The sequence below is a fragment of the Peribacillus sp. B65 genome (assembly GCF_058513295.1).
Genome location: NZ_CP195840.1, coordinates 746,739 through 949,869, shown reverse-complemented (window position 1 = coordinate 949,869; position 203,131 = coordinate 746,739). Strand labels below are relative to the sequence as shown.

Annotated in this window: 193 protein-coding genes and 4 pseudogenes (1 of these 197 running past the window's edge); 142 read left to right on the top strand and 55 right to left on the bottom strand. The window is 40.7% G+C overall.

Annotated elements, in window-relative coordinates:
* Positions 1–399 precede the first annotated feature (399 nt).
* The 3 genes from ACSR9O_RS04735 (at position 400) to ACSR9O_RS04725 (ending at position 5,093) form a co-directional block, all read left to right on the top strand.
* Positions 400–570 (top strand): hypothetical protein, encoded by a 171-nt coding sequence (locus ACSR9O_RS04735; RefSeq protein WP_157831108.1) that lies wholly within the window; start codon positions 400–402, stop codon positions 568–570.
* 484 nt (positions 571–1,054) lie between these two features.
* A complete protein-coding gene (locus ACSR9O_RS04730) occupies positions 1,055–3,094 on the top strand; it encodes a hydantoinase/oxoprolinase family protein (RefSeq protein WP_491724018.1) in 2,040 nt (679 codons plus the stop codon).
* A gap of 16 nt (positions 3,095–3,110) precedes the next feature.
* On the top strand, positions 3,111–5,093 hold the full coding sequence (locus ACSR9O_RS04725) for a hydantoinase B/oxoprolinase family protein (protein ID WP_491724017.1): 1,983 nt from the start codon (positions 3,111–3,113) through the stop codon (positions 5,091–5,093).
* A gap of 187 nt (positions 5,094–5,280) precedes the next feature.
* Here ACSR9O_RS04725 and ACSR9O_RS04720 read toward each other — a convergent pair whose 3' ends face one another.
* A complete protein-coding gene (locus ACSR9O_RS04720; RefSeq protein ID WP_260356742.1) occupies positions 5,281–5,865 on the bottom strand; it encodes a DJ-1/PfpI family protein in 585 nt (194 codons plus the stop codon).
* A 149-nt stretch (positions 5,866–6,014) separates the two neighbouring features.
* Between ACSR9O_RS04720 and ACSR9O_RS04715 the strand changes: the two genes are divergently transcribed.
* Positions 6,015–6,446: an Lrp/AsnC family transcriptional regulator gene (locus ACSR9O_RS04715; protein WP_101224419.1), complete on the top strand. Its 432-nt coding sequence runs from the start codon at positions 6,015–6,017 to the stop codon at positions 6,444–6,446.
* A 127-nt stretch (positions 6,447–6,573) separates the two neighbouring features.
* Positions 6,574–7,404 (top strand): STAS domain-containing protein, encoded by an 831-nt coding sequence (locus ACSR9O_RS04710; protein ID WP_101224418.1) that lies wholly within the window; start codon positions 6,574–6,576, stop codon positions 7,402–7,404.
* A gap of 485 nt (positions 7,405–7,889) precedes the next feature.
* Here the strand turns inward: ACSR9O_RS04710 and ACSR9O_RS04705 are convergent, their stop codons facing one another.
* Positions 7,890–8,414 carry a GNAT family N-acetyltransferase gene (locus ACSR9O_RS04705; protein ID WP_491724016.1) on the bottom strand — a complete coding sequence of 175 codons (525 nt, stop codon included), beginning with the start codon at positions 8,412–8,414 and terminating at the stop codon, positions 7,890–7,892.
* 170 nt (positions 8,415–8,584) lie between these two features.
* Between ACSR9O_RS04705 and ACSR9O_RS04700 the strand changes: the two genes are divergently transcribed.
* The 3 genes from ACSR9O_RS04700 to ACSR9O_RS04690 all read left to right on the top strand — a co-directional run bounded on the left by ACSR9O_RS04700 (position 8,585) and on the right by ACSR9O_RS04690 (position 12,416).
* Positions 8,585–8,731, top strand: coding sequence for a hypothetical protein (locus tag ACSR9O_RS04700; RefSeq protein ID WP_100298038.1), 147 nt, complete (start codon positions 8,585–8,587; stop codon positions 8,729–8,731).
* A gap of 115 nt (positions 8,732–8,846) precedes the next feature.
* A complete protein-coding gene (locus ACSR9O_RS04695; RefSeq protein WP_491725443.1) occupies positions 8,847–9,812 on the top strand; it encodes a quinone oxidoreductase family protein in 966 nt (321 codons plus the stop codon).
* An 843-nt stretch (positions 9,813–10,655) separates the two neighbouring features.
* Positions 10,656–12,416, top strand: coding sequence for a hypothetical protein (locus ACSR9O_RS04690; RefSeq protein ID WP_491724015.1), 1,761 nt, complete (start codon positions 10,656–10,658; stop codon positions 12,414–12,416).
* Positions 12,417–12,512: 96 nt separating this feature from the next.
* Here the strand turns inward: ACSR9O_RS04690 and ACSR9O_RS04685 are convergent, their stop codons facing one another.
* Entirely contained in the window at positions 12,513–13,208 is a 696-nt protein-coding gene (locus ACSR9O_RS04685; protein ID WP_101224414.1) for an FHA domain-containing protein, read from the bottom strand.
* 445 nt (positions 13,209–13,653) lie between these two features.
* The gene (locus tag ACSR9O_RS04680) at positions 13,654–13,806 is read right to left on the bottom strand and encodes a hypothetical protein (protein WP_491724014.1); all 153 of its coding nucleotides are present in this window, start codon (positions 13,804–13,806) and stop codon (positions 13,654–13,656) included.
* Positions 13,807–14,075: 269 nt separating this feature from the next.
* Here ACSR9O_RS04680 and ACSR9O_RS04675 point away from each other — a divergent pair, with 269 nt between their 5' ends.
* Positions 14,076–15,533: a protein adenylyltransferase SelO gene (locus ACSR9O_RS04675; RefSeq protein ID WP_434168644.1), complete on the top strand. Its 1,458-nt coding sequence runs from the start codon at positions 14,076–14,078 to the stop codon at positions 15,531–15,533.
* Positions 15,534–15,624: 91 nt separating this feature from the next.
* On the opposite strand, the gene ACSR9O_RS04670 is transcribed toward ACSR9O_RS04675, so the two are convergent.
* Positions 15,625–16,053, bottom strand: coding sequence for a MarR family winged helix-turn-helix transcriptional regulator (locus ACSR9O_RS04670; protein WP_491724013.1), 429 nt, complete (start codon positions 16,051–16,053; stop codon positions 15,625–15,627).
* Between the two features lie 120 nt (positions 16,054–16,173).
* On the opposite strand from ACSR9O_RS04670, the gene ACSR9O_RS04665 reads away from it, so the two are divergent.
* A complete protein-coding gene (locus ACSR9O_RS04665; RefSeq protein WP_402940693.1) occupies positions 16,174–16,761 on the top strand; it encodes an NAD(P)H-dependent oxidoreductase in 588 nt (195 codons plus the stop codon).
* 281 nt (positions 16,762–17,042) lie between these two features.
* Here ACSR9O_RS04665 and ACSR9O_RS04660 read toward each other — a convergent pair whose 3' ends face one another.
* The 7 genes from ACSR9O_RS04660 to nikC all read right to left on the bottom strand — a co-directional run bounded on the left by ACSR9O_RS04660 (position 17,043) and on the right by nikC (position 23,785).
* Positions 17,043–18,371, bottom strand: coding sequence for an SLC5/6 family protein (locus tag ACSR9O_RS04660; protein ID WP_260356750.1), 1,329 nt, complete (start codon positions 18,369–18,371; stop codon positions 17,043–17,045).
* Positions 18,372–18,374: 3 nt separating this feature from the next.
* The gene (locus tag ACSR9O_RS04655) at positions 18,375–19,073 is read right to left on the bottom strand and encodes a response regulator transcription factor (protein WP_101224408.1); all 699 of its coding nucleotides are present in this window, start codon (positions 19,071–19,073) and stop codon (positions 18,375–18,377) included.
* A complete protein-coding gene (locus ACSR9O_RS04650) occupies positions 19,070–19,837 on the bottom strand; it encodes a sensor histidine kinase (RefSeq protein ID WP_101224407.1) in 768 nt (255 codons plus the stop codon). The genes ACSR9O_RS04655 and ACSR9O_RS04650 overlap by 4 nt, the downstream gene beginning before the upstream one ends.
* 88 nt (positions 19,838–19,925) lie before the next feature.
* Positions 19,926–20,912 (bottom strand): ABC transporter ATP-binding protein, encoded by a 987-nt coding sequence (locus tag ACSR9O_RS04645; RefSeq protein WP_260356752.1) that lies wholly within the window; start codon positions 20,910–20,912, stop codon positions 19,926–19,928.
* A 2-nt stretch (positions 20,913–20,914) separates the two neighbouring features.
* Positions 20,915–21,937 carry an ABC transporter ATP-binding protein gene (locus tag ACSR9O_RS04640; protein ID WP_491724012.1) on the bottom strand — a complete coding sequence of 341 codons (1,023 nt, stop codon included), beginning with the start codon at positions 21,935–21,937 and terminating at the stop codon, positions 20,915–20,917.
* A gap of 12 nt (positions 21,938–21,949) precedes the next feature.
* The gene (gene nikB / locus ACSR9O_RS04635; RefSeq protein WP_101224404.1) at positions 21,950–22,870 is read right to left on the bottom strand and encodes a nickel ABC transporter permease; all 921 of its coding nucleotides are present in this window, start codon (positions 22,868–22,870) and stop codon (positions 21,950–21,952) included.
* A 12-nt stretch (positions 22,871–22,882) separates the two neighbouring features.
* Positions 22,883–23,785, bottom strand: a complete 903-nt coding sequence (gene nikC / locus ACSR9O_RS04630; RefSeq protein WP_101224403.1) for a nickel transporter permease — start codon at positions 23,783–23,785, stop codon at positions 22,883–22,885.
* 210 nt (positions 23,786–23,995) lie between these two features.
* On the opposite strand from nikC, the gene ACSR9O_RS04625 reads away from it, so the two are divergent.
* The 7 genes from ACSR9O_RS04625 (at position 23,996) to ACSR9O_RS04595 (ending at position 34,700) form a co-directional block, all read left to right on the top strand.
* Entirely contained in the window at positions 23,996–25,552 is a 1,557-nt protein-coding gene (locus ACSR9O_RS04625) for a glutathione ABC transporter substrate-binding protein (RefSeq protein ID WP_101224402.1), read from the top strand.
* 66 nt (positions 25,553–25,618) lie between these two features.
* Positions 25,619–27,127, top strand: coding sequence for an amidohydrolase family protein (locus ACSR9O_RS04620; RefSeq protein ID WP_260356754.1), 1,509 nt, complete (start codon positions 25,619–25,621; stop codon positions 27,125–27,127).
* Position 27,128: 1 nt separating this feature from the next.
* On the top strand, positions 27,129–28,628 hold the full coding sequence (locus tag ACSR9O_RS04615; RefSeq protein ID WP_491724011.1) for a chlorohydrolase family protein: 1,500 nt from the start codon (positions 27,129–27,131) through the stop codon (positions 28,626–28,628).
* Positions 28,629–28,728: 100 nt separating this feature from the next.
* The gene (locus tag ACSR9O_RS04610; RefSeq protein WP_491724010.1) at positions 28,729–30,294 is read left to right on the top strand and encodes a glutathione ABC transporter substrate-binding protein; all 1,566 of its coding nucleotides are present in this window, start codon (positions 28,729–28,731) and stop codon (positions 30,292–30,294) included.
* Positions 30,295–30,901: 607 nt separating this feature from the next.
* The gene (locus tag ACSR9O_RS04605) at positions 30,902–32,149 is read left to right on the top strand and encodes an amidohydrolase family protein (RefSeq protein WP_230177120.1); all 1,248 of its coding nucleotides are present in this window, start codon (positions 30,902–30,904) and stop codon (positions 32,147–32,149) included.
* Between the two features lie 24 nt (positions 32,150–32,173).
* Positions 32,174–33,424: an amidohydrolase family protein gene (locus tag ACSR9O_RS04600; protein WP_491724009.1), complete on the top strand. Its 1,251-nt coding sequence runs from the start codon at positions 32,174–32,176 to the stop codon at positions 33,422–33,424.
* A 28-nt stretch (positions 33,425–33,452) separates the two neighbouring features.
* Positions 33,453–34,700: an amidohydrolase gene (locus tag ACSR9O_RS04595; protein ID WP_230177124.1), complete on the top strand. Its 1,248-nt coding sequence runs from the start codon at positions 33,453–33,455 to the stop codon at positions 34,698–34,700.
* A gap of 278 nt (positions 34,701–34,978) precedes the next feature.
* On the opposite strand, the gene ACSR9O_RS04590 is transcribed toward ACSR9O_RS04595, so the two are convergent.
* A complete protein-coding gene (locus ACSR9O_RS04590; RefSeq protein WP_491724008.1) occupies positions 34,979–35,110 on the bottom strand; it encodes a hypothetical protein in 132 nt (43 codons plus the stop codon).
* Positions 35,111–35,130: 20 nt separating this feature from the next.
* On the opposite strand from ACSR9O_RS04590, the gene ACSR9O_RS04585 reads away from it, so the two are divergent.
* The 9 genes from ACSR9O_RS04585 to ACSR9O_RS04545 all read left to right on the top strand — a co-directional run bounded on the left by ACSR9O_RS04585 (position 35,131) and on the right by ACSR9O_RS04545 (position 45,888).
* Positions 35,131–36,426 carry a uracil/xanthine transporter gene (locus ACSR9O_RS04585; RefSeq protein ID WP_491724007.1) on the top strand — a complete coding sequence of 432 codons (1,296 nt, stop codon included), beginning with the start codon at positions 35,131–35,133 and terminating at the stop codon, positions 36,424–36,426.
* A 280-nt stretch (positions 36,427–36,706) separates the two neighbouring features.
* A complete protein-coding gene (locus ACSR9O_RS04580; RefSeq protein ID WP_148357707.1) occupies positions 36,707–36,976 on the top strand; it encodes a heterocycloanthracin/sonorensin family bacteriocin in 270 nt (89 codons plus the stop codon).
* A gap of 147 nt (positions 36,977–37,123) precedes the next feature.
* A complete protein-coding gene (locus tag ACSR9O_RS04575) occupies positions 37,124–39,067 on the top strand; it encodes a putative thiazole-containing bacteriocin maturation protein (protein WP_230177126.1) in 1,944 nt (647 codons plus the stop codon).
* The gene (locus tag ACSR9O_RS04570) at positions 39,064–41,007 is read left to right on the top strand and encodes a TOMM precursor leader peptide-binding protein (protein ID WP_101224392.1); all 1,944 of its coding nucleotides are present in this window, start codon (positions 39,064–39,066) and stop codon (positions 41,005–41,007) included. Before ACSR9O_RS04575 ends, ACSR9O_RS04570 begins: the two co-directional genes overlap by 4 nt.
* Before the next feature lie 23 nt (positions 41,008–41,030).
* Entirely contained in the window at positions 41,031–42,599 is a 1,569-nt protein-coding gene (locus tag ACSR9O_RS04565; RefSeq protein ID WP_491724006.1) for a SagB family peptide dehydrogenase, read from the top strand.
* On the top strand, positions 42,596–42,736 hold the full coding sequence (locus ACSR9O_RS04560) for a hypothetical protein (RefSeq protein ID WP_230177130.1): 141 nt from the start codon (positions 42,596–42,598) through the stop codon (positions 42,734–42,736). Before ACSR9O_RS04565 ends, ACSR9O_RS04560 begins: the two co-directional genes overlap by 4 nt.
* Positions 42,737–42,794: 58 nt before the next feature.
* A complete protein-coding gene (gene pdxR, locus ACSR9O_RS04555; RefSeq protein WP_491724005.1) occupies positions 42,795–44,225 on the top strand; it encodes a MocR-like pyridoxine biosynthesis transcription factor PdxR in 1,431 nt (476 codons plus the stop codon).
* Positions 44,226–45,007: 782 nt separating this feature from the next.
* A complete protein-coding gene (locus tag ACSR9O_RS04550; protein WP_101224389.1) occupies positions 45,008–45,202 on the top strand; it encodes a hypothetical protein in 195 nt (64 codons plus the stop codon).
* A gap of 236 nt (positions 45,203–45,438) precedes the next feature.
* Entirely contained in the window at positions 45,439–45,888 is a 450-nt protein-coding gene (locus ACSR9O_RS04545) for a YfmQ family protein (RefSeq protein ID WP_491724004.1), read from the top strand.
* A gap of 120 nt (positions 45,889–46,008) precedes the next feature.
* Here the strand turns inward: ACSR9O_RS04545 and ACSR9O_RS04540 are convergent, their stop codons facing one another.
* The 3 genes from ACSR9O_RS04540 to ACSR9O_RS04530 form a co-directional block, all read right to left on the bottom strand.
* Complete coding sequence (locus tag ACSR9O_RS04540) at positions 46,009–46,887, bottom strand: MurR/RpiR family transcriptional regulator (RefSeq protein WP_230177135.1); 879 nt, start codon at positions 46,885–46,887, stop codon at positions 46,009–46,011.
* A 117-nt stretch (positions 46,888–47,004) separates the two neighbouring features.
* A complete protein-coding gene (locus ACSR9O_RS04535) occupies positions 47,005–47,697 on the bottom strand; it encodes an N-acetylmannosamine-6-phosphate 2-epimerase (RefSeq protein WP_230177422.1) in 693 nt (230 codons plus the stop codon).
* Positions 47,698–47,728: 31 nt separating this feature from the next.
* Positions 47,729–49,264 (bottom strand): maltose/glucose-specific PTS transporter subunit IIC, encoded by a 1,536-nt coding sequence (locus ACSR9O_RS04530; protein WP_434168663.1) that lies wholly within the window; start codon positions 49,262–49,264, stop codon positions 47,729–47,731.
* Positions 49,265–49,669: 405 nt separating this feature from the next.
* Between ACSR9O_RS04530 and ACSR9O_RS04525 the strand changes: the two genes are divergently transcribed.
* The 19 genes from ACSR9O_RS04525 to ACSR9O_RS04435 all read left to right on the top strand — a co-directional run bounded on the left by ACSR9O_RS04525 (position 49,670) and on the right by ACSR9O_RS04435 (position 74,348).
* Positions 49,670–49,975: a DUF2294 domain-containing protein gene (locus ACSR9O_RS04525; RefSeq protein WP_081113038.1), complete on the top strand. Its 306-nt coding sequence runs from the start codon at positions 49,670–49,672 to the stop codon at positions 49,973–49,975.
* Positions 49,976–50,167: 192 nt separating this feature from the next.
* Positions 50,168–51,205, top strand: a complete 1,038-nt coding sequence (locus ACSR9O_RS04520; RefSeq protein ID WP_402940754.1) for an ABC transporter substrate-binding protein — start codon at positions 50,168–50,170, stop codon at positions 51,203–51,205.
* A gap of 21 nt (positions 51,206–51,226) precedes the next feature.
* On the top strand, positions 51,227–52,156 hold the full coding sequence (locus tag ACSR9O_RS04515; protein WP_101224384.1) for a nucleoside hydrolase: 930 nt from the start codon (positions 51,227–51,229) through the stop codon (positions 52,154–52,156).
* Between the two features lie 24 nt (positions 52,157–52,180).
* Positions 52,181–53,005 (top strand): ABC transporter permease, encoded by an 825-nt coding sequence (locus ACSR9O_RS04510; protein WP_101224383.1) that lies wholly within the window; start codon positions 52,181–52,183, stop codon positions 53,003–53,005.
* Between the two features lie 6 nt (positions 53,006–53,011).
* Complete coding sequence (locus ACSR9O_RS04505) at positions 53,012–53,800, top strand: ABC transporter permease (RefSeq protein ID WP_101224382.1); 789 nt, start codon at positions 53,012–53,014, stop codon at positions 53,798–53,800.
* Between the two features lie 15 nt (positions 53,801–53,815).
* The gene (locus ACSR9O_RS04500) at positions 53,816–54,880 is read left to right on the top strand and encodes an ABC transporter ATP-binding protein (protein WP_434168664.1); all 1,065 of its coding nucleotides are present in this window, start codon (positions 53,816–53,818) and stop codon (positions 54,878–54,880) included.
* A 16-nt stretch (positions 54,881–54,896) separates the two neighbouring features.
* Positions 54,897–56,615, top strand: a complete 1,719-nt coding sequence (locus ACSR9O_RS04495) for an adenine deaminase C-terminal domain-containing protein (protein ID WP_491724003.1) — start codon at positions 54,897–54,899, stop codon at positions 56,613–56,615.
* 171 nt (positions 56,616–56,786) lie between these two features.
* Positions 56,787–56,966 (top strand): hypothetical protein, encoded by a 180-nt coding sequence (locus tag ACSR9O_RS04490; RefSeq protein WP_133350511.1) that lies wholly within the window; start codon positions 56,787–56,789, stop codon positions 56,964–56,966.
* Positions 56,967–57,620: 654 nt separating this feature from the next.
* Positions 57,621–59,525 carry an endonuclease MutS2 gene (locus ACSR9O_RS04485; protein WP_491724002.1) on the top strand — a complete coding sequence of 635 codons (1,905 nt, stop codon included), beginning with the start codon at positions 57,621–57,623 and terminating at the stop codon, positions 59,523–59,525.
* Positions 59,526–59,868: 343 nt separating this feature from the next.
* Positions 59,869–61,983: a sensor histidine kinase gene (locus tag ACSR9O_RS04480; RefSeq protein WP_491724001.1), complete on the top strand. Its 2,115-nt coding sequence runs from the start codon at positions 59,869–59,871 to the stop codon at positions 61,981–61,983.
* Between the two features lie 96 nt (positions 61,984–62,079).
* Positions 62,080–63,432 (top strand): sigma-54-dependent transcriptional regulator, encoded by a 1,353-nt coding sequence (locus ACSR9O_RS04475; RefSeq protein WP_491724000.1) that lies wholly within the window; start codon positions 62,080–62,082, stop codon positions 63,430–63,432.
* A gap of 88 nt (positions 63,433–63,520) precedes the next feature.
* Positions 63,521–64,423, top strand: a complete 903-nt coding sequence (locus ACSR9O_RS04470; protein WP_491723999.1) for an ABC transporter substrate-binding protein — start codon at positions 63,521–63,523, stop codon at positions 64,421–64,423.
* Positions 64,424–64,687: 264 nt separating this feature from the next.
* Positions 64,688–65,833: a mandelate racemase/muconate lactonizing enzyme family protein gene (locus ACSR9O_RS04465; RefSeq protein WP_491723998.1), complete on the top strand. Its 1,146-nt coding sequence runs from the start codon at positions 64,688–64,690 to the stop codon at positions 65,831–65,833.
* Between the two features lie 51 nt (positions 65,834–65,884).
* Positions 65,885–67,318 (top strand): aldehyde dehydrogenase, encoded by a 1,434-nt coding sequence (gene aldA / locus ACSR9O_RS04460; protein ID WP_491723997.1) that lies wholly within the window; start codon positions 65,885–65,887, stop codon positions 67,316–67,318.
* A 35-nt stretch (positions 67,319–67,353) separates the two neighbouring features.
* The gene (locus tag ACSR9O_RS04455; RefSeq protein ID WP_491725442.1) at positions 67,354–68,694 is read left to right on the top strand and encodes a lyase family protein; all 1,341 of its coding nucleotides are present in this window, start codon (positions 67,354–67,356) and stop codon (positions 68,692–68,694) included.
* A complete protein-coding gene (locus ACSR9O_RS04450; RefSeq protein WP_491723996.1) occupies positions 68,678–70,204 on the top strand; it encodes an aldehyde dehydrogenase family protein in 1,527 nt (508 codons plus the stop codon). The genes ACSR9O_RS04455 and ACSR9O_RS04450 overlap by 17 nt, the downstream gene beginning before the upstream one ends.
* A 27-nt stretch (positions 70,205–70,231) precedes the next feature.
* Positions 70,232–71,401 (top strand): Zn-dependent alcohol dehydrogenase, encoded by a 1,170-nt coding sequence (locus ACSR9O_RS04445; RefSeq protein ID WP_491723995.1) that lies wholly within the window; start codon positions 70,232–70,234, stop codon positions 71,399–71,401.
* 70 nt (positions 71,402–71,471) lie between these two features.
* Positions 71,472–72,659, top strand: coding sequence for an iron-containing alcohol dehydrogenase (locus tag ACSR9O_RS04440; RefSeq protein ID WP_491723994.1), 1,188 nt, complete (start codon positions 71,472–71,474; stop codon positions 72,657–72,659).
* 120 nt (positions 72,660–72,779) lie between these two features.
* On the top strand, positions 72,780–74,348 hold the full coding sequence (locus ACSR9O_RS04435) for a BCCT family transporter (RefSeq protein ID WP_491723993.1): 1,569 nt from the start codon (positions 72,780–72,782) through the stop codon (positions 74,346–74,348).
* Between the two features lie 89 nt (positions 74,349–74,437).
* Here the strand turns inward: ACSR9O_RS04435 and ACSR9O_RS04430 are convergent, their stop codons facing one another.
* Positions 74,438–74,581: a YrzO family protein gene (locus ACSR9O_RS04430; RefSeq protein ID WP_230177156.1), complete on the bottom strand. Its 144-nt coding sequence runs from the start codon at positions 74,579–74,581 to the stop codon at positions 74,438–74,440.
* A 10-nt stretch (positions 74,582–74,591) separates the two neighbouring features.
* Positions 74,592–75,575 carry a DMT family transporter gene (locus ACSR9O_RS04425; protein WP_491723992.1) on the bottom strand — a complete coding sequence of 328 codons (984 nt, stop codon included), beginning with the start codon at positions 75,573–75,575 and terminating at the stop codon, positions 74,592–74,594.
* Positions 75,576–75,709: 134 nt separating this feature from the next.
* Here ACSR9O_RS04425 and ACSR9O_RS04420 point away from each other — a divergent pair, with 134 nt between their 5' ends.
* From ACSR9O_RS04420 to ACSR9O_RS04400, 5 genes are all read left to right on the top strand, one after another.
* Positions 75,710–76,597, top strand: a complete 888-nt coding sequence (locus ACSR9O_RS04420; RefSeq protein ID WP_230177159.1) for a LysR family transcriptional regulator — start codon at positions 75,710–75,712, stop codon at positions 76,595–76,597.
* A gap of 374 nt (positions 76,598–76,971) precedes the next feature.
* The gene (locus tag ACSR9O_RS04415) at positions 76,972–77,148 is read left to right on the top strand and encodes a hypothetical protein (protein WP_164468801.1); all 177 of its coding nucleotides are present in this window, start codon (positions 76,972–76,974) and stop codon (positions 77,146–77,148) included.
* A 331-nt stretch (positions 77,149–77,479) separates the two neighbouring features.
* Positions 77,480–78,184, top strand: coding sequence for a hypothetical protein (locus ACSR9O_RS04410; RefSeq protein ID WP_491723991.1), 705 nt, complete (start codon positions 77,480–77,482; stop codon positions 78,182–78,184).
* 245 nt (positions 78,185–78,429) lie between these two features.
* The gene (locus ACSR9O_RS04405) at positions 78,430–79,299 is read left to right on the top strand and encodes an RNA polymerase sigma-70 factor (protein ID WP_491723990.1); all 870 of its coding nucleotides are present in this window, start codon (positions 78,430–78,432) and stop codon (positions 79,297–79,299) included.
* Between the two features lie 87 nt (positions 79,300–79,386).
* Positions 79,387–79,848: a carboxymuconolactone decarboxylase family protein gene (locus tag ACSR9O_RS04400; RefSeq protein ID WP_434168677.1), complete on the top strand. Its 462-nt coding sequence runs from the start codon at positions 79,387–79,389 to the stop codon at positions 79,846–79,848.
* 64 nt (positions 79,849–79,912) lie between these two features.
* Here ACSR9O_RS04400 and ACSR9O_RS04395 read toward each other — a convergent pair whose 3' ends face one another.
* From ACSR9O_RS04395 to ACSR9O_RS04380, 4 genes are all read right to left on the bottom strand, one after another.
* Positions 79,913–80,140: a hypothetical protein gene (locus ACSR9O_RS04395; RefSeq protein ID WP_491723989.1), complete on the bottom strand. Its 228-nt coding sequence runs from the start codon at positions 80,138–80,140 to the stop codon at positions 79,913–79,915.
* Positions 80,140–80,460, bottom strand: a complete 321-nt coding sequence (locus ACSR9O_RS04390; protein WP_402940787.1) for a YbjQ family protein — start codon at positions 80,458–80,460, stop codon at positions 80,140–80,142. The genes ACSR9O_RS04395 and ACSR9O_RS04390 overlap by 1 nt, the downstream gene beginning before the upstream one ends.
* A 436-nt stretch (positions 80,461–80,896) precedes the next feature.
* Positions 80,897–81,064: a hypothetical protein gene (locus ACSR9O_RS04385; protein WP_157831104.1), complete on the bottom strand. Its 168-nt coding sequence runs from the start codon at positions 81,062–81,064 to the stop codon at positions 80,897–80,899.
* Positions 81,065–81,081: 17 nt separating this feature from the next.
* On the bottom strand, positions 81,082–81,771 hold the full coding sequence (locus ACSR9O_RS04380; protein WP_491723988.1) for a response regulator transcription factor: 690 nt from the start codon (positions 81,769–81,771) through the stop codon (positions 81,082–81,084).
* A gap of 255 nt (positions 81,772–82,026) precedes the next feature.
* Here ACSR9O_RS04380 and ACSR9O_RS04375 point away from each other — a divergent pair, with 255 nt between their 5' ends.
* The 4 genes from ACSR9O_RS04375 to ACSR9O_RS04360 all read left to right on the top strand — a co-directional run bounded on the left by ACSR9O_RS04375 (position 82,027) and on the right by ACSR9O_RS04360 (position 86,816).
* A complete protein-coding gene (locus tag ACSR9O_RS04375) occupies positions 82,027–83,817 on the top strand; it encodes a LytS/YhcK type 5TM receptor domain-containing protein (protein WP_491723987.1) in 1,791 nt (596 codons plus the stop codon).
* Positions 83,814–84,560, top strand: a complete 747-nt coding sequence (locus ACSR9O_RS04370; RefSeq protein WP_367408596.1) for a LytR/AlgR family response regulator transcription factor — start codon at positions 83,814–83,816, stop codon at positions 84,558–84,560. Before ACSR9O_RS04375 ends, ACSR9O_RS04370 begins: the two co-directional genes overlap by 4 nt.
* 141 nt (positions 84,561–84,701) lie before the next feature.
* A complete protein-coding gene (gene cstA / locus ACSR9O_RS04365) occupies positions 84,702–86,495 on the top strand; it encodes a carbon starvation protein CstA (RefSeq protein WP_402940799.1) in 1,794 nt (597 codons plus the stop codon).
* A 165-nt stretch (positions 86,496–86,660) separates the two neighbouring features.
* Positions 86,661–86,816, top strand: coding sequence for a DUF1540 domain-containing protein (locus ACSR9O_RS04360; RefSeq protein ID WP_065310844.1), 156 nt, complete (start codon positions 86,661–86,663; stop codon positions 86,814–86,816).
* Between the two features lie 372 nt (positions 86,817–87,188).
* Here ACSR9O_RS04360 and ACSR9O_RS04355 read toward each other — a convergent pair whose 3' ends face one another.
* From ACSR9O_RS04355 to ACSR9O_RS04340, 4 genes are all read right to left on the bottom strand, one after another.
* Complete coding sequence (locus ACSR9O_RS04355; protein WP_491723986.1) at positions 87,189–87,830, bottom strand: O-methyltransferase; 642 nt, start codon at positions 87,828–87,830, stop codon at positions 87,189–87,191.
* On the bottom strand, positions 87,817–88,152 hold the full coding sequence (locus tag ACSR9O_RS04350) for a hypothetical protein (protein WP_230177164.1): 336 nt from the start codon (positions 88,150–88,152) through the stop codon (positions 87,817–87,819). The genes ACSR9O_RS04355 and ACSR9O_RS04350 overlap by 14 nt, the downstream gene beginning before the upstream one ends.
* Positions 88,153–88,587: 435 nt before the next feature.
* Positions 88,588–89,016, bottom strand: coding sequence for a MarR family winged helix-turn-helix transcriptional regulator (locus ACSR9O_RS04345; RefSeq protein WP_101224365.1), 429 nt, complete (start codon positions 89,014–89,016; stop codon positions 88,588–88,590).
* 133 nt (positions 89,017–89,149) lie between these two features.
* The gene (locus tag ACSR9O_RS04340) at positions 89,150–90,241 is read right to left on the bottom strand and encodes a low temperature requirement protein A (RefSeq protein ID WP_491723985.1); all 1,092 of its coding nucleotides are present in this window, start codon (positions 90,239–90,241) and stop codon (positions 89,150–89,152) included.
* Positions 90,242–90,485: 244 nt separating this feature from the next.
* Here ACSR9O_RS04340 and ACSR9O_RS04335 point away from each other — a divergent pair, with 244 nt between their 5' ends.
* From ACSR9O_RS04335 to ACSR9O_RS04300, 8 genes are all read left to right on the top strand, one after another.
* Positions 90,486–91,046, top strand: coding sequence for an NADPH-dependent FMN reductase (locus ACSR9O_RS04335; protein ID WP_491723984.1), 561 nt, complete (start codon positions 90,486–90,488; stop codon positions 91,044–91,046).
* Between the two features lie 172 nt (positions 91,047–91,218).
* Positions 91,219–91,860, top strand: a complete 642-nt coding sequence (ycaC, locus tag ACSR9O_RS04330) for an isochorismate family cysteine hydrolase YcaC (protein WP_101224362.1) — start codon at positions 91,219–91,221, stop codon at positions 91,858–91,860.
* 520 nt (positions 91,861–92,380) lie between these two features.
* A complete protein-coding gene (locus ACSR9O_RS04325) occupies positions 92,381–92,512 on the top strand; it encodes a hypothetical protein (protein WP_491723983.1) in 132 nt (43 codons plus the stop codon).
* Positions 92,513–92,875: 363 nt separating this feature from the next.
* Entirely contained in the window at positions 92,876–94,942 is a 2,067-nt protein-coding gene (locus tag ACSR9O_RS04320) for a BglG family transcription antiterminator (RefSeq protein WP_491723982.1), read from the top strand.
* The gene (locus ACSR9O_RS04315) at positions 94,939–95,205 is read left to right on the top strand and encodes a PTS sugar transporter subunit IIB (protein WP_491723981.1); all 267 of its coding nucleotides are present in this window, start codon (positions 94,939–94,941) and stop codon (positions 95,203–95,205) included. The genes ACSR9O_RS04320 and ACSR9O_RS04315 overlap by 4 nt, the downstream gene beginning before the upstream one ends.
* Positions 95,206–95,222: 17 nt before the next feature.
* Positions 95,223–95,489, top strand: a complete 267-nt coding sequence (locus ACSR9O_RS04310) for a PTS sugar transporter subunit IIB (protein ID WP_048883161.1) — start codon at positions 95,223–95,225, stop codon at positions 95,487–95,489.
* A 31-nt stretch (positions 95,490–95,520) separates the two neighbouring features.
* Complete coding sequence (ulaA, locus tag ACSR9O_RS04305; protein WP_230177169.1) at positions 95,521–96,789, top strand: PTS ascorbate transporter subunit IIC; 1,269 nt, start codon at positions 95,521–95,523, stop codon at positions 96,787–96,789.
* A gap of 119 nt (positions 96,790–96,908) precedes the next feature.
* Positions 96,909–97,754, top strand: coding sequence for an HAD family hydrolase (locus ACSR9O_RS04300; protein ID WP_491723980.1), 846 nt, complete (start codon positions 96,909–96,911; stop codon positions 97,752–97,754).
* 292 nt (positions 97,755–98,046) lie between these two features.
* Here the strand turns inward: ACSR9O_RS04300 and ACSR9O_RS04295 are convergent, their stop codons facing one another.
* On the bottom strand, positions 98,047–98,466 hold the full coding sequence (locus ACSR9O_RS04295) for a hypothetical protein (protein ID WP_230177171.1): 420 nt from the start codon (positions 98,464–98,466) through the stop codon (positions 98,047–98,049).
* Between the two features lie 621 nt (positions 98,467–99,087).
* Here ACSR9O_RS04295 and ACSR9O_RS04290 point away from each other — a divergent pair.
* The 17 genes from ACSR9O_RS04290 to ACSR9O_RS04210 all read left to right on the top strand — a co-directional run bounded on the left by ACSR9O_RS04290 (position 99,088) and on the right by ACSR9O_RS04210 (position 117,557).
* The gene (locus ACSR9O_RS04290) at positions 99,088–100,113 is read left to right on the top strand and encodes a LacI family DNA-binding transcriptional regulator (protein WP_101224356.1); all 1,026 of its coding nucleotides are present in this window, start codon (positions 99,088–99,090) and stop codon (positions 100,111–100,113) included.
* Positions 100,114–100,378: 265 nt separating this feature from the next.
* Entirely contained in the window at positions 100,379–101,146 is a 768-nt protein-coding gene (locus ACSR9O_RS04285; protein WP_101224355.1) for an SDR family NAD(P)-dependent oxidoreductase, read from the top strand.
* A gap of 34 nt (positions 101,147–101,180) precedes the next feature.
* The gene (locus ACSR9O_RS04280; protein WP_491723979.1) at positions 101,181–102,371 is read left to right on the top strand and encodes an iron-containing alcohol dehydrogenase; all 1,191 of its coding nucleotides are present in this window, start codon (positions 101,181–101,183) and stop codon (positions 102,369–102,371) included.
* The gene (locus ACSR9O_RS04275) at positions 102,371–103,804 is read left to right on the top strand and encodes an aldehyde dehydrogenase family protein (RefSeq protein WP_491725441.1); all 1,434 of its coding nucleotides are present in this window, start codon (positions 102,371–102,373) and stop codon (positions 103,802–103,804) included. The genes ACSR9O_RS04280 and ACSR9O_RS04275 overlap by 1 nt, the downstream gene beginning before the upstream one ends.
* A gap of 62 nt (positions 103,805–103,866) precedes the next feature.
* The gene (locus tag ACSR9O_RS04270; RefSeq protein ID WP_063594732.1) at positions 103,867–104,490 is read left to right on the top strand and encodes a cupin domain-containing protein; all 624 of its coding nucleotides are present in this window, start codon (positions 103,867–103,869) and stop codon (positions 104,488–104,490) included.
* 2 nt (positions 104,491–104,492) lie between these two features.
* Positions 104,493–105,191 carry an alpha/beta fold hydrolase gene (locus ACSR9O_RS04265; protein ID WP_491723978.1) on the top strand — a complete coding sequence of 233 codons (699 nt, stop codon included), beginning with the start codon at positions 104,493–104,495 and terminating at the stop codon, positions 105,189–105,191.
* Between the two features lie 54 nt (positions 105,192–105,245).
* A complete protein-coding gene (locus tag ACSR9O_RS04260) occupies positions 105,246–106,022 on the top strand; it encodes an HpcH/HpaI aldolase family protein (RefSeq protein ID WP_434168691.1) in 777 nt (258 codons plus the stop codon).
* Positions 106,023–106,078: 56 nt separating this feature from the next.
* Entirely contained in the window at positions 106,079–107,317 is a 1,239-nt protein-coding gene (locus ACSR9O_RS04255) for an ester cyclase (protein ID WP_260356787.1), read from the top strand.
* A 64-nt stretch (positions 107,318–107,381) separates the two neighbouring features.
* Positions 107,382–108,650: a histidinol dehydrogenase gene (gene hisD / locus ACSR9O_RS04250; protein ID WP_491723977.1), complete on the top strand. Its 1,269-nt coding sequence runs from the start codon at positions 107,382–107,384 to the stop codon at positions 108,648–108,650.
* Positions 108,651–108,870: 220 nt separating this feature from the next.
* A complete protein-coding gene (locus ACSR9O_RS04245) occupies positions 108,871–110,094 on the top strand; it encodes an MFS transporter (RefSeq protein WP_101224458.1) in 1,224 nt (407 codons plus the stop codon).
* A 537-nt stretch (positions 110,095–110,631) separates the two neighbouring features.
* The gene (locus ACSR9O_RS04240; protein WP_101224349.1) at positions 110,632–111,600 is read left to right on the top strand and encodes an ABC transporter substrate-binding protein; all 969 of its coding nucleotides are present in this window, start codon (positions 110,632–110,634) and stop codon (positions 111,598–111,600) included.
* Between the two features lie 85 nt (positions 111,601–111,685).
* Positions 111,686–112,690 (top strand): FecCD family ABC transporter permease, encoded by a 1,005-nt coding sequence (locus tag ACSR9O_RS04235; RefSeq protein WP_434168695.1) that lies wholly within the window; start codon positions 111,686–111,688, stop codon positions 112,688–112,690.
* Positions 112,687–113,700: a FecCD family ABC transporter permease gene (locus ACSR9O_RS04230; protein WP_491723976.1), complete on the top strand. Its 1,014-nt coding sequence runs from the start codon at positions 112,687–112,689 to the stop codon at positions 113,698–113,700. Before ACSR9O_RS04235 ends, ACSR9O_RS04230 begins: the two co-directional genes overlap by 4 nt.
* A gap of 15 nt (positions 113,701–113,715) precedes the next feature.
* Positions 113,716–114,507, top strand: coding sequence for an ABC transporter ATP-binding protein (locus tag ACSR9O_RS04225; protein WP_230177179.1), 792 nt, complete (start codon positions 113,716–113,718; stop codon positions 114,505–114,507).
* A gap of 170 nt (positions 114,508–114,677) precedes the next feature.
* Entirely contained in the window at positions 114,678–115,655 is a 978-nt protein-coding gene (locus tag ACSR9O_RS04220; RefSeq protein ID WP_101224345.1) for a zinc-dependent alcohol dehydrogenase family protein, read from the top strand.
* 186 nt (positions 115,656–115,841) lie between these two features.
* On the top strand, positions 115,842–117,152 hold the full coding sequence (locus ACSR9O_RS04215) for an amidohydrolase family protein (RefSeq protein WP_402901781.1): 1,311 nt from the start codon (positions 115,842–115,844) through the stop codon (positions 117,150–117,152).
* Positions 117,153–117,290: 138 nt separating this feature from the next.
* Complete coding sequence (locus ACSR9O_RS04210; RefSeq protein ID WP_230177182.1) at positions 117,291–117,557, top strand: hypothetical protein; 267 nt, start codon at positions 117,291–117,293, stop codon at positions 117,555–117,557.
* A 51-nt stretch (positions 117,558–117,608) separates the two neighbouring features.
* On the opposite strand, the gene ACSR9O_RS04205 is transcribed toward ACSR9O_RS04210, so the two are convergent.
* Entirely contained in the window at positions 117,609–118,562 is a 954-nt protein-coding gene (locus tag ACSR9O_RS04205; RefSeq protein ID WP_230177183.1) for a bile acid:sodium symporter family protein, read from the bottom strand.
* Positions 118,563–118,837: 275 nt separating this feature from the next.
* Between ACSR9O_RS04205 and ACSR9O_RS04200 the strand changes: the two genes are divergently transcribed.
* The 4 genes from ACSR9O_RS04200 to cobT all read left to right on the top strand — a co-directional run bounded on the left by ACSR9O_RS04200 (position 118,838) and on the right by cobT (position 122,051).
* Positions 118,838–119,254, top strand: a complete 417-nt coding sequence (locus tag ACSR9O_RS04200; RefSeq protein WP_101224342.1) for an RrF2 family transcriptional regulator — start codon at positions 118,838–118,840, stop codon at positions 119,252–119,254.
* Positions 119,255–119,368: 114 nt separating this feature from the next.
* Positions 119,369–120,076, top strand: a complete 708-nt coding sequence (locus tag ACSR9O_RS04195; RefSeq protein ID WP_230177184.1) for a nitroreductase family protein — start codon at positions 119,369–119,371, stop codon at positions 120,074–120,076.
* Positions 120,077–120,327: 251 nt separating this feature from the next.
* The gene (gene lepB, locus ACSR9O_RS04190; RefSeq protein WP_101224340.1) at positions 120,328–120,873 is read left to right on the top strand and encodes a signal peptidase I; all 546 of its coding nucleotides are present in this window, start codon (positions 120,328–120,330) and stop codon (positions 120,871–120,873) included.
* Positions 120,874–121,004: 131 nt separating this feature from the next.
* Entirely contained in the window at positions 121,005–122,051 is a 1,047-nt protein-coding gene (gene cobT, locus ACSR9O_RS04185) for a nicotinate-nucleotide--dimethylbenzimidazole phosphoribosyltransferase (protein WP_402940870.1), read from the top strand.
* Positions 122,052–122,138: 87 nt separating this feature from the next.
* Here cobT and ACSR9O_RS04180 read toward each other — a convergent pair whose 3' ends face one another.
* Complete coding sequence (locus ACSR9O_RS04180) at positions 122,139–123,539, bottom strand: sigma-54 interaction domain-containing protein (protein ID WP_491723975.1); 1,401 nt, start codon at positions 123,537–123,539, stop codon at positions 122,139–122,141.
* A gap of 247 nt (positions 123,540–123,786) precedes the next feature.
* Here ACSR9O_RS04180 and ACSR9O_RS04175 point away from each other — a divergent pair, with 247 nt between their 5' ends.
* Positions 123,787–125,460 (top strand): alpha-keto acid decarboxylase family protein, encoded by a 1,674-nt coding sequence (locus ACSR9O_RS04175; RefSeq protein WP_491723974.1) that lies wholly within the window; start codon positions 123,787–123,789, stop codon positions 125,458–125,460.
* A 651-nt stretch (positions 125,461–126,111) separates the two neighbouring features.
* Here ACSR9O_RS04175 and ACSR9O_RS04170 read toward each other — a convergent pair.
* Positions 126,112–126,342 (bottom strand): hypothetical protein, encoded by a 231-nt coding sequence (locus ACSR9O_RS04170; RefSeq protein WP_491723973.1) that lies wholly within the window; start codon positions 126,340–126,342, stop codon positions 126,112–126,114.
* Positions 126,343–126,474: 132 nt separating this feature from the next.
* Here ACSR9O_RS04170 and ACSR9O_RS04165 point away from each other — a divergent pair, with 132 nt between their 5' ends.
* Positions 126,475–126,678: a hypothetical protein gene (locus ACSR9O_RS04165; protein ID WP_101224336.1), complete on the top strand. Its 204-nt coding sequence runs from the start codon at positions 126,475–126,477 to the stop codon at positions 126,676–126,678.
* 673 nt (positions 126,679–127,351) lie between these two features.
* Here the strand turns inward: ACSR9O_RS04165 and ACSR9O_RS04160 are convergent.
* The 4 genes from ACSR9O_RS04160 to ACSR9O_RS04145 form a co-directional block, all read right to left on the bottom strand.
* Positions 127,352–128,509 carry a C40 family peptidase gene (locus ACSR9O_RS04160; protein WP_230177188.1) on the bottom strand — a complete coding sequence of 386 codons (1,158 nt, stop codon included), beginning with the start codon at positions 128,507–128,509 and terminating at the stop codon, positions 127,352–127,354.
* Between the two features lie 286 nt (positions 128,510–128,795).
* Positions 128,796–129,491 carry a TIGR03943 family putative permease subunit gene (locus tag ACSR9O_RS04155; protein ID WP_230177189.1) on the bottom strand — a complete coding sequence of 232 codons (696 nt, stop codon included), beginning with the start codon at positions 129,489–129,491 and terminating at the stop codon, positions 128,796–128,798.
* A 131-nt stretch (positions 129,492–129,622) separates the two neighbouring features.
* Positions 129,623–130,255 (bottom strand): DNA-3-methyladenine glycosylase, encoded by a 633-nt coding sequence (locus tag ACSR9O_RS04150; RefSeq protein WP_101224332.1) that lies wholly within the window; start codon positions 130,253–130,255, stop codon positions 129,623–129,625.
* Positions 130,256–130,357: 102 nt separating this feature from the next.
* Positions 130,358–131,923 (bottom strand): MDR family MFS transporter, encoded by a 1,566-nt coding sequence (locus ACSR9O_RS04145; RefSeq protein WP_101224331.1) that lies wholly within the window; start codon positions 131,921–131,923, stop codon positions 130,358–130,360.
* A gap of 289 nt (positions 131,924–132,212) precedes the next feature.
* On the opposite strand from ACSR9O_RS04145, the gene proC reads away from it, so the two are divergent.
* Together proC and ACSR9O_RS04135 are read left to right on the top strand one after the other, a co-directional pair.
* Positions 132,213–133,019, top strand: coding sequence for a pyrroline-5-carboxylate reductase (gene proC, locus ACSR9O_RS04140; protein ID WP_491723972.1), 807 nt, complete (start codon positions 132,213–132,215; stop codon positions 133,017–133,019).
* Between the two features lie 84 nt (positions 133,020–133,103).
* Entirely contained in the window at positions 133,104–134,471 is a 1,368-nt protein-coding gene (locus tag ACSR9O_RS04135; RefSeq protein WP_260356798.1) for an FAD-binding oxidoreductase, read from the top strand.
* A gap of 259 nt (positions 134,472–134,730) precedes the next feature.
* Here ACSR9O_RS04135 and ald read toward each other — a convergent pair whose 3' ends face one another.
* The 6 genes from ald to ACSR9O_RS04105 all read right to left on the bottom strand — a co-directional run bounded on the left by ald (position 134,731) and on the right by ACSR9O_RS04105 (position 141,371).
* Positions 134,731–135,864 (bottom strand): alanine dehydrogenase, encoded by a 1,134-nt coding sequence (gene ald, locus ACSR9O_RS04130; RefSeq protein WP_053533925.1) that lies wholly within the window; start codon positions 135,862–135,864, stop codon positions 134,731–134,733.
* 171 nt (positions 135,865–136,035) lie between these two features.
* Positions 136,036–136,857 carry an EcsC family protein gene (locus ACSR9O_RS04125; protein WP_101224328.1) on the bottom strand — a complete coding sequence of 274 codons (822 nt, stop codon included), beginning with the start codon at positions 136,855–136,857 and terminating at the stop codon, positions 136,036–136,038.
* A gap of 49 nt (positions 136,858–136,906) precedes the next feature.
* Positions 136,907–138,163 carry a PucR family transcriptional regulator gene (locus tag ACSR9O_RS04120; RefSeq protein ID WP_230177196.1) on the bottom strand — a complete coding sequence of 419 codons (1,257 nt, stop codon included), beginning with the start codon at positions 138,161–138,163 and terminating at the stop codon, positions 136,907–136,909.
* Positions 138,164–138,292: 129 nt separating this feature from the next.
* Positions 138,293–139,291 carry an inorganic phosphate transporter gene (locus ACSR9O_RS04115; protein ID WP_101224327.1) on the bottom strand — a complete coding sequence of 333 codons (999 nt, stop codon included), beginning with the start codon at positions 139,289–139,291 and terminating at the stop codon, positions 138,293–138,295.
* 15 nt (positions 139,292–139,306) lie between these two features.
* The gene (locus ACSR9O_RS04110; RefSeq protein ID WP_063235631.1) at positions 139,307–139,927 is read right to left on the bottom strand and encodes a DUF47 domain-containing protein; all 621 of its coding nucleotides are present in this window, start codon (positions 139,925–139,927) and stop codon (positions 139,307–139,309) included.
* Between the two features lie 445 nt (positions 139,928–140,372).
* Complete coding sequence (locus tag ACSR9O_RS04105; protein WP_101224326.1) at positions 140,373–141,371, bottom strand: inorganic phosphate transporter; 999 nt, start codon at positions 141,369–141,371, stop codon at positions 140,373–140,375.
* A 385-nt stretch (positions 141,372–141,756) separates the two neighbouring features.
* Between ACSR9O_RS04105 and ACSR9O_RS04100 the strand changes: the two genes are divergently transcribed.
* On the top strand, positions 141,757–142,587 hold the full coding sequence (locus tag ACSR9O_RS04100) for an aldo/keto reductase (RefSeq protein WP_491723971.1): 831 nt from the start codon (positions 141,757–141,759) through the stop codon (positions 142,585–142,587).
* 471 nt (positions 142,588–143,058) lie between these two features.
* Complete coding sequence (locus ACSR9O_RS04095; protein WP_170946860.1) at positions 143,059–143,313, top strand: GlsB/YeaQ/YmgE family stress response membrane protein; 255 nt, start codon at positions 143,059–143,061, stop codon at positions 143,311–143,313.
* Between the two features lie 209 nt (positions 143,314–143,522).
* On the opposite strand, the gene ACSR9O_RS04090 is transcribed toward ACSR9O_RS04095, so the two are convergent.
* Entirely contained in the window at positions 143,523–144,434 is a 912-nt protein-coding gene (locus ACSR9O_RS04090) for an RluA family pseudouridine synthase (RefSeq protein WP_491723970.1), read from the bottom strand.
* Between the two features lie 232 nt (positions 144,435–144,666).
* On the opposite strand from ACSR9O_RS04090, the gene ACSR9O_RS04085 reads away from it, so the two are divergent.
* Entirely contained in the window at positions 144,667–145,080 is a 414-nt protein-coding gene (locus ACSR9O_RS04085) for a DUF5365 family protein (RefSeq protein ID WP_491723969.1), read from the top strand.
* Positions 145,081–145,148: 68 nt separating this feature from the next.
* On the opposite strand, the gene ACSR9O_RS04080 is transcribed toward ACSR9O_RS04085, so the two are convergent.
* Complete coding sequence (locus tag ACSR9O_RS04080; RefSeq protein ID WP_048689755.1) at positions 145,149–145,619, bottom strand: thioredoxin family protein; 471 nt, start codon at positions 145,617–145,619, stop codon at positions 145,149–145,151.
* On the bottom strand, positions 145,619–146,056 hold the full coding sequence (locus ACSR9O_RS04075) for a disulfide oxidoreductase (protein WP_101224324.1): 438 nt from the start codon (positions 146,054–146,056) through the stop codon (positions 145,619–145,621). The genes ACSR9O_RS04080 and ACSR9O_RS04075 overlap by 1 nt, the downstream gene beginning before the upstream one ends.
* Before the next feature lie 191 nt (positions 146,057–146,247).
* On the opposite strand from ACSR9O_RS04075, the gene ACSR9O_RS04070 reads away from it, so the two are divergent.
* The 3 genes from ACSR9O_RS04070 (at position 146,248) to ACSR9O_RS04060 (ending at position 150,365) form a co-directional block, all read left to right on the top strand.
* Entirely contained in the window at positions 146,248–147,795 is a 1,548-nt protein-coding gene (locus ACSR9O_RS04070; RefSeq protein WP_101224323.1) for a carbon-nitrogen hydrolase family protein, read from the top strand.
* A gap of 150 nt (positions 147,796–147,945) precedes the next feature.
* On the top strand, positions 147,946–149,676 hold the full coding sequence (locus tag ACSR9O_RS04065; protein WP_491723968.1) for a phospho-sugar mutase: 1,731 nt from the start codon (positions 147,946–147,948) through the stop codon (positions 149,674–149,676).
* Positions 149,677–149,837: 161 nt separating this feature from the next.
* On the top strand, positions 149,838–150,365 hold the full coding sequence (locus tag ACSR9O_RS04060; protein WP_491723967.1) for an NADPH-dependent FMN reductase: 528 nt from the start codon (positions 149,838–149,840) through the stop codon (positions 150,363–150,365).
* 131 nt (positions 150,366–150,496) lie between these two features.
* On the opposite strand, the gene ACSR9O_RS04055 is transcribed toward ACSR9O_RS04060, so the two are convergent.
* Entirely contained in the window at positions 150,497–150,739 is a 243-nt protein-coding gene (locus tag ACSR9O_RS04055) for a YhdB family protein (RefSeq protein ID WP_048689737.1), read from the bottom strand.
* A gap of 132 nt (positions 150,740–150,871) precedes the next feature.
* Between ACSR9O_RS04055 and ACSR9O_RS04050 the strand changes: the two genes are divergently transcribed.
* The 9 genes and pseudogenes from ACSR9O_RS04050 to ACSR9O_RS04010 form a co-directional block, all read left to right on the top strand.
* Positions 150,872–151,840 carry a M14 family zinc carboxypeptidase gene (locus ACSR9O_RS04050; RefSeq protein ID WP_230177203.1) on the top strand — a complete coding sequence of 323 codons (969 nt, stop codon included), beginning with the start codon at positions 150,872–150,874 and terminating at the stop codon, positions 151,838–151,840.
* A 48-nt stretch (positions 151,841–151,888) separates the two neighbouring features.
* The gene (locus ACSR9O_RS04045; RefSeq protein ID WP_230177204.1) at positions 151,889–152,209 is read left to right on the top strand and encodes a DUF3889 domain-containing protein; all 321 of its coding nucleotides are present in this window, start codon (positions 151,889–151,891) and stop codon (positions 152,207–152,209) included.
* A gap of 238 nt (positions 152,210–152,447) precedes the next feature.
* The gene (locus ACSR9O_RS04040) at positions 152,448–153,329 is read left to right on the top strand and encodes a radical SAM/SPASM domain-containing protein (protein WP_101224318.1); all 882 of its coding nucleotides are present in this window, start codon (positions 152,448–152,450) and stop codon (positions 153,327–153,329) included.
* A 409-nt stretch (positions 153,330–153,738) separates the two neighbouring features.
* Positions 153,739–154,581, top strand: a complete 843-nt coding sequence (locus tag ACSR9O_RS04035; RefSeq protein ID WP_101224317.1) for a MurR/RpiR family transcriptional regulator — start codon at positions 153,739–153,741, stop codon at positions 154,579–154,581.
* Positions 154,582–154,650: 69 nt separating this feature from the next.
* Positions 154,651–155,799 (top strand): M20 peptidase aminoacylase family protein, encoded by a 1,149-nt coding sequence (locus tag ACSR9O_RS04030; RefSeq protein ID WP_260357941.1) that lies wholly within the window; start codon positions 154,651–154,653, stop codon positions 155,797–155,799.
* Positions 155,792–156,586, top strand: a complete 795-nt coding sequence (locus ACSR9O_RS04025; protein ID WP_101224316.1) for a GNAT family N-acetyltransferase — start codon at positions 155,792–155,794, stop codon at positions 156,584–156,586. The genes ACSR9O_RS04030 and ACSR9O_RS04025 overlap by 8 nt, the downstream gene beginning before the upstream one ends.
* A 13-nt stretch (positions 156,587–156,599) precedes the next feature.
* Positions 156,600–157,712: an o-succinylbenzoate synthase gene (menC, locus tag ACSR9O_RS04020; protein ID WP_260356802.1), complete on the top strand. Its 1,113-nt coding sequence runs from the start codon at positions 156,600–156,602 to the stop codon at positions 157,710–157,712.
* Positions 157,713–157,863: 151 nt separating this feature from the next.
* Positions 157,864–158,943: a YkvI family membrane protein gene (locus ACSR9O_RS04015; RefSeq protein ID WP_101224314.1), complete on the top strand. Its 1,080-nt coding sequence runs from the start codon at positions 157,864–157,866 to the stop codon at positions 158,941–158,943.
* A gap of 161 nt (positions 158,944–159,104) precedes the next feature.
* A pseudogene (locus ACSR9O_RS04010) lies at positions 159,105–159,905 on the top strand (SpoVR family protein); the annotation flags it as partial.
* Positions 159,906–160,024: 119 nt separating this feature from the next.
* On the opposite strand, the gene ACSR9O_RS04005 reads toward ACSR9O_RS04010, so the two are convergent.
* Complete coding sequence (locus ACSR9O_RS04005) at positions 160,025–161,482, bottom strand: recombinase family protein (RefSeq protein WP_491723966.1); 1,458 nt, start codon at positions 161,480–161,482, stop codon at positions 160,025–160,027.
* 110 nt (positions 161,483–161,592) lie between these two features.
* Between ACSR9O_RS04005 and ACSR9O_RS04000 the strand changes: the two genes are divergently transcribed.
* The 5 genes from ACSR9O_RS04000 (at position 161,593) to ACSR9O_RS03980 (ending at position 166,838) form a co-directional block, all read left to right on the top strand.
* Complete coding sequence (locus tag ACSR9O_RS04000; protein ID WP_491723965.1) at positions 161,593–161,817, top strand: hypothetical protein; 225 nt, start codon at positions 161,593–161,595, stop codon at positions 161,815–161,817.
* A 98-nt stretch (positions 161,818–161,915) separates the two neighbouring features.
* Positions 161,916–162,074 carry a hypothetical protein gene (locus ACSR9O_RS03995; protein ID WP_491723964.1) on the top strand — a complete coding sequence of 53 codons (159 nt, stop codon included), beginning with the start codon at positions 161,916–161,918 and terminating at the stop codon, positions 162,072–162,074.
* Entirely contained in the window at positions 162,067–163,548 is a 1,482-nt protein-coding gene (locus ACSR9O_RS03990) for a recombinase family protein (RefSeq protein WP_491723963.1), read from the top strand. Before ACSR9O_RS03995 ends, ACSR9O_RS03990 begins: the two co-directional genes overlap by 8 nt.
* A gap of 20 nt (positions 163,549–163,568) precedes the next feature.
* Entirely contained in the window at positions 163,569–165,176 is a 1,608-nt protein-coding gene (locus tag ACSR9O_RS03985) for a recombinase family protein (RefSeq protein WP_491723962.1), read from the top strand.
* Positions 165,177–165,845: 669 nt separating this feature from the next.
* Positions 165,846–166,838: a MerR family transcriptional regulator gene (locus tag ACSR9O_RS03980; protein ID WP_491723961.1), complete on the top strand. Its 993-nt coding sequence runs from the start codon at positions 165,846–165,848 to the stop codon at positions 166,836–166,838.
* Positions 166,839–166,927: 89 nt separating this feature from the next.
* Here the strand turns inward: ACSR9O_RS03980 and ACSR9O_RS03975 are convergent, their stop codons facing one another.
* Together ACSR9O_RS03975 and ACSR9O_RS03970 are read right to left on the bottom strand one after the other, a co-directional pair.
* Entirely contained in the window at positions 166,928–167,293 is a 366-nt protein-coding gene (locus tag ACSR9O_RS03975; RefSeq protein WP_491723960.1) for a hypothetical protein, read from the bottom strand.
* A gap of 126 nt (positions 167,294–167,419) precedes the next feature.
* Positions 167,420–167,752, bottom strand: coding sequence for a helix-turn-helix domain-containing protein (locus ACSR9O_RS03970; protein WP_491723959.1), 333 nt, complete (start codon positions 167,750–167,752; stop codon positions 167,420–167,422).
* 491 nt (positions 167,753–168,243) lie between these two features.
* Here ACSR9O_RS03970 and ACSR9O_RS03965 point away from each other — a divergent pair.
* Both ACSR9O_RS03965 and ACSR9O_RS03960 read left to right on the top strand, forming a co-directional pair.
* A pseudogene (locus ACSR9O_RS03965) lies at positions 168,244–168,813 on the top strand (cupin domain-containing protein); the annotation flags it as partial.
* Between the two features lie 15 nt (positions 168,814–168,828).
* A complete protein-coding gene (locus ACSR9O_RS03960; RefSeq protein ID WP_491725440.1) occupies positions 168,829–169,155 on the top strand; it encodes a DUF5661 family protein in 327 nt (108 codons plus the stop codon).
* Between the two features lie 636 nt (positions 169,156–169,791).
* On the opposite strand, the gene ACSR9O_RS03955 is transcribed toward ACSR9O_RS03960, so the two are convergent.
* The gene (locus tag ACSR9O_RS03955) at positions 169,792–169,971 is read right to left on the bottom strand and encodes a hypothetical protein (protein WP_491723958.1); all 180 of its coding nucleotides are present in this window, start codon (positions 169,969–169,971) and stop codon (positions 169,792–169,794) included.
* A 150-nt stretch (positions 169,972–170,121) separates the two neighbouring features.
* Positions 170,122–170,457 (bottom strand): YolD-like family protein, encoded by a 336-nt coding sequence (locus tag ACSR9O_RS03950; RefSeq protein ID WP_491723957.1) that lies wholly within the window; start codon positions 170,455–170,457, stop codon positions 170,122–170,124.
* Positions 170,458–170,625: 168 nt separating this feature from the next.
* On the opposite strand from ACSR9O_RS03950, the gene ACSR9O_RS03945 reads away from it, so the two are divergent.
* The 3 genes from ACSR9O_RS03945 (at position 170,626) to ACSR9O_RS03935 (ending at position 173,970) form a co-directional block, all read left to right on the top strand.
* Entirely contained in the window at positions 170,626–171,171 is a 546-nt protein-coding gene (locus ACSR9O_RS03945; RefSeq protein WP_491723956.1) for a metal-dependent hydrolase, read from the top strand.
* Positions 171,172–171,218: 47 nt separating this feature from the next.
* Complete coding sequence (locus ACSR9O_RS03940; RefSeq protein WP_491723955.1) at positions 171,219–172,418, top strand: hypothetical protein; 1,200 nt, start codon at positions 171,219–171,221, stop codon at positions 172,416–172,418.
* Between the two features lie 139 nt (positions 172,419–172,557).
* Complete coding sequence (locus ACSR9O_RS03935) at positions 172,558–173,970, top strand: SpoVR family protein (RefSeq protein WP_491723954.1); 1,413 nt, start codon at positions 172,558–172,560, stop codon at positions 173,968–173,970.
* Positions 173,971–174,337: 367 nt separating this feature from the next.
* Here the strand turns inward: ACSR9O_RS03935 and ACSR9O_RS03930 are convergent, their stop codons facing one another.
* Entirely contained in the window at positions 174,338–175,789 is a 1,452-nt protein-coding gene (locus ACSR9O_RS03930; RefSeq protein WP_161922787.1) for a spore germination protein, read from the bottom strand.
* Between the two features lie 330 nt (positions 175,790–176,119).
* On the opposite strand from ACSR9O_RS03930, the gene ACSR9O_RS03925 reads away from it, so the two are divergent.
* The 5 genes from ACSR9O_RS03925 to ACSR9O_RS03905 all read left to right on the top strand — a co-directional run bounded on the left by ACSR9O_RS03925 (position 176,120) and on the right by ACSR9O_RS03905 (position 180,249).
* Entirely contained in the window at positions 176,120–176,653 is a 534-nt protein-coding gene (locus tag ACSR9O_RS03925) for an arsinothricin resistance N-acetyltransferase ArsN1 family A (RefSeq protein ID WP_491723953.1), read from the top strand.
* A gap of 21 nt (positions 176,654–176,674) precedes the next feature.
* Positions 176,675–176,923 carry a hypothetical protein gene (locus ACSR9O_RS03920; RefSeq protein ID WP_491723952.1) on the top strand — a complete coding sequence of 83 codons (249 nt, stop codon included), beginning with the start codon at positions 176,675–176,677 and terminating at the stop codon, positions 176,921–176,923.
* A 19-nt stretch (positions 176,924–176,942) separates the two neighbouring features.
* Positions 176,943–177,398 (top strand): MarR family winged helix-turn-helix transcriptional regulator, encoded by a 456-nt coding sequence (locus ACSR9O_RS03915; protein WP_053344745.1) that lies wholly within the window; start codon positions 176,943–176,945, stop codon positions 177,396–177,398.
* Positions 177,399–177,466: 68 nt separating this feature from the next.
* Complete coding sequence (locus ACSR9O_RS03910; RefSeq protein WP_491723951.1) at positions 177,467–178,840, top strand: FAD-dependent oxidoreductase; 1,374 nt, start codon at positions 177,467–177,469, stop codon at positions 178,838–178,840.
* A 257-nt stretch (positions 178,841–179,097) separates the two neighbouring features.
* On the top strand, positions 179,098–180,249 hold the full coding sequence (locus ACSR9O_RS03905; protein WP_491723950.1) for a cation:proton antiporter: 1,152 nt from the start codon (positions 179,098–179,100) through the stop codon (positions 180,247–180,249).
* A gap of 222 nt (positions 180,250–180,471) precedes the next feature.
* Here ACSR9O_RS03905 and ACSR9O_RS03900 read toward each other — a convergent pair whose 3' ends face one another.
* A complete protein-coding gene (locus tag ACSR9O_RS03900) occupies positions 180,472–181,014 on the bottom strand; it encodes a recombinase family protein (RefSeq protein ID WP_491723949.1) in 543 nt (180 codons plus the stop codon).
* 178 nt (positions 181,015–181,192) lie between these two features.
* On the opposite strand from ACSR9O_RS03900, the gene ACSR9O_RS03895 reads away from it, so the two are divergent.
* The 4 genes from ACSR9O_RS03895 (at position 181,193) to ACSR9O_RS03880 (ending at position 184,308) form a co-directional block, all read left to right on the top strand.
* Complete coding sequence (locus tag ACSR9O_RS03895; protein ID WP_161922783.1) at positions 181,193–182,656, top strand: SulP family inorganic anion transporter; 1,464 nt, start codon at positions 181,193–181,195, stop codon at positions 182,654–182,656.
* Positions 182,657–182,677: 21 nt separating this feature from the next.
* Positions 182,678–183,097: a universal stress protein gene (locus ACSR9O_RS03890; protein ID WP_491723948.1), complete on the top strand. Its 420-nt coding sequence runs from the start codon at positions 182,678–182,680 to the stop codon at positions 183,095–183,097.
* A gap of 411 nt (positions 183,098–183,508) precedes the next feature.
* Complete coding sequence (locus ACSR9O_RS03885; RefSeq protein WP_491723947.1) at positions 183,509–183,829, top strand: hypothetical protein; 321 nt, start codon at positions 183,509–183,511, stop codon at positions 183,827–183,829.
* A 77-nt stretch (positions 183,830–183,906) separates the two neighbouring features.
* Complete coding sequence (locus ACSR9O_RS03880) at positions 183,907–184,308, top strand: MerR family transcriptional regulator (protein ID WP_491723946.1); 402 nt, start codon at positions 183,907–183,909, stop codon at positions 184,306–184,308.
* Positions 184,309–184,390: 82 nt separating this feature from the next.
* On the opposite strand, the gene ACSR9O_RS03875 is transcribed toward ACSR9O_RS03880, so the two are convergent.
* A complete protein-coding gene (locus ACSR9O_RS03875) occupies positions 184,391–185,356 on the bottom strand; it encodes an arsenic resistance protein (protein ID WP_491723945.1) in 966 nt (321 codons plus the stop codon).
* Between the two features lie 200 nt (positions 185,357–185,556).
* Between ACSR9O_RS03875 and ACSR9O_RS03870 the strand changes: the two are divergent.
* From ACSR9O_RS03870 to ACSR9O_RS03855, 4 genes and pseudogenes are all read left to right on the top strand, one after another.
* Positions 185,557–185,795: pseudogene (locus tag ACSR9O_RS03870) on the top strand (protein-tyrosine phosphatase family protein); the annotation flags it as partial.
* A gap of 1 nt (position 185,796) precedes the next feature.
* Positions 185,797–185,997: a hypothetical protein gene (locus tag ACSR9O_RS03865; RefSeq protein ID WP_491723944.1), complete on the top strand. Its 201-nt coding sequence runs from the start codon at positions 185,797–185,799 to the stop codon at positions 185,995–185,997.
* Positions 185,998–186,074: 77 nt separating this feature from the next.
* Entirely contained in the window at positions 186,075–186,389 is a 315-nt protein-coding gene (locus ACSR9O_RS03860) for a hypothetical protein (RefSeq protein WP_230162525.1), read from the top strand.
* Positions 186,390–186,716: 327 nt separating this feature from the next.
* The gene (locus tag ACSR9O_RS03855; RefSeq protein ID WP_491723943.1) at positions 186,717–187,121 is read left to right on the top strand and encodes a YozF family protein; all 405 of its coding nucleotides are present in this window, start codon (positions 186,717–186,719) and stop codon (positions 187,119–187,121) included.
* An 82-nt stretch (positions 187,122–187,203) separates the two neighbouring features.
* Here ACSR9O_RS03855 and ACSR9O_RS03850 read toward each other — a convergent pair whose 3' ends face one another.
* The gene (locus ACSR9O_RS03850; protein ID WP_491723942.1) at positions 187,204–187,860 is read right to left on the bottom strand and encodes a hypothetical protein; all 657 of its coding nucleotides are present in this window, start codon (positions 187,858–187,860) and stop codon (positions 187,204–187,206) included.
* A 204-nt stretch (positions 187,861–188,064) separates the two neighbouring features.
* Here ACSR9O_RS03850 and ACSR9O_RS03845 point away from each other — a divergent pair, with 204 nt between their 5' ends.
* The 12 genes and pseudogenes from ACSR9O_RS03845 to ACSR9O_RS03790 all read left to right on the top strand — a co-directional run bounded on the left by ACSR9O_RS03845 (position 188,065) and on the right by ACSR9O_RS03790 (position 196,760).
* Positions 188,065–188,412 (top strand): metalloregulator ArsR/SmtB family transcription factor, encoded by a 348-nt coding sequence (locus tag ACSR9O_RS03845; protein WP_161922778.1) that lies wholly within the window; start codon positions 188,065–188,067, stop codon positions 188,410–188,412.
* A gap of 17 nt (positions 188,413–188,429) precedes the next feature.
* A complete protein-coding gene (locus ACSR9O_RS03840; RefSeq protein WP_406593266.1) occupies positions 188,430–189,728 on the top strand; it encodes an arsenic transporter in 1,299 nt (432 codons plus the stop codon).
* Between the two features lie 33 nt (positions 189,729–189,761).
* A complete protein-coding gene (arsC, locus tag ACSR9O_RS03835; protein ID WP_406593267.1) occupies positions 189,762–190,181 on the top strand; it encodes an arsenate reductase (thioredoxin) in 420 nt (139 codons plus the stop codon).
* Between the two features lie 87 nt (positions 190,182–190,268).
* Entirely contained in the window at positions 190,269–190,634 is a 366-nt protein-coding gene (gene arsD / locus ACSR9O_RS03830) for an arsenite efflux transporter metallochaperone ArsD (RefSeq protein ID WP_491723941.1), read from the top strand.
* Between the two features lie 16 nt (positions 190,635–190,650).
* Entirely contained in the window at positions 190,651–192,420 is a 1,770-nt protein-coding gene (arsA, locus tag ACSR9O_RS03825; protein ID WP_491723940.1) for an arsenical pump-driving ATPase, read from the top strand.
* Positions 192,421–192,473: 53 nt separating this feature from the next.
* Positions 192,474–192,899 carry a protein-tyrosine phosphatase family protein gene (locus ACSR9O_RS03820; protein WP_491723939.1) on the top strand — a complete coding sequence of 142 codons (426 nt, stop codon included), beginning with the start codon at positions 192,474–192,476 and terminating at the stop codon, positions 192,897–192,899.
* Between the two features lie 21 nt (positions 192,900–192,920).
* Positions 192,921–193,196 (top strand): adhesin, encoded by a 276-nt coding sequence (locus ACSR9O_RS03815; protein WP_491723938.1) that lies wholly within the window; start codon positions 192,921–192,923, stop codon positions 193,194–193,196.
* Positions 193,197–193,293: 97 nt separating this feature from the next.
* A pseudogene (locus ACSR9O_RS03810) lies at positions 193,294–193,929 on the top strand (SpoVR family protein); the annotation flags it as partial.
* A 166-nt stretch (positions 193,930–194,095) separates the two neighbouring features.
* Positions 194,096–194,581, top strand: coding sequence for an arsinothricin resistance N-acetyltransferase ArsN1 family A (locus tag ACSR9O_RS03805; protein WP_491723937.1), 486 nt, complete (start codon positions 194,096–194,098; stop codon positions 194,579–194,581).
* A gap of 24 nt (positions 194,582–194,605) precedes the next feature.
* Positions 194,606–194,803, top strand: a complete 198-nt coding sequence (locus tag ACSR9O_RS03800; RefSeq protein WP_434168724.1) for a hypothetical protein — start codon at positions 194,606–194,608, stop codon at positions 194,801–194,803.
* Between the two features lie 72 nt (positions 194,804–194,875).
* Complete coding sequence (locus ACSR9O_RS03795) at positions 194,876–195,331, top strand: MarR family winged helix-turn-helix transcriptional regulator (RefSeq protein ID WP_459735439.1); 456 nt, start codon at positions 194,876–194,878, stop codon at positions 195,329–195,331.
* Positions 195,332–195,386: 55 nt separating this feature from the next.
* A complete protein-coding gene (locus ACSR9O_RS03790; protein WP_491723936.1) occupies positions 195,387–196,760 on the top strand; it encodes an FAD-dependent oxidoreductase in 1,374 nt (457 codons plus the stop codon).
* Between the two features lie 113 nt (positions 196,761–196,873).
* Here ACSR9O_RS03790 and ACSR9O_RS03785 read toward each other — a convergent pair whose 3' ends face one another.
* Positions 196,874–197,968, bottom strand: coding sequence for an NADH:flavin oxidoreductase (locus ACSR9O_RS03785; RefSeq protein WP_491723935.1), 1,095 nt, complete (start codon positions 197,966–197,968; stop codon positions 196,874–196,876).
* Positions 197,969–198,115: 147 nt separating this feature from the next.
* On the opposite strand from ACSR9O_RS03785, the gene ACSR9O_RS03780 reads away from it, so the two are divergent.
* The 4 genes from ACSR9O_RS03780 to arsC (ACSR9O_RS03765) all read left to right on the top strand — a co-directional run bounded on the left by ACSR9O_RS03780 (position 198,116) and on the right by arsC (ACSR9O_RS03765) (position 201,368).
* Complete coding sequence (locus ACSR9O_RS03780) at positions 198,116–198,967, top strand: LysR family transcriptional regulator (RefSeq protein WP_491723934.1); 852 nt, start codon at positions 198,116–198,118, stop codon at positions 198,965–198,967.
* A gap of 291 nt (positions 198,968–199,258) precedes the next feature.
* Positions 199,259–199,600 carry an ArsR/SmtB family transcription factor gene (locus ACSR9O_RS03775; RefSeq protein WP_101224312.1) on the top strand — a complete coding sequence of 114 codons (342 nt, stop codon included), beginning with the start codon at positions 199,259–199,261 and terminating at the stop codon, positions 199,598–199,600.
* Positions 199,601–199,618: 18 nt separating this feature from the next.
* Entirely contained in the window at positions 199,619–200,917 is a 1,299-nt protein-coding gene (locus ACSR9O_RS03770; protein WP_491723933.1) for an arsenic transporter, read from the top strand.
* A 31-nt stretch (positions 200,918–200,948) separates the two neighbouring features.
* Complete coding sequence (arsC, locus tag ACSR9O_RS03765; protein ID WP_434168729.1) at positions 200,949–201,368, top strand: arsenate reductase (thioredoxin); 420 nt, start codon at positions 200,949–200,951, stop codon at positions 201,366–201,368.
* Between the two features lie 84 nt (positions 201,369–201,452).
* Here arsC (ACSR9O_RS03765) and ACSR9O_RS03760 read toward each other — a convergent pair whose 3' ends face one another.
* A complete protein-coding gene (locus ACSR9O_RS03760) occupies positions 201,453–202,229 on the bottom strand; it encodes a SurA N-terminal domain-containing protein (RefSeq protein WP_491723932.1) in 777 nt (258 codons plus the stop codon).
* Between the two features lie 388 nt (positions 202,230–202,617).
* Here ACSR9O_RS03760 and ACSR9O_RS03755 point away from each other — a divergent pair, with 388 nt between their 5' ends.
* Positions 202,618–203,131, top strand: partial view of an HD domain-containing phosphohydrolase gene (locus tag ACSR9O_RS03755; RefSeq protein WP_491723931.1) — the 5' portion only. 509 nt of this gene lie beyond the right edge of the window; only the first 514 of its 1,023 coding nucleotides appear in the window; the start codon lies at positions 202,618–202,620; the stop codon falls past the right edge of the window.

The window sequence follows — 203,131 nt, the reverse complement described above, 5'->3', positions numbered from 1 at the left end:
TAATTGGTCCAGTACATCTAATTGTTTTTGGCGGGCATTAAGTTGTTCAGTTTGTGATTGGGTAATCGTTTCTGACATATCCAATTCTCCTTTGCAATAAGCATTTTGTTGAGGTAAATAGAAAAACTTGTAAAATATTACACAATGTGTGACCAGAAAAAATACTAACAAAAATGTAATAAATGCTATCCTATAGTATATCCCTTTAGTGGCTTGAAAACAGCTGATTTTTTAAAAAAGATTCATAAAATAATCTTTTCCTGCTTATTTTAAGTACAGATTCTAATAGTAGTTACCATTATTTACCTATAATGGACTTTAAGAGGGGGTCTAACATCGAAGCCTGTCATACATATTTCCATCTTGATTTGCCATCCTAAATGATGGAGGTGAAAAAATGTGACTGATTCAGAATCTAAACTTACAGAAGAGAATAATGATAAGAAGCTTCATAAACTGGTTGGCAGTATGGAATATACCAAAGCGCAACTATCGGAAGGTATGAATGGAATTTCTGAAGTTTACCTCAAAAACAGTGAGGAAGGCACATCGGTAACACCTGATAATTAATATTGTTGTGTAAGCATAGCGAAACAGTTATGCTTACTTATTTTTGTAATAAATCCCACTCTTAATTCACAAACTATAGTTGTTTAAATATTCTAAAAGTACCCTTGACTTTATCGTGAATTGACGTAAGATAAAGTATATAGCCATGGTGTAAACAAGTAGTTTTTTCTAGAAATTCTACTCTGCCATCGTCTTAAATGGACTCGGTGATTTAAAAGATGAATCTATAAATAACTGTCGAATCTAATAGACTTCGCCGCCCTGCGAAGCTAAACCTAGATCAAAAACCAGTTATATCAATTATTTCTTATTGATATGACTGGTTTTTTTTATTTCATCATTCATCTTGTTCCGTTTTTGGCGTAAGAAAATCCAGCGGCTGGCTGATACTCTTTCACACAGTTCTATTAATCGGTGCAAGTGGCGCAAGGCAATGTCAAAAGGTATAAAGTATTTTAAATCTTGTAGCAGAGGTGGGAGTTATATGATAGGTACGAAGCAAACTAGGCTCGCAATTGATGTAGGCGGAACTTTTACGGATGTGTTCGTTTTTGATGAAAGTACGAAGGAAATTTCAATTACGAAAACGTCGTCGACTCCTTTGAATCCAGAGGTCGGTATTTTGGATGGAATTGCGAAAGCGGAAATAGATTGTGAAAATATTAAAGTTTTTTCCCATGGTACAACAGTAGGCACCAATGCCTTGATTGAAAGAAAATTGCCAAAGACAGCATTGATTACATCCGCTGGATTTCGGGATGTATCGGAAATCCGCCGAGGAACCAAGCTTGAGTTATGGGATACATATGATGATGTAGCCAAACCGTATATCCAAAGAAGAGACCGTTTTGAAGTGGATGAACGCATCGACTTTGCAGGGAATGTCTTGACGGAAATCAATGAAGAGGAAGTACGGTCACTGGCAAGGAAATTAAAAAGACGCGGTACCGAATCGATTGCAGTTTGTTTCATGAACTCATATGTAAATGGAAGCAATGAGGCGAAAGTGAAACGAATCATCAAGGAGGAACTCCCGGATGTTTATATATGCATTTCAAGTGAAGTCCTTCCTGAGATTTTTGAGCATGAGCGCATGAGTACGACGATTGTCAATGCGGTTTTAGGACCGACTGTCAGCAAATATATTAAAACCCTTGAAGGTGAAATGACTAAACGGGGATATGAAGATGACATATTAGTGCTTCACTCCGGCGGAGGGGTAATGACATCCCAAACCGTTCCCCGTTATGCCGCAAGACTTGCAAGCTCCGGCATCGCTGCAGGTGCGATTGCCAGTAAACATATCGCCCAGCTTTGCGGCTTTAATAATGCCATTGGGCTGGATATGGGGGGGACGAGCACCGATATTTCCTTGATGCATGAAGGTGATTTACGAATTACGAAAGATTGGTATATCGAGTATGGATATCCGATAGGCTTCCCAAGTATTGAAATCTTGACGATAGGAGCAGGAGGCGGAAGCTTAGCTTGGGTGGATGAAGGAGGTTCTTTACGCAATGGCCCTCAAAGTGCAGGGGCTGTTCCTGGACCTGCTTGCTATAGCAGGGGCGGCGTAGAACCGACCAATTCCGATGCCAATATTGTCTTGGGACGACTTGGCACCAAACTATTGGATGGACAAATGGAACTGGATAAACAAAAAGCGATTGAAGTCGTGGATAAGATCGCCAAGAAATTTGATTATACGATTGAAGAAGCGGCGAACGCCATCACACGGGTGGCCAATGCCAATATGTGTGATGCTCTAAGGCTGATTTCAGTCAGACGGGGATACGACCCTCGCGACTTTGCACTTGTGGCTTTCGGCGGGGCTGGGCCCTTGCATGGAGCGTACCTGGCCAAGGAAATGGAAATCCCGACCGTCATCATCCCGCCGCATCCGGGTGTAGCCGCCGCAATGGGATGCCTGTTGGTCGATGTTCGTCATGATATATCCAAAACCTATGTCAAAAACGTCAAGGATGTATCGTTAAAAGATTTAGAGAAAGAATTCATCGGAATGGAAAAAGAGGCCGCGGAGTTATTGCAAGAAGAAGGAGTCGCTAAAGAAGCTTCCACATTGATTAGATATATTGACATGAGGTATATGGGACAGTGGCGTTCATTGGCGATAGAAGTCGATTGCCCGATTTCTTCTTTGGAAGAGACCCTTGAACGTTTCCATCAAGAGCATGAACGCGAATTTTCTTTCTCCGATAAAGAACAGACCGTGGAAATTTACGGACTGCTCGTTACGGCTATCGGAACTGTACCAAAACCTGAATTCCCGACTTATGAACCTGGAGGCACACTTGCCGATGCCTTGAAGGAAACGCGTGATGTCTATTTTGAAGAAGAGGGATATGTGAATACGAACGTCTATAACCGGGAACTCATTCCGGCCTTTTCTGAAATCACGGGCCCTGCCATAGTGGACCAGCTTGATACAACTACTGTCATACCACCAAATTTCACGGCAAAAGTTGATAAATACAGAAACTTGATTCTTTCCCAAAATAAATAAAAAGAGGTGGATTTCATTGTCGAATAAACAGTTAGTTGACCAAACTGGAGTTGGAACAGGTTTAGATCCGGTGACATTTGAAGTGATAAAAAATGGCTTCGTTAACCTTGTAGACCAGATGGCGGAACAAATCCTTCGGACATGCTATTCCTTCGTCATTTATAATCGGGATTTCAGCTGTGCTCTTTGTGATGCAGAAGGAAATACAGTCATGCAAGGGACGCAGGATATTTCGGTCCATGTAGGAACATTGCATCTAACGGCAAAGGCGGTAATAGAGGACTTCGAAGATGATATCCATCCTGGGGATGTATTCTTGGTCAATGACCCGTATCGAGGCGGCACTCATTTCAATGACACACGCGTCCTCTTGCCTGTCTTCCATGAGAACAAGCTCATTGCGTTCATGCAGACGAATGGTCACTGGGCCGACATGGGGGGATCGACACCTGGCTCCTTTGATATCAATGCCAAGGAACATTTCGGCGAGGGGGTAAGGATTCCGCCGCTTAGGATTTATAGTAAAGGAACATTTTTAAAAGATGTTGTCAATGTGCTCGCTTTGAACATGCGCGTCCCTGAAGAACGTGTCGGCGATTTGCGTGCTCAAGTGGAAGCGGCCAAGGTAGGCGAGCGCCAGTTGTTTGCCATCATCGAGAAGTATGGAATCGATACGACTTTGTCCGCCTTTTCGGAAGTGCAGAATTATGTGGAGCGTTTGGCAAGGGCCAAGGTTGCGGCTTTACCGAATGGAACCTGGGAGACCGTTGATTATATTGATATGGATCCTGAAGCCGGAGACGGACTGATTCCGATCCGGGTTAAAATGACCATCACGGATGACGAGATCCTTTATGATCTTTCTGGATCGCATTCTTATATCGGCTGCTTTTTGAATGCTGGTTTCGGGGCATCTTTATCGGCAGCATACTCAGGAACCAAGACATTCTTTCCTGAAATACCCCTGAACTCCGGCTTTTACAGAGTGGTGAAGATCGAACTGCCGGAAAACTCCGTCGTCAATGCCCCGGCACCGATTGCCGTAACCGGTTTTTGTTCAGGGGCCTATGAAAAAATCATGAGTGCGTGCTTCGAACTCTGGTCCAACATCATGCCGGAAAGAGCGATCGCATGCTCATTTAACCTGGAGTATTTACTAATCGGCGGTTGGGATCAACGCCAGGAGCAGGATAAATACTTCATGTGGTACGACTGGATGGCAGGCGGTCATGGAGGCCGCAATGATCGGGACGGTGTAAACGCCACTTCCCCGACATTCGGTTTGGGACTCAGCGTACAGCCTTGCGAAGGGCAAGAAAGATTGTCTCCTGTTGTGACGATGAAGCATGAAATCATTACCGACTCTGCCGGGCCGGGTAAATACCGCGGCGGGTGCGGTGTAGAAAAGGGAGGTACACTAACCAATGTCAAAAACACGGTCATGTCCTATTGCTGTGACCGTTCCCGTTCAATAACATGGGGAATTTTTGGTGGGCTTCCTTCTTCCCCGCATGGAGCATGGCTGAATCCGGGCAAGGAAGACGAACGATATTTAGGTGCGATTTTCTCAAATGTAAAAGTGAAGCAAGGAGATTCCTTTGTGCGCCCATCCGCTGGGGGCGGAGGACTGGGAGATCCGCTTGAAAGAAGTCCCGAAGCTGTTTTGGAAGATGTTATCGATGAGTATGTTTCAATTGAGCGAGCTAAAAAAGATTATGGAGTCGTGATCAAGGAAATAGATAAAGATCTCGATTTATTCGAAATAGATCTTGAAGCAACGAAACAAGCTAGGGCGTATATCAAAAACAACCGCAAACAATGGCTTGAGGAAAACATACAAAGCGTGGAAGATAAATTCGGCAAGGGAGAGCTAGATAGTCTCGATGTCATTCGCCAGTATGGTGTCATCATCGATTATGCAACGAATAAAGTCCTGCCAGAATCAACGAAACAGTTCCGTGAATCCATGAAAACCCGTTCGTTGGCATATTGGAAGTAACGTGAAAACATTAGGAACCTTAGACTGCAGACGAACTCGAAGATAACGAGTTTGCCTGCAGTTTTTTCCTTTAAAAAAAGATTTAGTTGATTTCAGAAATTCGGCTCCCTTTCCGCCGACTGCCTGCGGAATGCGAGCGCCTGGACCGGAAATCAACATCCAAATTGTATAGGTTCCTAAGACATTCTTAATGGAAACCCATCAATTCCTTCACATGTTCACAATTATCTCTTGAAGTGAGCATTTCCAAGAGCGTAAAGGCAACATCGAAAGCTGTGGATGGATTGTAGGATGTAATGATATTGTCCGTAACGACAATCGGTTCGTTTACGACAATCGCACCAAAATCTTTTAGCTGCCTCTGTCTCTTACTGGCTGGATGGTTGTATGTTGTGGCTTTTCTTCCATTCAATATCCCGCTTTTTCCTAGTGGGAGAGAACCTACACAAATGGTTGCTATGATTTTGTTCTTATTATGAAAATGCTTGATCACATCAAGAAACCTCTGATCATAGGCATCCTCATAAAAACCGGCTTCTTCAAAACCTCCTGGAATGGCCAAAGCATCGAAGTCATCCAGGTTCACTTGATCGGGGGTCAGTTCGGGCTGCACGATGAAATTCCATGTGCATTTCAATTGTTCGTGAAGTCCCACCGTAACCAGGTCTGTGGTGCCATCACCCTCTAATTTATTCCATCCCAATACATCTGTAAACACACTTGCTTCAACAGCTTCGAATCCATTGGATAGCAGCAGCAATACTTTTTTCATAGCAGTGTCCCCCTTGTTTATATTTGAATTAATTATATAAAAAGAAAATCCCCTAATACATACGATTAATTACGTAATCATTCCTTTTATATTTATTTTATAATGTATTTGAAAGGAATCGGTTTATAAAAAAAGTAGGGGTGATTGAATTGGATCGAACGGATAAAAAAATACTTTCCTTACTGGAGAATAATGGTCGCATGTCCATGAAAGAACTGGCACATGAAGTTTCCTTAACGGCTCCAGCAACGAAAGAACGTGTGAATAAATTAGAGGAAAGCGGAGTGATTAAAGGTTATAAAACAGAAATATCCCTTGAAAAACTTGATAGAAGCATAACGGCATTCATATTATTCGAAACGGATCGATGCAAAGATTTTTATCAATTCAGCTTGAACCATCCGGAAGTTCTGGAATGCCACCGGTTAGCCGGTCAATACAGTTATCTTATTAAAATAAGTACATTTTCCATGGAAACGCTGGAAGACTTCGTCGATGAAGCCATTAAATATGGGAAATCGTCCACCCATCTGATATTCTCTTCCGCATCGAAAAATGTTTTTTCAGGAGATGAGATCTAACCGGCTTTAACCCATTTACTTGCCAACTTTTTAATATATGACCAATTAGCAGGAAAAAACTCCACCAATATAGAAAGTAAATAGTAACAAAAATCACAGTTGGATGTTCAAAAAGGGAGTGGAGAGAGTGAGTTTTGTTTATGAGGAAGATAAAATAATGGAATTCCTTTTGCAGAATAAAAGTGAGTTTGAAGAATATCTTTTATCAGCAGCGGTCAATGTCAGGGATAAAATCGAAGAAATTTTACTGATTGGAAATGTCGACCTTTTGAATAATGCACATAAGCTCATTCGATATATAGTGGAACATAATGAAACGGATATGATTGCCTTTGCCGAAAAAGAGGGAGTTACGTGGGCAACCCACTCCTTGACGCTTTCATTCAAGCTGGAATGGATTCAAGCCCTTCGCAGAACGCTTTGGACCTTTCTTTATAAGTTTGAACAAGATAAGAAAGCGTTTATTGAGGATTCTAGGGTCTTTTTTGAATTAGAGAAAAAAGTGAATGAAAGTGTTGACGTTTTTCTTAAATCCTTTTTCGTCAGTTACTCCGATTATAAAGACAAATTGATTCTCGCTCAGCAAAACTTGGTTGAAAATCTATCCGTCCCTATCATTCCCGTAACTTCCACCACCTGTGTCCTTCCGTTAATCGGGACAATCGATTATTCACGAATACAGATAATCGAAGAAAAAGTATTGATGGAGATAGGTAAACTGCGGATACAGACCTTGATCTTGGATTTGTCCGGTATCATCGAAATGGAAGTTGAAATGATCAATGATTTGATGAAAATCCTCGATGGTACGGCAATGATGGGGTGTAAAGCTGTGGTGACTGGATTACGCCCAGAGGTTGTTACGAAAATGATCCGTTCAGGAATTCAGCTCGATAATAAAGCAGAAACAAAGGGTACACTGCAGCAGGCCTTGAAGGACTATCTTGTAGTCACCTAAATCGTGAAGTGGAGTCGCCATGTTTTGGTGACTTTTTTTTGTGGGTAATTTGGAATATTAAGGTAATTTATTTGCTGTTTTATCATATTCGAATAAGTATATGGAATGGGGAACAGATGCTCCGAAAAGAACTGAATCTTGGTTCAGAGTGAATCTATTCCGAACCCCCAATTGTTGATGAATTCAAGAAAATCCAGTTTGCCTCCAGTTTTTTCTAAAAAAATTCCATTTGATCTCCGCCGGAAACTTTATTCGACCTACCCAGCAGTTTATTCGACCTACCCGGTGGTTTATTCGACCGTTCACAAATTTATTCGACTCTACTTCGGATTCCGGAGCATTTGTCTTGCGGTCCACGCATTAAATCCCGCTCCCGATTGTTGCCAAGCCCTCATCAAAGCAAGCATCTAGCAGGTCTCGTCTTGCCAGTTATCGGCAGGAGTGTCGCCAATTTCTTCTGTGCAACCTTCCAAAGAAGGTTGGTTTCACTTCAGCAAGGAATAGACATATGTATCATGAGGGATACCGTTTTGGTAAATATAACTCCTTAATATTCCTTCCCGAATGAAGCCCAGCTTAAGCAAGAGCGCACTTGATGGCTGGTTTTCCAGAAAAACGACCGCGCCGATGCGGGTTAAATCAAGGTCGTTGAAACCGTAAGCGATAATTTCTTTAAGCGCTTCTGACACAAATCCTTTGCGCCAATGTGAAGGATGGATTTCATAACCGATTTCCGCTCGTCTGTATGTGGGACTGTGGGCATGAAAACCGATGGTGCCAATCAATTCCTGCGTATCTTTTCTTTCAATTCCCCATCTTATGGCTCGTTTTTCACGATGGTTTTTCGCAAAAGATGCTACAATATCCTTCGCTTGTTCAACATTTTCCAATGAGTCCTGGCCATAAAAGCGGGTGACTTCATCTTTTGATAAACATTGGAAAAGAGCTTCCGCATCACTTTCATGAATTTCCCGTAAGCGTAACCTTTCCGTGTTCAATAAAGGAAACATTTTTTCTCCTCCTATATCAGTTTTCTATCTATTCGGGCTCCACGAAGGTTTTTCCTTTATTATGAAGTGCCTAATTTTTTGGTGATTTCGGTGATAATCGGACAAGCTAAAAACGTTAGATGCATTAAACAGTTCAACCTAAAAAAGCATTAATGAAGGGGAGATAGATCATGGGAAAAAAACACCGCAACCGTATCGCTTCACCGAAAAAGAATAACCATATTCCGAAAGCGGATATCATTGCAGAACATGAAGCCCACGGTAAAGAATACTCTGCGAATAAACGAAAGAACGGTCCTGGCTCCAATACAGATTGAGTAACCTAGTGACCGCTCTAGCCTTTAAGGGCAGGGCGGTCATTTGTGTTTCTTGCCATCAAAGGGTTCATCCTATATCTTAAAGAATGAAGAACCATTGGAGGGAGTTAGGATGATGAAAGCACTTGTCTTTGATGATTTCGGCGGGCCGGAAGTTCTGTCTGTAAGGGAAATTGCAGAACCTGAACATTCAAAATCAGCCGTGATCGTTCGAATGAAAGCAATCGGATTGAATTTTGCTGATGTATATAGAAGGAAAGGGAATTATCATTTGGTGGGTGATCCCCCATTCATTCTAGGGTATGAAGGAGCTGGGGTCATCGAATATGTCGGGGAAGATGTCCGTCATGTGAAAGTGGGTGATCGCGTCGGGTTCGCTGATGTTCCCCATGCCAACGCGGAGCTGGTTTCAGTTCCAGCTGATAAACTTTTACCGCTGCCTGAGGGCATTTCCTTTGAAACGGCCGCTTCCGTTTTACTTCAAGGATTGACTGCCCAATATTTAACTCATGACAGCCATTCAGTTAAAGAAGGGGAAATCATTCTGGTCCATGCCGCTGCAGGGGGAGTCGGTCAATTACTGACACAGATGATCAGGATGAATGGCGGTCAGGTCATTGGCTTGACCTCATCGAATGATAAAGCGGCTGTTGCCAAACAAATAGGTGCGGATCATGTTATCCTTTACGAATCGGACTGGGTGAATTCCATTAAGGATATAACCGGTGGTAAAGGCGTTGATGTTGTTTATGAATCAGTGGGTCAAACCTTGATGGATAGTTTCAGTGCGACTAAGACTGGAGGAACTGTTGTATTTTTTGGGATGGCAGGCGGTGATCCAGAAAAAATCGACCCGAGAATGTTAATGGATACATCCAAGGCATTAATTGGTGGTGACCTTTGGAACGTCCTGACTACTCATGAAGAACGGACAAGAAGAACAGCAGAGCTATTCCAATGGATTCTGTCAGGGGAAATCCACATCAAAGAACCGACTCTTTTTTCGTTGGAAAATGGGGCGGATGCGCATAGACTTCTTGAAAGCCGGAAGAGTTCGGGGAAAATATTATTAATACCATAACAGGTCATGGGGCTTTCCATTCTAAATGGGGGCCCATTTCTTTTACCCGTATAGCGTCCTGTCACATTCAATACCTTATTCATACTGATGAATCAGAACCTTTTTAAGTTCCTTATTATAGACCCATTCTACCCTTAGAATAACTCCAGATAAATGTCCTTGTCCTTACAGGGGTTATGACCTGCTGTCAAAACAACGTGATGACCAAGTTGGCTTATCCACAAGATTCATATGCAACACGCGAATTCAGAGGAGAAATCCACAATGGGCCAATCACCAAACAACAATCGTCATTCTTCAATCCACAGGCGTTCGTTACAAGCAAAAAAAGAGAACGGACCAGTTCCCTTGGAAAACTTATGAATAGCAGGATTAGGTAATGAGAGACAAACACTTTTTTTAGTGATCCTTGTGGTGCGGTGAATATATGGATGATCTGCCTTAAGTACTTTTCTGTCGTTCTGACTCCCGGGCCATCATATGAAGCGGGCTCTGAATGACCCCGTCCCAATCACTGTGGAGCAATGCATACAATCACGTATCGAATTCAGTGGAAGATACATTCCTTAATAGGTATTGGTAAGTTTCTTCATAAATCATAAGGCTTCGTCCCCTTTGGCATCCATCCTTTTATAGAGTCTATATAAACATTAAATCGGTAAAAGTAGCATCGTTGAGGTAAATAGTTTTGGAAGTATTTTGACGTTATTTCGCTATATTAAAAAAATAGTAAATTAGTTGCACAAAAGTGATAAAATGGGTAAATGGAAACATACATGACAAGGAGAGACATTTCAAACCATGATACTTTCACTACTCGGTTTCATCTTAAAAGGAATTTTAATGAAAATGCCATTTGCCATATTAGGACTTTCCTTGATTCCGCAGAGATGGACAAACGCAATCACCAAAAAAGATATACCTTTTTTCATTGAACAAGTGCTGAGACTTTTAGTTTCTGCTGCCGTATTGTTTTTCGTTATCGATATCATGCTGCTGGATCTTACTGCCGCTGCATTCTTTTCGTGTTTTGCCATTATTCTCGGGCTCATTCTCATCATCGATTCAAGAATGTATATGTACAGTGCCAGTGAATCTTCAAGCACCCGACGGAATCGGAGGGGAAATGAAGCGGCAAAGCAGCCAAAAACACCTTGGAACGTACATTTCAACAGTTTGATGGGTGTCGTGTTGATTGCCGCATGGGTCATCATGCTGTTTTACCCGCTCACTTTTGCCGCAGATCTGCATGGATTGGCGAAGGTCGATAAGAAAAAAGAGCTGGAAGAAGTTCAAGATATAAAAACCATGCCGCTCGTTACAGTGAAAATGGCTGACGCAAAAGGCGATGCAGCGATTAATAAAATAGAAAATGCATCATATTTCACTGAAGGCGAATACCGTCTGACCAATATCAATGATGAATTGGCTTATACATCACCCATTGAAATGGACGGGTTTTTAAAAGCCGGGAAAGCGGAATACACGCCAGGTTATAATCTGATTTCCGCCGTATCGACGGATAAAGGGGCAAGTACTGTCAAAGGGAAGATGCTGTATGCTCCCTCACAGTACCTCAATCATGATTTGGAAAGGACCATCCGCAAGGCATATCCGAATAAAATCATCCATGATTCATATTTGGAACCGAACGAAGATGGAAAGCCCTTCTTCGTAGCTTCAGTCGGACATTATTTGAAATACCGCAGCGGTCCCGTGGTGGACGGGGTGGTATTGGTTAATCCGGAAACGGGTGACACGAAATACTATCCAAAAGGAAAAGAACCTAAATGGGTAGATCGGACATTCACATTGGAAACAGCCCTGGAATATTGGACTTACTGGGGAAAATATGTTCACGGGTGGAAAAACCAGTCCTTGATTGGACCGAAGAAAGATGTCCTGATTCCTAATGAGGATAATATGCAAGTTACGTTTAACGAAAAAGGCGAATTGATTTATGTAGTGGACTTTACCCGGGCTAAATCAAAAGGCAACTCCAAAACCCTTGTAGGTTATGGTGTTTTCAATGCCAAGACCGGTGAAATGACGTACTATAAAGGCGTCACGTCCGTTCTGACAGGAAAGGAAGCAAAATCCAACGCCAATGCGAGTGAGTTTTTGTCTAAATATCCAGGCTGGAAAGCCACTAATGGAATTTTCTATACGATCTACGGTGCTCCCACTTATGTCATTCCAGTTACAAAGGGCAGCAAGTTCCAAGGTGTGGCGATCGTTTACGCAAATAGCGATAATCCCCAAGTGATCTTTGGGAAAACGAAAGACGAAGCTTTCCGTAATTATAAAAAGCTGATTGCCTCTTTAGGGAAAGTCAGCGGTGTGACGCCTCAAAAAGGTTTTGAGATGAAAGAAATAAAAGGGAAGGTATTAAGGATCAATGATGCCAATCTTTCAAATGGATATGTCTTCCATTTAATCGTCGAAGGCAATGCCAAGAGGTTCTCGGTGGACCCTGGTGTCAACGCGCTATCTGATATTGTGTTGACGAATGTAGGAGACAGGGTTGTGCTGATGGTGATGGATATGGAAGAAAGCATCGTTCCAGTCGATGAATTCACTAATCTGGATTTGCCAAGGAAATGATAATGGATCGTGGACATATAAACTGGCCATCTCCAATATAAGCATGAAAAAAAGCATTGTCATCCGCAATGCTTTTTTCATGTTTTCGAATGATTGTCATGATAAGTCCGATAAATTGAATGAATGGATGGATTCCATATAATATCCCTTTTGAATGACGGCTTTTATTGCAAAGTGCCCATTTAACCGTTTCCGCACGCGGTACAGAAGTGAAGCGATTTCCTCTGCCGTCACAATTTGCTCGGGATCACCGACTCGCTCTGGCCAGACTTGCTGAACAATTTCTTCCTTTGAAATAAGATTGTCCAAATTTTCATAAAGGAGCTTAAAGCAATTGAATTCCTTGGTCGGCATTTTAATGGGTGCTTCTTCATTGATGATTACAGTCTGAAGGTGCTCATTGATAGCGACGGTTTGCAGGAACTCGGGGTTCACCGGCGTGAAATCCATTGTTAAATCGTTGTCGATGGAGATTATGAATTCAATCAATCCATTGACCAAAGTAATCGAATCCCCCGGTTCAATGTGACATGGATTGCCCGGTACGAGCGGCATCTGGTTTACGGTGGTGCCGTGTTTGCTTGCCAAATCCTCAATGAGGAGCTGCCCTTCCTCCATATAAATCCGGCAATGTTCCCTGGAAACAAAGTCATTGTAAAGCCTGAAATCAGCTTTGGAGTGCTGGCTTGCTCGGCCGATCAGCAGGCTTTTCCCTTCAAATACATAGGCGAATTCCTCGGTTTGGCCTTTGTGCATGGTTCTCAATACAACCTTGAAAGTTTTATAGATCATTCACTTCATACCCCTTAAAAAAATCTGAAAATTTAAATTATTTTCATGAATTTATCATTTTGGCTACATGGCTATTTAGTGGGTTCAATTTTATAATTATAAATTATCATTCGCTTACTTACTAACGAAAAATGAAAAAAATCCAAATTAGGCACACAGCCATTATAACAAAGAGGAACGAAGGATGAAGAAGAAACTCTATTTTTGCTGATGTTCGCTTTGACTGTGGGAGAAGTACTTCCTCAGCACCGGAAGAAGTTTGCGATGAAAATGTACCTTACGCTTGTGGAAAAGGAGTTGACCAAAGGTGAGTATGTGGAGAGATAGGATAAATGCTTTCAGCATCCTGCTGATGATCATTAGTATGATCGTATATATTATTTTTCCCCAGCCCTTTACCCTCATTCTGTACTGTATATTTGGCATTGCCTTTATCAGCCTGACTTTACTGAATTAAGACTACCTTTGAATGGGTGGAGGACGGAACCAATAAGAAGAAAAGAAACAAGCCTGCCGAATCAATGGCAGGCTTTTTTGATGCATAATGTTTCATGATGAAATTATAACTATTGGCATATGAAATTGTTAATTTTATCATGGGAGAAGAAGCAGGAACCGTTATGGGTTCCTGCTTCTTTCATTCAAAGGGAACCGATGAGGATATTTTCACACAATCGTACTATGAAATCCCGGGGCGCCATGGATTTAAAACGACTTTATAAGAGCCATTTTAATGCAGAAACGGTATAATTAATTGGCAGAAGTAGACATTAATATGGACTGCAACTGAGTTATACCGCGTGTTTTAATATGAATCTTGAGAGAAAGAACATTTATACAAAAGTCAAAGTAAGAAAAGGAGAAACCATGACTAATGAAACAGGATGGAATTTAGACAATAGCTATGCGCGTCTTCCGGAAAAGTTTTTCACGAGCACGAACCCGACTCCTGTACATTCACCGGAGTTGATCATTCTAAATGAACGTTTGGCGGATTCTCTTGGTTTGGACGTTAAGTCGCTGCAAAGCGAAGATGGTGTGGCGGTATTTGCGGGAAATGAGATTCCCGAAGGTGCTTCGCCGCTTGCTCAAGCATATGCTGGGCATCAATTCGGTCATTTTAACATGTTAGGGGACGGCCGGGCGATATTGCTTGGCGAACAGGTCTTGCCCGAAGGCGAGAGGGTCGATATCCAGCTGAAGGGTCCAGGAAGAACGCCATACTCCCGCGGGGGCGATGGCCGGGCTGCACTTGGACCGATGCTGCGCGAATACATCATCAGTGAGGCGATGCACGGGCTCGGCATTCCTACCACCCGGAGTCTGGCAGTGGTGACGACCGGTGAAACGGTAATCCGTGAAACCGGGCTGCCTGGTGCCATCATGACTCGTGTGGCTTCGAGTCATCTTCGTGTCGGCACTTTTCAATTCGCTGCAAAATGGGGCACGATCGAGGAACTCCGGACACTTGCCGACTATGCCATTAAGCGTCATTTTCCAGACATTGAATCCGATGAAAACCGTTATCTTTCGCTGCTGCAGGAAGTGGTCAAGCGTCAGGCTGAGCTCATTGCCCAATGGCAGCTGGTTGGCTTCATTCATGGGGTGATGAACACCGACAACATGACGATTAGCGGGGAAACCATCGATTATGGACCTTGCGCCTTCATGGATGCCTATGACCCTGCAACGGTATTCAGTTCAATTGATAGACAAGGCCGCTATGCCTATGGTAACCAACCTGTTATTGGAGGTTGGAATCTTGCGCGATTCGCTGAATCCCTATTGCCGCTGTTGCATGATGACCAAGATCAGGCCGTTACTTTGGCCCAAGATAAGATTTCCGTTTTTAATGATCTGTATCATTCTAATTGGTTAGCGGGAATGAGGTCGAAACTGGGGATATTCAACGAAGAGACTCAGGATGAAGCGCTTATTAATGGCATCCTCAGTATGATGAAAAAGCATGGTGCCGACTATACTAATACCTTCCGTGCCTTGACCTTTGATAAAGTGGAGGATACGGTCCTTTTCGGGACACCGGAATTCGCTCAGTGGCAAGAGCTTTGGAAGGCGAGACTGGGCAGGCAGAAGGAATCGAAAGAATCTTCGAATCAGTTGATGCAGAACAGCAATCCTGCAGTGATCCCACGGAACCACCGGGTGGAAGAAGCGTTGGAAGCGGCAGTGGAGCAAGGGGACTACGGCGTGATGGAACGGCTATTGGATGTTCTTGCAAATCCTTATGCACACTGCGAGGAACAAGCTGAATACGCCGCACTGCCTTTGTCAACAAAACCTTACCGGACTTTTTGCGGTACCTGATAATAAAACATGCATGGAGATAATGAAGCAGCTCCCGCGATTGAAGTCGATTCTTCGTCAACTTCAATTGCGGGAGCCCTTTTTGTGTTCATCAGTAAAAAAGTTTTGTTTGAAGAATGTCCAGGGCACGGTCAATCTCCGCTAAATCTGCCTTTGATGCATGTTGCAGCCGGCTTTGGAAACGGGATTCCACGATTGCAAAAGCCTCGTTCATCATCATTTCCCCTTCTTTGGAGAGGCGGATGTATTGTTTCCGTCTATCTTCCGAATCACTTATTTTTTCAATTAAATTCTTTTCGCTTAATTTTTTCAGTTCACGGCTCGTGTTAGGCATGGAGATATGATGACAGTCACTGATTTCACTTGGTGTGACAGGCTGACTGACGGTTATATATTCAAGAATTTTATATTGTACCGGCGTGATGGAATCGGATTTGGCGTTTTGTGTCAATTCGTGTGTCACTTGATGTACGGAAGTCGTAAATGTGACCATTTTTTCAAAAAGAGCTTTTTTGTCCATAACTTTCACCTCTTACTGAGAAGATAACAAAAGTGTTATCAAAATACAATTATCATTTGACAACAAAAAAGGGGGTGTAATATGATTGTTATCAAATGATAAGTAAATAGGGGGTACGTCATGAACATGCTGGTCATCTACACATATCCAAATCATAAAAGCTTAAGCCATTCTTTTTTAGAAAAAGTCATTCAAGGAAGTCAGGAGAACCCTAACATAAAGGGGATTCAGGTCTTGGATTTATATGATGAGGGCTTCAATCCGATCTTGGAGTTCAATGAGCATAAACGAAGGCGTGATATGCATCGTGATCCTCAGCTTGAAAAATATAGAAATCAGATTACCTGGGCCGACCAGATTGTCTTTGTCTATCCAATCTGGTGGGGGAGGCCTCCAGCAATGCTGATGGGATACATTGATCAATTATTTTCTGCGAATTTTGCCTATAGGGACAAAAAGGGATTGTTCCCGGAAGGCCTACTGAAAGGAAAGTCGGTCGTATGTGTGTCCACGATGAAGGGACCTGCAAAGTATCCGCTTCTCTGGTTGAATGATGCGCATAAAATATTGATGAAAAGAGCACTATTCAATTTTGTCGGAATCAAAAAAGTGAAATTTTTTGAATTCGGAAATATGGAAAGTCCAAAGGGGAAACAAACCCAAAAGCTAGAGAAGGTTTATCGGTATTTCAGAAAGGTGGCAGTCTAAGTTTTTACGTGATTGATAGGGGCACTTGATTTGTATATTTTGCTATGAAGCTGATTTGCTTTTTTGATTTCCACCCCAGGCACTCGCTTTCCGTGGGCGGTCCGGAAGCCTCCTCGGCGCTCTTTGCGCCTGCGGGGTCTCCCTTGGACACGTTTTTCCCACAGGAGTTCCAATCAACATTGGGTTGGGACTTTATGTCGGCGACCTTTCTTTTTTTATCTATTTACGTGTATCAGATTACATAGTTTGTTATGTAACTACTTTGCCGTGCAGCTTCGGAATCAATCCCGTTTTGTTTTCACGGATATCCATTTGTTCTTGATAAGCGTAAGGATCATACAAATCACTAGGATCGTAAACGAAGCTAATCCGCTGAACCATATGCTTTGGAATTCACTTACATAAGGCTGGATGATGTATGAAGCGACAATGGCCAGGACCGCGCTTATCGGTATGTAGTCAGCGACTTTCCCTTTGCTGAATACGATAACAAGGATTGGTGCAAGTAATGCCGAGTATATGTTGCCTGAGTAAAATAAGAGCTCCAATAGGTTGGGGGAATAGAAGAGTGTAGCAATGAAAACCAATCCTCCAATACAGATTGAAAGCAGGCAGGCCATCCTTATTTTTTGCTGGTCGCTTTTTTTTGTTTGTAATGGTTCAAGAATATTGGCTACGATCAGGCTTACCAATGAATGCAGGCAGGCACCGAATGTTGAGGTGATTGCACTGAAAGCGCAGAGCACAAAAAGGATGAAAAAGAATGGTGTCGTTATTTTGTTTGCCAATCCAGCCAGAATCGAGTGTATATCAGTGAAGCCGCCCGTAAAGATAACCATGATGAACAGGGATGAAAAGGAGAGCGGGAATATGATCCATATAAGGCCGGATAAAGAGAATGTCAATCGAACCTTTTTCATTTCTATCATGAATAATCGCTGCCATGATGTCAGGTCAAAGAAAAACTGGCCGAACCCGACTAGAAGCCCTGCAAAAAGAAAACTCCATAGATCATATTTATTGATTACGAGCATGTATGGATGGTATAAACGGATTCCATCATAAACGGGCTGAATCCCTTCCTTGACGAAAAAGTATAAGGGAATTAATATAACCGTGGCAAACATAAAGACGACTTGAAAAGCTGCGAATCCATGAATGAGCTTTAACCCGCCGAATCCAGCATAAAGGACACAGAAACCGAAAAAAAAGAACAGCCCGACATAGAGTGGCGTATCGAAAAGAAACTGACATAGGGTGGACGCAGCCATTCCCTGAATGAATAAAATGTGTAAGCTGGTTATGACCAGAATCACGATCAATATCCAATATCCGAGGGGATTGAGCCGGGCTTTTAAATAGTCCCCAATGGTCAAGCCCATGGGGAAGTCCTGCCGGACCCTCTTCCCGATGAAGCTGAACATGAACAGGGCGATCGCTCCCATCAGGGCGTATCCGATCCCTCCGAAAACTCCATACTTCACCATCGATTCGGGGGAGGATAATATCGTGGTTCCTGTCACCCAGCGTGCCAGGAGGGAGATGATCCCTAAACCCATCCCGATTTGAATGGGGCCTTGTACGTATTCTTGAAATGTACGTGATCGCAATGTTCATTTTCCTTTCTCGCGGAACTCCTTGGGCGTGATTCCCTCTATCTTCCGGAATAAAGTGCTGAAATAATGCTGGCTATTGAAACCCGATTTTTCAGCGACGTCTGATATGCTCCAGCTGGTGTTATTGGTTAAGGTCCTTTTTGCTGCCTTTATTCTATAGTGCATTAAATATTCCGAAAAGGAAGTGCCGACTTCTTCATGGAATTTCCTGCTTAAATAAGTCGGGTTGGTATGCACTTCACGGGCGATGTCCGAAAGGGAGAGTTTTTCAGCATAATTTTCATGAATGAATGAAAGAGAATGGTGAATAAGGGTTGAATAATTGTGGGAAGATTCCCTTTTGTCATACTTGGCCAGGACTTTATGCAAATCACTTTCTATTACAGGTTTTGTTAAATAATCAACCACGCCTATCCTGATGGATTGCTGGGCATAATCAAAACTTTGATGCGCGGTCACCATGATGATTTCGACCTCTTTGTTTAATGCCCTTAGGTCTTCACCAAATTCAAGACCCGATCGCCCCGGCAGGTTAATATCAAGGAAAGCGAGGTTGATTTTATGATTTTGGTTGAGGGTCAGTGCCTGACAGGCATCAGCAGCTTTATGAAACTTCCAAAAAGGGTATATGGACTGAATCATATATTCCATTTGTTCAAGGACCAATGGTTCGTCATCAACTAATAGTACATTCATTCCGGCTCCGCCTCCTCCGATTTCTTATCAAAAACCAGTGGCCATGATACCTCTACCTTAGTTCCCGAATCAGTAGAAGCTATATTCAATTGTGCACGATCATTGAAATACAAATATAAGCGCTTTTGGATATTATCCAGGCCATGGCCGCCTTCGTCCGTAACGAATGGTTCCTTTCCCATTAACCCATTATCCGCCACTTCCAGATACACCATCTGCGATTCCAGATAAAACCGGATATGCAGCAGGGCTTCACCCACTTTTTTTTCCAAACCGTGTTTAAACGAATTCTCCACCAATGTCTGAAGAATGAAGGGGGGAACAAGTGCGATTGCTAATGGTTCCGGGCAATCCATGTCAATCTTGAGCCGATCACCGAAGCGAAGGGTCTGGATGTCGAGATAATGCTGGGTATACTGAATTTCCTGGGAAAGGGGGATCAATGGTTCTGATGCTTTATATTTGAATTTCAGGAATTGCGAAAATGCCTCCAAGGCCCGTATCAATTCAGCCGTCCTGTTCAGGCGGGCCAAGCCCAATATGACATTTAGTGTATTAAACAAAAAGTGTGGCTGGATTTGCTGGTTCAATTTATTATATTGTGCTTCTTGCAGTGCTTGCTCCAGGCGGATCTCTTTGTTTTTATTTTCAAGAAGGTCGATCCTTTTCTCGAATATGAATAGAAATAAAAGAGCGATAGCTCCCATGATGGGAGCTAAAATGAAGAGCATGATAATTAAGGTGAATCCCTCGTAACTTAGCATGGAGAACCTCTGCTGGTTATATTTTTAAATAACTTGAATTATTCTGTTTATTAGTATCATACTAAAGACCCCTCCGGAAATCTACAGCTTATGACACAATGTGACAAGCGACTTGATGATTTTGTGCAGATTGTTTCAGTTCGGGTAGCTGTGTTTTACAGATATCCTGTACGAAAGGGCACCGTGTATGGAAGCGGCAGCCGTTTGGAGGGTCTATGGGTGAGGGGACATCACCCGTCAATAGGATCCGTTCTCTTTCATGCACAGGATTCGGTACTGGGATGGCCGATAGCAATGCCCTTGTATATGGATGCTGGGGCTGTTCGAAAATGGACTTTTTATCGGCTATCTCGACTATCTTTCCGAGATACATGACCATCACCCGATCCGAGATATGTCTGACCACACCTAAATCATGTGATATGAAAAGAAAGGTAAGGTCGAACTGGCGCTGTAAGGATTTTAATAAATTCAGCACTTGCGCTTGAATGGAGACATCCAGTGCAGAAACTGCTTCGTCACATATGATCAATTTTGGATCCACTGCCAGAGCCCGCGCAATGCCGATCCGCTGTCTCTGGCCGCCGCTGAATTCATGCGGGTATCTTTCCATGGATTCAGGTCTCAGCCCGACATGTCCCAATAATTCTTCGATCCTGCTTTTCCGTTTTTCTTTAGGGACTACATTTTGTATCGCTAAAGCTTCTCCGAGAATTTGGCCGATAGTCTGTCTCGGGTTAAGGGAGGCAAATGGATCTTGAAAAATAACTTGCAGATCCTTCCTGGTACGCCTCATTTCTTTTTTTCCTAAACTCAGTAAATCCCTGTCCTGAAAGTGAATGCTCCCGCTTGTCGGTTCATCCAATCTAAGGATTGCCCTTCCGGTAGTCGATTTTCCGCAACCGGATTCGCCGACTATGCTTAAGGTTTCACCCTGTTTGATATCGAAGGTAATGTCATCAACGGCTTTTACATGATTGATGGTTCTTCCGAAAAATCCACCCTTGATCGGAAAATACTGTTTCAATTGATTCACTTTAAGCAGAACCTTTTTCTCTGCAGCTGGTACACCCATCATTAAACCCCTACCTTCTCTTGAGCGTCATATTCCTTCTCCCATTGGGGGGTGAACATCCAGCAGCTGACCTCGGTGCTTGGGCCGATAGCCTGGAGATCCGGTACGGCTTGTTCACAAATGCTCTTCGCATGTGCACAGCGGGGAGCGAAGCTGCATCCCTTGGGCATGTTGTAAGGACTTGGAACGGTCCCTGGAATTGTAGTCAGTTCTTCCTGGTCCATGTCAAGACGCGGAAGGGAGTTTAATAAACCGATTGTGTAAGGATGTTTTGGGTTTGTGAATATTTCCTTGGCCAAAGTGTTTTCAACGATTTTTCCTGCGTACATGACAGCAACCCGATCACAGGTTTCGTATACGACTCCCAAATCATGAGTAATCAAAATGACAGCCGTCCCGAAATCCTTTTGCAGCGTCTTGATCAGTTCGAGAATTTGGGCTTGGATCGTCACATCCAGTGCTGTTGTCGGTTCATCCGCTATTAAAACCTCAGGATGGCAGGCAAGTGCCATGGCAATCATGACCCTTTGCCTCATTCCGCCGCTTAGCTCATGCGGCTCCTGTTTTGCCCTTTTTTCAGGTGAGGGGATCCCGACGAGCCGAAGCATGTCGACCGCTTTATTCCATGCTTCCTTTTTTCCCAGCTTTTGATGGAGCCTGATCGCTTCTGCAATTTGCTCGCCCGCTGTATATACGGGATTCAGTGATGTCATCGGCTCCTGAAATATCATCGAAATTTCATTACCGCGTATGGACCGCATCTGTTTTTCAGACTTCGTAAGCAGATCCTCCCCTTTAAAAAGGATGCTGCCACCGGCAATCTTACCGGGTGGCGATGGAATGAGCCTTAACAATGATAGTGATGTTATGCTTTTCCCGCTTCCCGACTCTCCGACGATTCCGAGCGTTTCCCCTTTATTGAGGGAGAAACTAATTCCATTGACTGCCTTACTCGTTCCTTCATCAGTGAAAAAGTGTGTCTGCAGATTTTTTACCTCCAGTATTTTATCATCATCCTGTTTCATCATCATACCTCCTTAGTTCAAGTCTATTCTTTTGTTAAAGTATCGATAGAGGACATCCACCGCTAAATTCATGAATACGAAGATAACGGAAGCGATGAGGACCCCGCCTTGGACCATCGGCAAATCCCTCGTTCTGATTGCATCGACTATCAATCTCCCAAGTCCATTGATGGCAAAAACGGACTCTGTCAATACCGTACCGCCAAGGAGTGCACCGAACTGGAGGCCAACTACGGTAATGACGGGGATAAGCGCATTTTTCAGGCCGTGTTTATAAATGATGATATATTCTTTTAATCCCTTGGCTCTCGCGGTCCGGATGTAGTCCTGTCGAACGACTTCAAGCATGCTCGACCTGGTCATCCTGGCAACGATGGCCGCACCGCCGGCCCCAAGGGTTATGGCTGGGAGAACCATGTGGCTGAAAGTTCCCCAACCTGAAACCGGAAACAAATGAAGGTTCACGGAAAAGAAGTAGATAAGCATGAGGCCCAGCCAAAAACTAGGTAACGAGATTCCCAATAAAGCAACGATCATGATGGAAATGTCAGCTGCCGAGTATTGCTTGGTAGCCGAGATGATTCCTGCGATCATTCCAAGCACAACGGTTATGAAAATGCTGGCAAGTGCCAGTTCAAGGGTGATGGGCAAGCGGACCATGATTTCGTCCAAAACAGGGCGGCTGCTGCGGAGTGATTCTCCAAAGTCACCTTGAACGGCATGAAGGACATAGTCAACGTACTGATAGAGGATTGGACGATCCAATCCAAGCTCATGACGCAGTGATTCAATCGTTTCTTTAGTCGCTCCTTCACCTGCAAGCAGTGTTGCCGGGTCTCCCGGGACCATTTGCATGATGAGGAAAACAACAAGACTTACACCCAGTAAAACAGGTATGGTTTGAAGTACCCGTCGGATAATGAATACGAACATTTTCTCTCCTCCTTATTTTTTCATTCTTGGATCCAGGGCATCTCTAAGTCCGTCCCCGAAGATGTTGAAACCAAGTACCAGTGTTGATATCGCTATCCCCGGAAACAAAGCGATGTGGGGGGCACTGAACAAATAATCCCGTCCGCTGCTCAGCATCGCGCCCCATTCTGGTGAGGGCGGCTGGGCTCCCAGTCCCAAGAATGACAATCCGGCTGCCGACAGAATGGCCGTTGCCAGACGTAATGTGGCTTGAACGATGACGGGAGATAGAATATTCGGAAAAATATGCTTGCAGATGATCGTGAAGTCAGTTGCTCCCAATGCACGAATGGCATCGATATATTCCAGCTTCCTGACTGACAATGTGGAACCTCGTACAATCCGGGCAAACATCGGTATGGAAAAGACACCGACCGCTACCATTACATTGATTAAACTTGGACCAAGGGCACTAATGATCGCAAGTGCAAGCAGTATTCCCGGGAAAGCCAGCAGAACATCGACAATCCTCATAATGACGGTATCGATCCATTTTCCGTAATAACCAGCTGTTAACCCGAGGAGTATGCCAATGAACGCCCCGAAGAATACAGAGACAAATCCAACCGTTAATGAAAGCCGTGTTCCATATAATAATCTGCTTAAAATATCCCTTCCCTTATCATCTGTACCCATCCAATGTTCGGCTGACGGAGTCTGGAGTTTGTTGACTAAATCAATTTCATAGGGATCCTGAGGTGAGATCAAAGGTGCAAAGATAGCCAATAAAATATAAAAAAGTACGATGTACCCGCCTACCAATGCCAATTTATTTCGCTTGAATTTTTTATAAAAAGCTTTCCAGTGTCTTAGTTTCGGAGTTTTTCTTTCTTTTACATTCAATTCGGTATTATTGATGACGACCTCTGGCTTCATTGGATTTCCTCCTTTTCTTTCATTCAATTTATTCAAAAAAGGTATTGAAGTAAATATGATGCGGAAAAGCAGTAAAGATAATTAAAAAATGAGTAAAGATTCTGAAAATATAAAATTCGGTTTTTTTTTATAATTTACATTAAGCCCGATGTACTCATAGCTGAAAGTTACTTGGAGAAACAAAGGCAGGTTGAAAAGGGAGGAAATAGAATGAGAAAAAGTATGATTGGGTTGCTTTTTGCTTCTTTATTAGGCATCTCATCCGTTTTATCAGGCTGTGCAACAGAAGAAACCGGCAGTAAGGAAACAGTAGAAAAAGCGAAGGAAGGAGGAACGCTGATCGTCGCGCGATTATCTGATGCGACCACCCTTGACCCTCATTTCATAACAGACATTCCATCTGCAAACGTCGTTTATGAAAAGGTTTATCAAACATTGGTCGTTCCTGACAAAAACATGAACCCTAAACCGCTGCTCGCAAAAGAGTGGAAACAACTGGATGATGTCACTTGGGAGTTTAAATTGCAGGAGGGAGTCAAATTCCATGATGGAGCTCCATTCAATGCCGAAGCGGTGAAAACCAATTTCGACAGGGTACTGGATCCGGCAACAGCTTCTCCGCAGGCTGGTAAATTGGAAATGATCAAAGAAATTAAAGTCGTTGACGAAACGACTGTACAATTCAAGCTGAAATATCCTTATGCTCCGCTGTTATCGATTTTAGTGAGTAATGAAGGAAGCATCATCAGCCCTAAAGCGATTAAGGAAAATAGTGACAAACTGGCTCAAAACCCCGTTGGGACAGGGCCATTCGTTTTTAAATCGTGGAAGCCTGGTGAAGAAATCGCACTTTCGAAAAACAAGGACTATTGGGGGGATAAGCCTAAGATCGATGGGGTGGTATTCAAGGTTGTCCCTGAAGATGCCACGAGGATTGCAATGATAGAAACGGGTGAAGCACATGTGACCGATCAAGTGCCAGTGACGGAGATTGATAGAATCGAAGCGTCAGGCACGATGGATTTATATCGCACGGAGGGACTTGCAGTTGAATACTTAAGCTTCAATGTTAAGAAAAAACCCTTTGATGATGTACGGGTCCGTAAGGCGGTCGCACATGCCATCGAGGTTGATTCCATTATCAAAGGGGTTTATAACGACGTCGGTACGAGGGCGAATTCAACAATGAGCCCGAAGGTGTTTGGTTATGATCCGGATATAAAAGGCTACGACTATGATATTAATGAATCGAAGAAGCTCTTGACTGAAGCGGGGGTCAAGGATGGTTTGGAGTTTACATTGACGACGAGTGATCGTAAGGAAAGGATCAATATGGCCGAGGTGATTCAATCCCAGTTAAAAGGAATTGGAATTAAGGTCAAGATTCAAGTCCTTGAGTACGGGGCTTACATTGATGCGACAGCCAAAGGCGAGCACCAGGTAGCGATAGGCGGCTGGGGCAATGCTACCGGGGATGGAGATTATAATCAATACAATCTTTTCAATAGCAAATCCCAAGGTGCTGCGGGAAATAGTTCATTCTATAGCAATCCGGAAGTTGATAAATTGATTGAAAGTGCACGTAAAGAATCGGATGGAGATAAACGTAAGGAACTATATTCCAAGGCTCAGGCAATTGAAAGGGAAGAAGTTCCATATGTTCCTATCCGTAACTATGAACACTTGGCCGTATATGGCGGGACGGTTAAAGGACTTTGGCTGAATCCGGCAAATTATTTAATGCTTGATGACGTAACCGTGAAGTAGGAATTCATCACAAAAGGAAGGCAGCATAAGGAAGTTATGCTGCCTTCTCAATTAGGAGGGGAAAATATGATAGATTTACTGCTAATCCATGGGACCGTGATAACCATGGATCAAAACAGGAGAATTCTGCAAGATGGCGCCATTGCCATACATCAAGGAAGGATTTTAGCCGTAGATTCAACGGAAAAACTGAAATTGAAGTATGAGGCAGTTAAAGTCATGGATTGCAGCCATCAGTGCATATTGCCTGGATTGATAGATGTTCATGGTCATGGGGGGCATTCCATGTTCAAAACGATTGCAATGGAGAATATTGATTTTTGGATGCCGATCATGACGAATGCGTATAAGCATTTTGTTACGGATGACTTTTGGTATTACGAAGGAAAGCTATCCTCGCTTGAGAGATTAAAGGCGGGCGTGACAACTGGGGTTAGCGTGTTAGGATCCATGCCGCGGTCCGATGAACCGATTTTCGCCATCAATCATGCAAAAGCATACGCCGAAGTGGGAATCAGGGATGTGGTATGCACGGGTCCTTGCAACCCTCCATGGCCCCATTCATTCAGCCGGTGGATCGACGGAAAGCGAGTGGTAAGGGAAGTTTCCTATGAAGAAGTGTTACAGGGGGCGGAAGCTGTAATCGAGGCGCTGAACCATGCGAATGAAGACCGCACGAGAGCCTTCATTACACCATTTGTCATCGTTACATCAGTGGATCCCTCGAATCCCACCTCACCGGACAGGCTTTATGGGCTGACTGATCATGACCTTTATCAAGCGAAGAAAATAAGGGAGATTGCCAGGAAATATAAAACACGAATTCACTCAGATGCCTTTGGCGGGATGATTCATTTAGCGATACAGGATAAGGAAAATGCCCTATTGGGTCCAGATGTCCATTTACAGCATTGTCGGGGCATTTCCTTCGATGAGGCAAGAATACTGGCTGAAACAGGTACCAACGTCAGTGCATCACCTGGTTTTGGCCAGGTTCATGCCCGTACCCCGATAACCGAATTATTGGAGATGGGGACAACTGTGGCAATCTCCACGGATGGGACTTCCCCTTCCACAAGCTTTGATATGTTTCAGGCAATGAGGAAAACACAGTTTGTTCACCAGGCAGCGCTTAGGGACTACTATTATTTACCTCCAGGCAAGCTACTGGAAATGATCACGATAGATGCTGCGAAATGCATTGGCTGGGATGATGAAATAGGCTCCCTTGAGATCGGGAAAAAAGCGGATGTCATTACGGTCAATCTGCATCAGCCTCATCTGACACCTGAATTCATGCATGTTCACCGGCTTGTATTTCAAGCAGTGGCGAATGATGTGGAGCATGTCATCGTGGATGGCAAATTGATCATGGAAGGAAGGAAAGTACGGACGGTCCATGAAAGTACAGTGCTTGATGAAGCGAATGAGGAGGCCTTTTCAACGATAAAGCGTGCCGGGCTCGAAAAGTATATGCAGCCGACGAAATACTTCTGGGGCCATGCCAGGGCCTATGTAGATGAAAAGCGATATGACGAACGCGAAGACGCTGCCGTGATGGCGAAAGGGGAATAAGATGAAAACCAAGCTTAAAGGAAGATATGTAATTGGATATGATGGATACGATCATGTCATTTTGGAAAATGCAGAAATCGTTTATGAAAAAGACACGATTCTGTATGTCGGAAAAAATTATCCTGAAGAAGTGGACAAGGTAATGGATGCCGGTAACGCCATTATCAGTCCCGGGTTCATAGATTTAAATGCATTAGGGGACATTGACCATGATATTTTACATTTTGAAGCCGGTGCCGACAGACAGAAAAACCTTCTTTGGTCAGAGAATTATATAAAAAGCGGACATCCTGAATTAATGACCGAGGAAGAAGAAGCTTTTAAATCACTATATGCTTATTCACAACTCATTCTTCATGGCGTGACGACGGCGATGCCCATCACTTCCGTTTTTTATAAAAGCTGGGCTGAAACCTATGATGAATTGGCAGCTGCGGCAGAACATGCCGCTGGATTGGGGTTAAGGATTTACCTTGGTCCGAGTTTCCAATCAGGAATGAGAGTCATCCAGCCTGACGGGAAAATTAAACTGCATTGGGATGAAAAAGCCGGTGAAGCGGGATTACGGAAAGCGATCGAGTTTGTAGAAAAATTCGATGGAGCCCATGAAGGCATGGTCAGGAGTATGCTTGCTCCAGAACGAATAGAGTCTCAAACGGCCGATCAATTAAAACAGATTAAATATTACAGCGAAAAATTGGATGTACCGATAAAGCTTCATGCTGCACAAGGAAGTTTTGAATTCAACACCATTTGGGAAGCCCATCATGTTACACCAATCAGATATTTGTACGACCTTGGCTTTCTCGGTCCAAGAACAGGGATCCCGCACGCCCACTTTGTTTCAGGATATAGTAAAGCGAAATATGGCCAAGGTGATGACTTGGCGCTGCTAGCTGAAACGAATACAACGGTGATTCATTGCCCGCTGATCATTGGGAGGCATGGGGAGGCGTTAGAATCTTTTGCCAAATATAAACGGGCTGGGATTAATATAGCCCTTGGAACGGACACATTCCCTCCGGATATGTTCCAGAACGTTAGGACAGGCAGCATGCTCTCACGGCTGGCGGAAGGAGAAACGGAAGGCTCTGTATATGCCGATTTCTTTCGGTCAGCCACACTTGATGCGGCCGCCTTTCTTGGCAGGAACGATTTAGGACGCATCGCAGTTGGGGCCAAGGCGGATATAATCGCGATTGACTTGGATGGTTTTCATATGGGGGTAATCGATGATCCGATTCGAACCATGTTCGTAAGCGGGTCCGGGAGGGACGTTAAATTATCGATCATCAATGGAAAGGTGGTCATGAAGGATCAAATAATCCCCGAACTTGATTTAACGGAAATCAAATATAAGGGGCAGCAATATTTTAAAAAGATGAGAAAAGGATATATGGAAAGGGATTATCAGGAGCTTCCCGAGAAAGAATTGTTTAAGCCATCATTCAAGGTCGTGGAATCGATAAGCGATCCAGAAGCCATTTATGAAAACAAGTAAAGAAAATGAAAAACATAGTAAAGATATTCGAAATGAATAGTCAGAATATTTCCTATAATTAGATAAGTATTCAAAAAATGAAATTGGGAGGTCGAAGTCCATGGGGTTAAAACGTGGGACAGGAAAGTTTTTTCTAGTCATGATCATGGCCATCATCATTACAGGCTGTTCTTCTAACAATGACGTAAGCACAACAGAAAGTGATCCGAACAAAGCATCAAACGAAGGGGGTACATTGGTTATTGCCCGCTTATCCGACGCCGAGAATTTGGATCAGCAGTTCATGTCCACGATTAACGCCGCTAGCGTCACTCACCATAAAATCTATGAAGGTCTTGTACAACGGGATGAGAATAGTGAGATACAGCCAATGCTAGCAGAAAAATGGAAGCAAATAAATGACACGACCTGGGAATTCAAGCTTAGGGAAGATGTGAAATTTCATGATGGCACACCATTTAATGCAGACGCAGTAAAAAAGACGTTTGATCGACTATTAGATCCGAAGGTCGCTTCTCCCAGAGCAGTAGTATTCGATATGGTAAAAGAGGTGAAACCGGTTGATGAATTTACCGTGCAATTCATTTTGAAGGAACCTTTTTCCCCTCTCCTTTCGATATTGGCGAATCATGAAGGCGGAATCATCAGTCCGAAAACGATTGAAAAGTATGGCAAAAAGATTATCCAGGAACCGAATGGAACAGGTCCTTTCGTTTTTGATTCATGGTCCCCGGGCCAGGAAATCATATTGAAGAAAAACGACAGCTATTGGGGAGATGAGCCAAAAGTGGACAAGGTCCTATTCAAGGTCGTCCCGGAAGACTCCACGAGGATATCGATGATAGAAACCGGTGAAGCCCATATCGCAGAGCCTCTTCCTGTTGCTGTAATGGACCAGGTGGAATCTTCACCGGCAATGGACGTTTACCGCAGTGAAGGGTATGGAACCGAATATTTAGGGTTCAATGTCAATAATGAACCGTTCAATGATGTAAAGGTACGTAAAGCCATTGCTCATGCCATTGAAATGGACTCGATCATCAAGGGTGTCTTTAATAATGTGGGAGTAAAGGCGAACTCCTTGATGGGCTCTAAAGTATTCGGGTACAACGAAGATCTCGAAGCCTATGATTACAACCTGAAGGAAGCAAAGAAACTGATGGCCGAAGCTGGATATTCTGAGGGCTTGGATGCAACCATCCTGACAATGGACAGTAAAGAAAGAGTTAACTTGGCCGAGGTCCTGCAATCCCAACTGAAAGGTATCGGCATTAATTTGAAGGTACAGGTGATGGAGTACGGTTCGTTCGTGGAACAAGTGAATAAAGGGCAATCGGAAATGTTCATCATCAGTTGGAGAAACGCGACCGGCGATGCTGATTATAATCAATATAATCTATTTCATACCGATTCACAGGGAGCGGCAGGCAATACATTCTTTTACAGCAATCAAAAGGTTGATCGTTTAATAGATGCCGCCAGGAAGGAAAAAGAAGAAGAGAAGCGCAAAGAACTATACGCAGAGGCACAGGAAATCGAGATGGGTGACACCCCGTATATTCCTGTAAGGGTCATAGAAAATGTTGCTGCAGTCGCGAAAGATGTAAAAGGATTTTCAATCAGCCCCTCAGGTTATCTGGAGATAAATGACGTAACGATAAAGTGATGCGCAGATAAGAACAAAGGGTTCATCCATTTTAGGGTGAGCCTTTCAGTTTGTAAAACGAATGGGGGTTCGGAAAACGATATTTAATCAAATGATGTTCCCGAACCAATTGACCCAAAGCATTTTCATTTCCTCAGAAGGTCGAAAAAAATTCGTGAACGGTCGAATATAGTGTTGGGTAGTTCGAATGCTACCTCACTTTTCGGACTCCAATCCTTGTTCCAATCAACTTTGTTAGAACATTTAGATCGTATCCTCATTGGATTGAAGAGATTTGCGAAAAAGCACGACCCCACAGGCGCAAACGCCGAGGAGGCTCCCGGACCGCCCGCGGAAAGCGAGTGCCTTACGTTTCAATCAACGTCTACAAAAAAAGGGAGCGGCTTTCTAAATCAATTGAACTTATTAAATAAAAAACTGCAGGCAAACTGAGTTTTCATAGAGTTGTCTCCAATCTGAAAGAGTTCATCCATTTTAGGGAGCCTTTTTCTTTGGCACAATAAGTAAAAATAACATAAAAACGAGTAAAAATTCTGAAATTATTTGCTGATCTTTAAAACTATAATGAAAGTGATGCATGTTCAATCTGAATGGAAGGGTGAGTTTAATGTCTCAATCGTATTGGTTGACGAATGTACGCTTGGAAAATGGTTTTACTTATAATGAAAATGAAACGATCACCGGCACTGAAACCGGTCATTACCACATCAAGATTGAAAATGGAAAAATATCCTCCATTTTATTGGCGAAGGAATCGATAACGGATCAGGACCCGCAGCATGATGTTCATGGTCTCCTGATGGTCCCCTCGTTTAAGGAAATGCATATCCACATAGATAAAACCTACTATGGCGGTCCGTGGAAGGCTTGCATGCCTGCCATTAATGGCGTGAAAACCCGGATAGAGGAAGAGCAGGTTTTACTGCCAGAATTATTGCCTACCGCTAAAGTAAGAGCAGAGAAAATGCTGGATTTATTATTGGACTTCGGATCTACCCATATACGCACACATTGCAACATTGACCCCGTTATAGGACTGAAAAACTTAGAGGCGACCATTCAGGCACTGGAAGGATATAGTGATAAATTGACGTATGAAATCGTCGCATTTCCGCAGCATGGACTATTACGCAGCAATTCCGCTGGTTTAGTAAGGGAGGCCATGAGGAATGGGGCAAATCTGGTAGGAGGCGTGGATCCAGCCACCATTGATGAAAACATAGAGCGGTCACTTGAAACGATCATGGATATCGCGGTTGAATACAATTCCGATATCGATGTCCATTTACATGATCCGGATCACCTTGGTCTCTTCACCATGCAACGCCTAGCTTCACTTACGGAAGACGCAGGCTGGCAAGGAAGGGTAACGGTTAGCCACGCCAGCGGTTTGGCAGATCTTTCAGTCCCGGAGGCAACGGGCATCGCCGAAAGATTTTCGGAAACAGGCATATCGATTACATCCACAGTGCCCATCTTCAGAACGATCCCCATCCCCCTGCTTCATGAAAAAGGGGTGAAAGTCGAATTGGGTAATGATAGCATCACTGATCATTGGACACCCTTTGGCATCGGGGACAATTTGGAAAAGGCCGGTCGCCTTGCAGAGAGGTTCCGCATGATTGAAGAACGTTCCTTAGCGCAAAGCCTGCAATTCATAACAGGTGGGAAGACCCCATTAAACCAAGACGGGGTCAAGACATGGCCTAATGTCGGGGATGAGGCAAATATCGTTTTGCTTGAAGCAAGCTGTTCAGCGGAAGCGGTGGCTAGAAGGGCAAAGCGTGCCGCTGTCATCTTCAGGGGCAATGTTGTTAGCGGATCTATTTCATCTTTTGAGACGACAGGTGTTTAATCTTCTATTAAAGAGAGTGATTTGATGAATGAAGCATACTGGCTTACAAACGTTACGCTTGATAGTGGATTTGTTTTTGAGAATGAACGAATTGATCGGACGAAGACAGCTACATACAACATGTATATACAAAATGGGGTCATAAAGGATTTGCAATTGGCTTCAACTATGCCTTTGAAAACGGATGGTCCTGTTCACGACGCGGGAAAGCTGCTTGCACTTCCTCCTTTTAAAGAGATGCATAACCATCTTGACAAGACTTATTTAGGACTGCCATGGAAATCATGCACTCCGGTTCCGAACTTAATCGAACGCTTAAAATTAGAAGCAAAAGAGCTTGCTGAACTGGCTGAAACCGGGCGGCTCCGGGCTGAACGGATGCTTCAACTATTGTTAAGCGGCGGGGCAACGCATGTAAGGACGCATGTTAACATCGATCCATACATCGGTATGAAGAACTTGGAAGAAATTCAAAAGGCGCTAAGTAGTTTCAGTGGGAAAATGACATACGAGATCGTGGCTTTCCCGCAGCATGGACTGCTAAGAACGAATTCAAAAGGGATGATGAGACAGGCGATGAAAGAAGGGGCGTCATTAGTGGGCGGCCTGGATCCTGGCGGAGTGGATAATAATATAGAAGCTTCCCTATATGAAATGGTTGATCTGGCCGTTGAATTTGATGCAGATATTGATATTCATATACATGATCCCGGTCATCTTGGTTTATATACGATCAAGAAACTGGCTTCTTTGATAGATGAAGCAGGGTGGAAAAACAGAGCGGCCATCAGTCATGCTTTCGCACTTGGTGATGTTTCAATCGGAGAATCAAATGAACTGGCCGGTGAATTATCAAACCTGGGGATAGCCGTCATGTCTACGGTTCCGATTAACCGGGTCATTCCCCCGATTGATTCACTGCATGAAAAAGGTGTCCATGTTGCTCTCGGATGCGATGGCTTTTATGACTCCTGGTCACCATTCGGTACCGGAGATATGCTGGAAAAGGCCGGCCGATTGGCCGAGAGGTATAACTGGAAGGACGAGTATGCATTGTCCCAATCGCTTCAATTCATTACGGGCGGGGTCAAGACACTGGACCATGAAGGTAATCGTTTATGGCCGAATGTGGGAAATGACGCAAGTATGGTTTTTGTGGATGCATCATGTGCTGCCGAGGCAGTTGCCAGGAGATCGACGCGTGCTGCCGTTATGGTCGATGGAAATGTGGTTTTTGGCGGACTCGATCGCGAATTTGCCTTGAAGAAGAATTGAAGGTCTATATCAAGAAGGGATGAAGATCATGAATACAATCTATTGGTTAAAGAATGTTCGTTTGGAATGTGGCTACCGAAAAGAGAATGGTAGAGTTACAGGAACGATGACCGGGCTATTTCATCTGTTGATGGAGGATGGAAAGATCACGAAGATTGTCAAAGATGGAGAAGCCATACGTGATGATTTACCAGTGGAAGATGCAAAAGGATTGCTGGCGTTACCATCCTTCATTGAAAAGCATGTTCATCTTGATAAAACACTGATGGGGGATGTTTGGAGGGCGTGCACTCCTTCTTCAAGTGTAATTGAACGCTTTGAAAATGAGAAGAGGGTGCTGCCTTCCATTGCAACAAGCACATGTAAACGTGCAGAATCATTACTGGAAATCCTTTTAGCTTCTGGATCTGCACATATCCGTACTCACGTTGATATCTATCCGGAAGTGGGCTTGCAAAACTTAGATCAAGTACAACAGGCGCTTGAAGGCTATTCCAATAGACTCAGTTCGGAAATCGTCGCATTTGCGCAGCACGGATTGCTGAGGTCCGGTTCTGTCAAGCTTGTCAGGGAGGCATTGCGAAACGGAGCAGGAATCGTCGGGGCGGTGGATCCAGCGACAGTCGATAACAATATTGAAGCATCGCTGGTTCAATTGATGGATTTAGCAGTGGAAGCGAACGCTGATGTGGATTTGCATTTACATGATCCAGGCCATCTGGGCACGTTCACCATGAAACGTTTGGCAGCTCTGACAAAGCAAGCGGGCTGGGAAGGCAGGGTGGCATTAAGCCATGCTTTCGGTATCGGGGACGTATCCAGGGAAGAAGCCTATGAACTGGCTGACGTTCTGAGGGATGCGGGGATTTCCATCGTCACCAGTGTCCCTATTAACAGGCAGATGCCCCCTGTTGATTTATTACAAGAAAGAGGGGTTGAAGTATCGGTAGGAAATGATAATATCTTTGATGTATGGTCACCTCTAGGGAATGGTGACATCCTAGAGAGAGCAGGGAGGCTCGCAGAACGTTTCAAATGGATTGATGAAGTCTCACTTTCCCGAACACTCGGGTATATAACTGGGGGAAAAACCCCATTGGATGAAAAGGGTAACAGGGTATGGCCGAAGGCGGGGGATGCTGCAAGTCTTGTGTTGATTGACGCAAGCTGTTCGGCAGAGGCAGTTGCCAGGCGTTCTGAACGTAAAGCGGTCATTTACAAGGGGAACTTAGTTGCCGGTTCACTATATAAACAAAAGCAGTCAATTGAACGGTAGTACTAAACGAAAAAGGAATTCTGGATACTTCCGGATTTCCTTTTTCGTTTTGGGTATGGAACGGCTTCCATGTACTTTTACTTACTTATGTTATATGCTGAGGAAGTGTTTTTTTTGCTCTCATTTCATTACTGTTATACCCCAATATATTTAAAACGGTCTCGCTTCTGATTGCCCATTTGCCTTGCAACAGTAGTCAAGCCAACAAATTAGCAGGGAGACTCAGTCTTTGTTACTATTAATGGTAACGTTATCATTTTGCATGCGATCTGCAAAGATCATATGCCATAAAACATCTGTCCAGCAATGGCAGCGACCCTCGGGGGACCGCGTTTACTATCATGATGTTGCCCTATCGCCTTTGAAGGGAAGGGCAATTGAAATTCACCATGAGCTTTAAAAAGTATCATGTTCAAAGGAGATGGAATCTATGAAAAGTTGGAGATCTTCTGTGACTCTATTTTCTTCTTTTCAATGGTTGTTTTTTATTTTTGCAAATACGGTAGTAGTGCCCATATCTATTGGCGCAGCTTTTGATCTTCCTCCCAATGTCACGGAAATGACCATGAGAAGCTCGCTCATTTTCACCGGGATCGCTTGCGTGTTTCAGGGGTGGAAGGGGCATAAGTATCCACTTATGGAAGGTCACTCCGGTCTATTGTGGGGAGTGATGTTGAATTTAGGACTATCTGCACCATCCATAGGGCTAGGTTATGCCGAGATAGGAGGGGGAATTGCTACTGGACTCATTGCCGCTGGTGTCGTGACTGTCATTATTTCTGCCTTCAACCTTATTTCTTATGTCCAGAAGATTTTCACTCCCATGGTCATGACGGTTTATTTATTCCTTCTGACGTTCCAGCTCATTTTTGTCTTTTTTAAGGGGATGCTGGGGATAACGGAGAATGGGGAAATCAACATCCCGGTCAGTTTCCTATCAGTGGGGATTGTACTTTTAGTAAGTATACTAAAGATAAAAGGTCCAAGGACCATAAGCAATTTCTCGATATTGATCGGAATTATGGTGGGATGGATTTTTTACGAGCTGCTATTTCCGGAGGCCGGGGGAGAAATGGGCTCGACGGGTGCCGCTTTTTCATTTTTCCCATTAGGTGCTCCAAACCTGGAATTCGGGATCATAGCGATTTCCTTTTTTGCAGGATTACTGAATTTGTGCAACACGTTCGCTTCGATTCAGGCTGCATCGGAATTAATCGGCGATGAAGCTGAACACAAGCAGTATCGAAATTCTTTATTCATGACTGGCGGCTTTACCATTTTCGCTCCGATGCTAGGTCTTGTTCCGTATACACCTTTTACTTCATCCATCGGATTTTTGCAGAGCACTCAAATCTATGAGCGGAGGCCCTTCTTACTTGGAGGCATGTTATTGACCATAATTGGGCTCATTCCTCCTTTCATCTCTTTCCTGGCCACCATGCCGATAACAGTCGGGAATGCAGTATTGTTCGTTGCTTATCTACAGCTGTTCGGTACGGCTTTCAACAGCGTCAAGGGTCAGCATTTCACCTCAGATACGATTTTCAGGCTTGCCGTACCGGTATTGATTGGAGTAAGTTTGATGAACATCCTTCCTAATGCATTTTCGAACGTTCCCGCGCTTCTACAGCCCTTTTTGACCAATGGGCTCATAATGGGCGTATTAATATCAATCGTGCTGGAAAAATCGGTAAACTGGAATCGATATGAACAACTGCTGAACTAATGTGACTTCGATTGAAATGGCTATACATAAAGGAAAACGAAAATGCCAAGTGACTTTTAATGACTTAATTTAAGAGACGATCATGAAAACCGGAAGGGTGTTTGCCTTCTGGTTTTTGTTTTTTTAGTGAAAATAGGCGTTTTAATCAGTAGCAATACCCACTCCCTTTACATATTTTGTTGGAGGGAGTATTTGATGTGCTGTTAATTCCCTGACCATTTCGTTTTGATTTCCCGTTCTAAGCGTTGCCTTATAAATTAATACACGGAGGTTATATAAAATGTATGAATTTCAAAATCAATTGCAAAATCTGAATGTCGATGATTTCCAGGTGACTCAGCCAGTTCCTTGGGAGCAAAACCAGTACAATTTGGATGATTCGTCTCGACAATTCATAGGTGTGGGCGGCTTTGGTTGTTTTGGCTGTTTCTTGTGCTTTGGCTGCTTTGGTTGCGGAGGTCGCTGTGGTGGATGCGGACGCTGTGGTGGATGCGGACGCTGCGGCGGTTGCGGCGGTCGTTGCGGACGTTGCGGACGTTGCGGCCATTAAGGTTTCAGGTCTTCTAAAGAAAAGTCCCTGCGGTGTAGCAGGGACTTTTCTTTATTGCATTAGACATAAGGGACAAATTGTCGTACATAGGATTAAAGTGAAGTGCTAATAGCAGTACTTAGAATGCTTCGGGTTAGGAGGAGCGGAATGGTGAATTTGACCCCTTCTATGCGTTTAAAAGTGAAAAGGGATACGTTTTTTCTTCCGGAACCAAACAGAGGTGTGTATTTCAGGAATAACATAAGTTCATTCCGTATGGAGGGCAGCTCGATCGTTCAATGGATTGAAAAGTTATTACCGATGTTCAATGGGAACCATACATTAAGCGAGTTGACGGATGGATTGCCTGGCCCATACCGGAACCGGGTGATGGAAATTGCCGAGGTTTTGTACGGTAATGGGTTTGTTCGGGATGTAAGTCAGGACAGTCCCCATCAATTAAGGGAACAAGTTCTTGAAAGGTATGCTTCGCAAATCGAGTTCCTGGAAAGTTGCGGCGATTCCGGGGCTTACCGTTTTGAAACTTATCGAAAGAAAAAGGCGTTGGCTATAGGCTCTGGTCCATTGTTCCTTTCATTGGTGTCCTCACTGATTGAATCCGGATTGTCCACATTCCATATCTTCATTACGGACACGGTACCGACCAATAGAAAGAGATTGAATGAAATCGTGGCACATGCGCGTAAGACGGACGAAGAGGTTGTGATAGAGGAGGTCGTGCTTGAAAAGGGAACAGAGATTGCCTGGCGGGAGATCGTGCGGCCCTTTCACTCGATATTATATGTGTCACAGGAGGGTGATATAGAGGAATTAAGAGAACTTCATTCGGTTTGCAGGCAAGGGGAAAAGACCCTGTTTCCTGCAATGATCATCAATCAAGTAGGCATGGCTGGTCCGCTTGTCCATCCAGATTCAAATGGTTGTTGGGAGTCAGCCTGGCATCGTTTACATCAAGCTGAGCTGGAAAAGAATCAGACATCATCTTCCTTTTCCGCCACAGCCGGAGCGATGTTAGCCAATATAATGGTATTCGAATGGTTTAAAGACGCTACAGGAGTTATGAAAGCAGAACAAGCCAATCAATTTTATCTGTTGGATATGGATACATTGGAGGGAAAGTGGCATCCGTTCATTCCCCACCCGGGGGTGACGGGAAAAGGGAGTGCTGCATGGATTGAAGATTTTGAACGGCGGCTTGAACAGAATTCGGACCCGGTTGAGCCGGGGAAAGTATTTATGTATTTCAGCCGGTTGACATCCTCGGAATCCGGTATCTTTCATCATTGGGATGAGGGGGATTTAAAACAGCTGCCGCTGGCTCAATGCCGCGTTCAGGCTGTTGATCCGCTATCGTCCGGTCCGGCAGAACTCCTGCCCGAAATCATCCGTTCAGATCTGACGCATGAGGAAGCGAGGAGGGAATGCGGTCTTGCAGGAGTTGAAGCATATGTATCCCAAACACTCAGCCAACTTGTTGCGACTCTTCCTCCGCTTCGGGGAGCAGACGAAATAAAGGAATCGATCGGTGTCGGAGCAGGGGAAACATTTGCTGAATGTGTTTGCCGTGGACTGCAAAGCAGTTTGGATACAGAGTTTTTAAATAAGCGGTTCAACCAAGAGAAACTTGTGACGGTGCAATTGGCTCAAGTGGAAGATGAGCGCTGCAGGTATTATCTACAAGCGTTGACCCGGCTGCAGGGAGATCCAATCATCGCCTTGGGTGAGGGAGTGTCAGGCTTCCCGGTAGTTTGGGCAGGAACGAGCGATGGCTGGTCCGGCGCTGTCGGTTTGAATGTTACGATCGCATTACGGAACGCATTGCAAAAGGCCGTCATGAAAGTCCAAAACCAGACCGTTTGCTTAACAGCTCCAGGTTTAGTGGCATCGCCTGTTCTTGAAGAAGAAAAGGTCGATCTTGTGATTCCTTCATGCGGGGTGAAAGGGAATCTCGAACTGGTACAGTCCGCCATTCAAGTCTTGAAGAAGAACAGTAAGCGAATCCACGTTTTCGAAATAGATCTGGAACCTTTCTTGAAGGAAGAAATTGCAGGTGTGTTTGGGGTGTTTTTGCGAGAGGAGGAATCAGGGTGAAAACTGACGTATTGGTTGTCGGGGAAGGAGTGTTGGCCGACCATGTTCATGGGGACCTGTCCGGCCAATATCAGGTAAATCGCCATACCGATTTCGAGGCAGGAATCCCGCAAACGACGGCCATGGTCCTTCTGCTGCAAGATGCCTGGAATCCCGCTGACCATGTAAAGGCGGAAGAGGTGATAGGGAAAGCGGGCATTCCATGGCTGCGGGGGTTTGTATCATTTGGAGAGGGAGTGATAGGTCCGCTGGTGCGCCCGGGTGTTCCAGGCTGCTCACAGTGCGCGGACCAAAGGTATCTCATGGCCGGGCGTGATCGAAAGGAAATGTGGGGAATCCGCCAACAGCTGCAGGAAAATGGGGGGATAGAGCGTGATCCGGCGGCATCCCGCACAGGCCTTTTACAGATGGCCCACTTGATTTGTGCAGAGGTAAGGAAGGTGATGAAAGGAGAACGCGCCCGGTCGGAAGGGCATGTATCATTAATCAGCCTGAAGACGCTGAATGGTTCGTGGCACTCTTTTTTACCTGACCCATTGTGTCAGGTTTGCTCAACATTACCTGATGACTCGAAGGAGCGTGCAAGGATTTCGTTGAAGCCAAGTCCAAAAATCAGTCCCGAAAGTTACCGTACCCGTTCGATGGAGGAGCTGAATGAAGTTCTGGCCAAGGATTACTTGGACCACCGAACAGGATTCTTGAATAATAAAATGATAGACCTTGTACCGCCATTTGCCGATGTAAGTGTTAATTTGCCTTTGTTCATAGGAGATGAGGGGTCGGCGGGCCGGACTCTATCATATGAGGTCAGTGAGATGACGGCCATATTGGAGGGATTGGAAAGGTATTGCGGAATGGAGCCCCGCGGCAAACGGACAGTCATTCATGACAGCTACAACAACCTGAAAGATTTTGCGCTCGATCCCATCAGGATAGGGGTACATTCGAAGGAAAATTATGCACAGAGGGATTTCCCGTTTCAACCGTTTAATCCTGACCGCTCGATAGATTGGGTGTGGGGCCACTCATTTTTGCAAGAGCGGCCAATCTTGGTCCCGGAATTGCTTTCCTATTACAGCTTGGGCTGCGGTCATGGATTTGTCTATGAAACTTCCAATGGATGTGCTCTAGGGGGAAGTTTGGAGGAGGCCATTTTCTACGGCATCATGGAAGTGGTCGAACGTGATTCGTTCCTGCTGACCTGGTATGCGCAGCTGCCCCTCACACGGCTTGATCCTTATTCAGCAAATGACAAAGAACTGGAGCTGATGATTGACAGGGCAAGGGCGGCAGCGGGATATGATATCCATTTATTTAACTCAACGATGGAACATGGTATACCGAGCGTATGGGCGCTGGCAAAAAACAGGAAACAAAAAGGGTTGAATATTATTTGTGCGGCAGGGGCCCATCTGGATCCGGTCCGGGCGGTGAAAAGCGCGGTCTTCGAGCTGGCTGGCATGATGCTGACCCTTGACGATAAATTGGAAGAGAACCAGGATGAGGTTGAGAAAATGCTGCATGATTCCTCACTGGTACGGAAAATGGATGATCATGGCATGCTGTACGGTTTACCGCAAGCCGAAGAGCGACTGCAGTTTCTGCTGGATGATGACCGCCCGATGCGAACTTTCGCTGAAGAATACGGGGAAAAGGTCAATCATCCGGACTTGACGGAAGATTTGCAGGAAATCCTTCAGGAGTTTCGCCGCTTGAAACTCGAGGTGATTGTGGTGGATCAAACGACACCGGAAATTGCACGAAATGGACTACATTGCGTGAAAGTGATGATCCCGGGGATGCTGCCGATGACATTCGGCCATCATCTTACCCGCATAACGGGGCTTGAGAGGATACTGAGGGTTCCGATGGAACTTGGATATGCAAAACGGCCGCTTGAATTCGAACAGCTCAATCCGCATCCGCATCCATTTCCATAAGCGGTGACTTAGGAGGTTGGAGGATGAGTCTAGAGGCATTTTTGCACAATTTGCATTTTGATATCGAAAAAGCAAGTCCGCCGGATTGGGAAGTGGATTGGGAAGATGCACCGCTAACGTATAAGCTTTACCGTGACTTGCCTGTTTTTCCACTCTCACTGGAGGTACCGCTGACGCTCGAGGGGGGCAGCGGGCCTTCACGGCAGGACCTTGAAGGAATCGGTCATTTCCTCTGGTACGCATATGGCCTGACCCAAGTCAGCCAGGTCCCGAGATCTTCGGAATCTGAGGACCTCATGCAGTCATTCCGGCGTTTTCCGCCATCAGGGGGAGCTTTGTATCCAAGTGAATTGTACGTATACTTGAAGATGGAGGGATTACCTGCTGGCGTATACCATTATGATGCAGCACACCACCGGTTGGTTTTGCTGCGGGAAGGGGATTTTGATTCCTATTTAACAAAGGCTCTTGGTGAATCCTTTGATATGTCAGCATCCTTTGGCACGGTTTTCGTATCGACGATGTTTTGGAAAAACTTCTACAAATATAATAACTTTTCATACCGTCTGCAAGGTCTGGATGCGGGCGTGCTTCTTGGACAGTTGCTCGAAGTGGCGAAACGGTTTGGAATCGCCGCCGGGGTGTGCTTCCAATTTCTTGATCGGGCCATCAATCATCTGCTTGGGCTTTCGGAAGAGGAAGAGAGCACGTATGCGGTGATCCCCTTATCGGCAGAACCTTCTTTTAGATTTAGAGAAGAAAGGAGTATGGACAGAAATGTCACCTCGACGGAATTATTGCTGGAATTGACGGATATCCAGCCTGAACACTATGTTCGGTCGCAGAGGATCAGGGAATTTCCGATGCTAACCAAAATGAATGAAGCATCCATGATGGCATCCACTCAATCATTCCGGCGGGTCAATCCAAAGAATGGGACGGAATTCGAAGGGAAAATTGTAGCCCTTCCTATCGTGAAGCGGTTGTCTTATGACTTGGCATCAGTTTGCCGGAAGCGATTTTCACCTGAAATGGACTTTATACTCGGGAAAGTCAGTCAATCGCAACTGGCCGCTCTCCTGCAGGAGGCAACCGCTTCGTTCTCCTATCGAAATGACTTGGATGGAACAAACGAGAACAACGAAAATCGCGTTTCCCTCTATGCTTGTTTATATAATGTGGAAGACATACAAGATGGTGCATACCATTATGACAGCACGACCCATTCAATACGACAGATACAACCAGGAGATCATCGGCTCCTATTGCAATACGGAATGTCCCTCGATATCATGAATTTTCAGCAAGTGCCGATCTGCATACATGTAGTTGGTGAGCGGGACAAATCCAAAACGCAACTTGGATATAGAGGATACCGCATCCAGCAAATGGAGGCGGGGATGCTCGTTCAGAAGCTACTGCTAGCGTCATCAGCCCTCGGAATGAACGGGCACCCGCTGCTCGGCTTTGATGTGAATATGTGTGATGAACTTTATAAGATAGACGGACCGCAAAGGAAAACGAGCCTGATCCAAATCCCGATCGGACACTATCTGAATCGCCCTTGGCTGAAGGGGAGTCTGCATAGTTGAAGAAGATGAAACGAAAGCCTCCATTTCATTTAAGAAATGGAGGCTTTCGTTTTTATTTTGTAGTACGGCAGAGTGCAATAATCTCTGCTGAAGATTATACTGAAATAAGAGGTTTTACTGCTTTTGGGAATGAATAAGTATTTAAAGTTAATAATTTAGTATGCTTTTAACTAAACAATTTAAAGGATGTAGCTTATGGAATGGAAAACTGACAGAAATTCCAAGAAGCCTTTATATAAACAAATAGCGGCTTACATCGAGAGTGGAATTGCTGATGGAACATTTTTATTGGATAAGCCGCTACCGTCTGAACGCTTCTTGGCAAGTGAACTGGGAGTTAACAGAAGCACAGTTGTTGCGGCATATGATGAATTGGAAGCAAATGGACTGGTTGAACGAATAAAAGGTAGCGGAACGATGATCAGCAAGGATATCTGGGGAATTACACGAAAACGCATACCCAGCTGGAATAGATATATCGAAGCGGGTTCTTTTTTGCCCAATATGCCAGTAACCCAAAGAATACGTAGAGAGGCGGAAGGGCATAACCTTATTAACTTAGCTAGCGGGGAGCTTTCAGAGGACTTATTTCCAGTCCAACCCTTACGTGAAATCATCTCCAATAGGTCCTTCATTGGTAGCTTGGGTTATGATCACCCTCAAGGCAATGCAATTTTAAGGGAAACGATAACCAATCATGTTAAACAGTATAGGAGAATTGACACGGATCCATCTTCCATACTCATTACTTCTGGTGCACAGCAAGCCCTGCATCTGGTGGTCCAATGCTTGTTAAAGCCAGGTGATGCCGTCGTGTTGGAAGATCCTTCATATAGTTACAACCTTCCCATCTTTCAATCCGCAGGGCTAAGAATTTTTCCTTTACCAGTTGATAAAGATGGCATCAACCCAGAGGATTTACTGGAACTCCATAAAAAACATCGGATCAGGATGATTTTTTTGAACCCCATATTTCAAAATCCTACAGGAACTGTCCTTCATATCAACCGTCGTAAAAGGATTCTTGAACTTTCATCCGAATATGGAATACCGGTCATAGAGGACGATCCTTATAGTTTAACTTCCTTTGCCGGTGAAGAAATTTCCACTCTTAAATCGATGGACAACAACGGAAATGTTTTATATATAAGCTCTTTGTCAAAAATTGTTGCTTCCGGTTTAAGAATTGGGTGGATCATTGGACCGAAACCAGTCATAGATAGACTATCTGATGCTAAGCAGCAGGTTGACTTCGGTCATGGCTCATACACTCAATGGATAGCAAACGATTTTTTGGATTCAGAGTATTTTCCTGCCCATATTGCCGGCTTAAGGGGGCATCTGGAAAATAGAAGGGATGCAATGGTTTCGAGTCTTCAACAATTCCTGCCAAAAAAAGTTGAATATTATTCGCCAAATGGCGGAATTCATTTGTGGTGTAAGCTGAAAGTGCCATTGAACGAAATAAAGTTACTGGAGGAATCCATCAAAAGGGGAGTCATATATGTTCCGGGTTCAACGCTAGGTACAGATGAGGGATACGTACGATTTACTTTTGCAAGGGAAAATGAGGCTTCCATTCACGAAGGCATCAAAAGGTTTGCAGAGGCGGTAAAAAGTTTATAATCATACGCTTTGATATTCACGAGAAAGAGTCATGATGATTCCAGACTGTAGACAAACTTGATGAAAACTCAGTTTGCCTGCAGTTTTTTTATTAAAAAGTGTTGATTTCAGAAATCCGCTCCCTTTCCGCCGACTGTCTGCCAAGCCTCCTCGACGCAAGCGTCTGTGGGGTCTCGGCTAGCCAGTAATTCGGCAGGAGTGTCGCAAATTTCTTTAATCTAATGAGGGTTCCATCCATATAAAAAGTAAAAAAACATGAAGTGTAATCAGGTCTTCTTTAAAATCATGGTTCAGGATGAGACCATTTCGAACCATGATTTTAAAACAAAGTTGATTGGAACGTAAGGTACGAGACTCCTGCGGGAAAAGCGCGTCGAAGGGAGACCCCGCAGGCGAGCGCCGAGGAGGCTCCCGGACCGCCCGCGGAAAGCGAGTGCCTGGAGTGGAAATCAACATCTAAAAATATTAACCATACCCGAGGAGTTGAAGGTCTTTTTTGCTGGATACAAGTCAGGCCTGAGTTCCTGCATTACGCGGTATCTTAGCCATTTCTTCGGTAGCGCTTTGCACTTTTCTATGTATATTACGAAAGAATTCAGCAAGTGGATGGTGGAAATTTCACTTAATTGGATGGTCCAAAAATTGGTTGTTCTTTTATTATAGAGAAGTGGGCTTTTTCTAATATATCTACTCATTAAACATGAAGCGCGATCTACGATGGGTATCGGAATGATTTTAAATGGATCAAGGTAATGGATAATAATATTTGGAGGCGTTGAATCATGACGATAAGTGTAATATTAGTAGTGGCCATTAGTTTAGTTGCTCTGGTTGGCACCCTTTCATTAACGGGGAAGAGTGATAGTAATTATTCTGCAGCAACGAGAGGGAATTTGTTGAACCTTAGTTATATTTATATTGGTCTTGCGCTAGTATTAACTGTGGGTATCATCTACTTCGTAATAAAATCAGCCTAAGAAAGCGTGAATGATTATTATAATAGTATATCAAAATGCATAGAAATATTGCCTTGATTCGTAAGACATACTCTATTTGCTTGTGTAAAAATGTGAATTTGTTCACAAATGTTACGGAAATATGTACAAAAAGAATCTGATAGATACCTAAAAAAAAATGAAACGTTAATAGAACGGTCACATCAAAGAAAAACTGACCGCCTCTTAAAATAATAATGTAGCGGAGATGATCAAATATGACATTGCCTGTATTGATTTTGACAATTATCTTAAGTTTGCTTAAATTATTAGTTACCTGTCTTCCAACCGATGCAGTGAATTGGATTATGAGTAAATTTAAAATACATTCAGAAATTAGTGACGCGAATTCAATCATAACCTTTGATGGAAAACGGTTGGAAGGTGAAGATAAAATTCAAGTGCTTAATTACTTTAACGAAGCTAAGTTTTTGAAAAAAAATCATATATTTCCCGGGAACGAGAAATTGTTTTTGCATCCAGAGAACAGTGGGACTCCCATTATAATTGATGTTAAAAGAGGAAAAAACGATGTTAGATTATATGTGTATATGTACAACGACCATGTGGACGTAGTCAAACAGTACAAGAATAAAGTAGTGGCGTATAGTCTTCTTTCCGAGAGCCTTCAAGAACGTTCCATGCCAGTAATAAGGAATTTAGTTTAAAAGGAATAAAAGTGAACTGCACCCCAATTGGAGATGCAGTTTTTTTATGAAGAATAACGAAAAGGACTATCGCTCAGGTTCAGCTAAACAAGCAAACTGATAACTTTCAGATGCCGAAAGTCAATCGTTCTCGGTTAATACCTTTAAAGTCTTTTCCCTGATGCTTATCCTGTTTTTATAATCTTTAGCAACCAGCTCTGTATATATTAAATCAAAAAGTAATAGTAGCGGAAGCAATGGAGAGATGTTTTGTCCCATATGCATGCTGTTTTTGCTCGTGACCAATAGCGATAGATCGCCAAGCAGTGAGAGCTCGGAATTCTTATCTCCAGTAAAGACCAAGATGAGCGAGCCTTGCTTCTTTGCGATTTTAACTGCTGAAATCACTTCTTTAGTCGTTCCGGAAATGGAAATGCCGATGACAACACTTTTCTCGTTACTTAAAGCTGCGTCCATCATTGACTGGTGGGGATCTGTAATAGCCTCAACAGATAAGCCAATCCGGAAAAACTTGGATTTGAACTCCTGGGCCGCTAAACCCGAACTCCCTATTCCATATACATGTATCTTATTTGCCTGTGTAAGGAAAGATACCGCTTTCTGGATATCGTCATATGTGGTTATATGAAAGGTATTATCTATGATGCCTAAGTGATCTTGATACAGTTTAGCGAAATAATCCACTTGCTTGATGTCCTTCATATTTTTCGGTGTTTTTCGAAGATCCACGAACCTTTTTAACTCATGCCTGAACTCATTAAACCCAGAAAAGGCTAATTTTTGGCAGAAACGCGTAATCGTTGCAGGTGAAATATGAAGCTTTTTAGCTATTTGACTAATGGTTAACTGACTTACTTCTTCAGGGCGCTGCAGAATATAATTGGCCAATTCTTCTTCTGTTTTGGTGAACTTGTCCATGCTGCACTCTATGCCATATATGAGGTTTTCTGCTAAATATTCCATTGAATCACCCATTTCAAATTTCTTATATGTATTCATAGTTTAATGTATCCAGTACGGACGTCAATAACCGGAGGAACGTTTGCAGCAATTTGAATCGAAAAAAAGACCCAAACTGCTGTCAGTCTGGGTCTTTTCATTACTATGTGCCATTTTTTATTCTTGGATAGCGTCCACGAATCTTTTAGTGATTTGCTGCGGTCTGGTAATGGCACCGCCAACTACTACTGCATGGACATTCATATCCAATACAGAGCGGGCGATTTCCGGTGTTATGACATTTCCTTCAGCGATCACTTTCGCTTTTTTCACTGCTTTTACTATCTCCTTGAGCAAAGCGTAGTCATCCTGATATATTTTCTGGCCGAACGTTTCGTTCGTATAGCCGTATAAAGTGGGCGCCACAATATCGAATCCTAAAGCGTCAGCGTATATGGCTTCCTCGATGGTGGATACATCGGCCATTAGTAAAACATCCGGATATTTTGCTCTTATTTCACCATAAAACTGCTTTAGCGTTTTACCGTCCGGCCTTACCCGGGATGTAGCATCCGTCGCAATGATTTCCGCTTTGGTTTCCATCAATGCATCTATTTCGGCCATGGTGGGAGTGATATAGACATCGTTTTGTCCATACACCTGTTTAATGATCCCTATGACTGGAAGGTCCACATTTTTCTTGATTTCGATTATGTCAGCTACAGAGTTTGCGCGAATGCACTTCGCACCGCCTTCTTTGGCAGCAATGGCCATGCGTCCCATAATAAAAGAGCTGTGCAGCGGCTCATTCTCCAATGCTTGACATGATACAATTAAGCCTTTGTGAATTTTATCCAGCACCTGTTGCATGTTTAACACGTCCTTATCGTTGTCTATATTCTCAATGACCCAAGTATTCTTCCACTTCATTTTTGATGATCGTCACTTGGGGACCGTAAACTATTTGAATGCCGTTTCCTTTTTTTACGACACCTTTTGAACCGGTTTGTTTAATGATGTCTTCTTTCACCAATGATTCATCCTTTACGGTGACACGCAGACGGGTTGCACAGCAATCGACTATATCGATATTTTCCTGTCCGCCTAATCCGTTAACGATGGTCTGGGTTCTCTCTGATGCCGTTACTTGTGTAACAGCGGCCTGTTCATCATCTTCACGTCCGACCACTTTCAAATTCTTCTTCCTGATCAAGAATTTAAAAGTGAAGTAGTATAAGAAAAACCACGGAATGCCGACGAGAAGTACATAAATCCAGTTTGTTTTACTGATGCCCTGGAGTATCCCGAATAAAGTAAAATCAATGAATCCTCCAGAAAAGGTTTGACCGATCGTTATATTGAATATATCTGCCATCATGAAGGCAAGTCCGTCAAACAAGGCATGAAAAACATAAAGGATCGGTGCGACAAATAAGAAACTGAATTCAAGCGGCTCGGTGATGCCTGTTAAGAAAGAGGTCAAGGCAGCTGAAAGAAGCAAACCGGCCACGACTTTCTTATTTTTAGGTTTAGCGCAATGATAAATGGCCAATGCCGCTCCAGGTAAACCAAACATCATCGTGATGAACCGTCCGGACATGAACCGGGAAACACCCTCATAATATTTGACGGTAGTTGGGTCGGCCAATTGCGCAAAGAAGATATTCTGGGTCCCGCTGACAATCTGCCCTTTAATCTCCATCGTTCCGCCTAATGCTGTTTGCCAGAAGGGAAGGTAGAAAATATGGTGCAACCCTAACGGTCCGAGCATCCGTAATATGAATCCGTAAAAGAAAGTCCCGATCGTGCCTGTGCTCGTTACCAGTGCACCTAATTGGTTTATGAAAAGTTGGAAATAAGGCCATACGATAAAAAGCACGGCTCCAACCAAGATGGACGCGAAGGAAACGATGATGGGAATGAAACGTGAACCCCCGAAAAACCCTAACACTTGCGGAAGCTGAATTTTATTATATTTATTGTGTAAAAGTGCGGCAACGATACCTACTACGATACCGCCAAACACACCGGTCTCCAGTGTTTGGATCCCGACCGCCATTCCTTGTCCGGCACCTGCCAAATTCTCTTTGGCAAGTTCCCCGTTTATTTGAAGCAGTGCATTAATTGAACTGTTCATGACAAAATAGCCGATCATGGCTGCCAATGCAGCGGTACCTTTATCCGACCGTGCCAATCCTACTGCAACACCTACTGCAAAAATAACCGGCAAGTTGCCGAATACGATGCTCCCTGCAGAACTCATGATCGTGAAAATGGCCTGTAGCCAAGCAAAGTCTAAAAATGGATAGGCTTCAACTGTATTTGGATTGGAAAGAGCACCGCCAATTCCCAGCAATAAACCGGCCGCTGGCAAAACGGCAATCGGGAGCATAAAAGATTTACCGAACTGCTGTGCTTTCTCAAAAGCTTTCTTCATAATGATTCCTCCCTCATTTAACGAGCCATTGATACTCTTTATTTTTTATCGCTCTATACTAGCTATATTAAATCCACATGAGAGCGTTTTCAATGCGGTGCAAGGTTATATCAACTGTTTTCAATCTTGTGCTTATTTCTCTGAAAAAGTTTTCATTAATAGAGGGTGCTGGATTGGATAAAAAGTTATATGAATATATTGAAATCTTTATTGCTTATTTTTATAATTCGTGTATTGGTGAGTAAATGTGCAATTTAATTAAAAAAAAACATTTTTTTGTGCCAAATCCGAATATTATCTTGTGCAATCAAGAAAAAGTATATATAATTACCTCAAACGATAGTATGGCAGGTGATAGTCATCTTAGCGATAAACTCTAACGAAACGAAAAAATTGCTTTCTCATATGTATAATGAGGTATCGAAGGAATTGTTCGGCTTTGGTACGACGCTGCTGAAGGTTACTGTTGAGCAGAATGTGATTACATTTCAAGCCAAACATCGACGTGCCCCGCGCTCTGAAGCTTTAGAAGGGGAAGTTCCCAGCCTGAAGCAGGAGGTTGACTTTCATATGTCCCTGCTTTATAAAAAGAAACTGAAACAAAAGCTGGAAACGCAAACGAATTGGGATATCGAAGCTGTCCTGAGGGATTATGACTCAGCGACACAGCTGGCATTCACCAATATTGTATTGAAGGAAAAAATTATATAATCATATAAATGGATTTCCCTTCGGATTTATCTGGAGGGAACGCCGCTAGAGAACCAAATGATAAGTTTTATCTTTGTTTACAAAGAAAAGACAATCTTGGGTAGAATTTCAATTCTATTTAAGATTGTCTTTTTTTACATTTATATAAGTAAAAAGGAAAGTTTAAACAATATAAAATTGGAGGTTTGGATGATGAAAAAAATATTGATGATGTTATCGCTTTTCACATTAGTTTTAGCTGCATGCTCTTCAAAGGACAATGGAAAGGAAAAACCAGCCAAATTAGTCGTTTCCACTTGGGGATTCGCCGATGATTTCTTCCGTCCTGAAGTCTATGAGCCATTTGAAAAGAAGCATAATGTAGAGATTGTTGTTGATTCAGGAAATAATGCAGATCGATTGAACAAAGTACGCCAAGCGAATAGCGATGTGGATGTTATTTATTTATCCGACTACTATGCACAGCAAGGCATCGATGAAGGGTTATTTGAGAAAGTTGACTACAGCAAAATTCCGAATATTGATAATATATACGACAAAGCAAAAGCACCGAATGGCGAGGAGTTTGGACCAGCCTATACCATTGCACAATTTGGCATTGCCTATAATCCCGATGAATTGAGTAAACCGATCACTTCTTGGAAAGATCTTTGGAGCAAGGATTTGGCAGGGAAGATCACGATTCCATCCATCACTTCAACAACTGGACCGATGTTTTTGGATGCCGCGTCAAAAGTTAGCGGAAGTAAAGAGTTCAATGAAGATAAAGCCTTCGATCAAATGAAAAAGATCATGCCGAATGCGGTTAAGGAATATGGGCAAACATCAGAGTTCGTCAACATGTTCTCGCAAGGGGAAATCGCTGCAGGCCCGATCATGGAAATGTATTTTGGCGATTTACAGGAAGCCGTTCCTAATGCTAAGTTCATTTCCCCTGAAGAAGGCGGCTACGCAGTGATGAATACAGTGAATATTGTTAAAGCCAGCGATCAAAAAGAATTGGCAGGCGAATTCATGAATTACATCTTAAGCAAGGAAGTTCAGGAAAAATCAGCGAAAGCGAAAGTGGATTCTCCTGTCAATACGGAAGTCAAGCTCTCTGAAACGGAAGCGAAAGGCTTAACCTACGGAGATGAAGTCATTAACAGCCTGCGTGTATTGGACATGAAGTTTGTTAATGAAAACTCGAAACAATGGATCGATCGTTGGAATCGTGAGCTTACACACTAAGAAAGAAATGAGGTGTGCTTGATGAAGAAAAAAATGATTCTTGATGTGGATACTGGAATAGATGATGCAATAGGGATCATTCTTGCTGTTAAAAGCCGTCAATTCGACATATTGGCGGTAACAACAGTGAACGGGAATGTATCACTTGATACAGCCACATTGAATACATGCAAAATATTGGATTTATTGAATGAACAGGACATTTCAGTCATAAAGGGGGCAGATAGCCCAATTATCAGGAGGCCCTTTTTTGAACACCGGATTCATGGCGAAGACGGGATTGGCGGAGCCTTGAAGGATATGCCAGTCAAAAATCAGCCTGATGATGGATTTGCTTCTGATTTCATCATCAATTCCATTTTGAATTTTCCAGGTGAAGTGACGCTTGTCATGACGGGGCCTCTTACGAATTTGGCATTGGCGGTGAAAAAATGTCCGCAAATCACCAAGCTCGTTAAAGAAGTCATTTTCATGGGCGGAGTTGTCAAAGGGGTTGGCAATGTCACGCCAACCTCTGAATATAACACGTATGTCGATCCTGAAGCAGCCAAAATCGTATTACAGGCGGGATTCGCATCCATCACGCAAGTTGGTCTTGATGTTACGAGAAAGGTTCTGTTGGATGAAGAGCATATCCAATTGATTCAAAACCATGAACTTGCTGACTATATAAGGAAAAGCACATCAGATTATCGGAAAAGGTATTTTGAACGTAACGGTATATGGGCATGTGCGATGCATGATCCATTAGCTGTAGCCATTGCTTTGCAAGAAGATCTTGTCACCAGAGAAGAATATTATGTGGATGTTGAAACAAAAAGCGAGCTTTGTGACGGACAAATGGTTTGCGACTTTCAAAACAGGCTGATGAAGCAGCCTAATGCGCATGTTTGTCTGGACGTCGATGCGGAAGCGTTTTTCGACCTGTTCATTCGCATAATCAATTCATAAATAATACGAACAGGGGGTTCCGAGGTGAAGAAACGCTATCTATACCTGCTGCTGTTACCAGGCGTTCTATTTTTAACGATTTTCATGATCATTCCGATCCTAATGACGATTGGCACGACATTTTTTAATGAAAGCGGCGGTTTTTCCATACAAGGATATCTCGATTTTTTCCAAGACCGATACTTTATTGAAATTCTGCTGACGACACTTAGGGTGAGTCTGTTCACGACAATCATTTGCATTCTATTAGGATTTCCAGCAGCTTATTATATTTCAAAACTGAAACAACGAAAAAAAGCCATCATGCTTTTGCTGACGATCTTCCCGCTGTTAACAAGCCCTGTTGTCCGCTCATTCAGCTGGATGGTGATCATCGGTAAAAACGGTGTCGTGAATAAACTGCTTATGGGCATGGGCTTGATTGAAAAGCCACTTGATATTTTGTACACGCCTACTGCCATCATCATCGGATTGGTCCATTTATTCCTGCCATTGATCATCGTGACGCTGGTGGGTGTGATGGAGAACATCGAGACTGACTTATTAAAAGCGGCGGAAAGCCTTGGAGCTTCAAGATTGGCTGTATTCTCAAAGGTAATCATTCCGCTTTCGGTTCCAGGCTTGGTCATTGGCAGCATCCTTGTTTTTGTAGGAAGCTTCACTGCTTATACAACGCCTGCTTTATTAGGCGGGAAACAGCGGGTCATTTCGACATTTCTTTATCAAAACGCAATTACATTGAACGAATGGCAAGTGGCATCGATTGTCGCTACGATAATGATTGCAGTGACAGTTCTTATCATATCGATCATGAATGGTTTGGCAAAAAAATTAAATCCAAAGGGGTAGAGGTGTATGCAGGAAAAAAATCGAGGATTGGCCCTGTTTACTCTCCTGGTGTTCATTTTTTTACTAGGGCCTTTGCTTATCATATCCGTTACGTCATTTGAAGGCGGAAATATTTTGAAGTTCCCGCCAGAAGAGTTTTCTTTAAGATGGTACGAAAATATTTTTAACGTGGAAATGTTTTTGGTCGCTTTTAAAACGTCCATCCTTGTTTCACTCGGAGGCAACCTTTTGGCACTGTTATTGGGAGTGCCGGCTGCCTATGCATTAAGCCGGTTTGATTTCAAAGGGAAAAGCGTGATTAATGCCTTTTTCGTTTCTCCTATATTAATACCGGGAATTGTTCTTGGCTTTGCATTTTTACGTTATATTGTTGGGACTTATCAGCTACCGATTTATGCGGCCCTGTTTGTGGGACATACTGTTATCATGCTTCCGTTCATCATCCGTGTGATTTCTTCAAGCTTATCAAACTTTGATTTTTCCATTGAAGAAGCGGCGGAAAGTCTCGGAGCCAGTAAATTGGGCACATTCTTTACAGTCGTCCTCCCTAACATAAAATCAGGAATTCTGGCGGCAGTCATGATCGCCTTCTTGGAATCCTTCAATAATGTCGACATTTCAGTTTATATGACAGGCCCTGGGGTAAGTACCTTTCCGATTCAGATGCTGACGTATGTGGAGAACTACTTCGACCCTACCATTTCGGCCATTTCCGTATTGCTCATGTTCATAACCGCTTTCTTCATGTTTATAGTAGAACGGCTCATGGGATTGTCTTATTTCACAAAACGATAAAGGAGGTAATGATGGATGGCTTTATTCACTTTACAAGATATATCTGTAGCATATAACAAACAGAATATATTAAAAGATTTCAATCTTGAAATTGAAAAAGGGAAACTGGTATCCCTTCTTGGCCCGAGCGGCTGTGGGAAAACGACGACCCTGCGTTTAATTGCCGGGTTTTTACAGGCGAACGAAGGGAAGTTTTTATTCAAGGAAAAGGACTATACGAAAGTGCCCGTCAACAAGCGGAATTTTGGCTTTGTGTTCCAAAACTATGCATTATTTCCGCATTTGTCGATATTCGATAATATTGCATTCGGTCTCCGTCTGAGAAAGAATTCCAAAAGTGAAATCGAAAAAAAAGTAATGAATGTGCTCGAAATCGTTAATTTAAAAGGATTTGAAAAGAGATATCCCCAAGAGCTTTCCGGAGGGCAAAAGCAACGGGTTGCGATTGCCAGGGCGCTGGTGATTGAGCCGGACATCCTATTATTTGATGAGCCATTGAGTAATCTTGATGCCAACTTAAGGGTGAATATGAGAGTCGAGATTCGCCGTATCCAGCAAGAGCTGGGGATTACAACGGTATATGTTTCCCATGACCAGGAAGAATGCTTTTCGATATCCGACCAGGTGGCGATCATGAATAAAGGGATCATCGAGCAGCTTAGTGATCCTGCGACCATTTACAAATATCCTGAAACCAAATTTGTCGCTGACTTCATCGGCTTCAAGAACTTCATTGACTTCGATAAGCGGAGGGATCATGAAGGTAAAATCGAACTGAACAAATCTGGATACTCATTTGTGCTGCAAAAGGATTCGCAGATGACCAATTCAACGGGAAAAATAGGCGCCATCAGGCCGGACGATCTGTTGATCAGGGAAAAAGATAACACTGGAGCTGTTCAGGAAAATAGTTTACCTGGCCAAGTTAAGGTAAGCACCTATCTGGGAAGAAGCTATCAATATGTTGTTGAAACTCCAATAGGGGATTTCACTGTGAACAAGGAAATGGCGGAATCCTATCGGACGGGTCAGGAAATAATCCTTGAAATTCCGAAAAACCAGATGGTGCTTGTTGACTAGCTTAGGAGGGTAAGTTATGCGAATGGATATGCTTGTAAGAGATATCAACGTGTTTAACAGCTATTTTAAAAGATTTATTAAAGGGAATGCAGCCATCAAGGATGGGAAATTCTATTATATTGGAGAACGTGAATTGGATGCCTTCGAGCCGGAAAGAATCGTCGATGGACAGGGGAAGTATATGGTTCCAGGTCTAATCGATATCCATCTCCACATTGAAAGTACGATGGTGACGCCTGCGACTTTTTCCTACGGGTTAATCAAGAACGGTGTGACGACGATCGTGCCGGAACCGCATGAAATGGCCAATGTTTTTGGGATTTCCGGTGTGAAGGAAATGATCAAAGCAAGTCAAGATTGCGTGGCGGATATGTTTTATGCCATCCCGAGTTCCGTTCCTGCGACATCGATGGAGACAACAGGCGGTGCTATCGAAATAGATGATATAGACGAATTGATGCAAACGGAGGACATTATATGTCTCGGCGAGATCATGAATTACTATGAGGTCATAACCGACCCGGATTGCAAAACGAATAAGATCTTGTCCCATATCCGTTCCCGTTATCCAGATTTGATCATTGAGGGGCACGTTCCAAAGCTGCTCGACTTGGACTTGCAGAAGATTGTTTATGCCGGAGTGAATTCAGATCATACACACCAGACCGTGGAAGGGATGGAAGCGAGGATCGCCGCTGGGATGTTCATTGAGATTCAAGAAAAATCAATGACTGAAGAAGTGATGAATTACTTGAAGGAAAATCAGGTGGATGAGCATTTCTGCTTTGTCACCGATGATGTCATGACCGACTCTTTCCAAAACAGGGGACATCTGAATGTCCTTTTAAAGAAAGCCATCCTAATGGGGATGACTCCGGAAAAAGCCATTTATGCATGCACCTATACACCTGCACAGCGGATGAGGATGTATGACCGCGGGGCCATTGCACCTGGAAAAACAGCAGACTTCCTGCTGCTATCGGACTTGGAAAAATTTGATATTGAACAAGTATACAAAAATGGTGAGCTAGTTTATGAATCTTCACGTCCATATGTCCAAGAAGTGAAGGAAGAACAATTTCCTGAGCATTTCTATCAAAGTGTGAAGCTTGCGGAACTTACCGAAAACGATTTTAACATCACGATCCCGGATAGGCTTGAAAGCAGCAAGTGCCGGATCATAAACGTGCAGAACGGTTCTACTTTCACATCTGAAACCCATGATCGTATCGAAGGGAAGAATGGTCAATTAAGCTGGGAGGAAAGCCCTTACGGTTTAATCGCCACATTCGAACGATACGGGAAAAACGGTAATCGGGCGCACGGGTTGATCACCGGCGATGTATTGAAGCGTGGAGCTGTCGCCACAACCTATTCGCATGATAACCATAATCTTCTGGTGATTGGCCATAATAAGCAGGATATGATGATTGCCGCTAACGAAGTAATAAGGAAGCAAGGCGGTGTCTGCTGCGTCCACGATGGCAAGGTCCTATCGATGATTCCTCTGCCGGTAGGAGGGATTCTTTCCGAAGAGCCGATGGACATCGTATCAAAGCAAGTTCAGCACCTGACAGATGCACTTAAATCGTTAGGCTACGAACATTATAATGTCATTATGTCATTAAGCACCTTATCGCTTCCTGTCAGCCCGGCTCTGAAAATAACCGACCATGGATTGATCAACGTGAACGAAGGGAAAACAGTCCCTCTCATAATGAGTGATGAAGCTTAAACCGAAAAGGGGATTATCCAATGGATAATCCCCTTTTATTAATGACTTACCTGGCGTCAAATGTTAGCTGGACTTGTTTATTTTCATATAATTACCATTAAGGTAAAAATATGATAAAATAGAGGAACAACTGAGGATAGAGTGGTAGGTCACGCTTTGCTTTTCCATCTAATGATAGATTGGAAAGGAGGTGACCGCTTGATTCATTTCTTATTGAACTTGATTACAGATATGGGTAAAGAGATATTTGTTGCTGTAGCAACCAGTCTTATCCTGTCTATGTTCGCCAAGAAACGGAAAAAGAACCACTCATCCTCCCAAGATGGCAATGGTTCTTCTTCTGACGATTAATTAAGTTAGTTGTGACCAACCACTCTTGCTAGTTGTCAGCCTCATGTTAGCGCATGAGGCTGTTTTTAGTTTATGTCAATATAAGGATAACATACCCCGATTTTAAAGTAAATATTCAGACAATGAAAAGGGGAGAACCATGGGCTTGGCTGCATTGTTTTCTTGAATCTTTTAATAAAAATTTGGAAAATGGCAAAAAACGAATTGACTCTTTCTTACTGATATGGTATGTTAATTCCAATCTAAGAAAAGGTGTGGTGTTTTATGTCGGGAGTAGGTATCAACTAATTTAGTTGAATAAGGTATTTAATCACTGATATGTCAGTGGATTACGTATGCCTTTTTTCACAGTGTAATTCTGCATTGTGAATACCTACCTTAAGACTGCTTCCTTTTCCATAAATCGTGTAACATGCAGGTGTTACGGCGAAAAGCATGGTGGGATTTGTCCTATCATGCTTTTTTGTGTACGCAGGTCTATTCGAGCTGCCCTATTTGTTATCGATTTTAGGTACTTATCCATGGATAAGGCCGATGCCCGCAGGAGCTTTCTACTCAAATGGCTTGTTCATTTGTAAAGGTAGGGGGGACCATTGCGGGCATTTTTTGGATTCGGGAATTTTAATCACTCACTCATTCAAGGAGGATCATTAGATGAATACAATGACTTATGAAAAATTACAATATATCCAACTCAAGGAAATGGTTAAAAATCATTGCGTAAGTGGTTTAGGGAAAGCGTTATTGGATCAGCTTAAGCCGAGCAGCACTTTGAAGGTCGTTAAGAATCGTTTGAACGAGACCACGGAGGCAAGGAACTTACTGAATGCGGAAAGCCATATTCCCTTAAAAGGCATTTCTCATATTGGCCTCCATATCGACAAACTGGAAAAAGGAATGATTTTGGAGCCGTCAGAGTTAGTGGCGATAGCAGACTTCTTAAGAGGCTGCAGGAATATCAAGAAATTCATGACCGATAAAGAGTTCTTTGCACCGACACTGCATTCCTACGCCCGCTCCATGACTGAATTCAGGAGCATCGAAGAAGAAATCCAATTCACGATAAAGGGAAATGCTGTCGTTTCCGAAGCAAGCAAGGACCTGAAACGGATTAGGAACCAAATCATCAAGACAGAAGGTAAAATAGAGGAACGGCTGAATAAGTTCTTGAAGAGCGGAGCCAATAAAGAGTTCATTCAGGAATTTTTCATCAGTAAAAAGGATGATCGCTACACCATCCCGATCAAAGCCTCCTATAAAAATCAAGTGGCCGGAACGATCGTGGAAGTATCCGCAAAAGGGGCTACCGTGTTCATTGAACCTGCCTCTGTTACGAAATTGAATGCAGAATTGGCAAGCTTAAAAGCGGAAGAATCGATGGAGGAGTATCAACTTTTGGCCACACTATCCGGAACGGTTTTCGAACAGCTGAAACCGATCAAGATAAACATCGAGCTGATCAGTCAATATGACATGATCTTCGCAAAAGCCAAGTTCAGTAAAAGTATGGATGCCATCGAACCGAAAATCAATGATCACGGGTATATTAAATTAACGAGCTGTAAACATCCACTATTGCCGCAAGACAGCGTACCTTTGGATTTTGGAATCGGTAAGGACTATCGCAGCTTGATTATTACAGGCCCTAATGCCGGGGGGAAAACTGTCGTCCTGAAAACGATCGGCATCCTTACATTGGCTGTCATGTCAGGACTGCATGTTGCCGGGAAAGAGGGGACGGAGCTTGCCGTCTTTGACCAGGTATTCGTCGATATCGGTGATAATCAAAGCATGGAAAATGCACTGAGCACGTTTTCATCGCATATGAAAAACATCTCGGAAATCATGGGGGCAATAACCAATAACTCCTTGCTGCTGTTCGATGAAATCGGGAGCGGAACGGAACCGAATGAAGGAGCCGCATTAGCGATTGCCATCCTTGAGGAATTTTATCAGAGGGGCTGCATAACCGTTGCGACGACCCACTATGGTGAAATCAAGCGCTATTCGGAAATACACAGTGATTTCATGAATGCGGCCATGCAATTCAACAGTGAAACACTTGAGCCAAAATATAAGCTGTTGATCGGTCAATCCGGGGAAAGCAATGCCCTTTGGATAGCCCAAAAAATGAATGTTCGTGAAAAGGTTCTGCAAAAGGCAAAGCTCTATATCGACAATAAAGACTACGACTTGGGCCGTGTCGAGGAAGGTAAAATCAAAAAAGCGAAGCCAGCAGCCGTTCCTAAAGAAGCATCTTATGAATATGAAGTCGGTGACAAAGTGAAGGTAAACGAACTGAATGGGCACGCGATCGTTTATAAGAAAAAGGACACCTTCAATAATGTCGTCGTACTTTTCGGAGATACCTTCAAGGAAGTTCATGTCAATAAGCTTGAGCTTGAAATAAAGGCCGTCGATTTATATCCTGAAGGCTATGATCTCGATTCTTTATTTGTCAGCTATAAAGAAAGGAAATTGAACCACGACCTTGAAAGGGGATCAAAAAAGGCATTAAAGAATGTAGCAGCGGATATCCGGAAGAAGCTTGGTGAATAACCGATGATAAATGAAATTGTAATATAGCGGTTGTAATAACCGTGTTCCACCCAAAAAGTTAGACATCGGCAGGGTATGAGTTCTGTATTAACAGGACTCATACTTTTTTTGCTTAATGGCTTATATCGTTAAAACTCCGTACTACATAATTTTGCTGTACATTAGCCAGATTGAATCAATGGTGACTTTTTCTCCTGTATAATCATCATCCTAATCTATCGATCATCAGGCAATGGATGGCCTAAATCCGAAAAAAACTGAAAAGAATGGAAATTCTAATTATTTGTTTTATATCTGCTATAATTCTATTAACTAATAAATCGCACGTTATAGGATGTCTACAATGAAAATCATAAAAATTTTGTTTCAATATATAAACCAAAGCATTACGAGAAAATACTTAAATATCTTTATGCTCGTTTTAATTATTCCAATTATTGTGATTTACTATCTGATCATCGGATATGCAGAGCAAACAATAAAGAAAGATATCGTTGCACAAAACCGTTCAAGCACGGATATGATTGTCAAAAGATTGAATACCGAGATGACAGATGTCGTATTGCAGCTACAGTTGATCGCTGGAAAAGATACGGGTACTCAACTTGACTTGGATCGCATGTACACTCAATCAAAGCAAGCCATCTCACAAAGTTCTATCGTCCATTCTATCTACTATTTAGACCAAAACAAGAAAATAAGATTTGAAGCTCCTTTTGTTAAAAATCCGTCTTTTATTTTCTATGATTATCCGAATTTTGAGCAAGTGCGCTGGAGCCATAATTATGCTGTTTCTGATAATATTCAAAACCACTCTGGAGTTAATGTTGTTACAGTCTCCGTTCCGGTTTTTTCGGCAAATAAAAAATTCCACGGTGTACTGGTAGCGGAAATCAGTAAGGATTACTTGTCAGAAGTGTTAAAAAGTGTGAGTTTGAGCAAGGGGCATTTTAGTTATATTACCGACAGCTCAGGAACCGTCATTGCTTCGACGGCAGGGCAGCAAATTGGTCAAATTTCATCATTGCATGCCTTAGGTGGCTTTTCAGAATCTATGGTGATCGATTGGCAAAAGGAAAAAAGTGTTGCGGCTTATCAAGCAATGCAAGATGGATGGGACCTCGTTTATGGGGTGCCGGAACGAATAGCATTTGAACCTATTCAAAAGCTTTCCTTTGCACTAAGGATCAGCTTTGTTACGATCTTGGTTTTATGCTTATTTTTCACTTGGCTGGGAATGAAAAGCATTCTGTATCCAATCATCCGTTTAACTGAATATGCCCGGACGTATAATCCCCTTCATACCTATATCCCTATAAAAGAAAAGAAAAAGGAACGACCAGACGAACTTGGACTGCTGACTGATACGATTATTAATATGGGGAACAGCAATTACGAAAAGCAAAAAATGCTGGAGGAGAAGGAGCGTTATCTATTCGACGTCCTTGAGGGAATTCCATATGGTATCATCACCATTAATCAAGAGAACGTCATCACTTATGTGAATCTGCAATTTGAAAAAATGGTCCATTATGAACGGTATGACATGATAGGGTTGCATCTTAGCAACTTGCCTATTAAATCTGAAAATGGGGACTTTGTTTTATTACAGACCTTACACTCAGGAAAACAGGGTGAAGAAATCGAAAGCGATATTATTGATGCCAATGGCAAAAAGAGAATGATTAAAATTACGACTTCAAGGTTTTACAATGAAGACTTCCAAACTATTGGAATCATTGCTGTCATGCAAGATATATCACAAATGAAACTACTGGAAGCTAGATTAAAACAAAATGACAAGCTGGCATTAATCGGTCAAATTACATCAGGACTTGCTCATGAAATTAAAAATCCACTTGCCATTTTATATGGATCGGCTGAAATGTTATTGGAAGAAGCAGAGGAAAGTGAATGTTCAGAAGAAATCAAGGAATTATCGGCTGACATATATGTTGTTATAAATAGAATGAAAGATATTGTAGAGAACTTTCTTAACTTTGCTAAAATTAACAAGAATCAAAGGGAAAGTATATTACTCAATAGCATAATAGAAGAAATTATCCATTTACTGAGAGTAAAGTTAAATGAAACAAAGATTCAAATCATCAAAAAATATGAGGACGATTACTGTATTAAAGGAGCTTATGATCAATTAATACAAGTTTTCTTAAATTTAATTTTAAATGCGATTGAAGCAATACCTGATGGTGGATCGATTACCATCACAATAAGGGAAGAAAATGATAATGTACTCGTCATTATTGAGGATACCGGCATTGGTATTAATGAACAAGATTTAGAGTGGTTATTCAATCCTTTCTTTTCCACCAAGGAAAACGGTTCCGGTCTTGGTCTTACGATTGCCCGAGATATTTTGGCCGAGCATGATGCCAAACTTGAAATGGTAAGTGAAATGGGAAAGGGGACCATCACAACATGCTGTTTTTATAGGTAATACCATAAAAGGAAAGGAAGAGTTATTGGTTGACCTGACAAGGTGTAAACCACCAATGGATCTCTCTAATTCTTTGCAAAACCGAGGAGGAGCACAATGACTGTTACTTGGAATGTATTGATAGTGGATGATGAAGAGCAATTATGTAAATTGATCGCCCGTAAATTACAAAAGGCTCAGCTGCGTACTTTTGTTGCCCACAATGGACAAGATGCTTTAAATATAATTAGTAAAACAAAAATCGATGCCGTTATTTTGGATTATATGCTACCTGATATGACAGGGATAGATGTCTTAAAAGTCATTAAAAAAGAAAATGATATTCCAGTTATAATGTTGACTGCTTACGGAAATGTTGAAAGCGCTGTATTGGCGATGAAACTTGGAGCGGCGGATTATTTAAATAAGCCGATTGAACTTGAGGAACTAAAAAAGATTGTAATAAAGGTGTGTCAGCAGCCGCGTGGGGAAAGCGATGGCAGGTTGAGTGTTCAAGGGTTTATATCTCAAAGTGGGAAGATGAATAAAGTGATGGAATTGGTGCAACGCGTAAAGGATACAGAAGCCAGCATCCTGATTCTTGGAGAGAGCGGTGTTGGCAAAACTGCGTTAGCGAAATGGATTCACGAAAACAGTATTCGCAGGGACAAGCCTTTTGTAGCGATTAACTGTGCTGCAATTCCAGAAACGTTACTAGAAAGCGAGTTGTTTGGTTTCCGAAAAGGATCCTTTACAGGAGCGACATCCTCACAAAAAGGGAAGTTTTTGGCAGCGGATGGGGGAACCATTTTCTTGGATGAAATCGGGGAAATTTCGTTAGGAATGCAAGTCAAACTACTGCATGTTATTGAAGAAAAGAAAATAATGCAGCTTGGGAGCAATGAGTACCATTCATTGGATGTAAGAATTATTGCCGCTACAAATAAAAACTTAAAAAAATTAGTCCAAGAACAGAAGTTCAGGGAAGATTTATATTACCGTCTTAATTTAATGGAGGTTGAAATTCCTCCATTACGAGATCGGAAAGAAGATATCAGCCCGCTTGTAAATCATCACATTGAAAAACTAAATCAAAAATACAAAAAACAACTTACCATTCACCCTGAAGTTGTACAACAATTATCTTCCCATCTTTGGCCAGGTAACATTCGGGAGCTATTAAACACGATAGAGAGGATCCACATTCTAAAGCGTATAGGAACGATCGAAGTGGCCGATTTAGAGTACACATTCACCAACCAGCAATTAGCCCATGACAAATCGTCTTTACGTAATGAGCAAAAAACGATAAGCAATAATCTTTCACAAGTATTGGAAGAGGTGGAGGAACAAATGATAAAAAAAGCACTTACGGAAACAAACGATAATCAAACAAAAGCTGCAGAAAAGTTAGGTATTGCACGTCATACTCTTATTTATAAGATGAAAAAAATGGGGATCAAACCATGAATCCGCATTTGAGGAAGAGAATATCTTGAACAGTTGCCTTTATAAAGTGTGTAGAGTTTTCGTGATGTTATTGTGCTGCCTATTTTTATTGTCCTGTAACGACTCTCATTCAATCGAATCAACAGAAAAAGAAAACCAGCCCAAAACAGATCAAACATCAGGAAATCACGTTATCCAAATCGGATCCAAATCGTTAACGGAACAATATCTGCTAATGAAAATGACTGCGTTGTTATTAAAAAATGAAGGGTTTATAGTAAAAGAAATTCGCTTTCTAGACAGCCCTTCCATTAGACAAGCCGTTGAACAAGGATTTATCGATATTTACTGGGAATATACGAATACAGCCAGAATGTACTATCATAAGAAGTCTCCCGTTTATAATGGAAATCAATTATATCAACTTGTAAAAGAAGAAGATGCTAAAAGAGGGATAACCTGGTTAAATCGCAGTGATTTTAATAGCAGTTGGGGACTCATTGTTACACGTACTTTCATGGAAAAACATCATATTTATACAATTAGTGATTTGATGAAATATATCCAAAGAGAAGAAAATAAAATAAAGATTGCAACAAACGAAGAGTTTTTGATTAGAGAGGACGGATTCAAGCGATTAAACGAGGCGTATCATGTTGACCTGGGGAAAGAGGATGTGATTGCCCTTGATTCAAAAATACTTCCATTAGCTGTAAAAGAGGGAAGAGTGGATGTTGCTGTAGGAATGGAATCAGACAGCCGTATTGAAGAATATAGTTTAGGTGTATTAAAGGAGGATAAAGTGGTGTTTCCTCCTTATCATGCCGCTCCTATAATGTTAACGAAAACAATGAAAGAATATCCTATCATCAGTAAAAAAGTAAACCTTCTTTCGGCCAAATTAACAAATGAAAAGATAGATCATTTAATCTATCAAGTAGATATTCTTCATCAAGATGTATCAAAGGTAGCCTATGATTTCTTGGTCACAAATGAATTGATCCAAAAATAAGCCTGCAAATGCAAGGCTTATTTTTTTTGATTATGGATAATTATGTATCGCAGAAAGCGTAATTTTGTAGAGAACCTATACACTGTAGAAATTTTCTACACTTATTTTGTAGAGGATTTCTACAATTCGAAGTATTCATGCTTATTATGGCTGATATTAGAGCATAAAAGAAGTTGGCATGGGACTTGCAATATTAATTTATAGCAAATAAAGAATTAGCAAATAAAAAAATTTAGCAATTCAAATTTTATAGGAGGCATCAACATGAAAATTACAGGCATTGAAATCAAGCACTATTTATTGCCGCTAGATCCACCATTTAAGGCAGCGTGGGACCCGGAACCGAGGAAAAAATTTGCATCAACCGTGGTGTATGTTCATACGGATGAAGGCATTACCGGTGTTGGGTCAGGAGACCTGATGTTGGGGTTTGAAGGTCATGAGCATTTATTTATCGGCCAAGATCCTTTTGCAATAGAACGTCATTCACAAGTCATTCAGAATATTGATTTTCATTATGGACGTTGTTGGCCACTTGATTTGGCGCTTTGGGATTTAATGGGGAAAGCGACAGGACAACCAGTCTATAAATTACTTGGCGGACGTTCAAATAAATTGCTGGCTTATGCTTCGACAGGCGAAATTGTCACTCCGGATGTGCGTGCAGAACGCGCTATTTCTTTTGTGGAACAAGGTTTCAAAGCGATGAAAATTCGTTTTCACCATAAAGATGTCAAAGATGATATTAAAGTGGTGGAAGCTGTACGGAAAGCAGTTGGAGACAAGCTGGAAATAATGGTTGATGCGAATCAAGGCTGGAAAATGCCTTGGGATGTTGAACGTACCTGGGATTTGAAAATGGCTTATCAAGTCGCAAAAGAACTTGAACAGTTAAATGTCTTTTGGTTAGAGGAACCACTTCCATCACATCAATTTGAAATGATGGCAAAATTGCGTGACATGGTCGGTATTCGTATCGCAGGGGGGGAAATGAATCGGAATTGGCATGATTTTAGAGAAATGAATAAGAGTAATTCACTTGATGTATATCAACCGGATGTTGCTTTATCAGGAGGAATTACACAAACGAAAAAGATTGCTGAACTAGTTCAAGGGAGCGGTGGGTGGTTCAGTCCCCATACGTGGACAAATGGCGTGGGTCTTCTAGCGAACCTACATCTAGCTGCAGCAATCAGTCATTGTCCATATTTGGAATTTCCTTATGATCCACCTGCATGGTCAAATGACCGCCGCGATTATATTCAAAAGCATAGCTTAATGATCGACGCCGAAGGATATCTAGTCGCACCTGAAAAACCAGGCTTGGGGATCGAGTTAGACGAAGAGGCGTTAAGAAAATATGAGGTGAATCACTTTTATGTAGGAGAAAGCAATCCAATCTCTATTTAAAATGTATTCGCTTTCGAAATATGAAACTAGTAAAGAAGGGTGAAAAGAACCGTGAAACAATACCAAGCATATATTCAAGGACAATTCATCCATAGTGAAGACTATATGGATGTTATATACCCAGCAACCGGTCAAGTAGTTGCTCAAGTGTCATCTTGTACAAAGGAAGAAGCCGAACACGCCATTCAAGGAGCAAAACATGCTTTTTCCTCATGGAAAGGGTTACCGTCGTACAAAAGAGCTGAATTCGTCATGAATCTATTAAACGAAATGCGAAAAGAAGGATCATTAAATGAAATTGCCGCTGCTATTACACAGGAGATGGGGAAACCACTGTCTGCTGCAAAGTCAGAAGTCTTTTATGCAGCAGATTTAGGTGAATACCAAGCGCAGTGGGCCCGACGTATTGAAGGCGATGTAGTTGATAGTGATAATCCGAATGAAAAAATTATTTCTTTTAAAGAACCGCTTGGTGTTGTTTTAGTGATTGTTCCATGGAATTTTCCTATTTACGTATTAATGAGAAAAATCATTCCAGCACTTATTTGCGGTAATACAGTTGTCATCAAGCCAAGTGTGAAATCACCCTTATCCGCCTTAGAACTTGCACAATGTATTCATCAAGCCGGGTTCCCTGAAGGAGTTATTAATATCGTCACTGGAACTGATGATGTTGTGGGTGAAACATTAAGTTCTTCAGACCAAATAAATATGGTGACTTTTACTGGAAGTACGAGAGTCGGTAAACGAATCATGGAAAAAGCATCTCGTCATATGGTCCGTACGTCGCTCGAGCTCGGCGGAAAGGCACCTGCCATTGTTATGGAGGATGCAGATATAGACTTGGCTGTCAATGCAATAAAGGGAGGCCGGCTTGCGAACTCTGGTCAAGTTTGTAATAACACCGAGCGCGTCTATGTTCATCGGGACATTAAGGAAACGTTCACGAAAAAACTGGTCGAGGCTTTTCAATCCGTTCATATTGGTGATGGGCTAGCCGATCCGGATGTGGAAATGAGTTGCTTAATAAGCGCTCATGACGTTCAGCGTGTGCACAGCATGGTACTCGGGGCAATAGATGAAGGAGCCACGATTTTATGCGGTGGCACTTTAGTAGAAGGATTGACCGATAGTTTTTATCCTCCGACTCTTTTAGATCAATGCACTCAACAAATGAATATCGTTCACGATGAAATTTTTGGCCCGGTGCTGCCGATCATTACATTCGATACGTTAGAAGAAGTGATTGATATGGCAAACGACTCACAATATGGCCTGACTGCCAACGTCTACACAAACAACTATCAATATGTGATGGAACTTACAACGAAGCTGGAATGTGGCGAAGTATATGTAAATCGTCAACAAGGAGAAGCTTACCAAGGGTATCACTCTGGTTGGAAACAATCGGGTATTGGCGGCGATGATGGAAAACATGGATTTGAAGAATTTTTACAAATCAAAACTGTTTATCTTAAGTTTTAATTTGGATCCGAAGAAGGTGAAATGTGTTGAACAATATGAGAGTAGAAGAGGATGAAATCGGAAAGGTTGCAATTCCTAAAGGGGCTCTTTATGGAATTAACACAGTACGAACAATTGAAAATTTGTCGTTTTCAAATCGGACGCTTCAGCAATACCCACTATACGTGGAAGCCCTTTTAATCGTAAAAAAATCAGCTGCTGCAGCAAATGTAGAAGCTAAAGTGTTTTCAAAAGAAGTGGGTGAACAGATATCCTCTGCTTGCAATCACCTTTTATCTAGAGCAAATGGAGATCAGTTTTTAATTGATGTATTACACGGCGGCGGCGGGATCGGAACAAATATGAATGTCAATGAAGTGATTGCCAATTTTGCTAATGCAGCATTCGGTGTGGAAAAAGGCAGGTATACACCCATTCATCCAACAGAGCATGTGAATGCATCTCAATCTACTTCAGATGTTTGTCATACAGCGATCCGGATGGCGATAATCTCAAGTTTTCAATTATTAAGACAAGAAATGAATGATCTTATAGAAAAAGTGACGTTCAAAGCAAGTGAATTTAGTGATATTACCACAATTTCGCGAACATGTTTACAAGATGCCATGCGTGTTACATTAGGTGAAAAATTCAGTGGTTATGCAGCAATGTTGGAGCGCCGTCTCAAGCATATGGAAAAGGCTGTTGAACAATTGCACGCAATCAATCTGGGAGGAACGGTTATTGGCTCTGGTGTCGGTGCATCGGACAGATATCGAGATGTGATTGTTATGAAGTTATGTGAAGCATCGGGACTGCTGCTTCATCATCGGGAAAATTTATTTGATGCTGCTCAAAATATGGACGATTTAGCTGATGTGTCAAGTGAACTGAAACAGCTTGCATCTTGTTTGATTAAATTCGCTAAAGATTTACGATTGCTGTCATCAGGACCAGAAGCAGGGTTTGGTGAAATTGTACTTCCAGCAGTACAAGCAGGTTCATCGTTTTTCCCGGGGAAAATAAATCCGGTTATACCGGAAACACTCATTCAATGTTGTTTTCAAGTATTAGGTTGTGATCGTGTCGTCCAGTCTGCATTAGAACATGGTGAATTGGATTTGAATGTATTCGAAGGTGCAGCGGGAGTTAATATCTTAGATGCCATGAACATGTTTTCAACCATGCTGCCAAAATTCACGATGCTTTGTATAAACGGGACTACTGTCAATGCACAGAGATGTGAACAATTATCAAATGGTCTGATTCCACTGGTTGTGACCCTTAAAGAAAAATACGGTTATGCAAAAATTTCAACGATATTGAAAGAAAAAGGTCATGAAGGTGTAAAGGAACTTCTTTATAGCGGAGGGGAAACAAATGACACAAATCAATGAGCAAACTTTATTTAAAGGAATAGAGCAACCGAAATTAGAATGGGCAAAAGAATGGCTAAAACAAACGAAAAGACTCTATATAAATGGCGAATGGCTTGATAGTGCAAGCGGGGAAACGATTGAGACAATCAATCCTTCAAACGGTAAAGTTATCGGACAATTTCAAAGTGCAACAAAAGCTGATATTGATCAAGCTGTAGCAGCCGCCCGCCAGGCATTTGACCACGGCCCTTGGCGCGAATTGACACGAAAAGACCGCGCAAAAACTTTACGCAACATTAGTGCGTTAATAAAACAGCATCAAGCAGAGCTTGCAACGTTAGAGTCATTGGATAATGGAAAGCTTTATACAGAATCATTTAATGATGACGTGCAGGAAGCTTCAGATTTATTCGAGTACTATGCTGGATGGACGGATAAATACTACGGTGAAAACAACCCGGTGGAAGGAGATTTTTTAAGCTATACGACACGTGATCCGATTGGTGTATGCGGTCAAATTGTCCCGTTTAACTTCCCGATCGATATGGCGGCCTGGAAGCTTGCACCGGCGTTGGCGATGGGAAATACCGTCATTATCAAGCCATCGAGTACAACGTCTCTTTCAGCCATCCGTTTATTTGAAATCATTGATGAAGCAGGTATCTTACCAGCTGGGGTCCTTAATTTAATATTAGGAAAAGGATCGATTGGTTCTTACATTAGCCGTCATATGGATATTGATAAAGTTTCGTTTACTGGAAGTACCGGTGTCGGAAAACAACTTGTTCATGACTCGGCAGATTCTAATTTAAAACCAGTAACACTTGAACTTGGCGGGAAATCCCCAAACATTATTTTTAGTGATGCTCCGGATTTACAGGCAGCGATCGAGCGCTCGTTTTATGGATTATTTACACATAAAGGAGAAAAATGCTCCGCTCCAACCCGTTTACTAGTTCAACGTGACGTATATGATCAAGTGGTCGATAAAATTGCAACGTACGCTAATCGTTACAAATGCGGCAATCCATTTGATCCGGAAAGTGATCAAGGTGCCCAGGTATCTAAAGCGCATATGGAATCCATTTTGAAACATATTGAAAATGGCGAAAAGGAAGGTGCCCGGCTTGTAACAGGCGGTGAGCGCGATATGACGGGTGAAAATGAACACGGATACTTTATCCGCCCTACAATTTTTGCAGATGTAGATAATAAGATGTCAATTGCTCAAGAAGAAATTTTCGGACCTGTTTTATGCATCATTCCATTTGATACAGAAGAAGAAGCAGTTCGAATTGCGAACGATACTGTATACGGACTAGCAGCGGGTCTTTGGACAAATGATGTATCACGTGCAAACCGTGTAGCCAGAAAATTAGAAGCGGGCATGGTGTTTATTAATAAATACGGATGTTACGATTTTGCGAGTCCATTTGGCGGATGGAAACAGAGTGGTTGGGGCAAGGAATATGCGATTCACTCTCTGCAATCGTATACGAAAACAAAAGCAATTTGGATGGCTTATTAAACTATGAAGGAAGCTGGGGGACGAATGATGAAAATGAAAGCGGCAGTTATGACAGGTGTTGGGGCACCATTAGACATTCAAGAAGTGGATCTTGCAGCACCGAAATCAAATGAAGTGCTTGTCAAAATAGAAGCAACCGGTGTGTGCCATAGTGATTTAAATGCTTTAAATGATGCCTCGACGCCAACCCCGACTATTTTAGGCCATGAAGGAGCAGGTGTTGTTGCTAAGATTGGACCGAATGTAAAAAATGTAAAAGTTGGTGACAAGGTTGCATTAAGCTGGGTTCCTTATTGCGGTACTTGTGAGTTTTGTGTAACAGGCGCTGTTCACTTATGTGAGTCAGCTTTTGGGCCGATGTTTGATGGAACATTATTGGATGGAACGTCTCGATTAAGTAAAGAAGGGGCAACAATTTTTCATAACTCGCTTCTATCTACATTTGCTGAATATGCAGTAGTGCCGGAAATGTCTTGCATTAAACTTCCGGACGAAATGCCGATGGCACAAGCCTCTTTAATCGGTTGTGGGGTTGCCACTGGATATGGAGCTGCGGTAAATGCGGCAAAAGTCACTCCAGGTTCAACGGTGGCTGTGTTTGGAATAGGAGGTGTAGGTGTTAATGCCATTCAAGGTGCCCGAATTGCTGGGGCAGCCAAGATCATTGCATGTGATGTAAAACCTGCAAATCTTGAAATTGCGAAACGTTTTGGCGCTACTCATACAGTTAATGTCGCAAAAGAGAATGTAGAAGAAAAATTAAAAGCTTTAACAAATGGACACGGTGTCCATTTTGCGATTGATTGTTCAGGAAATACAAAGGCAACGGAAAACGCTTGGAAAGGGACAAGAAAGGGTGGAACGGTCGTAGTGGTCGGCGCCTTTAATCCTGATATGGCATTGAATTTGCCTGCAAGCGGCTTCCATCGTGTCGGGAAAATCCTAAAAGGGAGCTTCTATGGTGATGTACAGCCATTCCGCGATTTTTCGCGAATAGCCCAGCTTTATCTTGATGGCAAATTTATGTTGGATGAACTGGTCCTTGAGCGTATAAAGCTTAATGATATCAACACTGCCTTTGATGCATTCCATGACTGCAACTGCATTAATGTAGGGAGATCCGTTATTGAGTCTTCAACACAACCAGCTATTGACAACAGGGAATTTGAAAGTGAAAAGATTGGACCGGTAATATAAACAGCTCCTTTATCATCCAATCGACGGATGATGGATGGGCGAGCAAAGATTAGAAGTAGGAGGATATAACTTGAGTATTTCTTTTGAATTCATACCTAAAACGCAAATTGCATTCGGAATTGACCGCTCTTTGCAAATTGGAACAGATGTAAAGCGAATTAGTGGTCATAATAAAGCAGTTCTAATTACAGATCCCGGTGTAATGAAAGTTGGCCTTTCTGATATCATCGTGAAGGCGCTCGAGGATGATGGAGTGGAAACCATTGTCTTTAGCAATGTACAAAGTGATCCAACGGCAGCATCTATTGACGAAGCGGCAGAACTCATTAGGCGGTCCGGCTCTAAATGCGTAATCGGGTTGGGTGGGGGCTCTGCAATGGATGTAGCAAAGATGGCCTCCCTTGTGGCAGGAGCAGAGCATCCGGCCATGCATTATGCGCTAATGGCACATTCATTTGCACCGAAGAGCATTAAATCGATCATGATTCCCACTACTTCAGGAACAGGAGCCGAAGTGACAAGTACGGTTGTTTTTTCTACTGACGAAAAAAGAAAGGTGTGGGGATGGGATGCCGATATGGCACCCGAACTGGCCATTTTAGAACCGAAATTCACTGTAGCCTTGCCGGACTTCTTAACAGCTGCCACAACTCTTGATGCCCTTGTTCATTCGATTGAAGCATGCGCCGGAAAAAGATCGAATCCATTTATTGAAGCATTAAGCTTACAATCTATTCGATTGATAACCAAGCATTTTGAAACGGCGCTGCATAACCCTGCCGACCTGGAGGCGAGAGGAAATCTCGCATTGGCGGCAACCCTTGCAGGAATGGCCATTGAGCAAGGGGGAACCGGAATCGCTCATTGCATCGGTCATGCGCTCGGAACCCTGGGACGCATTCACCACGGCCGTGCGGTCTCCATTGCTTTAACTGCTGCATATGCATGGAACGCAGAAGAGTCCATTAAAATTCATGCTGAAATTGCCCGTGCTCTCGGAGTTAAAGAAGCGGGATTGACAGAGGAAGAACTAGCTCTGGCAGGTGCAGATGCATTTAATAGGTTAGTGGAAAAAAGTGGCTTGAAGATTTCCCTGCAAGATGATGGTTTAAGCCCGGCTGACATCGATAGCCTGGTTGAAATTGCATTTTCAGAGGAAAATACTCCAATGCGTCTAAATAATTGCCGTGTGGCAACCAAGGAAGAAATGAAACAGTTTGCCAGCAAGATTTTAACACCTTCACAAGTTAATGCTTAATAATAAATAGTTTAAATATTTTGGAAGTGTCTTATTCTTATAATTTCGAAATGGATGATGGTAAAAGCATCCGTTTCGAAATTAAGGTTGTAAGCGCTTTCCTTTAATTAGGAGGGTATTATGAAAAGTATCAGACACTTAGTGTTTTGGCCGCCGTTTTTATTACTGTTAGGCGCCGTTATTCTTAGCTTTACTAATAAGGAAGCGTTTATAAAAATAACGACTGATGCAAACAATTGGGTAATTGCAAACTTAGGAGGGGTGTTTAGTATAAGCGGATTACTAATGGTAATAGCGTGCATTGCTACTTACTTTTCTCCACTGGGAAAAGTTAAAATCGGCGGTGCAAATGCAAAGCCCATCTTGAGTTTCAAAAACTGGTTTGCTATCACTTTAACCACAACCATTGCCTCTGGGTTAACTTTCTGGGGGATTGTAGAGCCTGTATACCATGTATCAGCGCCGCCTGAGTCTTTGGGAATTGACCCAAATAGTCCAGCCGCGGCCATCTTTGCGATGTCGACGATGTACCTTCATTGGACAATTACACCTTATGCTATTTATTGTGTACCCATTATTGTTTTTGCTTTTACTTATTATAATATGCGTAAACCATATAGCTTATCGTCTACACTATCACCCGTACTAGGTAAGAAATTAGACGGGAAAAGCGGACAGGTGATTGACGCAGTCTGCTTATATACATTGGCTTTGGGTATGGCAGCCTCGATGGGTACGAGTACGATGAGTCTAGCTGGCGGAATCAAAAGTTTGACCGGAATTGAAAGTACACCGGTTGTTTGGGGAATTATCACACTCGTCGGAACGGCAATCTTTATTGTTTCTGCATCAAGCGGATTGACAAAAGGAATCCGGATACTATCTAATATTAACGTTAAAGCGTTCTATGCCGTTGCTTTATTCCTTCTTATTGCAGGTCCCACTTCTTATATGCTGAATTTAGGAACAGAATCGTTAGGTTACTACTTAACGCACTTTTTTGAGAAGAGTTTATTTACAGGATCTGCTGCTGGAGATCAATGGCCTCAATGGTGGACAACATTTTATTGGGCAAACTGGTTTTCTTGGGCAGCGATTACGGCTTTATTTCTAGGAAGAATAGCTTATGGATATACAGTAAAAACCGTAATCCTTGTTAACTTTATTTTGCCGGCGATATTCGGTGGCATTTGGATGACGATTTTTAGTGGAACATCCATTCAAATGCAAATGGAAGGGGGAGCACTCGCAGGGGTTTTGAATAACAGTGGTGCTGAATCAGTTTTATATGCAGTATTCGAAGCGCTTCCTTTTGCTCAAGTCGTTATCCCTTTTTATCTATTCATTGTTTTCCTATCATTTGTCTCGGGAGCGGATGCAAATACCGCAGCAATGGGCGGAATCAGTTCTACCGGTATCTCCCCAAAAAGTCCGGAGCCGGGTATTTTAATCAAAGCTACCTGGGGAATCACCGTAAGTTTTGTTTCCTGGATGATGATCAGCTTTGCCCAAATAGACGGGATTAAAATGCTCTCTAATCTTGGCGGTGTCCCTGCTTTGATATTAGAGCTCGGAGTATTGATTGCGCTCTTTAAAATCGCCAAATCTCCTGCAAAATATGATGTTAGTGATCAAAGCGGAGAAGACCAAGACTTAATAGATTTAGAGAAAAAAAGTGAAGTCATATAATTTTGGGAAGTTAAAAGAACCGGGACAGTCATGCTGCCCCGGTTTTCTTTGTGTAGTATTTTAGCATTTAGAAAAAGTTCTGGAATACCCTATCGAATTCTTTTCCTTCTTTCATTATACAGATTGATCAATTCTGCATTTTGCTCATTCATCTTTTTCACATTCTTATTAATCGTTGCCAATTCCCAAAGTACAGCCAATCCAAAGATTAGCATAAGCGTTAATAAATCCATTGTTGCCCTCCTATTGATGTTGTGTACCTTTAATTAAATGTTTCTTTTCACTTGGATTCATTTCCTTAACCCGGGAAGGCAAGTTCTTTCTTTGAAAATAATTGTTTTGAATCAAAGCATATATCACTAAAAAAGTTCCGAGTAATTCGTAGGATGATAGTGATCCTCCTTGGATAAAAACGATGGCCAACGTGGTGATTGGAACTAAATTGATAAATAGGATTCCATTGATCGGCGTTAAAAGTTTAATGCCTAAATTCCAGCTTAAAAGAGCTATGGCACCAGGGAAAATAATCATGAAAATCATCTCGCCATAAATGGATTGCATAACCTCTGCCGTAGGGACGGACAGGCCCATAGCCGTTGCGAGGAATGTTATGATCGCTGATACGGCTGTTCCTAAAATGCACGTTAAAGTCGAATAGCGAAGTGTTGACCATCCGTTGAATTGGTTACCGCCCATCGTATAAATAACCCACCCTATAACCCCGATAAGAATGAAAAGGATAGGGATGATGCTATCTTTCAATAAAAATACGAATGATAAGTTGCCATTGGTAATGACAAGAATGGCCCCTATCAAGGCAAGGAACATGCTGGCGATTGTATACTTCATGGGTCTGGCACTTTTGAAAACCCACAGAATTAAAATTGAAATCATGGGCATTAATGATTCCATGATGGAAGCAACAATTACCCCGTTATGCCCCAGTAAATCTTGACCTGCGAAAATGAGAAAGTTGTATACAGTGAACGCCATCGTCCCAAAAAACAATAATTTCTTTCCTTGCCCTTCCAGGCTAAAAGACTTCTTACCCTCTTTAATTAAAAGCAATATCCCTAAAATGACGCTAACAGCTAAATATCGCAAAAAAGCGAAATAAAAAGGATCAATATACATTAAGGCCCTTTCTGCAACTGGAAACATCGCTCCCCAAGAAATGCTGGCAGTCAAACATAAAAGTGCACCGATTAAAACTTGATTTTTTTTCATAAAAGCTTCCCCTCAAAAATAATGATTGATTTAATTCCTATACACACCTTATGATAAAGTCATTATCATGTAAAATGACTTAAAATGAATGTAATCATCATTATTAATGATAGTTGAGGAAGGGGGGCACTTTTATGGAAATGCGGGATTTGCAAATATTCCAGTGCGTCGCTAAATATGGCAGCGTAAGTAAGGCGGCTGTTGAGTTGAATTACGTCCAATCCAATGTAACGGCGAGGATTAAGCATTTAGAGCAGGAGTTACGAACGCCTTTATTCAATAGGCACAAACGCGGCATGTCTTTAACTGCAGAGGCCAGAAAAATGCTGGAGTATGTAAACAAAATTTTGCTAGATGTGGAAGAACTCAAGCAAGTATTCCTGGATAGTGAAACACCTACAGGGATATTGAACATCGGTACAGTTGAAACGGTCAGCGATCTTCCCAAGATTCTAGCTTCTTATCATAAACAGTATCCAAATGTCGATTTATCCATAAAGGCGGGGTTAACGGAAAACTTAATTAAAGATGTCATTGAACACAGGCTGGATGGCGCTTTTGTTACAGGACCGATTAAACATCCGCTCATTCAGCCATACGATGTATGTACAGAAAAACTTGTATTAGTTACAAGAAATGAAACATTTAACCTTGAAGAAATCATAACAGAACCATTTTTAGTATTCAGTCAGGGCTGTGGCTATCGCTCTAAACTGGAACAATGGCTGAGGGAAGAAGAAGTGATGCCCAAAAGGATCATGGAGTTCAATGTATTGGAAACGATCTTAACCAGCGTAACACTCGGTCTTGGCATTACTCTCGTACCACAATCGGCGGTAAACCACCTAACAAAAGTCCACGTGCATGCAATTCCGGAAGAATACCGCAATATCTCGACTGTCTTCATTCACCGTAAAGATGCTTATATGACAAACTCGATGAAAAGCTTCTTGCAAACGATTGAAGCTCATCATGAAAACCTATTTAAGCAAAACCCTGGACCTACTCCTGAGCTGATATGAAGGAGGAGCAGCAAATAGCTTTACATAGAATGATAGAGGATCGCTGAAACCAATTATTTTAGGCTGCGAAACTATTCATAAAAAGTAAAACATGGGGATACAGGGACAGCGATATAGCATAGTATGGTATTTATTATTGCTTCGGTTTCCTTATGCTTGTCGTTTATTAATCATGTTACTTCTAGAAAGTATTTTGGGAATTATTTAGACAAAAGCCAACGATTTCGTTGGCTTTTTGTCTGTACGATCATTTCAATTATCATACATTCAAATAACCTACTTAAACTAAACTGGTAGTTTAACTATAGAAAAATTGTATTACTTTTCATCAATTGGGAAAAAATATAAATAATAACAAGAAGGAGGGAACAGAGATGGAAGTAAATATGAGTGTTGAAGAAGTCGTGAATCAAATTTCTGACTTAGTAGAAAAAGAAGGGAAGCTACCTCGAAAGAAAGAGGTAAAGAAGTCAGATCCGGAGTTAATGAAGAATGCATTGTATTATTTTCCTAATTGGGATACTGCAGTAGAACATAGCATTGGATCTTAACGATAAACGATACATAAACATTTATTTTTCAATTAGTACATATAAGGCAAGGGAAGTTATGAAGGCCGCCAATTGGCGGCCTTTTGAACGTGCGATTCTTTACATTATCATACATTCAAGCACTCCCTATTCAAACTATCTATTGAATAGTTTACTTAAATAAAGATATAGACGCATCAAAGTGAATCGATCTCATATTTTCTTTTCGGAACGAGTGGAGTATCGATCTTTTTTAGTCGATAAAGTCTGATATTTCAATGAAGCATAGTGTAACTTTTTTCCATATGGGACCGTATAATAATTTGTTAAAACACAAGAAAAGAGGGTTCCAATGAAAAAGATATTGTTGATTTTGGCAGCCGTTTTTTTGGGAACAGGATTTAGTGCTTGTAAAGGAGTCCAGGAGGGAAATAAGGAATCTCCGCCAATTTCAGAAAAGCCAAATGATAATCCTAAGCAAACCGACAGGCAAGATGAAGATCCTTCAGGTGAATCGGTTGATGATCCGACAAAAGTTCTGCCAAATACGAAAACGGATACGATCATATTAGAAGGTATGGAAGAACCATTCCAATTCACGCTTCATCATAGTCAGGCATTGGGATTCTCAACCTACATCGTGGATGACATGGTCGTTGAAGAGGCTAGTTCTGGTGAAGGAGATGCAATGATTGTTTTTGCAAATTTTGCAGGCAAGAGAAATGAGGATGCCAAAGTTCAGATTTTTTCCAAAAGTGAGGGTGCGAATGCGACAATAGAAGAACAGGCGGAGTTTGCGAGGGAAGTTGTGATAAGCAACGGCTTTGAGATAAAACAGCGATCTGATAATTCGCCTAACCGATTTGATTGGTCTGAGGTGGAATTTGACATTAGTCAGAAGGGCAGTAATTATTCCATATTGGGTACAGTGTCGGTTTTTCAACATGGCGACCGCGTTTACTATGCGATCGTTCAATACCCGGAAGAATATGAAGAAGGCTTCATACCGCGGGTTGTAAAAATGTTTGATGATATCATATGGTATGAAGCAACTTGATAAATGAGTATCCGAAATTGGGTACACCATTTTAACAGAGAGTGGTAATATATTTGTCCGGTAAGGAATCCTGTTGAACGGTTGGGAGCTAGTTTGTCTACAGTCTGAGAGCAGCTCTTTTGCTGCTCTTTTTTCTATGATAGGATTGTCTGCTTTATTCAGATTAAGAAGGATAAATGATTGGGTTAGAGAATAATTAGTGATAGGATTTCGAATACGAATTTGATAGAAAATAGGTGAAGCAAGTGGAGTTGGATACATTATATAAGACATATCGACCGTTTCTTTTTTCCATCGCATACCGAATGCTCGGATCGGTTACAGATGCAGAAGATATCGTTCATGATTTATTCCTGCAGCTTAAGCTTGATACCGACGAAATTAAGGACATGAAAGCATATCTTGCTAAAATGACGACAAATCGCTGTCTGAATTACTTGAAATCAGCCCGTAAAAGAAGAGAGGTTTACACAGGGCCTTGGCTGCCAGAACCTCGGGTAAACGAAACAGATCAGCCTCTAGATAAGGTCGTAAAGGATGAAACGGTTGCATATGCCTTCCTCGTTTTGCTGGAACAGCTTTCACCTGTTGAAAGAGCGGTTTTCGTGCTTAGGGAAGCATTCACTTACAGCTATGAAGATATCGCCGAGATTCTGGAAAAGAATGAAGTGAACTGCAGAAAGATCTACAGCCGGGCTAAGCGAAAATTACAGAATGATAGGCCCGTCCATCCGGAGGATACGAAACATGTCGATCTTTTGGCAAAAAAATTCATAAAAGCATCTGCGACAGGAAACTTTGAGGAGTTTTTGGATCTTCTTACAGAAGATGTTGTCCTTGTTACTGACGGCGGAGGTAAAGTGCTTTCTGCATTAAACCCAATTGTAACCAGACAGCGCGTATCCGCCTTTCTTAAAGGCGTTTCCGCTAAAGGAGGCTTCATAGGAGAACTTCTTCCGGTGATGGTCAATGGCCAGGAAGGAATTTTGCAAATGAAAGAAGGAAAGCCTACCAAAGTCATCTGCTTTGAATTAGATCCAAAACAAAAAAATATCCGCAAAATCTTCATTGTCACCAATCCCGATAAATTAAATCATATTCCTGTGATAGATTGAGGGGTCTTTTTTTTTTGGATGTCACAAATCAAACCTCTATTTTGTCTTATAAGTGGAACCTAAAAAGATTTAATGGAGGAGATAGACATGGAACAACGGATTAACTACATGAAGACAAATCGTGAAGTGGTCAAATTAATGATGGGTTTGGAGGAGTACAAGAAAACAACGGAAATCGATAGCACATTAATCGAATTGATTAAAATTCGCGCGTCTCAAATCAATGGCTGTGCGTACTGCTTGGATATGCATACAAAGGATGCCCGGGCGATGGGTGAAACGGAACAAAGAATTTACTGTTTGAGTGCTTGGCGTGAAACACCATTCTATTCTGATTCGGAAAGGGCAGCGCTGGAATTGACGGAAGCGGTCACGGCCATTTCTGCAAACGGTGTACCTGATGAACTGTATGAGAGGGTCCGCCTTCATTTTGATGAAAAACAATATATCGATCTCGTTACCATAATCATCACGATCAATGGCTGGAACCGATTGGCCATTTCAGCCCAAAACATACCAGGGCACTATAAGCCTGTAATGCAAAAATAATGTCGTTATCAAAACCCCTTGTATGGTTACAAGGGGTTTTAATTGTAAAAACGTGGCTTTTTAATTATTTTTCTTTTTTATAAAAGCGTTCACCCGTATCAGGATTATAATACACCCTTGTTTTTTCTCCAGTCACGGGGTCTATATTTATTTCATCTGTCGATTGAAATCCATCAGGAACTTTTACACCGTGATTGCGTTTAAGCCGTTTATCATAGATAAAGTATCCAAGTAAAATGCATAAGATAACTATAATAATTTGTAATATATAGTACCCTATGATGAATTTCATTATATTTTCTCCACAATGACGGCGGTTCCATATGCAACAATTTCGCTCATATTTTTACCGATTTCCCCAGAATCATATCTCATCATTATAATTGCGTTTGCACCCATTTCATTGGCATTTTTTATCATACGGTCCATAGCTTCTTTTCTTGAATCTTCAAGCATCGCTGTATATTGCTTTATTTCTCCGCCTACCAGGGATTTTAACCCTGCCATGATATCGCCGCCAATCCCTCTACTTCTTACAATTAGACCGAAGGCAGGCCCTTTTACCTCTACAATTTTGTACCCTTCAATTTTTTCTGTGGTAACTACCAACACATTAATCGCCTCCGACTTATTTACTTTATTATGAAATTTTCCTGAACTGAAAGCATAAACAAATGATCCAAGTTCGCATGAAGTTTAAACATTCCCTTTAGTTCCTTTTTTATCAAGCGCAATAATCATTCCTTTAAATTTTACCATAATATAAGCTTTATCCCCCTTAACAATAGATAACATATTTCGGGTAAGCATAAAAAATCCCATTTCGCAGAAAAGAAATGGGATTAAATTTATTGGTGTTTTTACTGCTGATTTTTGATTGTTATATATGTGTGTAGATTTATGATGCTACTGTGAATGCCCATATAAGCTCTAATATGGGCTAGCTCTATAATATTAGTGTTTTGTAGGATTACATCAAGTAGTAAATAGTATCAACTTATAGGTAATAATGAAGGTCTCTCAAGAGTTTAGACTTAAAGGGCCTTCATCATTTATTTTTCTTTTTTTGAATTTGAGCGATTAAGATAAGTAATATACCTAAAATAAACAACGAGATAAATATATTGAAAGATTTTACATATCCTACTGGGAATAGTGCAGCACCAATTAATGATATAACCCCTAGTGTATAAAAAGTTCTGACTCTACTAATCATAACTCCTCCTATAAGTACTAAAAATAGCGGCTATTTATCTTTATTTCATTAAGAATTTCATACAATTTATTTTCATAGTGCAAGCTGATTAATTGTGATCTGGATGTAACATCTAGTTCTTCAAACATTTTATTTACATAGTTACGAACTGTAGAAACACTTATATTCAGATTATCCGCTATTTCTTTATCTTTGAGACCTTGAGTTATATTTTTTATTATTCGCAGTTCAACTTCATGTTGTTGTTCCCTGGTGATTAAAGATGATGTATCTGTTTTTATTATCTCTTCTATTAATAATTTCTCACGATACACATGTAACTCGTAGGAGATTTGATTAGCGAGCATTTCAGAAATCATTTCGAAATTTCCATTATCATCCTTTGTGATTATACCAACATACCCTTGCAATTCCTTATTTTTAATTTCATGGATCGGGGAAGATAAAACACTAAAATACTTCCCGGAGATTTGATTTTTAGTTTTTACAGTAGTATTTTGCAATGAACTTAAAACAAATGCATTATTTTCAACAGATTCTTTTATAACCAAATTACATATATCTTTATGTTCAAAATTACTCTTAGAGTATAAAACATTTAGCTCTTTATCAAAGATAAATATAGTAGTTTCAAAATTAAACTTGAAATTCTTAATACTATTCAATACTTTTTTACTGATATAAATGATTTGATTTTTCAATTCCATATTCATACCTCATACTTGTTCCTAAAATGAAATACCTGTTTACTCTCCTCGTTTCACAATAAACTATTTTACCTTGTGATGGGTTCCAAAAATGATGATTGCTATTTCAGAAATGATACGGCACGTCGGGTTTGGATTTTATTCAATTGCTAACTTATTTACACAGAGTATTGATGAAATTCTAAAAATAATGCTTATACACCCATCTCCTAAACCTAAAACAAAATTCGACAAGGATTTCATGGCTGGTGTAAGATGAATGAAAAAGCCAGAAATGGGGTGGATGCTTTGGTTGATTTATTACCGTCGCTGTTTGAAAAAGTGGGGATCATCGTAATTGCTGCATTCCTGCTTTCTTATATGAAACCCTTTCGGCAAATGATAGGCCATGAACATGAAATGTCGAAGAAAATCATGTTTATCGCGCTTTTTGGAACATTCGGCATCATAAGTAACTATACAGGAATCGAAATCGGGAACCATGCCATGCCGGAGGGTGATTGGCATGCTGATATTGCTCCCGATAACGCGATTGCCAATACAAGGATTATGGGCGTGGCAATCGGCGGTTTACTGGGGGGACCATTTGTTGGGTTGGGAGTAGGTTTGATTGCAGGGCTTCACCGTTATTTTCTCGGGGGTTTTACAGCGGGGGCATGTGCGATCGCCGCGATTTTAGCTGGGTTCTTATCGGGTTTTTTGGGTAAAAGGCGACGAGAGCATGGGATGATCACTCCTTGGTTTGCGCTGCCCATTTGCATGGCTTTGGAAGCGATTCAAATGGGCATTATCCTGTTGACTACCAAACCATTTGAAAGGGCGTGGGAGCTCGTACAAGTAATCGGACTTCCGATGATCATCATCAACGGGTTCGGGACTTTACTATTCATGCTCATCATTCAATCGATTACAAGGGACGAAGCACGGACACGGGCCGTACAAACGAATCTTGCGTTTTTGATTGCAGATCAGACTTTACCCTTTTTCCGGCAAGGTCTTAATCAAACTTCATGCAAAAGAATAGCCCAAATCATCTTGGGGCTGACTGAAGCCGATGCCGTGGCCATTACCAATGATCATAGCGTACTTGCCCATGTTGGCGCTGCGTCAGATCACCATGTCCCTAAGGTGGGAATAGCGACAGGCTTAACGAAAAAAGCCCTTGAACAAGGGAAAATAATCGTGGCCAAAACAAAAAAGGACATTTATTGTTTTCATGATCAATGTCAATTGCAAGCGGCCGTAGTCCTGCCGTTGCAGGTCCAACAGAAAACGGTCGGGACTTTGAAGATGTATTTCAAGCATCCGGATAAATTAGGCCAAGTGGAACAAGAGTTAGCTGAAGGATTGGCCAAACTATTTTCCACTCAATTGGAACTCGCTAAAGCGGAAATGCAAACGAAATTATTGAAAGATGCTGAAATTAAGGCATTGCAAGCACAGGTCCATCCGCATTTTTTATTCAATGCAATCAATACGATATCTGTTCTATGCAGGACGGATGTCGAGAAGGCAAGAAGTTTATTGCAGGAGCTCAGTGCTTTCTTTCGCTCTAATTTACAAGGGGCCCGCCAAATACTGGTGCCGCTAGAAAAGGAATTAGAGCATGTTAACGCATATTTATCACTGGAGCAGGCGCGTTTTCCAGATAAATATCATATCGACTATCGCATTGAGCCAAGGCTTAAGGAAGTTCTCATCCCTCCATTCACATTGCAGCCACTTGTTGAGAATGCGGTACACCATGCATTTCCACATGTGAAAAACAAAGGTCAAATCATCATCCGCGCATACTTTAAAGACGATGCGATGCGCATTGTTGTGGAGGATGACGGAAAAGGGATTCCGGGCGGGAGAATAGATGAATTGGGCAAGCATGCTGTAGAATCGGCTAAGGGAACAGGAACGGCGCTTCATAATATCAGTGAACGGCTGGAAGGGATCTATAAAGGTCAGGCCAGCCTCTCAATCGAAAGTGAAGCGGGACACGGAACCAAAGTGAACATATCAATACCACTCAACGAGAAAGGAGTATGGCAACGATGATGAAAGCATTTATCGTAGAGGATGAACCACTGGCTAGAGATGAATTGAAATATCTATTGAAGAGAAGCAGGCAAGTTGAAGTCGTGGGTGAGGCCGAGGGAATAGAAGATGCCATGAGGGATATCTCCCGCCTTAAACCTGAACTTGTCTTTTTGGACATTGAGCTTGCAGATGGCAATGGTTTGCAGTTGGCTAAGCAATTGGCGGAACTTGACCCCGCACCTTCGCTCATTTTTGCGACCGCTTATGATGAGTTTGCCCTCCAAGCCTTCGAGTTATATGCATTTGATTATTTATTAAAGCCCTTTAATGAAAAAAGGATACGTCAAACATTGGATAAGCTCATGAAGCAGCGTCAAATCGGGAAAGACGAATCCGGAACAGCAGCTCCCGCCAGCCGAATGGCGGTGGAACAGACAGGTAAATTGGCTGTAGTGATAGATGATCGGATCGTTTTGATCGACCGGGATCATATTTTGTTCATAGGACTCGTGGAAGGAAAGACGGTCATTAAAACCGGGGAAAATGAATATAAAATCGGCGACCCTCTCATCGTGCTTGAAAAGAAGCTCGATAAGCGCTCATTTTTACGGGTGCATCGCAGTTTTATCGTGAATGTTATCCATATATCAGAAATACAGCCTTGGTTCAACTCGACTTATAATCTCATTATGAGTGACGGCTCAAACATCCCGGTAAGCCGGACGTATGTGAAGGAGCTAAAGCAGCTGATCGGTTTTTAAAAATTTTCATAATTCTGCATTTTAGCTTCATCATAATGCAGTCCATCCCTCGATATCTGCATTATAACTTGAAAACCCATTGAATTCGCTTTCATTGTGATATCATTTTTTTACGATGTAAGTAATAGAGGGGGTTCAAATATGAATGCGGTTACAATTGTCATAGGCTCCATTTGTATATTAATGATTGCCTACCGTTTATACGGGACATTCATAGCACTTAAAGTATTAAAACTTGATGATTCCAAGCCGACTCCGGCCCATAAATTAGAAGATGGAAAAGATTATGTTCCAACAAATAAATGGGTGGCATTCGGCCACCATTTTGCAGCCATTGCTGCGGCTGGTCCTTTGGTGGGGCCGATCCTTGCTGCACAATTCGGGTATTTGCCAAGTTTATTATGGCTACTGATCGGGGCTGTAATCGGGGGGGCCGTCCATGATGCCGTCGTGCTTTTCGCGTCGATGCGTAAAGACGGCAAATCCCTTTCGGAAGTTGCGAAAGAAGAACTTGGACCTGTAGCAGGCTTCTGTACAGGACTCGCGATGCTTTTTATCATTACGATCACGATGGCAGGACTTTCAATGGTCGTTCTGCATGCTTTGGAAAATAATCCATGGGGGACGTTTGCTGTCGGGATCACCATTCCGATTGCCATGGGTGTAGGGCTTTACCATAAAAAAACCGGCAACCTGAAAGGGGCGACCATCGTCGGGTTCGCGCTCATCATGGCCGGAATTTTACTTGGTCCGAACATTCAAGGAACGGCACTTGGTGAATTATTGACACTTGAAGCGAGTACACTTGCCATCATTTTGCCGATCTATGCTTTCTTTGCTGCCGCATTGCCTGTTTGGCTGCTGCTGGCACCACGTGATTACTTGAGTACATTTATGAAAATCGGTGTATTTGCCGCATTGATTATCGGTGTTTTCGTCGTGAATCCAGAAATCCAGTTTCCTGCGTTTACCGAATTCATTAATGGCGGGGGCCCGATCGTAGCCGGTCCAGTTTGGCCTTTCATTTCAATAACCATCGCCTGTGGGGCGATTTCAGGATTCCATGCATTTGTCGGATCAGGCACAACTCCAAAAATGTTAAACCGTTGGAGTGATATCAAATCCGTTGGTTTCGGAGCGATGCTTGTCGAATGTGTCGTCGCCATCATGGCATTGATTGCTGCGGTTTCGCTGCAGCCAGGAGATTATTTTGCGATTAACTCCACACCTGAAGTATTTCAAACATTAGGCATGGAAACCGTACACCTTGACGAGCTCAGTGAAGAAATCGGCATTAATCTGGAGGGACGGACAGGCGGGGCAGTTACACTTGCTGTCGGCATGACCTATATTTTTACCGAAATACCCTTCTTTGACAAATTGGCTTCGTTTTTCTTCCAATTCGTCATCATGTTCGAGGCGGTGTTCATATTAACCGCAATCGATTCAGGGACACGTGTTGCCCGTTACTTAATCCAGGACTTCTTCGGGGAGTTCTATAAACCATTAAAACGAGTCGACTGGCTGCCGGGGAACATCTTCGCCAGCGCGTTAGCCTGCTTTATCTGGGGATACCTGCTTTACTCTGGGGACATCGGTTCGATCTGGGCACTCTTTGGCGTATCCAACCAGCTCATGGCTTCGATTGGACTCATCATCGGTGCGACCGTCGTATTGAAAATCGCAGACAAACGCTGGTATATCTGGACATGCCTAGTACCCCTTGCCTACTTATATGTAACCGTTAATGTAGCAGGGTACTGGATGGTGAAAAACGTATACCTGAACCCGGACTCTGCAGGATTCAGCATCTTGAACGGAGTATTATCGATTACCATGTTAATCCTAGGCTTGATCATTCTGGTTGCCGCCTTGAAAAAATGGCGGGAGCTTTGGAAAATACCTCAAGCAGAACTATTGAAAAGATCAGCATGAGCATAAAAAAATCCGGGCGGAAAACTGCCCGGATTTTTGTTCGTTGCGAACGGTAGAAAATGCCCTCAATACCGTTTCCTTAAAATTAAGACACCAAAACCTGAAAAAGGAAAGTATCAATAACCCCAACTTTGTTAATGATAGCAAATGAGGAGGTGTGATAAGATGGCAAAAGATGTTCTATGTGAAGTAAATAATTGTAAATATTGGGATTCTGGAAACAAATGCAGTGCAGATGCTATTTATGTTGTCAGCCATAAAGGGAACCAAGCATCAAATAGCAAAGAAACGGATTGCAAAACATTTGATCCAGAAATTTAAACAATCGGGGGTAACCATCAACTGGTTACCTTCTTTCATATTTATTATTGATAATAAAAATCATTTTCATTCAAGATTATAGAAATTCATATTATTTTTTCTTCATGGAATGGATATTTGGACGATATATTTGAGAGTTTGATCGATAAAATCGTGAAATTGATCGATAAAATCGAAAGTTTGGTCGATATATACTTGAGATTGAGCGATATATCGAGAATTTGATTGATATATACGTAAATTTGAACGAAATACTCAAGAATTCGCACTATACTCGTGAGTTTGGGCAGTTTACTCGTGAGTTTGAGCAGTTTACTCGTGAGTTTGGGCAGTTTACTCGTGAATTAAGAAGTTTTACTCGTGAGTTTGCACTTACCCGAGAATTACTTTTGAAATAGTCAGCCCATCACCGATTGGAATTAGCATGGATTCCAATTGAGGGTGATTGGCCACCTTTTCATTGAATGCCTTCATAAATGCAGTGTAATGTTTAGGTTCAGCATCCGGATCTGCGACACTGCCCCTCGCAAGTACGTTATCCATGACGATTAAAGCACCCGGTTCTGCCAGTTTAATGCAATATTGCAGGTAATTTTCATAATTGTCCTTGTCAGCATCTATAAAGAAAAAATCAAATTTCCTGTTATCACGCTCAAGTTGTTCAAGGCTTTGCAGAGCTGCTCCGGTCATATATGATACTTGGTCGCCAAAGCCAGCTTTGGATAGATTGCGATAAGCTAACTTTGCGTATTCCTCCTTTAATTCAAGAGAGGTTAATTTTCCTTCGCTGCCGAATCCCCTGGCAAGGCAGATTCCGCTATACCCCCCAAGAGCGCCTATTTCCAATACATTTTTAGCTCCTGAAATGGATATAAGCATAGTAAGAAGTTTTCCGGATGAGGGGGATACCGATATGGACGGCATTCCGTTTTCTTGTATGGACGAAATGACTTCTTCCAAAAGGGCATCTCCGGTATAAAACACTGAGTCGATATAACTGTTAATTTGTTTCATTCGTTTCCATTCCTTTCTCATTGGAAGTTTCCTTTTCTTCACTTTTCTTATCGGCTGCTTCATTTTCTTGTATTTCAAATAATTGAATGAACTCGTTGATTAACATATCAATTGCTTTCAATTCACCGACTAAGATTTGATTGATGGATTGAAACTCTGGTTTATCTAACTGTTCCATAATGGTTGAACGTTTAAGATTCATCATCTCTAAAAAAGCAATTGCCCTTCCGCGGCGAAACGTTTTGGGGCCACGATGGTGTGAACCATGGTCTTTATGCCTGCCACCGTGATGTCCATCTTTTTTGAATTTTTCATCTCTCATGTTATAACCTCTTTCTGTGTATACAAATGTATACACTTTCTCTTTTGTTTAATGTATACATTTGTATACAAAAAGTCAACTGATAATCGAATAGAATAATCGAAATGCAGTTAATAAAAAGTTTGTCTAAATTGTTATTTAGAGAGGAAAAAAAAGACTTACATTCAAAGATTTTTTTTGCAAATAGACCGGTTTGTATTAACCAAGGGCAATTGGGATAGCGGTCATGGTTTCCCCATTCTCTGCGAAGCAAAATGGCTACTTGACTGATGTGGCAAATGATTTACCGGCAGCTGCCGCCTCAGGTTCAACACTTGTATTAAAATTTGTTTGATTTTCGCCATCGTGAATGTGGTGCTTCATTGTTCATGAAAAAACCGAAGTAACAAAGATAAAAAAACAGATCACCATTCAAACGGGTGATCTGTTTTTTTATTATTTTTGAACTTTACTAAGTAAATCTAAAAGCTGTTGTTTTTCCGTCTCATTCAAGTTGGAAAACTGTGATGCCTGAAAATGCTCTTGTTTTGGAACGACTTCATGAAAAAACTCTTTTCCTTCATCAGTCAATGAAAGGTATTTTGTTTTCCATTCCTGCTCCCGTTTAATCAATCCCATTTCTTCCATTTTCCTTAATAGTTGAGTGATATTGCCTTTCGTCACAAAAAGCTTGTTTGCCAGTTCTTGCTGAGACAATCGTTCATGGGAACCCACTTGAACCAAGATATCGAATTGGGCTGCCGATAAATTCCATTTCTTTAAATGTTGATTGGATTCCCGGATACTCTGATTATATATTCGTGTGATTCGGAACCATAACATTAAACCTAGTCTTTCCTCATTATTAGATGTGAAGGGATGCATGAATTTCACCTCATACTTTCTTTGTCCCAATCAGTTTATGAATAAACTAATTAGGTGTCAAATGCAAAAACTTCCAACTTCTATACAAAGAAACCAGTATAATCTTTCGATACTGGTTTCTTTGATTTCTTTATTATGTAGTCGTTAGTTTAGCAAAGATAATAAAAAACAGTGTTAATTCGGCTATAATCACAATATTTGGTACACCGACAAACAAATTAAAAATAAAAAAGAGTGCTAAAATCCCTAAAAATAGCCCTAAATGATATATTTGCAACCGCTGGTGCTTGTGTCTATATTGGTGGAAAACAAAAGTGGTTGAAATGGAATAGAGCAATACGGAACCAAAAACAAAATAGAGGATGAATGAATAATGGACCTCATGTAAAAACAATAATCTGATGGCTGCTGCAATCATGCTTATAGACATTAAAATAAACAGATGTCCGTAAATGATGATCTGGCCGGAAGATTGTACAGACTTGTCGACTTTCTTCTCCATGTTATCAAAATATTGCCACCACATAGCTATTATCAGGGCAAATGAAATGATGGAAAAGGCTATCGAATCCCAATTTCCTTGTTTAGGTTGAATTACCGCAAGAGTGCTGACAAGAGCTTCCCCAAAGAGAATGATGGTAAATAGACCAAAGCGCTCTAGCAAGTGGGCCGTATTTGTAGGAACCTTTTCTAAGCACTTTCTTCCAAGGATCGGGACAATGATATCAATCAGAATACCCAAATACAACACAGCATACCGAAGCCAAGAATCAAAAAGGACGGAGAATAATGAAATGGCGATTCCAATCCAAAAATACCTTCCCAAAAAAAGTGCTGCCTTTTTTCTAAATCCCTTTTCAATCCGCTGTACAACAAGATATTGGATAGCAGTCACGGCTCTCAATCCAATATAACCAATTAAAAAAGAAACATAATAGGGATCAAAATCAGCAGATAAGCTTGATGTCATGATCAGGACAAAAAACATTTGCAATATCAAAAATAGCCGTTGATGAAATACATCCTTTCCAAACCGGTTAATAAATATGGTTTGCCCTACCCAAGCCCACCAGATAGGAATAAAAATCAATACGAACTTTAATAAATACTCTAGATGGATATAACCATCTTCAACATGCAGTAAAACATGAGTTGCGCCCGCAACGGCCGCCACAAATAACAAATCATAAAAGAGCTCTAACCATGTAACTTTCTTTTCATCCATCTCTGCACTCCTCCCAATCGCCTTATAGTTTATAGTATGTTGGAAATATTCAGAAAATGGAAGAGGGTTCAATATAACTTTGGGGAAATCAATTTAGAATTCATGATCCATTATAAGAAGTTCTATTTACCCAATATTAAGTTAAGCCAAATTCAGTAAATATGTAATTAGGAATAACGTCACTTTTTAAGTTTTGGTATATTATGGTACTATAGGAGATGATTTCAAACGGGGAGGGAAGTAGATGACCAAAACCATCGGCCTTATTTGTGGCAGTTTACGGGAAAATTCTTATAATCGAATCATTGCTCAATCATTGACAGATATGGTTGATTCGTATCAATTTCGCTGGATCGAAATTAATGATCTTCCGTTGTTTAACGAAGACCTAGAAATAAGTGGGGTTCCAGAAACAGTGGCATCATTTAAATCCGCCATCCAGGGCGTCGACGGTATCATTATCGTGAGTCCAGAGTACAATTCTGGAATACCAGGCGTATTAAAAAATGCATTGGACTGGGCATCAAGACCTCGGGAGTTCGCTGTTCTTACCAAAAAACCAGTTGGCCTGATTGGAGCTACGCCTGGTGGAATGGGAACTGCATTTGCTCAAATGCAAATCAGGCAAGTATTAGAAGCCATGCAAGTTCATGTTCTTCCATTTCAAAAAATGCTGATTTCGCAAGTACATAAAAAGATTGATCCTGATCGGAAAGTGCTTACTGACGATCAAACAAAACGTTATCTTGAGCGTTATTTACAACAATTCATACATTGGATCGATCACACTCCAATTATAGATTAACAATCAATGATTCTTAATCTATATATGATTGACAGGCTATGAGTTTATAGATAAACTAATAGCAACAGTCAGTTAAGTTATAAACTGACTGGAACCAACGAAGGAGTTGGGGGGGGATTTCCCTACATATGAACTTTCTTCGATAGCTTTTAATAAAAGGAGGACTTTAAAAATGTCTGATCTCTATTCCCGTCTTTCCAAAGATGATGCTGCCGTTCTTCTGGTGGATCATCAAACCGGTCTTATTTCCGGGCTAGTGCGTGATTATGGTGTTGATGAATTCAAGAACAATGTTATGGCTCTGGCCAATACAGCTAAGTTTTTTGATTTACCAGTCATTTTAACGACAAGCTTTGAAAACGGACCAAACGGACCGCTCATGCAAGAATTGGAAGAACTCTTTCCTCACGCACCAAAAATAGCTCGGCCTGGACAAATTAACGCATGGGATAATGAAGATTTTGTTAAAGCAATCGAAGAAACTGGAAAAAAACAACTTATTATCGCGGGAGTGGTTACAGATGTCTGTGTTGCTTTCCCGGCACTTTCCGCTTTAAAAGCTGGTTATGAAGTATTCGCTGTCACTGATGCGTCTGGAACAGTCAGCAAACAAGTAGCTGATGCAGCATTAGCGCGTATGGCCCATGGCGGTGTGCAGCTTATGAACTGGTTTAGCGTAGCATGCGAATTACAACGTGATTGGCGCAACGACGTTGAAGGTTTTGGTGCTTTACTTTCCAGCCAGCTTCCTGGTTATCAAAATATCATCGGAAGCTATAGGGGAGCGCAGCGCGACTTCAGCAAGCAGATCTAGATTGTGTCTTTATCCAAGTTGAATAAGGGAGGGGACATTATGTCCTTCCCAGTTTGTAAACAAAAAGGTTTCGGAATGTTCTCATTCCGAAACCTTTTTTATTTTTTACCGGATTTGAAGCGTTCTTAACCGCGTTTTATAAGCTGCAGCTTTCAAACAAAAAAAGAATGTACCATGATTATTCTTCAAAACCTTATTCATTTGAATAGTTAGAGGATACCCTTTGTAAAGTCTTCTTTTTGTTTATCGTTTTTTGAACCATTTTTTTATCATTATGCATTCTCCAATTAATAAACCTACTAGAACACAAGTAATGCCTATAAAATAATCTGGATTTTCAAATAAAATGTCTGCAAGTATTGTACCAATAAAAATCCCTAAAAGAATAATAATATATGATTTATATCTAAACCTTAGGTAATTAAACATGAAAATACAATTCCTCACTTTTTTAGTTAGTATATTACGCATTGTAATCTAAATATTTTGAATTTACAAATAAAAAGAGGAGGTTTTACCTATGGAAAAAGAGATTTTTAGTCTATTGGTTGCCTTTGCTATTACTTTTTCATTATTTTCAAGTAGTACAAAGCATTTGCTTCTTAAGAACATGAAAAGCAAGAAGTATTGTTTGAAGGTACTAGCGGTGTGAATTAGTAATCTGGAATGGAAGGTAAAAAGACTCCTGCGGGAGATACGTGTCCAAGGAGACCGAAGGCGAAAAGGCGCACCTAGGCAGCTCCCAGAACGCCTGCAGAAAGCGAGTGCCTGGAACGTACAAGGAACACCCCCTCCAATAGTGTGTGCAATTTCATTTTAATACTGCATAATGCACTTATAATTCACCCGCTTTTCTACAAGGCAGAATGGTAATTGACCTAGCAAGGATGCAGTATTGTGCACAAATGTTTAAAGAGTATATTATTGTGCAGTACCGATGACAACATTCGGACTGAGAAACGCTACATTTTTAATAAGAAGTGAGATATCGTAGAAGCAGGGAGAGGGATTGAGAATGTTTTTAGATGAAAGAAGCGCCAATTTACTAAAACTATTACAGCATTCGCCCATTTCAAAAATGAAAGAGCTTGAAGCCCAAACAGGTCTGACGAGAAGGCAAATCCAATATGGTCTGAGCAAAGCGAATGACTGGCTCCAATTTCATGGTTATCAACCGATTCAATATAATCGTGAAATGGGCTACTCCTTTTCTGAAACAATCAGGGATGAAGAATTGAATGTAAAACTAACAAAACGCAATTATATATTTTCAGAGACAGATAGGGAAAAGGTCTTTTACCTCATGATCCTGTTAAGCCCAGAGGAATTGTCCGTCTATCATTTCCAAACGATCACCGGGCTTTCACGAAATACGGTGCTGAAGGATTTAAAAAGACTTAAAGAGAAGAACAGGGACATATCGCTCAAGATCCAGTATTCCAAACAAGATGGCTACGTGGTGATTGGGGAAAGCCGAACAAAGAGATATATCATCGAACGTCTCGTGCATGATGTACTGAACAGTCCCAATAGTGAATGGATCATGGAGTGCATATGGGGAAATCATGAAAAGCAAATCAGCTCGATCCGGTTACAGCTTGAAAGGGCCGAACATAAATTGGGCATCACCTTTACGGATGAACGGCTTCATGAACTGAGCTATTTATTTCTATGTACAGATCAGCTCATAGGAAAAGGGGAAGAGTTACAGGCCGATGAGAGCTGGGCGCCGTTTGTTGCGACGGAAGAATACAAACTGGTTGAGGAAATGACCAGGACGAATGCCTTTCAATCAGTATGGAGCGAAACGGAAAACTTATACGCAACCTTACATTTACTGAGCATGAATCGAACGAAGGATATTTCCCCTCTTAAGGATGATGAAGTCATTCAACACCATTTGCAGGAAATCGTGGAAGAGTTCGAGAGGCTGGCATTTGTTCACCTAAAAGACAAAGAGCAGCTATGCCAACAATTATACGTTCATTTTAAACCGGCATATCATCGCCTGCGGTATGGCCTCCCGCAAATGAATCCGATGACGGGACGGGTGCAGAAGGTATATCCCGAACTGCATCATTTGACAAAAAAATCTCTGTGGGTGTTGGAGAAAGAGGTTGGCTGTCCAGTATCAGAAGAAGAAGTGGCATATTTCACAATCTATTTTGGCGGATGGCTGCGCAGGCAAGGAACAACATTGGATGATCGAAAACGGGCGATTGTCGTATGCCCGAATGGTATTGGCATCAGCAATATCCTCATTTATACATTGAGGGAATTATTTCCTGATATTTTGTTCCTGGATGTTTTGTCCGTTAGGAATGCGGCTGAATACCCGCTGTCGTACGATCTTGTTTTCTCGACAGTGCATATGAGAACAAAAGCGGCATTATTCGTTGTACCGCCGATTTTGGAAATGCAGGACAAACATACATTACGCCAGCAGGTCATGCAGGAATTGTATGGATATACGAGTGAAAGTGTGGATGTTGCAGCTTTATTAAAGATCATTTCCAAGTATGCAACCATCCATGAACAGGATCAGCTTGAAAAGGCTTTGAAGTCGAATGTGTATACCCATACACCAAAAATAACCCAATTTTCTTTAAAGGAGGCAGAGAAGCCTGTGTTAGAAGAACTGCTCAATATGCAAACAATCCAATTACAGCAGCAAGTTTCCGATTGGAAAGAAGCCATTCAAGTCGCGGCCAAGCCTCTCGTGGACTTAGGTACCGTCGAAGAACGATATGTGGATGCCATGATTGAGGCAATAGAAACGAATGGACCATATGTAGTGATAACGCCTGGAGTGGCGATTCCCCATGCACGTCCGGAGCAGGGGGTCAGGTCTTTATCCATGAGTTTGCTGAAATTGGATGAGGCCGTGGACTTTGCGCCGGATAAACCGGTCCGCCTGATTATCATTTTGGCGGCCGTAGATAACGATTCGCATCTGCGGGCATTGATCCAGCTCACTCAATTATTGAATGAGCCAGCCAATATAGAAGAAATCTTAAGCACTTCAGATAAATCGGTCCTTATGGAGTACGTTCATAAATATTCGAAGGAGGAAGCGGAATGAAAATCATGGTAGTATGCGGAAATGGATTGGGAAGCAGCTTCATCATGGAGATGAATGTGAAGAAAGCATTGACGGAAATGGGGAAGACGGCCGAGGTGGATCATACGGATCTGGCATCCGCAAAAATGGTTCAGGCTGATATTTTCCTGGGAGCGGCAGATATTGTCGGTCAGCTGGATGATGGAACCCGGACGATCGTCACACTGGAGAACATGATGAGCATCCCTGAAATCAAATCAAAATTGGAAATGCACGTAGGATAAAAAAAGGAGAGATTGATATGAAGAAAATCATGGTAGTATGCGGTAATGGATTGGGAAGCAGCTTCATCATGGAGATGAATGTGAAGAAAGCATTGACGGAAATGGGGAAGACAGCCGAGGTGGATCATACGGATCTGGCATCCGCAAAAACGGTTCAGGCTGATATTTTCCTGGGAGCGGCGGATATTGTCGGTCAGCTGGATGATGGAACCCGGACGATCGTCACACTGGAAAACATGATGAGCATTCCTGAAATCACATCGAAATTGGCTTCACATCTATAAGAAGAAAACATAAAGAAGAGGGGGAGAGGCAATGCTGGAACTTATCATGAATGACATCTTGGGTACACCTTCCATACTTGTGGGGCTGTTTGCCCTCATCGGACTGCTGTTACAGCGGAAATCCAGTGCGGATGTCGTATCTGGAACGCTAAAAACCGTCATGGGCTTCATTATCATCGGAGCGGGAGCGGCGGTGCTCATTGGCGCCCTTGATATATTCAGTAAAATGTTCGATCATGCATTCAACGTACAAGGCGTCATACCGAATAACGAAGCCATTGTCGCAGCCGCCCAAAGTGATTTTGGGACTTCGACTGCACTTATCATGGTATTTGGTATGGTTGTCAATGTTTTGCTAGCTCGTTTCACGCCATTTAAATATATATTTTTAACGGGACACCATACCTTATTCATGGCTTGTTTACTTGCAGTCACCCTATCCGTCGGCGGGCTCAGCGGATTTCCGCTTATCTTGGTCGGCTCCATTCTATTAGGAGTATGCATGGTGATGTTCCCAGCCCTCCTTCAGCCATACGTACGGAAGATTACCGGCAGCGATGATTTTGCCATCGGCCATTTCGGCACAATCGGGTATTTCGTATCCGCGACTGTGGGAAAATGGTTTGGAAATAAGGAAAAAACGACAGAGCAAATCAAGGTTCCTAAATCTTTAGGATTCCTGAGGGATACATCAGTCGCTGTATCGCTTACGATGACGATGTTCTTCGTGATCGTCGCATTGTTTGCCGGACAGAACTATATTGAAACGGAATTATCCGGCGGTTCGAACTTCATCGTATTTTCTTTCATCCAGGCGATAACATTTGCTGCAGGAGTCTACATCATCCTTGCGGGGGTACGGATGTTAATTGCTGAAATCGTTCCTGCATTCAAAGGGATTGCCGATAAAGTGGCGCCGAATACAAAACCTGCATTGGACTGTCCGACCATCTTTCCATTCGCTCCAAATGCAGTGATCATCGGGTTCCTATTCAGTTTCCTGGCTGGACTATTATCCATGTTCCTCCTTCCGGTACTAGGATTGAAAGTAATCGTTCCGGGACTTGTACCGCATTTCTTCACCGGAGCTGCAGCAGGTGTTTTCGGAAATGCCACAGGAGGCAGACGAGGAGCGATGCTTGGATCATTTGCCAACGGACTCATCATCAGTTTCCTGCCGGCGATACTCCTGGTCTTCTTGGGGGATGTAGGGTTTGAAGGGACCACATTTGGTGATTCGGACTTCGGTGTGGTCGGTCTCTTGATCCTGAGTGTCATGAAACTTTTAGGATTATCCTAAACTGTTATACTAATAAGGTACAGAAATAAAAATATATGAATGAAACCAGCAGCCTAACATCTTCTAGATAATGGGCTGTTGGCATTTTCATCATCATTCTGATTTTTGAGGTGATTTTCATGACCAACAAGGCAATTGTGCTCGATTTGGATGGCACGACATTGAACGAAAGAAATAATGTGAATGAGACGCTGGAACAATACATAGGCGAACTCAGGAAAAGCGGTAAACTGATTTTCATTGCAACAGGAAGAACGCTGGAAGAAGTGAGGGACGTTTTGCCGTCCGGCATGGAAGCCGATGGAATGGTGACCGCCAATGGAATGTCCGTATTCATCGGAAAGGAACAAATAGTAGAACACGCCCTGTCGACGGAACTTGTGGAGGAATTGGTAGCAAAAGGAGGAGCAGAAGAGATTTTTTACGAAGTTCATCCGAATGATGGAACACGGATGGCATTACTTAAAGATAAAGACTATATGGTTAAACAAGGTTTGATACCAAAACCTGAGACAGTCGATGAAAATGAATGGCTATCAAGACAGGATGCAGTCGAAGACAAAATAAGATGGTCGGAACAATTGGATATAAGCAGCGTCGCCAAGATTTACTTTTTCAGCAATGAAATGAATACGATTCGAAAATGGAAAGCGGAGTTGGGGAAAATCAAGCAGTACAATGCCTTTACCACAGCTTCCTCCACCCATCACAATGTAGAAGTGACCGTGGAAGGCATCACAAAAGCAACAGGCGTTCAACTGCTGCTGAAACATTTTCAGCTAGCACCCGAAAATATCCTCGCAGTAGGCGATGGCGAAAATGACCTTCCGCTATTTAAACTCGCCGGACATTGCGTTGCCATGAAAAATGCCACTGACCTTGTCAAAGAACAAGCCGATGAAGTGACGGAGTATTCATATCGAGAAGATGGACTGTATCGCTTTTTAAAGGCTAAGTTTCACTGAAACCTGGAAGGCGAGTGCCTTACGTTCCAAACAACGTGTAAGTTTTGACAACTTAATTATGTCTACAAAAGGGGTTCGGAATGGTATCATTCCGGACCTTGATATTAAACAAGATTCCTTAATGGTTTTAAACTGTTTGAAACCCTCAAAGGATTGAAGAAATTTGCGACACTCCTGCCGAATAACTGGCTAGCCGAGACCCCACAGACGCTTGCGTCGAGGAGGCTTGGCAGACAGTCGGCGGAAAGGGAGCGGATTTCTGCAATCAACTCCGAACGTTTTTTATTTACTTCTACCTAATTTTAACAGTATCGGTATGAGTTTTACCATTATGTTCCCAAACTACGGACACAACTGTGCCTTTTGATGGCTTAGGTCCTAAGGAAAAATCATCTGAAAAAGGATGCAGAACAGTAATTTCGCCATCTTCCGCCCTTCCTTCTTCAAAACTATCGATACGTGTTTTAACTTTATCATTTACTTCAACTACAATGGCTTTTACAGTTGCATTATCGTTATTTCCTTGTTTTAAATGACCTTCCCATCCATATGGTTCGCTGGGATCTATATTTTTCGAATAAGTTACCTTCCACATCCCATTGTCTGAAGTTCCCGATATTACGATACTTGAGTAATACCAATAAACGCAGGCTACAATGAGAGCTAACGGTATTATAATTTTCAAATATTTATTTCTAATCATATAACCCAATGCTTTCCTCCAAATACTTGTTTTATCTATATTTTAACATATTACGGAAAAAATAAGATTTATTATACAAATCATTTTGCTTACTTGTTTACACAGATGAATTCAATGGATTGAAGAAATTTGCGACATCCCTGCCGAATAAATGGCTAGCCAAGGTCGCTTGGCAGAAAGTAGGCGGAAAGGGAGCGGATTTCTAAAATCAACTGGAACGTGTTTTAATTTGTCTATATTCTAGAAGTTACAGCAGTTTGTGGACAAAAGGAGATCCATCTAAGTTTTTAAGCAAAGTTGATTGGAACGGAAGGTACGAGACTCCCGTGGAAAGCGAGTACCCTACGTTCCACTTAATTAATATCGAGCTTGTCTCCAGTCTGAAGCCAATCTTAAAGATCGGCTCTTTTTCCTATAGGATAAGAAAAGCTACAAAAGCTGCTTCATTCACTTTATTTTCCGAAAATTTTAACCTCACACAATCCAAAACCCAAAACTGTTCCATAACTGGAAGTAAAATTTTAAATATTATGATATATTAAAGGGAAATCATAATGTTTATTTTGTATAAATACGTTATTTTAGTTTCCTAGGATAACAATTACTAGACGTAGAAAGGATTAATGAAGCATGAAGAGAGTGACGACAGAAGATGTGGCAAAAATAGCGGGTGTTTCACAATCGACCGTTTCCAGGGTGTTGAATGATTACCCCTATATTAAGAAAAACACTCGTGACAAGGTTCTTGCTGTAATTAATGAGCTGGGTTTTACAAGGGATGAAATAGCCAGAAGCCTTGTTGAAAAAAGAACCAAATCAATAGGTTTGATATTAGGGAGCATTTCAAATCCATTCTTTGCTGAAACGGCGGAAGTCATCATAGAAAGGGCACAGGAATTAAAATATGATGTCATCGTTTATAACACTGGGCATAAAGATGAAAACTTGGAACAAGCCATTAATTTGCTGATTGGCAAAAGGGTAGAGGGAATCATTCTTACAAGCGTTAGTAAAAACTATACTGAAAAAATCAAAAAGTTACATGATAATGGATTTCCAGTATTATTATATAATAGTTTCCTCGATATCAAGGACGTTAACTTTATCGTAATGGACAATAATAAAGGTGCCAGGCTCGCTGTTCAGCATCTAATAAAATTAGGACATAAAAAAATTGCGAAAATATCCGGTCCATCCAAATACTTGGCAACATATGAGCGAACGGTAGGTTATAAAGAAGAGCTGATGGAGAACGGATATGAGATTGATGAAGGTTTGATTTTCAATAGCGAATTTTCCTATGACAAGATTTATTCATTTACAAAAAAACTGCTGAAAAAGAAGGACAGGCCGACTGCAATCATTGCCGCATCCGATCAGATGGCTCTCGCAGTCTTAGATGCAGCTTCAAGTCTGAATTTGAAAATCCCTGCTGATTTATCCGTTGTTGGGTTTGATAATATAAGATTGTCCTCTAATGAATTTATAGGGCTGACCACAGTATCTCAACAAATGGATCAAATGTCCTTAACAGCTTTGGAAAAACTAATCTTTCTCATAGAAAATAAAGAAACATCATCTTCATCTATACAAATTTTTCTTAAGCCTGAATTGATGGTCCGTAAAACAACAGGTCCTGCCCCCATGCAAGACTAAGGGTAAAGGCAGGTTTTGGGTTGGGCCTTAAGTGTATTTTTTATTAACACTCCTTATATAGAAATCGGTCACTTTTAATATATAAATTAAAGTTTTTTAGACTTAATATTATTTTTACTATTTACAAAAGTCAGAAAGTTGTTTATATTGTAATTTGTAATCGCTAACAAGTATTTTGCATAATTTTGAATACGTATTCAAAACCAAAATGCCAAATGCCTGAATGTAAAAAAATCGCCTCGATGAGGTAAAGATAGGAGATAGATTGGATATAAATCATTTATTTAATTTAAGCGGTAAAGTGGCTATTATAACAGGCGCAAGTAAAGGAATCGGTAAAGACTTAGCCCATTTGCTTGCGCAGGCCGGAGCCGATATAGCGATAGTTGCCCGCAATAAAGAGCAACTCGAAGAAGCTGCACATGAAATTGGGCAAACCGGTGCAAATGTTTTACCCGTTTCATTTGACTTAACAAAGGTTGAGGAAACGGCGGAAGTAATGGAAGGGATATACAAACACTTCGGTAAGATTGATATTTTAATAAATAATGCAGGAATTAACGTGGCAAAGCCAGCTGAAGTGCTGACATCGCAAGATTGGGATACAGTACTGGACATTAATTTAAAAAGTGTATTTTTTACGAGCCAAGCTGCAGGGAAGTATATGATCGACCAAAAAAAAGGCAAAATCATAAATATGTCTTCGCAAATGGCATTCGTCGGTTATTACAAACGGGCTGCATACTCCTCCAGTAAAGGCGGAATTACACAGCTGACAAAAGCGCTTGCGATAGAATGGGCACCATATCAGGTCAATGTCAATGCCATTGCTCCAACTTTCATTGAAACACCGATGACCAAGCCGATGTTTGAAGATGAAACGTTCAAAACTGAAGTATTGAGCAGAATTCCGCTTGGCAGACTTGCTAAAACGGAGGATTTATTTGGCGGCGTGGTCTATCTGGCATCGGATTGTTCAGATATGATGACAGGTCAAACATTGGTGGTTGATGGCGGTTGGACTGTCTGGTGAGTTTTTTGAATACGTATTCAAAGGAGGGGTAATCATGTCTATTGCTCAAAATATAATCCAAGATTTTCGAATGCCGACAGTTTTCCGGGTTGGTGTTGGGGCATTTACGACGTTAGTAAAGGAAATCGAAGAGCTGGGAGCCAAGAAGGTTGCGATTGTAAGTGACAAAGGTCTGGAAAAAGTTGGCGTTGTTCAAAAAGTGTTGGATCATATTAAGCCTCTATCCGTACCAACCATTACATATACGGAGATTTCGGGAGAGCCGACGTTTCAGCTATTGAAGGAGGCCGTACTAACGCTAGATGCCGAAAAATGTGATGTAATCATCGGAATCGGCGGGGGAAGTGCGCTGGATGTAGCAAAAGCAACAGCAGCTTTATGCGGGAAAGACGATATAACAACTTATCTAAACGGTGAAAAAGTGGTGAAATCGAGAACGGTCAAATGCATTCTTTTGCCGACAACTTCAGGAACAGGTTCGGAAGTGACGATGAATGCCATTTTCGGTGATGAAGAGCAGCAAGTAAAAAGAGGGATCGTAAGCCCGGTATTCCTTCCGGATGTAGCGATCATCGATCCGGAATTAACCATTTCCTGCCCGGCACGAGTAACCGCGGCATCAGGGGTGGACGCCTTTACACATGCCATCGAATCTTATATTGCCATCAAGGCTACACCGCTTACGAAAGTTTATTCAGAGAAAGCAATGAAACTATTTCCTTCGAACATTGCGAGAGCTGTCCATAACGGAACTGATTTGGCTGCACGGACAGGAATGAGCTGGGTAAGTTCGTTAGCGGGTGTGGCTCTAGCAAATGCAGGGGTTGGGGCGGTTCATGCACTGGCCTATCCGCTAGGAGGTAAATATCATATTGAGCATGGTGTTGCAAATGCCCTTTTAATGCCATTTGTTTTCGAAGTGATTGGGAAAACATGCACGGAAGAAATGATGGAGGTAGCGTCCTTTTTACAGCTGGGTGATTTCAAATCACAGCCAAGCGAAGCATTGAAGGCAGTTGTTGATTATATGTATCAGCTTCTGGAGGATCTTGATTTACCTACATCGTTATTAGAACTTGGGATTGAAGAGGACTCATTGCCGATGCTGGCGGAACAGGCGGCAAAAATTGATCGCTTGCTATCCAATACTCCTTATAAGCTAAATGAACAAAAGATTCTCGGAATCTATCAAAGCGCCTTTAAAGGAAGAGGGGAAACTAATTGATCACGACAAATTCCGATAAAAAGAGATTATATATTGGCGGCGAGTGGCTGGAAGGAAAGAATCATTACGATCTTCGGTCTCCTTATTCCGGCAAAGTGATCGCGCAAGTGCCTATGGCAGAGAAGGAAACCGTTCTAAAAGCGATAGAATGTGCAGAACAAGGTGCAAAAGAAATGAAAAAGCTAACAGCACTTGAGCGCTCCAATATCTTGGAACGTGCAGCCGAAATTTTCAAGGAAAGGCTTGAGGAGTGTGCATTAATACTCGCTAAGGAAAATGCTAAGCCATTGAAGGCGGCAAGAGGCGAAATTTTACGCACGATTGAAACATACAAGTTTGCAGCAGAAGAGGCAAAACGGATTCATGGTGAAACGATTCCGATGGATGCCGCTAAAAATGGCAAGGGCCGTTTTGCTTATACAAAGCGTGAGCCGCTCGGCGTCATTGCTGCCATCACACCTTTTAACTTTCCATTTAATTTAGCGGCACATAAGCTTGGTCCTGCGTTTGCTGCAGGCAACTCAGTCATTTTAAAACCGGCTTCACAAACACCGCTAAGTGCATTGGCCGCAGCCGGAATTTTTGAAGAAGCAGGTTTACCTAAAGGCGCCCTGAATGTTGTTACAGGTAAAGGAAGTGACGTCGGCGATGTATTGGTCACTGATCCGAGAATTAAAATGGTCACATTTACAGGAAGTGTCGAAGTCGGTTTGGGGATCAAAGAAAGAGCTGGCTTGAAAAAGGTGACATTGGAGCTTGGTTCCAATTCTGCTGTCATTATCGACAGTGCTGCTGACCTGGATGCCGTTGCACAGCGCTGTGTCGAAGGTTCCTTTGCCTATTCAGGTCAGGTTTGCATCTCTGTCCAACGAATTTATGTACAGGAAGATTTATATGAGTCCTTTTTGCAAAAGTTTACCGAAAAGACTAAGCAGCTTAAATTTGGAGATCCGGAATCAGAAGATACAGATCTTTCCGCGTTGATCAGTATAAATGAAGCAAAACGAGTGGAAGGGTGGATCGAATCGGCTAGAAACGCTGGAACGGAAATTGCATATGGCGGTCAAAGAACAGGTGCAATCCTTCATCCAACCATTATCAAAAATGCGGGGTCAACACAGGAGGTAAGCTGCCAAGAAGCATTTGCCCCCATCGTTTCAGTGAATTCCTATAGCACATGGGATGAAGCCATCGATCTTGTGAATGATTCTTTATACGGCCTCCAAGCAGGCGTCTATACAACTTCGATGCCAAAAGCTTTTGATGCTGTTGAACGGCTTGAGGTCGGAGGTGTCATCGTGAATGACATCCCATCATTCAGGGTGGACCACATGCCATATGGCGGTGTGAAAAACAGCGGGACAGGCAGGGAAGGTATTAAGTATTCAGTCGAGGAAATGACTGAATTAAAACTAGCCGTCTTTACCCTCTAAATAGATATGTCATGAAAATTGAGAAATGAAAAAAATCAACGAACACGGAAGGGGAAATTAAAATGTCAGTACAAGAGCCTAAAGTAAAAAAAGCGGTTACGAATGAGGAAATGGAAAACAATTGGATCGTCCGTTTTGATCAAATGAAATCAAAAGGAATACCGTTAATGTTCATTGATAGTATCATTCCGGGTCATCAACGTATCAACTATACATTAATTGGTGATACAGCAAGCGAAAATGATAATTTCACTCCTGAAATTACCGAGCCGCATGGTTTTCAAATCGGAATGGTGAAAGCCCAAAAAGGGAACGGTCCTGCTTACCATACGCATGATTACATTGAATCCTTCCTTCCTCTTTCAGGAAAATGGCGTTTTTACTGGGGGAAGGGCCCTGATGAAATTGATGGCGAAACGATCATCGATCAATGGGACTTAATTTCATTACCGCCAGGCTTATGGAGAGGTTTCGAAAACATCAGTGAAGAAGATGCTTGGATCTTCGCCGTTCTTGAACAACATAAAGTATTTGATGGAAAAGACCCTTACTGGTCACCAAAAGTGATCAAGGATGCAGCTGAATATGGATTCTTTGCCAATGATTTAGGCAAAATGATTAAACCGGATAACTTTGAAGAACTTGAAAAGGAAATTGCCGATAAATTGAAAATGGGTGAAAAATAAGAATGGCTAAAGTCCCGCTCATTTTGCTTCCTGGTACGCTTTGTGATGAGCGTCTATGGGAAATGGTGAACCTATCAGATCTTGCTGATGTGAAAGTCTGTGATGTATCGAAGGCTGATACTATAGAAGGAATCGCAAAGTCGGTATTGGAAGAGGCACCTGATAAGTTTGCACTTGCAGGTTTATCCCTGGGTGGCATCATTTCTCTGGAAATCATGCGAATAGCACCAGAACGGGTCATAAAGCTAGCGTTGCTTGATACGAATCCAAACCCTCCAAGCCTTGAACAAATCGAAGGTTGGGAGAGGTTCATCGATATGGCGAATAACGGTCAATTTCTGGATATTACTATCAATCACCTTCTGCCGGTGTTAATCCACCCAGACCAAAGAAATGATGAAGGATTAGTTTCAACGATCATCGATATGGCTGAAAAAGTCAGGATCGAAGGATATATCAATCAGTTAAAAGCAGTGATGACGCGCTCTGACCAACGTCCCATCCTTTCTACTATTTCATGCCCGACCATGATTTTGGTAGGAAGGGAAGACAGGGTGTGCCCCCTGCACATGTCCGAGTTTTTAACGGAAAACATCCCGGCGGCGAATCTTGAAATCATAAGTCATTCAGGCCATTTAAGCCCTTTGGAACAGCCTGAAAAAGTAAGCGCTGCATTGAGGGAATGGCTGTCATGTAATTGAAATGCTGGGAACTGGATTGAACAAGATACAGTCTGTAGAAAGAGAGGGAAGACGATGAAGAATAATGCCATAAAGGAAAAAATCAAACGCGGGGAACAAGTTCTTGGTGCATTTTTAGGGATAAATTCCCCGCCATTAGTCGAAATGCTCGGTTATGCCGACTTTGATTTCGTCGTAATAGATGACGAGCATGGTGCATTCAGTGCATCAGAGCTTGAAAACATTATCCGTACGGCAGATTCTATTGGGCTTGTCCCGATCGTCCGGGTTTCATATGACCCTTCCAGTATTCAAAAGGCTTTAGATCGCGGAGCAAAAGGTGTACAAGTACCAATGGTCAATACAAAAGAAGAGGCACTTGAGGTAGTTAAGCGGGCTAAATTCCCTCCATATGGAAATAGAGGAGTGTCGTATTCCACCAGACCGGCGCGTTACGGAAAAGATGGCGGAAAACCCTATTTAGATGAGAGTAATGAAAATGTTATGATAATTGTGCATATTGAAACGCTCGCTGCAGCAAACAATTTTGAAGACATTGCAACAGTTCCTGGTATTGATTTGGCATTTATCGGTTCTACAGACCTCTCGGTGAACATGGGATACCAACTAGAAGGCGCAAGTCATCCTGAAGTGCAAAAGGTCATCGATGAACTGTTCATAAAAGGGAAAGAGCTCGATATGCCAATTGGTACCGTTGCCAGTAACAGCGCTGCCGCTAATGCGGCTTTTGACAAAGGCGCCCAATATGTCGGGGTCATATTGAATAATGTGATTACGTCTGCGTTAAATGATGTTGTCTCTGTAAGCAAGGCCACTCAATCTGTTAAATGACTTTACAAGAAGTACAGCATTTCAACGAAACTATTTAAACGAAAAGGATGGTTATAATGGCAGACAAAAAGACAGGTTCAGTGCAAGTAGCTCCAAAAGAAGAAAAAACAGCAACGAATGCAAGCCAACCGGTCAAGAAAACACCGAACTTCATCTTCTATGCGGATGCTGAAGACGTTAATATGCTCGATACAAAAGATGATTATGATTACATTAATATAGAAGAAACGAATCAAAAGAAACAGAGGATGAACGGCTTTGACCCGGAATACAACAACATCGTTGATTATATTGTGAAAATCACACGTCAAATCTGGAAAGAGAAAGACATCGGACTTATATACGATACGTATAGCACAAGCATATCCGTTCATAAAGGGTTGATCAATAGCCATGGGGTTAACGAAGTCATCTCAGGTACGCTGCAAACACTGCATGCTTTTCCGGATCGGAAAGGGCTTGGATGGAGTGTAATCTGGTCAGGGGATGATGAAGCAGGATTTTTCACTTCACACCGGGGACGTTCAGTTGCAACGAACCTTGGAGATAGTTTATACGGTCCTGCCACCGGAAAGAAAGTGATGTTCAGAACAAGCGCTGATTGTATGATCTTAAATAATAAGATATACGAAGAATGGCTTGTGATGGATACATATCATCTTGTCCTGCAACTTGGCTTGGACCCGGTCGAGTTTGCTAAAAAAATGGCTAGAAGTACGCAGAAGCTTGCTCCTTCGATACAGTTTGGATTTAAAGAGACAGCAGAAACGGGGCTACCTCCCAAACTATTCACGCCATCCTCTGATGAGTTCGAGATAGGGGAGTTCATGCAGCTTGTATTCAATCGAATTTGGGCTCGGCGCTCATTTAATTTTGTTCGGGAATATTATGAGGAAAATGCAGTCGTTCATTATGTCTGCAACAAGGATGTAATCGGAGTAAGTGAAATTCAAGGAATGTTCATGAGCCTCTTTGCCTCCATACCGAATGGGAAAGTGATTCTTGAGAGGGTAACTTGTAATAGACGCGGCTCTGACAGTGATTGGGATGTAGCTGTTCGCTGGAGAATACAAGGAGTGCACGAAGGAACGGGATACTTCGGAGCCCCTAGCGGAAAAGCCATTGATATTGCCGGCATCAGCCACTATAAAATCCGTAATCAAAAAATTTCGGAGGAATGGCTATTGTTTGATGGAATGGAAGTTTTGCGTCAGATCTATTTGCCTGATGAAAACGAATCACAACAAGATGGTGAATCCACAATCGATGATGGGAATTTTACCGGCGTATCATGATTGGCCAGTTGACGGCTGTTCTGCAGCCGTCTCTTCACTAAACAACGATTAGGGGGAAAATAGGATGGAATATATGAAAAAAGCGGACGTAGTTGAACAGACCTCTTCACATGACGTGGAACAAACGGTGAAGTCGATTATTGAAAATGTAAAAGCAGGCGGGGATGAAGCCGTACGGGAATATGAAAAAAAATTCGGTGATTCCGATCGTCCGGTCCGGGTTAGTGAAGAGGAGATCGAGCATTGTATCAGGACTCTTCCAGAAGAGGTAAAGGTGCTGATCGATCGAGTCGTGGAAAGAGTATCCGATTTTGCTAAAGCACAGTTGAACTGCCTAACTCCATTCGAAAAGGACTTTGGCGAGGGTATTAAAATGGGGCATAGAATCGTACCGATCGAAAAGGTGGGGGCTTATGTTCCAGGCGGGAGATTCCCGTTATTATCATCAGGACCCATGGTCGTTGCCCCGGCAAAGGTAGCAGGAGCAAAAAGGATCGTTGCAGCAAGCCCGGCCAATTATGAAGGCGGCATCCATCCGGCCGTTTTATATGGCTTGATCCGCTCCGGTGCAACAGACATTTTTGCAATTGGCGGGGCGCAGGCCATTGCTGCCATGGCATATGGAACCGAATCCATCCCGGAAGTGGATATCATCGCTGGACCAGGTAACCGGTTTGTCGCAGAAGCAAAACGTCAGGTGTTCGGTAAAGTGGGCATAGACCTTATTGCCGGACCGAGTGAAGTGATGGTATTTGCTGATGGATCGGCTTCACCTCAGAAAATAGCGGCCGATTTACTTGCCCAGGCTGAACACGATCCGTACGCACGGGCCATTCTTGTCACAACGTCCAGAACGGTTGCCGAAGAAACAGAAAAAGCAATCGAAGGATTTTTGAAAACATTCTCACCATCTTCCCCTGCACACGAATCATGGGAAAAAAGAGGGGAAATCATTTATGCAGATTCATTACAAGAAGGACTGGATATTTGCAATGATTATGCCATTGAACATCTACATTTGCATATCAAAAATAGCCGCGAATTGATGGATAAACTAAATAATTATGGATCATTATTCCTTGATGAAGGAAGTTCCGTCGTCTTCTCTGACAAAGTATCTGGAACGAACCATACATTGCCGACTCAAAAGGCAGCAAGATATACAGGGGGACTTTGGGCAGGAAGTTATGTGAAAGTCATGACACATCAGGAAATCACAGGTCAAGGCATTCAATTCCTGGCATCCCATGCGGAAGATCAATCCGAAATCGAAGGCTTGGAAGGCCATAAATTATCGGCTACAGTCAGGTTGACAGAGTGTGCTTCTAAATGATTATGATTGCTGAAAACGCATTCAATTAAGGAGCATGCTTCTGGTGCAGCCCCTTGAAGAAATGGATACTACCATTCTGCCTGAAATAGTTTCAGGTGGATGGGCAGTATCTGCAGATTAGATCCTAACCCTGAAAAATATATGAGAATATGTGTAAATACTAATAGCATCGCTTTCTGTCCAGTGGGACGAAAGGGAGGGGAATGAAAGGGTGGAATATATGGACAAAACTAAAATTAATAATCGGAAAGAAACCATCTTATTCTTTATCATTAGCTTGTTGTTCTTTGTCACCATTACCGCATTTGATCCATTTATCTCCTCTTATGCTAAGGATCTTGGGTTCGATTCAGTTATTATAGGCAGTATAATCGGAATTTCAGGGATTGTGGCCTTATTGACACGACTTCCGATAGGTGTATTTTCGGATATGCTGCATAAACGAAGATTGTTTATCCAAATGGGGTTGCTGATAACCATTGTAATGTGGACGCTAGCCTTTTTCATACCAAATGCTACCACATTGTACCTTGGGAAAATTTCGGATGGTTTAACTGGTTCCACCTGGGTTATTTACAATGTTATGTTCGCCTCTTATTTTGGTGTGAAGGAAGCTGCAAAAGCAGTGGCGATATTGGGTGTTGCATCGCCGGTTGGCTCCATACTAGGGACAACCATCGGTGCATTAGTGGCCAATAGTTATGGGTATCGGTATAGCTTTTTAGTAGCGGTGGCCGCCGCCATACTTGCGTTTGTTTTAACATTTTTCACAAAAGACCTCAGCATTAAAGGGGTAAAAGTAAAATACGATAAGAAAATACTTGTTGAGCAAATCACCGATAAAAAAATCTGGGTCATTTCCGTTTTGGCAACGATTGCTTTGATGGTCACCATTGGAACAAGGGATACGTTCACACCTTTAGTTGCTACCGACCTTGGAGCAAATCCGCTATTGATTGGCATGCTGGCAAACACACACCTGATCATATATGGCTTAGCCGCAGGATTATGCGGAGCCCTTTTTTATAAAAAAATCGGTTTAATGAATACGGCGATTTTGGGAGCTGTATTACAAGGGGTCATCATCATATTGATTCCTTATGCTGAAAATTTAACGATGCTTTTTCTATTGCAGGCATTCCAAGGTTTTGGTTACGGGCTGATCTTTACGGTCGTCACTTCCTGGGCTGTTGAAAATATCCCGGAGATTAAACAATCTACGAGAATGGGCTTGTTCCAAAGTTTATATTCGGCTGGAATGTTTTTGGGACCCGTCCTAATTGGCATCTTGATTGAAGTGTTTTCAAGATCCACAGGTTACCTGATCATGGGGGCATTATCAATAGCTTCAACCATTCTTATCAAAACCTCCATAAAACGCTCAAAAAAAGAAGCTTCTAATGAAGAATTTCCTCTTGAAGAGATGCTGATAAATAGAAAATGATTCATTGAAACAGGCAAGAGCAGACCTTAACGGGTTTGCTCTTTTTTAGTTTGAGTCGGATCCTATATTAAATAAAACAACTATCTGTCATTTAAGGCTGAGCGTCAAACCAATATTAGTTAATATTTGAGTTTTTAGACAAAAAAGGTATTACCTAATATTTCAAAACAAAGTTGATGGGAGCGAGTGTGCGAGACTCCTGCGGGAAATGCGCGTCAAGGGGAGACCCCGCAGGCGCATGCCGAGGAGGCTCGCGGACCGCCCGCGGAAAGCGAGTGCCTGCAGTGGAAATCTACGCTGGTAAATCTTGATAATCTAAGACTATCATAGGGTCCAATTTACTTCACGTTATCAATAAAATGCATGCAGATTGTCTTAATGGCCATAATGATTTTTATTCACAAAATTTCATTAATATTGACCGCATCAATCTATGACTTTATCATAACAACAGGATAATGATAATCATTTTCAATTATGAATGTATTCGTCGGATAAGAAGTTAAGTAGTTATAGATGACGGAAAGGGTGCAAAAAATGAGAGAATCTAGAAAAGTAAGAACATTTGGGGGAGGAGCATTCATCCTGTTATTTACGATTATGATGGTGTTAACAGGATGTAATAATTCTCAAAAAACAACGGAGGCAGAGAAGACATCTGCCGCAACAAAGAATCAAGAAGTAAGGACGATTAAGCATGAAATGGGAGAAACGGAAATTAAAAACACTCCTAAAAAAATAGTTACGCTTGAGTTATCTTTCGTTGATTCTTTAAATGCCCTAGGGATAAAACCTATCGGGATTTCAGATGACAACAAAAAAGATATGATTACAAAACTTGTTGGTCAAGAAATGGATTATACTTCCGTAGGAACACGTGAGCAGCCTAATTTAGAGGTTATCAGTTCTTTACAGCCGGATTTAATCATTGCAGATGCTGAGCGACATAAAGGGATTTATAAAGATTTACAGCAGATTGCTCCTACCGTTGTCTTAAAAAGTCGGGAATCTACATATCAAGAAAATCTGGATTCTTTTAAAACGATTGCTAAGGCAGTAAACCAGGAAGATGCTGCAGAAAAAAGATTGAGCGAGCATGAAAAAACGATTAAGGAACTTAAATCAAAGCTTACTGTTGATTCAAATATGACGGTTTTACCAGCAGTTGTACGTGATACCTCATTCCAAGCCCATACTTCATCTTCGTATGATGGAGAATTGCTTGAGCGCATGGGATTGAAAAATGCCATTCAGCAGGAACTGCCACATGCAGAAATGAATCTGGAGCAGCTTGTCGAGATTGATCCGGATGTGCTGCTTTTAGCGAACAATGAGGGTAAGTTACTTACTGATGAGTGGAAAGACAATCCTCTTTGGAAAGACTTGAAGGCTGTAAAAAACGGACAAGTGTATAGTGTTGATCGAGATTTATGGACGAGATACCGCGGTGTTGTATCCGCAGAGGCCATTGCTAAAGACACTTTAAAAATGCTTGGAGAAGAATAGACGAACAAAAGCGAAGTAAGAGATCCCATTCTTACTTCGCTTTCCATTAGGTTTAAATTTTGTCAGGAAGTGTGTTGTATAGAAAATGGAAACTGTAGGTAGAAGTAAACTGAAAGTGTTATGTACGGCTATAGCTGGGATCGTTTTGTTAATTTTAGGTATCCTGACGAGTATTTCTGTGGGAGCGTCCGATATTGATGCATCAATGGTTTTGAAGTCCTTTTTTGAGGCCGACTCGTCCAAGGAACAGACTATTATAAGGACTCTTCGATTGCCACGAGCTTTAGTTGGAGCGTTGGTCGGTGCTAATTTAGCGGTAGCGGGTGCTCTCATGCAGGCTATTACCCGGAATTCATTAGCTTCTCCACAAGTGTTTGGTGTTAATGCCGGTGCCTCATTTTTTATTGTGTCAGCTTTTGTTTTCTTTCCTAACCTTTCTTCCGTGTCTCTAGTTTGCGTTGCATTCATTGGTGCAGCAGTGGGAGGGATGGCAGTCTATTCTTTTGCTTCGGGGGGAGGAATGACCCAAGTGAAGCTGGCATTGGCTGGAATGGCTGTTCACTTTTTTTTATCTTCTTTAACGCAAGGCATGATCATCTTTAATGAACAAGCGAAAGATGTGCTCTATTGGTTAGTCGGGTCTATTAATGGAAAAACATGGGCTCACGTGAACATGATCCTTCCTTGGTCTCTTTTCGGGCTGCTTGTTGCTGCCATGTTCTCTCGATCTGTTTCGATCCTTGTCTTAGGAGAAAATATGGCGCAGGGACTTGGGCAGCGGGTGCATCGAATCCGTATTTTAGCAGGAATATTGGTGATCATTTTGGCAGGATCTTCGGTTGCCGTCGCAGGCCCAGTGGGATTTGTGGGATTGATCATTCCTCATATCGTCAGGAGACTGGTGGGCGGGGATTATCGAAGGATCATCCCTTTTTCTGCATTATTCGGCGCTTTACTCTTAGTTTACGCAGATATTCTCGCACGTTTCATCGCTTATCCTTTTGAGTCGCCGGTAGGCATCGTAACCGCTATGATCGGTGCGCCATTCTTCCTTTATTTAGCTAAGAAAGGGAGGAATATTAAGCAATGAAACTAAAACGGACATTTGGGTTGAAATCAACTTTGCCCCCGTATTCTATTATCCTGTTGCTGACGGTTACCGTGCTGATTTTAGCAATGGTGAGCCTGGGCTTAGGGGCCATTTATATTTCACCTTTAGAAATTCTCCAAAATTTCCTTGGAAATGGCATGCAAAGTCAGACATTCATTTTGCACAACTATCGCATACCGCGTATTTTAATTGCCGTGATAGTGGGGGCTGGATTGGCATCGGCTGGAGCCATTCTGCAAGGAGTCCTTCGAAATCCGTTGGCTTCTCCAGATGTGATTGGGGTAACAAAAGGGGCCGGATTGGCAGCTGTGATAGTAATTGTTTTATTTCCGGAATCGCCCATTATCATACTGCCTCTTTCAGCTTTTATCGGAGCGGCGGTCATGGCGGCCATTTTGATGATATTTGTTTATAAAAAAGGAGCTCAGCCAAATACTCTAGCTTTGGTCGGAATTGCTCTAGGGGCCATATGTCAAGCTGGCATAGAGTATTTCATGGTCAAGTTCCCGGATGATGTTAACACGACACTGCTGTGGTTGACTGGCAGCCTATGGGGAAGAGGATGGGATCAAGTATTCATTTTGCTTCCATGTCTTGTGCTTGTACCTGTATTGATTGCATTGACGTCTAAAATGGATGTACTGAGTCTTGGAGACGATATAGCTACAGGTCTCGGTGAAAGATCAAAATCACTGCGTTATATATTGTTAAGTGTTTCTGTCATATTAATCGGAGTCTGTGTAGCAGCGGTTGGTTCGATCGGGTTCATTGGTTTAATTGCCCCCCATATTGCACGGAGGATGGTAGGGTCAAAATTCAAGGTATTACTTCCTGCTTCAGCTCTTTTCGGTTCTATCTTTCTCCTCGTTGCCGATAGTCTTGGAAGAGGATTATTCCCTCCAATAGAAATACCCGCCGGAATCATCACTGCGGTGATTGGTGTACCATATTTTTTATATCTATTACGCCGTGAACGAAAAATAACATAAGGAAGGCTGGCGATCATGACAACATTATCAGCAGAGCATCTTTCTCTCTCTTATGGATCAACTCAAATTATTGAAAATATCGATTTAGAAATTCCTGAAGGCAAGATCAGTATAATCATTGGCTCCAATGGCTGTGGCAAATCAACCATTCTGAGGTCTCTAGCTAGATTATTGATGCCTCAGCAAGGCACGATCTATTTAGATGGAAAAGCAATTCATCAGCAGTCTTCCAAGGAAGTGGCGAAGAAATTGGCCATCTTACCCCAAGCTCCGGAAGCTCCGGAAGATATAACCGTTAAAGAACTATGCTATTATGGCAGGCATCCGCACAAGGGCTTATTTTCTAGACAAACCCCGGAAGATCATAGGATTGTCGACCGTGCATTATCAGCAACAAAAATGACGGAGTTTGCTGATCGGACATTGGATGCATTATCTGGAGGACAAAGGCAAAGAGCATGGATTTCGATGGCTTTAGTACAAGAAACCGACCTTTTACTGTTAGATGAACCGACAACCTATCTCGACTTAGCGCACCAAATTGAAATATTGGAATTACTGCGCGATTTAAACGTAACTTATGGACGCACGATTGTCATGGTTCTGCATGATTTGAATCAAGCGGCACAGTATGCCGATCACCTGATTAGCATCAAGAAGGGAAAAATCTATAAAGAGGGACCTCCTGAAACGGTATTCACAAAAGAGATGATCAAGGACGTCTTTAGACTGGAATGCTGTATTATTGAAAATCCAGTAGATCAAACGCCCCTATGCATTCCCATTGGTTTATCTAAAGAGTATTAGAAAAACTAACGACGATCGTGCCGGATGGAATAACGAATTACAGAAGTCAACATATTCATTGTTGGCTTTTTTGCTTATTTACGATGTTGAGAGGGATAGTTAAGATATTTTAGATCAAGAGTATAAATGATAGAATAGATAGACATATATATTAAAGGAGACTTAGTATCTTGGAAGCCAAATGTGTTAAATTCTATGAGTTTGGGAATCCGGAAAAGGTTTTAAAAGTTGAAAATAAACTTATTCAAAAACCTTTAAACGGGGAAGTCCTCGTTCGGATGACCACACGTCCCGTTAACCCGTCTGACTTGCTGCCCATTCGCGGTGCATATTCTCACCGAATTCCCTTGCCTTCCATACCTGGTTATGAAGGGGTCGGCATTGTCGAAGAGGTGGGTGCTTCGGTTTCGAAAGAACTGATAGGCAAGCGTGTTCTGCCTTTGCGCGGTGAAGGGACCTGGCAGGATTATGTTAAAACATCTGCGGAGCTGGCCATCGTCATTCCAGATTCACTTGAGGACCATATAGCAGCGCAATTATATATAAACCCGATAACCGCATGGCTAATCTGTACAGAAGTATTAACATTGAAACCGGATGATGTTTTACTAGTAAATGCCTGCGGATCTTCCATTGGCCGCATCTTTGCCCAGTTATCCAGAATTCTTGGATTTAAGCTGATTGCTGTAACGAGAAACAATAAGTATACGGAAGAACTGCTTAAACTTGGTGCTTCATATGTGATCGATACGTCACGATCATCATTGCATGATACAGTGATGGAAATGACGGATGGGCGCGGATCGATAGCGGCCATAGATTCAGTGGGCGGCATCGATGGCTCAGAACTCGCTTTTTGCGTTCGGCCAAATGGCACCTTATTAACGATTGGCCTTTTATCGGGACAGTCTGTGAATTGGGCAAAAATTTCCGAAAGGACAAAAGTGAATGTTAAAATGTTTCATCTTCGGCATTGGAATCAGCAGGCTTCCGTTCAAACCTGGCATGAAACGTTTAATCTTTTGATGGGGTTCATCGCTGATAAAAGGTTGAAATTCATGATGCCGGATTCCTACTATGGTCTTCAAGATGTGAAAGAAGCCATGATTGTCACAGGCAATAGAGGGAAGATATTTTTAAGCAATTGATTTTGCAATAGTCATCCACTATGTGGTAATTGAAGAAGCATTCATCTTGGAGCACTTCCAATAGGTTCCTAAGGTAAATGGAAATGTCCCTTGATAATATGGAATTACTTGATTACATGTAAGGTGCTAGTTTAGAATGCGGAATAGAACATGTTAATACATGTGACGACTTTGGAGGAAATACTTATGAAAACAATATATGTGAATGCTACATTTTTTACTATGGACAAGGAAAATCAAATCTTTGAAAACGGCATGATGATTGTACAAGATCATACCATATCCTACATCGGCCAGCATGATGAACAACAATTGGCAGATGCAGATCAAGTGGTCAACCTTGGCGGGAAATGGATTATGCCAGGCCTTGTGAATGCCCATTCGCATATTGTAATGACCCTTTTACGCGGTATCGGGGACGATATGCTGCTGAAGCCATGGCTTGAAACGAAAATATGGCCGATCGAAAGCCAGTTTACAACGGAAATCGCCTCTGTAAGTTCACAGCTTGGCATCATGGAAATGATGAAATCAGGAACCACGACATTTTCGGATATGTTTAATCCTAATGGAATAGATGCGGGTGCTGTCATGGAGACGATAGGCGAAACAGGAATGCGGGGAGCCTTTTCCTACACGATCTTCAGCTTGGGTACGGAAAAAGATCAAAAGGCGAACCTCATGGGAGCTGAGCAGTTTTCAAAAAACTATAAAACGTTTGCCGATGGCCGCCTGACTACAATGGTCGCACCACATAGCCCATATGCCTGCACACCTGAAGCGATTATGGAAAGTGCACGGATTGCAAAAGAGAATGATTTGATGGTGCACATTCACGTATCGGAAACGGACTTTGAAATCCTCGACATCGAAAAACGTTACGGATCCCGTCCTGTCGAGCACCTTCGCCGTCTAGGGCTGTTCGATCAGCCTACCGTGATGGCACATGGAGTGGTTCTCAATGATGAAGAGCGGGCAATCCTAAAACAGCATGATGTTCGCGTTGCCCATAATCCAATCAGTAACCTGAAGCTCGGATCTGGAATAGCAGATGTCGTCAGCCTTCTTGATGCAGGCATTAAAGTGGGAGTGGCAACAGATGGCGTTGCCTCCAATAACAACTTTGATATGTTCGAAGAAATGAGGACGGCTGCATTACTGCAAAAAGGAATGTATAAGGATGCCACAAAATTCCCTGCCCAAACGGCACTCGCCATGGCCACAAGAATGGGTGCCGAAGCAGTAGGCATGGGTCATACAGGATCACTGGAAGCTGGTAAAAAAGCAGATTTCATCACCATTTACCCATATGACAAAGAACATCTTCAGCCATTGAGTGAAGCCTATTCGCACCTGCTTTATGCAGCACGCGGAAATGATGTATGTGATGTATACATTGACGGCAAAAACGTCGTGAAAGATGGCCGCTGCTTAACGATCGATGAAGAAAAAGTAATCGCCGAAACAAATCGTCTGCAAGGTACCTTATCACGATAATGCAGATGTGAGAATAAAAAATGGAGCTGCCATTTGCAGCTCCTTTTTTATGGATTAAGTTAAGCGACGAAAATTGGTTGTAGGTCAATTAATCTGGTTGCACGTCGGAATAAATTTGTAGGGGATAATTCGTGTCAAATGGCATTCAAAAAAATTTACCGCCAGTATTGTAGAATAAATAGATCTCAACACTTAGAAACCCGTCGTGAGTCCAGTTTCTTGGAAATATGGAAACAAAGGAAGCCGATAAAAAATATTAATAAGAAAATAGGTATGGCAAAAACGGTAAAAAACGAAAAGACGAAAAAAATGCTGCTGACCGCAAATATTAACCAACTGGTAATCAGCAAGCAGCTGGATAAAAAATCTTTGACAGCATGGATCATGAATTTCACCACCGTATGAAGATTTATGTAATGATTATACACTATCTTCCAATCATGTTGTTTCGACGGCTCACCCTTCATTCACATCACGATGGAAATGCCTTTCCATGACATAGCCAAAAAAGGAGGCAAGCATTTGTTGAAACAGCATCCCAAGTACAACGGGTACCGCGACGGCAGCAGGGAAATAGGCGGTTGCAAGAACGGCTCCCGCACTGATGTTTCGCATGCCACCTGTAAATGTCAAAGTGATGATATCCGCCTTATCCCATCTTAAATATGCCCCGACCATCCAAGAAATGGCATACCCAGAAGCAGCTATGAACAAAACCAAGAAGGCCATGATCATTAATTTCTTATCGAAATGGGTTAAGTAAGGCGCGATTTTTGAACTGTTCAATATGACTACGATTCCAACGCTTATCTTGGAAAATGGAGCTAAGCGGGGGGATAGTGTATATTGTATCTTCCCTTTTGTAGCTTGATTCAAGAACATGGCAAGCATGGAGGGAAGAACGACCATACCGATTAATCCTTTCACCATCGAACCTAAATCCATTTCGATCGAACCGCCTCCAAAAAGGGATACACTGTATGGAACGATGAATGGCGAGAGTAGGGTGTCGATCAAGATGATCGTTAGGGCAAGTACGGCATTCCCATTATAAATGGATACCCAGATCATACTGGTGACACCGGTTGGAATCACTACAGCCAGGACTAGGCCGGTTATCGTGAAAGCATCACCATGGAACACTAAATGGCCGAGTCCAAAAGCCCAAACAGGCATAAGCAAATGAAGGATGAGCAATACGATGAAAACAGGTAAAGGGTGGGTGACTGCCTGTTTAAGAGATTCAAAGTTGGAGCCTAAACTTCCGGAAAAGGTAATGAAGGCAAATATCCATGGGACAAGAAAGGTGTAATCCATTAGGTGTTCGGCCAATAATACCCCAATAACCACGCTTATCGGCGTGATAAGGGGCATAATTTTATCCATTTGTTCATTTATTGTTTTCAGCATGATTCATCCACTTCCTGAGTAAAGTAAATTCTATTAAGTAAGTTTACCATATTCCTAAAAATATAATTTGTAAGACAAGAAATTTGTCTATATCTTTTTTGGGTTTTTAAAAAAGATTACTATCACTGCCCTGGAACTCGCATCGTTCCAAAAGGGCTTCAAGCTTTCCCCGACGAGGGAGGGTTCATTAAAAAGAGGTTTTAGGCAGGATTGTTCGATGCATCGTTGTATATTCATTGAAAAATAGTTTAAAGTAGAGGAGAGAGGTGAAAGAAATGTCAGAAAAGGTTTCCAGTATTATGTGGTTTAGTCTTGCCGTACAAGCCCTGCTTGTTCTTGCTGATCATGATGGATTATGTAATAGTAATAAATTGGCCGATAAGCTTGATTCGGAGTCAGGTTTTCTTAGAAAAATATTAAGTAATTTAGTGAAGGCCGGGCTGATTCAAGCGAAGGAGGGCAGGGATGGGGGATATTCACTTGCCAAAAATCCCGAACAAATCATTCTTGCAGACATATACTCTGCAATTAAATCGGAACCTTTCTCAAAAGGCTTTCTTGATGTGAATGATAAAAAATGCTTTCATCCATCTTCTAGAGAAGCGTTATGCGGTTTGAAAAACGAGATGGAGAGCTGGATTATACACGGCTTGGAACAAAAGACGATTGCTGACTTACTATCAAAATCTTAATGTGAAAAACGAAACTGACAAGGTTTCGTTTTTATTAAACTGTATTTGACAAAAGAACAGTATGCATTATATACTGTTCCTGTATTAAATACAGTTTAATGGAGGTCATTATAAATGACAAAAAATATAATGAGTAAAGAAGAGTACCTAAATAAATCGAAAGAATTGAATATACCGGTTGAAAAGCCCAAAGTCCTTAATGATACGGATTTCATTACGGTAGCAAATGAACGGAGATCTGTTCGCCAGTACGATCCTGAATACGTGATGACTGAAGAAGAAATTCGTGAAATTCTGGATATTGCGATTCAAGCACCATCTTCTTCCAACTTGCAGCCATGGAGATTCCTTGTGATTCAAGATAAGCAAACCCAGCAAGAATTGCTTCCCATCGCAAATAACCAACAACAAATCGTCGACGCATCTGCTGTCATTGCCGTTTTAGCTGATATTGAAGGTTACAAAAATGCAGAGCGGATTTATGGTGAATTAGTCAATAAAGGGATCATGAAGAATGAAATCAAAGAGCCATATGTAGCCTCTATTCTGCATAATTACGGAAACTTTTCTGCTGAAAAGGCTTTAAGTGTAGCCATGATTGACGGTGGCTTGGTTTCCATGCAGATCATGTTGGCTGCAAAAGCAAAAGGATACGATACAGTACCAATGGGAGGCTTTGATGAAGCCAAATTTGTCGATGCATTCAATGTACCGGAAAACTTCAAGCCTGTCATGTTAATTTCCATTGGAAAAGGAACTAAAGCAGGGTTTGAAAAAGTTCGTTTGCCACTCGATACTATATTGACTTGGAATAAATACTGAGGAAAGAACGTATTAAGAGGATAGCTGAAATTTGCTATCCTTTTTTTCATGGTTTGAGATTGGCATTGAAAATGATTTAATCTCGCAAGCGATAAATGGATATGTTACAATTTTTCCATATATTTCTTTGGGAAGTCACCTCGAAAGTCCCCGACCGCAAAAGGATATTTAAGGGGATAAACAGAGCTAAAGAATTGCGCTGAAAGCCAATAATTGGTTTAGCCGTTCACAATGGATGGGAGGAAGTCCTTATGAAGAATATGAAAAGTGAAGTGTTTTCGTGGTTGAAAGCCATTTTATTCGCTTTAATGATCGTGTTCATTTGCCAACAGTTTTTATTTACGCCAGTCACAGTAAAAGGTGAATCAATGGAGCCGACTTATGAGAATGATGACCGGATCGTGGTAGCTAAAATCGGAAAGCCGGAGCGCTTCGATATGGTTGTATTTTATGCTCCGGACGCTGAAGAGAATTATATAAAAAGGGTGATCGGTTTACCAGGTGACAGTGTCGAAATGAAAGATGATGTCTTATATATCAATGGGAAAAAGTATACGGAACCATATTTGAAAACAAAAAAAGGGGAAATTCCGCCTGAAGAAAATCTGACGGAGAATTTCAGCCTGAGTGATTTACTTGGGAAATCCAAGGTACCTGCGGGTCATTTATTTGTCATGGGGGATAATCGGAGGAACAGTTGGGATGGAAGAAGATTTGGTTTTATTTCTGAAGAATCACTTGTGGGCAAAGTGAAATTTCGTATTTACCCACTTAATGAAATGGGAGTGCCGAAGTGAATTGAACACAGTAAGTACAAGTGAAAGCTTAGAGGATAATTATGTGGACTAAGTTGTATTTATAGCAGATGATGGATAAGAACCTTTTCCTGTGGTTAAGGTTTTTCATTTTGGATTGTGGGGGTATTAATATGACGAATGGGTTAGCTGCCATCTCCATCCCGATGCTGGATGAAGAAATGGGACGGCAGGTTAAAGGACATGTCGATTCGCTGACGGTTCCTAAGGGAAGCTTAGGCCGGCTTGAAGAATGGATAATCGAACTGGCCAAGATGACAGGAGAGGCATTTCCGGACATTTCGAAACCGGGGGTTATCGTGTTTGCGGCCGACCATGGAATTACGGAAGAAGGGGTTTCGGCTTATCCAAAAGAAGTGACGGAACAAATGGCTCTCAACTTCCTGAATGACGGTGCCGCAATCAATGTATTAAGCCGGGCGATAGACGCTTACTTGGATATTGTCGATATAGGGATCGATGCAGATATCGAGGCACCAGGGTTAACTTCGAGAAAAGTCCGCAATGGAACTAGAAACTTTTATAAGGAAGAGGCGATGACAAAGGAAGAAGTAATTCAAGCGCTTGAAATTGGATATGAGCGTGCAGAGAAAATGATTGCCCATGGTGTGAACTGCCTGATTCTTGGTGAAATGGGAATCGGAAATACGACATCCAGTACCGCCATCATCTCCATCGTAAGCGGGAAAAGCGTCGAATCACTAGTGGGGCAGGGAACAGGATTGAATTCAGAAGGCATTTTACATAAGCGAAGAATAATTGAGGAAGCGATTTCATTAAGAAATCCCAATCCTGATGATCCAATCAACATTTTGATGAATATCGGTGGATTCGAAATTGCAGGTATGGCAGGGGCCATGCTTGCTGCAGCGAATAACCGTATACCGATTCTTGTTGATGGTTTCATTACAACCACGGCTGCTGTATTGGCAAACCTGATTTCCGGACGTGCAGTCGATTATATGTTTGTTGGACATCGATCTGCAGAACCTGGTCATAGAACGGCCATAGAACTGCTTGGCAAGGAGCCGATCCTCGACCTGGGAATGAGAATCGGGGAAGGAACAGGGGCTGCCCTGTCATACCCCATCCTTAAGGCAGCGACATTGGTCATTAAAGAAATGGCAACATTTGAATCTGCAGGCGTGTCAAATAAATAAGAAACAGGAGACCTTCGATACGCTGGTCTCCTATTTATACAGGTTAAAAAGGTGGATACTGCATTGAAATATACACTCATCCCGCTGTTACTTAATGGGCAGGTGTTCTTTATATTTCTTCATTTTCCTGACGACGGAAGGCTGGCTGATACCTAAGAATTTAGCCATTTCATATGTGGACTTGCATTGTTTACTCGCTTTCATCATCATCCATTTTTCGACTTGTTCGAGGGCGGTATTGAGATCACTATCATCAACCATCATAGTGTCGATCATTAGGGTATCATCTATTTTCTCCAAAGATTCTTGTCCATGGAAATGGGAGGGGAGAAAGCCTGGGAAAATGATGGAGTCTTCCGAGGTCAAAATGAGCCGTTCAATCAGGTTTTCCAATTCACGAACGTTTCCTGACCATTTATGCTGAATCAGTATTTCATAAGTGGAAGGGTGCAACTTCTTATCTGTCTTGTATTTCTTGTTGATAATTTCGAGATTATGATTGATTAAGATGGCAATGTCTTCTTTTCTTTCGCGTAATGGAGGTATTTGGATCGGAATCACATTTAAGCGGTAATACAAATCTAGCCTGAATGTTCCCTTTTCCACCATTTCTTCAAGGTTTTGATTGGTTGCAGTCACAAGCCGAAAATCTATCCTATACTCTTTTTTCCCGCCCACTCTTTTAAAGGTCTTCTCTTGCAGGACATTTAATAATTTCACTTGCATATCCAGGGGAAGCTCCCCGATTTCATCCAGAAATAAGGTTCCGTTATCTGCTTGCTCCACCAGCCCCTGCTTCCCCTGCTTCTGCGCACCGGTGAAAGATCCCGCTTCATATCCAAACATTTCGGATTCAAAGAGACTTTCCGGGATGGTACTGCAGTTGACTTCGATGAATGGCTCTTTGCTGCGGTAACTCTGATTGTGCAGCCGCCGGGCAAATACGCTTTTTCCCACACCGGATTCCCCAAGAAGCATGACTGTCGCATCCGTTTTGGAAACACGGTGTATCGTTTTGGCGATTTGCCGCATTTCCTTACTGCGATAGATCAGCTCCTCCTGTTCCCTAAGTTCCTCGACCTCCGATTGGTATTCTTGAATCTTTTTCTCCAATTGACCGTACTGATCCTGGAGGTTCCTTATTTCAGTTTGATCTTGGGCATAGCTGACGACACGAATCAATTCACCATCCTCATCAAAGATGGGGTAGGCAGTCGACATGACGATTTTTCCCGTCTTCGTTTGCTGCATGATCTGGACAGGTGTTTTCTCTTTCAATACCATGGCGGAAATCGACGGTGAAAGGATTCCTTCCGTTTCGAGCTGGTAAACGGATTTCCCAAGATAATGTTCTGGTTCGATTCCATATATCCACCAATGGTTAGGATTCGTGAATAAAATGAATCCTTTTTCATCGGTCACGGTAATATTGTTATTGGAAGTGTTGATGATGCATTCCAAAACTCTTTTAACATTGTTATCACTCATCATTTTCCCCCTTATCCACTTTCCAGTGATTCAAATATAAATCAAAATCAGAGGTGAATCAAGAATTTTCAGATATTTTGATTTGGAATTGAATCGTTTATGAAAGCATGCCTGCGATAATCACTCACTTCATACATCAAAGCTAAAACTAGAGTAATAGAGTAGCGAACTGCCTTACTTACGGTTAACCTACATATGTTTGGGTATAAATAAAGTATAGAGTAATCGATTTGAAGGAGTGATTGAATTGGCTTTGAACAGAACCTTGGGACAATTTTTATACGACTGCTTAAAAGCAGAAGGCATTACAGAGATTTTTGGTGTGCCTGGAGACTATAATTTCTCATTGCTAGATACTTTGGAAGATTACGATGGGATTGAGTTTATTAATGGACGAAATGAACTCAATGCTGGATATGCAGCGGACGCATATGCCCGGGTGAAGGGCATGTCGGCACTGATCACCACCTTTGGTGTCGGTGAAATGAGCGCATGTAATGCAATCGCTGGTGCATACAGTGAAAATGTGCCGCTCATACATATTGTCGGCTCGCCAAAGTCCATGATGCAACAGGAGAAGGAGCTTGCCCATCATACGTTAATGGACGGAGATTTTGATGTTTTCCGTAAGGTTTATGAGCATATCACCGGTTATACGGCGATCCTTACACCGGAAAACGCGGCTAGGGAGATACCGGCTGCAATCCGAATCGCGAAAGAAAAGAAAAAGCCGGTTTATTTGGTAGTGGCTATCGATCTCGTTGAAAAACCGTTGATTTCCCACAGTGAGGCTTATGAGAATGCGGCCAAACCGAATGTCAATGCGTTGCAGTCAGCAGTAAAGCATATAAAGGGTATGTTAGAACATGTAAATAAAGCGGTTCTGCTTGTCGACGTAAAAACACTTCGCTATAACTTGCAGAAACCAGTACTTCAGCTCGCTGAGAGATTAAATGTTCCAGTAGCTTCGTTAATGCAGGGAAAAAGCGGGTTTGATGAGAGCCATCCCCAGTATATTGGTGTATACGGCGGAGCTTTCGGAAGTAAGGATGTAACTCGGACTGTTGAAGAAGCGGATTTCATCATAGCCGTTGGTGCTGTTTGGTCAGACGTCAATACTTCCAAAGGTACAGCAAAGCTTGACCCGTTGAAAATGGTGGAAATTCAACCTGACACTTTAAAAGTGGGGGAAGCCAGTTATATGAATGTCATGGCGGAGGAAATTCTAAGTGCGCTCCAGGACATTGGCTACCGGCAGAACGAATCTGTCGTAAACATCTCGTTTCCGTATGACACAATGGTGGAAGACCCGTCAGCACCACTGAAAGCGGCTTCCTATTATCCTCGAATTCAGAAAATGTTGAAGGAAAATGACATTGTGGTCACGGAAACAGGAACATTCTCTTATGGCATGTCACAGGTCAGATTGCCGAAAGGGGCGACCTATATTGCTCAGGGAGGCTGGCAAAGCATCGGTTATGCGACGCCCGCAGCTTTCGGAGCTTGTATAGCGGATAGAAACCGGCGTGTTCTTTTGTTTACCGGGGACGGCTCGATTCAGCTGACAGTACAGGAAATAAGCTCGATGCTGGAGAACGGCTGCAAGCCCATCGTGTTCATCCTCAACAATAACGGCTATACGATTGAAAAATTCTTAAACGTAAAAGTCGATATAGAAAAACAGAAATACAACGAAATACCAGAGTGGGATTATACAAAACTGTCTGAAGCGTTTGGTCAAGAGGCATTTACAGCAAGAGTCGAGACGAATGGTGAACTGGATGATGCCATTACAAATGCTCAGGACATGAACGCCGATAAACTTTGCCTTATAGAGCTGGTCGTGAAAGATCAAATGGATGCACCGGATTATTTGAAAAAAATAAGGCAGTACCTTGAAGAGCAAGAGAAACTAAAGTAATTCATGTACGAAATTCCCTCACTCCTGATTAAAACACTAGAATATATACTTTATGTTTTGTTTATGAACCTCACTAGATAGAAGAATTATGCGACACTCCTGCCGAATAACTGCTGGCCGAGACACCACAGGCGCTTGCTTTGAGGTAGCTTGGCAGACAGCCGGCGGAAAGGGAGCGGATTTCTGAAATGAAGCTGGAACGTTTTTTTGGTAGAAACTGTAGGCGAACTTGCTCTTCATCGAGTGGTGGAGACAAAATGGGTTTCGGAGTCCGAATAATGAGGTGAAAGTCGAAAAAAATTCGTGAACGGTCGAATAAAGTGCGGGGTAGGTCGAATAAAGTGCCTCAACGGTCGAAAACTGTCCGGGATAGGTCGAATCCAGTGCATGAACGACCGAATACAGTGCGGGGTAGGTCGAATAAAGTGCCTCAACGGTCGAAAACTGTCCGGGATAGGTCGAATCCAGTGCATGAACGACCGAATACAGTGAGGCTTAGGTCGATAAACTGTGTCAACGGCCCAAGACAGTGCAGCTGTTCGAATACCTTGCTCCGGCCTTGATGGTTTTTACTGTAACCGTTATTGGATAGAAGAATTATGCGACACTCCTGCCGAATAACTGACTGGTCGAGACACCACAGGCGCTTGCTTAGATGTAGCTTGGCAGACAGTCAGCGGAAAGGGAGCGGATTCTGAAATGAAGCTGGAACGTTTTTTTAGTAGAAACTGTAGGCGAACTTGCTCTTCTTATTAATATACAGTCTGAAAGGTCTTCTGTGAAGAAGGCCTTTTTTTGTTGGTAATCTAGATACTGCACGGCCCGATCAAGGACAAGAATGGCAAGTTCCAGAGTGACAATACCAGTATTGGTACCTGTCATTTCAAAATTGAAACCAAGAATTTTTAAACTAATAGTATTATGAAAATGTCACTAAGTAATAGGGAAAATATTTTTCCTAAGTAGAGAAAACCATTCTTTTTAGCAATTTCTGTAGAGAAGGAGGCACAAAAAATGCGTAAAAATGTATCATTAGCGCGGTTAATAGAGTCGAATAAAGAAAATCTCAACAATAATCAGCCGTTCATAGATCTTATAGAAGAAAAAGTCCATAGAAAGCAAGTTGAAATGCAGGAAAGGCATTTAACAAAACAGGCAGGTGAGGAAAATGTTATTAAGAAAGGCTTGGTTATTACAACAAACGATTACCTTTCATAGAAAAAAGAAGGATGAAATAGCACAACGAAAGGAATTATCAAGCTTTGAAGGCGTCCGTATCAGTAATCAACTTAATTATGCGATTGTGGAAATGCAAAGGTTAATGCGCGAGGTATGAGGAAAGAGGGGGATAAAAAAGGTTAGCTTAAATTTGTATATTATTAAGTGAAGAATTTTAATGGTTTAACTAAAACTACCTATTCAGATTATTAAAATGAAAAAAGAGGTGATGATAATTAGTAAGTATTGGTCTTATAAAATGCTTTTAACTGGTGTGTTTATCATTACTACGATTATCTTTTATAAATTTGGTTTACTAGTGAAGGTTTAGTTTATTTTGTATGTCTTGCAATACTTTTAAGTGTGTTGAGTATTTTTAATCGTAAAATCAATTATAAAAAAAGACTTTATACTTTAACGAATAAAAAATAATAACATTTCATTTCCAGTTATAAATAACAAACCACATTTGGATTATCTAGCTTGGAAGGAGTCCGTATCAATAAACAACTTAATTATGCGATGCAAAGGTTAATGCGCTAGTGAGGATGAGAAGGGGTATAAGCCATAACACCAGTTGGCGGCTATTTGACATTATCATACACAAAAAAGCGTGTTTGATCTTTTTTATCAAAACACGCTCTTTGCTCCTTATCGTTTACTGCCATCACATTTAGTTAAGAACTCGGACTGCCTTCACAAAGCTAGGTCCCCAGTAAGAATTGTTAATGTTAGCGTAGGATACTCCTTTAGATGTAGAAGCATTCAGCATTTGACCGTTACCGGCATAAATTCCTACATGGTTGATTACTCCATCATTATTGGTATCAAAAAATACTAAATCCCCTTTTTGAAGGGCTTTTGAAGATACAGCTGTACCAACGTGTGATTGTGCCACTGAATTTCTAGGCAAGGAAATACCTGCACTTTTGAATGCCCTTAATGTGAACGAAGAGCAATCAAAAATGTCAGTCCGCGAAGTGCTCGCACCGTAAACATACTTGGCTCCCATGTATTTAGCACCAGCTGCCAGAACTTGATCCGCTTTGGTCGATTTGGACGGTTTATTAATTGAAGAAGCCGAGGCTTTCCCTGAAACACGGATGGTTTGGCCTATACGAATACGATCTGAATTAGAAATATTAGGGTTTATTTTAAGTAAGGCACTAAGGGAAAGGTTATATCTTTTAGCGATGGTTGATAAGGAATCCCCTAATTTAACCACATAAACGTCTGTTGTATTTTTATTATTATCCGGAGTGCTGGTAAGGGTATTAACCTTCAGGACCTGACCGGGAAAAATAAGGCTACCAGTCAAATGGTTTTTAGACTTTAATTGTTGGACAGTCATATTGTTGACTCTTGCAATTTTGTCCAGGGTGTCCCCGGATTTGACTGTATATGTAGCATTTGTTTTAGCCGTAGAGCTGGATGCAGGAGCTTGTCCGGAAACACGGATGGATTGGCCAATATAAATGCGATCCGAATTAGAAATATTAGTGTTTAATTTAAGCAGGGCACTAAGTGAAAGGTCGTATCTTTTAGCAATTTTAGATAAAGTATCCCCCAGTTTAACTACGTATTTTTCGGTTTTATCTATATTCTTAGTGTTAAGAGTATTAAATTTCAAGATTTGGCCGGGAAAAATAAGGTTACTAGTCAAATGGTTTTGAGATTTTAATTGTTGGACAGTTGTATTATTAGCTTTAGAGATTTTATCAAGGGTGTCCCCTGATTTAACTTGATAAGAACCAGCATAGGCAGAAGTGCCGGCGATAAGGGTACCTATAATGGTTCCTGCAAGAATGAAAGAGTTTTTCGAATTGTTCATTTAGGAAAGTTCCTCCTGATGTGGTAAAAAAATATGTAGCATTTATATTATAAAGGTAAGGCATATAAAAAACATGACCCATTTAAATAAAATTCAACTTTTTCGTCATTTATCAGGATAATTTGCAGATCTGTCATATTGAGTGGATTCAAGTGGATGGGCAGGATCCTTAATATCGCCTAAAGAGATAACTAGGCTAAAAGAGATTTCATAAATGGAAGCTTTGAGGTAATTAAAAAGAAAGGTAAGAATAATATAATATCCTTACCTTTCCATGATAAATTTTTTAATATTGTCTATAAACATAGGGATCGTCAGGTTCTGCGATTTTACTATGTGATGATACTCTGAGCAGGGGAATGGTTTTCTTGAATGGCTGATAATAAATGGATTCCAATTCTCCTGTCACGGAATACCACTCATCATTTTTTGGATGCATACCTTCGGGAAATTCGATCAGCATACCGAATACCCCAGAGTCTGCGACACAGTGAATGACGCCAAAGCGAAACAGGAATACCTGGTTTTTGGCTAGCTCATCTGAATTGTACGAAAACCCGGTTAACGTAATTTGTTTGCCAGTGAATTTTCCAGGAGAGTAATAGATGGCCTCTAAGTCGTTTAGATAGTTTTCATAGGTTAAATGAAGACTATCATGGTCAACTAAGTCTTTGAGCGAGTGATCCATTAAAGTTAAATAGTCATCCTTGCCATAATAAAGACTCGTATCCGGCTGCAGAAATTGATGCTGGCTATAATCATCTGAGTCATCATATACCGGGAAATGAAATCCTTTTTTTTCTACGATATTCGAGTCCATAGTGGCAACAGGCAAAAAGAGACCGGTTAAAATGGGAATGACGTAAAGGAAGTAAGTAAGGTTCTTTTTCCATTTCTTGTTTTCCTGGGAGTGATCATGTCCGCACTGACAATCAACACATTCTTCTTGATTATCTTCTTTAAAATAATGGAAGGAAGTCAATTTAATATTACTGGGGTAATAGGCTGGAAGTTAAATAGGGAGGGGGATTAAGAAAATTGAATAAAGTAAACTCCCCTCAAAGTTGTGTCACATCCAAAGGATTTACACTATTCAACATAGAGGGGATAAAATCATGGTTTATTTTTCGGTACAGCTTTATTAATTAGGTTTTTACGCGATACAAACTGATTGTCGGTAACCCAGAAGCGCCAAGGGTAATCTTTTGCTACCCCGGAGTTGTCGATTCCGACGCGGGGACCGCTGGATATGTGTTCAGGCTGTTTTCCGACAGCTAGATATAGCGGGGGATCCGTAAAAGATCGACCATAATCATCCATGGTAATGCCCAGTGCCTTTGTTAGCTTCCCTGGTCCATCGGTCCATTTACGAATATCGGCAATTCCTCGTCTTTCATGCATTAACTCGAGCCCCGAATAGGGTTCAACCGCACGGATTAAAATGGCTTCCGGATTTTCAGGCCCTCCGCTTACGACATTGACCAGTGTATGTGTGTGCATGACGTATGTATAGATCAAACCTGAATTTCCGAACATCACTTCCGTCCGTTTTGTCCTTCTATTTCCAAAGCTATGTGCGGCCCTGTCTCCAGGTCCAATATAGGCCTCTGTTTCAACAATGAATCCAGAAGCGGTTCCATCCGCTGTTTCTTTTATAATCAGGCAGCCAAGAAGGGATTTTGCCAGTTCAAGGGTAGGCTGCTGATAAAAATCCGCAGGTAAGATTGAATCGTATATCTTGTTCATGATATCACTCCATTTAGTCTCATACAGGTAAAATTCCCTTATCAATGAAAAAGAAACATGAAGGGAAAAAAAGACCGGCTGATTATATCAGCCGACCTTTTTTTAGCCTAATTCCTTCTCCGTTTCTTGATCTTTTTTGATTCGGCCCGAACCCACGGAAAGTGCCACTAATATCCCCGCGGAAACAAAAAAGATACCGGTGATGAAAACACTGGAGAATGCATCGATCCAAGCATTTTCAATCGTTTTTACAAGGACAGTGCTGACTTCTGCGGGCATTTTAAGGTTTTCAGGATAAAGCATGATGTTGAATAACGCATCCGTTTTATCTGCTAATGCTTTCAGTGCCTCATGCAATATAGGGTCCTTTTGACTTACGACCGCATCATCCATATTTTGCTGGAGATTGTGATTCATAACAGCATTCAAAATCGTGATGCCCATCGTTCCTCCTATTGATCTGAAGAATGTCGAAGCCGCTGTAACCGACCCTAGCTGCGATTTTGGAAATTCGTTTTGAACGGCAATCATCAATGTCGGCATGACAAGACCCATGCCTATCCCAAGGATGGCCATGAATGAGTACGCAGTGAATATAGTCGTACTGCCGTCCATCATGCTCATTAGGAAAAAGCCAAGCGTCGCAAAGACCATTCCAAAGGTAAGCACGGTACGAAAACGGAATTTCAAAAGTAACCGCCCGCCAATGATGCTGGAAAGAATCATACCGATCATCATCGGAGTCATGGTCGACCCTGCTTTTGTTGGTGAAACTCCCAATACGCCTTGCATGAACAGCGGGACAAACATGATTGCCCCGAACATGCCAAGGCCAAGCAAGAATCCCAAAATATTCGTTGTAGAAAAAACTCTATTTTTAAAAAGGGATAAATCAAGGATCGGTTCAACCGCTCTTCTTTCAAAAAAGATGAATAGGGCAATGAAGACAATGGTGCTGCCGAAAATCAAGAAAGATTCTAATGATAACCATTCGAATTTATCACCACCGAAGGTCAAGCCAAGCAGTAACAGGACAATACCGGGAATCAAGGTGAAAATCCCTAGATAATCGATATTAACTTTCTCTGTTTTCCTTATGGCTTCATGTTTCAATCCTACATAAATCAAAATGGCAGATAGTAAGCCCGTCGGTACATTGATCAAAAAGATCCAATGCCAGCTGATATGGTCAACGATCAGGCCGCCCAGAAAAGGGCCGATGACAGAACTTAAACCAAAAAGGGCTCCGAATACACCCTGCCATTTGGCTCTTTGTTCCGCAGAGAATATATCACCGATTATCGTTTGGGATAAAGGCATGATCATCCCGCCGCCGATTCCCTGCAGACCCCTGTAGATGATCAATTGCTCCATCGATGTGGCTGTGGCACATAAAAACGAACCGATCGTAAATATGATCGTGCCAAGCAGATAAAGGGAACGTCTGCCATATAAATCAGATAGCTTTCCAACAATGGGTACAACAGTCGTTGAGGCTATTAAATAGGCAGTCGTTACCCATGCAAAGATGGTAAATCCATTCAATTCCCCGATAATTGTCGGCATGGCCGTACCGACGATCGTCTGTTCCAATGAACTGAAAAACATTCCAATGATCAATCCTGTTAAGACAAGCTTGGTATTGACCGCTTTTTTTTCCATTTGCATAGCATTTCTCCATTCCTATAACTGTATTCCTTATTCGTTTTTTGACTAATAGGTCAAAATTATAAATCTCTAATGACCATTTAGTCAACAATTTTTTTTTTGAAAAAAAATTCAATTGCATGACTATATTGCGTAAAGGTGGATTTAAAGATACATCGATATCACTAAAGTAATTCGACCAGAATCCACCAAATCCTTCCTTATTAATGTCTCCAACGTGTTTCCATTTATCATATCCGATATAATTAAGAAGGAATATAGATGAAACTTATGATTGGAAGTGTAAGATATGAATAAAAAAATAGGATTTATTGGATGCGGCAAAATGGGTGAGGCGATGCTTGAGGGCATGCTGCTTGCAGAGGTCATTTCACCTGAAGGGATCATGGTCAGTACTGCGAGTGTGGAGACCAAAACTAAAATCACCACGAAATATAAGGTTAAAGGTACTTTGGATAATAAAGAGGTTGCCGGTTTTGCTGATTTTCTCTTTCTAGGAATCCAACCTGCCATGCATAAGCAAGTGCTAGAAGAAGTGAAGAATCATGTTAAAGAAGACGCTGTGATCATTACTATGGCAGCAGGCATCACTGTATCACTAGTTGAGAACAGCTTTGGAAAAAAAGTGAAGGTTGTCCGGACGATGCCAAACACTCCTTCGCTTGTCGGTGAAGGCATGACTGCCATGAGCATTAATGATCAAATTACCGATGCTGATATAGAGGATGTGACTGCACTGCTGAATAGTTTCGGTAAAACGGAAATCCTGCATGAAGATTTGATGGACGCAGTACCTGCCATCAGCGGTTCGTCGCCTGCTTATGTATATATGTTCATCGAGGTGCTGGCTGATGGAGGGGTCCGTGACGGCATTCCACGAAAACAAGCATACCGAATGGCAGCACAAGCTGTAATGGGAGCTGCTAAAATGGTACTGGAAACGGAAAGACATCCTGCTGCTTTAAAGGATGATGTCTGCACGCCGGGCGGTTCAACGATAGCTGCGGTAGCGTCTTTAGAAGAAAATCAGCTAAGATCCAGCATTCTGCAAGCAATGAAGGCCTGCACGGATAAAACGAAAGGTTTAAGTAAATGAAGAAAGATGGATTGCCTTTTTGAGGGCAATCTTGTCCGTTTTCCATTTTCAGAATGTTTTGTGAAAAGAAGAGGAGGATGCATAATGAATGGTTATATAGAAGAATTAAGGAAGATTCTGACGGAAGAACAAGTAACGGTGAATGAAACATTATTGGAGCAGCACAGCCATGATGAATCATATCATACTCCGCACCTTCCGGATATGGTCATATATCCAAGGGATACTGCGGAAGTAAGTTCAGTCATGCGTTATGCGAATGAGCATGAAATACCGGTCATTCCTTTTGGATTAGGATCAAGTTTGGAGGGGCATGTCGTTCCAGTCAAAGGGGGAATTTCCCTGGATCTGTCCTTGATGAATCGAGTATTGGAAGTCAGGGAAAATGACTTCCTTGTGAAGGTGCAACCAGGTGTGACTAGGACGCAGCTCAATAAAGAATTAAAAAAATACGGTTTGTTCTTTTCCGTCGACCCTGGTGCCGATGCTACATTGGGAGGGATGGCAGCTACGAATGCAAGTGGGACGACCTCGGTCAAATATGGGATAATGCGCGATCAAGTAAGGGATTTGGAAATAGTTTTAGCAAACGGTGAAGTGATTCATTCCGGAAGCTTAGCGACAAAATCATCTTCAGGCATCCATTTGAATGGCTTGTTTGTTGGCTCTGAAGGTACGCTGGGTGTATTTACTGAACTGACATTAAAGGTGTATGGCATTCCTGAAGTCACAATGGCCGGGAGAGCATCATTTCCAACCGTCGAAAAGGCAGTATCTGCGGTTAATGGGATTATGCTTGCTGGTATTCCGATTGCACGAATTGAATTGGTTGATGCCGAGTCCATAAAAAAAATTAATCAATTCATGGACAAATCCTATGAAGTCAAACCAACTTTATTCCTCGAGTTTCATGGGAACTTTGCCGGACTGGAACAGGACGTCAAATTTGCCAAGGAAATCGTAAGTGATTTTGGCTGTGGGGATATCCAGTTTGAAACCGATTCAAGAGCACGGAATGCCTTATGGGAAGCGCGCCATAATCTCGCGTACGCATTCATTCACAGCGCTCCGGGGAAGAAGCTGATGGTGACCGACGTTAGTGTGCCCCTTCAAGAATTATCGAATGCCATACTGGATACAAGGAAGAAAGTCGAACAATCCAAAGTGGAGGGGGCGATTGTAGGTCATGTAGGTGACGGGAATTATCACGTATTGTTCATGATCGATCTGAAAAATCCTGAAGAAGTTAAAGAAGCGAAAAGGTTAAATGAAGAAATCGTTGAATATGCATTAACCAGAGGCGGTACATGTACGGGTGAACATGGAGTGGGCCTTGGAAAATCGAAGTATCAGCGAAGGGAGCATGGAGGAGCTTACGAAGTGATGAAAACGATCAAACAGGCATTGGATCCGAAAGGAATAATGAATCCCGGGAAGATCTTCATAGATTAAGAGGAATATTCTATTTTGATAGATTAGTAATAACACCAACTGGGGAAAGGGCAGAGTAGTGGCCTTTCCGGAAAAATAGTCCGTCATAGCAGATAATTCAATCTAACTCTGGATAATTCGACCGATCGAGCAGAAAATCGGACCTAACCCCAAATAATTCGACCTAAAGGCCGGATTCGTATGAAGACATACAGCTTCATCGAGATTCTCGTCCAAAAAAAATAAGACTCCAGACAAGATTCTGGAGTCTTATTTTTTATTAAGCGTTAATGTTATTTGGGTTTAAGGCGTTTTCAACACTTACGTAGTTGTAGCCAAGGTCTGTGGCAACTGCTTCGAACGTGATTTCACCGTTCGCCACATTGACGCCTTTTGCAAGGGCATCATTTTCAAGGATTGCTTTGATGGCACCTTTGTTTGCAATTTGAAGTGCAAATGGTACAGTTACGTTAGTTAAAGCAACTGTAGAAGTTTGAGGCACTGCTCCTGGCATATTCGCCACTGCATAATGCACTACTCCATGTTTAACATAAGTAGGGTTATCATGTGTTGTTATGTGGTCGACCGTTTCAAAGATACCGCCTTGGTCGATTGCAACATCGACAATGACTGAACCTGGAGACATCGATTTAACCATTTCTTCAGTAACGAGCTTAGGAGCTTTAGCACCTGGAATCAATACAGCACCGATAACCAAATCGGCATCTTTGACTGCTTCTGCAATATTATAAGGGTTGGAGATGAGTGTAGTCAGTTCATTTCCGAAAATATCATCAAGTTGACGAAGGCGGTCTGGGCTTAAGTCAAGAATGGTAACATCTGCGCCTAATCCAATAGCGATTTTAGCAGCATTCGTTCCAACCATGCCTCCGCCGATAACAGCGACTTTACCGCGTTTAACTCCAGGAACTCCGCTTAAGAGTATTCCTTTACCGCCGTTATTTTTTTCAAGGAATTGAGCACCGATTTGTGCAGCCATGCGTCCTGCAACTTCACTCATTGGTGTCAATAAAGGAAGTGTACGGTTTACTGCAACCGTTTCATAAGCAATGGCCAAGACACCGCTTTCTTTTAGGGCCTGAGCTAGTGCCGGTTCTGCCGCAAGATGTAAATATGTGAAAAGGATTAAATCTTTTCGGAAATATTTATATTCAGATGAGATAGGTTCTTTTACTTTCATGATCATTTCTGTGCTTGCCCAAACGCTAGCAGCGTCCTCGACTATAACAGCTCCAGCTTCTTGATATGCTTCATTTGTAAAACTGCTTCCTAGACCTGCGTTCATTTCGATTAATACTTCATGTCCTGCATTGACTAATGCTACGACCCCAGCTGGAGTGATAGCTACACGATTTTCATTGTTCTTAATCTCTTTTGGAATTCCTATTCTCATCTTAATCCCTCCAATAATATGTTTTACTATTTGTATCACAAGTATAGTTGGAAAAAGAAACAGTTAGTATGTGGAAATCAGAAAAATGAAAAAGGTGTATTTGTGGAATTCCACAAACGCAGTTTCAAAAAACATGGGCTTGCCAGGATCAAAACCTAATAAAAGCTGAATTCAATTCTTTGCAATTGGTTCTTGAATGCGCTCTAGAATCCTTCTTTTCTTATAAAGCATGATTCCCGTATCGGCTATGTCGGCAATCATGGAACGATTTGTAAGGGCGCCAAATATTATTCCGGCAACAGGAACCATTTGCAAAAGCTTTTTCCAGCCAAACTGATCACGGTATGTATAAACGACTTCTCGCCATCCTTGCAGTTCTGAGGCTATTTCCCTTTTTGATTGGGAATCAGTCTGGGTCATTTTCGACAATTCATTTAATATAGCCTTTTTGCCGACTACATCCGATGTTGTGAATTGCAGGCATTTGACGATGAATATACGTTCTTGGCGGTCCCTAGGATTGAAGCCATATGTGATGGCGATATCCTGAAGGGTTTTGATCGACATGCCGAGAAGAAGGGGGATGTCAATTGCCAAGGTGAAGATTCCGCCAATCCCGGTAGTGGCACCTTGAACCGTTGCCAATTTGCTCCCTGAATTTTTAATATCCTGACTCACGCTATCCATGATATGGAGGGGGATGCTTGAAACATCTTCCAGGGCAGTAATATTCAACTCGGGATTCTTGGCTTGCAGCTGATTTAGAATATGAGCTTCTTTCGTTAAATATTTTCCGCCATTCTGAATGTAGCTGCCGATTTCATCAAGCATGACACCCAATTTTTTCTGAATGAAATCCGGTGTCAACTTATCCAATAGCTTGAAAGGGATCCGCCCAATACGTTCCCAAAACCATAGTCCTTTCTGATCCTTCTCCCATTTATCTATGATTGCTAATTCTTTTTCAAGTTCTTCTTTTGTTTCAAGTTTCATAAGATCAACCTTTCCACACCTCTAGTATTCCATATCAGGGAATATATCATTAATTTTTCTTGAAGAATTCATCATATTGATTAAGTTTAATGTTAAGAAAGAGGGACATTTTTTGAATCGGGTCTTTTAACCGGATATTTCCCACTTCCGAGATCCTTTTTAATCGGTAATTCAATGTATTCACATGGATATGAAGGTTTCTTGAAGCTTCGTTTGGGTTGCAGTCTTTCTCTAGATAGACAGTTAGTGTTTGCAGCAATTCCGTCTGGTTTTTCATGTCGTATGCTTTTAGTTTAAGGATGGAAGGATGAACACGACGCTGTTTGTTGCTTGCGAGTGATTCAATCATTTGAAACATGCCAAGTTCTTCATAATGTAAAATGAGTTTCATGTCATCAGGGAATATATTCTTCATTTTTAGGGTGTATTGAGCTTCTTCGTAACTTGATTTAACGTCCATTAAGTTTTTATACATATTGCCAGCCGTTCCAAGGATATGCTCAACACCGAAACGCCGTTTCATCTCCAGAATGAAAAAAGGAATGAACTCATAAATGGATGAAGTGAAAGAAGGGCTGTTTTCCTGGTTGGCTCCCGCGAAAAGAATGAGTTTGTTATGGTCAATGGCAAATAATGAACTGTTTATCTTTTGAGTGGTCGTTAACATGTATGAAATGTAGCGCTCCACTTCGCGATTGATTTCTTTAGGGAATTCAAATACCAATATGGAAAAAACAACTGGAACATGGATGGAGAATTTCTGGTAATTTTCAATTATTTCCGATTCTTCTTGATAATGCCCGGTCAACATGCGCCAAAGAAACTCTTGATGACCGGCTTCTTTCCTTTTCTTTTTCAATTGCAATTGCTGTAACTGGTTCTTCGCTTCCTTGGCAGCGAATTGCAGAAATTTCATATCTTCTTCGGAGAAAGGTTCATTTACTTCCAAAGCCCAAATGAAACCAAGTACTTCATTATTTTTCCGGATGGAAACCGCAACCCTGTTACCGAGCCCGACATCATTGATGGCCCCGATTTTAATGGGGGCATCTTCTTTCAATAACGCGGGTATGAAGCCATCTTTCCATAAACTGTTGATGACCTTCTCAGGGACACGTCTTCCGATTATGGTCATGATACGAGCCTGATCCGTAGTATCATCGTGTGTGCTATAAGCAAGTAAGCGATGGTTACCGTCCTCGATTGTAATGGGGCAACCTAAAACAGAACTGATTCTATCGGCAAACTCCATCATATCTCCATAAAGGTCTTTAAAAATATCTCTATTTTTTTCGAATTCCTTCATTATTATTTTGCCCCTCGCTAAAAAAATTCCTTCTCCTTGAATTTTAAACGATTTTCTATTAATAAGCATAGATAAATCCTTTGTTAATACAAAAAATCCCTACCTATGGTTACCGGTAGGGATTTTATTTTAGAATAGGAAGTTAATTAAAAGATAAAACAAACCAGCTAATGTTGCCGAGATGGGAATGGTAATGAACCAAGTGATGATCATTCTCTTTGCCGTTCCCCATTTTACGCCCTTGACACGATGCGCAGATCCAACACCAAGGATTGAAGACGAAATAACATGGGTTGTACTAACGGGCATGTGTATTACAGTCGCGCCAAAAATAATGAAAGCGCCGGTTAAATCCGCTGCAACACCATTGACCGGACGGATTTTCATGATTTTGCCGCCAACGGTTTTAATGATTTTCCATCCGCCGACGGAAGTTCCAAGTCCCATTGCCAGTGCACATGAGAATTGAACCCAGAAGGGGATATCGGTACTTGATGCATAACCATTTGCAATAAGGGCCATCGTGATGATACCCATCGCTTTTTGAGCGTCGTTCGTTCCGTGTGTATACGATTGAAGTGCCGCAGTAGCAATCTGTATAGTACGGAATTTTTGGTTTGTTTTTGTCAGGTTATTGTTTTTAAAGACTACTTTAAAAATGCTGTATACGATAAACCCGATTGCAAAAGCAATTAGCGGGGAGAAGATCAAAGCTTGAAGAATTTTCATGAACCCTTCCCATTTAATGCCGGCGAAGCCTGCTGCAGCAATGGCTGCACCTGCAATCGAACCAATCAATGCATGGGAGGAACTGCTTGGTATTCCGTAATACCAGGTAAGAAGATTCCATATGATAGCGGCAAGCAGAGCAGCCAGAATTACATATGAACCATTCGGAAGCGTGAACGGATCCACGATATCCTTCGTTATGGTCTTCGCCACTCCAGTAAATGTCATAGCTCCGACGAAATTCATGATTGCTGCCATGATGATGGCATGCCTAGGCTTCATGGCCTTTGTTGAAACAGCAGTAGCTATTGCATTGGCTGTATCATGAAAACCATTGATGAAGTCAAATGCTAAAGCAAAGAAAACGATTAATATTGTTAAAATTAATAAAGTATCCATTTATTGGGGTACTCCTTAGGCGTTTTTCATTATGATTGTTTCAAGTGTATTGGCCACCGCTTGACAGTGATCGGCGATCTCTTCAAGGCTTTCGTAAATTTCTTTATATTGAATGATCCTGATTGGATCTTTTTCAACTGTAAACAAGTTTTTGATTGATTGACGTTGGATTCCGTCACAAACTGATTCAAGATCTTTAATTTTGATTGCATTTTCACGAATCATTGGTAATTTTTTAGTGGATAGTGTATCGACAGCATTTTCAATCTCATACGTACACTGTTTGATTGCATCCACAAATTTAAGCATATACTCATCTGCATTGACAATTGAGTACATTTCGAATAATGCCGCACAGTGTTCCAAACCGTCTATGACATCATCCATTCTCATGGTTAATTCAAGGATATCCTCCCGTTCGATAGGAGTGATGAAAGCATTGTTCAGCTCTTTGATCACATTATGGACCATTGAATCGCCTTTATGCTCGTAGTCTTTCATCGTATCTGAAAATACTTTTAGATCGGAGATATTTTTGAGTTTATAATCCGCGAAATAGTCAGCACCTTCTTTAAGGTTTTGAGCGATGTTAAAAAGCATTACAGCGAATTTGTCTTTTTTTGATTTAAAAGCCATGTTAAAGCCTCCCAATTAGTCATGCAAATTTACGCACTTTAGTCGTACGCTTAGTATTAACAAATTGATTGTAACGAATTCATGTAGTATCCGGGAAGGTTTTTCGACGAAAATTTACAAAATCTTAATAAAACTTTACATAAAAAAACAAGGAAAATTAAAAAAAGGGAAAAACCTGCAATTATAAGGGGAAATCTGCAAAAAAAAAAAGCCTTTCCCATATGGAAAGGCACTCCGAATGTAGACAAACTCGATATTAATCAAGATTGCCTGCATTTTTTTTGAGGGGGTGTGAAATATGAACGTTGATTACCACTCCAGGCACTCGCTTTCCGCGGGCGGTCCGGCAGCGTTCGTGGAGTCTCCCTTGGACGCACTTTTCCAGCAGGAGTCACGTCCCTACCGTTCCATTGTCTGCAAACTCTGCATGGAAAGGCAAAAGGTTCTATAAAAATAAAGCAATTAAATAGTAAATGATTCCAGATAAGGAAGCGGAAATTGGCAATGTAATGAACCAAGTGACCAACATGTTTTTTGCGGTTCCCCATTTTACCCCTTTGATGCGGTGTGCAGAACCGACCCCTAGTATTGAAGAAGAAATGACATGAGTCGTGCTGACAGGCATATGCAGGAAGGTTGCACCGAAAATGATCGCTGCACCAGTCATATCTGCAGCAACGCCATTAACCGGACGGATTTTCATGATTTTACCGCCAACGGTTTTGATGATCTTCCAACCTCCGATAGATGTACCAAGCGCCATGGCAATGGCACATGATAATTGTACCCAGAATGGAACTTCAGAGGTAGAGGCATATCCGTTAGCGATCAAAGCCATCGTGATGATACCCATGGATTTTTGAGCATCATTCGTTCCATGTGTATAAGACTGGATGGCCGCCGTGAGAATTTGTATTCTCCTGAATCGCTTATTGGTTTTTCCTAAATTATTATTTTTGAATACTACCTTGAAAATACTGTATACAATGAATCCAAGCGTAAAGGCAAGGATGGGAGATAGAATCAATGCTTGTACAATTTTAGTGAATCCACTCCATTTAATTGCATCGAATCCACTGGCCACGATGGCAGCTCCCGCTATTGAACCAATGATCGCATGGGAGGAACTGCTTGGAATGCCAAAATACCAGGTGATTAAATTCCATATTATGGCCGAAATTAGTGCAGCAAGGATTACATAAGAACCATTGTTCAATGTGAAAGGATCCACGATATCCTTCGTAATGGTATGCGCAACGCCGGTAAAGGTCAGTGCTCCTAATAAATTCATGACCGCAGCCATGATGATTGCATGACGTGGTTTAAGCGCCTTGGTTGATACTGCTGTAGCGATGGCGTTAGCCGTATCATGGAAACCATTGATAAAGTCAAAGACCAAAGCAAAAATAATAATTAACACTGTTAAGATGAGTATGCTATTCATACATGGAGGACTCCCTTGATTTCAAGTGTAAAGTGTATATGGATTTTGGCCAATGAATGGGCGCATAACAGTTTGCAACTCCTCAATATTTAGGATGGGAGTTTTACGTTTGATTATTCTATAAAAGCTGACACCTTCTTTTTTACTTGGTTTTAAGTCGAACTATTCAATTGTAACGAATTTCATATCTATAAGGATAGATGTTTCGTCATTTTTTTACAAAATATTTAACTTAGTGAATGATTAAAAAGATAAAATGTTTCCTTTTATATATATAAATTGGTGCGTTTTCGTTTAAGAACACTGTAAATCCCGAGGCTTATGGTTAGAAATAGAAGGTGGAGGGATGTATAATTGGTAAATAAAAGTAAGGGGGAATGATGGAATGATTTCAAATATTGGGGAAACGATCACCTTACATAATGGAGTTAAAATGCCACAGTTGGGTTTTGGTGTATTTAAAGTGAAAAACGGCAATGAAACGGTTGAGTCTGTCAAGAAAGCGATCGAAGTTGGATATCGTGCGATCGATACGGCTGCCATTTATGAAAATGAAGAAGGTGTTGGTCAGGCGATTCGTGAATGCGGCGTGCCTCGTGAAGAATTGTTCATAACATCTAAAGTGTGGAATACAGAGCAAGGATACGAAACGACGCTCCAGGCATTTGATGATAGTTTAAATCGCCTTGGCTTGGAATACTTGGATTTATACTTGATCCACTGGCCGGGAAAAGATAAATATCTGGAAACCTGGAGGGCTTTGGAAAAGCTTTATAAGGATGGAAAGGTGAAATCAATCGGTGTAAGTAATTTCCATGTTCATCATTTGGAAAATTTACTTGCAAACAGTGAAGTGAAGCCGGTCGTCAATCAAATTGAATTGCATCCACTTTTGACTCAAGTCGAAATTCGTGATTACTGTGCAAAACATGAAATAAAGGTAGAATCTTGGAGCCCGCTAGGAAGAGGAAACCTATTGGAAGAGCCGACAATTAATCATATAGCGAAGAAGCATGGGAAAAGTTCAGCGCAAGTGTTGATTAGATGGCATCTGCAAAATGATCTAGTTGTAATACCTAAATCGATTACGCCGTCCCGCATTGAGGAAAATGCACATGTATTTGACTTTTCATTAAGCTTGAATGAAATGAATCAAATAGATGCCTTGAACAAAAATGAACGGTTCGGCAGCAATCCCGATGAACTTTTGTTCTAAAGCATGCTGAAAATATAGAAGGGTGTCCCGAAATTGGGGCATCCTTTTTCTTTTTCCTTTATGAACATATTTGAGACGGTTACTGCTTATACTAACAATGTGACAAAGTTAAAGCCTATGGTATACCCGTTTAATATGTCTGATAATCCTGTTTTCGTTGCCAAATATTTTTAAAAAAAATTAGGTTTTAGATTATTTAAACGGGGAAAATAATGAGTACAGCGGCAAACAAAAAGAAAAAAATCACTAACATGAGGATTGTCCAATCAGTTACTCAAGGGCTATAGCTAGCTAACTCTACCCAATAACTAAAGCATTCACATTCATTAGATATCGTGCTAATCGGCATCATACCATTTGAATGTAAAAGTTAAAATAACTGAAAAAAGCATGACAAAATGGAAGTGATTTGATTTCTTGGAGTCTGCTGCAGAAATGAAAAAATAACTAATTTGAAGGAGGAAATATATTATGGGATTTTTATGGTCATTAATTATCGGAGGTATCATTGGTTGGTTAGCAGGTATGATCGTTGGACGTGACGTACCATTTGGAATTATCGGTAACATTATCGCTGGTTTTGTTGGTGCATGGTTAGGTTCATTAATTCTTGGGAACTGGGGACCTTCAGTAGCAGATTTCGCTATAATTCCAGCATTGATTGGTGCAATCGTATTTGTCTTCATCTTAAGCCTTATCTTAAAAGGCATGAGAAAAGCTTCATAAATAAAAAAATAAAGCTGGCCCAAGTGGCCAGCTATTTTTTATGCCAAAATGAACGGATTTCGTCCCGACATGCGTATATTTCGGCCGTATAGCGGAAAAATTCGACCCAACATGCAGAAGATCCGTCCGTGAAAAAATATGAGCGACAATTCGGATAATATTAATGAAGAAATAAGAACACCGTCCGAAATGGAACGGTGTTTTTTTGTTTAAATGGTGACATCGAATATATCAGGTTCATCAATGAAAGGAGCTTCAACGATCATTTTTTCTTCTGATATGGGATGGATGAATTCAATTTTCCTTGCATGGAGGGCTTGACGTGGAAATGTCCTTTTTCCGCCATATAAGGTATCTCCGGCCAATGGGTGGTTTAAATGACTGAAATGCACCCTGATTTGATGGGTTCGGCCGCTTTCCAAGGTGCAGCTGACGAGCGTCAAGTTTTTCTTGGGATCTCGGTTGAGCACCCGATAGTGGGTGACTGCTGTCTGGCCTGTAGGGGAAACCCTTCTTCTCGTCGCATGGTGGCGGTCGCGGCCAATTTTTTCTTTGATTTCTCCTTCATTCTTTTTAATGTTTCCTTCGACTAAAGCTAGGTAAGTCCGCTTGATTTCCCTTTCTTCCAACATTCTGTCCAGCATGGACCCAATAAGGCGGTTTTTGGCAAAAAGGACGGCACCGGTAGTATCTTTATCAAGCCTATGAATATGCTTGATCATACAGGTCTGGCCGGTTTTTTGAAGATGGTGCGCGACACCATTGAGGAGGGAGTGTGCTTCACCGGGCTGAGAAGGATGGGTATCCATTCCAGCCGGTTTATTGGCTATCAACAACACATCATCTTCATATAAGATGGAAATTCCTAAGTCTGCCGCTTGTACTGTTTCATTTTCAGCGTGATCCAATAAGGGGATGCTGATCGAATCTCCTTCATTAAGGATAGCTGACCATGCGACGGAATTCCCGTTCACTGTAACTTCTTTACTCATTCTCCATTCATGCACTAATTTTTTTGGGGCCTGCCAACGCTCCCTAAAAAGCTTTTCAATTGTTAATCCATTCCAACTTTGGAGAACATCAATTATTAAATGTTGGTTAGTTATTCTGAAATTTTCCAATAAAAACTCCTACTTTCGACTGCTTTGGTTTTGATTAAATGAAAAAAATATATAATAATTAAGAATTAGTCATGAAAAAGTAACCTTGGACCTATTGATGAAATTTCCGTGGTGGAAATTACCACATATTTTTTACAATATTTATGTTATTCTAGTGAGAAAGAAATCGCTTGTCCTAGAATATACATATAATAGATAGGTCTAACGGATCTGAAAAAAGGTGGTTTTTTTAGTGAAGACGGTCTTTTCTTCAACGGAAGAACAAGAGCAAGAAATAGCGAGTCTCGTTTCTCGTTTCTACGAATCTGTATTTCCCAAATACTTTACGGAAAGTGAAATCCTTCATTTTCGCGAGATTGGCGTTTTAAAGCCCAATCAAAGTTCTGTTACTTACTTGGCAACATTAAGAGACGCATTTCAAGTAATGACATGTCTTCAAGTCCTTATGTCGATATTAGACAAACAAAAGAGAGAAGATTTTATGGAATCTGAATCTGAAGAATTGTTCCAACATAACATCACTCTATTGAATGAATGCGGAATATTCTTCCCCTTTTATTATGACCATTTTTCAAGTATAAACCATGAAGCGAATAATGAGATCCAGATGATGGACATCCAGGTGGCGAATCAATATTTAGTATAAGGCAAAAAAAATGAGCCGGCTATAACGGGAGAAGCATTTCCGTTAGGGCCGGCTCATTTTTTCCATCCTTAATTAATATCGTGGTCCTTGAACCATTTCTCGAACGTTTCCTCATCATTATAGCCAACGATCCGTTCTTGTTCTTTGCCGTTATTATAGTGAACGATGGTCGGTGTGCTTTTGATGCCATAATCGCTCCATCCTTGTTCAAACTCCAAAAGATTGTATTGAACTAGATCGATTCCCAGCTTTTCTGCCAAAGGAGCCACGATTGGCGTGGTTTTTTGACAATGCGGGCACTCAGGACTATAGAAGTAAACGGTCACATCTTCATTATCCTGGAGGTCCTGCTCCAATTCTTCAGGCAGGATCAAGTTTTGATAATTGGGGTCATCCAGCTGATCGACAGTAGCGGGTTTAAGCTTATCCTTACCGTATGGATTTCCTTTTGATTTTTCTTCTTTTTTCAAGTTTGTAAAAACGCCCAGCAGGACAAATATCGCGACGATTATCACTAAAAATATAGCCATTTTCTTCATTAAGCTGCAACCTCCTTGGATCTTGTCCATATGATGTAACTGCATATGAAAATAATGATGAATGCAGTCAAGGCTAGGAACGGGATGGTGATGAAACCAAATACGTTTATATATTGACCTGTACATGGAACCCTTCCACATGCAAGGGTGTGGTCAGAAAAGAATGAAACCTTTTGTATCAAGTAATGGTACGTGGAAATGAATGCACCGATAGCGGATAATATCATCGTATAAAAGCTGATCCAATAATCTTTTCGAATGATTGCAATTCCTAAAATGATCGTAAAGGGATACATGATGATCCGCTGATACCAACAGAGGACACAAGGTTCATATTGCTTGATTTCAGAAAAATATAAGCTTCCAAACATAGCAATGATGGAAGCAGCCCAGGCTACAAATAATAAGTTTTCCACACTGCGTTTTGTATTGTTCATGGTTCCTCTTCCCCATCTCTTTTTACTCTCATGAAAAGTATAGTATGTAAGGACCGCGTATGTAAAATATATATTCTTTTAACGGACATTCAGAATGTTTTTATTTGTAATCCATGGGTAGGTTCAGTTGTTTTAATTTTTGAATAAGGGGTATAATTCTTATGGAAGAGATTAAAGGAGTCTGAGGAAAAATGCCCAATTTGGACCTGCATAAATATGAAAAAATAATGGAAATACGTAATATGAGGCTAGGAGACATAGATGAAATAATTGCTTTGCAGTCGAGTTGCTTTCCTGGAATGGTTCCCTGGAAGCGAGATCAGCTTGAGAGCCATCTGGCGATTTTTCCAGAAGGACAGTTTGTGGCTGAATATGATGGAAAAGTGATTGGCTCATGTTCCAGTCTCATTATTAATTTTGACGAATATGATGACCGCCATACATGGGATGATGTAACCGATAATGGGTACATCACGAATCATAATCCGGACGGTTATAATTTATATGGAATCGAGGTCATGGTCCATCCTGAATTCCGCAGGATGAAAATTGGCCAAAGATTATATGATTCAAGGAAAGAGCTTGTTGCCCATTTGAATTTAAAAAGCATCATTATCGGGGGAAGGATCCCCAATTACCATAAACATGCGGAAGAACTATTACCAAGGGAATATGTGAAAGAAGTGCAATTGCATAAAATATATGATCCGGTTCTTTCATTCCAGCTTTTAAATGGGTTCACGCTTATGAGGATCAATCCGAATTACTTGCCTGATGATCTGCAATCGAATAAGTATGCTACTCTCATGGAGTGGAATAACGTCGATTATCAGCCGAAAACAAAACGTTATTATAAAACATCAGAGCCGGTACGTATCTGCGTCGTGCAATACATGCTGCGTAAAATCGATTCATTCGAAGATTTCGCTAACCAAGTCGAATATTTCACCGATGTTGCTTCGGATGCTAATGCGGATTTCGCCGTGTTCCCGGAATTGTTCACCACCCAGCTGATGTCTTTCTTGAATGAAAGATCACCAAGCTTGGCTGTCCGGAAACTGTCGGATTTCACGGAGCAATACATTGAATTGTTTACCACTTTAGCTGTAAGGTATAACGTCAATATCATCGGCGGTTCCCACTTCGTTAAAGAAGATGATGACAATATCTATAATATCGCTTATTTATTCCGTCGCGATGGGACGATTGAAAAGCAATATAAAATTCATATCACACCGAATGAAAGAAAATGGTGGGGTATTAACGCAGGTGACCGCGTTCGTGTCTTTGATACGGATTGTGGAAAAATTGCGATACAAATTTGTTATGATATTGAGTTTCCGGAACTCGCCCGGATTGCTACCGACATGGGAGCCAAAATCATATTCACTCCATTTTGTACAGAAGACAGGCAAGGCTATCTGCGAGTTCGTTATTGTGCCCAGGCCCGTGCAGTCGAAAACCAAATTTATACTGTCATTTCCGGAACGGTCGGAAATCTTCCGCAAACGGAAAATATGGATATCCAATATGCCCAATCGGCAATCTTCTCTCCATCGGATTTCGAATTTGCGCGTGACGGCATAGTCGGGGAAACCAGCCCGAACCTTGAGATGGTCCTGATTGGCGATGTCGATTTGGAAATCTTAAGGCGGGAGCGTCAGTCTGGTACTGTAAAGCAATTGAAAGATCGCCGCCATGATATTTACCATCTGCATTACAAAGATGGCCAAAAATAAAGAGGTAAACGAGCTCGTGATGTGAAGAATGCTGGATTCGGTTCTTTTCATTACGAGCTTCATTTATTGGAATAAATGTGATAATTTTGTATATGTAAGGTAGATACATAATAATTACAAATATGAGGCGTTTGGGAGGAGATGTTGGAGATGGATTGGAAATCTTTATACACCACTTGGGCAGGGTACCAGAATTTAAATGGGGAATTACGTGTCCTCCTTGAGGAAATGCAGCGGGATGAAGCACAACTCGAAGATGCCTTTTATAAAAATTTAGAGTTTGGAACAGGCGGAATGCGCGGGGAAATCGGAGCGGGAACGAACCGGATGAATGTTTATACGGTAAGGAAGGCAACGGTTGGGTTGGCTCAGTATATCTCTTCGTTTGGGGAAGAAGCGAAAGGAAGAGGGGCTGTGATCGCTTATGATTCAAGACATAAGTCCCCGGAATTTGCACTGGAAGCAGCTAAGACCTTGGCAACATTTGGGGTGAAAGCTTATTTATTCGATGAATTGCGTCCAACTCCAGAATTGTCATTTGCGGTTCGCGAGCTGAATGCTTTTGCTGGCATCGTCATCACGGCAAGCCACAATCCGCCTGAATATAATGGTTACAAGGTTTATGGGTCAGATGGGGCACAATTGCCACCGGATGCGGCGGATCAAGTGATCAGCTACGTGAATGCCATTGAAAACGAGCTTGAAATTCAGGTTGAAGAAGCTGAAGTCCTTAAACTGCAGGGCCTCATCGAAATGGTTGGGGAGGAAGTGGATGCAGCGTATAATCGCTCGTTGCTTACAGTTCCAGAGAACCCGCAGCTTGCCGAGGAAATAGATGTGTCAATCGTCTTTACGCCGCTTCATGGAACGGCAAATAAATCCGTCAGGCGGGCACTGCAAAGCTTAGGTTATCAAAATTTGCATATCGTTAAGGAGCAGGAATTGCCAGATCCGGATTTTTCGACAGTTCAGTCTCCAAACCCGGAGGAACCTGCTGCATTTGAAATGGCCATCGAGCTTGGTAACAAGGTGGAAGCGGATCTATTGATAGCAACGGACCCGGATGCCGACCGGCTTGGAATTGCCGTGAGAGACGAGATGGGCCAATATGTTGTCCTGACTGGTAATCAAACAGGTGCCCTTTTCCTGGATTATTTACTCTCCCAGAAAAAAGAAAAAGGGAAGATTCCTCAAAATGGAGTCATCTTGAAAACGATCGTCACTTCAGAAATCGGGCGTACGATTGCCGAGTCATATGGCTTGAAGACGGTTGATGTACTTACCGGGTTTAAGTTCATTGCCGAGAAAATAAATCAGTACCATGAAAGCGGGGAAAGCAGCTTTTTGTTCGGATATGAAGAAAGCTACGGTTATCTGATTAAAGACTTTGCACGTGATAAGGATGCCATTCAAGCTGCGGTGCTTGCTGTCGAGGTCTGTGCCCATTATAAAAAGCAGGGATTGACCTTATATGAAGGGTTGCTGAATGTGTTTGAAAAGTACGGCTTTTACTTGGAAGGTTTGCGTTCATTGACTTTGAAGGGCATTGAGGGAGCGAAACAGATTTCTGGAATATTGAATCAATTCCGTCAAAATCCTCCTTCCCGAATAGCTGGCATTCCGGTAGTCGTTGAAGAAGATTACCAAAGCAGCAAGAAGCGTACATTACTTTCAAATGATGAAGAATTGATCGAGCTTCCGAAATCAAATGTATTGAAGTATTTCCTTGAGGATGGTACATGGGTTTGCCTGCGTCCTTCAGGCACTGAACCGAAAATTAAATTCTATTTCGGTGTCCAAGGTAAATCAATGCAAGAAGCTGAGTCCAAGTTATCGGGAGTCATGGAAGATTTCATGAGCAAGATTGAAGCATTGGTTTAAATGTATGAAAGCTAAACGAAAGACTTCTTCAGGTCTTTCGTTTTTTTTTTGATTTTTAGTTGCATGAAAAATCAAAATTCTAGGAAATTCCGTTGCGGTTTTGGTATACTGTATTGGCGACTGATCTCGGAAAACATCGGGGAATAATGGAGGTTTAATTCATGAAATTAGTAATCATTAATGGTTCACCACGTAAACAAGGGCGTACGGGGATTGCCTCACGCTACATATCCAAGAAATACGGAGCGGAACTTATTGATTTAAGCAATAGCAAAATCCCTTTATATTCAGGTGAAGGTGAACAATATCAACTGGAAGTTATTCAAGGACTTCGGAAAAGCATCGAGGAAGCTGATGGCGTAATTCTGACAACTCCGGAGTATCATGGTTCCATGAGCGGAGCCTTGAAAAATGCCTTGGATTTTCTAAGCAGCGAACAATTCACGCATAAACCAGTCGCTCTATTGGCTGTTTCCGGCGGAGGAAAAGGCGGGATCAATGCCTTGAATTCCATGAGGACAGTGGGTCGAAGCCTTTATGCAAATGTGATCGCCAAACAATTGGTTCTGGATCCGCATTGCTTCGATTACGAAAATGATGGTTTATTTGAAGAATCTGCAGTACTTGTAGAAGGTATGATTGAAGAGCTTAAAATGTATGCAACGGCATATGCTACAATCAAAAAATGATGAAATGAGGGTCAGGTATTTACATACCTGACCCTTCCTTGTTTTTATAGGGTTTCACCAGCCAAAGTTATATCCCCGAAAATCGATCCTCTTGTATAATTTTTCCCGTTTTGCAAAAACTATAGTTGATTTTAGCTTGGAAGTTCACTTAAATAATCACTTGTTTTTTCTGCTGCATGATCCAGATAACGAAGCAGTGCATACAGCTGGGATTGAACGATTTGATAATCATGCTCAAACCTGTAAGCGTGCAGAAAATGTTCTATTTTTTTTGAAAGAAAGTGATCTTTCGTTCGAACCATCAATACTAACAAGCTGTCCCAATCAGAACGGTGCGTGTGAAACAATGCCTGATCATAATCAGCAATCCTCATGTTCTTCTCCCCCTTATTAAGGAGCTATTTGTATTTTGTTCAGATATGACAGAACATTTCCTTACAATAAGTGGCGATGTATTTGGAACGCGGTTGTTGCTTTTTACCTGAATAAAAATAAAAGGTGAGTACATGAGAAAAATAATGGTAATTGGAATACTGGTGCTTCTTTTTTTCCCTGAACCATCGCTGGCGGCAAAAGTGTATTCCCCTGAACAGATGGAAATGGATCTGCAGGGAATTCAAAAGCAGTATGAATTGGACGTTCAAATTATCGGACAAACTGAAAAGGGAAAAAATATAAAGGCAGTTAGGTTAGGAAAAGGAAAAAGATCGATTTTGCTGGTGGGATCACATCATGGTCGGGAATGGCTCAGCTCCAAACTTTTAATGCGCATGCTTGAAGAATATGCAGCCGCATATCGAGCGGGCAAACCTGTTGGAGAATATCGGACGGAATCATTGGATGAAGTGAGCATCTGGTTCATCCCGATGCTGAATCCAGATGGCGTCAGCATCCAGCAAGGAGATTTATCCAACTTAAATGTTCTTGAAAAGGCTGCGGTATGGAAAATGAATCGATATAGCAGGAATTGGTCCCGGTGGAAAGCCAACGCTAATGGCATTGATTTAAATAGGCAGTATCCGGCTGGATGGAAAGAAGTCATGAGTCATGAAACAAAACCGACGTATCAATTTTATAAGGGCCGACAACCACTTGAAGCAGCTGAAGCTATAGCGCTTACGGATTTCACGAAAAAGATCGATCCCCTTATTGCCGTTTCCTATCATACCTCAGGAAGGGAAATCTTTTGGCATTACAATAATAAACGGAAAAATATGGCGAGGGATTATGGGATTGCAAAAAAGGCTGCCGAATTGACTGGATATGAACTGACCTTTCCGGACAAAGAAGCGGTAGGAAGCGGATATACGGATTGGTTCATAACTGAATTCCGCCGCCCGGGAATGACGATTGAACTTAGTTATTTAGTGGATGAAACCAATCCGCCATTGACTGTGTTTCCTGAGGAGTGGGAGAGGAATCGATTAGTTGGAATCATGCTTGTAAAAGAAGCAAAGCAGCTGCATAACAACTGAACAATTTTACATAATAATACTAACCGGAAAGTATGAGGAGGAAAGATTTTGAAAAAAGTCATCGTGATGCTAATGGGGATTTTTTTGATTATGCAAGCAGGGGCCATTTCAGCACAAGCCCAAAAACCCGATTACGAAAAATACGGAAAGATTGCGATTACAATAGTTCAGGCAGATTATCCTGAAGTTGAGATTACCGATTACGAATATAAGGGCAGAAAAACAGTAGCGAAAAATTTAGTCGAAGACGATTTCAGGTTTTTGGTCGAGAATAAAGGTCAGAAGTTCAATGTCATCGTGACTGTACAACATGATTTGAAAAATGAAAAATTACTTAGTTTGAAGGTCACAGAACAAAAAGGAAAGTGAGATCGGAACAACCGGAAAACTTAAGGGATGCATTACAGACATCTTCACCTCGAGAAGATGTTTTTTTCTGATTTTGTTTAAAGGTTGTCCGGGAAATGGTGGATTTCGGATTAGCTGCCAGTGGGGAATGATGGCAGCCGTTCAGCTTCCATGAAGTTTTCATTGCATTTAGGAGCAGCTAACAAGTATAGTTAGTATCAGAATGAAACAATAAGCTTGATTGTAGGGGTATTAGAAAATGAGAAAGTTTAAGAAAGTTTATGTGGAAATTACGAATATATGTAATTTGAAGTGTAATTTTTGTCCAAGCTCCAGCTTGCAAAGGACCCTGAAATTCATGGATCCTGAAGGGTTTACGGATGTTATCAAGAAAATCAAACCACACACCGATCATATTTATTTTCATCTGATGGGTGAACCGTTTTTAAATAAAAATTTGGGTACATTCCTGGATATCAGTGCTGAAAATGACCTGAAAGTTAATATTACAACGAACGGTACCTTGATTCAAAAGGTCAAAGACAAGCTGCTCTCCAAAAAAGCCCTTCGGCAGGTGAATATTTCACTTCATAGCTTTGAGGCAAACGATACGAGCAATAGTCTTGACTCTTATGTCAGTAATATTGCCGATTTTATAAATGAAGCAAATGAAAAAAGCGAAGTGATTTGTGCCATTCGTTTATGGAATATGGATACGGATGAATTAAAAGCGAGTAATGGCCTGAACGATGATATTCTGAGCATGCTGGAGGAGAAGCTTTCATTGGACATTCGCTTAAGTGAAGCTCTTCAGCAAAAGAATAATATAAAGTTGAGGGACAGGGTTTATATAAACATGGCCGAAAAATTCGAGTGGCCGGAATTGGACCGTGACATTATCGATGAAAATATTTTCTGCTATGCCCTTAGAGATCAATTAGGTATCTTGGTGGATGGTACAGTCGTACCTTGTTGCTTGGATAGTGAAGGCAAAATACCGCTGGGAAATATATTCGAAACATCACTTGAAGACATTTTAAATGGCGAACGGGCGAAAAATATGTATGATGGTTTTTCAAGAAGATGTGCAGTTGAAGAATTATGCAAACGATGTGGCTATGCAAAGCGTCATAAAAAATAAATGAAGGAAAACCACCGGTACATTTCGTGGTTTCAGACTGTAGACAAACTCGATGAAAACTTAGTTTGCCTACAGTTTTTTATTTCAGTTGATTTCAGAAATCCGCTCCCTTTCCGCCGACTGTCTTGGGCCGTTGACGAAGTTTATCGACCTAAACCACACCGTATTCGACCTTCACCTCACTATTCGGACTCTGAACCCCATTTTGCCGCCAAACTGAGACCACGGAGTCCATCTCCGTGGTTTTTTTGTGCTTGAAGCATTTCCTTCTTTTTTATTAAAAATTCAGAATATTATTGTTCTATTAAAAGTCCTGTGATAAAATACTCTCTATTATTGTTGAAGCGAAAACTTCATATTGTCATATAAAAAGTTTTGGATTCATATCTTGTTTCAGAGGGGATGTTTTATGGATTTACAGCAAAAAGTTAAAGAAGTATTCCCTGGTTTATCTACTGGTCAAAAAAAGGTAGCAAAATACTTGTTGGTGCATTCACATACATTTGCAGTCACTTCAGCTCAAAAGCTCGGAAAGGATATTGGGGTGAGTGAAACGACCATCATCCGCTTTTGCTATTCATTAGGGTTAAGTGGATATGCTGAGCTTCAAAAGCTTATTCGCAATCAGTTGATATACGAGAGCAGCAGTTTGAATGAGTATCATTCTTCAAAACTTGAAGCCGCGAGTCAGCCAAACTTCATGGCTCAAGTGATGGGGCAGGATATCATCAGCATCGAAAAGACAATGAAAAATTTATCAAATGAAGATTTCTCCAAAACAGTCGATAAATTGGCGGCAGCTGACAATGTTTTAATATCCGGACACCGTTTATCATTTTCGGCAGCACATTGGTTAACCTTTACGCTTAGGCTTGTTAGGGAAGAGGTTCATTTATATCGCCCTGATACTGATGATATATTTTTACTGTTGAATAAAATGACTGAAAATTCCGTTTTTGTGGCCATTTCATTTCACCGCTATGTTAAAGAGACTGTGAAAATAACGGAAATGGCCAAAAAAGCGGGTGCATTTGTAATTGGGGTTACGGATTCCGAACTGGCTCCGATTGCTGAATACACTGACATTTTACTGCCCATTTCAACACCAAGGACTTCCACGATCGATACCGCACCGGTTTTATTCTCATTATTGAATAGTTTAGTAGCTGGTGTATCGATTAAGGACGAACAGGGTTTCAAAGAAAGAAAAGCTATATATGATGCTTTCAATCAAGACGATTATTTCTTTTGAGGTAAAACTTCCACCAGTTTGGGGAACAAGCCGATTAAACCGGGATACAAGGGGGAGACAGAAATGGATATCACACAATCTATCGAAAAATTAAGGCCGCGTATACTCGATATTTTTGACCATTTACACGCAAATCCTGAAACGAGTTGGAATGAAGTGAATACGACAGCTTTCATTTCAAATATTTTAACGGAGAATCAGTGTACGGTGAAAACATTCGAGGACTGTACAGGAGTGATTGGGGAAATCGGGGATGGGAATTTTACGGTCGGGTTACGATCGGATATCGATGCACTTTGGCAGGAGGTGCATGGCACGTTTCAAGCCAATCATTCGTGTGGACACGATGGTCATATGACCTTGGCACTTGGAGTATTACTGGTATTGAGGGAAATGGACTTTCATCCTAGAGGGAAGCTGAAGTTCATTTTTCAACCTGCCGAAGAAAAAGGTACGGGCGCCTTGAAGATGATTGAAGAAAAGGTATTGGATGATGTCAATTTCCTTTATGGAGTGCACTTAAGGCCGGTTGAGGAAGTGAAGGATGGGCAAGCGGCGCCAGCCATTGTGCATGGAGCCGCTCAGTTCATTAAAGGTGAAATAGCGGGAACTGATGCGCATGGAGCCAGACCGCATCAAGGGCAAAATGCCATCGAGATAGGAGCGGCATTCATCACTTTGTTAAATGGTATCCATCTCAATCCGTCCATCCCTTATTCCGTAAAAATGACACAGTTTTTTGCTGGCGGCGAAAGTTCCAATATCATCCCGGGGAGAGCCACTTTTTCCTTGGATTTAAGGGCACAGGATAATGCAGTGATGGAAGAGCTCACCAAAAAGGTGGAAAAGGTTGCAGAATCTTTGGCCATTGTCCATGGTGTCGAAATGAAACTCGAACCGGGAACCTGTGTTGCTGCAGCAACCGTGAACGATCAAGCCCAGGAAATAATGTCTGAAGCGATAGCCGATACACTCGGGGAAAAAAATCTGGTAGCTCCTGTCATTACAACCGGGGGAGAGGATTTTCATTTTTATACGTTGAAAAGACCTGAACTCAAAGCGACGATGCTTGGATTGGGCTGTGATTTGGCACCAGGGCTCCATCATCCGAACATGACTTTCAACAAAGATGCTTTGTTATCGGGAATTGAAATCCTGGCCAAAGCCATCATACTGACTTTCGAGAAATATGGGGATGGGGGCCACTTACATGACTGATGAATTAATTGTTAAATCCCTTTCCACATTAGAGGATTTACAAGAAGTGCAGCGACTGGAAGCCCTCGTATGGGGTATGGATTGCGTTCCCATCCATCAGACGATTACGGCAGTCAAAAACGGCGGGCTTGTTTTAGGCGGCTATATCAATGGCCAGTTAGTCGGGTTTCAATATAGTTTCCCGGGATTCAAAGACGGAAGGGTATATCTTTGTTCACATATGTTAGCCATCCATCCGGACCATCAAAAGAAGGGCTACGGCAGATTACTTAAACTTGCACAAAAAGAAGAAGCACTAAAAAAAGGCTACGACTTGATCACATGGACGTATGATCCATTGGAAAGTGTGAATGCAAACTTGAATATCGGTAAGCTAAAAGCTGTTTGCTCTACATATATGGAAGATTGTTATGGAAATATGAAGGATACCCTCAATGAAGGACTGTCCACTGATCGATTCATGGTGGAATGGAATATACGGCAGGAAGCAAAGGAAGAGACTCCGCTTCCTGATGAAGCCATACACCTCGTAACGACAGCAATGAATGACCAAGGCTTTCCTTACATCAAGGATTATCATTTCGAAACCAATGCCGAGGTGATCGCCATACCCATTCCGACAGATATTCAACAAATCAAAAAAGCTGATCTTCGCCTTGCGATTGATTGGCGGTTAAAAACCGGTGAATTATTCAAAGCCTTTTTTGCCAAAGGATATGTTGCAGCCGGGATCGAACGGGAAAAAGGTAAAAACATTCAAAACTATTTATTAAAAATAAAAGAATAAGAGGGGATTCGGGATGAAAATAACAGAAGTGCGTTTACGTCATTTAAATATGGATTTGGTAGCTCCCTTTACAACAAGCTTTGGAACGTTTGTGGATAAGGAGTTCATTCTTGTGGAAGTGAAAAATGGAGAAGGGCTTTCGGGCTGGGCTGAATCTGTGGCGTTTTCAGCACCTTGGTATAACGAAGAAACCATAAAAACCAATTGGACCATGCTGGAGGATTTCCTGATTCCGCTTGTATTGGATAAAGAAATAGAGCATCCTCGTGATGTATCGGATATGTTCTCGCATATTCGTAAAAATAATATGGCAAAATCGGCAATCGAGGGAGCCATCTGGGATTTATATGCGAAAGAAAAGAATATTCCATTAAGTATGGCTTTAGGCGGAAAACTGGAAAAAATCGATGTTGGAATCAGCATCGGCATCCAAAAAACGGTACCTGAATTACTGAAGAAGATAGAAGCTGGATTGAGGGATGGGTATAAAAGAATCAAAATGAAAATACAACCAGGATGGGATGTAGATGTAATCAGGGAAGTACGCAATCGTTATCCCAATGTTCCGATCATGGCAGATGCAAACTCCGCTTACCGGCTGAAAGACATCGAATTACTGAAACAACTTGATCAATTTGATTTAATGATGATCGAGCAGCCCTTGTCATCAGATGATATTGTCGATCATGCCACATTACAAGCGGAAATCAAAACACCGATTTGCTTGGATGAAAGTATACATTCCGTCGAAGATGCAAGAAAAGCCCTTGAATTGGGAAGCTGTAAAATCATTAATATTAAGATCGGCAGGGTTGGCGGTTTAACGGAAGCAATGAAAATACATGAATTATGTAAAGAAAGGAATGTACCGGTTTGGTGTGGAGGCATGTTGGAATCTGGTGTCGGGCGTGCTCATAATATCGCTTTGACAACACTTGATAACTTCACGATGCCTGGTGATACGGCAGCATCCGCGAATTATTGGCATAAAGACATCATCCAACCAGAGGTTACAGTGGAAGATGGTGTCATAACCGTCCCAAAGGCGGCAGGCATTGGCTATGAAGTCGATTATGCTGCGATCGATGAATTCACTTCCTATAGTAAAAGATATCCTAATAAATAAGAGTAAGAATAAAAGAACTCCCGGCTTCATGGACATCTGCCCGTTAACTTGAAGCTGGGAGGCTATTAAAGAACAGGATCATGATGAAGGGGAAGATATTTCTTTTAACTTAAATTGTCAGAATAATCATATAATTAAGGTGGTATTTGATATGAAAAATAGTATAAATCTTGCAGGAGCATATATTGGAATCATCATTGGAGCAGGTTTCGCTTCAGGACAAGAAGTATTACAGTTCTTCACGAGTTTTGGAATCTACAGTGTATTGGGAATTGTGGTGGCGACAGCTTTATTCGCGTTTTTAGGCATGCAAGTTACCCAGCTGGGGAGCACTCTCCAAACACGCTCCCATAAAAGCATCATCGATCATATTTGTGGCCGCTATATAGGCAGGGTGGTCGATATTATCATCACATTTTTCTTGTTTGGCGTTACAGTCATCATGATTGCCGGTTCCGGAACGATTTTTGAGGAACAATTCGGGATTCCAAGCATTGTCGGTGCAATCGTCATGACGGTGCTCACGATTGGTACGCTTTTACTTAATGTTAATAAAATAATGTCCATCATTAGTGCCGTCACACCGTTTTTATTTGTTATCATGATCATTATTTCAGGTTATTCATTTTTTACATCCGATCTAAGTTTCAATCAAATCATTTCATCTTCAAGTAAAGGAACGGCTGCAACCGGGAATTGGATGATGGGTTCATTACTTTATGTTTCATATAATATGACTGCCGGAATAGCCATGCTAGCCGTAATGGGAGGGACCTTCAAGAATAAGAAAGAGGCTGGTATGGGAGGAATTCTAGGAGGGATCGGTTTAGGGATCCTGCTATTCTTGATCAATTTGGGGATGATGTCCGACTTGAAGGGCATAGAAGGCTCAGGAATGCCTACCCTTCATTTAGCGAATCAGATTTCTCCATGGTTGGGATATATCCTATCAATCATCCTTTTAGGAATGATTTATAATACCGCTGTCGGGATGCTGTATGCGTTCACCGCCAGGTTGGTGCCTGCCGAAACGAAACGCTTTAAAATATCCGTGATTATAGTCGGCATCCTCGCTTTCCTTGCAAGTTTCGTTGGCTTTATTAAATTGGTTGGGACGGTATACCCTGTCACAGGATACTTAGGTTTTGTCATCATTGCAGCGCTCATCATTTCCTGGATCCGTTCAAGAACGAAAAAAGAGGCTGTGAATACGGAATTCGCGAAATTTTAATTTCAAAGGGATTAAGTGCAGAACTGCACGAAACTTTTGGCCTGGCATCTTCTATATGGAGGTGTTTTTTTCTGTTATCGAGGACCTTTCTCATGATCACGGCATTTTTCCTCCTTTTTTTCATACATTAGTTTAAAGGCGAAAGACAAGGGGGATGTCGGATGAATGAAGCGGAGCAAAAGGCTCTGGAATATGCCATTAGTGAAATTACCGAAATAGCAACAGGGTTCGGGTTGGATTTTTACCCGATGCGTTATGAAATTTGCCCTTCAGAAATCATTTATACATTTGGTGCCTATGGGATGCCTACCCGTTTTTCTCATTGGAGCTTTGGGAAGCAATTTCATAAAATGAAGCTGCAGTACGACTTTGGATTAAGTAAGATCTATGAACTGGTCATTAACTCTGATCCTTGTTACGCTTTTCTGCTGGACTCCAATTCACTTGTACAAAATAAATTGATTGTTGCCCACGTTTTGGCGCATTGTGATTTCTTTAAGAATAATATACGTTTCAATAATACTAAGAGAGATATGGTAGAAAGTATGTCGGCAACTGCAGAAAGAATCCGTGAATATGAAATCCTGCATGGCAAAAAGGAAGTGGAAACCTTCCTTGATGCACTTTTAGCCATTGAAGAACATATCGATCCGTCGCTGATGAGACCAAAGCTTGCCTGGACGATGGAGGATGAGGAAGAAGAAGAGGAAATAAAACCGACAGCCACACAATATGATGATTTATGGGACCTTGATAATAAAGATAAACCGAAGAAATCCAACATTAAAAAAAGAAAAAAATTCCCGCCAAGGCCTGAAAAGGATATTATGCTTTTCATAGAACAGTACAGCAGGGATTTAACCGATTGGCAACGGGATATCATGACGATGATCAGGGAAGAGATGCTGTATTTCTGGCCGCAGCTGGAAACGAAAATCATGAACGAAGGCTGGGCTTCGTTCCAATTAAGCGGTTAATACATAATGAAAAAATTAAAAAAACACCATTAATGGTGTTTTTTTATTTAATTCATCACAATTAGATTAGCGTGTATAAGAAGTTAAATTGAATTTTTTACTTTTCAATTAATTAGATATATCTCGATCTCCTCAGCACTCTTCACAACAATCCGATCAATAATCTCTTTAAGAAGCAACTTAGTTTCCACAACAGGCAATTGTTCCAGCGCGTCAACTAATGTTTTCAATTTAGCCTTCATTTCTTCAGCAACCTGACCTGGATTCATTTCTTGTACTTTTGTCTTCTCTATGACACCTAATAGATCATCTAACTTTTTCTTTTCCATTTCTAAATCATTAAGTTCAATAAGACCTGCGGTGTAGGCTTCAACCTTTCGGTGATAGCGCTTTTTGGCTATGTATATTTTTTGCTGTAATGATGTAGAGGTAACTGTATCTTTGGAAGGTTTTACGTCTGGAACAAATTGTAGAGTAAAGTCCTTAGATAAGTTGTATAAGCTTTCCTTGAAAAATTGTTCAAGTTCTTTTGCTCGATATACTTTTCCCGAACAAGTCCCTTTGTTTTTGTTAGCTGAGCATCGGTAAACACCATATTTGCTGTTTTTTGACCCTGCACGATCATGGCTCATGCCCCCACCACATATTCCACATTTGAGTAAACCACTTAACAAATATGAACTTCTTTGAGAACGACTTGGTAAAGAACGTTCTTGTGATTTGATCTGTACTCTTTCCCATATGTCTGGATCGATAATGGAGATATGTGTATTCTCTTGAATAATCCACTTTTCAACGTCATTTTCTGTTCTTTTGGGGCTACTCCCGTTTTTACGATTCCAGACGGTAGTTCCTTTATAGGCGGGATTGGTCAACATGAGTTTAATTGTTCGATTCCACCATTCCTTGCCTGTACTTGATGGAACGCCCTCTTCGTTAAGAAGTTTAGCAATTGCATAAAATCCTAAATTATCATCTAAGTATAAGCTGAAAATGCGCCGCACAACCTTCGCTTCGCTTTCATCAATTACTAATTCTTTATCCACTAGTTTATAGCCGAATGGAGGCTGAGTAAGCCATTGTCCTTTCTTTGCTGCATGAAACATATTATCGATTACTCGTTCACGGATCCTTTCTCTTTCGAACTCGGCTACGGCGCCTAAAACTTGAAGGGTCAGCCGACCAGATGGTGTATTAGTATCGAAACTCTCACTAATGGAGATAAAGGAAACGCCGTGAGATTGAAATAACTCAATTAGAATCAATAGATCCTGAAGTTTTCGGCTGAACCTATCCAATTTGGTTACGATTACCTTTGAGATTTGATCATCCTTGACAGCTTCAATCAAGGCCTGCAATTGAGGTCTTTTGATGTTTTTAGCTGAAAATCCCTCATCTATAAAATATCGCAAGGAATGATTCCAACCCATTGCGTAAAAGTAAGATTCCAAGCGATTTTTTTGTTCATCCAGAGAGAGTCCTTCTCGTGCCTGTTCATCAGTTGAAACCCTAGTGTAAATTGCAATATCTCGTAAATCAGAGTCATCAGATTGACTAAACATTGCGATTCCCCCATTCTGTTTGTCCATTATATGAGTGCATTTCTTTTCTTATGAAATCTGTGTTATCCAATTCTCCTTAACGCATAAAGTGTACAAAGGGGGATGAATGAATGACGCAGGAAAAACCGAGAGTCGTTTTTTATTGGAATGATCAATCCTTTTGCCAATTACATGAACTACCTTTAATCGAGCAGGAAAGCTTAACAAAAAGATTAGTAAAATGGGAAGAAAAAATATGGATTTCTGCCTATGGCCACCTACTCCAAGAGATGGACCCCGACCAAAAGCTGGAGATTACTATCCACTCTAAAGGTTCTTTGCCTTTATTAGAATGAGATAAAAAAGATATTTTATTCATTTATATGAACAAATGTTCATATAAATGAATGATTTTCTTTTGTTGGTACATACTAACAAAAGGAAGGTGATTATAATGGGACGAAAGAAAAAGAAACAGGAACCGTTGGAATTCGGAGCCGTTCAAATTGTGTACAACCCTTTGGTTGAAAAAGAATGGATGAACATAATCGTTAATTTTGCGGAAAGGGAGATACGCGATGAATTAAAAAGAGGAGGTTTAGAAGGTGACTAAGACAGTCATTTATTCTCGTCAATCCCTAGATAAAGATAAACAAAAAAACTCTACCGATGTCCAAAAAGCGGAATGCTTAAAGTATGCACAAGCGAAAGGGTGGCTTGTGCATGAATACTTTGATGAGGGGGATAAATCGGCTAGGATAACTGGCATAGAGGCAAGACCCGTTTTACAACGATTACTTTTTGATGCGAAAGAGGGCAATATATCCCGTTTAATTGTCTACAAACGAGATCGATTAGCACGAAATGTGGAACAGTATTTAACGATTTTGAATCGTCTTCAAGCAGCTAATGTTGAAATCCATTTTGCTGCGGATAACGAACCACCAATTATTCAGGGGCATATTGGGGAGTTTGTAGAAGTCATTTTGGCAGGATTAGCTCAGCAAGAGGGGGAGAATATTTACCGCCGTCAGACGGAAGCAAAGCAATACCTCGCTAGCATAGGGGTTAAGGTGGCAGGCTCTCCTACATTTGGTTATACATTATGGAAAAATTTGAGCGCGGATGAAAAGATAATGTACGCAAATTCGGATACAGAAGTTAATGAAAAGCAAATTGTCAAAAGGGATGAAGCTACAATCGTTAAGCAAATGTATGAACAATTTAACATTCATTGGAGTAGAGAAAAAAAATTAAAAAACATCCTGATCGAGATGAAGGAGAAAAACAATGATTTAGCTAACGTAACCACCAGTGATTTAAGAAAATGGATTCCTCGTATAATTCATAAAGGATGGCTCATACAAAAAGTTGGTGGGAAGACATTTGATTATTATGATGAGAATTGGAGAATCATTGAAGAGGATTCATGGGAAGAAGCTAATTGGAAGCTCCGCTTAACTGATCCTAAAATAGATGACGAAGAAAAAGATCCTTATCAAGCACTGTTAGTTAATAAGATAAGGTGTTCTTATTGTCAGCCCTTAAAAGAAGACGATGAGGAGAGTAAGATATTTTTCACAAAGAAGAATTCTTATTATCGCTGTATCACATGTGGGAGAAGCATTCCCATTAAAAAGTTCGACCAGTTTGTAATGGAAATATTAATTAGTGATTTAAAAGAAATGGCACATACTCGTTTTGATTCTATAAAAAGACTCATTGAAGTCCGTTTTTTAGATAACCCTTTAAAGAAGGAAAAAGAGCTTAAAAAAGTTCTTCTTCATTTTGAGCAAGAGATTCATGAACAAGTGAAAAACAACCTTGATGATTTTGAAGATAATAATAAGGTTGCAGATTTAGTCGATCAATACAAAACAACACATAAGAAGTTACTGAGTATACAGACAAGTATATATCAGCTCAAAACCGCCATTTCAGAATTTAAGAACTTCCGCTTCATTGAAGAATTGAGCCTTGAGACATTACTGTATAAACATCAGGAAACTTTACTGGGAACTCTTGATGAGATTATATATTCAGATGAAGAGACCGTCTTTGAATATAAAGATTTCATCGTTAATTAAAATCAGGCAGGAGGAATCTTGTGGAGAAGAAAAAAATTACCGAAGAAGATTTTTTAAAGGGTAGAAAATTAGCTGTATATAAACGTGTATCCACAGAAGATCAAGACCTGGAAAAAAGACAGAATCAGGTAATTAATAATTATCTAAATAAACACGGGATGAATCTAAGTGATTTTAAATCTTTTCCAGAGACGGGCTCTGCTTATTCCAAAAAACAACGTCCTGAGTTTCAAAAATTACTCCAAATGGCAAAAAGGAAAGAAATTGATGGCATTATTGTTTCCGATGGAGACAGGCTCTCACGTCAAACAAAGGAACATTTTGAATTAAGAAAACTCTTTGACGAGCTTGGTTTACCCGTAATCATAGCCTCAAAGGGAGAATTGTATAAGAAGTCGGAAACGCAGGAATTAATTAAACACCTAATTGAAGATGGTCTCAGCAAGTTAGAGTCTGATAACAATTCAACAAGGACAAGAGATACCTTGGAGAACCTAAGATCTAAAGGACGTTTCACGGGTGGAGCTATCCCCTATGGATATACATCCATTAAGAAAAAACCAGAGGAAAAACCAGAGGACGATAAGGCTAAAAAGGCTAAGGCTAAAAAGGATCTTAATAAGGTAATAGGAATCAATCCTGATCTAGACAAATTAAAAGTAGTAAAAGAAATATTTGATTCTTATCAAGGCGGAGGAACTTTCAGTAAAATTGCAAATAAACTTAAAAAGGACAGACCAAGCGAAAAATGGACATATAAAAAGGTACGCTATATTATTTCAAATCCATTTTATACGGGACATTTGGTGTACCATCGTAAATCAGGGAGCCATAGTTTTAACCCCATAGAAGAATGGAATTGGATGCCGTGTGATTGGTTTAAAGATACTCCGCCTATATCCAAAGAGCAATGGTTAGCCTGTTGGAAAAAGTACCAAGATTCTAAGAATGATAATCCATATTACCTTCACACTTCCTACTCTTTTCAAGGCATCCTTTCATGTAGTTGTGGAAAGCTGATGAGGGGAGTGGATCAACGAACAAAAAACAAAACGTATGGATATCGTTATTATAAGTGTCCTTGCGGTCAAAAAGTGAATGCGGATAAATTACACGATTTGTTCCGTTCTTTTTATAAAACCCTTCCACTGCCATTAGAAAAGGTCGTCACCGAATTATTTCAGCGTTTCACGAAAGAGTATGAGACCAAATCCATTCGAGTCTCGGAGTGGGAAAGTAAATTAGAAATGGAAGAAGAGTTTCTTCATAAGCTGCTTAAGGTAAATCGAGTGGCTAAAGCTGAGCATGTGTATTTGAAAGAATCTGAAGAAGTTAAAGATCTTGCCTTTTTAATTTCAAAGAAAAGAGCAGAAGAATCCATTAACAAACTGAAAATAAATATAAACGGTGAAAGGCGTTTTTTAGCTGAACTTCATGAAATGTTGAAGCATACAGAACGCCTCTCTTCACTATTTAAAACAAGTCTAAACATCATCGAAGAAGAAGACCCTCTTTTTTTAAGAACGTTAGTGCTTTGTATGGTAAAAGAATGTAGTTACCAAGAAAATAAAGTAATGCTAACTTTTCATTTGATGCCTCCTCAAACTTTTCACTGTAAAAATGAATAAAAAAAATGAGCCTATGTGGGCTCTTTTTTTATGTACTCCTTTTAATTTCTTTTTTTAGATACTCTAAAAATCTACAATTTAGCAAAAATATAAATTAACCAGTAAAAAAACTTTCTATTACTTTATGTTATTTTACGTTTTATTTCTTTATTTAATTTTAGTTTTCCTTATAAATGTTAGGAATTTCTCGGTAGATTGGACAAGCTTAATAAATAGCTCGAGGGACAAGTACAAATAGGATCCTATTTGTACTTGTCCCTCGAGAAATATGTTTCTAGATTGGACGAGCTGTTGCTGTATCTAGTGTATTTGTAGAACTTTGTAATATTTTGAATTATTAAATATAATCCTGTCTTATATTTCTCGGCAAATAAAGATAAATGATGTTTATTTCTCGGTAAATAGGTAAAGTTACAATAGTAATTTTACATCAGTAATTTTATTTGGGTAAATATATCTTTGTTACATTGGAACACAAATTGTGACTGTTAGATAAAGTACATTAGATTACACAGGTAACATTAAAAGTGTGATGTTACGTTAATGAATTTACATAAATGATTTTACAGAGTTAATGTAACTTTAAAAATTGAAAAATACTGATGTATTGCATATTTGACCTAATCGTCCTCATATAAATTTACTGAGTGATGACGGGGGGAGAAAAGAGTGGGTCGATATTTTAATGTTCATGAAGCTTTGAAAATATTAAATGACCATTATGTAACCGATTCAATTAAGATGGTCACCAGGTGGATACGCGAAGGGAAAATTCTTGCGCAGCGGACAGAGAATAGAAAAGAAGGTTGGAGAATTGAAGAAGGTGATCTTCTGGACTTTATTACAAATTATAATCCAGGCATTGTTCAGTATATAGATAATTATCGACTGCATAATGGCATAGTTCCACTAGGTGATATTGAAAAGGATGTTGATGTATCAACTGGAAATAACATAAATAAAACAACGAAAGATACACGAACAAGTGAGGACAAATATTATAATCATGAGAAGGAAATAGGGGAGTTAAAGAAACAGATTAATATTGTACTTTCTAGAATAGAGGAGGAGGATGCTAAAGCAAAAGATAATGACAAGCAAATCCGAAATTTAAAACAACAGTTCAATGAAGTGAAAGAAAGTGTGAAGGTAACTATTAGAGAAGAGATGCGTGCTGCAATCAGTGAAATGAAGGAAAGCATGAAACCTGAAAGCATTTCAAATATTAGGCCAAAAAATGATGAAGATGATAACGCTGAAATCAATGAGGGTGGAAGAACAAGAGAAATCGGGAGAAGAGATAAAAAATATGAAATTAGTTTTGAAGACTTTAAGAATTATTGTTTAAAAGACCTAAGTGCTGATGAGATAGCTGATTATCAACAAGAAATCATGGAATATTATGAAGAGCTTGTTGAGGAAAATTGGGTTAAAAAAATTCATATTAGGGAGGATGGCTCAACCTATTGTCCCTTTGATAAAGAAAAGAAAATTAAGCATAAGTATCCAAAGGTAATGATGAAGGAAGGCATACGAAAATTTATAGATTTAATTGAAGGTAAGGATAATCCAAAAGGTGAGGGTAAAGAAATCGATCCATCGAATACTATTTCAAATTTAGAGTTTGGAAATACGTCTAAGACGGTACCGAATGATTTTTAAACGATGGTGTTGTTACCATTGATTTTTCTATATTGATAACCTTCTTTAATTGAAGTTTTAAATTAGCTTAGCCGATAAGTTTGTCCTATCTACTTTATATAAAACCACATATATTTCTCTCCTTTGTAGATATACAGAGTTCCAGCCCATTTCTTTGGGATTTTTTTAGTTTTATAATAATCATGATAATATGAACTCAATAGTTGCCATGGATTTTGATGGTTTACTAATCTCCAATAGTGTGATGATGGAACTGGAAAGGCATTACGGTATTTGATAGTACCTGGAGACATTGCATAATAAAGCTCCATTGGCTTATTCCAATCCATATCATGAATAGTCCCCTTAAAAAATAAGGTACCTTCTTTTTTATACCGTTGAAGCTTTCTTTTCAGTGTTAAAATGTGCTTATCTTGAAGCTTTTCCAACATTTCTTTTACTGACATCCTTTTCATAGGTCAAGCCTCCTTAATTGTTGTTAAAATAAGTTTAACCAAAAAAATAACCATTTATTCATATTAATAAACGGTTGTTTACTAATATGAATAAATGGTAAAACTATACATATACTGTTTAGTAAGTTATTTAGTCCGCTCTTTAAACCACTCTATGCTATTCTCAATATTTTGGAGTAGAAACTCAGCATATAATGGATCTCTTTTTTCAAGTTCTGTAATATGTTGTTCAATACGCTTCATACGTTGGGAAAAGGAAGACGTTGAATCGATTGGCAATACTTTTAGCTCTTCTTGAATTTTCTCTAGAATATCTAATTTAATGGTGTCGGATTTTCCTGTTTCTAAATTGCTCAAATATCCTGCTGACACATGAAGTTCTTTTGCAAATTCATTTAATCCTTTTCCATTTCGTACTCTTAATTGCCGAATTTGTTGACCTAAATGTTCCAGCATCATTTTCAACCTCCATCACAATTAGCACTTATCTAAGATTCTTTGTTCATCAAGGGACGTCCTATAACTTATTTACTTATTCGGAATGGTGGGACAAAATACCTTTATGTATTAAAAAAAGCTTTTTTAATAACAAAATAATCTTGCTATCATTGAGAAATATCTTGGTTAAAGAAGAAGGATTGATCTTAATTAGAAATTGCAATATAACTGCTGCATTATTGAATACTTTTTTCTAACATGAGATTAGTTCATTAAAGGAGATAGAAATTACTATGCTTCATTATACTCAACTAACAGACAAATCACAGGAACTGATCTTTAGCTGGGTAGGTTAGTTGAAGAAGGGAATCTCCTTATTTGAATTGTTCCATTAGATTGAGCAAATGTTAACGGCTAATCAATTCCTTTAATTGAGTAACCCTGAGTATTAGAACATTTCTTTAACATAGTGAATAGGATAATTTAAAAAATCTTTGAAGGCGTTGAGAAAAATGTACGATGCTCCTTTTTCGTATCCCCACCAATATCAATATCCAAATCCTTATTATTTTAATGAACCAATAAATAACAATATAATACAGCCCAAATACTGTACTACACATGATGTTGCTAACCGATTGGATTTTTTTCAATCATCAATTGGAAGAAATGAAATCGGATTAAAAGATTATGGGCGGGAACCATTTGTAATCAATATTAATGAAGCTACAAAACAAAACAATAACTTCCGTACCGCATTATGGACAGGAAATCATTTTCAAGTTACATTGATGAGTCTTAAAGCTGGGGAAGATATCGGTTTAGAAATGCACCCTAACGTTGACCAATTTTTACGCATTGAACAAGGTCAAGGGATTGTTCAAATGGGCAAAAGAAAAGATAATTTAAACTTTGTACGTAATGTTTATGATGATTCTGCCATTATGATACCTGCTGGAACATGGCATAATGTAACCAATACAGGTAATTTCCCGTTGAAAATTTATTCTATATACGCACCTCCACAACATCCATTTGGCACGGTTCATGTAACTAAAGCAGATGCTTTGGATGCAGAACAACATTCTGACTGTGAAATGCACTATTCTCGTCCAACAAAGTATCCAAATAGGATTCAAACTAATAACATTGTAAAAACTAGCTTTTCTAAAGAGGAAGCAGCAGCGGTCGCTTTACTTTTAGGCATTGATTTTAATAAAAGCAAGTTTAATTTAGATGAGTTTTGGATGGGAGTAAATACCGAGCTTGAACATGGAAAAGTATCCAGCCAAACAAATGTAACTGGTGATGATCCTATTATAACGGGGAAAATTGCCCTAGCTCATCTTCACGAGTTTCCTGATTACTACAAAAGACTTAAGGTGCTTGAAGAAGAAGCAAAAGCCTATTGGAACATGGCTTAATAGAATGCCTAAATGATAAGTACAACTCATTTTTTTAAGCGAGTTTGTGAAATATTTTATTTAAGCCAACGGGTTCGTTAGCTTAAGATCGGAGCTGTCTTTTAGGCAGCTTTTTCTTTATGCTACTATCGGGGCAGTTTAATGTGGAAATATAGTGCCCACATTATGAGGGTGGAGCCAATATCCCATCTTAAGGTGGCGGTCAAATGGTGAGGTATACCCTGAAACAGGGTATACCCAGGACTCATTTTTTCTTTTTTTTATCCAAAAAGTCCAAAAGGAAGGAACCAAACATTGCGTAGAACCCTATTACAAGAAGGCAGTAACTTGGAATGTCTCCTCTCACGAATAAGAAAATTGCAAATAACAAGTACGGAATTGTTAAAATGATTCGCAACTTTGTCACATGGTCACCTCCATGCACATTGGTTTCCTTGGGAACTCATTTTATTCATCATAAAACCTCTTTGTGTTCGCAATATTCCGCTAATTAAGTGCGAAGTACTATGTGCGCCAGCTGGTATGTGATGAGCAAAATTTACTCACCAAATGAAAAAAATAAGGACTAACCAAGTTGATTAGTCCTCACATTGTCGCTGATAATATTTCTTCTAGGGTGCTGGGGAAATTATGCTTTTAATCAGTAGTTATCTCTCGTATTCCTTCATTAATGTCAAAAAGTTTTCCTTCTATGCCTTGAAGGTAAATTCCCTCATCTAATTTTTTAATTTCCAAAAGATTTAACAAAAGCAACAAAAGCAACAAAAGCAACAGAATACCAAAGATATACAAGCTAAAAGTATGCACCTTTTTCATAGTTGTTTCTATCTCCTTTTGTTGAGGATGCTTTGATTAGAAGTATTATATATCCAAATTTCTTGATTATGTTTATTCTTATGCTCTTTATCTTTTTATCTTTCCAAGCAAAATTACTGTATTAAAGTTAATTATTTTACAAACTTTAATTTAAATCTTTTTCACACCTTTAATAGTTGAAAAGGGTATTCTATGTATTTGTTCGTCCACATCAATCACGCGTATATGTCTGTTCATTTGATCCACATAATGTACCAATCCTTCTACGCTACTCAGCCGATTATTCTGGTATAGCGTAAAAGAAATCGGAAAAGTAAACTCCATCGAAGCAGCAATTAAATCATTCATCTCCTCCAGGTGTTGTTCATCCAACACGGGTTCAGGTTCATCGTAGTATTCCTCGCCAAAATATTGCCGTAACATTTTTATATGTTCAGGTAGCATCAGACTGGTCCATTTAATATTTCCTCTGTCTCGAATGGTCATCTAAATCACTCCTTATTTTGATTATAAACGAACGTACGTTCCTTGTGAATGGCTTTTTAAGTTGGTGATACAAGTTAGAACGAATCATTGGTATGAATCATCAAAATCATGCATATCAATTATGTTAAATAGACATGCTTCTTCATTATAAAAAGTGGGTGTTCATTTATGATGTATAAAACGCACCTGGCTACATCAATTGCACTAAGTGCAGCATTGGTTTCAACTGTTTCTTATCCATTTACAATTGGTTTTTTAGCGGGTGTGTCTTTGGGAAGTTTATTGCCAGACATAGATGAACCTAATTCTTTTATTGGAAGGCGTTCGTTTGGTTTAGCGGTAATCATAAAAAGAAAGTTTGGTCACAGAGGAATTACCCATTCGCTATGTATGTGGATTTGTCTTTTACTTTTCTTATTATTGTTAGTACCTAATCCATTCACACTAGGTATTAGTCTTGGTTATTTCTTTCATATATTGGGCGATTACTTTTCTGTTTCTGGCGTACCTTTATTTTCCCCAATTGATAATGTGCGTAGAAAATCTCCTCTAACATATAAAACTTCAGGAAAAGTTGAAACGGTAATATATTATGTTGCAATCCTGATTTCCTTATTTTTTATTTTAGACGATAAAATGCTGACTCCATTTATTCAATCTGTTTCGGAATTAGTAACTGGCTTTTTGAGTCTTTTCTCCCAGACACTCGGCTAGAATGGCGATGGTGATTAATATAATAAGTGAGTGATAGGAGGGAGAATTTGGGGAAGCATCTGCATGAATCTTTTTTGAACGGAAAAAAAATTTCTGAATCTCCAGCTAAATTAGCGGACCTTAAGTATCTGATTAAACAAGAGCGAGACCTAGATGATGAGATCCTAAAAGAATTTCCGTTGGAGGATTACGGGGATTTAAATAACTTTCTCAGTGTACTTGGGAGTAAAGAATTAATCGAACAATTTATAAAGATTGATAACAGAAAGTTAGATATTAAAGAAAAGCTAGAAAATGTCTTTATAGATAAGGTCTCTTCCAATAACCAATTAGTCTTGCTGTTTACTGAGGATTCTTTAAATGCAGAAGGCGTCTATCGATTTACTTATGAGTATTTGGATATGGCATTTCAAATGGGAAAATTCTCTTCTTATTGCTTAGTAAATGATTTAGAACAGCTATTGGTTGATACTACTCGGAAACTTTGTAAATCACAGCCGCTGAAAGAATTCCAGTATCGACTAATCGAAGAGAATGAAGAATGGCTAATTAGGGGAGTTACATCGGTTAGGTACAATAACTACGACAATCATCTTGCCATTTATTTGACACTATTAGCATTACATAATCATGCACAGGCAACTCATCAATGGTACTCATTAGATAAGGCTTATATAAGTGATTCGGAGATTGTCATTATGTTCGACGCAATGATCCCTAGAAAAATTGTGGGCGTTGGAAATTTATATGTTGGTTTAATCCTGACAAATAATGAAATTAAAGAAAAGGTTTTTTCCTTAGAGTACCGTTTTCGTTTGGTAGATGAGGATGGTAATGAATTTGGTGCTATACCTGAGGGTGAGGAGCCAATATTTACGATAAGGCATGATAGCAGTGTAAATAATGTTAAGGATAAACTAAAACAACTAAAAAATATAGATAAATTTAAAGATCGAATAGTCGAGTTAGTTTTAGCTATTTCTCATAGCCCGTATTTATCTGAGGACAGGATTTTTGATATCTTTAAGAAAATTAAGCTATCCCGCACTAAATATTCACCTGAAACAAAACAGGTGTTTAAGAATTTACAAGAAGAACAACTCATCGATAACAGTTTACATATCATTAAAGCATTTAATCGCTTAAATGAACTAGTAACAGATGTCGAAGAAAAAATTCATCTAGAAAGACTATTTTTTAAAGTTTGTATGGATATAAAAAAAGAGAGATCGAGAAAAAAAAGTTAGTACATGAGAGAGAGTAACAACTAATTACAGGTGGGGAATTTTCGCTATTTCAAAGGACAACTTAACTTAATATTGTTGTTCCGTCATTTTCTTCTCTCTTTCTCATATTATGTGAGAAGAGGATTAAGGGGGGAACTATGTGAAAGTAGATGAACAAGAGGCTTTGAGTCGGGCGATTGATGAAATAACAGAGATTGCCAAGGGTGTTGGATTGGATTTTTATCCGATGAGATACGAAATTTGTCCAAGTGAAATCATTTATACGTTCGGTGCTTACGGTATGCCAACGCGTTATTCCCATTGGAGCTTTGGAAAACAATTTCATAAGATGAAGTTACAATATGATTTTGGTTTGAGTAAAATTTATGAATTAGTTATTAACTCTAATCCTTGTTACGCCTTTTTATTAGACTCTAATTCGTTAATTCAAAATAAGTTAATTGTGGCTCATGTCTTGGCACATTGTGATTTCTTCAAAAATAATATTCGTTTTCAAAATACAAATCGAGATATGGTGGAAAGTATGGCTGCGACAGCAAATCGCATTCACCAATATGAAATCCAATATGGAAAGAAAGAGGTTGAAACGTTTTTAGATGCGGTATTAGCGATCGAGGAGCATATTGATCCTGCTCTTCTCCGTCCTGCTTCCACCATCACATTTGAGGATGAAGAGGAAGAAGTAAAACATGTGGTTACCCCTTACGATGATTTATGGGGATTAGAGAAAACAGCAGGACCAAAACAAAACTCATCAGTAAGGAAGGACGGGAAATTTCCTCCACAGCCACAAAAGGACCTATTGTTATTTATTCAGCAATACAGTCATGAACTAGAGGACTGGCAGCGTGATATCTTGACCATGATGCGTGAGGAGATGCTTTATTTCTGGCCGCAACTTGAAACGAAAATTTTAAATGAGGGTTGGGCTAGCTATTGGCACCAACGGATTCTTCGGGAAATGGACTTAACATCTGGTGAATCAATTGAGTTTGCGAAGCTAAACGCTGGAGTTGTACAACCTTCACCAACAAGTATCAATCCCTATTATTTAGGCTTGAAAATATTTGAAGACATCGAAGAACGCTATAACAACCCAACAGAAGAAATGATAAGACAAGGTGTGGAGCCAGGATCAGGTCGTCAGCAGATATTCGAAGTGAGGGAAGTGGAATCAGATATTTCCTTTCTACGAAACTACCTAACAAAAGATCTGGTCACAAGGGAAGATATGTACTTATTTCAAAAACAAGGAAAAGACTATAAAGTCGTTGATAAAGATTGGACCCAAGTACGCGATCAACTCGTTAATATGCGGGTCAATGGTGGGTTTCCATACCTCACAGTCCAAGATGGCGATTACATGCGAAACGGTGAGTTGTATTTGAAGCATGAATATGAAGGTATTGAGTTGGATATGAAATATTTGGAGAAGGTCCTTCCATATATTTATCAGCTTTGGGGTAGAGGGGTTAATTTGGAGACGAGGGTTGAGGAGAAAGCCGTTCGATTCTCGTATGACGGAACTAGTATGCACCGTAAAAATCTATAACGAAACTTTAGAAACTACAATAAAACCTTTTTAAAAGAGAATAAAGAGCAATGTGTTCCGAATGGAATTACATTGCTTGTAACTTTTTTTATAGGACGAATTAAGAGAAGACATGTTTCAGCTTTTTATGATTGCTTTGCTTTTGAAGGCTTTGTTAAAGACTAATTTTGATTTTTGAACTAATAAAAGAGACCACCTATTAAGTGGTCTTCTTTAGTGTTAGTTAAACAAGGGACCAACCAACTTATGTTTTCGCACCTGCATTTATGTTCGAAATTGGGACAAAAAAGCCAAGATCAAGATATGTTGACTTGTACAGTTAATGTTTTAGTGTTCTTTGCAAATTGTGACTATAATAACAAAAAAATTAATCATCATCCTCAGTATAAGTATGTTTGCTATTAATTAGTGTCTGTAAATCTCCCCTATAAATTGTATCTTTCAATTCCTGTATCCTAAACGGAATCAAAGGGGAAAGATAGGGAACACCCAAAGATTTAAGGCTTACCATATAAATTATTTGAATTGTTGCAGCGATGATTAATCCGTTAAATCCAAAAAAATTAGCAATAATCAAAAAAAGAGGTCTTAAAGTATTTTCAGCAGCAAGCATTCCTCTGTTAGCGAGTAGAAAACTAGAAATAGTTGTTATACCTACTATTATGAGACTAAGTGGATGAATTAGTTTTGCCGTAACAGCTGTTTCGCCTATTACGATTGTTCCGATTAAGGAAAGCAAAATCACCGAACTTTTCGGAATACGATATGAAGCATCTAATAATATTCTTATGATAAATAAAAGAAGAGCAATTTCCCAAAAGGTTGGTAATAACTCACTTTTAGATATAAGTGCCTTTGAAATTTTGTTAGTTAAATCTTCTTTATGAAAATTTGCTATCGCAATATAAACACCAGGTAAGTATACAGCTAAGAAAAAGCAAATCATTCTTATTATTCGATTTGAAAACCGACCCATTTTTATGTGATATTCATCTGGTGCCTGTAATAAATCCATAAAAAGTGTGGGTGCAATGATAGCATTAGGGAAACCATCTACAATTATTGCTACTTTTCCTTCATATAATGAGGATACAACTCCATCAATTCGTCCTGAAGTTCTTGCTAAATTGAAAATTGTTCTTGGTTTTCCTTCCAATACATCTTCCACAACTTTTGAATTTAATAAATACTTTATTTTTAGACTTTTTAGCCTCTTTCGTACTTCTATTAAAATTCCTTTATCAACAATACCTTCTATAAATAATATTGAAACTGCTGTTTTGGAGATTGTCCCAAATTCCATTGCTTCTACACAGAAATCGGGAGTTTTTATTGTACTTCTTAACAAATTAATATTTGTTTTCATTTGTTCTGTTAGCCCAATAACTGGTCCCTTTGGTGAGCGTTCTCCTAGTGATTCTTCAAGGCTTCTTTCCTTCCAATTGGCTGATGGTATGATAATTCCTTTTCTATACCCATTAATCAATATAATGGTATTTCCTTGTACGATAGCTTCTATTAAGTCTTTGTACTGATTCGTGGTTTTCACATCAGTTGCTTCAATCATTCTTTCGATAACTTGATCAATAAGTGATTCATTAAACTTTACAGTCTTAAACGGCTCTAATAATGGTTTGACAACATATTCCTGTATGCGGTCTGTATCAATAATTCCATCCAAATAGACAATGTTGATTTCGAAAGAACTTTTGAAGCCCGTTTTTATTTTTCTAACGATAAGGTCTGATGTATGGTGAAATGTATTCTTTATATTGCTAATATTTTCTTGAAAACATTCTTGCAATTCATTTTTAATCATTCTATTTCACCCTTAAAGTGTTATTCTCTTTAGCTTGTGGAAATATTTAAAATTTTATCCTTATTCAACTAAACTCCCTCCCGTTAAAAACCTCGGGCAATTGCCGAAGTTTTTTGCATATAAACAAATAAGAACCATAAAGCTTAATAGCAATGTGGTTTGAATAGTAAATTGCATTACAATTTTTCCTCGTATTAACTCTAAATACGAGGAACCCCACTAATGATTTTGCGAAAACGTAATGTTTGTATCACTTAAAATGTGAATTTTATAAATTATAATTGCAAATTGCAAGTATTAGTGTTATAAATTGGATATAGAATAGTTGTAATGAAAAATTTGCGTTTTCAAGGGAAAGGAGAAGGGGAAGGGGAAGGTATGATCATTCGTGAAGCGATAGAAAGGGACATAGAATCCATCAAAGAAATTTACAATCAAGGGATTGAGGATAGAATTGCCACGTTAGAAACGGAACTGAAGGATCAAATCTACATGGAGGAATGGTTTGCCAAACACAGCGGTCGATATAAGGTAATTGTCGCCGAGCAAGATGGAGAAATCGTTGGATGGGCTTCCTTGAATCCATATAACAATCGCGATGCTTATAAAGGGGTTGCCGATTTATCCGTTTATATCTCAAGAGATCATCGAGGAAAAGGGATTGGCGGTTTATTGCTGCAATCCATCGAAAAGCTCGCAACAGAAAATGACTTCAATAAAATTGTGTTATTCACCTTTTCCTTTAACCAGATGGGTCAAGGATTGTACAAAAAACGGGGGTATCGCGAAGTGGGAGTGTTTAAGAACCAGGGAATTTTAGACGGGGAATTTGTCGATGTGATGGCTATGGAGAAATTACTGTAAATAAAAAGGGGGGTAGGGATTTTGACAGTGAACCATTCAAGCGTATTGTCTGTTGGTTATTTTGATGCCTATTTCAAACTGGTTTTAACTTCTCGCGAACCTGTGGTGGAAAAGGCAAAAGAATTCATCGAAACCAACTTTTTTAAAGGAGAAGCGTGCTATTACGGCGAGCAAACTCACCGAAATTTCATGAGGGCTTTTAACAAGCTAAAAGGATCTACAAAAAAAGTTGAATTAAATAGTTGCAAAATGCAAATAATTAGCGTATAAATAAAGTGAGGTGAAAGTAATGGAAAATGAAAACCTTAGAGGTCTCTTCCAACTCTTAACTAGACGTTTTGGATTATTGAATAAAAATTGTTGCAGCGCTGATGGAATTGAGATATCACTCGTTCAAAGCCATATCCTGTATGAAATAAATCGACAAAATAAGGCTTCCATCCAGCAAATTGCAGAAACATTGGGAACGGATATTACGACGTTCAGTCGACAAATCCAATCTCTAATAAAATTGAATTTAGTCACAAAAACCCCTGATGCGGAAGATCGGAGAATTTCTATCCTTTCTCTGACCGATGAAGGCGTGAAAATCAATCAAACCATCGATCAACAAATGAATGATTACTTGAATGAGATCTTTAAGACGATGAATGAGTTTGAAAAGGAATCAGTCGTGCGTTCTCTGACATTGCTTAATGATCGAATGCTGAAGTCTTCCGTATGTTGTACTACTCCTTGGGGGTAGTATAATTTTCCGACAATACTTGCAAATTACAACTTTTTTAAGAAATGATAATATAGGAGGGAATAATGATGGTTCAATTTGATAAAAGTGCATTACCCGTAGCAATCATAGGTGGAGGTCCTGTGGGGCTGGCCGCTGCCGCCCACTTACTAAAAAAAGGGGAGAAGTTTATCGTATTAGAAGCAGGCGACTCGGTTGGTTCCAGTATGCTGGAGTGGGGACACGTCAGAATGTTTTCCCCATGGCAGTATAATATGGATAAAGAAGCAAAGGAATTACTGGAGATCGCTGGTTGGATGTCACCAAACGAAAGTGCTTTGCCAACAGGTCGCGAACTGGTGGAAGAGTACCTTCTTCCACTGAGTAATCTTCCAGAAATAAAAGAAAAGATCATCTTACAGGCAAAAGTAGTCGGCGTTGCCAAAAAGGCTCACGATAAATTAAAAACAGGAAAACGGGATACGGTTCCCTTTCAATTGTATGTAGAAGTGAATGATGACACAACAGTCATTGAAGCAAAAGCAGTGATTGATTCCTCAGGTACTTGGACCAATCCGAACCCTATCCTTTCAAATGGTATCTGGACGAATGCCGAGAGAAAATTACACAATCAAATTCACTATGGCATTCCAAATGTCGTTCAATTAGAAAACAGATATCAAAATAAAACCACCGTGGTGATCGGAAGCGGTCATTCTGCCATAAATGCTCTATTAGATCTGGCCAACTTACAGGAAAAATATACGGATACAAAGATTTACTGGGTTCTTCGTAAAAAACAGATTAATGAAGTGTACGGCGGGCAAGAAAACGATGGCTTGGCGGCTCGTGGAGAATTGGGCATTAGAATTCAGCAATTAGTGGAGTCTGGACGAATCAACATTCTTACTCCCTTTCATATTAACGGAGTGTATCCAACAAATGGTAAAATCTCTGTGATGGGAGAACTAAACGGAGAAGAATTCACACTCTATGATATCGATGAAATCGTTGTGAGTACGGGTTTCAGACCTGATACATCCTTTTTAAATGAAATAAGGATAAACCTTGATTCAGCTGTGGAAAGCATAGAAGAGCTTGCTCCGCTAATTGATCCCAATATTCATAGTTGTGGAACCGTGCGGCCGCATGGTGAACAAGAATTACGACACCCTGAAAAGAACTTCTACATTGTTGGCATGAAGAGTTATGGAAGAGCACCTACATTCTTACTGGCTACTGGCTACGAACAAGTCCGTTCCGTGGTGGCTTATCTCACAGGGGATGTAGAGGGGGCAAAAGAAGTACACTTGGAACTCCCTGAAACAGGAGTTTGCAGTGTGAATCTGACATCTAGCTCATGCGACTCTGATATTCCAGCAACTGAAACGAAGGATGGTTCTTGCTGTGGCAGCCCCGTTCTAGCGAGATTGGAAATTAAAAATAACTCTTGTTGCGAATAAACCAAAAGCAGTCTGATGAACCAGACTGGTTTTTCTAAAGTTATGGTCATTCACTTAAGAGACGTGATTTAGACGTTACGAACAAGGATTACTGAAATTATTTGAATCTCTTATGTATTTAAATGGCACTTTATTGTTTTACTTAGTTAAAGTAGTTGTGTTATAATACTTGTATAAAAAAATATCGAGAACACTTGGAGGAGCCTGTCACTGACAGGCTCTTTCTGTCTTTTTTAAGTGTATAGGAGGAGGCAAATATGGAGTTATTTCTTCAATTGGCGATCATTATTATTAGCACCAAACTAGCAGGAGATGTAGCTGTTCGTTTAGGGCAGCCATCCGTATTAGGTAAATTGATAATTGGTGTGATTATTGGACCAGCCATGCTAGATTGGGTACAAAGTTCAGAGGTGATTGATTCATTTAGCCATATTGGAGTTCTATTATTAATGTTCCTTGCGGGATTAGAAACGGATATTGGTGATTTAAACAAAAATCGCAATTCCTCTGTCGCTGTTGGTGTATTTGGTATTGTACTGCCTTTAATTGGTGGATATGTTTCAGGAATTGTTATAGGCATGGAACCAAGCCATGCTCTTTTTCTTGGACTGCTACTTTCAGCAACCTCTGTAAGTATCTCTGTTCAAACATTTAAGGAACTTGGCTATTTAAAAAGCAGAGAAAGCACAACCGTTTTAGGGGCAGCTTTGGTGGATGATATCCTCGTGGTGGTTTCTTTAGCTGTCATGATGAGCTTTTTAACAGCAAGTGATGTCAGTTTAGGATTAGTAATAGGGAAAAAAATCGTGTTTTTCTTAATTATAGGACTGTTGGGGTGGAAGTTCGTGCCTTTCATTATGAGAAAACTCTCCTCACTAAGAATTACCGAGCCTGTAATGAGTATAGCTCTTGTATTGTGTCTTCTCTTTGCTTATATTGCAGAATATCTTGGTGTTGCAGGGATTATTGGGGCATTTGCAGCAGGTATAGCCATTTCACAAACTGAATATAAAAAGCAGGTCGAGAAAAAGCTTGAGCCTATCGCTTATACCATATTCGTTCCTGTCTTTTTTGTAAGTATAGGACTTTCAGTTTCCTTTAAAGGATTATCGGAGTATGTTTTCTTTATCGTTGCTTTATCAATCCTTGCTATTTTGACAAAATTAATTGGAGCTGGATTGGGTGCTAGATTAACTGGATTTAACACTCGTTCTTCCCTTGTAATTGGAGCTGGAATGGTATCTAGAGGAGAAGTAGCTTTGATTATTGCGACCATTGGATTAAGTTCAGGTTTATTAGCAGAGCAATATTATACATCAATTATTATTGTAGTGATTGTTTCCACTATCGTAACACCGCCAATGTTAAAATATTTGCTTGTAAAAGATAAACAGGCTAAGGCTGCGTAAGTAATAAAAAATTGATCATAAAAGCGGTGCGAATTTTTATTGAATTCCACCGCTTTTTTCTGTGTCATTATAGTTTTTTATAGATTTTTGATTTGCGGTTACTGAACGTAAAACATATAAAGCACCAACAGGGGAATTCAAGTGGATTCCCCTGTTTTTCGCATTGGTTAGAAGGGGTTTTCAAAAATAAAGCCTTTTAAAGGAATATGCGAATTAGTAAAGTTAATTTTCTAAGTATCTATATAAGGTGGATTTACTAATCCCTGTTTCGTTTTTAATTTCAGCTAGACTATACTTTTTACTTTGGTACATAATAATGGCACGCTTTACATTTTCATCGGGTTTTCTAGGTCGACCTGTTGTAATTCCTTTTTGTTTTGCCTCGGATAATCCTTTTTTTGTTTTTTCGCTGATCACATCACTTTGAAATTCTAAAAGGTGTTTGACGATATCATAAAATGGATATCCAGAATGATGATGTGTGTCAATGTCCTCTTTAAGTGAGTGGAGAAAAGCTCCTTTACCATTAATTATTTCTAATAATTCAACTAAATGCCGTGTAGAGTCTGCTAAAGCAAATAGATTTGTCACGACTATTTTATCTCCTCGATCGAGGGTGTTCATCATGTTATCAAGTTGTGTTCTTCTTTTAGCGGATGAATGTTCCTCAGATACGATTGTTTCACAATGAAATTTCATTAAAATATTTCGTTGAATATTACAATCAAGGTCATCTTCATTTGGTCTTATATATCCAATTAACATTAAGACTCTCCCTTACTTTTCTACGTTTCTTTCATCATACCATAATATTTATCCGTTTTAAAAAAGTCCTAAAAAGGTTCCATTTTGGGAAAGTTGATGTTAGACTAGGTTTATTAAATTCGAATTCAACTTGTAAACAGTATGAGTGAGAAAATAAAAAGACATGAGGTGTAAAGAAGTGGTAGAAAAAATAAAACAAGAATGGTTTTCTAATGTTAGAGCGGATATCCTGGCGGGGATTGTTGTTGCTTTAGCCTTAATTCCAGAGGCAATCGCCTTTTCCATCATTGCTGGAGTAGATCCAATGGTCGGATTATATGCATCATTTTGTATTGCAGTGATTATTGCCTTTGTAGGTGGGCGCCCAGGAATGATTTCAGCTGCAACAGGTGCCATGGCATTACTAATGGTTCCATTGGTGAAGGAACACGGATTGAATTACTTATTGGCAGCAACGATATTAACAGGTGTAATCCAGGTGATTTTCGGAGTATTTAAAATCGCAAGGTTCATGAAATTTATTCCAAGGGCTGTTATGATTGGCTTTGTCAATTCATTAGCCATTCTCATCTTTATGGCTCAAGTCCCGCATTTTCTTGGCATATCCTCGCTAACATACATTTTCGTAGCCATTACGTTAGTAATTGTCTATGTATTTCCGAGGTTTATTAAATCGATTCCTGCACCATTGATAGCCATTATTGTTCTAACAACTATTTCAATCTTTTCAGGTGCGGAATTACGGACAGTTGGAGACTTAGGTGCTATCACACAATCATTGCCCTCTTTTTTCATTCCTGACGTACCATTTTCTTTTGAAACCCTAAAAATTATCTTTCCTTACTCAATCGCGTTAGCTATTGTGGGCTTATTAGAGTCCTTATTAACAGCATCCATCGTTGATGATATGACAGGAACGGAAAGTAAAAAGAACAAAGAATCCAGAGGACAAGGGATAGCCAATATCATTACTGGATTTTTTGGAGGTATGGCGGGTTGTGCCATGATTGGACAGTCTGTAATCAACGTGAAATCAGGAGGGCGTGGAAGACTTTCTACCCTTACTGCTGGCTTGTTTTTAATCTTTTTAATTATTGTTTTGGGAGATCTAGTTGTACAAATTCCAATGCCCGTTCTCGTTGGTATCATGATTATGGTGTCTATTGGAACATTCGACTGGTCTTCGTTTACCTATTTAGTAAAAGCACCAAAGAGTGATGCAGTAGTCATGTTGGTAACCGTCATAATCGTAGTTGCAACGCATGACTTGTCAAAAGGTGTTATTGCAGGGGTTATTTTAAGCGCAATATTCTTTGTTGCAAAAATTTCAACCATAAAAGTAAAAGAACGACTTAATGATTCAGATAAAATTTTTGAGGTTGAAGGTCAATTGTTTTTTGCATCTGTTGAAGGATTTGTAGAGTCCTTTAATTTTAGCGTCCAAAATACAAATATCATAATTGATTTTTCTAATGCACATATTTGGGATGATTCAGCCGTAGGAGCCATCGACAAAGTGGTCCTAAAATATCGTGAGAATAATAATAATGTAACCATTAAAGGGTTAGATTCAGCTAGTAAAAGGTTAGTGGAAAAGTTAGCTATATATAATCAAACCAATCCTAAATTATCATCACATTAATTTAAGAAAAGGAGCAAAAATATGTATAGAAACATCTTATTAGCGGTAGATGGGTCGGAACATTCATTGCGGGCAACGGAAGAAGCAATTAAGATTGCTTCTTTGATTGAAAATTGTACCATTGTATTGGTATATGTAGTTGACTTTTCTAAGGCAAAGGACGAAGTTCTTCATTCCTATGGAAAAGAAGAATTAGAACTTTCCCGACGAAAGAAACTTTTGCCTATTGAAGAACGGTTGAAAACCAATAATGTGTCATACACTTTTAAGGTTTTACGAGGAGAACCAGGTCCAACCATCGTCGAATATGCCAATAAAGGGAAGTTTGATTTGGTGATTATAGGTAGCCGAGGACTAAATTCATTACAAGAGATGGTATTGGGCAGTGTAAGTCATAAAGTGGTGAAAAGAGTTAAGTGTCCTGTTCTTATAGTGAAATAGAATGAATCTCTAATATCAAATAATGATCGTTGACCTGTCTCTACCTCCATTAGAAAAAGCAACGCTTGTACTTTCCTCTAGTTTCAGTTTAAGAATAAAAATAGCAAACTCCCCTAAACCTTAATGGTCTAGGGGAGTTATTAGTCTAAGTGAAATTCTTCTTTTAAGAGATGCTTGACTGCTTCATTCCCTTTTAGTTCTACCTTTATCATCTCTGATTCACCACTAACATGTAATGAAAAACTAATAAATGGACAACATCGATTTTCAAAAGAAATCCATTCGACAATTTTTATTAACAGGGAAGGCTTATTGGGGAAATGAAATGTATAGCCAGAAGTGGTTTTTTCGAAGGATAAGTTGGTAGTCAAATCCTTTCGAATTATATCATAACGAGATTTCTCCTCTGGATTGAAAACTGAAATTTTACATGCGATCTCCGATGAACTTTTACAATTGCAATCTGTCATAATAAAGACTCCTTTAAATCATTTTTTGTGGGAGCAAGACCCCGAGGAACAATTACACCCAGTATCTGTATTACAGGTACGGTTTTTTTTCATAAATAGAAAAACAGCTACTGATAAAGAAATCAGTACTACTCCCCATTTCCAAAAACCAAGACCAATTCCTACTATTCCAGCTGTTGCGGCAACGAAAAGGGAAGGAAATAAACAACAGAGTGCACATAAGCCCACTACTCCAATTCCAGCAAAAAAAGTTCTCATTTAAAATCCTCCATTCTTAATTCATTTTTAAGTATAATAGTTAAAGTAAGCTTTAAGTCAAGAGTAGAAGAGGTGCTTATTATGGATGCTACTCTTTCGATTGGGGAGTTAGCAAAAAAAGCTGAAGTAAATCCTTCAGCCATTCGTTATTATGAATCGATTGGATTGATACCATTTACTGAAAGAGTGAATGGACAAAGACGTTATACCATAGAGATTTTAGACCGATTAAGGTTTATTAAAGCGGCCCAGCTTTCTGGATTCAGTAACCAAGAAATTACGGTCCTCTTGGAGGGGTTCGATATTACCGTTTCCCCATCAGAGAGATGGAAACAGATGGCAAACAAAAAGCGTTCGGAGTTAGAGGAAAAGAAGAAACAAATTAACACCATGTTGGGTATTTTAGAAAATGGATTAAAGTGTACATGTCTTACATGGTCAGAGTGTCTTACAAAGGTCAAATCGGATGGTACTTGTAGTTGATGGTTAGGTTTATTTAATGTTAAAGCCGAATTCCTTATATGAAGGAATCGGCTTTTTTGTTACAAATCAAAAGGATCTAGGCTTATTTTTCACGCAAGAGTAGATTAGGTACGATCCGAATGTAAACCAGTTCACCTGCAAGCTCGACGATTGTCTGGGTGACGATGACGGCTGCTACCAGCGTACTTAATTCATCGGGCAAAGCTAAGGCAAGAGGAAGAACCACAAGCGAATTGCGAGTTGATCCACTGAAAATAAGGGCACGACCTGATCCTGTATCGAGCTTAAACCACTTAGCAATGAATCGAGAAATTATCGGCATGATGATCATAAAAGCAATATATATCGGAATGACCTGGATGATTTGGTCTATGTAGGTAGATAATTTGCCAATTTGAGACGCTACGACAACAAAAAGAGTAAGTGCCATGAACGGAACAGGGAGCCATGCTGATAGATCTAATATTCTATTGCCGACAGGTGCCTTTTTTGCGAATAGCTGAATGGCAATAGCGATTCCAAGTGGAATAACGATGAGACCGAAAAAGGCTTCAAGGAATGGACCTGGTTCCACTATTTCTGCTGCTTCCTCCCCCATAAACACCCATAAATACAAAGGTAACAGGAGCATTTGCGTAATGAAGAGGATCGGTGTTGCCATCAGTATCAGCTTTTCATTTCCGCGACCTAGTGATGTAAAAACAATGACATAGTCAATACATGGGGTCAGTAAAACTAAATAAATCCCAAGTAACAATGGTGGATGGTCTGGGAGTAACTTTGATAGAAGCCATACCACACTCGGCACTGCAATATAGTTAACCGTTAATAAAGCCCCTATAAAACGACGGTTTCCAAGTGCTTTTTTTAAAGATACAAATGGAATCTGTGAAAACATGCTATACATTAAAAGTGCAATGACGAAAGAAATCGTAATATCTAACTGTCCTCCAACATCAGGAGCCATTAATCCAAATCCAGCTGCTATCACTAATACAATGATATATAGCCAAACTTGGTTATGTTCAAGTTGTTCTCTCGTAATCATAATATCCCCTATCCTCTAATTTTTTTTATGGATTACTATGTAACTATAAACATAATAAAATGAGAAATCAAAGGGTTCACATTTCTCAGAAAACGCAGATGAAGTTATTTTTATGGCACCCGACAATTACTGAGAAAATCATTTTTATTATTGATTGACGTGCAGGAGCCCATGAAGGAAATGATTATAACCGTGTGTAAAGTCCCATCGTGGATGATGCAGAACATCAAGAAAAAAGTCAAGCGATCATGTCGTAAAAGCCTATAATGTAGGAAAGAAAGTGTATTTTCATTGTGCTGGAGGAAGCAATCGCACAGGAACCGTTGCGGTTGGAACCTTGTTGACTTTAGGAAAGGCAAAGTCCATTGAAGAAGCAGAGGAAATGGCTAAGTCCGCACGTCCTAAAATTAAGGTGAAACCAGAAATGAAGAGGATTTAATATGAAAATTACAGAGGGTGCCAAACAACTTTTAGAAAATGTTTTAAATGAAAATGATGCAGAAGGAATTCGTCTATATTCGGTTGCAGGTTGTTGCGGCCCTCAAATTCACATCATTTTATCAGAAAATAATCATTTAGTCTTTAGGGAGAATATGGATATTATTCTTCAACAAACCTGCCCCTTAGTAACTAAACTGTAAACGGATTGTTACGCAAATAGCATTGTTGGAGGAGACTTCAATATATATAATTAAGACTCGTTAAGGAGTGATGAAAGATGATAAGCGTAACAGTAGATAAGTTAAAATTTAAGAAACAATTATCGGGAATTGAACAAATCACACTGAAAGATTTTCTGTATACCTGGGTAGGTAGCTCAAGCAAGGGATTTGATGATTTTTTTCACCTTGAGTACACAGTAGATGTATTTGCCAAAATGGAAAAAACGACGAATGACACCGATTTGTTGATTTCTGATGATGATTATTTCAGATACATAACATTGACGGAAGATAATCAAATTGTGATAGGTGTTTTAGATATGAATTCAGAATTAAAACATAGAATAATTTCACTAGATAAGATGAAATAATTCTGCGTTTTCTTTAACCCATACAAAAAGAGGCAGCGTGGTAAACTGTCTTTTTTTATTTGTTAACTATATGCCTTATGCGACGATACTGATGAATCGCAAGAATCGGCGATTCACCAAATTGAACGCAGCCATGACTCATCCACCAACATTAATAAATTCCTAAAAAACTTCTAAGGTTCTGCCGATATTTTGTTCAAGGCTCACCCTTAATCATGGATAGTTCATTCATGTATGGTGATATTAAATGTATAACAAAATATGGAGGTGGAATTTTTGAAAAGTGCAATTATGTTGACCTCGTTATTATGTACATTCTTTTTTTCAATGCATGTAAAAGCTGAAATGAAAGTTCCGACTGCTAAAGAAACGGAACAGTGGAGAGTTGAATTGCTGGAACCATCCAAAGATAAACACTTCGCACAAAGTGAAAAAGGGAAATACGAAGTATATAGCTTGTCGGTGACTAACCAAGGCAATAAAGCATACAACGTTAATATTGAGGCTTTTAGAAATGAACCAAGTAACAAGAAAATGTTTGGGCTAGCACCACAAGTGGAGAATGAGATAATGAACACTGGCCAAACCTTTAGTTTCACAAACTTTCTAGTTAAGGAAAAAACAGAAGAATTGGAATGTGTTGTAACTTGGGAAGAGGGACCTGTTACATTAAAAAATGGCAAGAAAGCATCAGGAAGAAAATATAAAGAAACAATCGTTTTTACTCCTTAAATTAACTCACTATAAGTTAAAGAGATCTTCAATCTAATATAGATAGTGGATCTCTTTTGTGCGTTTACTGCCAGATTCAACCCTAGTTATTCTGATAATAACGGCTAACCACTGGTTCTCCCCATACTGCTCCTTGCTTAACCATTAACGTTTTTATGGTACGGGTCCTTCCCAACTCATCTTTTTCAACCCATTTATAATGTTTAACTCTTCTATCATCCCTTAAAGAATCATAGTTTACCTCTTTATTTATTTCTGTCGGTTCTCCCCAGGAAGAAAATCGAATATCGCTTTCAGACATTCCTTCGTAAGGAACCGTCACACTCAATTTACCTCGTACTTTATTTAAATGTTTTGCTTCAGCCAATGCCGCAGCTGCCTTCATTTCCTCAGCTTGTTTTTCATATTTCGGTACTTTCAATAGGAATTCTATATACTCATCTAAATAATATCCCTCGTAAAACATTTCTTTTTCAATCATTTCTGGAACAAGTTTAGATATTTCAAGATAAATCGTATCCATCTTTTTTCTAGAATCCTTATAATCAGCAACCTTTTCAAAATAATGCAAAGCTAACACATAGTCAGGTTCTTCTAGGGCCAAAAGAGCCTTGTTATAGACGTTCCTTTCTTCTAATTTAGCTGTAATGATTGGATGTAAAATAAGGGGAGAAACAATCAATAAGCTCAAAAAAGCAATGATAACGATCTGTTTGAATTTCTCGGATTTATTCCCCATATACATTCCTCGTTCCCTAAATACATGGTAGTAAGTAAATTTTACCAGTACCTAGAGAAAAAGTAATCAATTAAGCTAGACTAAAATTAAAAATTATTTTGTTGAATATTTAATCCTTGATTAAATAAGAATATGCTTATACAATGATATTGAATAACCACATAAGCATTTAATTATATATTCGATTAGGCTAGGAGGGATAACATGCAAACGAATGAAGCGTTGGATATAGAAGCTACGGCAAACGTTCTTAAACTTTTAGGTGATAAAACACGTTTGACGATGGTGAAAATTATGTCTGAACATGAATGTTGTGTCTGTGAATTTGTAGACCTGTTTGATATGAGCCAACCTGCTATTAGCCAACATTTACGAAAGTTGAAAGATAGCGGAATTGTGAATGAAGCGAGAAGGGGACAATGGATATTTTACTCGTTAAATCAAACATCCGCTTATTACTCATTTATTCAAACGGTTATCAAGGATTTGCCAAGTCAAAACTTTAAATTAGAAGAATTAACAGCACAAGGAAAACGAATTTGTTGTGACTAACGAGGAGGATAACATAAGTGGGTACAGTTATATTAGCTAGTATCATCTTTTTGCTGACGTTGACATTCGTCATCTGGCAACCCAAGGGATTGTCAATCGGCTGGTCAGCATGCGGGGGTGCGGTACTTGCCTTACTCGTTGGGGTTGTTGACTTCAACGATGTAATTACAGTTACGGGTATTGTATGGAACGCGACGTTGGCGTTCATTGCTATTATCATTATTTCTTTGATTTTAGATGAAATTGGTTTCTTTGAATGGGCAGCTCTACATATGGCTAGAGCGGCCAAGGGAAATGGAGTAAGGATGTTTGTGTATGTGAGTATTCTCGGTGCTCTAGTCGCTGCGTTCTTTGCAAATGACGGAGCCGCGCTCATCTTAACTCCGATTGTATTGGCGATGGTTCGAAACTTGAAGTTGGAAGAGAAAATGATCTTCCCATTTATCATCGCGAGTGGGTTTATTGCGGACACTACATCCTTACCGCTTGTGGTAAGTAATCTGGTCAACATTGTTTCTGCTGACTTTTTTGATATCGGGTTTATTGAGTTCGCCTCTAGAATGATTGTTCCCAACCTGTTTTCATTAGCAGCTAGCATCCTGGTATTATATTTGTACTTCAGAAAGAGCATTCCGAAGAATTATGATATGGCTCAATTGAAGAAGCCAGTCGATGCCATTCGGGATGTGAAAATGTTTCGCTTGTCTGGGATTGTTTTAGGCGTTCTGCTGGTTGGCTATTTTATCAGTGAATTTTTCAGCATTCCTGTATCCATCATTGCAGGTGTTATCGCCATTTTCTTCTTGTTTATGGCAAGACGGAGTCCAGCTGTTAATACCAAAACTGTTGTAAAAGGCGCACCATGGGCGATTGTGTTCTTCTCCATTGGAATGTATGTCGTGGTGTATGGATTGAGAAACGTTGGATTGACGAACATTTTAGCCGACCTTATACAAGTAACGGCTGATCAAGGATTATTCGCGGCTACTGTCGGGATGGGATTCATCGCCGCTATTCTTTCATCGCTTATGAATAACATGCCGACGGTCATGATTGACGCACTTGCCATTTCCGACACGAATACAACAGGTGCCATAAGAGAAGCCTTGATTTATGCAAATGTCATCGGTTCGGACTTGGGTCCAAAAATTACACCGATAGGTTCTTTGGCTACCTTATTGTGGCTGCATGTCCTTTCATTAAAAGGCGTGAAAATCTCATGGGGAACCTACTTTAAAACGGGTATCATCTTAACCATCCCAACATTGTTCATTACATTAGTTGGCTTGTATATATGGTTGAACATTATTCACTAAACACATCATTTACTCATAAAGGAGAGAAATAACATGTCTAAAAAAACACTTTACTTCTTATGTACAGGTAACTCTTGTAGAAGCCAAATGGCTGAAGCATGGGGTAAGAAATATCTAGGAGACGAATGGCAAGTGCTAAGTGCAGGAATCGAAGCACATGGCTTGAATCCGAATGCTGTTAAAGCGATGAACGAGGTTGGAATGGATATTACCAATCAAACTTCCGATATCATTGACCCTGACATTTTAAATAATGCCGATTTTGTGGTCACATTATGTGGTGATGCGGCAGACAAATGTCCAATGACGCCACCGCATGTGAGACGTGAACATTGGGGCTTTGATGACCCAGCAAGAGCGGAAGGAACCGATGAAGAAAAATGGGCGACCTTCCAACGTGTTCGTGATGAAATTGGAGAAAGAATTGAACGTTTCTCTAAAACGGGCGTATAAATAAAATTGAAAAGCCGCGAGTGATCTCTCGGCTTTCCTTTTATCCATGGTATAAGTAAATGATTATATATGAGGGGGAGAGAACAAATGATGAAAGTGGAAATCTTTGACCCTGCCATGTGTTGTTCAACTGGCGTATGTGGACCGAGTGTGGATCCTGAATTAACAAGGGTGGCATCCGCTATTTATTCTTTGGAGAAAAAGGGGTTTGATATCAAACGTTATCAATTAACCAATGAGCCAGCTAAGTTCGCAGACAACCCTGAGATTAATAAAGCTTTACATGAAAAAGGACCTGACGTCTTGCCAATTATTTTAGTCAATAATCAGATTGTAAAAGAGGGAAGTTATCCAACGAACGAAGAGTTTGGGAAATGGTTTGAAGTAAAACCTGAAGAGTTAAATGAAAAGCCAAAAGCTCGTCTTTCCATTGATTTAAATCAACTGAAATAAGAAAGAAGGTAAAAGTATGTTTCAATCCTTCAACCCGAAGAATGCCATTCATACGCCCTTTTTATTTTTAACGGGAAAAGGTGGGGTAGGAAAAACATCCACAGCTAGTGCGACCGCCATTGCATTAGCCGATAGTGGGAAAAAGGTGTTGCTCATCAGCACAGACCCAGCTTCCAACTTACAAGATGTATTTGGAATAGCGTTAACCAATTCACCCATAGCCGTACCTGGTGTTGGAAATTTATATGCTAGTAATTTAGATCCTGAGGCATCAGCGAAAGCATATCGTGACAAGGTTGTGGGTCCATATAAAGGAATCCTTCCTGACTCTGTTGTGGCCACCATGGAAGAACAATTATCAGGAGCGTGTACGGTGGAGATTGCCGCATTTGATGAATTTTCAAATCTGCTGACCAATGTTGATATAGTCAATCAGTATGACCATATCATCTTTGATACGGCCCCAACTGGGCATACGCTGAGACTTTTGCAGCTGCCAACGGCATGGAATGGATTCCTGGAAGAAAGCACGCATGGTGCGTCATGCTTAGGGCCATTATCAGGATTGTCGGATAAGAAAGATCTTTATGCAAAAACCGTAGAGGTCCTATCCAATCCAAGTAAAACCACTTTAATCCTAGTAACAAGACCTGATGATTCATCCCTTTTTGAAGCAGACCGTGCTTCAAAAGAACTCAAAGAGATTGGCGTGAAAAACCAAATACTTATCGTGAATGGTCTTCTTCAAACACACCTTGAAGAGGATGAAGTGTCATCCGCCTTTTATCACCGACAACGAAACGCATTACAGCACATACCAGACCGTTTAAAACAGATTGCTGTATACTCGTTACCGTTTGTTTCCTATTCCTTAACAGGGGTGGGAAATCTACGAGATCTATTTAAACACTACTCGGTGTCATCAAAAATGGTGAAACTGGAACATGAAAATGTACGTCTTCCAAGATTGAATGAAATGATTAATGATTTCTCATCTAATGGTACGAAGCTAATTTTCACAATGGGGAAAGGAGGAGTAGGAAAGACAACGGTTGCTTCTGCGATTGCGGTTGGGTTAGTGGAAAAGGGACATCGTGTGCACTTAACGACTACTGATCCTGCTGGTCACTTACATTACCAATTCGAAAATGATCAATTTAATCAAAACTTAACGATTAGCAGCATTAATCCAAAAGTTGAAGTCGAAAAATACAAAGCAGATGTTATATCAAAAGCAGGGAAAGATTTAGATGAAGAAGGACTCGCTTATTTAGAAGAAGATCTTAATTCACCTTGTACGGAGGAAATAGCTGTATTCCGAGCCTTTGCTGAAGTCGTCGCTAAATCAGAAAATGAAATGGTCGTCATTGATACGGCGCCAACGGGTCACACGCTTTTATTATTGGATGCTGCACAGTCTTATAGTAAAGAGATTGCGAAGTCAACGGGTGAAGTCCCTGAGAGTGTAACAAAATTACTTCCTCAAATTAGGAATGCAGAAGAAACTGCCGTCGTGATCGTCACACTTGCCGAAGCCACACCCGTGTTAGAAGCATCCCGATTACAAGATGATTTAAGAAGGGCGAATATCAATCCACAGTGGTGGGTGATTAATCAGAGTCTATATGCTACAAATACGGTTGACCCTGTATTAAGCGGGAAAGCAATGTCAGAAAAAGCATGGATTCATGAAGTTAAAGAAAAGTCATCTGAGAAATGTGTAATCATCCCTTGGATGCATGAGGAAAAGATTGGGTATGAAAAGCTGAAAGATTACATTAACTAATTGATAAGTCGTACATGAGTGGAGTAAGTCACTTTAATTGGAGGATGGATATAATGACCGCAAAGAATTATCATGAATTAATTAAAGATCGCATCTTCATAGGTGGAGCAAATGATGTAAAAGACATGATGGAAAATGAGAAGGCAGATATTATTTTTGATTTGCGTGCAGAAGCACCTGACGAAGCTGAAAATAATAGCCTGCATAGTCCAATTGTAGATGATGCTGAACATCAAGATGAATCTATTAAAAAGTCAATCGATCATGTCGTAAAAGCATATAATGAAGGAAAGAAAGTGTATTTTCATTGTGCTGGAGGAAGCAATCGCACGGGAACCGTAGCGGTTGGAACGTTGTTATCCTTAGGAAAGGCAACGACGATTGAAGAAGCGGAAGAAATAGCTAAAACCGCACGTCCTAAAATTAAGGTAAAACCAGAAATGAAGGATGCATTAAAAAGAATATTTCCTAATGCATAAAAGAAAAGGGGAGGAATTAATATGAGGATAACAGATGAAGCAAAACAACTTTTAGAAAATGTGTTAAATGAAAATGGTGCAGAAGGAATTCGTCTATACTCGGTTGCAGGTTGTTGCGGCCCTCAAATGGCATTGTCTTTAGATGCCCCACAAGAAACAGATGTTATCCAGAACATTAATGGAATTAAAGTGGCAGTAGATTCTCAAATTGCTTCAACTGAGGAATTCACATTAGACAAAGAAGAAAACCAAGATGGTGTAGGCTTAGTTTTAATTGGAGGTAGCAACTGTTGCTAATACTTAGGTAAAGAGAAGAGGGGGGAGTTGTTCATTTTAGTGAATAATTTCCCTTCTCTCTTTTATTTAAATTGTTAGGATCGAACCGCTTTATTGGAATCTTGGCTGGGCATCCTACTGGCATCAGCGCATAATCCGTGAATTGGATCTATCCTCAGGGGAAGCCATTGAATTCGCGAAACTGAACGCAGGGGTCGTTCAGCCATCACGGACCAGTATCAATCCTTATTATCTCGGCTTGAAAGTGCTTGAAGATATTGAAGAACGCTATGATAATCCAACCGAAGAAATGATCAGGCTGGGCGTCAAGCCTGGATCTGGCCGGGAAAAGATGTTCGAAGTCAGGGAAATCGAATCTGATATTTCCTTTCTCCGCAATTATTTGACGAAAGATCTGGTCATGCGGGAGGATATGTACTTATTCCAAAAGCAGGGCAAGGATTATAAAATCGTCGATAAGGCATGGGAACATGTTCGTGATCAACTCGTCAGTATGAGGGTTAACGGCGGTTTCCCCTATATCACAGTAAATGATGGGGACTTCATGCGCAATGGGGAACTTTATCTAAAGCATTGGTATGAAGATATTGAACTGGATCTGAAATATCTCGAAAAAGTCATGCCATATATCTATCAGCTCTGGGGCCGCCCCGTGCATATGGAATCAGTCATGGAAGGAAAAGAAGTCCTGTTTTCCTATGATGGAAAAGGTATTCACCGGAAATATTTATAAAGCTGAAAAAACTGCCGGTCACTCGGCAGTTTTCTTGTTTCAAGCTCTATTATTCGTTAAGGCTACTTTGCATAAAATTTATAATACTTATAATTTGCAACTATTAATGTTATAAATCAACTATAGAATATTGAAAAACTCATGTGGCAAATGAAGGGGGAAAGATATGATAATTCGGGAAGCGATCGAAACAGACATGGGCTCGGTCAAAGAAATTTATAATCAAGGGATTGAGGATAGAATTGCCACGTTAGAAACGGAACTGAAGGATCAAGCCTACATGGAGGAGTGGTTCGCCAAACACAGCGGTCGATTTAAGGTAATTGTCGCTGAACAAGAAGGGGAAATCGTTGGATGGGCTTCTTTGAATCAATATAACAATCGTAGTGCTTATAATGGGGTTGCCGATTTATCCGTTTATATCTCAAGAGGTCATCGAGGAAAAGGGATTGGAGGTTTATTGCTGCAATCAATCGAAAAGCTCGCAATAGAAAATGACTTCAATAAAATTGTGTTATTCACATTTCCCTTTAACCAGATTGGTCAAGGATTGTACAAAAAACGGGGGTATCGCGAAGTGGGAGTGTTTAGGAACCAGGGAATTTTAGACGGGGAATTTGTCGATGTGATGGCTATGGAGAAATTACTTTAAACAATTAGGATGGTAGGAGGGATTATGACAGTAAACCATTCAAGCGTATTGTCTGTTGGTTATTTTGATGCTTATTTCAAGCTGGTTTTAGCTTCTCGTGAACCTATGGTGGGAAAGGCAAAAGAATTCATTGAAACAAACTTTTTTAAAGGTGAAGCGTGTTATTATGGAGAGCAAACTCACCGAAATTTCATGGCAGCTTTTAATAAGCTAAAAGGATAAATGAAAAAATAGTTGAATCAAATAGTTGTAAATTGCAAATAACTAGCGTATAAATAAAGTGAGGTGACAGTAATGGAAAATGAAAACCTTAGAGGTCTCTTCCAACTCTTGACTAGGCGCTTTGGATTATTGAATAAAAATTGCTGCAGTGCAGATGGAATTGAAATTTCTCTCGTTCAAAGCCATATCCTGTATGAAATAAACCGACAAAACAACTCTTCCATCCAGCAAATTGCAGAAACATTGGGAACGGACATTACGACGTTCAGCCGACAAATCCAATCCTTAATAAAATTGAATTTAGTCACAAAAACACAAGATGCTCAAGATCGGAGAATTTCTATTCTTTCTCTGACCGATAAAGGAATGAAGGTCAATCAATTAGTCGATCAGCAAATGAATGATTACTTGAATGAAATCTTCAAGACAATGAATGAGTTTGAAAAGGAATCCGTCGTGCGTTCGCTGAAATTGCTTAATGATAAAATGCTGAAGTCTTCCGTATGCTGTACTACTCCCTGGGGGTAGTATAATTTTCAATAATACTTGCAATTTACAACTTTTAATATAGGAGGGAATAATGATGGATCAATTTGATAAAACAGGATTGCCGGTAGCCATTATAGGCGGGGGTCCTGTAGGGCTTGCCGCTGCCGCTCACTTACTGAAAAAAGGAGAGAAGTTTATCGTATTGGAAGCGGGGGATTCGGTTGGTTCCAGCATGCTGGAGTGGGGACACGTCAGAATGTTTTCCCCATGGCAGTATAACATCGATCAAACAGCAAAGGCATTACTTGAGAAGTCTGGGTGGACTTCACCCAACCAAGAAGCTTTGCCAACAGGTCGCGAATTGGTGGAAGAATACCTTCTGCCGCTAAGTAACCTTCCGGAAATTAATGAAAACATCTTATTACAAGCAAAAGTAGTCGGTGTTGCCAAAAAGGCTCACGATAAATTGAAAACAGGAAAGCGGGACACGGTTCCCTTTCAACTCTATGTAGAAGTGAATGGTGACACAACAGTCATTGAAGCGAAGGCTGTTATTGATTCATCAGGTACTTGGAGCAATCCGAACCCTATCCTTTCCAATGGTATCTGGACGAATGCCGAGAGAAAATTACACAATCAAATCCACTATGGCATTCCAAACGTCGTCCAATTGGAAAATAGATATCAAAATAAATCGATCATGGTGATCGGGAGCGGACATTCTGCAATAAATGCCCTATTAGATCTCGCAACCTTACAGCAAAAGTTTCCGGATACCAAGATCTACTGGGTTCTTCGTAAAAAACAAATCCATGAAGTGTACGGTGGACAAGAATACGACGGCTTGGCCGCTCGTGGAGAATTGGGAGTTAGAATTCAACAATTAGTGGAGTCTGGGCGAATCAATATTCTCACCCCCTTTCATATAGACGGAGTGTATCCAACAAACGGCAAAATCACTGTTGTGGGGGAACTTGACGGAGAAGAAACCACAATCGGTGAGATCGATGAAATCGTTGTGAGTACGGGTTTTAGACCCGATACATCCTTTTTAAATGAAATAAGGATAAACCTTGATTCAGCTGTGGAAAGTATAGAAGCGCTTGCTCCGCTAATTGATCCCAATATTCATAGCTGCGGAACGGTGCGGCAGCATGGTGAACAAGAATTACGACACCCTGAAAAGAACTTCTACATTGTTGGCATGAAGAGTTATGGAAGAGCACCTACATTCTTACTGGCGACAGGCTACGAACAAGTCCGTTCCGTGGTGGCTTATCTCACAGGGGATGTAGAGGGAGCAAAAGAAGTACATTTGGAACTCCCTGAAACAGGAGTTTGCAGTGTGAACCTGACATCTAGCTCCTGCGACTCTGATACCCCAGCAACTGAAACTAAGGATGGTTCTTGCTGTGGCAGTCCCGTTCCAGTGAGATTGGAAATTAAAAATAAATCTTGTTGTAAATGAAATGAAAGACCAGCCTGAAGTCAGGCTGGTCTTTTAATATGGATACTTTTTATTTCGAGATGCAGTATTAAATTAGTTTTGGAAAGGCGCTGTTGAACATATTATTTTTTCATCTACAATTCGAAATCTTTAATAACAGCAGTTGGGTGTATTACTTTTTCCGAATCGAACGCTTCTAAAGGTTCTTCATTTTGCACTTTCTTTACCCAGTCGTGATTAGCCAATGCTCCTTTGCCTAAAGTTATAATATCAGCATGACCATTATTAATCATTTCAGAAGCTCTTTCTGGGTTCTCTAACTTTCCATTTGCGATTATAGGTAATTGACTATACTCTTTGGCAAGTGCTACGAGTGAGGTCTTTCCTGTTTCAAATGCTGGCTGCCATGCTTTATATTCTGTTACATGAATATAATCAAGACCTGTTTTTCCTAATGCTCCAAAGATAATTGCGGCGTCCTGCTCTTTGCCTGACCAATGATAGGAGTAATCATTCACTTTTGATTGTGAAATCCTAATACCAATAGTGAAGTCTTCTCCTACCGATTTTCTAACTTCATTAATTATTTCTACTAATAACCTAACTCTGTTTTCTGTTGTGCCACCATAAGCATCAGTACGTTGGTTTGTATATTCCGTTAGAAACGCATCTAATAAATAACCATTTGCTCCATGTAGTTCTATCCCATCAAAGCCAACGGATTTAGCTCGTTTTGCAGCTTCAACAAAACTGCTTTTAACATAGGCTAATTCTTCTTTTGTTATTTCTCTAGGTAATCGAAATGGTCCTTCACCTAAATAAAATTTTAGCTGTTCTCCTTTTGGTTGAATAGAAGAGGGAGCGACTGTTTCATCAGTGAATCGATTTCCCTGGGATAATGGCCCAGTGTGTTGTAACTGCATAAAGATTGCTGATCCTGCAGAATGAACGGCATTAACAACTTTTTTCCACTCTTGTGCTTGCTCTTCAAAAGCAATACCTGGCTGAAAATCGTAAGTTTGACTATACTTATCATCAATATAGGTTCCCTCAGTAATAATGAGCCCAAACCCGCCTTCAGCAAAGGAACTATAATACTTAATCATTTTATCCGTGACAAAACCTTTTTCAGTAGCACTAATACGCGTCATTGGTGCCACGCCCACTCGGTTATTTAATGTAATTGTTCCTATATTAAATGGTTCAAATAATGAATTTATATCCGACATGATGTTTGCCTCCTATTTTTGCATTCTGATTAGTATTTGATTTAACAACTGTTTGATATTAGTTTAAATCCTCTATTTGATTTAGTAAAATTGATATATTAGATAATTTAATTCAAAAAAATTGAACATAAGGAGATATAATTATAAATGGAGCTCCGTCAATTGATTACTTTTAAAACAATAGTACAAAAAGGTGGGTTTAATAAGGCGGCAGAACATCTTGGTTATGCACAATCCTCCATTACTACTCACATCAAAGAATTGGAGAAGGAATTAGGTAGACCAGTATTTGATCGCTTAGGAAAGAAAGTTATATTAACTCACTATGGAAATGAATTTTTGTCTTATGCCACCAAGATCATTGAACTATATAATCAGTCATTAAATATTGACAAAGAGCCACAAGGAGCTTTAACTTTAGGGATTTCTGAATCTTTAACGATTTGTAGAATTCCGTCGCTTCTTCTCGAATATAAAACGAAATATCCTAAAGTGAAGCTTTCATTGAAATCACTTGAAAATTATGATGTTACAAAAAGCCTTCAAAATGGGGAAGTTGACATTGCCTTATTATTAGAAAAAGATGGTTGGAGACAAGAAGAACTTTACTCTGAAAAACTTATAAGAGAAAGAATGGTTTTAATCAGCCCTCTAGATGTAAAAGAGTTATCTCAAACAGCACTGTACTCCGAATCTAGATGTAGTTATAAATCGGTTTTTGATGAATATATTCGCCATCAGAATATGAACGTAACAGAAAGTTTAGAATTCCAAAGTATAGAAGCAATAAAACAATGCGTTAAAAGTGGTTTAGGAATATCACTAGTTCCTTACTTTTCGGTCAAAGAAGAATTAGAAAGCAATAAACTAAAAGGTGAAATTATTCCACAACACCATTCCTCTATATCAACATATTTGACTTATCATAAGGATAAATGGCTTTCTCCTTCTATAATTCGGATGATTGAACTCATACAAAAACACGCTGAAAATTGGTAATACATAAAAAGAGATGCTGACTTAATAAGCATCTCTTTCATTTTTATTAAACTGACCTGTCCTATTAGTACATAAGGAAAATCAACAACACCCCTAAATAGAGTCTTTAGATAAAGATTTCCCCACACTAGTCGAGGGGAAGTGCATGCTAGTTTCTTCTTAAGCGGAAACTTTGAAATTATTTTTTTGGATAGTTAATGCTTGATTAAATAAGAATATGCTTATACAATGATGATGAATAATCACATAAGCATATACTTATTTACTTTGTGCTAGGAGGGATGAAAAGCTATGAATGAAGCGTTGGATTTGGAAACCACGGCAAACATTCTTAAATTACTAGGTGATAAAACCCGTTTGACCATGATTAAGATCATGGCTGAGCATGAATGCTGTGTCTGTGAATTTGTGGACCTATTCGAGATGAGCCAGCCCGCTATCAGCCAGCATTTACGAAAGTTGAAAGATAGCGGGATCGTGAATGAAGCGAGGAGGGGACAATGGGTTTTTTACTCGTTAAACCCGTCTTCTTCCCATTACACATTTATTCAGACGGTCATCAAGGACTTGCCAAGTCAAAACTTTAAATTAGAAAACTTAACAGCACAAGGAAAACGGATTTGTTGTGACTAACTAGGAGGTACTACTTCATTGGGATTAGTTATTTTGGCAGTAATCATCTTTTTATTAACACTCATTCTCGTCATCTGGCAGCCGAAGGGATTGTCAATCGGATGGTCAGCTTGTGGCGGTGCGGTTTTGGCCTTACTGGTTGGAGTGGTGGACTTTACTGATGTCATGGACGTGACATCGATAGTCTGGAACGCGACACTCGCCTTCATTGCGATCATCATCATCTCGCTTATTTTGGACGAGATAGGATTTTTTGAATGGGCAGCGCTGCATATGGCGAAAGCCGCCAAGGGAAATGGAGTAAGGATGTTTGTCTATGTAAGTATCCTTGGTGCTCTTGTGGCTGCCTTTTTTGCGAATGACGGAGCCGCCCTTATCCTCACACCAATCGTATTAGCAATGGTTCGGGCATTGAAATTTAGTGATAAAATGATTTTCCCTTTTATCATGGCAAGTGGGTTCATTGCTGATACAACCTCACTGCCTTTAGTGGTGAGTAATCTTGTAAACATTGTATCTGCAGACTTTTTCAATATCGGTTTTGCCGAGTTTGCTTCCAGAATGATCGTACCGGACATCTTTGCACTTATAGCAAGCATCTTGGTTTTATATCTATTTTTCCGTAAAAGCATACCGAAAAATTATGATGTATCACAGCTTAAAAAACCAGCGGAAGCCATTCAAGACCACAGGATGTTTAGGTTGTCCTGGATCGTATTAGGAATATTGCTGGTTGGTTATTTTTCCAGTGAATTCATTGGGGTTCCTGTATCCATCATTGCAGGCATTGTCGCCATCTTCTTCCTCATGATGGCTAGAAGGAGTCCAGCGGTCAACACAAAAACCGTTATCAAAGGCGCACCATGGGCAATCGTCTTTTTCTCAATTGGTATGTATGTAGTGGTTTATAGCCTGCGAAATGTTGGCTTGACGAATGTATTAACGGATTTAATCCAAGTTACCGCCGATCAAGGATTATTTGTAGCAACGATTGGGATGGGCTTCATCGCCGCCATTCTGTCATCACTTATGAATAACATGCCGACCGTTATGATTGATGCCCTTGCCATTTCCGACACCCATACAACAGGCGCAATCAGGGAGGCCCTTATTTATGCAAATGTCATCGGTTCGGACTTGGGCCCGAAAATCACTCCTATCGGTTCTTTGGCTACGTTATTGTGGCTGCATGTCCTTTCATTAAAAGGCGTGAAAATCTCATGGGGAACTTATTTTAAAACGGGAATCATCTTAACCATCCCAACATTGTTCATCACATTGGTCGGCTTATATATATGGCTGCAAATCATTCATTAAACACTTACTACAAACAAAGGAGAGAAACAGCATGGCTAAAAAAACACTTTACTTCTTATGTACAGGGAACTCATGCAGAAGCCAAATGGCTGAAGCATGGGGGAAGAAATATCTAGGTGACGAATGGCAAGTGCTTAGCGCAGGAATCGAGGCCCATGGGTTAAATCCAAAAGCTGTAAAAGCGATGAATGAAGTTGGATTGGACATCTCCAATCAAACATCGGATATCATCGACCCTGACATATTGAATAATGCCGATTTTGTCGTTACATTATGTGGTGATGCGGCAGACAAATGTCCAATGACGCCAACGCATGTGAGACGTGAACATTGGGGCTTTGATGACCCGGCAAGAGCGGAAGGAACAGATGAAGAAAAATGGGCTACCTTCCAACGTGTTCGTGATGAAATAGGAGAAAGAATTGCACGTTTCTCTAAAACGGGTGAATAAATAAAAATGAAACGCCTTGGGTGTTAGTAGGCGGACCAAAGACCATAAAGAAAGAGCTGCCATAATTGGCAGCTCTTTTCATCATTAAATCTTAATATCGACCTTGGCATTTTTCTGAAGTTCTTCCACATGCTTCACAAGCTTTTCTTGTTTCTTTTGCTGCTCTAGTTGTTCCTTGATTTGCGGCTTCATTTCCTCGAGTTTCTGTACCTTCTGTCCGCTTGTTTTAGCTTGCTCTGCAACCTGGTCATAATACTTTTGGATTTCTTCATCAGTTGCTTCTTCCACTTTAATCTCTTTTTCAACGTACTTTGTATATGGGATGTTCTCTGCAATCTGAGCATTCAGCGTTTCCGAACTCAGGCCTGCTTGCTTCATCGCTTCCTTGAATTTCTCTTCACTCTCATATTGCTTTTTGATTTCCGCAAGTTGCTTATCAATTTCGGCCTTGGAAGCTGTGTAGCCCTTTTTATCAGCTGCTTGAAGCAGTAATTTTTGTCCCACTAAAGAGTTGAGCGTTTGCTCTTTAGTTTGTTTGGCTCCCTCCTTGGTTGTCGGGTCTTGTCCGAATTGCTGCATCTGCATTTGTGTGGTGGACAACACGGTATTATATTCCGCACCTAAAATTTTTTCGTCATTGACGATGGCCACCGTTTTCTTTTCATCCACCTTTTGCTTGTCTAGTTTCTTCTGCATTTCTTCCATCTGTTTTTGCTGTTCCTCAGTTGCTTTAGCCGTTTCTTTCTCAGTTGTTTTAGTCTCTTTCTCGTCATTTTTCTTATCAGCTTCATCGTTCGAACCACAAGCCGTCAGAACAACTGCCAATAATCCAATGATGATTGGGTACAATAGTTTCTTCATATTTCAGTCTCCTCTCGTATTCAATGCTAAAAAATCATCTAATGCGCATTATAAAGGAATTTACCATTAAAACACAATAAATTCATTCTTTTTTCCAGAAAACAGGAAGATAGTATAGGCATTATCTCATTATATAAGTGTAACATTCACGGAAATGAACCCATTTACCCTTCGACATGCAATAAGCTTAAAAAATGACAAGGCCGATATCTGGTGGACAGTCATAAACTTGTGTTCAATCTCTCACTCATAAAACGATGCTTAGTAACTATTGTATATAAAACTTGTATGGTATTATATACCTTATCATCCGAATATAGTTCATTTAGCCTACCGTGACACCGAGAGACAGAATTGGAAATCCAGCAGATTATTGGAGGTATAGCTTTTGGAAGGGAAATCAAGGCTGCCATGCGAATTGGCAGGGTATTTAAAATTGGGGGATGCCGTCATCATTACGGATCAAGATCATCGCATACTTGATATTAATCCATATTATGAAAGGACGACAGGGTATTCAAGGAACAGTATCATTGGGTTCAAAGCTGGATTCTTGAAGTCAGGGTTAACACCTTTATGTACATACACATCCCTGAAAAATGAGTTAAGGAAGGGGAATCCTTGGTCAGGGGTTTTCACCAATCGAAAGAAATCGGGTGAGATTTGGCATTCCTCGATTACGATTACCCCTATTCCTCTGGGGGATCAGTGGTATTTTGTAGGGATTTTCCGTGAACTGGAACAATTGAAAGAAGGGGTCTACCTTTCGGAAAAGAAAAGGGCAGAGACTCAAAGGGAATTGTTAAAGGTACTCGCCATTTCATGCGAAATCCGTGATCCAGGCATTGAAGCACATTTATTAAGAGTTCAAAATCTAACCGAGGAGCTAGTTATCGTTCATA

What these genes read in the sequence shown, in the direction of transcription:
- ACSR9O_RS04730 (WP_491724018.1), top strand. Translation starts at nt 1,055, where the DNA reads ATGATAGGTACGAAGCAAACTAGGCTCGCAATTGATGTAGGCGGAACT.
- ACSR9O_RS04720 (WP_260356742.1), bottom strand. Translation starts at nt 5,865, where the DNA reads ATGAAAAAAGTATTGCTGCTGCTATCCAATGGATTCGAAGCTGTTGAA.
- ACSR9O_RS04705 (WP_491724016.1), bottom strand. Translation starts at nt 8,414, where the DNA reads ATGTTTCCTTTATTGAACACGGAAAGGTTACGCTTACGGGAAATTCAT.
- ACSR9O_RS04700 (WP_100298038.1), top strand. Translation starts at nt 8,585, where the DNA reads ATGGGAAAAAAACACCGCAACCGTATCGCTTCACCGAAAAAGAATAAC.
- ACSR9O_RS04695 (WP_491725443.1), top strand. Translation starts at nt 8,847, where the DNA reads ATGAAAGCACTTGTCTTTGATGATTTCGGCGGGCCGGAAGTTCTGTCT.
- ACSR9O_RS04690 (WP_491724015.1), top strand. Translation starts at nt 10,656, where the DNA reads ATGAAAATGCCATTTGCCATATTAGGACTTTCCTTGATTCCGCAGAGA.
- ACSR9O_RS04685 (WP_101224414.1), bottom strand. Translation starts at nt 13,208, where the DNA reads ATGATCTATAAAACTTTCAAGGTTGTATTGAGAACCATGCACAAAGGC.
- ACSR9O_RS04680 (WP_491724014.1), bottom strand. Translation starts at nt 13,806, where the DNA reads ATGATAAAATTAACAATTTCATATGCCAATAGTTATAATTTCATCATG.
- ACSR9O_RS04675 (WP_434168644.1), top strand. Translation starts at nt 14,076, where the DNA reads ATGACTAATGAAACAGGATGGAATTTAGACAATAGCTATGCGCGTCTT.
- ACSR9O_RS04670 (WP_491724013.1), bottom strand. Translation starts at nt 16,053, where the DNA reads ATGGACAAAAAAGCTCTTTTTGAAAAAATGGTCACATTTACGACTTCC.
- ACSR9O_RS04665 (WP_402940693.1), top strand. Translation starts at nt 16,174, where the DNA reads ATGAACATGCTGGTCATCTACACATATCCAAATCATAAAAGCTTAAGC.
- ACSR9O_RS04655 (WP_101224408.1), bottom strand. Translation starts at nt 19,073, where the DNA reads ATGAATGTACTATTAGTTGATGACGAACCATTGGTCCTTGAACAAATG.
- ACSR9O_RS04650 (WP_101224407.1), bottom strand. Translation starts at nt 19,837, where the DNA reads ATGCTAAGTTACGAGGGATTCACCTTAATTATCATGCTCTTCATTTTA.
- ACSR9O_RS04645 (WP_260356752.1), bottom strand. Translation starts at nt 20,912, where the DNA reads ATGGGTGTACCAGCTGCAGAGAAAAAGGTTCTGCTTAAAGTGAATCAA.
- ACSR9O_RS04640 (WP_491724012.1), bottom strand. Translation starts at nt 21,937, where the DNA reads ATGAAACAGGATGATGATAAAATACTGGAGGTAAAAAATCTGCAGACA.
- nikB (WP_101224404.1), bottom strand. Translation starts at nt 22,870, where the DNA reads ATGTTCGTATTCATTATCCGACGGGTACTTCAAACCATACCTGTTTTA.
- nikC (WP_101224403.1), bottom strand. Translation starts at nt 23,785, where the DNA reads ATGAAGCCAGAGGTCGTCATCAATAATACCGAATTGAATGTAAAAGAA.
- ACSR9O_RS04625 (WP_101224402.1), top strand. Translation starts at nt 23,996, where the DNA reads ATGAGAAAAAGTATGATTGGGTTGCTTTTTGCTTCTTTATTAGGCATC.
- ACSR9O_RS04620 (WP_260356754.1), top strand. Translation starts at nt 25,619, where the DNA reads ATGATAGATTTACTGCTAATCCATGGGACCGTGATAACCATGGATCAA.
- ACSR9O_RS04615 (WP_491724011.1), top strand. Translation starts at nt 27,129, where the DNA reads ATGAAAACCAAGCTTAAAGGAAGATATGTAATTGGATATGATGGATAC.
- ACSR9O_RS04610 (WP_491724010.1), top strand. Translation starts at nt 28,729, where the DNA reads ATGGGGTTAAAACGTGGGACAGGAAAGTTTTTTCTAGTCATGATCATG.
- ACSR9O_RS04605 (WP_230177120.1), top strand. Translation starts at nt 30,902, where the DNA reads ATGTCTCAATCGTATTGGTTGACGAATGTACGCTTGGAAAATGGTTTT.
- ACSR9O_RS04600 (WP_491724009.1), top strand. Translation starts at nt 32,174, where the DNA reads ATGAATGAAGCATACTGGCTTACAAACGTTACGCTTGATAGTGGATTT.
- ACSR9O_RS04595 (WP_230177124.1), top strand. Translation starts at nt 33,453, where the DNA reads ATGAATACAATCTATTGGTTAAAGAATGTTCGTTTGGAATGTGGCTAC.
- ACSR9O_RS04590 (WP_491724008.1), bottom strand. Translation starts at nt 35,110, where the DNA reads ATGATACTTTTTAAAGCTCATGGTGAATTTCAATTGCCCTTCCCTTCA.
- ACSR9O_RS04585 (WP_491724007.1), top strand. Translation starts at nt 35,131, where the DNA reads ATGAAAAGTTGGAGATCTTCTGTGACTCTATTTTCTTCTTTTCAATGG.
- ACSR9O_RS04580 (WP_148357707.1), top strand. Translation starts at nt 36,707, where the DNA reads ATGTATGAATTTCAAAATCAATTGCAAAATCTGAATGTCGATGATTTC.
- ACSR9O_RS04575 (WP_230177126.1), top strand. Translation starts at nt 37,124, where the DNA reads ATGGTGAATTTGACCCCTTCTATGCGTTTAAAAGTGAAAAGGGATACG.
- ACSR9O_RS04565 (WP_491724006.1), top strand. Translation starts at nt 41,031, where the DNA reads ATGAGTCTAGAGGCATTTTTGCACAATTTGCATTTTGATATCGAAAAA.
- pdxR (WP_491724005.1), top strand. Translation starts at nt 42,795, where the DNA reads ATGGAATGGAAAACTGACAGAAATTCCAAGAAGCCTTTATATAAACAA.
- ACSR9O_RS04550 (WP_101224389.1), top strand. Translation starts at nt 45,008, where the DNA reads ATGACGATAAGTGTAATATTAGTAGTGGCCATTAGTTTAGTTGCTCTG.
- ACSR9O_RS04545 (WP_491724004.1), top strand. Translation starts at nt 45,439, where the DNA reads ATGACATTGCCTGTATTGATTTTGACAATTATCTTAAGTTTGCTTAAA.
- ACSR9O_RS04540 (WP_230177135.1), bottom strand. Translation starts at nt 46,887, where the DNA reads ATGAATACATATAAGAAATTTGAAATGGGTGATTCAATGGAATATTTA.
- ACSR9O_RS04535 (WP_230177422.1), bottom strand. Translation starts at nt 47,697, where the DNA reads ATGCAACAGGTGCTGGATAAAATTCACAAAGGCTTAATTGTATCATGT.
- ACSR9O_RS04530 (WP_434168663.1), bottom strand. Translation starts at nt 49,264, where the DNA reads ATGAAGAAAGCTTTTGAGAAAGCACAGCAGTTCGGTAAATCTTTTATG.
- ACSR9O_RS04525 (WP_081113038.1), top strand. Translation starts at nt 49,670, where the DNA reads ATGTATAATGAGGTATCGAAGGAATTGTTCGGCTTTGGTACGACGCTG.
- ACSR9O_RS04520 (WP_402940754.1), top strand. Translation starts at nt 50,168, where the DNA reads ATGAAAAAAATATTGATGATGTTATCGCTTTTCACATTAGTTTTAGCT.
- ACSR9O_RS04515 (WP_101224384.1), top strand. Translation starts at nt 51,227, where the DNA reads ATGAAGAAAAAAATGATTCTTGATGTGGATACTGGAATAGATGATGCA.
- ACSR9O_RS04505 (WP_101224382.1), top strand. Translation starts at nt 53,012, where the DNA reads ATGCAGGAAAAAAATCGAGGATTGGCCCTGTTTACTCTCCTGGTGTTC.
- ACSR9O_RS04500 (WP_434168664.1), top strand. Translation starts at nt 53,816, where the DNA reads ATGGCTTTATTCACTTTACAAGATATATCTGTAGCATATAACAAACAG.
- ACSR9O_RS04495 (WP_491724003.1), top strand. Translation starts at nt 54,897, where the DNA reads ATGCGAATGGATATGCTTGTAAGAGATATCAACGTGTTTAACAGCTAT.
- ACSR9O_RS04490 (WP_133350511.1), top strand. Translation starts at nt 56,787, where the DNA reads ATGATAGATTGGAAAGGAGGTGACCGCTTGATTCATTTCTTATTGAAC.
- ACSR9O_RS04485 (WP_491724002.1), top strand. Translation starts at nt 57,621, where the DNA reads ATGAATACAATGACTTATGAAAAATTACAATATATCCAACTCAAGGAA.
- ACSR9O_RS04480 (WP_491724001.1), top strand. Translation starts at nt 59,869, where the DNA reads ATGAAAATCATAAAAATTTTGTTTCAATATATAAACCAAAGCATTACG.
- ACSR9O_RS04475 (WP_491724000.1), top strand. Translation starts at nt 62,080, where the DNA reads ATGACTGTTACTTGGAATGTATTGATAGTGGATGATGAAGAGCAATTA.
- ACSR9O_RS04465 (WP_491723998.1), top strand. Translation starts at nt 64,688, where the DNA reads ATGAAAATTACAGGCATTGAAATCAAGCACTATTTATTGCCGCTAGAT.
- ACSR9O_RS04455 (WP_491725442.1), top strand. Translation starts at nt 67,354, where the DNA reads ATGAGAGTAGAAGAGGATGAAATCGGAAAGGTTGCAATTCCTAAAGGG.
- ACSR9O_RS04450 (WP_491723996.1), top strand. Translation starts at nt 68,678, where the DNA reads ATGACACAAATCAATGAGCAAACTTTATTTAAAGGAATAGAGCAACCG.
- ACSR9O_RS04445 (WP_491723995.1), top strand. Translation starts at nt 70,232, where the DNA reads ATGAAAATGAAAGCGGCAGTTATGACAGGTGTTGGGGCACCATTAGAC.
- ACSR9O_RS04435 (WP_491723993.1), top strand. Translation starts at nt 72,780, where the DNA reads ATGAAAAGTATCAGACACTTAGTGTTTTGGCCGCCGTTTTTATTACTG.
- ACSR9O_RS04430 (WP_230177156.1), bottom strand. Translation starts at nt 74,581, where the DNA reads ATGGATTTATTAACGCTTATGCTAATCTTTGGATTGGCTGTACTTTGG.
- ACSR9O_RS04425 (WP_491723992.1), bottom strand. Translation starts at nt 75,575, where the DNA reads ATGAAAAAAAATCAAGTTTTAATCGGTGCACTTTTATGTTTGACTGCC.
- ACSR9O_RS04420 (WP_230177159.1), top strand. Translation starts at nt 75,710, where the DNA reads ATGGAAATGCGGGATTTGCAAATATTCCAGTGCGTCGCTAAATATGGC.
- ACSR9O_RS04415 (WP_164468801.1), top strand. Translation starts at nt 76,972, where the DNA reads ATGGAAGTAAATATGAGTGTTGAAGAAGTCGTGAATCAAATTTCTGAC.
- ACSR9O_RS04410 (WP_491723991.1), top strand. Translation starts at nt 77,480, where the DNA reads ATGAAAAAGATATTGTTGATTTTGGCAGCCGTTTTTTTGGGAACAGGA.
- ACSR9O_RS04400 (WP_434168677.1), top strand. Translation starts at nt 79,387, where the DNA reads ATGGAACAACGGATTAACTACATGAAGACAAATCGTGAAGTGGTCAAA.
- ACSR9O_RS04395 (WP_491723989.1), bottom strand. Translation starts at nt 80,140, where the DNA reads ATGAAATTCATCATAGGGTACTATATATTACAAATTATTATAGTTATC.
- ACSR9O_RS04385 (WP_157831104.1), bottom strand. Translation starts at nt 81,064, where the DNA reads ATGATTAGTAGAGTCAGAACTTTTTATACACTAGGGGTTATATCATTA.
- ACSR9O_RS04380 (WP_491723988.1), bottom strand. Translation starts at nt 81,771, where the DNA reads ATGGAATTGAAAAATCAAATCATTTATATCAGTAAAAAAGTATTGAAT.
- ACSR9O_RS04375 (WP_491723987.1), top strand. Translation starts at nt 82,027, where the DNA reads ATGAATGAAAAAGCCAGAAATGGGGTGGATGCTTTGGTTGATTTATTA.
- ACSR9O_RS04370 (WP_367408596.1), top strand. Translation starts at nt 83,814, where the DNA reads ATGATGAAAGCATTTATCGTAGAGGATGAACCACTGGCTAGAGATGAA.
- cstA (WP_402940799.1), top strand. Translation starts at nt 84,702, where the DNA reads ATGAATGCGGTTACAATTGTCATAGGCTCCATTTGTATATTAATGATT.
- ACSR9O_RS04360 (WP_065310844.1), top strand. Translation starts at nt 86,661, where the DNA reads ATGGCAAAAGATGTTCTATGTGAAGTAAATAATTGTAAATATTGGGAT.
- ACSR9O_RS04355 (WP_491723986.1), bottom strand. Translation starts at nt 87,830, where the DNA reads ATGAAACAAATTAACAGTTATATCGACTCAGTGTTTTATACCGGAGAT.
- ACSR9O_RS04350 (WP_230177164.1), bottom strand. Translation starts at nt 88,152, where the DNA reads ATGAGAGATGAAAAATTCAAAAAAGATGGACATCACGGTGGCAGGCAT.
- ACSR9O_RS04345 (WP_101224365.1), bottom strand. Translation starts at nt 89,016, where the DNA reads ATGCATCCCTTCACATCTAATAATGAGGAAAGACTAGGTTTAATGTTA.
- ACSR9O_RS04340 (WP_491723985.1), bottom strand. Translation starts at nt 90,241, where the DNA reads ATGGATGAAAAGAAAGTTACATGGTTAGAGCTCTTTTATGATTTGTTA.
- ACSR9O_RS04335 (WP_491723984.1), top strand. Translation starts at nt 90,486, where the DNA reads ATGACCAAAACCATCGGCCTTATTTGTGGCAGTTTACGGGAAAATTCT.
- ycaC (WP_101224362.1), top strand. Translation starts at nt 91,219, where the DNA reads ATGTCTGATCTCTATTCCCGTCTTTCCAAAGATGATGCTGCCGTTCTT.
- ACSR9O_RS04325 (WP_491723983.1), top strand. Translation starts at nt 92,381, where the DNA reads ATGGAAAAAGAGATTTTTAGTCTATTGGTTGCCTTTGCTATTACTTTT.
- ACSR9O_RS04320 (WP_491723982.1), top strand. Translation starts at nt 92,876, where the DNA reads ATGTTTTTAGATGAAAGAAGCGCCAATTTACTAAAACTATTACAGCAT.
- ACSR9O_RS04315 (WP_491723981.1), top strand. Translation starts at nt 94,939, where the DNA reads ATGAAAATCATGGTAGTATGCGGAAATGGATTGGGAAGCAGCTTCATC.
- ACSR9O_RS04310 (WP_048883161.1), top strand. Translation starts at nt 95,223, where the DNA reads ATGAAGAAAATCATGGTAGTATGCGGTAATGGATTGGGAAGCAGCTTC.
- ulaA (WP_230177169.1), top strand. Translation starts at nt 95,521, where the DNA reads ATGCTGGAACTTATCATGAATGACATCTTGGGTACACCTTCCATACTT.
- ACSR9O_RS04300 (WP_491723980.1), top strand. Translation starts at nt 96,909, where the DNA reads ATGACCAACAAGGCAATTGTGCTCGATTTGGATGGCACGACATTGAAC.
- ACSR9O_RS04290 (WP_101224356.1), top strand. Translation starts at nt 99,088, where the DNA reads ATGAAGAGAGTGACGACAGAAGATGTGGCAAAAATAGCGGGTGTTTCA.
- ACSR9O_RS04280 (WP_491723979.1), top strand. Translation starts at nt 101,181, where the DNA reads ATGTCTATTGCTCAAAATATAATCCAAGATTTTCGAATGCCGACAGTT.
- ACSR9O_RS04270 (WP_063594732.1), top strand. Translation starts at nt 103,867, where the DNA reads ATGTCAGTACAAGAGCCTAAAGTAAAAAAAGCGGTTACGAATGAGGAA.
- ACSR9O_RS04265 (WP_491723978.1), top strand. Translation starts at nt 104,493, where the DNA reads ATGGCTAAAGTCCCGCTCATTTTGCTTCCTGGTACGCTTTGTGATGAG.
- ACSR9O_RS04260 (WP_434168691.1), top strand. Translation starts at nt 105,246, where the DNA reads ATGAAGAATAATGCCATAAAGGAAAAAATCAAACGCGGGGAACAAGTT.
- ACSR9O_RS04255 (WP_260356787.1), top strand. Translation starts at nt 106,079, where the DNA reads ATGGCAGACAAAAAGACAGGTTCAGTGCAAGTAGCTCCAAAAGAAGAA.
- hisD (WP_491723977.1), top strand. Translation starts at nt 107,382, where the DNA reads ATGGAATATATGAAAAAAGCGGACGTAGTTGAACAGACCTCTTCACAT.
- ACSR9O_RS04245 (WP_101224458.1), top strand. Translation starts at nt 108,871, where the DNA reads ATGGACAAAACTAAAATTAATAATCGGAAAGAAACCATCTTATTCTTT.
- ACSR9O_RS04240 (WP_101224349.1), top strand. Translation starts at nt 110,632, where the DNA reads ATGAGAGAATCTAGAAAAGTAAGAACATTTGGGGGAGGAGCATTCATC.
- ACSR9O_RS04235 (WP_434168695.1), top strand. Translation starts at nt 111,686, where the DNA reads ATGGAAACTGTAGGTAGAAGTAAACTGAAAGTGTTATGTACGGCTATA.
- ACSR9O_RS04230 (WP_491723976.1), top strand. Translation starts at nt 112,687, where the DNA reads ATGAAACTAAAACGGACATTTGGGTTGAAATCAACTTTGCCCCCGTAT.
- ACSR9O_RS04225 (WP_230177179.1), top strand. Translation starts at nt 113,716, where the DNA reads ATGACAACATTATCAGCAGAGCATCTTTCTCTCTCTTATGGATCAACT.
- ACSR9O_RS04215 (WP_402901781.1), top strand. Translation starts at nt 115,842, where the DNA reads ATGAAAACAATATATGTGAATGCTACATTTTTTACTATGGACAAGGAA.
- ACSR9O_RS04210 (WP_230177182.1), top strand. Translation starts at nt 117,291, where the DNA reads ATGGCATTCAAAAAAATTTACCGCCAGTATTGTAGAATAAATAGATCT.
- ACSR9O_RS04205 (WP_230177183.1), bottom strand. Translation starts at nt 118,562, where the DNA reads ATGCTGAAAACAATAAATGAACAAATGGATAAAATTATGCCCCTTATC.
- ACSR9O_RS04200 (WP_101224342.1), top strand. Translation starts at nt 118,838, where the DNA reads ATGTCAGAAAAGGTTTCCAGTATTATGTGGTTTAGTCTTGCCGTACAA.
- ACSR9O_RS04195 (WP_230177184.1), top strand. Translation starts at nt 119,369, where the DNA reads ATGACAAAAAATATAATGAGTAAAGAAGAGTACCTAAATAAATCGAAA.
- lepB (WP_101224340.1), top strand. Translation starts at nt 120,328, where the DNA reads ATGAAGAATATGAAAAGTGAAGTGTTTTCGTGGTTGAAAGCCATTTTA.
- cobT (WP_402940870.1), top strand. Translation starts at nt 121,005, where the DNA reads ATGACGAATGGGTTAGCTGCCATCTCCATCCCGATGCTGGATGAAGAA.
- ACSR9O_RS04180 (WP_491723975.1), bottom strand. Translation starts at nt 123,539, where the DNA reads ATGAGTGATAACAATGTTAAAAGAGTTTTGGAATGCATCATCAACACT.
- ACSR9O_RS04170 (WP_491723973.1), bottom strand. Translation starts at nt 126,342, where the DNA reads ATGACAGGTACCAATACTGGTATTGTCACTCTGGAACTTGCCATTCTT.
- ACSR9O_RS04165 (WP_101224336.1), top strand. Translation starts at nt 126,475, where the DNA reads ATGCGTAAAAATGTATCATTAGCGCGGTTAATAGAGTCGAATAAAGAA.
- ACSR9O_RS04160 (WP_230177188.1), bottom strand. Translation starts at nt 128,509, where the DNA reads ATGAACAATTCGAAAAACTCTTTCATTCTTGCAGGAACCATTATAGGT.
- ACSR9O_RS04150 (WP_101224332.1), bottom strand. Translation starts at nt 130,255, where the DNA reads ATGAACAAGATATACGATTCAATCTTACCTGCGGATTTTTATCAGCAG.
- ACSR9O_RS04145 (WP_101224331.1), bottom strand. Translation starts at nt 131,923, where the DNA reads ATGCAAATGGAAAAAAAAGCGGTCAATACCAAGCTTGTCTTAACAGGA.
- proC (WP_491723972.1), top strand. Translation starts at nt 132,213, where the DNA reads ATGAATAAAAAAATAGGATTTATTGGATGCGGCAAAATGGGTGAGGCG.
- ACSR9O_RS04135 (WP_260356798.1), top strand. Translation starts at nt 133,104, where the DNA reads ATGAATGGTTATATAGAAGAATTAAGGAAGATTCTGACGGAAGAACAA.
- ald (WP_053533925.1), bottom strand. Translation starts at nt 135,864, where the DNA reads ATGAGAATAGGAATTCCAAAAGAGATTAAGAACAATGAAAATCGTGTA.
- ACSR9O_RS04125 (WP_101224328.1), bottom strand. Translation starts at nt 136,857, where the DNA reads ATGAAACTTGAAACAAAAGAAGAACTTGAAAAAGAATTAGCAATCATA.
- ACSR9O_RS04120 (WP_230177196.1), bottom strand. Translation starts at nt 138,163, where the DNA reads ATGAAGGAATTCGAAAAAAATAGAGATATTTTTAAAGACCTTTATGGA.
- ACSR9O_RS04115 (WP_101224327.1), bottom strand. Translation starts at nt 139,291, where the DNA reads ATGGATACTTTATTAATTTTAACAATATTAATCGTTTTCTTTGCTTTA.
- ACSR9O_RS04110 (WP_063235631.1), bottom strand. Translation starts at nt 139,927, where the DNA reads ATGGCTTTTAAATCAAAAAAAGACAAATTCGCTGTAATGCTTTTTAAC.
- ACSR9O_RS04105 (WP_101224326.1), bottom strand. Translation starts at nt 141,371, where the DNA reads ATGAATAGCATACTCATCTTAACAGTGTTAATTATTATTTTTGCTTTG.
- ACSR9O_RS04100 (WP_491723971.1), top strand. Translation starts at nt 141,757, where the DNA reads ATGATTTCAAATATTGGGGAAACGATCACCTTACATAATGGAGTTAAA.
- ACSR9O_RS04095 (WP_170946860.1), top strand. Translation starts at nt 143,059, where the DNA reads ATGGGATTTTTATGGTCATTAATTATCGGAGGTATCATTGGTTGGTTA.
- ACSR9O_RS04080 (WP_048689755.1), bottom strand. Translation starts at nt 145,619, where the DNA reads ATGAAGAAAATGGCTATATTTTTAGTGATAATCGTCGCGATATTTGTC.
- ACSR9O_RS04075 (WP_101224324.1), bottom strand. Translation starts at nt 146,056, where the DNA reads ATGAACAATACAAAACGCAGTGTGGAAAACTTATTATTTGTAGCCTGG.
- ACSR9O_RS04070 (WP_101224323.1), top strand. Translation starts at nt 146,248, where the DNA reads ATGCCCAATTTGGACCTGCATAAATATGAAAAAATAATGGAAATACGT.
- ACSR9O_RS04065 (WP_491723968.1), top strand. Translation starts at nt 147,946, where the DNA reads ATGGATTGGAAATCTTTATACACCACTTGGGCAGGGTACCAGAATTTA.
- ACSR9O_RS04060 (WP_491723967.1), top strand. Translation starts at nt 149,838, where the DNA reads ATGAAATTAGTAATCATTAATGGTTCACCACGTAAACAAGGGCGTACG.
- ACSR9O_RS04055 (WP_048689737.1), bottom strand. Translation starts at nt 150,739, where the DNA reads ATGAGGATTGCTGATTATGATCAGGCATTGTTTCACACGCACCGTTCT.
- ACSR9O_RS04050 (WP_230177203.1), top strand. Translation starts at nt 150,872, where the DNA reads ATGAGAAAAATAATGGTAATTGGAATACTGGTGCTTCTTTTTTTCCCT.
- ACSR9O_RS04040 (WP_101224318.1), top strand. Translation starts at nt 152,448, where the DNA reads ATGAGAAAGTTTAAGAAAGTTTATGTGGAAATTACGAATATATGTAAT.
- ACSR9O_RS04035 (WP_101224317.1), top strand. Translation starts at nt 153,739, where the DNA reads ATGGATTTACAGCAAAAAGTTAAAGAAGTATTCCCTGGTTTATCTACT.
- ACSR9O_RS04025 (WP_101224316.1), top strand. Translation starts at nt 155,792, where the DNA reads ATGACTGATGAATTAATTGTTAAATCCCTTTCCACATTAGAGGATTTA.
- menC (WP_260356802.1), top strand. Translation starts at nt 156,600, where the DNA reads ATGAAAATAACAGAAGTGCGTTTACGTCATTTAAATATGGATTTGGTA.
- ACSR9O_RS04015 (WP_101224314.1), top strand. Translation starts at nt 157,864, where the DNA reads ATGAAAAATAGTATAAATCTTGCAGGAGCATATATTGGAATCATCATT.
- ACSR9O_RS04005 (WP_491723966.1), bottom strand. Translation starts at nt 161,482, where the DNA reads ATGTTTAGTCAATCTGATGACTCTGATTTACGAGATATTGCAATTTAC.
- ACSR9O_RS04000 (WP_491723965.1), top strand. Translation starts at nt 161,593, where the DNA reads ATGACGCAGGAAAAACCGAGAGTCGTTTTTTATTGGAATGATCAATCC.
- ACSR9O_RS03995 (WP_491723964.1), top strand. Translation starts at nt 161,916, where the DNA reads ATGGGACGAAAGAAAAAGAAACAGGAACCGTTGGAATTCGGAGCCGTT.
- ACSR9O_RS03975 (WP_491723960.1), bottom strand. Translation starts at nt 167,293, where the DNA reads ATGAAAAGGATGTCAGTAAAAGAAATGTTGGAAAAGCTTCAAGATAAG.
- ACSR9O_RS03970 (WP_491723959.1), bottom strand. Translation starts at nt 167,752, where the DNA reads ATGATGCTGGAACATTTAGGTCAACAAATTCGGCAATTAAGAGTACGA.
- ACSR9O_RS03960 (WP_491725440.1), top strand. Translation starts at nt 168,829, where the DNA reads ATGCACTATTCTCGTCCAACAAAGTATCCAAATAGGATTCAAACTAAT.
- ACSR9O_RS03955 (WP_491723958.1), bottom strand. Translation starts at nt 169,971, where the DNA reads ATGAAAAAGGTGCATACTTTTAGCTTGTATATCTTTGGTATTCTGTTG.
- ACSR9O_RS03950 (WP_491723957.1), bottom strand. Translation starts at nt 170,457, where the DNA reads ATGACCATTCGAGACAGAGGAAATATTAAATGGACCAGTCTGATGCTA.
- ACSR9O_RS03945 (WP_491723956.1), top strand. Translation starts at nt 170,626, where the DNA reads ATGATGTATAAAACGCACCTGGCTACATCAATTGCACTAAGTGCAGCA.
- ACSR9O_RS03930 (WP_161922787.1), bottom strand. Translation starts at nt 175,789, where the DNA reads ATGATTAAAAATGAATTGCAAGAATGTTTTCAAGAAAATATTAGCAAT.
- ACSR9O_RS03925 (WP_491723953.1), top strand. Translation starts at nt 176,120, where the DNA reads ATGAAAAATTTGCGTTTTCAAGGGAAAGGAGAAGGGGAAGGGGAAGGT.
- ACSR9O_RS03915 (WP_053344745.1), top strand. Translation starts at nt 176,943, where the DNA reads ATGGAAAATGAAAACCTTAGAGGTCTCTTCCAACTCTTAACTAGACGT.
- ACSR9O_RS03910 (WP_491723951.1), top strand. Translation starts at nt 177,467, where the DNA reads ATGGTTCAATTTGATAAAAGTGCATTACCCGTAGCAATCATAGGTGGA.
- ACSR9O_RS03905 (WP_491723950.1), top strand. Translation starts at nt 179,098, where the DNA reads ATGGAGTTATTTCTTCAATTGGCGATCATTATTATTAGCACCAAACTA.
- ACSR9O_RS03900 (WP_491723949.1), bottom strand. Translation starts at nt 181,014, where the DNA reads ATGTTAATTGGATATATAAGACCAAATGAAGATGACCTTGATTGTAAT.
- ACSR9O_RS03890 (WP_491723948.1), top strand. Translation starts at nt 182,678, where the DNA reads ATGTATAGAAACATCTTATTAGCGGTAGATGGGTCGGAACATTCATTG.
- ACSR9O_RS03880 (WP_491723946.1), top strand. Translation starts at nt 183,907, where the DNA reads ATGGATGCTACTCTTTCGATTGGGGAGTTAGCAAAAAAAGCTGAAGTA.
- ACSR9O_RS03875 (WP_491723945.1), bottom strand. Translation starts at nt 185,356, where the DNA reads ATGATTACGAGAGAACAACTTGAACATAACCAAGTTTGGCTATATATC.
- ACSR9O_RS03865 (WP_491723944.1), top strand. Translation starts at nt 185,797, where the DNA reads ATGAAAATTACAGAGGGTGCCAAACAACTTTTAGAAAATGTTTTAAAT.
- ACSR9O_RS03860 (WP_230162525.1), top strand. Translation starts at nt 186,075, where the DNA reads ATGATAAGCGTAACAGTAGATAAGTTAAAATTTAAGAAACAATTATCG.
- ACSR9O_RS03855 (WP_491723943.1), top strand. Translation starts at nt 186,717, where the DNA reads ATGCATGTAAAAGCTGAAATGAAAGTTCCGACTGCTAAAGAAACGGAA.
- ACSR9O_RS03850 (WP_491723942.1), bottom strand. Translation starts at nt 187,860, where the DNA reads ATGGGGAATAAATCCGAGAAATTCAAACAGATCGTTATCATTGCTTTT.
- ACSR9O_RS03845 (WP_161922778.1), top strand. Translation starts at nt 188,065, where the DNA reads ATGCAAACGAATGAAGCGTTGGATATAGAAGCTACGGCAAACGTTCTT.
- arsC (WP_406593267.1), top strand. Translation starts at nt 189,762, where the DNA reads ATGTCTAAAAAAACACTTTACTTCTTATGTACAGGTAACTCTTGTAGA.
- arsD (WP_491723941.1), top strand. Translation starts at nt 190,269, where the DNA reads ATGATGAAAGTGGAAATCTTTGACCCTGCCATGTGTTGTTCAACTGGC.
- arsA (WP_491723940.1), top strand. Translation starts at nt 190,651, where the DNA reads ATGTTTCAATCCTTCAACCCGAAGAATGCCATTCATACGCCCTTTTTA.
- ACSR9O_RS03820 (WP_491723939.1), top strand. Translation starts at nt 192,474, where the DNA reads ATGACCGCAAAGAATTATCATGAATTAATTAAAGATCGCATCTTCATA.
- ACSR9O_RS03815 (WP_491723938.1), top strand. Translation starts at nt 192,921, where the DNA reads ATGAGGATAACAGATGAAGCAAAACAACTTTTAGAAAATGTGTTAAAT.
- ACSR9O_RS03805 (WP_491723937.1), top strand. Translation starts at nt 194,096, where the DNA reads ATGATAATTCGGGAAGCGATCGAAACAGACATGGGCTCGGTCAAAGAA.
- ACSR9O_RS03800 (WP_434168724.1), top strand. Translation starts at nt 194,606, where the DNA reads ATGACAGTAAACCATTCAAGCGTATTGTCTGTTGGTTATTTTGATGCT.
- ACSR9O_RS03795 (WP_459735439.1), top strand. Translation starts at nt 194,876, where the DNA reads ATGGAAAATGAAAACCTTAGAGGTCTCTTCCAACTCTTGACTAGGCGC.
- ACSR9O_RS03790 (WP_491723936.1), top strand. Translation starts at nt 195,387, where the DNA reads ATGGATCAATTTGATAAAACAGGATTGCCGGTAGCCATTATAGGCGGG.
- ACSR9O_RS03785 (WP_491723935.1), bottom strand. Translation starts at nt 197,968, where the DNA reads ATGTCGGATATAAATTCATTATTTGAACCATTTAATATAGGAACAATT.
- ACSR9O_RS03780 (WP_491723934.1), top strand. Translation starts at nt 198,116, where the DNA reads ATGGAGCTCCGTCAATTGATTACTTTTAAAACAATAGTACAAAAAGGT.
- ACSR9O_RS03775 (WP_101224312.1), top strand. Translation starts at nt 199,259, where the DNA reads ATGAATGAAGCGTTGGATTTGGAAACCACGGCAAACATTCTTAAATTA.
- arsC (WP_434168729.1), top strand. Translation starts at nt 200,949, where the DNA reads ATGGCTAAAAAAACACTTTACTTCTTATGTACAGGGAACTCATGCAGA.
- ACSR9O_RS03760 (WP_491723932.1), bottom strand. Translation starts at nt 202,229, where the DNA reads ATGAAGAAACTATTGTACCCAATCATCATTGGATTATTGGCAGTTGTT.